This window comes from Kitasatospora sp. NPDC005751 (genome assembly GCF_040630835.1).
In the GTDB taxonomy this organism is placed as follows: Bacteria; Actinomycetota; Actinomycetes; order Streptomycetales; family Streptomycetaceae; genus Kitasatospora.
Genome location: NZ_JBEXYC010000013.1, coordinates 1 through 171,163 on the forward strand (window position 1 = coordinate 1; position 171,163 = coordinate 171,163).

Annotated in this window: 140 protein-coding genes, 1 tRNA gene and 1 pseudogene; 83 read left to right on the plus strand and 59 right to left on the minus strand. The window is 74.4% G+C overall.

The genetic code is table 11. The annotated features are described in order from the left end of the window. Positions 1–353: 353 nt before the first annotated feature. Entirely contained in the window at positions 354–1,064 is a 711-nt protein-coding gene (locus ABZ497_RS15105; RefSeq protein ID WP_329490293.1) for a response regulator transcription factor, read from the minus strand. Between the two features lie 183 nt (positions 1,065–1,247). Between ABZ497_RS15105 and ABZ497_RS15110 the strand changes: the two genes are divergently transcribed. After that, positions 1,248–1,832, plus strand: a complete 585-nt coding sequence (locus tag ABZ497_RS15110) for a TetR/AcrR family transcriptional regulator (RefSeq protein WP_359805282.1) — start codon at positions 1,248–1,250, stop codon at positions 1,830–1,832. Positions 1,833–1,886: 54 nt separating this feature from the next. Here ABZ497_RS15110 and ABZ497_RS15115 read toward each other — a convergent pair whose 3' ends face one another. Both ABZ497_RS15115 and ABZ497_RS15120 read right to left on the minus strand, forming a co-directional pair. Then, positions 1,887–2,660: a glucose 1-dehydrogenase gene (locus ABZ497_RS15115; RefSeq protein ID WP_329490295.1), complete on the minus strand. Its 774-nt coding sequence runs from the start codon at positions 2,658–2,660 to the stop codon at positions 1,887–1,889. A 165-nt stretch (positions 2,661–2,825) separates the two neighbouring features. Further along, on the minus strand, positions 2,826–3,455 hold the full coding sequence (locus ABZ497_RS15120) for a ScbR family autoregulator-binding transcription factor (RefSeq protein ID WP_329490296.1): 630 nt from the start codon (positions 3,453–3,455) through the stop codon (positions 2,826–2,828). 116 nt (positions 3,456–3,571) lie between these two features. Here ABZ497_RS15120 and ABZ497_RS15125 point away from each other — a divergent pair, with 116 nt between their 5' ends. The 4 genes from ABZ497_RS15125 to ABZ497_RS15140 all read left to right on the plus strand — a co-directional run bounded on the left by ABZ497_RS15125 (position 3,572) and on the right by ABZ497_RS15140 (position 9,898). Next, a complete protein-coding gene (locus ABZ497_RS15125; protein WP_359805284.1) occupies positions 3,572–4,516 on the plus strand; it encodes a ScbA/BarX family gamma-butyrolactone biosynthesis protein in 945 nt (314 codons plus the stop codon). A 173-nt stretch (positions 4,517–4,689) separates the two neighbouring features. Next, positions 4,690–7,323, plus strand: coding sequence for a tetratricopeptide repeat protein (locus tag ABZ497_RS15130; protein ID WP_359805286.1), 2,634 nt, complete (start codon positions 4,690–4,692; stop codon positions 7,321–7,323). Positions 7,324–7,374: 51 nt separating this feature from the next. Further along, entirely contained in the window at positions 7,375–8,328 is a 954-nt protein-coding gene (locus tag ABZ497_RS15135; RefSeq protein ID WP_359805287.1) for a Gfo/Idh/MocA family oxidoreductase, read from the plus strand. 124 nt (positions 8,329–8,452) lie between these two features. Beyond that, on the plus strand, positions 8,453–9,898 hold the full coding sequence (locus tag ABZ497_RS15140; protein ID WP_329490298.1) for a glyceraldehyde-3-phosphate dehydrogenase: 1,446 nt from the start codon (positions 8,453–8,455) through the stop codon (positions 9,896–9,898). A gap of 134 nt (positions 9,899–10,032) precedes the next feature. Here ABZ497_RS15140 and ABZ497_RS15145 read toward each other — a convergent pair whose 3' ends face one another. From ABZ497_RS15145 to ABZ497_RS15155, 3 genes are all read right to left on the minus strand, one after another. Next, positions 10,033–11,301, minus strand: a complete 1,269-nt coding sequence (locus ABZ497_RS15145; RefSeq protein WP_359805464.1) for a sugar ABC transporter permease — start codon at positions 11,299–11,301, stop codon at positions 10,033–10,035. A 56-nt stretch (positions 11,302–11,357) separates the two neighbouring features. After that, a complete protein-coding gene (locus tag ABZ497_RS15150) occupies positions 11,358–12,146 on the minus strand; it encodes an ATP-binding cassette domain-containing protein (RefSeq protein WP_359805289.1) in 789 nt (262 codons plus the stop codon). Positions 12,147–12,312: 166 nt separating this feature from the next. Continuing rightward, positions 12,313–13,371 (minus strand): substrate-binding domain-containing protein, encoded by a 1,059-nt coding sequence (locus ABZ497_RS15155; RefSeq protein ID WP_359805465.1) that lies wholly within the window; start codon positions 13,369–13,371, stop codon positions 12,313–12,315. A gap of 560 nt (positions 13,372–13,931) precedes the next feature. On the opposite strand from ABZ497_RS15155, the gene ABZ497_RS15160 reads away from it, so the two are divergent. The 3 genes from ABZ497_RS15160 to ABZ497_RS15170 all read left to right on the plus strand — a co-directional run bounded on the left by ABZ497_RS15160 (position 13,932) and on the right by ABZ497_RS15170 (position 19,778). Further along, complete coding sequence (locus tag ABZ497_RS15160) at positions 13,932–15,638, plus strand: cellulose synthase catalytic subunit (RefSeq protein WP_359805291.1); 1,707 nt, start codon at positions 13,932–13,934, stop codon at positions 15,636–15,638. 84 nt (positions 15,639–15,722) lie between these two features. Continuing rightward, on the plus strand, positions 15,723–18,776 hold the full coding sequence (locus ABZ497_RS15165; RefSeq protein WP_359805293.1) for an acyltransferase family protein: 3,054 nt from the start codon (positions 15,723–15,725) through the stop codon (positions 18,774–18,776). A 273-nt stretch (positions 18,777–19,049) separates the two neighbouring features. After that, entirely contained in the window at positions 19,050–19,778 is a 729-nt protein-coding gene (locus ABZ497_RS15170; protein ID WP_359805294.1) for a DUF5995 family protein, read from the plus strand. Positions 19,779–19,813: 35 nt separating this feature from the next. Here ABZ497_RS15170 and ABZ497_RS15175 read toward each other — a convergent pair whose 3' ends face one another. Continuing rightward, on the minus strand, positions 19,814–20,338 hold the full coding sequence (locus tag ABZ497_RS15175) for a hypothetical protein (protein ID WP_359805296.1): 525 nt from the start codon (positions 20,336–20,338) through the stop codon (positions 19,814–19,816). 281 nt (positions 20,339–20,619) lie between these two features. Between ABZ497_RS15175 and ABZ497_RS15180 the strand changes: the two genes are divergently transcribed. Further along, entirely contained in the window at positions 20,620–21,336 is a 717-nt protein-coding gene (locus ABZ497_RS15180) for a flavodoxin family protein (protein WP_359805298.1), read from the plus strand. A 14-nt stretch (positions 21,337–21,350) separates the two neighbouring features. Here ABZ497_RS15180 and ABZ497_RS15185 read toward each other — a convergent pair whose 3' ends face one another. Next, the gene (locus tag ABZ497_RS15185; RefSeq protein WP_359805300.1) at positions 21,351–21,905 is read right to left on the minus strand and encodes a hypothetical protein; all 555 of its coding nucleotides are present in this window, start codon (positions 21,903–21,905) and stop codon (positions 21,351–21,353) included. A 332-nt stretch (positions 21,906–22,237) separates the two neighbouring features. Here ABZ497_RS15185 and ABZ497_RS15190 point away from each other — a divergent pair, with 332 nt between their 5' ends. The 7 genes from ABZ497_RS15190 to ABZ497_RS15220 all read left to right on the plus strand — a co-directional run bounded on the left by ABZ497_RS15190 (position 22,238) and on the right by ABZ497_RS15220 (position 29,312). After that, positions 22,238–22,921 carry a Tat pathway signal sequence domain protein gene (locus ABZ497_RS15190; RefSeq protein WP_359805302.1) on the plus strand — a complete coding sequence of 228 codons (684 nt, stop codon included), beginning with the start codon at positions 22,238–22,240 and terminating at the stop codon, positions 22,919–22,921. A gap of 491 nt (positions 22,922–23,412) precedes the next feature. Further along, the gene (locus ABZ497_RS15195; RefSeq protein WP_359805303.1) at positions 23,413–24,855 is read left to right on the plus strand and encodes an MFS transporter; all 1,443 of its coding nucleotides are present in this window, start codon (positions 23,413–23,415) and stop codon (positions 24,853–24,855) included. A gap of 156 nt (positions 24,856–25,011) precedes the next feature. Beyond that, positions 25,012–25,311, plus strand: coding sequence for a hypothetical protein (locus tag ABZ497_RS15200; RefSeq protein WP_329490307.1), 300 nt, complete (start codon positions 25,012–25,014; stop codon positions 25,309–25,311). Continuing rightward, positions 25,308–26,246, plus strand: a complete 939-nt coding sequence (locus tag ABZ497_RS15205) for an acyl-ACP desaturase (protein WP_329490308.1) — start codon at positions 25,308–25,310, stop codon at positions 26,244–26,246. The genes ABZ497_RS15200 and ABZ497_RS15205 overlap by 4 nt, the downstream gene beginning before the upstream one ends. A gap of 210 nt (positions 26,247–26,456) precedes the next feature. Further along, on the plus strand, positions 26,457–26,852 hold the full coding sequence (locus ABZ497_RS15210) for an acyl-CoA thioesterase (protein WP_359805306.1): 396 nt from the start codon (positions 26,457–26,459) through the stop codon (positions 26,850–26,852). An 81-nt stretch (positions 26,853–26,933) separates the two neighbouring features. Then, entirely contained in the window at positions 26,934–28,532 is a 1,599-nt protein-coding gene (locus ABZ497_RS15215; RefSeq protein ID WP_352287629.1) for an AMP-binding protein, read from the plus strand. Positions 28,533–28,643: 111 nt separating this feature from the next. After that, positions 28,644–29,312 carry an enoyl-CoA hydratase/isomerase family protein gene (locus ABZ497_RS15220; RefSeq protein ID WP_359805307.1) on the plus strand — a complete coding sequence of 223 codons (669 nt, stop codon included), beginning with the start codon at positions 28,644–28,646 and terminating at the stop codon, positions 29,310–29,312. A gap of 126 nt (positions 29,313–29,438) precedes the next feature. Here the strand turns inward: ABZ497_RS15220 and ABZ497_RS15225 are convergent, their stop codons facing one another. Continuing rightward, a complete protein-coding gene (locus ABZ497_RS15225; protein WP_359805309.1) occupies positions 29,439–29,765 on the minus strand; it encodes a hypothetical protein in 327 nt (108 codons plus the stop codon). Positions 29,766–30,416: 651 nt separating this feature from the next. On the opposite strand from ABZ497_RS15225, the gene ABZ497_RS15230 reads away from it, so the two are divergent. The 3 genes from ABZ497_RS15230 to ABZ497_RS15240 all read left to right on the plus strand — a co-directional run bounded on the left by ABZ497_RS15230 (position 30,417) and on the right by ABZ497_RS15240 (position 36,458). Then, positions 30,417–31,442: a hypothetical protein gene (locus ABZ497_RS15230; RefSeq protein WP_359805311.1), complete on the plus strand. Its 1,026-nt coding sequence runs from the start codon at positions 30,417–30,419 to the stop codon at positions 31,440–31,442. Positions 31,443–31,584: 142 nt separating this feature from the next. Continuing rightward, entirely contained in the window at positions 31,585–33,504 is a 1,920-nt protein-coding gene (locus tag ABZ497_RS15235; protein ID WP_359805312.1) for an HSP90 family protein, read from the plus strand. A gap of 2 nt (positions 33,505–33,506) precedes the next feature. Further along, complete coding sequence (locus ABZ497_RS15240; protein WP_359805314.1) at positions 33,507–36,458, plus strand: hypothetical protein; 2,952 nt, start codon at positions 33,507–33,509, stop codon at positions 36,456–36,458. Between the two features lie 58 nt (positions 36,459–36,516). Here ABZ497_RS15240 and ABZ497_RS15245 read toward each other — a convergent pair whose 3' ends face one another. Continuing rightward, a complete protein-coding gene (locus ABZ497_RS15245) occupies positions 36,517–37,851 on the minus strand; it encodes a carbohydrate-binding protein (RefSeq protein WP_359805316.1) in 1,335 nt (444 codons plus the stop codon). Between the two features lie 503 nt (positions 37,852–38,354). Between ABZ497_RS15245 and ABZ497_RS15250 the strand changes: the two genes are divergently transcribed. From ABZ497_RS15250 to ABZ497_RS15280, 7 genes are all read left to right on the plus strand, one after another. After that, the gene (locus ABZ497_RS15250) at positions 38,355–38,555 is read left to right on the plus strand and encodes a hypothetical protein (protein ID WP_359805318.1); all 201 of its coding nucleotides are present in this window, start codon (positions 38,355–38,357) and stop codon (positions 38,553–38,555) included. Positions 38,556–38,660: 105 nt separating this feature from the next. Further along, a complete protein-coding gene (locus tag ABZ497_RS15255; protein WP_359805320.1) occupies positions 38,661–39,185 on the plus strand; it encodes a MauE/DoxX family redox-associated membrane protein in 525 nt (174 codons plus the stop codon). A gap of 97 nt (positions 39,186–39,282) precedes the next feature. Further along, positions 39,283–39,876: a TlpA disulfide reductase family protein gene (locus tag ABZ497_RS15260; RefSeq protein WP_359805322.1), complete on the plus strand. Its 594-nt coding sequence runs from the start codon at positions 39,283–39,285 to the stop codon at positions 39,874–39,876. Between the two features lie 44 nt (positions 39,877–39,920). Then, the gene (locus ABZ497_RS15265; protein WP_359805324.1) at positions 39,921–41,804 is read left to right on the plus strand and encodes an ABC transporter ATP-binding protein; all 1,884 of its coding nucleotides are present in this window, start codon (positions 39,921–39,923) and stop codon (positions 41,802–41,804) included. A 9-nt stretch (positions 41,805–41,813) separates the two neighbouring features. Then, positions 41,814–42,269 carry a S26 family signal peptidase gene (locus tag ABZ497_RS15270; RefSeq protein ID WP_359805326.1) on the plus strand — a complete coding sequence of 152 codons (456 nt, stop codon included), beginning with the start codon at positions 41,814–41,816 and terminating at the stop codon, positions 42,267–42,269. A 106-nt stretch (positions 42,270–42,375) separates the two neighbouring features. After that, on the plus strand, positions 42,376–43,695 hold the full coding sequence (locus tag ABZ497_RS15275; RefSeq protein ID WP_359805327.1) for a sensor domain-containing protein: 1,320 nt from the start codon (positions 42,376–42,378) through the stop codon (positions 43,693–43,695). Then, positions 43,680–44,336 carry a response regulator transcription factor gene (locus ABZ497_RS15280; RefSeq protein WP_329490319.1) on the plus strand — a complete coding sequence of 219 codons (657 nt, stop codon included), beginning with the start codon at positions 43,680–43,682 and terminating at the stop codon, positions 44,334–44,336. The genes ABZ497_RS15275 and ABZ497_RS15280 overlap by 16 nt, the downstream gene beginning before the upstream one ends. Positions 44,337–44,398: 62 nt before the next feature. Here the strand turns inward: ABZ497_RS15280 and ABZ497_RS15285 are convergent, their stop codons facing one another. Together ABZ497_RS15285 and ABZ497_RS15290 are read right to left on the minus strand one after the other, a co-directional pair. Then, positions 44,399–45,514 (minus strand): glycosyltransferase family 4 protein, encoded by a 1,116-nt coding sequence (locus ABZ497_RS15285; RefSeq protein ID WP_359805466.1) that lies wholly within the window; start codon positions 45,512–45,514, stop codon positions 44,399–44,401. Continuing rightward, a complete protein-coding gene (locus tag ABZ497_RS15290) occupies positions 45,400–46,863 on the minus strand; it encodes a hypothetical protein (RefSeq protein ID WP_359805329.1) in 1,464 nt (487 codons plus the stop codon). Before ABZ497_RS15290 ends, ABZ497_RS15285 begins: the two co-directional genes overlap by 115 nt. A 154-nt stretch (positions 46,864–47,017) precedes the next feature. Between ABZ497_RS15290 and ABZ497_RS15295 the strand changes: the two genes are divergently transcribed. The 7 genes from ABZ497_RS15295 (at position 47,018) to ABZ497_RS15325 (ending at position 56,517) form a co-directional block, all read left to right on the plus strand. Then, complete coding sequence (locus ABZ497_RS15295) at positions 47,018–48,025, plus strand: GNAT family N-acetyltransferase (RefSeq protein ID WP_359805331.1); 1,008 nt, start codon at positions 47,018–47,020, stop codon at positions 48,023–48,025. 67 nt (positions 48,026–48,092) lie between these two features. Then, on the plus strand, positions 48,093–48,881 hold the full coding sequence (locus tag ABZ497_RS15300; protein ID WP_359805333.1) for an aminotransferase class IV: 789 nt from the start codon (positions 48,093–48,095) through the stop codon (positions 48,879–48,881). A gap of 240 nt (positions 48,882–49,121) precedes the next feature. Continuing rightward, complete coding sequence (locus ABZ497_RS15305) at positions 49,122–49,916, plus strand: ABC transporter ATP-binding protein (protein ID WP_329490323.1); 795 nt, start codon at positions 49,122–49,124, stop codon at positions 49,914–49,916. Next, the gene (locus ABZ497_RS15310) at positions 49,913–52,471 is read left to right on the plus strand and encodes an FtsX-like permease family protein (RefSeq protein ID WP_359805335.1); all 2,559 of its coding nucleotides are present in this window, start codon (positions 49,913–49,915) and stop codon (positions 52,469–52,471) included. The genes ABZ497_RS15305 and ABZ497_RS15310 overlap by 4 nt, the downstream gene beginning before the upstream one ends. A 444-nt stretch (positions 52,472–52,915) precedes the next feature. Then, positions 52,916–53,398: a hypothetical protein gene (locus ABZ497_RS15315; protein ID WP_359805337.1), complete on the plus strand. Its 483-nt coding sequence runs from the start codon at positions 52,916–52,918 to the stop codon at positions 53,396–53,398. Beyond that, the gene (locus tag ABZ497_RS15320; protein WP_359805338.1) at positions 53,395–54,990 is read left to right on the plus strand and encodes a multicopper oxidase family protein; all 1,596 of its coding nucleotides are present in this window, start codon (positions 53,395–53,397) and stop codon (positions 54,988–54,990) included. Before ABZ497_RS15315 ends, ABZ497_RS15320 begins: the two co-directional genes overlap by 4 nt. Before the next feature lie 165 nt (positions 54,991–55,155). Then, positions 55,156–56,517 carry a DUF2252 domain-containing protein gene (locus ABZ497_RS15325; RefSeq protein ID WP_359805340.1) on the plus strand — a complete coding sequence of 454 codons (1,362 nt, stop codon included), beginning with the start codon at positions 55,156–55,158 and terminating at the stop codon, positions 56,515–56,517. Between the two features lie 31 nt (positions 56,518–56,548). On the opposite strand, the gene ABZ497_RS15330 is transcribed toward ABZ497_RS15325, so the two are convergent. Together ABZ497_RS15330 and ABZ497_RS15335 are read right to left on the minus strand one after the other, a co-directional pair. Next, positions 56,549–56,701 (minus strand): hypothetical protein, encoded by a 153-nt coding sequence (locus tag ABZ497_RS15330; RefSeq protein ID WP_359805342.1) that lies wholly within the window; start codon positions 56,699–56,701, stop codon positions 56,549–56,551. Between the two features lie 98 nt (positions 56,702–56,799). After that, the gene (locus tag ABZ497_RS15335; protein ID WP_359805344.1) at positions 56,800–56,994 is read right to left on the minus strand and encodes a hypothetical protein; all 195 of its coding nucleotides are present in this window, start codon (positions 56,992–56,994) and stop codon (positions 56,800–56,802) included. 269 nt (positions 56,995–57,263) lie between these two features. Here ABZ497_RS15335 and ABZ497_RS15340 point away from each other — a divergent pair, with 269 nt between their 5' ends. Beyond that, positions 57,264–58,841 carry a hypothetical protein gene (locus ABZ497_RS15340; RefSeq protein WP_359805345.1) on the plus strand — a complete coding sequence of 526 codons (1,578 nt, stop codon included), beginning with the start codon at positions 57,264–57,266 and terminating at the stop codon, positions 58,839–58,841. A 61-nt stretch (positions 58,842–58,902) separates the two neighbouring features. Here ABZ497_RS15340 and ABZ497_RS15345 read toward each other — a convergent pair whose 3' ends face one another. Then, the gene (locus tag ABZ497_RS15345) at positions 58,903–59,115 is read right to left on the minus strand and encodes a hypothetical protein (protein ID WP_359805347.1); all 213 of its coding nucleotides are present in this window, start codon (positions 59,113–59,115) and stop codon (positions 58,903–58,905) included. Positions 59,116–59,281: 166 nt separating this feature from the next. Here ABZ497_RS15345 and ABZ497_RS15350 point away from each other — a divergent pair, with 166 nt between their 5' ends. Further along, positions 59,282–60,205 (plus strand): hypothetical protein, encoded by a 924-nt coding sequence (locus ABZ497_RS15350; protein WP_359805348.1) that lies wholly within the window; start codon positions 59,282–59,284, stop codon positions 60,203–60,205. A 93-nt stretch (positions 60,206–60,298) separates the two neighbouring features. Beyond that, complete coding sequence (locus ABZ497_RS15355) at positions 60,299–60,625, plus strand: hypothetical protein (RefSeq protein ID WP_359805349.1); 327 nt, start codon at positions 60,299–60,301, stop codon at positions 60,623–60,625. A 226-nt stretch (positions 60,626–60,851) separates the two neighbouring features. Here ABZ497_RS15355 and ABZ497_RS15360 read toward each other — a convergent pair whose 3' ends face one another. Together ABZ497_RS15360 and ABZ497_RS15365 are read right to left on the minus strand one after the other, a co-directional pair. Beyond that, positions 60,852–61,766 carry a diacylglycerol kinase gene (locus tag ABZ497_RS15360; RefSeq protein ID WP_329490333.1) on the minus strand — a complete coding sequence of 305 codons (915 nt, stop codon included), beginning with the start codon at positions 61,764–61,766 and terminating at the stop codon, positions 60,852–60,854. Further along, complete coding sequence (locus ABZ497_RS15365) at positions 61,763–63,385, minus strand: FAD-binding oxidoreductase (protein ID WP_359805350.1); 1,623 nt, start codon at positions 63,383–63,385, stop codon at positions 61,763–61,765. Before ABZ497_RS15365 ends, ABZ497_RS15360 begins: the two co-directional genes overlap by 4 nt. 20 nt (positions 63,386–63,405) lie before the next feature. Here ABZ497_RS15365 and ABZ497_RS15370 point away from each other — a divergent pair, with 20 nt between their 5' ends. Both ABZ497_RS15370 and ABZ497_RS15375 read left to right on the plus strand, forming a co-directional pair. Further along, on the plus strand, positions 63,406–64,131 hold the full coding sequence (locus ABZ497_RS15370; protein ID WP_359805351.1) for a TetR/AcrR family transcriptional regulator: 726 nt from the start codon (positions 63,406–63,408) through the stop codon (positions 64,129–64,131). 180 nt (positions 64,132–64,311) lie between these two features. Next, positions 64,312–65,868, plus strand: coding sequence for a glycerol-3-phosphate dehydrogenase/oxidase (locus ABZ497_RS15375; RefSeq protein WP_359805353.1), 1,557 nt, complete (start codon positions 64,312–64,314; stop codon positions 65,866–65,868). 139 nt (positions 65,869–66,007) lie between these two features. Here the strand turns inward: ABZ497_RS15375 and ABZ497_RS15380 are convergent, their stop codons facing one another. After that, complete coding sequence (locus tag ABZ497_RS15380) at positions 66,008–66,301, minus strand: hypothetical protein (protein ID WP_352287575.1); 294 nt, start codon at positions 66,299–66,301, stop codon at positions 66,008–66,010. Positions 66,302–66,423: 122 nt separating this feature from the next. Continuing rightward, positions 66,424–67,191: an SDR family oxidoreductase gene (locus tag ABZ497_RS15385; RefSeq protein WP_359805355.1), complete on the minus strand. Its 768-nt coding sequence runs from the start codon at positions 67,189–67,191 to the stop codon at positions 66,424–66,426. Between the two features lie 102 nt (positions 67,192–67,293). Here ABZ497_RS15385 and ABZ497_RS15390 point away from each other — a divergent pair, with 102 nt between their 5' ends. Further along, positions 67,294–68,244 (plus strand): LysR family transcriptional regulator, encoded by a 951-nt coding sequence (locus tag ABZ497_RS15390; RefSeq protein ID WP_359805357.1) that lies wholly within the window; start codon positions 67,294–67,296, stop codon positions 68,242–68,244. A gap of 154 nt (positions 68,245–68,398) precedes the next feature. After that, entirely contained in the window at positions 68,399–68,974 is a 576-nt protein-coding gene (locus ABZ497_RS15395) for a TerD family protein (RefSeq protein WP_329490340.1), read from the plus strand. 60 nt (positions 68,975–69,034) lie between these two features. On the opposite strand, the gene ABZ497_RS15400 is transcribed toward ABZ497_RS15395, so the two are convergent. Continuing rightward, positions 69,035–70,315, minus strand: a complete 1,281-nt coding sequence (locus tag ABZ497_RS15400) for an FAD-dependent monooxygenase (RefSeq protein WP_359805358.1) — start codon at positions 70,313–70,315, stop codon at positions 69,035–69,037. Positions 70,316–70,562: 247 nt separating this feature from the next. Between ABZ497_RS15400 and ABZ497_RS15405 the strand changes: the two genes are divergently transcribed. From ABZ497_RS15405 to ABZ497_RS15415, 3 genes are all read left to right on the plus strand, one after another. Continuing rightward, on the plus strand, positions 70,563–72,611 hold the full coding sequence (locus ABZ497_RS15405; protein ID WP_359805359.1) for an NADPH-dependent 2,4-dienoyl-CoA reductase: 2,049 nt from the start codon (positions 70,563–70,565) through the stop codon (positions 72,609–72,611). 37 nt (positions 72,612–72,648) lie between these two features. Next, on the plus strand, positions 72,649–73,245 hold the full coding sequence (locus ABZ497_RS15410) for a PadR family transcriptional regulator (RefSeq protein WP_329490343.1): 597 nt from the start codon (positions 72,649–72,651) through the stop codon (positions 73,243–73,245). 89 nt (positions 73,246–73,334) lie between these two features. After that, entirely contained in the window at positions 73,335–74,081 is a 747-nt protein-coding gene (locus tag ABZ497_RS15415) for a hypothetical protein (protein ID WP_359805361.1), read from the plus strand. Between the two features lie 213 nt (positions 74,082–74,294). Here ABZ497_RS15415 and ABZ497_RS15420 read toward each other — a convergent pair whose 3' ends face one another. The 3 genes from ABZ497_RS15420 to ABZ497_RS15430 form a co-directional block, all read right to left on the minus strand. Beyond that, on the minus strand, positions 74,295–75,509 hold the full coding sequence (locus tag ABZ497_RS15420; protein WP_359805363.1) for a trypsin-like serine protease: 1,215 nt from the start codon (positions 75,507–75,509) through the stop codon (positions 74,295–74,297). A 47-nt stretch (positions 75,510–75,556) separates the two neighbouring features. Then, entirely contained in the window at positions 75,557–75,949 is a 393-nt protein-coding gene (locus ABZ497_RS15425; protein ID WP_359805365.1) for a hypothetical protein, read from the minus strand. Between the two features lie 68 nt (positions 75,950–76,017). After that, on the minus strand, positions 76,018–77,667 hold the full coding sequence (locus ABZ497_RS15430; protein WP_359805366.1) for a cell wall-binding repeat-containing protein: 1,650 nt from the start codon (positions 77,665–77,667) through the stop codon (positions 76,018–76,020). Positions 77,668–78,458: 791 nt separating this feature from the next. Here ABZ497_RS15430 and ABZ497_RS15435 point away from each other — a divergent pair. Next, on the plus strand, positions 78,459–78,656 hold the full coding sequence (locus tag ABZ497_RS15435; protein ID WP_359805368.1) for a hypothetical protein: 198 nt from the start codon (positions 78,459–78,461) through the stop codon (positions 78,654–78,656). On the opposite strand, the gene ABZ497_RS15440 is transcribed toward ABZ497_RS15435, so the two are convergent. Next, the gene (locus ABZ497_RS15440) at positions 78,637–79,374 is read right to left on the minus strand and encodes a TetR/AcrR family transcriptional regulator (RefSeq protein ID WP_359805370.1); all 738 of its coding nucleotides are present in this window, start codon (positions 79,372–79,374) and stop codon (positions 78,637–78,639) included. The genes ABZ497_RS15435 and ABZ497_RS15440 overlap by 20 nt on opposite strands. A 140-nt stretch (positions 79,375–79,514) precedes the next feature. Here ABZ497_RS15440 and ABZ497_RS15445 point away from each other — a divergent pair, with 140 nt between their 5' ends. Together ABZ497_RS15445 and ABZ497_RS15450 are read left to right on the plus strand one after the other, a co-directional pair. Beyond that, positions 79,515–81,041: an APC family permease gene (locus tag ABZ497_RS15445; RefSeq protein ID WP_359805371.1), complete on the plus strand. Its 1,527-nt coding sequence runs from the start codon at positions 79,515–79,517 to the stop codon at positions 81,039–81,041. A gap of 61 nt (positions 81,042–81,102) precedes the next feature. Beyond that, a complete protein-coding gene (locus ABZ497_RS15450) occupies positions 81,103–82,740 on the plus strand; it encodes an amidohydrolase (protein ID WP_359805373.1) in 1,638 nt (545 codons plus the stop codon). 64 nt (positions 82,741–82,804) lie between these two features. On the opposite strand, the gene ABZ497_RS15455 is transcribed toward ABZ497_RS15450, so the two are convergent. Together ABZ497_RS15455 and ABZ497_RS15460 are read right to left on the minus strand one after the other, a co-directional pair. After that, positions 82,805–82,978 (minus strand): hypothetical protein, encoded by a 174-nt coding sequence (locus ABZ497_RS15455; protein ID WP_359805374.1) that lies wholly within the window; start codon positions 82,976–82,978, stop codon positions 82,805–82,807. Then, complete coding sequence (locus ABZ497_RS15460; protein WP_359805376.1) at positions 82,968–83,426, minus strand: ATP-binding protein; 459 nt, start codon at positions 83,424–83,426, stop codon at positions 82,968–82,970. The genes ABZ497_RS15455 and ABZ497_RS15460 overlap by 11 nt, the downstream gene beginning before the upstream one ends. Positions 83,427–83,558: 132 nt before the next feature. Here ABZ497_RS15460 and ABZ497_RS15465 point away from each other — a divergent pair, with 132 nt between their 5' ends. The 5 genes from ABZ497_RS15465 (at position 83,559) to ABZ497_RS15485 (ending at position 87,490) form a co-directional block, all read left to right on the plus strand. Beyond that, positions 83,559–84,431: a helix-turn-helix transcriptional regulator gene (locus ABZ497_RS15465; RefSeq protein ID WP_359805377.1), complete on the plus strand. Its 873-nt coding sequence runs from the start codon at positions 83,559–83,561 to the stop codon at positions 84,429–84,431. Next, positions 84,428–84,727 (plus strand): DUF397 domain-containing protein, encoded by a 300-nt coding sequence (locus ABZ497_RS15470; RefSeq protein WP_359805379.1) that lies wholly within the window; start codon positions 84,428–84,430, stop codon positions 84,725–84,727. Before ABZ497_RS15465 ends, ABZ497_RS15470 begins: the two co-directional genes overlap by 4 nt. Before the next feature lie 169 nt (positions 84,728–84,896). Beyond that, the gene (locus ABZ497_RS15475) at positions 84,897–85,862 is read left to right on the plus strand and encodes a DUF4331 family protein (RefSeq protein WP_359805380.1); all 966 of its coding nucleotides are present in this window, start codon (positions 84,897–84,899) and stop codon (positions 85,860–85,862) included. Between the two features lie 128 nt (positions 85,863–85,990). Further along, a complete protein-coding gene (locus tag ABZ497_RS15480) occupies positions 85,991–86,824 on the plus strand; it encodes a DUF1206 domain-containing protein (protein WP_359805382.1) in 834 nt (277 codons plus the stop codon). Between the two features lie 309 nt (positions 86,825–87,133). Continuing rightward, positions 87,134–87,490, plus strand: coding sequence for a cupin domain-containing protein (locus tag ABZ497_RS15485; protein WP_359805468.1), 357 nt, complete (start codon positions 87,134–87,136; stop codon positions 87,488–87,490). A gap of 107 nt (positions 87,491–87,597) precedes the next feature. Here ABZ497_RS15485 and ABZ497_RS15490 read toward each other — a convergent pair whose 3' ends face one another. The 3 genes from ABZ497_RS15490 to ABZ497_RS15500 form a co-directional block, all read right to left on the minus strand. Continuing rightward, the gene (locus ABZ497_RS15490) at positions 87,598–87,822 is read right to left on the minus strand and encodes a DUF6458 family protein (protein WP_329490362.1); all 225 of its coding nucleotides are present in this window, start codon (positions 87,820–87,822) and stop codon (positions 87,598–87,600) included. A 58-nt stretch (positions 87,823–87,880) separates the two neighbouring features. Then, complete coding sequence (locus tag ABZ497_RS15495) at positions 87,881–88,543, minus strand: hypothetical protein (RefSeq protein ID WP_359805383.1); 663 nt, start codon at positions 88,541–88,543, stop codon at positions 87,881–87,883. Between the two features lie 172 nt (positions 88,544–88,715). Continuing rightward, positions 88,716–89,249 (minus strand): hypothetical protein, encoded by a 534-nt coding sequence (locus ABZ497_RS15500; RefSeq protein WP_329490364.1) that lies wholly within the window; start codon positions 89,247–89,249, stop codon positions 88,716–88,718. 207 nt (positions 89,250–89,456) lie between these two features. Here ABZ497_RS15500 and ABZ497_RS15505 point away from each other — a divergent pair, with 207 nt between their 5' ends. Continuing rightward, the gene (locus ABZ497_RS15505; RefSeq protein ID WP_359805385.1) at positions 89,457–90,230 is read left to right on the plus strand and encodes an alpha/beta hydrolase; all 774 of its coding nucleotides are present in this window, start codon (positions 89,457–89,459) and stop codon (positions 90,228–90,230) included. A gap of 41 nt (positions 90,231–90,271) precedes the next feature. Then, complete coding sequence (locus tag ABZ497_RS15510) at positions 90,272–90,739, plus strand: OsmC family protein (RefSeq protein WP_352287520.1); 468 nt, start codon at positions 90,272–90,274, stop codon at positions 90,737–90,739. Between the two features lie 6 nt (positions 90,740–90,745). On the opposite strand, the gene ABZ497_RS15515 is transcribed toward ABZ497_RS15510, so the two are convergent. Further along, the gene (locus ABZ497_RS15515; protein WP_359805387.1) at positions 90,746–93,919 is read right to left on the minus strand and encodes an EAL domain-containing protein; all 3,174 of its coding nucleotides are present in this window, start codon (positions 93,917–93,919) and stop codon (positions 90,746–90,748) included. Positions 93,920–94,276: 357 nt separating this feature from the next. Between ABZ497_RS15515 and ABZ497_RS15520 the strand changes: the two genes are divergently transcribed. Together ABZ497_RS15520 and ABZ497_RS15525 are read left to right on the plus strand one after the other, a co-directional pair. After that, positions 94,277–97,690, plus strand: a complete 3,414-nt coding sequence (locus ABZ497_RS15520; protein WP_359805469.1) for an amino acid adenylation domain-containing protein — start codon at positions 94,277–94,279, stop codon at positions 97,688–97,690. Further along, positions 97,687–98,496, plus strand: coding sequence for a leucyl/phenylalanyl-tRNA--protein transferase (locus tag ABZ497_RS15525; RefSeq protein ID WP_359805389.1), 810 nt, complete (start codon positions 97,687–97,689; stop codon positions 98,494–98,496). Before ABZ497_RS15520 ends, ABZ497_RS15525 begins: the two co-directional genes overlap by 4 nt. Positions 98,497–98,617: 121 nt before the next feature. Here the strand turns inward: ABZ497_RS15525 and ABZ497_RS15530 are convergent, their stop codons facing one another. The 6 genes from ABZ497_RS15530 to ABZ497_RS15555 all read right to left on the minus strand — a co-directional run bounded on the left by ABZ497_RS15530 (position 98,618) and on the right by ABZ497_RS15555 (position 105,539). Then, entirely contained in the window at positions 98,618–99,763 is a 1,146-nt protein-coding gene (locus ABZ497_RS15530; protein WP_359805391.1) for an FAD-dependent monooxygenase, read from the minus strand. Positions 99,764–99,843: 80 nt separating this feature from the next. Continuing rightward, the gene (locus ABZ497_RS15535) at positions 99,844–100,455 is read right to left on the minus strand and encodes an ATP/GTP-binding protein (RefSeq protein WP_329490370.1); all 612 of its coding nucleotides are present in this window, start codon (positions 100,453–100,455) and stop codon (positions 99,844–99,846) included. A 3-nt stretch (positions 100,456–100,458) separates the two neighbouring features. Next, positions 100,459–100,827: a DUF742 domain-containing protein gene (locus tag ABZ497_RS15540; protein ID WP_329492319.1), complete on the minus strand. Its 369-nt coding sequence runs from the start codon at positions 100,825–100,827 to the stop codon at positions 100,459–100,461. Between the two features lie 64 nt (positions 100,828–100,891). Continuing rightward, positions 100,892–101,323, minus strand: a complete 432-nt coding sequence (locus tag ABZ497_RS15545) for a roadblock/LC7 domain-containing protein (RefSeq protein WP_329490371.1) — start codon at positions 101,321–101,323, stop codon at positions 100,892–100,894. Next, positions 101,320–104,460 carry a nitrate- and nitrite sensing domain-containing protein gene (locus ABZ497_RS15550; protein WP_359805393.1) on the minus strand — a complete coding sequence of 1,047 codons (3,141 nt, stop codon included), beginning with the start codon at positions 104,458–104,460 and terminating at the stop codon, positions 101,320–101,322. Before ABZ497_RS15550 ends, ABZ497_RS15545 begins: the two co-directional genes overlap by 4 nt. Before the next feature lie 386 nt (positions 104,461–104,846). Next, on the minus strand, positions 104,847–105,539 hold the full coding sequence (locus ABZ497_RS15555) for an FCD domain-containing protein (RefSeq protein WP_329490374.1): 693 nt from the start codon (positions 105,537–105,539) through the stop codon (positions 104,847–104,849). A 202-nt stretch (positions 105,540–105,741) separates the two neighbouring features. On the opposite strand from ABZ497_RS15555, the gene ABZ497_RS15560 reads away from it, so the two are divergent. The 3 genes from ABZ497_RS15560 to ABZ497_RS15570 all read left to right on the plus strand — a co-directional run bounded on the left by ABZ497_RS15560 (position 105,742) and on the right by ABZ497_RS15570 (position 108,178). Then, positions 105,742–107,490, plus strand: coding sequence for a 2-isopropylmalate synthase (locus tag ABZ497_RS15560; RefSeq protein ID WP_359805395.1), 1,749 nt, complete (start codon positions 105,742–105,744; stop codon positions 107,488–107,490). Continuing rightward, positions 107,487–107,969, plus strand: a complete 483-nt coding sequence (locus ABZ497_RS15565; protein ID WP_329490376.1) for a YbaK/EbsC family protein — start codon at positions 107,487–107,489, stop codon at positions 107,967–107,969. The genes ABZ497_RS15560 and ABZ497_RS15565 overlap by 4 nt, the downstream gene beginning before the upstream one ends. A gap of 140 nt (positions 107,970–108,109) precedes the next feature. Beyond that, positions 108,110–108,178 (plus strand) — tRNA-Glu (locus ABZ497_RS15570). A 77-nt stretch (positions 108,179–108,255) separates the two neighbouring features. On the opposite strand, the gene ABZ497_RS15575 is transcribed toward ABZ497_RS15570, so the two are convergent. After that, positions 108,256–109,710, minus strand: a complete 1,455-nt coding sequence (locus tag ABZ497_RS15575; protein ID WP_359805397.1) for an MFS transporter — start codon at positions 109,708–109,710, stop codon at positions 108,256–108,258. 134 nt (positions 109,711–109,844) lie between these two features. Here ABZ497_RS15575 and ABZ497_RS15580 point away from each other — a divergent pair, with 134 nt between their 5' ends. Continuing rightward, positions 109,845–110,510 (plus strand): helix-turn-helix transcriptional regulator, encoded by a 666-nt coding sequence (locus ABZ497_RS15580; RefSeq protein WP_359805399.1) that lies wholly within the window; start codon positions 109,845–109,847, stop codon positions 110,508–110,510. A 103-nt stretch (positions 110,511–110,613) separates the two neighbouring features. Here ABZ497_RS15580 and ABZ497_RS15585 read toward each other — a convergent pair whose 3' ends face one another. Further along, positions 110,614–111,141 (minus strand): N-acetyltransferase, encoded by a 528-nt coding sequence (locus ABZ497_RS15585; RefSeq protein WP_359805401.1) that lies wholly within the window; start codon positions 111,139–111,141, stop codon positions 110,614–110,616. 646 nt (positions 111,142–111,787) lie between these two features. Between ABZ497_RS15585 and ABZ497_RS15590 the strand changes: the two genes are divergently transcribed. The 6 genes from ABZ497_RS15590 (at position 111,788) to ABZ497_RS15615 (ending at position 120,529) form a co-directional block, all read left to right on the plus strand. Beyond that, the gene (locus ABZ497_RS15590) at positions 111,788–113,035 is read left to right on the plus strand and encodes an aminotransferase class I/II-fold pyridoxal phosphate-dependent enzyme (RefSeq protein WP_329490380.1); all 1,248 of its coding nucleotides are present in this window, start codon (positions 111,788–111,790) and stop codon (positions 113,033–113,035) included. Beyond that, on the plus strand, positions 113,032–114,636 hold the full coding sequence (locus ABZ497_RS15595) for a carboxyl transferase domain-containing protein (RefSeq protein WP_329490381.1): 1,605 nt from the start codon (positions 113,032–113,034) through the stop codon (positions 114,634–114,636). The genes ABZ497_RS15590 and ABZ497_RS15595 overlap by 4 nt, the downstream gene beginning before the upstream one ends. 8 nt (positions 114,637–114,644) lie before the next feature. Beyond that, the gene (locus ABZ497_RS15600) at positions 114,645–116,759 is read left to right on the plus strand and encodes a biotin carboxylase N-terminal domain-containing protein (RefSeq protein WP_359805403.1); all 2,115 of its coding nucleotides are present in this window, start codon (positions 114,645–114,647) and stop codon (positions 116,757–116,759) included. A 93-nt stretch (positions 116,760–116,852) separates the two neighbouring features. Further along, positions 116,853–118,115, plus strand: a complete 1,263-nt coding sequence (locus ABZ497_RS15605) for an ATP-grasp domain-containing protein (RefSeq protein WP_329490383.1) — start codon at positions 116,853–116,855, stop codon at positions 118,113–118,115. After that, entirely contained in the window at positions 118,112–119,413 is a 1,302-nt protein-coding gene (locus tag ABZ497_RS15610; RefSeq protein WP_352287480.1) for an MFS transporter, read from the plus strand. The genes ABZ497_RS15605 and ABZ497_RS15610 overlap by 4 nt, the downstream gene beginning before the upstream one ends. 300 nt (positions 119,414–119,713) lie before the next feature. Further along, positions 119,714–120,529, plus strand: coding sequence for a helix-turn-helix transcriptional regulator (locus tag ABZ497_RS15615; protein WP_352287477.1), 816 nt, complete (start codon positions 119,714–119,716; stop codon positions 120,527–120,529). A gap of 65 nt (positions 120,530–120,594) precedes the next feature. Here the strand turns inward: ABZ497_RS15615 and ABZ497_RS15620 are convergent, their stop codons facing one another. After that, positions 120,595–121,029: a protein-tyrosine phosphatase family protein gene (locus ABZ497_RS15620; RefSeq protein ID WP_359805406.1), complete on the minus strand. Its 435-nt coding sequence runs from the start codon at positions 121,027–121,029 to the stop codon at positions 120,595–120,597. Between the two features lie 100 nt (positions 121,030–121,129). Continuing rightward, the gene (locus ABZ497_RS15625) at positions 121,130–122,539 is read right to left on the minus strand and encodes a LuxR C-terminal-related transcriptional regulator (protein ID WP_359805408.1); all 1,410 of its coding nucleotides are present in this window, start codon (positions 122,537–122,539) and stop codon (positions 121,130–121,132) included. 155 nt (positions 122,540–122,694) lie between these two features. Here ABZ497_RS15625 and ABZ497_RS15630 point away from each other — a divergent pair, with 155 nt between their 5' ends. Together ABZ497_RS15630 and ABZ497_RS15635 are read left to right on the plus strand one after the other, a co-directional pair. After that, the gene (locus tag ABZ497_RS15630; RefSeq protein WP_359805409.1) at positions 122,695–123,624 is read left to right on the plus strand and encodes an NADP-dependent oxidoreductase; all 930 of its coding nucleotides are present in this window, start codon (positions 122,695–122,697) and stop codon (positions 123,622–123,624) included. A gap of 126 nt (positions 123,625–123,750) precedes the next feature. Next, positions 123,751–124,536: an SDR family NAD(P)-dependent oxidoreductase gene (locus ABZ497_RS15635; RefSeq protein WP_359805411.1), complete on the plus strand. Its 786-nt coding sequence runs from the start codon at positions 123,751–123,753 to the stop codon at positions 124,534–124,536. A gap of 46 nt (positions 124,537–124,582) precedes the next feature. Here ABZ497_RS15635 and ABZ497_RS15640 read toward each other — a convergent pair whose 3' ends face one another. From ABZ497_RS15640 to ABZ497_RS15655, 4 genes are all read right to left on the minus strand, one after another. Continuing rightward, positions 124,583–125,254 carry an ATP-binding cassette domain-containing protein gene (locus tag ABZ497_RS15640; protein WP_359805413.1) on the minus strand — a complete coding sequence of 224 codons (672 nt, stop codon included), beginning with the start codon at positions 125,252–125,254 and terminating at the stop codon, positions 124,583–124,585. A 106-nt stretch (positions 125,255–125,360) separates the two neighbouring features. Further along, the gene (locus ABZ497_RS15645; RefSeq protein ID WP_359805415.1) at positions 125,361–126,128 is read right to left on the minus strand and encodes an ATP-binding cassette domain-containing protein; all 768 of its coding nucleotides are present in this window, start codon (positions 126,126–126,128) and stop codon (positions 125,361–125,363) included. Continuing rightward, positions 126,125–128,101 carry an ABC transporter permease gene (locus tag ABZ497_RS15650; protein ID WP_359805417.1) on the minus strand — a complete coding sequence of 659 codons (1,977 nt, stop codon included), beginning with the start codon at positions 128,099–128,101 and terminating at the stop codon, positions 126,125–126,127. Before ABZ497_RS15650 ends, ABZ497_RS15645 begins: the two co-directional genes overlap by 4 nt. Before the next feature lie 13 nt (positions 128,102–128,114). Next, positions 128,115–128,735, minus strand: a complete 621-nt coding sequence (locus ABZ497_RS15655; protein ID WP_359805419.1) for a hypothetical protein — start codon at positions 128,733–128,735, stop codon at positions 128,115–128,117. A 144-nt stretch (positions 128,736–128,879) separates the two neighbouring features. Here ABZ497_RS15655 and ABZ497_RS15660 point away from each other — a divergent pair, with 144 nt between their 5' ends. Then, entirely contained in the window at positions 128,880–129,482 is a 603-nt protein-coding gene (locus ABZ497_RS15660; RefSeq protein WP_359805420.1) for a hypothetical protein, read from the plus strand. Beyond that, entirely contained in the window at positions 129,473–130,909 is a 1,437-nt protein-coding gene (locus ABZ497_RS15665; RefSeq protein ID WP_359805422.1) for an ABC transporter substrate-binding protein, read from the plus strand. The genes ABZ497_RS15660 and ABZ497_RS15665 overlap by 10 nt, the downstream gene beginning before the upstream one ends. An 81-nt stretch (positions 130,910–130,990) precedes the next feature. On the opposite strand, the gene ABZ497_RS15670 is transcribed toward ABZ497_RS15665, so the two are convergent. The 4 genes from ABZ497_RS15670 to ABZ497_RS15685 form a co-directional block, all read right to left on the minus strand. Then, positions 130,991–132,178 carry a PP2C family protein-serine/threonine phosphatase gene (locus tag ABZ497_RS15670; RefSeq protein ID WP_359805424.1) on the minus strand — a complete coding sequence of 396 codons (1,188 nt, stop codon included), beginning with the start codon at positions 132,176–132,178 and terminating at the stop codon, positions 130,991–130,993. Positions 132,179–132,301: 123 nt separating this feature from the next. Then, positions 132,302–132,724, minus strand: a complete 423-nt coding sequence (locus tag ABZ497_RS15675) for a MarR family transcriptional regulator (RefSeq protein ID WP_329490397.1) — start codon at positions 132,722–132,724, stop codon at positions 132,302–132,304. 142 nt (positions 132,725–132,866) lie between these two features. After that, the gene (locus tag ABZ497_RS15680; RefSeq protein ID WP_359805426.1) at positions 132,867–134,093 is read right to left on the minus strand and encodes a M48 family metalloprotease; all 1,227 of its coding nucleotides are present in this window, start codon (positions 134,091–134,093) and stop codon (positions 132,867–132,869) included. Positions 134,094–134,230: 137 nt separating this feature from the next. Next, positions 134,231–134,998 carry a universal stress protein gene (locus tag ABZ497_RS15685; RefSeq protein ID WP_359805428.1) on the minus strand — a complete coding sequence of 256 codons (768 nt, stop codon included), beginning with the start codon at positions 134,996–134,998 and terminating at the stop codon, positions 134,231–134,233. Between the two features lie 392 nt (positions 134,999–135,390). Here ABZ497_RS15685 and ABZ497_RS15690 point away from each other — a divergent pair, with 392 nt between their 5' ends. Further along, positions 135,391–136,098 carry a M24 family metallopeptidase gene (locus ABZ497_RS15690; protein ID WP_359805430.1) on the plus strand — a complete coding sequence of 236 codons (708 nt, stop codon included), beginning with the start codon at positions 135,391–135,393 and terminating at the stop codon, positions 136,096–136,098. A gap of 155 nt (positions 136,099–136,253) precedes the next feature. Further along, the gene (locus ABZ497_RS15695) at positions 136,254–137,381 is read left to right on the plus strand and encodes a CapA family protein (protein ID WP_359805432.1); all 1,128 of its coding nucleotides are present in this window, start codon (positions 136,254–136,256) and stop codon (positions 137,379–137,381) included. 20 nt (positions 137,382–137,401) lie between these two features. Here the strand turns inward: ABZ497_RS15695 and ABZ497_RS15700 are convergent, their stop codons facing one another. Further along, positions 137,402–137,770, minus strand: coding sequence for a hypothetical protein (locus ABZ497_RS15700; RefSeq protein ID WP_359805434.1), 369 nt, complete (start codon positions 137,768–137,770; stop codon positions 137,402–137,404). Positions 137,771–137,915: 145 nt separating this feature from the next. Here ABZ497_RS15700 and ABZ497_RS15705 point away from each other — a divergent pair, with 145 nt between their 5' ends. Then, complete coding sequence (locus ABZ497_RS15705) at positions 137,916–138,473, plus strand: NUDIX domain-containing protein (protein WP_359805436.1); 558 nt, start codon at positions 137,916–137,918, stop codon at positions 138,471–138,473. Positions 138,474–138,501: 28 nt separating this feature from the next. Here ABZ497_RS15705 and ABZ497_RS15710 read toward each other — a convergent pair whose 3' ends face one another. The 3 genes from ABZ497_RS15710 to ABZ497_RS15720 all read right to left on the minus strand — a co-directional run bounded on the left by ABZ497_RS15710 (position 138,502) and on the right by ABZ497_RS15720 (position 141,433). Continuing rightward, positions 138,502–139,233, minus strand: coding sequence for a siderophore-interacting protein (locus tag ABZ497_RS15710; protein ID WP_359805438.1), 732 nt, complete (start codon positions 139,231–139,233; stop codon positions 138,502–138,504). A gap of 162 nt (positions 139,234–139,395) precedes the next feature. Beyond that, entirely contained in the window at positions 139,396–140,058 is a 663-nt protein-coding gene (locus tag ABZ497_RS15715) for a TetR/AcrR family transcriptional regulator (RefSeq protein WP_329490405.1), read from the minus strand. Between the two features lie 4 nt (positions 140,059–140,062). Beyond that, entirely contained in the window at positions 140,063–141,433 is a 1,371-nt protein-coding gene (locus ABZ497_RS15720; protein ID WP_359805440.1) for an MFS transporter, read from the minus strand. Positions 141,434–142,085: 652 nt separating this feature from the next. Between ABZ497_RS15720 and dhbC the strand changes: the two genes are divergently transcribed. Next, complete coding sequence (gene dhbC / locus ABZ497_RS15725) at positions 142,086–143,288, plus strand: isochorismate synthase DhbC (RefSeq protein WP_359805471.1); 1,203 nt, start codon at positions 142,086–142,088, stop codon at positions 143,286–143,288. An 86-nt stretch (positions 143,289–143,374) separates the two neighbouring features. Here the strand turns inward: dhbC and ABZ497_RS15730 are convergent, their stop codons facing one another. The 3 genes and pseudogenes from ABZ497_RS15730 to ABZ497_RS15740 form a co-directional block, all read right to left on the minus strand. Next, positions 143,375–143,707, minus strand: coding sequence for a hypothetical protein (locus ABZ497_RS15730; protein WP_359805442.1), 333 nt, complete (start codon positions 143,705–143,707; stop codon positions 143,375–143,377). Between the two features lie 161 nt (positions 143,708–143,868). Then, a pseudogene (locus ABZ497_RS15735) lies at positions 143,869–144,042 on the minus strand (DUF397 domain-containing protein); the annotation flags it as partial. Beyond that, positions 144,039–144,851, minus strand: a complete 813-nt coding sequence (locus ABZ497_RS15740) for a helix-turn-helix transcriptional regulator (protein ID WP_359805444.1) — start codon at positions 144,849–144,851, stop codon at positions 144,039–144,041. The gene ABZ497_RS15740 and the pseudogene ABZ497_RS15735, both read right to left, overlap by 4 nt. A gap of 238 nt (positions 144,852–145,089) precedes the next feature. Between ABZ497_RS15740 and ABZ497_RS15745 the strand changes: the two genes are divergently transcribed. The 7 genes from ABZ497_RS15745 to ABZ497_RS15775 all read left to right on the plus strand — a co-directional run bounded on the left by ABZ497_RS15745 (position 145,090) and on the right by ABZ497_RS15775 (position 160,512). Continuing rightward, entirely contained in the window at positions 145,090–146,274 is a 1,185-nt protein-coding gene (locus ABZ497_RS15745; protein WP_359805446.1) for a PQQ-dependent sugar dehydrogenase, read from the plus strand. Positions 146,275–146,566: 292 nt separating this feature from the next. Next, complete coding sequence (locus ABZ497_RS15750) at positions 146,567–147,424, plus strand: DUF4132 domain-containing protein (RefSeq protein ID WP_329490410.1); 858 nt, start codon at positions 146,567–146,569, stop codon at positions 147,422–147,424. Further along, positions 147,421–152,535 (plus strand): hypothetical protein, encoded by a 5,115-nt coding sequence (locus ABZ497_RS15755; protein WP_359805448.1) that lies wholly within the window; start codon positions 147,421–147,423, stop codon positions 152,533–152,535. Before ABZ497_RS15750 ends, ABZ497_RS15755 begins: the two co-directional genes overlap by 4 nt. After that, complete coding sequence (locus tag ABZ497_RS15760) at positions 152,532–153,686, plus strand: AAA family ATPase (RefSeq protein ID WP_359805450.1); 1,155 nt, start codon at positions 152,532–152,534, stop codon at positions 153,684–153,686. The genes ABZ497_RS15755 and ABZ497_RS15760 overlap by 4 nt, the downstream gene beginning before the upstream one ends. A gap of 4 nt (positions 153,687–153,690) precedes the next feature. After that, a complete protein-coding gene (locus ABZ497_RS15765) occupies positions 153,691–157,740 on the plus strand; it encodes a DUF5682 family protein (RefSeq protein WP_359805452.1) in 4,050 nt (1,349 codons plus the stop codon). Next, positions 157,737–159,824, plus strand: a complete 2,088-nt coding sequence (locus ABZ497_RS15770; RefSeq protein ID WP_359805454.1) for a hypothetical protein — start codon at positions 157,737–157,739, stop codon at positions 159,822–159,824. The genes ABZ497_RS15765 and ABZ497_RS15770 overlap by 4 nt, the downstream gene beginning before the upstream one ends. Positions 159,825–160,035: 211 nt before the next feature. Beyond that, on the plus strand, positions 160,036–160,512 hold the full coding sequence (locus ABZ497_RS15775) for a MarR family transcriptional regulator (protein WP_359805455.1): 477 nt from the start codon (positions 160,036–160,038) through the stop codon (positions 160,510–160,512). A 107-nt stretch (positions 160,513–160,619) separates the two neighbouring features. On the opposite strand, the gene ABZ497_RS15780 is transcribed toward ABZ497_RS15775, so the two are convergent. Together ABZ497_RS15780 and ABZ497_RS15785 are read right to left on the minus strand one after the other, a co-directional pair. After that, entirely contained in the window at positions 160,620–162,455 is a 1,836-nt protein-coding gene (locus ABZ497_RS15780; protein WP_359805457.1) for an ATP-binding protein, read from the minus strand. 428 nt (positions 162,456–162,883) lie between these two features. Beyond that, the gene (locus ABZ497_RS15785; RefSeq protein ID WP_329492320.1) at positions 162,884–164,158 is read right to left on the minus strand and encodes an acyl-CoA dehydrogenase family protein; all 1,275 of its coding nucleotides are present in this window, start codon (positions 164,156–164,158) and stop codon (positions 162,884–162,886) included. 408 nt (positions 164,159–164,566) lie between these two features. Between ABZ497_RS15785 and ABZ497_RS15790 the strand changes: the two genes are divergently transcribed. Further along, positions 164,567–165,640, plus strand: coding sequence for a GAF domain-containing protein (locus ABZ497_RS15790; protein WP_329490418.1), 1,074 nt, complete (start codon positions 164,567–164,569; stop codon positions 165,638–165,640). Positions 165,641–165,726: 86 nt separating this feature from the next. Here the strand turns inward: ABZ497_RS15790 and ABZ497_RS15795 are convergent, their stop codons facing one another. After that, positions 165,727–165,906: a hypothetical protein gene (locus ABZ497_RS15795; protein WP_359805459.1), complete on the minus strand. Its 180-nt coding sequence runs from the start codon at positions 165,904–165,906 to the stop codon at positions 165,727–165,729. 220 nt (positions 165,907–166,126) lie between these two features. Here ABZ497_RS15795 and ABZ497_RS15800 point away from each other — a divergent pair, with 220 nt between their 5' ends. Together ABZ497_RS15800 and ABZ497_RS15805 are read left to right on the plus strand one after the other, a co-directional pair. Next, positions 166,127–167,692 (plus strand): lipase maturation factor family protein, encoded by a 1,566-nt coding sequence (locus tag ABZ497_RS15800; protein WP_359805460.1) that lies wholly within the window; start codon positions 166,127–166,129, stop codon positions 167,690–167,692. Between the two features lie 206 nt (positions 167,693–167,898). Further along, positions 167,899–170,028 carry a hypothetical protein gene (locus ABZ497_RS15805; RefSeq protein WP_359805462.1) on the plus strand — a complete coding sequence of 710 codons (2,130 nt, stop codon included), beginning with the start codon at positions 167,899–167,901 and terminating at the stop codon, positions 170,026–170,028. A gap of 77 nt (positions 170,029–170,105) precedes the next feature. Here the strand turns inward: ABZ497_RS15805 and ABZ497_RS15810 are convergent, their stop codons facing one another. Further along, positions 170,106–171,125, minus strand: coding sequence for an IS30 family transposase (locus ABZ497_RS15810; RefSeq protein WP_359805473.1), 1,020 nt, complete (start codon positions 171,123–171,125; stop codon positions 170,106–170,108). Positions 171,126–171,163: the final 38 nt, after the last annotated feature.

A 171,163-nucleotide genomic window follows, 5' to 3' on the forward strand; every position in this document is an offset into this window, starting at 1 on the left:
TCCGGAGCAGCGCCGCAGCGTGCTGGCCGTGCTGCGCACCGGGGAGCGCCGTGGCCGCGCTGCCGAACCGCTCGGTCGGTGCGCCCGGGTTCGCTCTTCGCCGGGGCTCCGCGTGCCGGTCGTCGGCCTGTCAACCGCCGGGGAAACGGTAGATGACGATCAGTCGGCCGGCCGGCCGCGCGCCTCGGGGGTGGGCCCGTGGGCTGCTGTCCGTGCGAGGTCGGTTCGTTCCCGCGCTGCGCGGGTCGTTCGATGAGGGTGTCGTGCGCGCCGGGACGCCGTCCGCGCGGGGCGCTCCGGGCGGGTGCCGTCCTGTCCGTGCGGTCCTTCCGGGGCGGGCCCGTGGCCGGCCGTCAGCCGTGGCCGATGCGGTAGCCGATCCCGCGGACGGTGATGACCCAGGTGCTGGCGCCGAGCTTCGCGCGAAGGTTGCGCACATGCGTGTCGATGGTCCGGCTGGAGTCCACCCAGTCGGTGTCCCAGACCCGGGCCATCAGATCCTTGCGTGACATGACGTGGCCCTGGTTCGAGGCCAGGATGTGCAGCAGCTCGAACTCCTTGGCGGTGAGGCTCACCCGCTCGCCGTGCAGGCGGACTTCACGGGTCCTTTCGTCGACGTGGAGCGGGCCGATGGATAATATCCGGACCGGGGCCGGTCTGGGGCGGGCCCGGCGGAGCACGGCTTCGATACGGGCCGTCATTTCCCTGGGGCCGCACGAGCGGACGACGCAGTCGTCCGCGCCGGCCTGCAGGGCGAGCACCCGGTCCAGTTCGGTGTCGCGGCCGGTGAGAGTGATAATGGGCTTGTCTCCACTCGCTCGTATCGAACGGCAGACTTCCAGGCCGTCGATGTCGGGAAGATCGAGGTCGAGCAGGATCATGTCCGAGTGCTCATGTGTTCTCAGCACTTCCGCGCCGGTTCCGGCAAGTCTCGTGCAGTACCCCTGTCGTCGGAGGTCATGAGCCCTTCCTTCGGCGGCGTCGTGGTCGCCGGCGACCACGAGCACCCGGATCGCCTGCGGCTCGGAGGCCTTCTCGGTCCGTCGGTACGGGATCGACACCACGGCCCGGGGCTGACCTGGTAGTTCGGTTCGAGAGGTTGTCGCCAGAGTCATAAAGTCCCCCCTGTACACCAGTTCTACACAGGATGCACCACGGGGAGGCGGCCCCGCTACAAAAATAGTGGCATTCTTTTTTTACGCCTATGGTGCGGGTGTATGAACGCCACATCTGACAGGAGCATGATGATGCAAGAGAGGGCGGCCCGGACGCGACAGAACCTGGTCAGCGCGGCCGCTGGCGAGTTCGACCGCGACGGATACGCGGGGGCGTCCCTGGCGCGGATCGCCAGGTCGGCCGGAATCACCACCGGAGCCCTGACGTTCCACTTCCAGAGCAAGGAGGAGATGGCCGCGGTGGTCAGGACGCAGGGCCACGCCGTGACCCAGGCCGTCGTGGGCCAGGTGACGGCGCGGAGCGAACCCCCGGTCCAGTCGGTCATCTCGCTGACCCTGGCGCTGGCCGATCTGCTGGAGCGGGAGGCCGTGGTGCGCGCCGCGGCCCGGCTCGCCCGGGAGCAACCCGGGGAGCCGGACTGGTCGACGACCTGGGCGCCGGTGATCCACGAGCGCCTGCAGGCGACGCACGAAGCCGAGTTGGGCCCGTACGGGGACCGGAGCACCCTCGCCACCCTGGCCGGGTACCTGGTCACCGGCGCGGAGTCCTGCATCCGGCAGCGGGCCTGCCGGAAGGAACCCCTGGACGGGCAGTCCGTGGAGCACATCAGCCGCATCTGGGACCTCCTCAGCTGCGGCGAGCGGTGCCTGACTTGAGCCCACCGGCGAGAGTCACCCCGCCGGGCCCGACCCCCGGCTCCGCCGGCCCCGTCAGACGGCGCTGCAGCCGCCGTCGACGGGGACGGCACCACCGGTGACGAACGAGGCCTGGTCGCTCAGCAGCCAGGCCGCCGCGCGCGCCACCTCCACGGGTTCGGCGAGCCGGGGCTGGATGGATCTGCCCACCGCGACCTGCTCCAACTGCGGGACCTGGCGCATGGCGTCCTCGATCAGCTCGGTGCGGGTGGTCCCGACGACCAGCGCGTTGACCCGGATCCCGCGCGCCCCGTACTCGGCCGCCGCGGCCCGGCTCAGGCCGAGCACGGCGTGCTTGGCCGCGACGTAGGGGGAGACCGCTCCGGTGGCGAACAGGCTCGCGATGCTGGCGGTGTTGACGATCGAGCCGCCCGACTCCTGGCCGAGCATCACCGGCACCTGGTGCTTGAGGCAGTTCCACACGCCGCGTACGTTGACGTCCATGATCCGGTCGTAGACCGCGTCGTCCGTCTCGTGCAACTGTGAGCCGATCGCCCCCCAGCCGGCGTTGTTGAAGGCGCCGTCCAGGCCGCCGAAGGCCGCCACGGCGGTGGCGACGACCCGTTCGACGTCGGCCGTCGCCGTGACGTCCCCCGGGGCCACCTCGGCCCGGCCGCCCGCGGAGCGGATCTCCTCGGCGAGCCGGTCGAGCAGTTCCTTGCGCCGGGCCGTCAGTACCACGGCCGCGCCTTCGGCGGCGAACAGCCGGGCGGCGGCCGCGCCTATCCCGCTGGACGCCCCGGTGATCATGACGGTCCTGCCCTGCAACAGCCCCTGACGGTGCTCCATGTGCTTCGCCCCCCTGCCCGCGGCGCCGACCGGCCCGCGAGCCGGTCTCGGTGTCGTCGAACTCGGATGTCGATCATTGTCCCGGGCCCGCGCGGGGCGGCACCAGTCGGGACGGTCGACCGTCCGGGGAGCGGGCCGGCACGGGGCGGCCCCCGGCCGTCGGCGCTACTCGGGCCGACCGCGGCACTCCGAGAGCTCGATTCGCTTCGCGGTGGCGGGAGTTGCGACGGCCGGCAGCAGCAGCTGCCAGAACTCCACGACGCGCTCCGGGAGATCGGCGCGCCGGGTCTCTATGAACGAGTGCATCTGGGCCCCCGTACACGCGTAGACCACCAGGCGGGAGAGCGCCTGGACGTCGGTGCCGGCCCGCAGTTCCCGCCGGCGCTGGGCGACCAGGAGGTCGTCCATGATGATCTCGGCCCACTGGCGGTGGGAGTTCTCGTCCGGGGAGTTGAACTGCTCCTGCTCCCAGACCAGTCGGGCCCCGGCCTGGAGGATGGGGTTGTCGAGCAGCTGGCAGGCCCAGGTGAGGGACACGTCGACGACGCGCTGCAGCCCCTCCGAGGGGCGGGGGGTCACCACCCACTCGGGCTGGCGGAAGACGATCTCCCGGGCCAGCTCGCTCTTGTTGCGGAAGTGGAAGTACACCGCGCCCAGGGTCAGGCCGGCCTCGTCGGCGATCTTCACGACGCTGGTTCCGGAGAAGCCCTGCTCCCCGAAGAGCTTCGCGGCGGCCTGGATCAGGGCGGCCCGCGTCCGCTCGGCCCGCTCCTGTTTCACTGGGCGTCCCACCATACGACTGCACCTCATGTTGCTTGATAAAGAAGAGTATTCTTCATTTTATAGGCTGGGGGGACGATTGCACCGCTCCCGTCCCCCGCCACACTGACTCCGGGGGGAGACGGCTCATCATGGAGTCGCGTCCAACGATCGTTCAGCACACGGCGGCCACACGCACCCGGCCGTCGGTCCCGCCGGAGATGCCGGCCCTGGTCGGCAAGTCCGTGGCGGGCGAAGCGCTCGTCACCGACTGGGGCGACGTCTCCGGCGCCACCCAGTGGGTCACCGTCCACTGGCCGCACGACCACCCCTTCTACACCGAGGGCGGCCGCTACAGCCCCCTGCTGTTCACCGAGAGTGCCCGCCAGGCGCTCACCGTGCTGAGCCACGCCGTCCACGGCGTCCCGCTCGGACACCGCTTCGGCATGGAGCGTATCCGAACGTCCGTCAACTCGGGTGAGCTGCTCACCACTTCCGGCCCGCCCGAGGTCGACCTGCTGATCACCCACACCTCGGTGACCAGGCGGCGGCTCGGCTCCGCCCACCTGGTCTCCCAGGTCGAGGCCCGGCGCGGGGGGCGCCACCTCGGCACCGCCGAACTCCACTACACCAGCCACCCGCCCGCCCTCTACGACCGCCTGCGCGGCCGCTACGCCGACGCGGCCCAGGCGTTCGCGCGGGCGCTCCCGCTCCTCCCGCCGGCCCCCACCGCCGTGGTCGGCCGCCTGCACGAGCGGGACGTCGTCATCTCACCGGCGGGCGCGCCGGACCACTGGCAGCTCCGTACGGACACCGGCCACCGCGTCCTCTTCGACCACCCGCACGACCACGTCCCCGGCATGGTCCTCCTGGAGGCCGCCGTCCAGGCGACCCGGGCCACGCTTCCCCACCCCGCCGTCCCGGTCGCCTTTGACAGCACCTTCCTGCGCTACGTCGAGTTCGACCAGCCCTGCCTCCTGACCACCACCCCCGCACCCCCCACCCCCGACGGCCACCCCCGCACCCACATCCGAGCGACCCAGTCCGGCACCCCCGTCTTCACCACCACCCTCACCACCGAGCCCCACCCGGCCTGACCCACCGGGCCGGGGGCCGGCCGCCCGGTGGTGATGACCCTTTGGGCCGGATGCCTGAAGGGGCTCAGAACCCCCTTGTGACGGTCCGTCGAGTCCTGCCAGGATCTCAGTCCGGTGTTTCCTCCGGTGTACGGCGGGCGAGATACTTCCGGGACGAAGGAAAAGGAGGCCGGATGGCACGAGTGAACCTGCGGGCCGCGTTCATGAACGGCCTGGAGTCGACCGTCACAGCACAACAGGTCTTCATCAACCGGGTCGACGAGGTGGCCGCGTTCGGGCGGTCCGTGGGCGGGCTTTACCGGATGCTGGACGAGTCCGAGGTCTCGCCGGTCGTCGACCGTGCCCAGGGGCGACGCAATGTCCTGACGTTCTACGGGGTGGGCGGGATAGGGAAGTCCACGCTCTCGCACGAGTTGGAGCGTCGTTTCCTCGCCGACGCGGCCGCCGAAGGCCGCGACGACGTCGTGACCCTGCGCCTCGACGTGTCCGAGGACGGCGCCTGCGACATCGAGAACCTGCTGCTGCGCCTGCGGGCCGGCCTGGGACGGTTGGGAGACCGCTGGCCGGCCTTCGACCTGGCGCTGGCCTCCTACTGGGCCCGTGCCCACCCCGGGGAGGCCTTGCAGGAGTTCCTGGACACCTCGCCCACGCTTCGACGGGCCGCGCGGAGCGTCGGTCTGGGCGACCAGATCGCGGAGAGCGTGCGCCAGGTGGACCCGGCGGGCCTGGGCGGTCTGGCCGGGCTCGCCCACCGGGCGGCGCTGGCCACGTACCGTACGATCCGGGACCGGGTGCGTGAAGGCCGCCTGCTGTCGGACTGCGAGCTCTTCGCCGAACTCGTCGAAGCGGACGCCGACTACGAGACCCTGTCCTACTTCCCCTACCTGCTGGCCTGGGACCTGGAGCAGCGGCCCCGACGCGGCCGGTCGGTCGGCCGGCCGAGGGTGTGCGTGTTCCTCGACACCTTCGAGGTGGTCAACGGCCGGACCGACCGCGCCCTGGAACGCTTCGTGCAGCGCTGTGTCTACCTGATGCCGAACGTGCTGTTCGTGATCACCGGTCGCAATCGCGTCGACTGGGCCGACGCCGGCGTAGGTAGTGAGCTGGACTTCACCGGACCACAGTGCTGGCCCAATCTGCACTTCAGCAACGACACGATCGAGCCGCGGCAGCACCTCGTCGGCTACCTCTCGGACTCCGACGCGGACAGCTACCTCAGCGAGGCGCTCACCCGGGACGGCCGCCCCGCCATGTCGGCGGCGATCCGGGAGCGGATCATCGCGGGGGGCCAGGGACTCCCGCTGTACCTGGACCTCTCGGTGTCGCACTTCGCCGCGTTGCTGGCGCGCGGAGGGCAGCCGGAGGTCGCGGACTTCGGCGGATCGTTCACGGCCGTCGCCACCCGGTCGATCCGGGACCTCCCCCGTGACGAGCGCGACCTGGTCCGTACGGCGGCACTCATCGACCGGGTCGGCGCCGAGCTGCTTCGGGCGGGTCGGCCCGGGGTCCCCGACGGATGCGTGGCACGCTTCCTGCGGCGCCCGTTCCTGACCCACGACGACGCCTACGAGCGGCCGTACGCCTTGCACACGGCGCTGCGCCAGGCCATCGGCGAGGCGGACCGGACGCTGCCGGACGGTTGGTCGGATCGGGACCGCCGCGAGACCGCCATCCGACTGCTGGCCTGGCTGGGCGAGCGCGCGGGAGCCTCCGGCGGGCGCGTCGCGACTGCGCAGGCTCTCGAATCCGGGCTCAAGCTCGCGGCCGAGCACGGGGTCTTCGACGACTGGATGGTCCGTGCCACGCAACGGCTCGTCGAGGCCGGCCAGTGGACGGAACTCGGAGCCGGGCTCGCCGGGGTTCCGGCGGAACAGCCTGAATACCGGGCGATCCGTGCCGCGATCCAGGGCGTCCGGCTGCGACGCACCGGCAAGGTGGAGGAGGCGATCGCGGTGTTGAGCGACGCCGACGCGTCGGTACGGCCCGGCAGCCTGACGGCGCACCTGGTGCGGGTCCACCTCGCACACGCTCTGCGCAACCACGGCCAGTACACGGAGGCCTCGGCGATCTACCAGGACCTCCTGGGTGGCGAGTTCGACGCAACGGCCCGGTACTGGCTCTGCGACTACGACTACCTCAACGGGCGGTTCGCGACCGCGCTCGCCTCTCTGCACGGGCAGCAGGGCCGCGGGCCGGAGGGCGAGGGCGAACGGCTGCGGTTGCTGGGACATGTCTGGCGGGTCAACGCCCGCTTCGACGAGGCGGCCGCCGCCTATCGGGATGCCATCGTCCTGGCACGGTCCGAGGGGTTGGCCGCCGCCGAGGCGAAGGCGCTGGCCAACCTCGCTCAGACGGCGTGCTGGTCCGCGGACACGGTCACCGTCTCCGAAGCGGCAACGCGGGCCCGGGAGCTCCTGGACCTGGTGCCCAACCCCGTGGAACTGGTCAAGATCAGGTCTGCCGAGGCGGTCGCCCAGGCGATGGCCGGTGCCACCGGCGAGGCAAGGACCGCGGTCGGAGACACCCGGCAGCTCGCGGACAGGATCGCGTATCGGGGCGGACACACCCTGGCGGACGTGGCCGAGATCCTTCTCGGAACGCTCGTCGGCGACCATGCCGGCGCCCGCCGTACTCGGGCCGCTCTCGACGAGCGCACCCGTACGTCGGGGGGCAACATCTACTGGGTGCCCATCGTGAGCAGTTGGATCGACGGTCCCGCGAGCGCGGCGGAGAGCGGTCCTGCGGTCGACTGGGTGGACGGGCCGGTGGCCGCGCTCGGTCGCTGGGCCGAGGTGGTGGCCGGATGACGGCCGTGGACGCCGGCCGCCATCCGCACCGGACAAGGGGAGCGCTGCCTCATGACTGACGCCGTACGGGTGGGGCTGGTCGGATTGGGGACGATCGCCGGCACCCATCTCGCTGTCCTGGCCGAACGAGCCGAGGTCTCAATCGAGTTCACCGTCGATCCCGGCCCGGCGGAGCGGCCCGTCTTCAAGGGCGGCAGGCCGCCGCACTACGCTGGCCTCGCGGAGGCGCTCGAAGCGCACCAGCCCGACCTCGTCGTGCTGGCCACGCCGACGGAGACACACGCGGAGCTGGCCCGTCAGGCGCTGGTCCGGTCCACCGCCCGGGTGCTCGTCGAGAAGCCCCTCGTCCACGACCTCGCCTCGCTGGCCCGGCTGAGAACGCTGGAGGAGTCGGTCGATCTGCGGAGCCGACTGTTCACGGCGCACCACTTCGCGTTCTCGCCGGAGGTGGACTGGGCGGCCGAGCTGGTCCACGGGCGTCCCGATTGGGGGCCGGTGACGGAAATCACCTCGGCGTTCTACGACCCGTACGTGCTGAAAGGGGCCGAGGCATTCGCCTCGTACACCTCCAGCTGGACGGACTCCGGGGTGAACCAGCTGAGCATGCTCACCCGGTTCGTCGACCTCATCGTGCTCAGCTCCGGGCAGCAGACGGACGACGGCGCGAGTGCCTGGTGCACGGCCGAGTACCGGTCGCGGGACGTGCCGGGCACGGCCAGGTTGCGCAGCAGTTGGCTCACGGGATCCAGCAGCAAGGAGAGCAGTCTCACATTCGGGCATTCGGGCGTGGAGATCTGGATCGATCACACGGCCATGACGGGCTTCGCGGCGCGTGGCGGCGAGCTGATCGCCACCCACGGCCATGACGGGCGGACTCCTCGGAAGGTCGCGCACTACCGACCGCTGTACGAGAGTCTGCTTTCCGGGCGACCCGATCCGGTGCTGGGGTTCGACGCGGCCGTGACGATCACCGGGATCCACCAGGCGGTGCCCGGCGTCGGATAGCGGAGCGGTGCTTGTCCCGACGCGCCTCCGGGCGGGGGAAGTGCTGTTCGGGTGGGTCCGGCTGAGAGGCCAAAATGGCTCAAAGCTAGCATGTGGGCATTCGCCTAGCTCGAAAGATGGACCTGTGACTGTCAACGAAGACGTGTTCACTAACTGGATGAACCGCGAGGAGATCGCGGAGTCGATGATCCCGATCATCGGGAGGCTGCAGCGTGAGCGGGACGTCACCGTTCTGCTGCACAGCCGTTCCCTGGTGAACAAGTCGGTGGTCAGCATTCTGAAGACTCACCGGTTCGCCCGCCAGATAGCCGGGGCGGAGCTCTCGGTCACCGAGACGCTGCCGTTCCTGCACGCGCTCACCGCGCTGGATCTCGGCCCCTCCCAGATCGACATCGGCATGCTCGCCGCGACGTACAAGGCCGATGACCGCGGTCTGTCGGTGGCGGAGTTCACCGCGGAGGCGGTGGCCGGCGCCACGGGTGCCAACAAGCTGGAGCGCCGCGGGTCGCGCGATGTCGTGCTGTACGGGTTCGGCCGGATCGGCCGGCTGCTGGCCCGCCTGCTGATCGAGAAGGCCGGGTCGGGCAACGGCCTGCGGCTGCGTGCCATCGTCGTCCGCAAGGGTGCGGGCGACGACCTGGTGAAGCGCGCCTCGCTGCTGCGGCGCGACTCGATCCACGGCCAGTTCAACGGCACGATCACCGTCGACGAGGCGAACAACAAGATCATCGCCAATGGTCACGAGATCACGGTGATCTACTCCGACGACCCGACCACGGTGGACTACACCGCGTACGGGATCAAGGACGCGATCCTGATCGACAACACCGGCCGGTGGCGGGACCGCGAGGGGCTCTCGAAGCACCTGCGCCCCGGGATCGAGAAGGTCGTCCTGACCGCGCCGGGCAAGGGCGACGTCCCGAACATCGTGCACGGCGTGAACCACGACATGATCAAGCCGGACGAGCAGATCCTTTCCTGCGCCTCCTGCACCACCAACGCGATCGTCCCGCCGCTGAAGGCGATGGCGGACGAGTACGGCGTGCTGCGCGGCCACGTGGAGACCGTCCACTCGTTCACCAACGACCAGAACCTGCTGGACAACTACCACAGCTCGGACCGCCGCGGCCGTTCGGCACCGCTGAACATGGTGATCACCGAGACCGGCGCCGCCTCCGCCGTCGCGAAGGCGCTGCCGGACCTCGACGCGAAGATCACCGGCAGCTCGATCCGGGTGCCGGTGCCGGACGTCTCGATCGCGATCCTCAGCCTGCGGCTCGGTCGCGAGACCACCCGCGAGGAGGTCCTCGACTACCTCCGGGAGGTGTCGCTGACCTCGCCGCTGAAGCGCCAGATCGACTTCGTCACCGCTCCCGACGCGGTGTCCAGCGACTTCATCGGCTCGCGCCACGCCTCGATCGTGGACGCCGGCCCGACCATGGTGGACGGGGACAACGCGATCCTCTACCTGTGGTACGACAACGAGTTCGGCTACTCGTGCCAGGTGATCCGGGTCGTCCAGTACGTCTCCGGTGTGGAGTACCCGACCTTCCCGGCCCCGGCGCTCTGAGTCGGATGCTCTGAGCCGGGTGCGCTGACCCCGGCCCGAAGGCCTGACGGCCGGGCGCCCGCCCATGCGGCACGGAGGCCCGCTCCACCTCGGTGGAGCGGGCCTCCGTCGCCGTACCGGGACCCGGGCGAGGGTCAGGCGCGGCCGGCCGCCTTCTGGGTGCGGCGGGCCAGGGAGTCGACGACCACGGCGGCCAGCAGCACCGCACCGGTGATCATGAACTGGATGGCGTTGCTCAGGCCCTCGATGTTCATGCCGGACTGGATCGAGCCGATCACCAGGGCGCCGAGCAGGGCCGACCAGGTCTTGCCGCGGCCGCCGAAGAGGCTGGTGCCGCCGATGACGGCCGCCGCGATGGCGTTCATCAGCAGGTTGCCGCCGCCGGAGGTCTGGCTGGCGGACTGGATCTGGGCGGCCAGGAAGAGACCGCCGATGCCCGCCATGGTGGAGCAGATGATGAAGACGCTGATCCGGATCCACGAGATGTTGATACCGGCGCGGCGCGCGCCCTCGATGTTGCCGCCGAGCGCGAAGATCTGCCGTCCGTAGGTGGTGCGGCGCAGGACGAAGTCCAGCACCACGATGAAGATCAGGAAGATCAGCAGGGCCAGCGGCAGCCCCTTGTACTGGTTCAGGGTGTACGCGGCGAGGAACGAGACGACGGCCAGGGCCACCGTGCGCAGTACCAGGTCGGCCATCGGCCGGTAGGGCACGCCGGCCGCCCGGCGCCGTCTCGCGTCGGCCAGCGAGGCGCCGACGAACAGCAGGACGCCGATCGCGGCGGCGCCGTAGGCGGCGAGCTGCTGGCTGTAGATGGTGCTGTAGAGGCGGGAGACGATGTCCTTGCCGGAGAGGTTGACGGTGCCGCTGGCGCCGAGGATCTGCAGCATCGCGCCGTTCCAGCCGAGGTTGCCCGCGAGGGTGACGACGAAGGCCGGCACGCCGACCTTGGCGAAGAACACGCCCTGGATCAGGCCGACGACCGCGCCGCCGAGGACGGCGGAGAGCAGTGCCACCCACTGGTTGACGCCGTGGGTGACGTTCAGGACGGCGAAGATCGCCGCGCACAGGCCGCTGACCGAGCCCACCGACAGGTCGATCTCGCCGAGCAGCAGCACGAAGACCACACCGATGGCGATCATGCCGGTGCCGACGATCTGCTGCGACAGGTTGGAGAGGTTCTGGGCGGAGAGGAAGGTGCTGTCCAGGCTGCCGAAGACGGCCCAGATCACGATCAGTGCCAGGACGACCGGCAGCGAGCCGAGTTCGCCGCTGCTCACCCGCCGGCGGAACTCGCCGAGGTAGCCCTTGATGCCCTCCTGGCGCACGATGAGCCGCGGGTCCACGACCGGGGTCGCCGAGGGTGCCACGGGGACCGGCGCGTTGACGCCGCCCTTGGGCATGCTGTCCTCGGGCAGGTGGTGGCGGCGGCCGTCGTCGCCGCCCGGGATGTGGTCGCTCATGGGGTGCCCTCCGTGCCGCGGGCCTGTCGGCGGGTCACCGCGTTGTCCGTGGCCCCGGTGATGGCCGAGATGATCTGTTCCTGGTTGGTGGAGCGCCGGTCGAAGACGCCGTTGTTGCGGCCGAGCCGCAGGACCGCCACGGTGTCCGCGACCGCCATCACGTCCGCCATGTTGTGGCTGATCAGGATCACGCCGAGGCCCCGCTCGCGGAGGCGTTCGACGAGGTCGAGGACCTGGGCGGTCTGCTCGACGCCGAGGGCGGCGGTCGGCTCGTCCAGCATCACGACCTTGGGCGAGCCGATCAGCGCGCGGGCGATCGCGACCACCTGGCGCTGGCCGCCGGAGAGCGAGGCGATCGGGATCCGCACGCTGGGGATGCGGATGGACAGCGTGTCCAGCAGCTCGCGCGAGCGCTTCTCCATCTCGACCTCGTCGAGGACGGCGAAGCGCTTGATCTCGCGGCCCAGGAAGAGGTTCCCGACGACGTCGAGGTTGTCGCAGAGCGCGAGGTCCTGGTAGACGGTGGCCACGCCGAGGTGCTGGGCGTCCTGGGGGCGGTGGATGGAGACCGGGCGGCCCTGCCACTCGATGACGCCCTCGTCCGGCTGGTGCACCCCGGCGATCGCCTTGACCAGGGTGGACTTGCCGGCGCCGTTGTCCCCGACCAGCGCCAGTACCTCGCCGGTGTGCACCTCCAGCTCGATGTCGGTGAGCGCCTGTACGGCGCCGAACCGTTTGGAGACCCCGCGCAGGGCCAGTACGGTCTCACCTGCCACAGTGACCAACTCCCTTGCCCCGCCTCCGGGGGGAGGCGGGGCGTCTTCGGCTTCGGGTGCTTCTTCGGGGTGCTGCCGGTCCGGTGTCGCCGATGCGGTGCTGCCGGTCCGGTGCCGCACGCGACCGGGGCCGGGCCGGGGCCGCTCCGGGGGCGGAGCCCGGGGCCCGGCGCCGCTACGAGAGGCCGGCCTCGGCGCAGGCGGCGGCGTAGTCGGGCGTGCAGATCTGCGCGACGGTGTAGAGGCCGTCGGCGACCACGGTGGTCTTGATGTTGTCCTTGGTCAGCACCACCGGGGTGATCAGGTCGGCCGGGACCTTGTTGCCGCTGCCGTTGGTCACCGTGGTCGGCACCAGGTCGGGGGCCGGGCTCGAACCCTGGGCGTAGGCCACCGCCATCCGCGCGGCCGCGTCGGTCTCCGGCTTGAACGGCTTGTAGATCGACATGGTCTGGGTGTTGACCAGGATCCGCTGCACCGCGTCCAGCTGGGCGTCCTGGCCGGTCAGCGGCACGCTGAGGTTCGCCGCCTTCAGTGCGGTCGCGATACCGGCGGCCATGCCGTCGTTGGCCGAGTAGACGCCGACGACGTTGGGCGCGCCGATCGCGGTGATCGCGGCGGCGGCCTCCTGGTTGGCGTTGTTCGGGTCCCAGTTCGGCGTGTCGTACTCCTTGCCGATCTTGAGCTTCCCGTCGATCGCGCTGTGCGCGCCGGCCTTGAAGTCGGCCGCGTTGGGGTCGGTCGGCGAGCCGTTGATCATGATGATCGACCCGGCGTTCGCCTTGTCGCCGACGGCCGCCACCAGGGCCTGGCCCTGCAGCTCGCCGACCTTCTTGTTGTCGAAGGACACGTACGCGTCGACCGGACCCTGCGCCAGGCGGTCGTACGCGACGACCTTCACGCCCGCGTCGTGCGCCTTCTGGACGGAGGACTGGATCGACTTGGAGTCCACCGCGTCCAGGATCAGCACCTGGTCGCCCTTGGTCAGCGCGGTGTCCACCTGGGTCTGCTGGGTGGTCGCGTTCTCGTTGGCGTTGTAGTAGTCGATCTGCGCGTTCGGCGCGAGTTCCTTGATCTTCTGCTCGATCAGCGGGCGGTCGAACTGCTCGTACCGGGTCGTCTTGGTCTCCGGCAGCAGCAGCCCGATCTTGATCGCTCCTCCTGCGGTGCCGCTCGCGCTGCCCGAGGACGTGGTGCCGGTCGACTGCTTGGCGCTGCCGCACGACGCCAGGCCCATGCCGACGGTTACCACTGCGGTCACCGCGACGATGCGGCGAAGCCCGATGTACATGAGGATGCCTCTCCGGTTGAGTCCACCCCCGCCTCCGAGTCTGGGAACACCGGGGCGCCGGCACGATCCGGACTGCGCCGAACGAGTGCGACGCACCGCCAATCGGGGGAGGGGGCGGCCGTCCGACCCGGGGGAGCCAGGGGGTCGGGAGGGGGAGGAGTGGCGCCCGAGGTGACGGGTGGGTGGCCGGCGGGAGGCGATCAGGGGTCGCGACGGGGGCGGCGCGCAGTCACGCAGGCGTCGGGGCGGGGGATCGGCGAGGGCCCGGAGGCGTCCTGGCGGGGAGCGGACGGCTGGGCCCGACGGGCCCCCGGGGTGGGCGGGGCGCCGCCGTCACCGCCGTGACCTGCCGCTTTCCTCCGCATCCGGCCGCGGTGGCCGGGTGATCGCGGCCCGGGGCGGGTGCCGCCGGCGGGCGTCCCAGCTCTCGGACGGCCGCCCGAATGGTCTATACCAATGAGGTACTGTGGCCGCGGAGCTGTCAGAAACGCGGCTGTGGGGGCCTCATGACTGTCCAACACCTTCCTCAACCTCCTTCCGATCAGGAGCTGTACTGGTATTTCGGACCACAACGCCGCTGGGTGCTGGTGCTGACCTCGCTGGCCTTCGTCTTCACCGCGGCGACCATGTTCACCTTCTCGCTGCGGACCCCGGCCCTCTGGGGCTTCCTCGCCGTCCTCGCGCTCAACGTCGTCGCGCTCGGGCTCTCCTCGGTCAACAGCCTCCGCCAGCGGCGGCTGACCAGGCAGTCGCACGAAGTCCTGGTGCACGCCTGGAGCCCCGGTGAGCTGCCGACCGTCGACCTCTACCTGCCGACCTGCGGCGAACCGCTCGACGTCCTGGAGAACGCCTACCGCGCGGTGCGGCGGCTCGACTGGCCGGGTGCGCTGACCGTCTGGGTGCTCGACGACGCCGACCGCGCCGAGGTCGCCGACCTGGCGGCCGCGCACGGCTACGAGTACGTCGTGCGGCCCGACCGCGGGCACCTCAAGAAGGCGGGCAACCTCAACCACGTGCTCACCCTGAGCCGCGCCGAGTACATCGCCATCCTGGACGCCGACTTCGCGCCCAGGCCGGACTTCCTGCGCCACCTCGTGCCGTACTTCGCGGACGCCCGGATCGGCATCGTGCAGAGCCCGCAGTGCTTCGACACCGACGAGACGATGGACTGGATCCAGCGTGCCGCCGGCTCGGCGCAGGAGTGGTTCTTCCGCTGGATCCAGCCCTCCCGGGACGCCAGCGACGCGGCGATCTGCTGCGGCAGCAACGCGGTCTACCGGCGCACGGCGATCGACGCGGCTGGCGGCTTCGCCCGGCTCGACCACAGCGAGGACCTCTTCACCGGCCTCGGCCTGTACGAGCAGGGGTACCGGACGCTGTACGTCCCGGTGCTGGTCGCCAAGGGCACCTCGCCCGACAACCTCGCCTCCTACGTCAACCAGCAGTACCGCTGGGCGATGGGCAACCTGCACCTGCTCGGCTCGCCCGTGCTCAAGCGGATCCGGGCACCCTGGCGGATGCGGCTCTGCTTCTACGAGGGCGTCGTCGGCTACCTGGCCGCCGCCGTGAACCTCTTCGTGGCACCGCTGCCGCCGCTGGTGATGATGTTCTGGTACCCGGACCAGATCCGGCCCTGGCACGTCCTGCCGCTGCTCGCGCCGCTCTGGCTCTGGCACGTCCTGCTGCCCCGGATCAGCCGGACCCGCTGGCGGATCGAGGTGATCCGCTCCAACGTGCTGATGAGCGTGGCCGCCGGCGCCGCCTTCTGGCACACCCTGCGCGGCCGCAGCGCGGCCTGGGTGCCCACCGGTGCCGGCCGGGCGAAGCCGGGCGGCCTGGCCCGCCAGGTGGTCCTGGTCTCGCTCGGGTGGCTCTGCGCCTCCGTCGGCGCGGCCGCCGCGGGCCTCTCGCTCGCGGTCGCCCGCAACGGCTGGGAGCCCAACTGGGGCCTCGGCCTCTACCTGGCCGTGCAGTGCCAGATCGGCCTCCCGCTGATCCGCGACCTGGTCGGCGAGCTGCGCCCGGCCGGCGGGCAGCGCGCGGCCGACCCGGACCGCCCCGGCGCCCCGCGTCGGCTGCTGTCCCGGCGCGCGGCCCGGACGGGCATGCTGCCGCGGCGCTGGCCCGAAGCGCTGGCCGCCACCGCCACCCTCGTGCTCACCGCCCTGCTCGCCTCCGGCTGGGTCCGCCCGATGCTGCCCTGGCTGGGTTGAAAGGTCGTCACACCGATGTCCCCGACCACACCGATGTCTCCGACCCCGATCACACCGACCACCTCGATGTCACCGGACACACCTGTGCCACCGACCGCGGATCCGGAGCTCCTGCCGGGTACTTACACCATCCCCGGGCCGCCGCGCGGCGGCTCCGGCTCCCGGGGCTCCGGCGCGCGGGCGGCCGGCAGCCCGGGGCCTGCGCCCCGCCCGGCCGGCTTCCGCCCCGACATCGAGGGCCTGCGCGCGGTGGCGGTCCTCGCGGTGCTCGCCTTCCACGCCTCCGTACCCGGCCTGGCCGGCGGGTTCGTCGGCGTCGACGTCTTCCTCGTCGTCTCCGGCTACCTGATCACCGGACTGCTGGTGCGCGAGGCCGTCACCACCGGCCGGGTCCGGCTGGGGGAGTTCTTCTCCCGCCGGGCGCGCCGGCTGCTGCCCTCGGCCGCCGTGGTGCTCGGCGCGGTCGCGCTGGCGGGCGCCTGGCTGACCGTCCCGCTGCGCCGTGCCGACCTGGAGCACGACGTGCTGGCCGCGGCGCTCTCCGTCGCCAACTGGCGCTTCGTCTCCCAGCAGACCGACTACCTCGCGGCCGGGCGCGACCAGAGCCCGCTGCTGCACTTCTGGTCGCTCGCGGTGGAGGAGCAGTTCTACCTGTTCTGGGCGCCACTGGTCGCGCTGATCGTGTTCCTGGCGGCCCGGGCGGTCCGCCGCGGCCGGGCCGTCCGCACGGTGGCGGCCGCGGTCGCGGGGGCGCTGACGCTGGGCTCCTTCACGCTCTCGCTGCACTGGACGCAGAGCTCGGTCTCGCTCGCCTACCTCGGCACGCCCTCGCGGGTCTGGCAGTTCGGGGTCGGGGCGCTGCTCGCCCTGCTGCCCTGGCACCGGCTGCGCGGACCGCGCCCGCTGCGGCTGCTCACCGGCTGGGCCGGCCTGCTGGCCATCGGCTGGTGCGTCCTCGCATACGACGCCGGCACCCCCTACCCGGGGTACGCCGCACTGGTCCCGACCCTCGCCACCGCCGCGATCATCCTGGCCGGGACGCCGGACCGGCGGGACGGCGGCGCCGTCGTCGCCACCCGGTACGGCGCGGACCGGCTGCTCGGCCTGCGGGCCCCGCGCGCGATCGGCCGGCTCTCCTACAACCTGTACCTGTGGCACTGGCCGGTCCTGGTGCTCACCGAGGCCCGGTTCGGGACGCTCGGCTGGCCGGTCAAGGTGGCGCTGAGCGCGGCGGCCGCGCTGCCCGCCGTGGCGGTGCTGCGCTGGATCGAACAGCCGCTGCGCCGCAACCGGACCGTGGCCGAACTCCCCAGGCGCGGGCTCTCCTTGGGGCTCACCGCAGTGATCGTCCCGGTGGTGCTGGCGCTGGTCGTCGGCACCGGGACGCTGCGGCTGCTCGGGCCGGCCGGGCCGGTGGACCTGCTCGGCCTGCCGCCCGGCTCGCCCGACGGCACCTCCCTGCTGGTGCGCACCGCCACCCCGCCGAAGACCGCGGCGGTCGTCCCGGCCGCCGCGCAGGCGCGCAAGGACTTCCCGCCGGACGGCGAGTGCGAGGTGGCGCCGAGCGCCGTCACCAGCCCCGCCTGCCTGTTCGGCGACACCACCGCTGCGGACCGGATCGTCCTGCTCGGCGACTCGCACGCCGGCCAGTGGTTCTCCTCGCTGCTCGCCATCGCGGCGGGGCGCCACTGGGCCCTGGAGGAACTGGTCAAGCAGGGCTGCCCACTGCCCGAACTCGACGTCGTCAACCCGCAGTTGGGGCGGGCTTACTGGGAGTGCGACAGCTGGCGGACGGCCAGCCTGGAGCGGTTGCGCAGCGGGCCGAAGCCCAAGCTGATCGTGGTCTCCGCGCTCAACCGCTACACCGACGACCGGCGGCTGCTGCTGGACGGCTGGGAGCGGACACTGGCGCCGCTGCGCGCGCTCGGAGTGCCGATCGTCTACATCCAGGACACCCCGATCCCCGGGACGGACGTTCCGGCCTGCGTCTCCGGGCACACCGAGGACCCGGCCGCCTGCGAGTTCCCGCGCGCCCGTGCGCAGTGGCCCGACCCGCTCGCCGAGGAGATCGCGGCCGGCCGGGTGCCGGGCGTCCGGTCGGTCGAGCTGAACTCCGTCCTCTGCCCGGGTGCGGGGCGCAGCTGCCCCGCCGTCCTGGAGCGCATCCTGCTCTACCGGGACGACGCGCACCTGACCAACGTCGCGGCCGTCGTCCTGACGCCCCGGCTCGAACGGCTGCTGACCGAGGCCGGGCTGGTGCCCGCCGCCGGCGCTGCCGGGGGTGTCGCCACCGGACCGGGGAAGCCCGGCGCCGACGGCTGGACATCGGTGCTGCGGGACGACTTCGAGGGCCCGGCCGGCAGCCGCCCCTCCGCCGAGCACTGGCAGTACGACCTGGGGACCTGCTACCCGGGCTGCCCGGCTCCGCAGTGGGGCACCGGGGAGATCGAGACGATGACCGACTCGACCGCCAACGTCCGTCTCGACGGCCGGGGCGCGCTGGAGATCGTCCCCACCCTGGAGAACGGCCGGTGGAGCTCGGGCCGGATCGAGTCCCGCCGCTCCGACCTCGCCCCGCCGCCCGGCGGAGTGCTGCGGATCGAGGCCTCGATCGCGCTGCCCGACGTCACCGGACCGGCCGCCGCCGGGTACTGGCCGGCCTTCTGGACGCTCGGCGGTGAGCTGCGCAACGGCTTCACCGGCTGGCCCGCGATCGGTGAGCTCGATGTGATGGAGCAGGTCAACGGCCGCGGCTCGATCTTCGGCACGATGCACTGCGGCACCCTGGAGGGTGGCCCCTGCCAGGAGCCGAAGGGCCTCGGCTCGGGCGACCAGCCGTGCCCGGACTGCCGCACGGGCTTTCACAGCTACGCGGTGGAGGTCGACCTCACGCCCGGGGCCGAGCAGGTCCGCTGGTACCTCGACGGGCGCGAGCACCACCGGGTCACGGCCGCGCAGATGGACCGCGCGACCTGGGACCGGGCCGTCGGCCACGGGCTCTTCCTGATCCTGAACGTCGCGGTCGGCGGCAACCTGCCCGCCGCGCTCGGCGGCGTGCCCGGCCCGGCCACCGAGCCGGGGCACCCGATGCGGGTGGACTACGTCGCCGTCTCGACCCGGGGAGGCGCCCGCCCCTGATCCGGACCGGCCGAGGGCCGCCCCCGCCCCGTCGGCGAGGACGGCCCTCGGCGCGTTCCGGGCGCCGGCACGGTCGGCCGGCCGGTGGCGTGGTCGGCCGGTGCTGCGGTCGGCCGGTGGGGCGGTTCGGGCGACCGGCGAGGGTGCGAGCGCGGGGTCCGAGCGCGGGGTGCGCGGGCCCGGCGGCGGTGGCCGCCGCGCGGAGGTGGCAGTCTGGGTACAGGTGGCAGCCGGGTCCGACCCCGCACCGACCGCTTCTCCGGGAGGACGGCCATGACATACGCGCACGCCAGGCCCGCGCGGAGCCTCGACGAGGTCGTCGGGCGGATGCGGGCGGTGGAGGCCCGGCTGGACCCGCGGGACGGTGTGGCCTGCTTCAACCGGATGTACCTGAGGGTCGCCGAACTGATCGGCGGCCACCTGGCCGCGGGCTCCTTCCAGGACGGGGCGTTCACCGAGGGCCTGGAGGTGGTCCTCGCCGGTGCCTACCTCGACGCGGTCGAGGACGCCGAGGCGGGTCGCCCGGTCAACGAGGCCTGGCAGCCGCTGTTCGAGGCCCGGGGAGACCGGTCGGTCCGGCCGATCCAGTTCGCCTTCGCGGGGATGAGCGCGCACCTCAGCCACGACCTCCCGCTGGGCCTGGTGGAGACCTGCATCGAGCGCCGCACCACGCCGGACACGCCGCCCGTGCACGCCGACCACCTCCGGGCCGCCGCACTGCTGGGGCAGGCCGAGGCCGAGGCCCGGGCCTCCTTCGAGGCGCGGCTCGGCACGCCGGACGCCCAGGCCGCCGAGTCCCTGCAGCACCTCGTCGCCAGCTTCTCCGTCGCCCGCGCGCTGGACGCCGCCTGGGCCACCACCCAGACGCTCTGGCACGAGCGCAACCTGCGCCCCTTCCACGACGCCACGCTGGCCGCCGTCACCGGTGGCGCGATACTGGCCGCCCGGCTGCTGGTCACCCCGGTCCTGCCGCCGGCCGGCCCGCCCACCGACGAGGCCTGACACCGCCGCCGCTCCCGCGCCGGGACGAGCCGCGCTCAGTGCCCGAGGGCGGCTTTGGCGGCCACGATGACCAGGCCCAGGACGAGGTTGACGAACCCCTCCAGCGCCGCCTGCCGCCGGCTCGCACCGGCCCGGACGGCTCCCACGAACGCCCACCCGACCTGCTGGGCGACGGCGACGCCCAGCGCCAGCCAGGCCGTCCCGGCGAGGCCCAGCCCGAGCAGCGGGCTGATCAGCACCGCCACCGCGGGGGCCACCGCCGCCTCCACGATGGGCCGCTCGTGGCGGGCGATCCGGCGGGCCTGCCGCCAGGTGAGCCGCTGTCCGACCTGGCGCTCACCGGCGAGCCGGGCGTACACGTGGGCGCCCCAGAACACCAGGCCGGTGACGATCAGCAGGACGCCGAGCTGGAAGCGCGGGTAGTCGCCGACGGCACTCGCGGTCGCCACCACCGAGGCGGCGAGCATGGAGCCGTAGACCGCTCCCGCGTAGTCCGTGCGCTCGGCGGCCGGACGGTCGCTGCGGTGCCCGCCTTCGGGCCGGCTGACTGGGCTGCTCATCCTTCGCACCCTACGAGGGGGCGGGCGGACCGGCCCGGCGGCTACGCCGTACGGCGGCGGCCGCACGGGCGCCGGGACGACCACGCCGCCTTCACCCGGGCGATCGCCGACGGCCGGCTGCCCGCGGCGCCCCGCTGAGCGGCCCCGGCCCGTTCCCGGACCGGACCGTTCCCGGCCCGGCGTCCGTCCGGCGTCCGCGCGGTCGGCCCAGTCCGACGGGCGGCGGCCCGGCCGTGCGGCTGGACTGGTGGGCGAACGCCTCCTCCGGAAAGGGCCCGCCGATGTCCACCTCGCCCCGCGGCTACGACGACCTGAGCGCGCTGGTCCTCAACTGCACCCTCAAGCGCTCACCCGAGCGCAGCCACACCCAGGGCCTGATCGACCTCAGCACCGGCATCATGCAGCGCCAGGGCGTCCAGGTCGACGTGATCCGGGCGGTCGACCACGACATCGCCACCGGCGTCTGGCCCGACATGACCGAGCACGGCTGGGAGACCGACGACTGGCCGGTGCTCTACAGCCAGGTGATGGCCGCCGACATCCTCGTCCTGGCCGGCCCGGTCTGGCTGGGTGACAACTCCTCGGTGACGAAGCAGGTGATCGAGCGGCTCTACGCCTGCTCGTCGATCCTCAACTCCGAGGGCCAGTACGCCTACTACGGCCGGGTGGGCGGCTGTCTGATCACCGGGAACGAGGACGGCGCGAAGCACTGCGCGATGAACGTCCTCTACAGCCTGCAGCACCTGGGGTACGTGATCCCGCCGCAGGCCGACGCCGGCTGGGTGGGGGAGGCGGGGCCTGGGCCGTCCTACCTCGACCCGGGGTCGGGCGGTCCGGAGAACGACTTCACCAACCGCAACGCCACCTTCATGACCTGGAACCTGCTCCACCTCGCCCGGATGCTCAAGGACGCCGGCGGCGTCCCCGCCCACGGCAACCAGCGCTCCGAGTGGGACGCCGGCTGCCGCTTCGACTTCGAGAACCCCGAGCACCGCTGAGGACGGGGCGCGACCTAGAGGAGTTCCTGGGCCGCGAGCGACGCGCCCAGCGCGCCCGCGGCGCCGCCCAGGACCCCGCAGGGCACCCCGCAGAGCTCGTCGCCGACGAAGACGCCGACCACCCCGCCGACGACGTCCGAGGCGACCACCGCGAGGGTCGAGGCCTTGAAGGCGACCGCGTCCGGGCCGGCCGCCTCGGCGCGTCGGAGGAACTCGCGGCTGCTGGCGGAGGCGATCGAGGCGATCACCACCGCGTAGGGGTGCCCGTTCGAGGTCCTGATGCGGTCGAGCGCGGCGTCGACCCCGTCGGACTTGTCCTTCGGCGAGGCCTCCGAGCGGACCAGGCGCAGCAGGTCGATCAGCTGCTCCAGCTCCGCGGCGGACAGCCGCCCCTTGCCGTGCAGCGCCGCGAGGTCCCGTTCCCCCCGCTCGACGAGCTGGTCCAGGGAGAGCCTGAGGAGTTCGGGGACCACCCGCAGGACCTCGTTGTGCACCTCTCCGGAGCGAAGTGCCAGCTCCCGGATCGAGGTGTCGGCATCGGGGTCGCTCGGCCAGGAGGTGTCGGTCATGGCGGTCCGCCTCTTCTTCGGGTAGCTGTGCGTCCGGCGGCGGAATCCGGCTCACCGCCGTGCTGTGCTGGGATTATGGCGTCGCCGGTGCGGGATCCCCGGCCGCCTCCCGCGTCCGGTCACCCGCGTGGAGGGTAAGTCACACCGCCGCGGGTCCGGCTGCCGATCGGCGCCCCGGCTCTTGCTGACGAAAAGTCAGCAAGTTCGGTGCAGTGCCTTGACGGTGCACGGACACCGCTCTACAACGTAGTCAGCTCCCCGAATCCCCCACCGGCGGGGAGCCACGAAAGTTCACCTTCTCGATTCCCCCTCACCGAGGAAGAGGCTTTCCCATGCGCCTTCACCGTCCTGTCCCGCTCCTCGCCGCCGCCCTCGCCGCCACCGCGGCGTTCGCGCTGGGCGCTGTCCCCGCGTCGGCGGCGCCCGGCTCCGTCACCGCCACCGCGGTGCTGACCGCCGGCGGCGGCGCCGTCGCGGCGGGCGACACGCTCGCCGCGCCGCTCGCCGCGAACACCCGCGCCACCTTCTACTCGACCGCGACCAGCACGACCGGGGTCACCTGCGCCACCTCCCAGCTCGCCGCCAGGGTGCTGAGCAACCCGGCGGCCCCCGGTACGGCCACGGAGTCCCTCACCGGGCTGACCTTCGGCTCCTGCACCAGCAACGTCACCGGTGTCACCTCGGTCCGGAGCCTGACCGTCGGCAACTTCCCGCACGTCATCGCCGTCGACGACGGCCCGGGGCTGCCGATCACCCTCACCTCGGGGACGGCCGGGCCGATCCAGGCCACCGCCGTGCTCAACAGCTGGTTCGGCACCCTCACCTGCAGCTACCAGCTCAGCGGTGCGTTCACCGGCGCCGCGGACAACGCCGGCCACAGCATGGCGTTCCGCACCGAGCACTTCGCCAAGAGCGGCGGCTCCTCGCTCTGCCCGGCCGACGGCTACTTCTCGGCCACCTACGGCCCGGTCACCGACACCAGCCAGGCCGGCAGCCCGGCGGTCGTCGTCAACTGATCCGGCGCGAAGCGAGCGGCCCCGCGGGCGTGCCCGCGGGGCCGTTGCCCTGCCGGTCGGCGTCGTGGCCGGTGGGCGGGGGTGAAGCCGCCCTGACGGGAGGTCAGGGGCGTTCCCCCGACCGCTGTCCGCCGGTCGGGAGGGGATTGACACTGGCGGGTAACAACGAGCAATCTGATCAGGCCCACCGGCGTGTGCGGGGGGGTCGAGTGCGGTCTGTGCCGTTGCCGGATGCGGCGTGCGCGACGGATCGTGGCGTCGCGCGCTCGGCTCACATGCGGGGGGAACGCCAGTTCCGCGTGCCCGTACACGCTCCTGGGGTGTGCGGTGGGGGCGTGCCGGTGAGGCGTGCCCCCGTGGGGGAGAGACGCGGGCGGGGGCCGGCGGCTCGACGGCGGTGTGCGGACCGGTCCGGGAGGACGGGCCGCTGCGGCGCGGTGCCCCGACGGCGCACCGACCGCCCGATCCCGTCGCCCAGGAAGGACGCCCGCATGGCCGAATCGCCCGTCGCACCCGTCAAGGGCCCCGCCGTCGTGGCCGGCCCGGCCGCCGGGCCGCCGCTCGGGCCGGTGCTGCTCTGCTGCCTGGGAGCCTTCGTGGCCTTCCTGGACAGCACCATCGTGAACGTGGCGTTCCCCAACATCGCCAAGACCTTCTCCGGCTCCGACCTGCCGACCCTCTCCTGGGTGCTCAACGGCTACAACGTGGTGATCGCGGCCTTCCTGATGCCGGCCGGCCGGGCCGCCGACCGGCTCGGCTGCCGGCGGTCGTTCGCGGTCGGCCTCTCGCTCTTCACCCTGGCCTCGGTGGTCTGCGGGCTCGCCGGGTCGGCGACGGTGCTGATCGCGGCGCGGCTGGTGCAGGCGGTGGGCGCGGCGATCCTGGTGCCGACCTCGCTCGCGCTGCTGATGCCGATGTTCCCGATGGCCCGGCGGCTGATCGCGATCACCATCTGGGGCGCGGCGGCAGCGCTGGCCGCCGGCATCGGCCCCGGTCTCGGCGGGCTGCTGGCCGAGCACTGGTCGTGGCGGGCGGTCTTCCTGGTGAACATCCCGATCGGGGTGGCGGCCGTCTGGGCCTCACGCTCGCTCACCGAGCAGCGCGAGCGCGGCGGTCCGACCCCGGACGTGCTGGGCGCGGCGCTGCTCGGCGGCGCGCTCGGCCTGCTCGCCCTGGGCCTGGTCAAGGGCCCGGACTGGGAGTGGACGAGCCCCGGCACCCTCGGAGCGCTGGCCGGTGGCGCGCTGCTGGCGGTGGCGGCGGTGCTGCGCAGCGCCCGCCACCCCGCGCCGGTCATCGCGCTGGACCTGCTCCGCTCGCGCAGCGCCATCGGCGGCAACCTCGGTTCGATGCTGTTCTCGGTGACCTTCTACATGGTCATCCTCAACAACATCCTGTTCCTGACCGGACACTGGCACTGGTCGCTGATCACGGCCGGACTCGCCACCACGCCGCCGCCGATCGCCACCGCGCTGGTCGCCCGCCCGGCGAGCCGGTTCGCGGAGCGGTTCGGGGACCGCCCGGTGGTGATCGCCGGCTGCCTGATCTACGCCTGCGGCACGCTGCTGCTGCTCTGGGGCGGCGGCCGGGGGCCCGACTTCCTCACCCACTGGCTGCCCGGGGCGGTGGTGATGGGCACCGGGGCCGGACTGGTCTGGCCGGTGCTGGGCGCGGTCGCGCTGGCCGGGGTCGAACCGGCCCGGCTGGCCACCGCGAGTGCGGCCAACGCGGCCTTCCGTCAGCTCGGCGCCGTCCTCGGGACGGCCCTCGCGGTCTCCGTGGTGACCGCCTCGGCGGCCGACGCGCTCGGCGCCGCGCGTGACACCTGGTACCTGGCGATCGGTTTCGCGCTCGCCGTCGCCCTGCTCGCCGCGGTGACGATCCGCCGGATCCCGGCGGTCGACGCGCCTGCCGATCCACCGGGCCTCCGGTGATTTCGGCCGAATTCCCCGACCAATACCGCGACTCGGCCCCCGGTTCCGACCGGGGGTCCAGCGGTGTTTGTGCGAAGCACATCTGATGATGCATCAACTTTCGTGTAACACGCATCACTTGGCCTGCACAATCGCCAACTTGTATGATTCTGAGCCATGGTGACGCCCGAAGTTGAGTCCTACATCCGGCAGAAATTCGGCGAGCACGCCGGCCTCGCCGACGAGGAAGTTTTCGCCGACGACGTGACGCTGGCCGATGTGATCGGCCGGAGTCCCAAAATGACCAACAGCATTGACCTGATGGAGGCCTTCGCCCGGACCGCCAACGGTCTCCGCAAGGACTACGGCGTGCGGGTGCGGCTGCCCGCGCTGCCCCTCGACACCGCGACCCCGGTGGTGCTGAAGGTGTTCCTGGAGGAGTTCGAGAAGCAGAAGGCGAAGGAGGCGGCCGCATGAGCGTCATCGAGACGGAGCCGGTGATCCGGAAGGCGGTCGTCCCCGCCGAGCCGCCGGCCATCATCACCGACCTCTGGGACGCGGTGACGGTGCGCGGGATGTCCCTCGTCGACGTGACCTGGGAGCAGCAGCGGCTGCACGAGTCGCGCCGGTGGAGCGTCGTCGAGATGCTGTCCGCCGTCGACCTGGACAGCCTCACCCCGCTCGACCGCAACCTGGTGTGGAACGCCGGCCGGGCCGAGCTGACCACCAAGCCGGGCGCCGACCGCCTGGAGCGGCAGGCCGAGGCCGAGGTGCGCCGCTGGGAGAAGACCAACCCGGCGCTCGCGGCGGTCATGGAGGCGTGCGGCACCTGGAGCCGCTACTGGAACGAGGAGGAGGCCCACCACGAGACGGTCTTCAACCGGCTGGCGGACGTCAGCGGGATGGAGCCGATCGACGACGAGACCTTCCTCGCGTTCCGCAAGGTCTTCCCGGACGACGACATGCTGCGCACCCTGGTGCTGCTCGCGATCTCCGAGATCACCGCCGCCGTCAACTACGGCCAGTGCCAGCACGTGATCCAGGACGAGGGCCTGCGCCGGATCTTCAAGCAGGTCGCGGCCGACGAGATCCAGCACCGCAACTACTTCGTGTCGTTCGCCAAGGCTCTGGTGGACAGCGGCGAGTACCACGCCAAGGACGCCTTCGCGGTGGCCCACCTCTTCCTCCGCGAGGACGGCGAACTCCTGGGCAGCGCCCGGGACCAGAAGGAGGACCGGGGGACCCACGTCAACTGGTGGGACCACCTGGACACCGCCGAGACCGGCTACCGGCCCGAGGCGATGGAGAAGAAGGAGCAGCTGGTCTGCGGCGCTCTGAAGAAGATCACCGGGATCGAGGTGCACTCCCGGGAGGAGGTCGAGGACACCTGGATGGACCTCCTCGACAGCTGACGCCGCCCCGCGGCCCCGGCCGGCGCCCCGCGGTGAACGCGCGGGGCGCCGGCCCGGCGGCCGGGCACCCGGGCGCCCGGGCAGGACGCTCCGCCCGGGCGGCTCCCGGTACAGCGGCTCCCGGTACACCGGCTCCCGGCTCCTCGGCCGGGGCCCTTCGGCACGATCGAAAACGGACGGTCCGACGTGTTCTTCGGCGAATCACGCCTCATGCTCCCGGTGCGCCCCAACGACCTCGACGCGCTGGGGCACGTCAACAACGCGGTCGCGCTGGAGTACCTGGAGGCCGGGCGGTGGGACTGGCTCGGCCGGCAGGGGCTCGTGCACGGCGACCGGCTGATCGCGGTGGTCGCCCGCACCGAGATCGACTACCTGGCGGAGATCCCGCGCGGCCGGGTCGAGGTGCGGACCGAGCTCGTCTCCCCCTCGGAGGAGGAGTGGGACGAGGAGGGCCTGACCTTCCGGGCCCGGTTCCGGCAGCGGATCGACCTTCCGGAGGCCGACCGGCCGGCGGTGGACGCGCTGGTGACGGTGGCCTTCCTGGACGCGGAGCAGCGCTGCCTGGTCTCCCTCCAGGACTTCCTGGCCGCCTCCACCCCGGCCTGACGACCCGTCGGGACACCGCCGCTCCGGAACGCGGCGACCGAACCATGAACGAGCGGCAACTGAACGAGTAGGAGGGGTCCGGTGCTCGAACACATCCAGCGCAACCAGGAGTGCCCGCCCGAGCGGGGGCTCCACCTGTACGAGAAGTACGGCGATCCGGCGGAGTTCACGCCGTACCGGGACTTCCCCGAGCGGATCGCCGCCAGTGCGGACTTCTTCCGGGAGCAGGGGATCGGACCGGGAACCAGGGTGGTCTTCCCGTTCGAGACCTCCGTTCCGGTGATCTTCGCGTTCCTGGCGCTGATGGAGATCGGCGCGGTGCCGCTCTCCGTCAAGCCCTTCGTGCTGAACACGCCGAGGGAGGGCTACCAGGAGTTCCTGGCCCGGGTCGCGGCGGACTTCGGCGCCGCCCGGATCCTCGGCGTCCCCACGCTGGCCGCCGTCGACCTGCCGGTCGAGGCGCTGCCGCTGCCGCCGGCGGGCCTGCGCCGGGCCGGTGCCCGGCTGCGGACGCCCGGGGACGACGAACTGGCGTTCGTGCAGTTCTCCTCCGGGTCGACCTCCTTCCCCAAGGGCGTCCCGGTGACCCACGGCCGGCTCCGGGCCAACCTGGCCATGATCACCCGGACCGACGGCCGCGAGCCCGGGGAGCGGGTCAGCAGCTGGCTGCCGCTCTACCACGACATGGGACTGGTCGGCGGCATGCTGTCCTGCTTCACCGTCGGCTGCGACCTGCTGCTCGCCGAGCCGGTGACCTTCCTGTTCGACGCGCGCGGCTGGTGGGAGCACATGGGCCGGGAGCGGGCCATCGGCACCGTCATCCCGAACTTCGCCGTCGACTACTCGCTCAAGCTGATGCAGGACCTCGACCCGGAGGAGATCGCCGAACTCGACCTCTCCGGGATGCGGTCGATCTACCTCGGCAGCGAGCCGATCAACCTGCCGAACCTGGAGGCGTTCCTCGACCTGATGGCGCCCGCCGGTCTGCGGCGCGACGTCTTCATGCCCTGCTACGGCATGGCTGAGGCCGTCCTGCTGGTGGCCAGCCGACCGGTGGGCGGCGAGATCCGGGTGGTGACCTCACCGTCCGGCGTCCCGGCGATCTCGGTCGGCCGGCCGATGGCGGAGTTCGCCGTCCGGCTGCGCGGCGAGGACGGGCGGGTCTGCGGCGAGCACGAGCTGGGCGAGATCGAGCTGGCCGGCGGCAGCCTCGCCGAGGCCTACTTCGACCGCCCCGGGTCGATCGAGGGGCCGGACGGCTACTACGCCACCGGGGACATCGGCTTCCTGGACGCCGGGGAGCTGTTCATCACCGGCCGGATCAGCGACCGGATCAAGGTGGGCGGGCGCAGCCTGTTCGCCGCCGACTTCGAGCAGGCGGTCGAGCAGCTCCCGTTCGTTCGTGAGGGCCGCACCGCGGTGGCGCAGATCGGCACCGACATCGTGGTCCTGACCGAGGTGGACCGCGAGGCCCGGGACGACGTGCCGGGCAGCCGGGCGCGGATCGTCGAGCACCTGGTGCGGGCGATCGGCGTCACCGTGCGGGCGGAGGACGTGCACTACCTGAAGCCCGGACAGCTGCCGCGCACCAGCAGCGGCAAGCTCCAGCGGCGCGCGATCGTGGCCGCGTACGAGCAGGGGCAGCTCGAAGGGCTGACGCTGGCCGGGCCCGGGAGCTGACCGGGCGGCCGGACCGGTTCGCCGCCGGCGGGCGGCCACCCGGTCCGGCGCGGCCGTCGGAGCCCCGCCCGCACCCGCGGGCGGGGACGCCACTACGCGAAGGAGCGACGCATGCCGAAGCTGGAACAGGACGGCGAGGTCTTCGTCCTGCGGCTCGACCCCGACGACGAGAACCTCTTCCACCCCGACCGACTCGCCGCCCTGGAGGCGGCGTTCGACGAGGTGGAGGGCGCGCAGGGGCCGCGCGCGCTGGTCACGGTGGGCAGCGGCAAGTACTGGTCGAACGGTCTGGACCTGGCCTGGCTGCTCGACCACGGCGACCAGTACGCCGGCTACCTGGACCGGGTGCACGCGCTGCTCGCCCGGACGCTGGCCTCGCCGGTGGTCACCGTCGCGGCGCTCAACGGGCACACCTTCGCGGCCGGGGCGATGTGGGCGCTGGCCCACGACGTCCGGGTGATGCGGGCCGACCGGGGGTACTTCTGCCTGCCGGAGGTGGATCTCGACCTGCCCTTCCAGCGCGGCATGTCGGATCTGATCCGGGCCCGGCTGGCGCCGGGGACGGCCCACGAGGCGATGACCACCGGACGCCGCTACGGCGGCGGCGAGGCGCTCGCGGCCGGGATCGTCGACGAGGTCGCGGACCTCGACGCGCTGCTCGGGACCGCGGTCGAGCGGGCCCGCGCGCTGGCCGGCAAGACCCGGCCGGTCCGGGGGCAGATCAAGGAGATGCTGTACTCCGAGACGCTCGCCTCGCTCCGCACGCCGACGGTGGCCTGAGCGCGTGAGCGCGTGACAGGTGGCCGGGCGGCCGGCCCCCGTGTGCGCGGGGTGCCGGTGCCCCGAGCGCAAGCCCGAGCCCGAGCCCGGGCCCGGGGCCGGTCGGCCCAGGGCCCGGGCCCGGGCTCAGCGGTACGTCGGCTGCTCGTGCAGGCCGAGCGCCAGCCAGGAGTCGGCCTCGCAGTGCCGTAGCAGCCAGCCTGCCAACGGGCCCTGTGGGTGGGACAGTTCCACGCAGGCGGCGCGCAGCCCGGCCTCGGCGGCCAGCAGGCCGGGGGCCGAGACGAACGCCACGGCGTCCAGGGCTCCCGGCGTCGTCCGGATCCGGGCGTGGTCGAGCCGGGCCGGCTCCCGGAGCACGCGCTCCAGTGCGTCCCGCACGGTCGCCGCCGCCACCGGTCGGACGGGCGGGGGGCCACCCGCCGTCTCCAGCCGGACGCGAATCACGTACATCTACGACAGCGTGACTGATCGACAGTTCCCGTGGTCCGAAGCGCCGGTGGCACACTTCTGACTGGCAGCAACATGTCACCGTCGTACGGCGACGACTCCGGTGCGCCCGCGTTCCGTTGCCGTGGTCGCGCGGCCGGTCGGACCGGCTCCCTTCACCGTTCACGCACCGGACCGCCATGCTCGTCCGCAGGAGCGGGTCCAACTCGCCTCGGACCCGCCATTGCCGAGGCGCGGGCCTCCGTACCCGGCGGCCCGCCGCCCCCGCGGGTCATGGAGGCCGGCCGGGCCCTGGCGCAGCAGCCCCTGGAGCGCGGGACGCGGATGCGCACCGTCGAGCAGGAGCGCGTCCGCACCGACCCGGCGACCGTACAGGACGCGCGCCGGCTGCGCGCACCGTGCCACCGCGCCGGATCGCCGGTCCTCGAACGGTCCCGTCGGCCGGTGCCCGGGCGCCGGGCACCGGCCGGCCCGCCGCGCCCCGCGCGATGCTGCGTCCACATACCAGGCAGGGGTATCCCACCACGGTCGTGACCTGGGCTTCGAGGCCGGCCCGGCGGACGGGATGTCGTCCGCCCGTGATATGTACTGCGTCTGGGGCGGCCAGTGCGCAGCCGTACGAAAGAAGCCGATGCTGTTCGAGGGGGCCACACCATGTCGTTCTTCCGACGCCGTTCCGGCGAGGGCGCTGCCGGAGGCGGGGCCGACGGCCGTCGGGGGTTCGGTTTCGCCCGGCGCCCCGCCGCGCGCGTGGCGGCGGTGCCGGCGCTCGACCCGGCCCACGGTGACGAGGAGCTGCGGCTGATGCTGGCCCAGGCGGCCGCGGGGGACTGGGCGTCGCTGCGCCCGGCGCTGGCCGCCGTCGCGGACGGCGCCGAACTCACCTGGCTGCTGGTCGCGCTCTCCGACGTCGCCGGGGTGGAGGAGTGGACGGCCCGGGCCGTCGCCGACCGGCCCGAGGACACGCCGGCGCTGCTGCTCTCCGGCGCCCGGCACGTCTCCTGGGCCTGGGAGGCGCGCACCGGTGCGCGAGCCCAGTACGTCACCGAGGAGCAGTGGCGGCTGTTCCACGAGCGGCTGGACACCGCCGAGGAGCAGCTGTTCGAGGTGGCCGAGCGGGAGCCCCGGTGGCTCGCCCCCTGGTACTTCCTGCAGATCAGCGGCCGCGGCGCCTCGCTCGGCCCGGACGTCACCCGGTACCGGTTCGAGGCCGCGCTGCGCCGCGACCCCGGCCACCTCGGCTCGCACAAGCAGCGCCTCCAGCAGCTCTGCGCCAAGTGGGGCGGCTCGCACGAGGAGATGCACGCCTTCGCCCGCGCCGCGATGCTGGCCGCTCCCGAGGGCAGTCCGCTGGGTGAACTGGTCGCGCTCGCGCACCTGGAGCACTGGCTGGACCTCCCGGACGGCGAGGACCACGCCTACCTCACCGGGCCCGCCGTCCTGGCCTCGCTCCAGGAGGCGCTGCGGCGGTCCGTGCTGCACGCCGACTACCCGCGCCCGCGCGGCTGGAAGGCCGCCTTCAACACCTTCGCGATGGCCTTCTCGCTGGCCGACCAGCCGAGGACGGCGCACCTCCTGTTCGAGGCGCTCGACGGCGCCGTCACCGAGTCCCCGTGGAACTACCTGTCCGGCGACCCCGTCGAGATCTTCCGGGCCCACCGGGACCGCTGCGCCCGCTAACCCACCGGTCCGGTTCACCGGCCCGGCCCACCGGCCCGGCCCGACAGCCCGACCCGCCGGTCCGGTCCAGCCGCCCGGCCGGGCCGCGCCCCGGCGCCCCGCCCCTCCCGCCCCACACCCGATGCGATCGAAAGAGCCTGCGGTGTCCCCTTCCGAGAACCCGACGAGCGCGCACACCTTCCAGGTGGACCTGCGCGGCCTGGTGGACCTGCTCTCCCACCACCTCTACTCCAGCCCCCGGGTCTACCTGCGCGAGCTGCTGCAGAACGCGGTCGACGCGATCTCCGCCCGCCAGGCGCTCGACCCGGCCTCGCCGGCCCGGATCACCGTCCACGCCGACCAGGACCTCACCGTCACCGACACGGGGATCGGGCTCACCGAGGCCGACGTCCACACCTTCCTCGCCACCATCGGCCGCAGCTCCAAGCGCGACGCCGACGGCCGCCTCGACGGCGCCGGCCTGGCCCGCGCCCGCGGGGACTTCATCGGCCAGTTCGGCATCGGGCTGCTGGCCTGCTTCGTGGTCGCCGACGAGATCACCGTCGTCACCCGCTCCGCCGCCACCCCGGACGCGCCGGTCATCGAGTGGCGCGGCGGCTCCGACGGCCGTTACACCATCCGCACCCTGCCGCCGGAGGCCAAGCCCGAGCCCGGCACCACCGTCCGGCTGGCGCCGCGCGCCGACGCCGCCGAGTGGACCCGCTCCGACCGCGTCCTGGCGCTCGCCCGGGACTTCGGCGGCCTGCTGCGCCACGAGGTGACGGTGGTCGACGGCCGCGGCACCGCCACCCGGGTCAACCGCACCCCGCCGTGGGCCGAGCGGCACGGCTCCCCGCTGGCCCGCCGCGAGGCGCTGGCCACCTACTGCCGCACCACCTTCGACTTCACCCCGCTGGACACCATCGAGCTGGACCTGCCGCTGGTCGGCCTGCGCGGCGTCGCCTACGTCCTGCCGGACGCGGTGCCGCCGTCCCGCCGCTCCGGCCACCGGGTCCACCTCAAGGGCATGCTGCTGTCCGAGCAGGCCGACGAACTCCTGCCCGACTGGGCGTTCTTCGTCCGCTGCGTGGTCGACACCGACAGCCTGCGCCCCACCGCCTCGCGCGAGGGCCTGTACGCGGACGAGACGCTCGCCGCCGTCCGGGACGCCCTCGGCGCGCGCATCCGGGACTGGCTCACCGGGCTCTCCGCCAGCGATCCGGCCCTGCTGCACCGCTTCATCTCGGTGCACCACCTCGCCGTCAAGGAACTCGCTCGCTACGACGACGAGTTGCTGCGGATGCTGCTGCCCTGGCTGCCGTTCGAGACGACCGACGGCAATGTCACCCTGGACGAGTTCGCCCGCGCCCACCCGGTCGTCCTGGTGACGCGCACGGTCGAGGAGTTCCGCCAGGTCGCCCCGATCGCGGCCGCGGCCGGCCTCGGCGTGGTCAACGGCGGCTACACCTACGACCGGGACCTCGTCCACCGGCTGCCCGAGATCCGCCCCGGCACGTCGGTGGCCGACCTCGACCCGGGCACCGTCACCGCCCACCTGGACACCGTCGACCCGGCGGCCGAGCTGGCCGCGGCGGCGTTCCTCACCGTCGCCCGCGAGGTGGTCGGCCGGTTCGACTGCGACGTCGCGCTGCGCAGCTTCCACCCGACCAGCGCGCCCGCGCTGCTGCTGGACAACCGGGAGGCGCGGCACGAGCGCACCCGCGCCCAGCTCGCGGACGAGGCCGACGGCCTGTGGGCCGACATCCTCGGCTCGCTGCGCGCCGAGGCGCCGCGCGCCCAACTGGTGCTCAACCACCTCAACCCGCTGGTGCGCCGGGCCGCCTCGATCGGCGACCGCGAACTGACCGTCACCGCCGTCGAGGCGCTGTACGGGCAGGCCGTGCTGCTCACCCGCCGCCCGCTGAAGTCCAGCGAGAGCGCCCTGCTCAACCGGTCGTTCATCAGCTTGCTCGACCACGCGATGCTCGGCCACGAGTCGGCCGGTCGCGCCGCCGCCGGTCGCGCCGCCGCCGGCCGTGACGCCGCCGACCGTGACGCCGCCGACCCGCAGAAGGAGTCCTGACCGTGGACGTACTGGACAGCGTCGACGCGGTGATGGCCGCGCTGCGCGAGAACGACGCCCGCCCGTACGGCCGGCTGCGGACCGTGACGGCGGAGGAACTGGTCGACGCCGCCGAGCAGTTCGACGACACCGCGGTCCGGGCGATGGCGCTGCTCGAACTGATGGAGGCCTACGAGTACGACGGCGAGCGGAGCAAGACCCCGGTGGTCTTCGCCCGGGTGCTGAAGCTCTGGGACACCGACCGCGACGGCTTCGGCGAGTGGGCCGGCCAGCAGGTGTTCTGGCGGTTCAAGTGGGTGGCCACCGCGCTGCTCGGCACCCCCGACGTCCCGCTGGACGCGGTGCACCGCTGGCAGACCGAGATGCGCGACCGCTACCGCGCCGCTGGCCACGGCCTCCAGCCGTACTACGCGCAGCGGTACCACCTGGCCGCGCACACCGGGATCGACACCGAGCAGGCCTTCGAGCTGTGGGCGGCCCGGCCGCGCAGCGAACTGAGCGACTGCCGGGCCTGCGAGATCCGCGCCCAGGCGGGCCACCACGTACGGTCCGGGGACGACCGGCGGGCGCTGGACGCCTGGCGGCCGGTCTTCGAGGGCGAGAGCACCTGCGCCGAGGAGCCCTACCTCAGCCATGCCTACGCGCTGCTGCCGCTGCTGCGCGAGGGCCGGCTGGACGACGCGCGCTCCAGCCACCTGGTCGGCTACCGGTTCGCCCGCGGCAAGTCCGGGATGGCCCGGGCGGTCGGCCTGCACGTGGAGTTCTGCGCGCTGTCCGGGAACGAGCCGCGCGGCCTGGAGATCCTGGCCGAGAACCGCGACCTGTTCGGCGTCACCGGGGACCAGGCCGGCCGGCTCGACTTCCTGACCGGCGTCGAGGTGCTGATCGCCGGGCTGGCCCGGGGCGGCCACGGCGGGCTCGCCGTCAGCGGACCGCCCGGCGCCGCCTGGACGGTGGACTCGCTCCTCGCCCACCTGCGCACCGAGGCGGACGCGCTGGCGGCCCGCTTCGACGCCCGCAACGGCACCGACGCGGTCGGCGCGCGCCGGCGGGCCCGGCTGGAGCGGCGCCCGCTGCTCGCCGAGCCGCTCGCGCTCGGGGTGCGGGCCGCGAGCACCCCGGAGCTGTCGGCCGCGCCGGCCACCCCGGCGGCGCCGCCGCGGGCCGCCGAGCCGGAGCCGGCGGACTTCGCCGACCTGGTCGTCCGGGCCCGCGAGCTGCACCTGCTGGGCCACCCGGACGGGGACCGCCTCTGGGAGCGGGTCGCCGAGCGCTTCGGCGCCGCGGACTACCGGCACACCGAGGGCACGGCGGCCGGCAGCGCCGCCCGGCTGCGGGCCGAACTCGCCGAGCAGCGGGCCCATACCGCGATCGAGCGGGACGACTGGACGGGCGGCCGGGCGGCGCTGCTGGAGGCGGCCGACCTCTTCGAGCGGGCGGGGCTGGCCGGGCGTGCCCTGGCGGTCCGCACCCGGGCCCTGGTGGTCGAACTCGGCGACGTCGAGGGCGCGACCTCCGACTGGCCCGCCCTGGACGCGGCGCTGGCCGAGGCCGAGGCGCTGCTCGCCGCGCCGCCGGCTGCGGACGCGGCAGCCGCCGGGCCGGCCATCACGACCGACGACTACCTGATCGTGCTGCAGTGCCGGGCCTTCGCGGCCCACCACGACCTCGTCCGGGCGCTGCCCGAGCCCCCGGCCGGGACGCTGGAGCGCTTCGAGGACACCGTCGCCGCGTACCGGCGGGAGAGCACCGAGCGGGGCTCGCTCCGGCGCACGGCCACCGCCCGCCAGTACGGCGCCGATGTGGCCGCCCGGCAGGGCCGGATGGCCGAGGCGGTGGCCGAACTGCGCGGCGCCCTGGAGCAGTTGGACGAAGCCGAACTGCCCTGGCACACGCCGCGGGTGCTCGGCCTGCTCGGCCAGGTGCTGCTGCAGAACGGCGACCGGGCCGAGGCCGTCGAGGTCTTCCACCGGGCGCTGGCCGAGGCCACCCGCTGGGCGGACGACTCGTACCCGTTCGGGGCGACGTACATGATGCTCGGCCACGCCTGCGCCCACCTCGGGGACGACGGCGCGGCCGTCCGGGCGCTCTCGCAGGCCGCCGCGCGCTTCGACCGCAAGGGTCCGGCGGGCGCCGAGGAGGCCGCCCAGGTGCGGCTCCAGCTCGCCGACCTGCTGCGGGACGCGGGCCGGGCGGCCGACGCGGTCGCCGTCCTGGAGTCGGTGCTGCTCGACCCGGCCGCGCCCGACCTGGACGAGCGGATGCTCGCGCAGGCCCGGCTGGATCTCGCGCGCGGACTGTTCGCGCTGGAGGAGTTCCGCGACTCGGCGGAGGAGTACCTGCGGCTCGCCGACGAGGTGGCCGGCTGGGAGGAGCAGCACACCCACACCGTGGTCGCCGGCGAGGCCGTCCTCGCGCTGGCCGAGGCGGGCCGCTGGGAGGCCGCCCGGACGGCCCGCGAGCGGGCCCTCGCCTCGCACGCGAAGGCGCCGAGGCCGGACCAGATCGCCGGTATGCTCCGGGATCTCGCCCGGATCACCATGCAGCGGCAGGGCCCCGGGGGGCTGGCCGAGGCGCTGGAGCGGCTGGCCGAGGCGGACGCCGTCCGGGAGGCCGCCGAGCGCGACGGCGAGCCGCACACCCCCTGGTACCTGCGCGGCGCCGTCCACTACGAGCGGGCCCGGGTGTACGCGGTGGCCGGGCGGCACGAGGAGGCACTGGCCGAGGCCGAGTCGGCGGTCACCGCCTACGAGGCGGGCGGGGAGCCGGCCGAGACGCCGCGCGCCGAGGCCGTCCGGCTGGCCGGGCTGATCGAGGGCACCGACCTCGGCCGGAGGGAGCAGGCCCGGGCCCGTCTCGCCGCCGCCGCCGAGCGCTGCCGGGGCTTCGGACTGCACGAGGCGGCCGGCATCCTGACCGGCCTGCGCGAGCGGATCGGCGCGCAGGAGCGGTGAGGTGACGGTGGGCCCGCCACCGCCGGGAGCGGCGGCGGGCCCACCGGGCGGCCCCGCGTCAGCAGGGGCCGTCGTCGGACCAGACGCCCCACTGTCCACTGGCCGACGGGTTCTCGTTGAGCGTCCACCACTTGGCGTGGTACTTGTGGCCGCTGTAGGACACCTTGCTGCCGTTGGTGTACGTCGTGGTGGCGCTCCAGGCCGGGTCGGCGCAGGCCCCCGGCGGGTTGCTGGTCGGGGGCGTGGTCGGGGGCGTGGTCGGCGGGGTGGTCGGCGGCGTCGAGGTCGGCGGGGTTGTGGGCGGCGTGGCGCCGGCGAACCGCACGGTGAACTTGGTGAAGTCCCAGTCGCTCTGCGCCACGCTGGAGCACGACCCGGACAGCCCAGGGTCGACCGTGCCCGGGCACTGGCGGTCGCGGTTGACGGACCAGTAGGTGTACCGGGCCAGCTTGTGGGCGAGGGCGAAGTCCAGCACGGTCTGGAAGTCCGCCTGCCGGAAGTACTCGGCGGCGTCCGTGCGCCCGTTCATCAGCGAGACGCCCTCGTGCGCGTAGGCCTGGGCCTCGGTCCAGCCGAAGGTGGTCCGGAGGATCCCGTTGAAGGCGACCAGGGCGGCGGTCTGGGCGGCCGCGCCGTTGAAGCCGCCGTCGAACGGCATGATCGAGTAGTTGTCGGGGGTGAAGCCCTGCGCCTTCGCCTCGTTGAGCATCTGCTGCCCGAACCACCCGGTGCCCGCCCCGGTCCCGGCGGTGGTGATCGAGATGTAGAGCCCGGGGTTGTTCTGCTGGAGGATCCGGGCCGCGCCGATCTCGTTGTGGATGGCCGCCGTGTTCTCGTACTCCGGCTCCTCCAGGTCGAAGTCGATCGCCTTCAGCTGGTACTTGGTGATCACCTTCTGGTAGCCGGCGGCGGTGGCCTCCGGGGTTCCGCAACCCTGGCCGAGCTTGTTGCCGCCGTAGCCGCCGACCGAGACCGAGACGTCCCCGCCCTTGGCCCGGATGGTCTGGATCACCGCCGGCATGGTGGTGTCGGTGTCGATCGAGGAGGTGCCGCCCCAGGCCGGGGAACAGCCGCCCTTGTCCAGGATGAACGCCAGCTGGAACGCCTTCTGGCCGGTCGCGTCCATCACCGCCGCGGCGTCCGGCGGGCTGTTGTCCTCGGGCATCAGGTAGGGCGCCGAGGCGTACCAGTTGCTGCCGATCCCGGCGGCCGGGGCGGTGACGTCGGCCGCGGCGGCGCCGCCGCCGGCCAGCGCGGCCGCGGCGCCGGCCACCAGGCCGAGCACCCCGGCCACCGCCACCGCGGCCCGGCGGGCCCGGGGCGTGCGGTGCGAGGGCCGGGCCCGCGGTCCGGTCGGTGGGGTGAACTGCTGTGGGGGAAGAGCGCGTTCCATCGGGAACCTCTCCAGGAAACGGCGGGGGAAGGCCCGCCCGCGTCGAGGTGGGGGAGACGCGGTCGGGCGCGACAGCCGTGCCACGGGGGGAGCGTGCGGACGGCCTCCACTGGTATAGACCTGTCCGGAAACCGCCGTCAACCAATGGGACGGTCAAGCCTTCACCGGGCCCCGGCGGCGCTTCCCGGGGCCGGCCGACCGGACGTCCGGTGGTCGCTCCGGCCCGGCCCTGGATTCCGGGGCATTCCCGACCCCCCTCCCGGATCCGCCCTTGACCCCTTTTGTGCCCCCTTTCCGTCCCCTTTCCGTACGTCGTGATTGCCGCCCCGATTTCCTTCGATGGAACCGGATGCTCCGGTTCCGAGCGTGGTCCGCACCCGTTTCGAACGTGATCGAAGTTGGTCTAGACAAGCTGTTCATGTGTCGGTTACGTTTCCCGACACGAGATCTCGTCCGTAAGTGCAAAGCCGCTCCTGTCCAGCTATCGCAGCGTGGAGGAACAAATGGTTCAGGCGATTCTCAACCTGGTGGACCGCACCTTCTCCCGGGGCCTCAAGGAGGAGGCCGCGGACGCGTACTGCGCGTGCCCCGCGGGCACCAGCTCCTGGTGCTCCGGCGAGGTTCTGTACGTCCGCACGTGCTGCTCCTGGAACTGCGCCGTCGCGCCGTCCTGTGAGACCTACGGGATCATCGGCGGCTGCTGATCCCCGTCCCGGCGATCCATTCGCCGTGACGACGACGGCCGACTGACACACAAGTCCGCCGGCGCCCCCGCCCATCCGGGCGGGGGCGCCGGTGACGGGGGAGCCATGACTGCCTACCTGCTGCTCGGCGGCCGCTGCGTGCTCGCGGCCGTGTTCGCCGTCTCCGCGCTGGCCAAGTTCCGGGCGCCGCGCGAGTTCGCCTCCGCCCTGCGCGCGATGTCCGTCGTGCCCGGGCGCCTGACCGGTGCCGTCGCGGCCGCCGTCCCGGTGGTGGAGGTCGCCGCCGGCCTCCTGGTGTGGGCGTCGAAGCCCCTCGCGACCTGGGGGTTCGCGCTCGCCGGCGGGATGTTCGCGGCCTTCGCGGTGGTGCTGGTCTCCGTCCTGCGGCGCGGGCTGGACGTCTCCTGCTCGTGCTTCGGGGCCTCCGGGGTGCCCGTGAACCGGGCCCATGTGGTCCGCAACGCGGTCCTGCTCGCCATCGCCGGAGCCGGCCTGTCGGCGAGCACCGCGTCCGATCCCGGCGGCCTCGCCGCCGCCGGGGTGGCGGTCGCCCTGCTGGTCGCGGCCTTCGCCAGCATCCTGATCATCGCCACCGACACCCTGGTGGAACTCTTCTCGGCCGCCCGCTGACCGGCACCCGCCTTCCCCGGGCTCCCGCTTCCCCGGGGCTTTCCGGGCGCCCCCATCCCCGCGCGCACGACCGCGCCGGAACGAGGAACAGATAACCATGACCACGGTCTCCGTCATTCTGGTCGGCTGCCTTTCGGTATTCAATCTTCTACTGACCCTGGTATTGGCCAGGAAAATCACCCTGGTGTCCCACGGAAATGCCCACGGTCATTCCCACGGAGCCTCCCAAGGTGGTGCTGCGGGCAGCATTCTGAGCGGTGTGTCTATTCCGGAGAACAAGATCCCGGACGGCGCGCCGATGCCCGCTTTCCGGGCCGTCTCGCATTCCGGTGGTCCGTTTTCCGGTGACGACCTGACCGGTGACCGGGCAGTAGTGGGATTCTTCTCCACCACCTGCGGCTCGTGCCTCGAACAGGCCCCGGACTTCGTCAAGGCCGTGACGGCCTACCCCGGTGGGCGGGAGCGGGTGGTGGCCGTGGTCAAGGGCACCGGCCCGGTCGGCGACAACCTCGTCGCGATGCTCGAACCGGTGGCACGGGTGGTGGTCGAGCCCGCCGGGGTCGCCGAGGGCTCGGTGGCCGAGGCGTTCGGCGTGGTCCGCTGGCCGAGTTACGTGGACATCGACGCGGCGGGGCGGATCACCAACCGCCTCCTCCCGGCCGAACTCACCGTCGCCCCCGCCTCGCTGTGACCGGGACGCCTCCCGGAGCGCCCCCCGGGACGCCTGCCGGGCCGATGGCCGGCCCGTCGCCCGCCGGGGCTGCCGGGCACCGCCCCGCCGTTCCGGCGGAGGGCCGGCGGGCCCTGCGCTCGGGTGCCGCCGCCTGCGCCCTCGCCTGGCGCGCGAGCCCGGCCGCCCTGCTGCTCTCGCTGCTCACCAGCCTGGTGGCCGGGCTGTTGCCGGCCGGTACGGCGCTGCTGGTCAGCGACCTCTTCGACGACCTCACCGGGCCCGCCGGCACGGGCGCCGCCGCCGGGGTGCCCGTCCGCACCTGCGCGCTGCTGATCGCGGCCAGCCTCGGGCTGGCGCTCGCCCCCGCGTTCGGCGAGTTCACCCGGGCCCGCAGCAGCCGGGCCGTCCGGCTGCGGGTGCAGGAGGAACTCTTCGACGCCGTCAACCGGTTGCCCGGTCTGCGGCGCTTCGAGGACCCGCGCTTCCAGGACGAGTTGCGGCTCGCCCAGCAGGCCGGCGGCATCGCCCCCGACCTGCTCATCGGCTCGGCGTTCAGCAGCCTACAGGCGCTGCTGACGGTCGCCGGCTTCCTCGGCACCCTGTTCGTGGTGAACCCGCTCCTCGGCGCGCTCACCCTGCTGCTGACGCTCCCGCTGATCCGCGTCCAGCTCGCCGCCGGGCGCCGCCGGGCGGCCGTGCTGCGCGAGACCATGCCGCGCAACCGCCGGCAGATGTTCTACGGCAGCCTGATCGCCGACGTCGACGCGGTGAAGGAGATCCGGCTCTTCGGCCTCCAGGACTTCTTCAAGCAGCGGGCGCGGACCGAACTCGTCGCGGTCTCCGAGGCGGAGAACCGCACCGACCGGCAGAGCCTCGGGCACCGGCTGCCCGCCCTGCTGCTCGGCGTCGCGGTGTACGGGCTCGGCCTGGTCTGGGCCGTCCGGGCCGCCGCCGGGGGCGAGTTGTCGATCGGGCAGGTCTCGGTCTGCGTGGCGGCCGTGGCCGGCATCCAGTCCGGCGTCGGACAGCTCGCTAGCACCGGCGCGGCCGCCTACCAGGCTGCCATCACCTTCGCCCACTACCGCGCCCTGGGCACCGCCGAACCCGACCTCGCCCTGCCCGCCGTCCCGCTGGCACCCGGCCGGCTCGGCGGGACGATCGAGTTCCAGGGCGTCTGGTTCCGCTACCACGAGGACGCGCCGTGGACGCTGCGCGGCGTCGACCTGACCGTCCCGGCCGGCTCGGTGACCGCGCTGATCGGCCTCAACGGCGCGGGCAAGAGCACCCTGGTCAAGCTGCTCTGCCGGCTCTACGACCCGGGTCGCGGCCGGATCCTCTGGGACGGCGTCGACATCCGCGAGTTCACGCCGGAGGCCTACCGGGAGCGGATCGGCGCGGTCTTCCAGGACTACTGCCGCTACGACCTCACCGCGGGCGAGAACATCGGCCTCGGCCGCCTCGACCACCTCCAGGACCGCGCCCGGGTCGCCGGGGCCGCCCGCGCCGCCGGGGTGCACGCCCGGATCGACCGGCTGGAGGGCGGCTACGACGCGCTGCTCAGCCGGATCTTCCTGCCCGAGGGGGCGGGCACCGGCTGGGGCCATTCGCTCTCCGGCGGCGAGTGGCAACGACTCGCCGTGGCGCGGGCGTTCATGCGCCGGGACGCCGACCTGATGATCCTCGACGAGCCCAGCGCCGGGCTGGACGCGGCCGCCGAGAAGGAGGTCCACGACAGCCTGCGCGAACTGCGCCGGGGAGCGACCAGCGTCATCGTGTCGCACCGCCTCGCCGCAGTCCGCGACGCCGACCGGATCGTCGTCCTCGCCGAGGGGCGGGTCACCGAGGTGGGCACCCACGAGTCCCTGATGACGCTCGGCGGCCGCTACGCCGAACTGTTCACCCTCCAGGCCGAGGGCTACCAGCCCGCGGCCGGCCCGGTTCCGTAGGAGACCCCCATGACGCAACTGCTCCTCGCCGTCGGCGGCGCGATCGCCGCCGTGGTGGTGGTCGTCGCCGCGCTGGCCCGCACCGCGCTGTCGGTCGTCGTGGTCTCCGGGCCGAGCATGGCCCCCGCCCTGCGGCCGGGCCAGCGCGTCCTGGTCCTGCGCCGGAGCTGGGCGCGGCTTCGGCCGGGCCGGATCGTCGTGGTCTCCCCGGCCGACCTGGACCTCCCCGCCGACCCGGCCGGCCGCCGCCCGCGGCGGCTCCTGGTGAAGCGCCTCGCCGCCCTGCCGGGCGACCCGGTGCCCGACCCGGTCCGCGCCGCGGCCGGCACCACCGTCGTGCCCGGCGGCCAGGTGGTCCTGCTCGGCGACAACCCCGCCTTCAGCACCGACTCCCGCCTCTGGGGCGCCGTCCCGGCCACCAGCATCGTCGGCGTGGTCCTCGACGGCGTCCCCCTGCGCGGCTGACGGGCCCCGGGGTCGTGTCAGGTGGGCGGTTCGGGGGCCTGGGCGGGGGTGCGGGGGTGGAAGGGCAGGTCGGGGCGGGTGCGGGGTGGTCGGTTAGGGTGGCCGGATGGGGGCGGACCGGGGGGTGGCGGAGGGGCGGCAGGCCGTCGCGGTCCTGGCGGCCCTGCGGGCGCGCCCGCTGCGTTTCCCGTTCACCTCCACCCCGTGGCGTTGCTGGGGGCACGTGCTCGGGGGTGCGGTGTTCGGGCCGCTGCTGCTGGCCCTGCTCGCCGCCCTGCTGCTGATCGGCACCGGGCTGTCCGTCGTCGGGGTCGGCCTGGTGGTCCTGCTGGGCGTCGCGCTCGCCGGGATCCCGGTCGGCGCGCTGGAGCGCCGCCGGCTGCGGCTGGTGGAGCCGGTGCCCGTGCCCGACCCGCACCGCGCGCTGCCCGGGGTCGGCCGGCGGGCCCGGCTGCGGACCAGGCTGCGTGAGCGCGCCACCTGGCGCGAGCTCGGCTACACCGCCCTGTTCGCCCTGGTCCTGAGCGTCGTCGACCTGGCCTTCACGGCCCTGCTGGTGTTCTGCGGCGCGCTGGTCGTCAGCCCGCTGGTGGTCTGGGCGCTGGCCCCCGAGACCGTGATGCTGATCCCCGGCCGGGCCGTCCCCGGTCCCGCCGCCGCCCTCCCCGCGACCGCCGTCGGACTGGGCGGCCTGCTGCTCTGCGGGTACGCGGGCGCGCTGCTGACCGCCGGCCGGGTCCGGCTGGTCCGGTTCCTGCTCGGCCCCCGGCCGGAGGGCCTCGGTCGACAGGTCCTCGAACTCACCCGCTCGCGGGCCCGCCTGGTCGACGCCTTCGAGGCCGAACGCCGGCGGATCGAACGCGATCTGCACGACGGCGCCCAGCAACAGCTCGTCGCCCTCAGCATGACCCTCGGGCTGGCCGCGTACGAGCTTCGCGGGCGGGCGGACGACGACCCGGCGCTCGCACTGGTCGACCGGGCGCGCGGCGAGGCCCGGCAGGCGCTCGAACAGCTGCGGGACCTCGTCCGGGGCATCCACCCGCAGGTGCTCACCGACCACGGGCTGGCCGCCGCCGTCGCCGAGGTCGCGCTGCGCCACCCGGTCCCGGTCGCGGTGGACATCGACCTGCCGGACCGGCTGCCCGGACCGGTCGAGACGACGGCCTACTTCACCGTCACCGAGGCGCTCACCAACGCGGCCAAGCACAGCGGGGCCACCGCGGTCACCGTCCACGGCCGGGTCGACGACGGCCGGTTGGTGCTCCAGGTGACGGACGACGGCCGCGGCGGGGCAGACCCGGCCGCCGGGGCGGGGCTGCAGGGCCTGGCCGACCGGATCGCGATTCTGAGAGGGAGGCTGATGGTGACCAGTCCGATCGGCGGGCCGACGCGGCTCCGGGTGGAGGTGCCGTGCTCCGGATCGTGATCGCCGAGGACGCGGTGCTGCTCCGGGCCGGGCTGGTCGAGCTGCTGGCCCGTGGCGGCCACCAGGTGGTGGCCGCGGTCGGCGACGCGGCCGCGCTGGCCGCCGCCGTGGACGCGGACCGCCCCGACCTCGTGCTCACCGACGTCCGGATGCCGCCGGACTTCCACGACGAGGGCCTGCGGGCCGCCCTGGAGCTGCGCGAACGCCACCCGGGCCTGCCCGTGCTGGTGCTCTCCCAGTACGTGGCCACCCCGTACGCCACCCGGCTGCTCGGCGCCGCGGGCGCGCAGCCCGCCGGGCTCGGCTACCTGCTGAAGGACCGGGTCGGCGAGGTGGCGGACTTCCTGGACGCGCTGCGCCGGGTGGCGGCCGGTCAGACGGTGATCGATCCCGAGGTGGTCCGGGTCCTGCTCCGGCAGCAGGCGGCGGACCGGCCACTGGCCCGGCTGACCCCGCGTGAGCGGGAGGTGCTGGCGCTGATGGCGGAGGGGCTGAACAACCAGACCGTCGCCGGGCGGCTGGGCATCACCGAGGCCTCGGTGGTCAAGCACTGCGGGAACATCTTCATGAAGCTCGACCTCGACCCGGCGGAGGGCAACCGCCGGGTGCTGGCGGTGCTGGCGCACCTGCGGGGGGAGTAGGTCCGGGGCGGGCCCCTCCGGAAGCGGGTGCGGACCCGCCCGACCCAGCGGGCGGTGCCGCCTCACCCGCGGCGGACGGACCCCTCCGGGGCGGCGGCGTCCGCGCCCGCCGGGTCGAGCAGCTCCGCGAGGCGGCGGGCGGAGGCCTCCCAGGACCACTGCGCCCGGACCCAGCGCCGTCCCGCCGCCCCCATCCGGGCGCGGTCGGCCGCCGGGGCGCCGAGGATGCGGCCGACCGCGTCCGCGACGGCGGCCGGACTCCGGCCGTCGACGACGGCGCCGGTGACCCCGTCGAGGACGGCGTCGGGCGCGCCACCGGACCGGCCCGCGACCACCGGCAGCCCGGCGGCCGCCGCCTCCAGGAAGACGATGCCCAGGCCCTCCGCCTCCAGACCGGCCCGCCGGGTGCGGCACGGCATCGCGAAGACGTCCGCCGCCGCGTAGTAGGCGGGTGTCGCCGCGTGCTCCCGGCCGCCGGCGAAGACCACCGAGCCGGGCTCGGTGTGGTGCCGGGCGAGGGCGCGCAGCCGTCGTTCGTCCGGGCCCCGGCCGACCAGGACCAGGACGGCCCCCGGCACCGTCCGCCGGATCAGCGGGAGGGCCCGGATCAGGGCGTCCTGACCCTTGCGGGGGACCAGCCGGGCCACGCAGAGGATCATCGGCGCGCCGGTGTCCGGGGCGCCCGCCGCGCCCGCGCCCGCCGGCCGGAAGCGATCCGCGTCCACACCCGGCACGAGCCGTTCCAGCCGGGCCCGGGGCCCTAGCGCGGGGGCGATCCGCGCCCGGGTGTACTCGCCGAGGTAGGTGACCACGTCGACGTGGTCACCGATCCGCCGGAGCAGTCGGCGGGCGCCTGGGGTGCGGGCCCACCAGATCTCGTGGCCGTGCGTGGTGGCGACCGTGCGGGCGATCCCGGGGGCCTGCCGCCGGAGCCCGGGCGTCATCGCGGCGAGCGGGGCGGCGGCGCCGAACCAGACCCGGTCGCACCCGTGCGCGCGGGCGATCTCGGCGGCCCGCCGGGTGACCCTGGCGGTCGGCAGCAGCGTCCGGGACCGGTCGCGGATCACCGGGAAGGGGAGGGCCGCGTCGTGCGCGGCGGCGCCGGGCTCGTCCGAGGTGAGGACGACGACCTCGTCGGCGGGCAGACGGGTGGCCAGGGCGTGGACGAAGGTTTCGATGCCGCCCTGCCGGGGCGGGAAGTCATTGGTGACGATGAGTGTGCCGGCCATGGGGTCGGTGCAACCTCGGTTCGGGGATCGGTGAGCGGATCGGTTCGGGGATTGGTTCGGGGATCGGTGGGCGCGTCGACGAGGGCGCCGGTGCGGGGAGCGGGGCGGGCCTGCGAGCGGGCCCAGAGGGTGAGCAGGAGCGGTAGCGCCAGGTAGCCGAACCGCCCGGCGGGTGCGAGCAGGAAGGCCACGCAGAGCCCGAGGGCGAGCCGGTCGGCGGCGCCGACGGCGTCCCGGGGCGGGCGCAGCACCAGCGAGGCGGCGACGGCCAGTCCGCCGAGCAGCAGCAGCGTCACGGCGGCGTACCAGCCGGCCGGGCCGAGGTCCGCGAGCAGCCGGCCGGGCAGCGGGCTGCCCGCCGGGGTGGGCAGCGGGCCGCGTCCGGTGGGGAAGGCGAACACCTGGTGGAACATCGGGCCGGGCGAGCGCAGCGCCCCCGGCAGGACGAGGACGGCCGTGCCCGCCAGCGCGACCGCCGTGGCGCGCAGCGCCGCCCGCCGGCCGGCCGTGGCGGCGAGCAGGGCCGCGACGACCGCGACCGCGGGCCAGGCCGTCCACTTGAGCGCGCAGGCCGCGGCGAGCGCCAGCCCGGCGGCGCCGGGGCGGTCCCGGGCGGCCAGGGCGAGGGCCAGGCAGCAGAGGCCGGTCATCGGCAGGTCCACGCCGCTCACGCAGAGCGGCAGCGCGACCAGCGGCGAGGCGGTGAGCGCCGCGAGCCCGGCCCGGTGCCGGCGGCCGGCCGCGAACAGGCAGCCCAGGAACGCGGCGGCGCACCAGAGCCGGGCGTCCCCGAGCAGCCGGGCCGGCCACTCCTGTGCGCCCAGCACCGCGCGGGGCAGCCCGAACAGCGCCATGCCGGGCAGGTACGGCGTGTACTCCGAGACCGTGTGCGGATCGGCCAGGTAGGGGGTGCCGTGCCGGATCAGCAGCTCCGCGGACCGCTCGATGACGGCGACCTCGCTCTGCCCCTGACCGGTCAGCACCAGCCGCAGCAGCGGCAGGGCCAGGGCCCCGAGCAGGGCCACCGCCACGGACCAGGAGCGGGCCCGCCGCCACGGCAGCACGAGTACGGCAACGGCCGCTCCCAGATAGCCCGTTGCGGCGATGGCGCCCCAACTGCGGTGCGGCCCGAGCCCGGAGACGAGTGGGAAGGCCGCCGCCCAGCCGGCTGCGGTCAGCCAACCGGCGCACCACGGTGCCCGCCGGTCGAACCACCCCGCCCGGTAGGTGAGTTGGGATCCCCCGGGGCGATGGTGGTCCCGGTCGCGGTGGTCGCGTCTGCCTCGGTGATTCAGCACCCCTTCATTCCAGCGGCGCAGTACGGCCGGGTCATGACGGCCAGGTCGAGACCTGGGGTCGGGTTTCCCCTACCTTCGTCGCCCGCCCACCTTCGCCCTGACGTTCGGTGACGACGGAAACACGTTCGGTGGCGAAGCTCGCTATCGTGGTCCCGTGGTGAGGTCGTGGGATGCCGCGGTGGAGCGGGCGCAGGAGCGGTTGGCGGCGGTGCCCCGGCTGCGGACGGTGGACGGCGGGGACGGGCGGCGGTTCGAGCTCTGGGACGTGGCGTCCCGCGCCGAGGGCGAGCTGGGCGAGCGGGTGGACCCGGACGCCCTGACCCCGGAGGCCGAGCGCGGGCTGCGCGAACGGCTCGGCGAGAGCGGCCGGGAGTGGCCCGACGGCGGGCTCTACCGCCGCCGCTACTGGGTGCACGGCCCGGACGGCCGGGACGGTCCGCCGGTCGGCACGGTGGCGGTCGACAACTGGACCAGGGGACCGGGCCAACTGGCCGTCTCCTCGCTCTACCTGCGCCCCGGCGCGCGCGGCCGCGGCCACGCCGCCGCCGTGCTCGACGAGGTGTACCGGGCGGCCGCGGCCGAGGGGATGCCCGGCTACCGCCTGGACGCGCACTGGACCTGGCAGCACGCCGTCCGCTACTACCTGCGGCGCGGACTCTGGGTGGTGTCCTGGAAGCACGCCCTCGGCCTCGCCCGGATGCCGCAGCTGCCGTCCTACCGGGTGCGCGAGGAGGACGACCGGCTGCTCCTGCTGGTCTCCGACGCCCGCCACGGCTGGGTGCCGCTGCTCGCCGCCGGGCGGGAGGGCCGGTGGCTGCGCCTGGACGAGACGGCCGCCTACCGGCAGAGCGACGGGTGGGTGCACGACTTCGCCCGCTCGACGCTCGCCCTGCACCTCGCGCTGGCGGGCCGGCCGCTGGTGCGCGGTCCGCAGTGGTGGGCGGAGGCCTGGCGCTGGTCCGACACCGGCGAGCCGGAGGGCCTCGCGTACAAGATCGAGCACTTCGAGCGGCTCGCGCGCGACGCCGGCCGGCGCGTCGTCTCCCCCCACCGGCCGGAGGGCGCCGGGCCGGAGCGGCCGGTCCTGCGGGATTCGGACCGGGCCCCGCAGGTGCCCGGCCCGGCCGACCGGCTGCCGAGCACTGCCCCGCAGGGGCCGTGACGGCGCCGCCACCACCGTTCGCGACGGCCGCGCACACCCGCGGCCGGACGGCTGGGAGACTCGGGGGATGGCTGAGATCGAGATCGACGGCGCGCCTGCCGACCCCGGGCAGCTGGCCGCCCTGGGGCTGCTGAACTACGGGCACTTCACCACCCTGCGGGTGGAGTCCGGCCGGGTGCGCGGACTGGCCCTGCACCTGGACCGCCTGGTCCGGGACTGCCGGACGGTGTTCGGTGCCGAGCTGGACCGGGAGCTGGTCCGGCAGCGGATCCGCCGGGTGCTCCCGGCGGACGGCGCTCCGGTGATCGTCCGGGTCACCGTGTTCGATCCGGCCCTCGGGCTGGAGCGCCCGGCCGCGCCCGCCCTGCCCCGGCTGCTGGTGACCACCCGCCCGGCCCCGGCCGCGGCCCCCGGGCCGCTGCGGGTGCGCACCGCCGCGTACCGGCGCGAGCTGCCCGAGGTGAAGCACGTCGGCCTGTTCGGTCTGGTCGGGCTGCGCCGGCAGGCCCAACTCGACGGCTACGACGATGCCTTGCTGACCGGGGAGGACGGCCGGATCACCGAGGGGGCCACCTGGAACGTCGGCTTCCACGACGACCGGCAGGTGGTCTGGCCGGAGGGCCCCGCGCTGCCCGGCGTCACCGCCGCGCTGCTCGCCGCCGCGCACCCCGGTCCGCAGCGGCGCGAGCGCGTCGACCCGGCCGGCCTGGGCCGGTTCGTGGCGGCCTTCGCGGTCAACGCGGGTGTCGGCGTCCGGCCGATCGCCGCGATCGACGGGACGGCGTTCGACCCCGCCCACCCCGTCCTCGCGCCGCTGTGCGCGGCGTACCGGCGGATCGAGGGCGACCTGCTCTGAGCCGGGCCCCACCGGTCCGGTCCGCAGCGCTCCTCCGGTCCCGAGAGTTCCGTCGGTCCGTAGAACTCGGACGGACCCCGAAAGAACTCCGGTGCTGCGGGCCGGGGGCAAGGCGGGGGGAACGGGGTGGGGATAACCCCCCGGTCCGTCCGCCAGCGGCCTCCATGGTTCGGAGCACCCGCCCTTCCTAGGCTGGAACACGTCGACGACCAGCGACGATTCCCGAAGGAAGGCCCCTCCATGGCACGCCGCCAGCACCCCCAGACCGAGCCGTACGGCCGCCCCGGCGCCCACGCAGCGATCGAGCTGCGGGCGGTACGGCGCAGCTACGGCCGCGGCGGCGACGTCGTGCACGCCCTGCGCGGGATCGACCTGTCGCTGGACCGGGGCAGCTTCACCGCGGTGATGGGGCCGTCCGGCTCCGGCAAGAGCACCTTCCTGCAGTGCGCGGCCGGCCTGGACCGCCCGGACGGCGGCGAGGTCTACCTCGGCGGCGAGGAGATCACCCGGCTGAGCGAGAACCGGCTCACGAAGCTGCGCCGCAGCCGGATCGGCTTCATCTTCCAGTCCTTCAACCTGCTGCCCTCGCTGACGGTCCAGCAGAACGTGCTGCTCCCGCAGCGCCTCGCCGGTGAGCGCCAGGACCGCGCCCGGGCACGGGAGTTGCTCGCCCAGGTCGGTCTCGGTGAGCACGCCGGCCGGCGGCCCGGCCAGCTCTCCGGCGGCCAGCAGCAGCGGGTGGCGATCGCCCGCGCGCTGATCACCGACCCGGACGTGGTCTTCGCCGACGAGCCGACCGGCGCGCTGGACACCCGCACCGCGCACGAGGTGCTCGGCCTGCTGCGCCGCGCCGTGGACACCATGGGCGCGACCGTGGTCATGGTCACCCACGACCCGGTGGCGGCCTCCTTCGCGGACCGCGCCGTGTTCCTCGCCGACGGCGCGTTCGCCGGCGAGCTGTACCACCCGGACCCGAACGCCGTCGCCGACCGCATGGTCACGCTGGCGGCGCGCCCGGTCGGAGCGGCGGCATGAGCAACGGACTCGCGCGCGCCTCGGTGCGCTTCCGGCCGGCCTCCTTCGTCGGCACCTTCCTGGCCCTGCTGCTCGGCGCGGCCATCGTGACGGCCTGCGGCACGCTGCTGCAGACCGGCCTCACCGCGAGCGTGCCGCCGAGCCGCTACGCCGCCGCCCCGGTGCTGGTCGCGCCGGACGCGGCCGTCGAGATCACCGTCAAGACCGGCGGGGACGAGGACGTCGAGAGCCTGCCCGTCCCCGAGCGGGCCCGGGTCGACGCGGCGCTGGCCGGGCGGATCGCGGCCCAGCCCGGTGTCGCGGCCGCCCGGCCGGACACCGCCTTCCCGATCCCGGCCGGCTCCGCCCCCGGCGTGCCCGGTCTGACCGGCCGGGGCATCGCCGCCCTCGGCATCGCCGGAGCGGGCGAGAAGCTGGTCGAGGGCCGTGCGCCGGGCGCGGGCGAGGTCGTCCTGGACGTCGACACCGCGCACGCCGCCCACCTCGCGCCGGGCGCCACCCTCGCACTGACCGGGCCCGGTGGCACCGGCACCTACCGGATCTCCGGCCTCGCCGCCTCCCCGGGGGCGGGCCCGCAGCATCCGGCCGCCACCGCGTGGTTCGCCGACCAGGTCGCCGACCGGATCTCCGGCCACCCGGGCCGGGTCGACGCGATCGCCGTCGTCCCCCGCGACGGCGTCACCGCCAAGACCCTCGCCGCCCAGGTCCGCCAGGCCGTCGGCGGCGACGCCGAGGTGCTCACCGGCGACGCCCGCGGCGCCGTCGAGCAGCCGCTGCTCGCCGAGAGCCGGACCATGCTCACCGCCCTCGGCGGCTCCTTCGGCGGCATCGCCACCATGACCGCGGTGTTCGTCGTGATGAGCACCGTCGCCCTGGCGACCGGCCAGCGGGCCCGGGAGTTCGCCCTGCTGCGCGCCATCGGCGCCACCCCGCGCCAGATCCGCCGCACCATCGCCACCGAGGCGGTGCTGGTGGCACCGATCGCCGGCGCCCTCGGCATCCTCCCCGGCCTCGCGCTGGCCCGCTGGTGGTTCGGCGAGCTGGCCGACCGCGGCGCCGTCCCGGCGGCCGTGCCGCTGGACGTCGGCCCGATCCCGATGCTCGCCGCCGTGGCGACCTGCACGATCGCCGCGCTGACCGCCGGCTTCTTCGCCTCCCGCCGCCCGTCCCGGCTGCGGCCCAGCCAGGCCCTCGGCGCGGCGGCGGTCGAGGCCGGCCGCCCCGGCACGGTCCGGACCGTGGTCGGGCTGCTCTTCGCCGCCGGGGGTGTCTCGCTCGCCGCCGTCGCGGCCGGCCTGGACGGCTCGAAGGCCGCCAACACCGCCCTGGGCGTGGTGATGTGCTTCCTGATGGCCGTCGCCCTGCTCGGTCCCTGGGTGGCCGGGGTCGCCGCCGGGGTGTTCGGTCTCCCGCTGCGGGCCGGGGCCGGCGCGCCCGGTTCGCTCGCCGTCGACAACACCCGGGCCAACGCCCGCCGGCTGGCCTCCGCGATCACGCCGATCGTCATGGTCACCGCTTTCTGCGGCACCCTGCTCTTCATGCAGAGCACCATCACCCACGTCACCGGCGAGCAGGTGCGCACCGGCATCACCGCCGACCACGTGGTCGGCTCGACCGGCCCCGGCCTGCCCGCCGGCAGCGCCGACCGCGCCGCCAAGGTGCCCGGCGTGGACGCCGCCGTCGGCGTGCTGCGCACCAGCACGGTGTACCGCGACGGCAGCGTGCTCGGCACCGCCAACACGCTCGGCATCAGCGGCGACCCGGCGAAGCTCCCCGCGGTGCTCGACCTCGGGGTGAAGAGCGGCTCGCTGGCCGAGCTCGCCCGTTCGGCCGACACCGTCGCCCTGGACGCCGGTCTGGCCGACGCCCTCGGCGTCACGGTCGGCGACCGCGCCCCGCTCTGGCTCGGTGACGGCACCCCGGTCAAGCCCACCGTGGTCGCCACCTACGAGCGCGGCCTCGGCTTCGGTCAGGTGCTGCTGCCCCGGGCGGCCGTCGCGGAGCACGTCACCGCCGGCTACGACAGCCAGCTGCTGGTCGCGGACGCCCCCGGTGCCGACCGGGCCGCCGTGGCCGCCGCACTGGGCAACCTCTCCGGCGCCGGCGCGACCACCGTCGCCGACCGGGCCGGCTTCGTCGCCCAGGCCGACAAGGCGCAGGAGATCGGTGCCTGGGCGAACGCGGTGATGGCCGGTGTGCTGGGCGGCTTCGCCGCCGTCACCGCCGCCAACACCCTGGCGATGACGGTGCTGGACCGCCGCCGGGAGGTGGCGCTGCTCCGCCTGGCCGGGACGACCCGCCGTCAGGTGCGCGGCATGATGCGCTGGGAGGCCCTGCTGGTCGCCGCGACCGGGCTGGCGGTCGGTGCGGTGATCGCCTGGGTCACCCTGCTGCCGATCACCCGGGGCATCACCGGCTCGGCGCCGCACATCCCGGTCGGCCTCGCGCTGCCGCTGGCCGCCGGAGCGGTGCTGCTCTGCCTCGGCTCGACCGGCCTGCCGGCCCGCCTCCTGCTGCGCGCCCACCCGGTGGCGGCGGGCGGGGGCCGGCAGTAGCGCGGACCCCTGGGGGCTCCTGACGGCGGGACGGGCGGTGCGCGAGGGTGGCGCACCGCCCGTTCGAGTGGGCCGAGGGGTGGGGGTGTGGGCCTCGGGGTGGCGGGACGGGCGGTGCGCGCGGGTGGCGTACCGCCCGTTCGGGTGAGGGCTCCGGCCCAGGCGGGCGCAACGGGGTGGTGATCGACCTGCCCCCGGTTCGGCGCCACGGATCCGGGAGCCCGGTCGGTTACGGTGTCGGCCGCGCCGTCCGGGGCCGAGCCGCCTCCGGAGGCGTTTGCCGTTTCCCCTCCGCCAGGCCCGCCGGGCCGTTTCCCGCACCCGTTCCGCACCGGTTCCGCAGCTGTTCCTCCCGCCGCCGTTCCTCCCGTCGTCGTTCCGCAGCCCCTTCGCACCCTCCCGCACCGGTTCCCGCCTCACGGCCGAGCAGAGAGAAGCCCACCCATGAGCAGTCCTCCCGTGGCCCCCGCGCCCCGTCGGCCGCTGATCCTGCTGCGGGCGAGCGCCACCGCGCTGGCCGCGCTGGCCGTCCTGCAGACCGTGCTGGCCGGCAGCTACCTCAACGGCCACTACGAGTCGCTCGTGCTGCACGAGGCCGCCGCGCGGGCGGTGCTCGTCGCGGCGTGCTGCCAGCTCGTGGCGGGGGCGCTGGTCCGGCGGCCCGGCCGTGACCGGCGCGGCCCGCGCGGGCCGTTGTGGCTCTCGGTGCTCCTGGTGGCGACGGTGACCCTGCAGACCGCCGTCGGCTACAACCGCGCGATCGGGGTGCACGTGGTGCTCGGTGTGCTGCTGGTCGGCGGCATCCTGGCCGGCCTGGTCGGTGCCTGGCGGCTGCCGCTGCCGGCCCGCGCCGGCGCCGCCGCGGCCGACCCCGAGGGCGCCGGCCGGCTGCCCCGCCCGGGCGGACCGGTGGAGGTCGCCCAGTGAACCGCCGCCGCTTCCTGGGCATCGGCGCGGCCGTGGTCGGCACCGGCGGGATCGGGGCCTTCGCCCTCCCCTCGGCCACCCGGCTGCTGGCCGAGGCCCGGCCGGGCCGGCTGCTGCTCAGCGCGATGGAGCCGCCCGCCCCGTTCCAGGTGCCGCTCCCGGTGCCGCCCGTGCTGCAACCGGTCCGTACCGACGGCACCACCGACTACTACGAGATCACCCAGCGGAGCGCGCGGCTGGAGATCCTGCCCGGCCTGCGGACCGAGGCCTGGACGTACGGCGGCAGCTTCCCCGGTCCGACCTTCGCCGTGCGGGCCGGGCGGCAGAGCGTGGTCCGCCACCGCAACGAGCTGCCGGTGCCCTCGGTGGTCCACCTGCACGGCGGCCACACCCCGGCGGACAGCGACGGCTACCCGACCGACCTGCTGCTGCCGGTCGGGGGCGGCGGTGCCCGGGGCGCCCAGGACATGGCCGGGACGGCGGGCATGCCGGGGATGGAGCACCACCCGGCCGACCCGGCCGCCGCCCGGACCGCCGACGGCGAGCGCACCTACACCTATCCGAACCACCAGCGCGCGGCCACGCTCTGGTACCACGACCACCGGATGGGCTTCACCGGCCCCGCCGTCTGGCGGGGCCTGGCCGGCTTCCACCTCGTCCACGACGACGAGGAGGACGCGCTGCCGCTGCCGCGCGGCGAACGCGACGTCCCGCTGATGCTCGCCGACCGCTCCTTCGCCGAGGACGGCTCCTTCCAGTACCCGGCCACCGATGCCGCGCTGGCCGTCCCGGGCGTCACCGACGACTACATGAACGGCGTCCTCGGCGACGTCATCCTGGTCAACGGCGCCCCCTGGCCCCGGCTCGCGGTGGACCGCGCCCGCTACCGGCTGCGCGTGCTGAACGCCTCCAACGCTCGCCTCTACCGCCTCGAACTCGATCCGCAGCCCTCCGGCGGCGACGCGCTGGTGCAGATCGGCGGCGACGGTGGCCTGCTGGAGGCCCCGCTGGCGCACGACGCGCTGGAGATCGCCCCGGCCGAACGCTTCGACCTGGTGGTCGACTTCGCCCGCTACCCGCCGGGGACGTCGGTCCGCCTGATGAACCGGTTCGGCACCGACCGGGACGCCGAGGTGATGGTGTTCGACGTGTCCTCGCGGACCGTCACCGACGACTCGGCCGTGCCCGAGCGGCTCTGCACCCTCGAACGGCTCGATCCGGCCGCCGCCGTGACCACCCGGACCTTCGGCTTCCGCCGCAGCCGCAACGACGGCTGGACGATCAACAACCAGCCCTACCAGCCGGGCCGTTCGCTGGCCCGGCCCGCCCTCGGCACCGTCGAGAAGTGGCGCTTCTTCACCGACGTCCACCACCCCGTCCACCTGCACCTGGACCCCTTCCAGGTGCTCTCGCGCAACGGCGCCGAACCCGGCCGCTACGACGCCGGCTGGAAGGACACCGTGGACCTGCGGCCGGCCGAGTCGGTGGAGGTCCTGGTCCGCTTCACGGACTACCCGGGGACGTACATGCTGCACTGCCACAACCTGGAGCACGAGGACATGGCGATGATGGCGGACTTCGTCGTGGAGTAGTGCGCCGGCCGGGCCGGTGGCCACCGCTCCGTCCCCTCACCCGTTCGGCCGCGCGCCGGCGGGCGGCCGTCCCGCCCGCCGGCGCCTCGACGTGCCGGGCCCCCGCGGTTGACCTAGCGTCGCGGGAGGGGCACCGGCCCTGCCGTCCGACCGAGGAGCGCGCGCATGACCAGTCCCGCCGAACGCCGCCGGCGCGGCCGGGCCGCCCGCGAACGGGTCTCGCGCTCGGCCCACGGCCGCTGGATCCCCGCGGCCGACCGGCTCGACCCGATCGCCGTGCTGGAGCGGCAGGGGGCGGACCGGGTCGCCGAACTGCTGCCGATCCGCTACGGCCGGATGGCCGACTCCGCCTTCGCCTTCCTGCGCGGCGCGGCCGCCGTGCTGGCCGCCGACCTCGCGGCCGTCCCCGACACCGGCATCACCGTCCAGCTCTGCGGTGACGCCCACCTGGCGAACTTCGGCATGTACGCCTCGCCGGAGCGGGCGCTGCTCTTCGGCCTGAACGACTTCGACGAGACCTACCCCGGCCCGTTCGAGTGGGACGTCAAACGGCTCGCCGCGAGCGCCGCCGTCGCGGCCCGCGACAACGGCAACGACGAGGCGCACGTCCGCCGGGCCGCGCTGACCGCCGCGCTCGGCTACGCCACCGCGATGCGGCGGCTGGCGGCGATGGGCGAACTCGACGTCTGGTACGCCCGGATCGACACCGAGGACCTCCTCCCGCTGATCAGCAGGTCCAAGCGCCGCAAGCGGGTCGAGGCCGGTATGGCGCACGCCCGGCGCCGCACCAGCCTGCAGGCCTTCGGCAAGCTCACCGAGGAACGGGACGGCCAGCGCCACATCATCAGCGAGCCGCCGCTGATCCAGCCGCTGACGAAGAACGAGTTCGGTGCCGTCGGGCAGATCTTCAGCGACTACCGGGCCACCCTCAGCGAGGACCGCCGCGTCCTGCTCGACCGGTTCCAGTTCGTCGACGCGGCGCGCAAGGTGGTCGGCGTCGGCAGTGTCGGGACCCGCTGCTACATCATCCTGCTGGAGGGGCGCGACGCCCGGGATCCGCTCTTCCTCCAGGTCAAGGAGGCCACCCGGTCGGTCCTGGAGGACCACCTGCCCGCCGGCAGCCGGGTCGACGCCGAGGTGACCGGTACCCACGGCGGCCGCCGGGTGGTGGTCGGCCAGCACCTGATGCAGGCCGTCAGCGACATCTTCCTCGGCTGGACCACCGGCCCGGCCGGCCGCCACTACTACGGGCGCCAACTGCGGGACATGAAGGGTTCGGTGGAGGTCGCCGACATGACGAGGTCCGGTCTGCGGGACTACGCGGACCTCTGCGGCCGCGCGCTGGCCCGCGCCCACGCCCGCTCCGGCGACCGGCTCGCCATCGCCGGCTACCTGGGCTCGTCGGACACCTTCGCGGAGGCGATCGCCGACTTCGCCGTCAGTTACGCCGACCGGACCGAGGCCGACCACGCCGCCCTGCTGTCCGCGATCGACGACCGGGTGATCACGGCGAAGCGGGGGATCTGACCCTGGCCGCCCGGTCCTCCAGGCAGGACCGTCACGCCAGTTCGGGCAGCAGTGCGGCGAGCCGTCGCAGTTGGTCGCGCTGGTCGGCGAGGTCGAGCGCGCCCGGGCGGGCGACGACAGGGCGGGCCCCCGCGTCCCGGTACCGGGCGAGGCCGGCCACGACGTTCTCCGGCGTGCCGGTCACGAGCGCCTGGATCCGCTCCGACTCCTCCAGCGGCAGGCCGTGGTCGGCCCGTGCGTAGGCGTCGGGCGCCAGGCGGCCACGTCCTCGTCCACGCGGACCTAGACGAAGAGGGCGGGGGTGATCGCCTCCGGGTCACGGCCCGCCCCGGCCGCCGCCTTCCGCACGTCCAGCAGCCCGGACCGGTAGTCGGCGGGGTCCGGCGGGTACGGCAGCCGGCCGCCGTAGCACCGCCCGGTGCGGGCGAGGGCCGCCGCAGTGGGCGCCGGCGGCCGGGCGACGGGGTCGGGCGCCACCCGGTCGGCGGGGGTGCGGACCCCGCCGGTCGACGGGTTGGCGGGGGACCGAGGCCCGTCGAAGGTCGGGGTCGGCGCGTCTTCGTGGCTTCAACTCGCCTTTCCGGATGATGAGTTGAGGGTCCGCCCTGGTGCCGGTGGGGCATGTGCATGACTTCGACAAGATGATTCCTCGTCAGTAACATGGCGGCGCGGCCGTGCGAGCCGCCTCCCTGCCTCCACTGATCACGGGCGGTCGTGTCCTCGTCCGCCGCTCCGAAAGAGTCCTGTTGAAGAGTTCCCTCGGCATGGCGGTCCGCCCTGCCCTCGTCTCACTGGTGCTGCTCGGTGTCGCCGCGTGCGGGCCGACCTCGGGCGACCAGCCGGGCTCCCCGACGGCCGGCGCGACCGGCGGTGCCCCGGTCGCCGCCTCGGCCTCCGGTGCCGGCCACCCGGTCGCCGCCGTCACCCCGACCGGTTCGCCGCAGGCTCGGGCCGCCACCCCGGCCAGCGCGTCCACCGCCTCCGGGCGTCCCGCCGCCACCACCCTGCCGGTGGCGGCGGCGCAGCCGGGCGCGCAGCAGGCCGCCGTCGGCGTGCCCGGTGCGGACGGCACGGCCGTCTCCCCGGCGGCCCGGAACCTCCAGCTCACCGCGTACGACCCGGCCGCCGGTACGGCGGTCCTGGCTGCCGCGGGGCCGTCGGCACCCTCGGCGGGTCCGTCGGCGAGCCCGTCCGCCGGTCCGTCGGCGAGCCCGTCCGCGGGCCCGTCCGCGAGCCCGTTCGCGAGCCCCTCGCCGGGGTCGACGGCCGCGGTCGAGGCCGTCCGGCCCGGTCAGCTGATCGCCAGCCCGCCGACGGCCGCCGCGCCGCAGGGCGCCCTGGTCGCCGTCACGGCCGTCCGTTCGGCGAGCGGCGGGTCGGTCTCCCTGGCGACCCGGCCCGCGACGCTGACCGAACTGCTCGGCGGGGCCGAGGCGGACGGCAAGGTGGCCGTCGACCCCCAGGCGATCAAGGTGACGCCCCTGGTCAAGGACGTCAAGGCGACCGTCGGCCGGGAGGACGGCACCACCACGGCCGACGCGTCCGGCACGCTGGAGGTCGACGTCAAGGCGCCGATCCCGCTCCCCGAGGGGCTGAGCGCCGACGCCTCCGGCTCCCTCCAGCTCCACCCCGCCGTGCACTTCGCCTACCACGGTGCCGGCGCGGGCAGCCCGCGCACCGCGTCGATCGGCTTCGACCTGGGCGCCCACGCCCAGTGGAAGGTCACCGGTGACTTCGCCCGTGGCACCGGCGCCGCACCGATCCGGGTGTCCTTCGCCAAGCTCCAGGCCAGCCCGGTCATCACGGTGGCCGGCCTGCCGGTCGTGGTGAACCTCGGGCTCACCTGCTACCTGGAGGTCAGCGCCGACGGCCAGGTCCACCTGGAGGCCGAACAGGAGGTCACCGGTACCTGGGCGGTGCACGCCGACTACGCCGGCGGGCGCGGCTGGACCTCGTCCACCGACGCCGCCGACACCAAGGTCTCCCCGGTCCACGTGCGGCTGACCGGCAAGGCGGCCGCCCGGGCCGCGCTGGGCGCCGAGGTGAGCGTCGGCCTGTACGACACGGTCGGCGTCGAGGCCACCGTGGCCCCGTACCTGCGGGCCCGGGCCGACGGCTCGCTCACCGTGGACGTCCCGGGCGGCGCGCCCCAACTCCAGGGCAGCTGGGCCCTGCTGGGCGGGGTCGACCTGAACGGCGCGCTGCTCGCCCATCTGAAGGTCTTCGGCACCCCGATCATCGAGGGCAAGCTCCCGCTGCCGCCGTTCCACCGCGAGTGGCCGCTGGTGTCCGGTGCGCTCCCCTCGCCGGCCCCGAAGGGCTGAGCCGTCGTCCGTACCGCGGACCCCGGGCCGATTCGGCCCGGGGTCCGCGGCGTGCGAGGGGTCAGGCGCCGTCGTCGTCCTCCGTCGCGGCCTCCTTCCCGGCGCCCGCGGGCGCGACGCCGCTGAAGTTGTTGGCGGGCAGGAGGTAGTCGAAGCTGCCCGAGGAGGTGTGCGCACCGCCGGCGGGGCAGACGCCGTTGGTCGGGTTCCCGTTGAACCAGAGGCCGAAGCACTTGCCGCGGTACCGCCAGTTGGACTGTCCGAGGATGGCCACGGAGCTTCCTTTCCGGACGACTTCCCCGGGTCGGAGGAAGAGCGTCCCGTGGGGGGCATGCGTCCATGGTTCGGTGCCCGGAGTCCCGGACACATGAGGCAGGTGTCCCCTGTGCGGCAGGGACCTCCCCGATGACGTGTCAGTGGGCTGTGCGACAGTGGCCCGCATGCTGGCGATCGAGGTGCAGACGGAGAACGGGGAGCGGCACCTTCGGGTGACCGCCGAGGAGCTGGCCGCACTGGTGCGCCGGATCGGCGGGCCGGGCGACCGCTTCCTGGTGGTGGAGCGGATTTCCGGCCCCGCCGAGGTGTTCGTCCAGGTCTGGCACGAGGCCGGCGGTGACTACACCCTGGAGCACCGCGAGGGCTCGAACGACCGCCATTTCCGGGTGCTGCTCGACGACCCCGGCCCGGTGATCGCCGCGATGACGGGCTGGGCCCGCCGGGCGGACGGTTGGGACGCCGGCCTGGCCTGGCGGCGGCTCGACCTGACACCGGAGCCCGAGACGCCGGCGCCGCCGCTGGAGCTGCCCGACGACGACCGCAGGCAGCTGGAGGACCGCCTCCGCCAGAGCCTGGCCGGCGGTTACGCGACCCGGGCCGAACTCGCCGAACTGGCGGAGGACTACCTGGTCAAGGGTGACCGGCGACCGGTCTCGCCCGCGCAGGCCCGGGCCCTGGTCGACCGGATGTGGCGCGAGCGGGCCGAGGAGCAGGCCGGCTGGGAGGGCGAGACGGACGCCGACCGGATCACCCGTGCCTTCACGGCACTGGAGGCGGCCGGCATCACGGCCCGCGAGAACTTCACCTGCTGCCACTCCTGCGGACAGGCCGAGATCGCCGGCGTCGGCTCGCCGGACGCCCGGGGCTTCGTCTACTTCCACTCCCAGAGCACCGACGCGGCCGCCGCCGGCCACGGGCTGTCGCTGTACTACGGGGGCTTCGACGACTCTTCGGAGACCACCGCCGCCGTCGGCCGTGAGGTGGTGGCCGCCCTGGCGGTGGCCGGCCTGTCGGCGGACTGGGACGGCGACCCCGCCAGTGCCGTCGAGGTGCGACCGCTGGACTGGCGCCGGCGGCTCGTCGGCTGACCGCGCGCACCCGTTCCTCGGGACCGGCCGGATGACGCCCGTCCCCGGGCCCGGCACGTGGACATCCGGGCGGGGTGACGGGAGGATCGGCGCATGACAGCTGACGGACCGTTGACGGAGGAAGACCTCAGCGCAATGGAACGGCGAGCCGCCGCGGCGGCGCCGGGCCCGTGGACCGCCTGGCTGGAGGGTCGCCACGGCGTCGGCGGCGACAGCTTCATCCAGGTCCGCCCCGAGGCGGAGCCGGACGACGAGATCTACGTCAGCCGCTTCGTCGAGGGCGCCCAACTGCCCGGACAGGACCCGAGGCTCGACGCGGACATCGACTTCATCGCGGCTGCCCGCCAGGACGTCCCCCGCCTGATCGCCGAGGTGAGGCGGCTGCGGGCGGCCGCGGCGGACCGGTCCCGCGGCTGGTGACTGCCGGGAGGTGAGGCCCCGGCCCCCTCCGCCGGGCACCTCCGCACAGGAAGTCGGCCGGTCCGACTCCCTGCGCGGAGGCCGGGGACGCTCGGCTCATCGCCCCGGACGTCGCGGCGAGTCCCACCGAAGCAGGGCGTTCGTTGCCCGGAAGAGGGGTGGGACAGCCCGGGCCGGACCTCAGGCCGGTTTCAGGGCGGTCTCAGGCCGGGTTTCAGGCCGGGTTTCAGGCCGGGGTGAGCAGGTGCAGGGCGCCGGGGACGGCCTCGACGTCGACTGGCAGGGCGGCCATGAACTCGCCGTCGGCGTATGCGGTGATGCCGGGGGAGTCGATCCGCAGCGAGGGCGTGCGGTGGGTGGTGACCTCCGGGTGATCGACGTGGGTGCCCTTGAAGAGGGTGGGGAAGAAGCGGGCGATGCGGTGGCGGGGCATGGCGTCGACCAGGGTGATGTCGAGCAGGCCGTCGGTGGGGTCGGCGGTGGGGCAGATGAGCATGCCGCCGCCGTAGCTGCTGGTGTTGCCGACGGCCGCGAGGGTGAGGTCGCGCGCGATGACGGTGCCGTCGGCGAGGGTGAGGCGGAAGGGGAGCGGGCGGAGGTTGGCGAACTCGACCAGGATGGCGAGGTTGTAGCGCATCCTGCCGTGCGGCCAGCGCAGCCGGTTGGTGCGGTCGCTGACCAGCGAGTCGAAGCCGCTGGCGAGGACGGAGCCGAACCAGCGCCGCGTGCCGTCCGCCGAGGTGATCCGGCCGAGGTCCACCGTGCGGGTGCGGCCGGCGGCGATGACGTCGGCCGCCGCCTCCGGCTCGCCGCGCGGCAGCCCGTACGCGCGGGCGTGGTCGTTGCCGGTGCCCGCCGGGACGACGCCCAGGGGGACGTCCGTCCCCGCGGCGGCCTGGAGGCCGAGGTTGATCATGCCGTCGCCGCCGACGACCACCAGGGCGTCGCAGGAGCCGGCGGAGACGGCCGCGCGGGCCAGGTCGAGCGACTCCTGGGCCGACGAGCCCGCCCGGGCGTCGACCTCGACGCCCAGGGCGCGCAGCCGGTCGGTGGCGCGGCGGGCCGCCGGCTCGGCGTGGCCGGCGGCCGCGGCCGGGTTGGTGAGGAGAACGACCCGGGTGATGGTTCTCCGGTCGGTCATGGGATCAGCTTGCCGGGGTTGAGGATGCCCGCCGGGTCCAGCTCGGCCTTGACCGCGCGCAGGATGCGGACGCCCAGCTCGCCGATCTCCTCGGCCATCCAGGGCCGGTGGTCGGCGCCGACGGCGTGGTGGTGGGTGATGGTGCCGCCGTTGGCGAGGATGGCGTCCCCGGCGGCGCGCTTGGCGACGGCCCAGCGGGCGAGCGGCTCCTCGCCGAGCGCGGCGACGACGGTGAAGTAGAGCGAGGCGCCGGTCGGGTAGACGTGCGAGATGTGGCAGAGCACGAGGGCGCCGGGCAGGGCGCCGGTCAGCGCGGTGGTGACCGCCAGGCGGAGGTCGGCGAGCCGTCGCCAGTCGGTCGCGGTCTCCAGGGTCTCGCAGAGCGCCCCCGCGCTCAGCAGCGAGTCCCGCAGGTACGGCGCGTTGAACCGGCCGTGCTCCCAGGCCCGGGCCGGTGCCTCGCCGAGCGAGGTGGCGCCGGCGGCGAGCAGGACGTCCCGGGTGAGCCGGTGACGGGTCGCGACCTGGTCGGCGGAGCCCTCGAAGACGGTGACCGCCAGGCAGCCGGTGACGGCGGGCTCGCCGCCGATCTTCTCCGTCATCGCGAGGTTGACCATGGTCTCGGCCTCGTCGGAGAGCCGGATCACCGTCGGACCGGTGTCCTGCTGCTCGACCGCGCGCAGTGCGGCCGCGCCGGTGGCGAAGTCCGGGAAGGACCACGCCTCGTAGGCCTTCACGGCGGGCACCGGGTGGATCCGGACGCGGACGGCGGTGATCACGCCCAGCGTGCCCTCCGAGCCGAGGAAGAGTTCACGCAGGTCGGGGCCGGCGGCGGAGGCGGGGGCGCGGCCGAGGTCCAGCACGCCCGCCGGGGTGACGACCCGCAGGCCGCGCACCATCTCGTCGAAGCGCCCGTACCCGGCGGAGTCCTGGCCGGAGGAGCGGGTGGCCGCGAAGCCGCCGATGGTGGCGAAGCGGAAGCTCTGCGGGTAGTGGCCGAGTTCGAAGCCGTGCTCGGCGAGCAGCGCCTCGGCCGCCGGGCCGGTCAGGCCCGCGCCCAGGACGGCCTCGCCGGAGGTGGCGTCCAGGTCGAGCAGCCCGTCGAGGCGGCGCAGGTCGAGCGAGACGACGGCGCTGAGGCCGCCGCGCTCCGGGTCGAGCCCACCGACCACGCTGGTGCCGCCGCCGAACGGGACCGCGGCGATCCGGCGCTCGGCGCAGAGCGCGAGCAGGGCGGCGATCTCGTCCTCGCCGCCCGGCAGCACGACGGCGTCCGGCGCGTCCTGCGGCTCGCGGCCGCGGCGGCGCAGCAGGTCGGGGGTGGACTTGCCGCCCGCGCGGGGGAGGCGGTCCGCGGGGGCCGCACTGACGTGGGTCTCGCCGACCACGGCGGCCAGCGCCTTCAGGTCCGCCTCGGTCAGCCGCGAGGGCCGCAGGGTGACCTCCTCGGCGGCGGGCCCGGGGGCCGCGTCGCCGGTGACGCCGAGGGCGGCGGCCAGCAGGGCTTTGATGTCGGCCGACAGCTCCTTGGCGAGGGCCGGGTCGCCCCAGGCGTCCCACTTCATCGGGGGGAGCGGCAGCGCGGCGTGGGCCGGTCCCGCTTGCGTCTCAGGTGCCATGCGTTACAGTTTCACACATCATGTCAAGTAGTAACGATGATCACGACGGCCGCCCGGTCGGCCCCGGGGCGGGCACCGAGTCGCGCGGCGCAAAGGCCCATGGCGCGGAGGCGCGCGGCCCTGCGCAGCGTGGAGCCGAGCCGAGTGCGGCCGAGCCGCCGGGGGCCGAGCCGCGTGCGGCCGAGCCGCGCAGTACCGATGACGCCATTCTCGACGCCGCCGCCGAGCTGATCGTCCACCTCGGCGTGCGCCGCACGCAGTTGGCCGAGATCGCCCGGCGCGCCGGGGTCAGCCGGCCGACCGTCTACCGGCGCTGGCCGGACGTCCGGGCGGTGATCGGGGCCCTGCTCACCCGGGAGATCCTGGCGACCCAGGCCACCGTCCAGCTGGTGGGCGAGGACCGCGCCGCCTTCGTCGAGGGCGTCGTCGAGGTCGCCGTCCGGCTGCGCGACCACCCGGTGCTCGCCGCCCTGCTGCGCTCGGCCGACTCCGACGCGCTCTTCGAGTACGTCGTCGAGCGGCTCGGCACCAGCCAGCTCGGGCTGCTGGAGGCGTTGCGCAGGGGTATCGAGCAGGGGCAGGCGCACGGCTCGGTCCGCGCCGGCGAGCCCGTCGAGCTGGCCGCGATGGTGCTGCTGATCGCCCAGTCCACCGTCCAGTCGCACCGCATGGTGGCGCAGCTGCTGCCGGAGGCGGCCTGGCGGCGCGAGCTGGCCCGGGCGCTGAACGGATACCTCGCGCCGTGACCGCTCGGGGGGTTCGGGCCGGGGCGGCGGCCCGCCGCGCGGCCGCCTGCCCGGTGACCGCCCGCCGCGCGGCCGCCTGCCCGGTGACCGCCCGCCGCGCGGCCGCCCGCCCCGCAGTCGAACGCCCCCTGACCGCTCGCGTCATACCCTGCACGCCGTGACGAACGGATACCTCGCGCCATGACGATCAACGCCGGGCCTTTCGCCGGAACCACCCGACTCAGCTCCCGTCGGCGGGAGGTGGAGCTGGACGCGCTCGCCGCCACCCCGGCCGTCGACCTGCTGGTCGTCGGTGGTGGAGTGACCGGCGTCGGGGTCGCGCTGGACGCGGCCGCGCGCGGACTCCGCGTCGTCCTCGTCGAGGCCCGCGACCTGGCCTTCGGCACCAGTCGGTGGAGCTCCAAGCTGGTCCACGGCGGCCTGCGCTACCTCGCCTCCGGGCGGATCGGCGTGGCCCGGGAGAGCGCCGTCGAGCGCGGCGTGCTGATGACCCGCACCGCCCCGCACCTGGTCCGCCCGCTGCCGCAACTCGTCCCGCTGCTCCCGGGGTTGCTGCGTCCCGGGCATGCGTCGCTGGTCCGGGCCGGTTTCCTCGCGGGCGACGCGCTGCGGGTGAGCGCGCGCACGCCCGGGGCGGTGCTGCCCCGGATGCGCCGGGTGGACGCCGCCCGGGCCCGCCAACTGGTGCCCGGCGTACGGTCGGTGGGCCTGGCGGGTGCGCTGGTCGCGCACGACGGTCAACTGGTCGACGACGCACGGCTGGTGGTGGCGCTGGCTAGGACGGCCGCGCAGTACGGCGCCACCGTGCTGACCCGGGTCCGGGCGGAGGAGGTCACCGGTAGCTCGGTCCGGCTGGTCGACAGCCTGACCGGGCAGTCCCTGGTCGTCACCGCCGGCGCGGTCGTCAACGCCACCGGTGTCTGGGCGGGCGAGGTCGACCCGTCGATCCGGCTGCGGCCCAGCCGGGGCACCCATCTGCTGGTCGACGCGGCCGCGCTCGGCCACCCCGTCGCCGCGCTCACCGTGCCGGTGCCGGGCTCGACCAGCCGGTTCGTCTTCGCGCTGCCTCAGCAGCTCGGCCGGGTGGCGATCGGGCTGACCGACGAGGACGCGCCGGGACCGGTCCCGGACGAGCCGCAGCCGACCGAGGCCGAGCTCGACTTCCTCCTCGACACTGTCAACGCGGCCCTGGCCACCGAGTTGACCAGGGCGGACGTGCGCGGGGCCTACGCCGGGCTGCGGCCGCTGATCGACACCGGCGGCGGCAGCACGGCGGACATCTCCCGCCGGCACGCGGTGCTGGAGTCCCCGTCCGGGGTGATCACGGTGGTCGGCGGCAAGCTCACCACCTACCGGCGGATGGCTGAGGACGCGGTGGACACCGCCGTCCGCCTGCGCGGCCTGCCGGCCCGCGACTGCTGGACGGCCCGGCTGCCCCTGGTCGGCGCGCCCGGGCACCGGGACAGCCGGCCGGTGCCGGAGGGCGGCGTGCCCGCATCGCTGCTCGCCCGGCACGGCGGCGCGGCCCGTGAGGTCCTGGCGGCGGGCGGCGCCGAGCCGATCGCCGAGGGCATCGACGTGACCCGTGCCGAGATCGCCTACGCGGTGACGCACGAGGGCGCCCTGGACGCCGGGGACGTGCTCGACCGGCGGACCCGGATCGGGCTGGTCGCGGCGGACGCTGCCCGGGCCCGGGCGGCGGTGGAGGAGATCGTGGAGCGGTCCCTCGCGGGGTAGCGGCCGGCCACGGGTCCTCATCGCCGGGCGCCGGAACGCTGGCCCTCACACCCCGGCCCCCGCCGCCGGGCGCCGGAACGCCCGACCCTCACCGCCGGGCTCTCGCCGCCCAGCCTTCCACGCCCGGTGCCGGAGCGCCTCACTGCTCGACGCGTTCCGGCACCGGGTGGACGGTGCCGTCCAGGTCGACCGTGCAGGTGAGCGGGTGCTCCGCCGAGCCGGTCCGTTCCAGCCGGACCGAGACCGGCAGCGGGGGCTCCTCGGGCAGCCGGACGGCCAGGGTGAGCGGGTAGAGGCCGTGGCCGTGGACGCGGTGGAAGGCACACTCCCGGCCGTCCACCAGCAGTTCGGTCTCGGTGATCCAGCCCGAGCGGACGTTCACGGTGACGGACCGGCCCGCCCGGTCGAGGTGGAAGCTGTACCGGCGGCGCATGGCACCTCCCGCGCGGGGGTCCTGGCCCGCACGGCCAGTCTAGGCCGGACCTCGCGGCGTGGCCGGAGCGCGTGCTCCGCCACCTGGTGCGGGGCGCCGGGCCCCGCCCACGGCCTTCGCGGTCAGACCAGGCGGCCGCCGCCGTCGACGTGCAGGACCGTTCCGGTGACGAACGGGCTGGCCATCGAGAAGAGGACGGCGCGGACCAGGTCGTCCGGGCTGCCGACCCGGCGGGCGGGGTTGCGCTCGGCGACCGCGCGCAGGAACGGCTCCTTGTCGGTGCCCATCCGGTCCCAGGCGCCGCTGTCCACGATGCCGGGGGAGACGGCGTTGACCCGGACCGGGGCGATCTCCACCGCGAGGGCCTGCACCAGGAAGGCCAGCGCGCCGTTGGTGGCGGCCATCACCGTGCGGGCGGGCGCCGGGCGCCAGGCGGCGACGCCGGAGAAGAAGGTGAACGAGGCGCCGTCCGGCCCGTCGGTCGCGGCCTGGCCGGCCAGGTGCTTCGCGAGCAGCAGCGGGCCGACCACCTTGGCCGCGAACGCGCGCTGGACGTCGGCGAGTTCGAGTTCGGCGAGCGGGCCGTTGGCGGGCATCGCGGCGGTCGAGACCAGGTGGTCGAACCGGCCGGTCGCGGCGGCGAGGGCGGCGATCGACGCCTCGTCGGTGAGGTCCACGGGGACGACCCGGGACGGGCCGGACAGCTCGCCGGCGGTCCACTCCAGCTTGCGCGGGTCGGGGCCGGCCAGGACCAGTTCGGCGCCGGCCGCGGAGGCGGTGCGGGCGAGCGCGCGACCGGTGTTCGAGCCGGCGCCGACGACCACGACGCGGCGCCCTTCGAGGGCGGCGGGGGCGAGGGCGGGCGCGGTGGCAGGGGAGGTGGGGGTCATGATCGATACTCCGGGAGAAGGGGGCGGTTTCGTGTTCCACCCTGCGCGAGCTGCACCGATGCGTCCAAGGCTTGTCTTTTCGCCGAGCCATAAACTCTGCGCATGGCCACTCTCCGACAGCTCGAATACCTGGTGACCGTCGTCGACACCGGTTCGTTCACCCGGGCCGCCGAGCTGCTGCACGTCACCCAGCCCGCGCTCTCGCACCAGGTACGGGCACTGGAGCGCGCCGTCGGCGGGACGCTGCTGGAGCGCCTGCCGCGTGCCGTCCGGTTGACGCCGATGGGCCGGGCGGTGCTCCCGCACGCCCGCGCCGCGCTCGCCGACGCCGAGCGCCTGCGCGCCGCGGCCCGTCTCGCGGCCGGTCTGGACGGTGGCGAGCTCGAACTCGCCACCGTCTACTCGATCAGCCTCGGCATCCTGCCGCCGGTGCTGCGGGCCTGGCACCGGCTCCACCCGAAGGTGCGGATCCGGCTGCGCGAGTACGCCCACAACGACGAGCTGCGCGCGGCGATGGCGGCCGGTCAGGCCGACGTCGCGGTCGGTACGCCGCCGCCGGACTGGGAGGGGCCGATCCGGGAGCTGGGCGTCGAGGAGTTCGTGCTGGCGCTGCCGGCCGAACCGGACGCGGTGCCGGCGGGCCGGGTGGTCCGGCTGGCGGACCTGTCCGGGCGCGACTGGGTGCACTACGCGCCGGGAAACGGCCTCGCCGACCTGCTCGACGGAGCGTGCGCGGAGGCCGGGTTCCGGCCGAGGGCCGCGGTGCGGACCGAGCAGACGGCCGCCGCGCCGCTGCTGGCCGCGGCCGGGCTGGGGCCGGCCCTGGTGCCCGCCAACCTCGTCCCGCCGGGCTTCGACGGCCTGGTCCGCCTGCCCGAGCCGCCCGTGCGGCGCCCGCTCGCGGCGTACACCCGGACCCGGCCGGATCCGCTGACGGCGGCCTTCGTCGACCTGCTGGCGCGGCAGGCCTGTCTGCTGCCGCCGCACGTCGCCGAGCTGCTCGCGGGGGCGGGGGCGGTCGAGGCGGGGGCGGCGGCGGAGCCCGGTGAGTAGGCCGGCGACGTGCGGGGAGCGGGTCGGACGGCCGGCGCGCGCGGGTGGGTGCTGCCGGGGGGCGCACGACGGGGGCGCATCAGGTCGGATGGATTCTCGTGATCTCTACAGTGTTGTAGATTCTTTCGGAGGGAGAGCAACCGAGGAGGGCATCGTGGGAGTTTCGCTGGCCAAGGGTGGCAATGTCTCGCTGACCAAGGAGGCGCCGGGCCTGACCGCCGTCATCGTCGGTCTGGGCTGGGACGTGCGGACCACCACCGGGGCCGACTACGACCTGGACGCGAGCGCGCTGCTCTGCAACGCGCTCGGCAAGGTGGTCTCGGACCAGCACTTCGTCTTCTTCAACAACCTGCGCAGCCCCGAGGGTTCGGTCGAGCACAGCGGCGACAACCTGACCGGTGGCGGCGACGGCGACGACGAGCAGATCAGGGTCGACCTCGACGCGGTGCCGGCCGGGGTGGCCAAGGTGGTCTTCCCCGTGTCGATCTACGACGCCGACGCCCGCCTGCAGAGCTTCGGCCAGGTCCGCAACGCGTTCATCCGGATCGTCAACCAGGCCAACGGCCAGGAGATCGCCCGGTACGACCTCTCCGAGGACGCCTCGACCGAGACCGCGATGGTCTTCGGCGAGCTGTACCGCAACGGCGCCGAGTGGAAGTTCCGCGCCATCGGCCAGGGGTACGCCTCCGGCCTGCGCGGCATCGCCACCGATTACGGCGTCAACGTCTGAGACGCCAGCGCCACCCCCGGACCGTCGGCGCGCCGGTCCGGGGGTGAAACACGGTGACGTTCAGGGGTTCTGACGCCCAGTCGGTGGACGACCGAGCGCATGGCCGCCGAACCCGCCCGTACCGGCGACCTGTTGGCGCCACCACGCGGTCATCGCGCCCTCGTCCATGGCCGCCCAGTCGGGCGCCCCGGTCACCTGGGCCCGCCCGAGCCGTCGGCCGACCTCGACCATCTCCCGCCCCACTGTGCCGCGTTCGCGGTCGTACGCGGGCAGCAGCTCCGCCCAGGAGTCCGCCGCCCGCCAGGCGTCCTCGAAGGCGCAGGCGTCCTGCACGGCCTTGACCGCGCCGCTGGTGTTGTGCGGGCGGACGACGGTGGCCGCGTCCCCGGCGAGCAGCAGGCGCCCGGCGGTCCGGCGTGGCGCCGCGAGGTCGTAGATCGGCTGGATGAAGGTCCGCTCGCGGGGGGAGAGCGCGACGACCCCCGCCCAGTAGGAGGGCAGGTGGCGCTCGGCCAGCTCGGCCAGTTCCTCGAACTGCCCGCCGGTGAGCGCGCCGGCCGGGACGCTGGTCGGGTCACCCGGCCGCAGCCAGGCCGGGGTCGGCGCGTAGAAGACGAAGTTGACCTGGGTGGAGCCCGGGGTCAAGCCGGGTATGCGGTAGAGCACCACCTGGCCGCCGGGGTAGCAGACCGTGATCACCTCGTGCTCCGGCCAGAGTGCCGCGCCGCCGGGCAGCCCGTCCAGCAGCCGGGCGTCGAAGCTGCCGCGCCAGCAGACGTAGCCCGCGTACTCGGGCCGGGCCTCGGGGCAGACAGCCTCGCGGACCACCGAGCGGTACCCGTCGGCGCCGATCACCAGGTCGTACGGCTCGCGTCCGCCGGCCGCGCCGGTCACCCAGGCGTGGTCGGTGCCGGTGCCCGGGGCGCCGGCACCGGAGGCGCCGTTCCCGACGGCGGGGACGGCCTCGCCGAGCCGGAACTCCACGCTGTCCGGGGTGCGTTCGCGCAGCGACTGCCAGAGCACGCCCCAGTGGTAGGAGCGGAACGTCATTCCCTGCGCCCAGAGCAGCCGCCCGCGCGGCCCGCCCCCGCCGTCGGGATCGCGCGCCAGCCAGTGCCGTTCGGTCAGCCGGTGCCACCGCATGCCGTCGTCGAGGTGGCCGGCGCCGGCCAGTTCGGCGAAGCGGTCCTCCAGGACGCAGAGGCCGACGCCGCGGTCCTCCAGCCGGCCGGGGCTGCGCTCCAGCACGACCACCCGCTCCGCCCCGCCCCGGGCGGCCGCCCGCGCGAACGCGCACCCCGCGATGCTGCCGCCGACCACGGCTATCGATCCGCCTCGCACAGTCGTCCCCTCCCCGGGGTTCCTTCGAACCCCCACCGGTCCCGGGGTTCCTCCGAACCCCGCCGAGGAGGAACCCTACGCACATCCGGCCCCGAGCTGACGGGTGGTCAGGCAATTTCGGACGCGGCCGGGCGGGGCCGGCCGTCGTCCCCCGTAGGGCGCGTTTATGCAACTAGTTGCATACTCGACTCCACGTCCCCTACCGTGTGGTAACAACGAGCCGCCGCACGCCGCACAGGAGACGCCGATGAGCACCGACCCCCACCGGGCCCGGAAGCCGTACCCGCACCTGCTGAGCCCGCTCGACCTCGGCTTCACCACCCTCCCCAACCGCGTGATCATGGGATCGATGCACGTCGGCCTGGAAGAGGCGCCGAACGGCTTCGAACGGATGGCCGCGTTCTACGCCGAGCGCGCCCGCGGCGGCGTCGGCCTGATCGTCACCGGCGGCATCGCCCCCAACGAGGCCGGCCGGCCCTGGGGCGGCGGCGCCATGCTCACCACCGAGGCGGAGGCCGACCGGCACCGCGTCGTCACCGACGCCGTGCACGCCGCCGGCGGCCGCATCGCGATGCAGATCCTGCACTTCGGCCGCTACGCCTACCACCCCGACCTGGTCGCGCCCAGCGCCCTCCAGGCCCCGATCAGCCCGTACGTGCTGAACGCCCTCACCGCCGAGCAGGTCGAGCAGACGATCGAGGACTTCGTCCGCTGCGCCGCCCTCGCGCAGCGGGCCGGCTACGACGGCGTCGAGATCATGGGCTCCGAGGGCTACCTGATCAACGAGTTCACCGCCGCCGCCACCAACCACCGCGAGGACGAGTGGGGCGGCGCCTACGAGAACCGGATGCGCTTCCCGGTCGAGATCGTCCGCCGGGTCCGCGAGCGGGTCGGCCCCGACTTCATCCTGGTCTACCGCCTCTCCATGCTCGACCTCGTCCCCGGCGGCTCCACCCTCGCCGAGGTCGTCCGGCTCGCCCAGGCCGTCGAGGCGGCCGGCGCGACCATCATCAACTCCGGCATCGGCTGGCACGAGGCGCGGATCCCCACCATCGCCACCTCCGTCCCGCGCGGCGCCTACGCCTGGGTGACGAAGAAGGTGATGGGCTCGGTCGGCATCCCGCTCGTCACCAGCAACCGCATCAACACCCCCGAGATCGCGGAGCAGTTGCTCGCCGACGGCTGCGCCGACCTCGTCTCGCTGGCCCGCCCGCTGCTCGCCGACCCCGACTTCGTCGCCAAGGCGCAGGGCGACCGCTCCGCCGCCATCAACACCTGCATCGGCTGCAACCAGGCCTGCCTGGACCACACCTTCAGCGGGCAGATCACCTCCTGCCTGGTCAACCCGCGCGCCTGCCACGAGACCGAACTCGTCCTCGCACCGACCAAGCGGCGCAAGCGGATCGGCGTCGTCGGCGCCGGCCCGGCCGGGCTCGCCTTCGCCGTCTCCGCCGCCGAACGCGGCCACGCCGTCACCCTGTTCGACGCCGCCGACACCGTCGGCGGGCAGCTGAACGTGGCCCGGCGGATCCCCGGCAAGGAGGAGTTCGACGAGACGCTGCGCTACTACCGCACCCGGCTGGCCGAGTTGGCGGTCGAGCTGCGTCTCGGCGCACTGGTCGACGCGGAGCGGCTCGCCGCCGAGGGCTTCGACGAGATCGTCCTCGCCACCGGCGTCACCCCGCGCACCCCGGCCGACCTCCCGGGCATCGACCACCCCAGCGTCGTCGGCTACCTGGACGTGCTGCGCGACGGCGCGCCCGTCGGCGAGCGGGTCGCCGTCCTCGGCGCGGGTGGCATCGGCTTCGACGTCGCCGAGTACCTCACCGACCAGGGCGACGCCGCCAGCCTCAACCCGCCGGTGTTCCACCGCAAGTGGGGCATCGACCCGGAGTACCGCGAGCGCGGCGGCCTCACCCGCCCCGAGCCGCCCCGCCCCCCGCGCAGCGTCCACCTGATGCAGCGCAAGGCCACCAAGGTCGGCGCCGGCCTCGGCAAGACCACCGGCTGGATCCACCGCACCGAGCTCAAGCACCGCGGCGTCACCATGGTCGCCGGCGCGAGCTACGAACTGATCGACGACGCCGGCCTGCACTTCGTCGTGGACGGCGAACGGCAGCTCCTGCCCGTGGACACCGTCGTCCTCTGCACCGGCCAGGAACCCCGCCGCGACCTGGACGCCGCCCTGCGCGAGCTCGGCCTCACCCCCCACCTGATCGGCGGCGCCGACGTGGCCGCCGAACTCGACGCCAAGCGCGCCGTGAAGCAGGGCACCGAACTGGCCGCCACGATCTGACGGGGGCGGGTGCCCCGGTGGGATCTAGGATCGGGGCATGTCCCTGCCGCACGCCATCCTGACCGCCCTGCTGGAGAAGCCGTCCTCGGGGCTGGAGCTGACCCGGCGGTTCGACAGGTCGATCGGGTTCTTCTGGTCCGCCACCCATCAGCAGATCTACCGGGAGCTCGGCCGGCTGGAGACGGCCGGGCTGATCCGGGCGCTCCCGCAGGACGGTCCGGCGCGGGGGCAGAAGAAGGAGTACGACGTCCTGCCCGCAGGCCGCGCCGAGCTCGAACGGTGGACGGCCGGCGGGGACGACCCGAAGGCCGTCCGCGAGCCGCTGTTGCTGCGGCTGCGCGCGGCGGCGGTGGTCGGCACGGCCGGGCTCGACGCCGAGCTGGCCCGCCACCTCGCGCTGCACCGTGCGCAGTTGGCCGACTACCGGGAGATCGAACGGCGGGACTTCCCGTCGGGCCGGGCGGCGGAGGGTGGCCGGCCCGCTGAGGGCGACGAGCCGGCCGACGGGGACCGGCTGCGGCACGCCGTACTGCGGGCCGGAATCGGGCTGGAGTCCTTCTGGGTGGAGTGGCTCACCGAGACCCGGGCCGCCCTGCCCGCGGACCCGTCCCGTCCTGGCCTCCCTACGGCCTGACCTGCGACGATGCCGCGTGGGCGGGCGCGGCCGCAGGCCCGGTGGGACACTGAGTGCCTGTCCCTGCCCGACTCCCGATCGGGGGCCGTATGTCTCACCCGAGGCCTCTCCTCGCCCTCACCGCCGCAGCCGTGGTCACCGTGCTCACCTTCGGGGCGGCCGGTATCGCCACCGGCTCCGCGGCCCCGTCGGCCGTGACGATCCGGGCGGCCGCGCCGGCCGGCCAGCTCCCCACGACCGACCAGCTGAAGGCGGCCCTGCTGAGCAACACCGAACTCGGCCCGAACTTCTCCGAAGTCCCGGTCGCCGACAGCCCGACGGCGGCGGGCGGCGCCTCCCCGGTCGCCGGCTGCGACGCGCTCCGCGCCCTGCTGAACGGGAACGAATCCGGGCCGTCCTCTCAACTGCCGCACCAGGAGATCGAGTTCGACGGCCCCGACGGCAACCCGATGCTGACCGAGTCGCTCACCGCGGAGGACGCCACCCAACTCACCAGCGACCTCACCGTGGTGTCCGACGCGTTCACCGACTGCCACAGCCTCACCTTCAACGACGGGACCGACGCCTCCGTGACCTTCACCGTCACCCCCGTCACCCTGGGCGACCGCAAGGACGCCCCCGCCGTCCGTCTCGACGGCACCCTCGCCGGCGTCCCGCTCAGCGGCTACCTCGCGGTCGAACGCTTCGGCACCGTCGCCCTCTCCTACGGCTTTTACCAGCGCGACGACCCCTCCTCCCAACTCGCCTCCCTCTACTACCGCGCCGCCGTCGCCAAGGCCGAACGCACCCTCGGCACCACCGCCGGCACCGCCACCGCCCCACCCGCCTCCGTCTGACCCCTCGACAACGCCGAACGGCCCCCTCCCGAGCACCACTCGGGAGGGGGCCGTACGTGTGCGCCTCAGGGCTCAGCGCGTCTGAGCCTCGAAGTACCAGCGCTGGTTCGGAGCGCCGTTGCACTGCCAGACCCCGAGCGCGCTCCAGGAATGTTTGCGGAGCTCGCCGACCGGCCGTTGACCCTCAGCCGGAGAACAGCCGCCACGCGGCATTCACCAGGTCCACCTGTGGTCGGCGTTGTCGGCGCACGGCCATTGGACGGCCTTCTGGCCCTGGTCCGTGCTGGCCTGCCAGATGGCGAGGCATTGGCCTGATCCACGGTTGACGAGTGTGTAGACGGCCTCACCGTCCTGGTAACGATCCACCTGCTTGGTCCAGTGCTGGTCCGTGTTGCCGTTGCATTCCCACTGGATTGCCGACTCGCCAGCGACCTGGCTTCCGCCGTTGATGCTGAGGCAGAGATGGGAGTTGGCATTGACGATCTCTACATACGGAGTGTCCGGCACCGGGCGAGCGGACCACTGCTGGTCGGCCAGACCGAGGCAGCCCCACTGAACGGACGTCTCGCCGGGAACTGTGCTCCCGGCCGGAATGGCGAGACATTGCCGGGAATTTTGGTTGACGATCGGGATGGCGGGCTGGCGGACATCCGTGGACAAGGAGTAGGCATTGGCCTTCGTGAAGAGGGTGTATTGGCCGGGCTCGCCGCATCCAACGCCGTACGAGGTGATGCCGATCAGCATGTTCTTCGCAACGAGAGGGGCGCCCGTATCGCCGAAGCACGCGTCCACCCCACCCTTGGCGTCGCCGGCGCAGAAGTTCTTGCCGGCGACGTATCCGGCCTGGCCCTCGCACACCGTGCTTGAGACGACCGGCAGGATCGCGCTGTTGAGTTTGGAGGAGTACGTGGAGCCCTCACGGGTGGTGCTTCCCCATCCTGCGAGAGTCGCGGGGTTGCCTGCGGTGTAGGGCGAGCCTCCAATGAAGATGGACGGGGCGAGCTTGATCGGGGTTTGTGGCAGATCGCGGGCGAGCGTCAGCACGGCGATGTCGTTCTTCGGGATGACGTCGTCGTCGGAGTAGCCGGGGTGAACCCAAACTGTTCGGATTTTGGCCGCGGTACCCCCACCGGCGCCCCGGTCGCCCTGGCCGGCGACAACACGAATGGTGGCGAGGTCGAAGCCCGAGACGCACCGGGCGGCTGTCATGACCTGCGCCGGCGCGATGAGCGCACCGGCGCAGTTCCACTCGAAGCCGTCCTGGTCGATTCGAATGCTCACCACCCACGGGGTCTCACCGATATCGGCGACAGAACCACCCACAACGGAACTGGCCGGGGCGGCGGTGAAGAGAAGCGTCGCAGCGGCTGTGCTAACAATGAGAGCACGGTTTCGATATCTGCGCCACGAATTGAACAGACGCTTCACGCTGGATCCTCATTTGTCGGTTGAGTCAGACTGTATTCGCTGTGGTTCTAGGTGTTCATCGATCGCTGTGCGACGGTCCGGTCCTTGGACGGATAGGATCCGGCGACAAAGACTGCCCCGAGCAGCAGAAGGGCGGTGGCGGCCGGCCAGAATCCGCGAACGGCGGCCACTACCGTGCCCAAGGCATGAGCCGCCGCGATGGCTGCCAGGAGACGATCGGGCCTCTGGCTCGGGCTCTGCACGCCGGAACGGACCCGGCGTACGACCGAGGTGACGGCCCATCCGCAGAGCGCCGACCAGGCTAGGGCGAGAAGCACCCCGGCGTACCGCGCGAAGCTCGTTTCGGAGTCGTCAGCAGGGCCGACGCTTCCCAGAGTGGCGAGGGCGAAGGTGATCCAGAGGCCGGCCATGAACTCGGCAGCCAGAACGGCCAGGGACACGATCAGGATGCTACGGGCGGCGCGGTGCCGGGGGGGATTCATCTGGTGATTCTCCGTCTGCCTGACTGCTACTTCTCGATGGTGTGCAGGTCGCCCACGCCGGCGCTGACCGCACAGTCGTGGTTGGCGGCCTGGTACCGCTCTTCCTTGGGAAGGTGGCTGTAGCCGTTGTTGTAGTACGCGCCGAACCATCGGCCTTCGGCATTGTTGTAGAGATCCATCCGCTTCTCGTTCTCCGGTCCGTCGCCATCCTCATGGCGGTCCCCGAAGCCCTTTGCGGTGTTGACGCCCATGTCTATGGCCATTCGGGCATTCCAGTAGCAGTGGCGGAATGCATCGCCCTTGCCGTTGTGCAACGAGTCGGCGAAGTCGCGCTTTGCTGCGTTCTCCGCGACGGTCGCATGATCACTGGCTTTGTCGCAGATGTTGTAGTGCGACGGCTGAAGAACACAGAACGTGAACTCGCTTCCATTCATCCCGCCGTAGTAGCCCGAGGAACCCGAGGAAGAGCGTGCGGCTCGGCCTTCGCGGGCGAGAGGTGATGCCGCAGCCTTCGTTGTCGGCGGCGTCCAGTCGTCGAGGGCGGAGCTGAGCTGGAGTTGGGCGACGAGCTCGGCCGCATTGGCCGGATCCTGGTCGAGGGTCGGTGCCTTGTCCGTCTCGTTGCCGGTCGCCGCCTGTGCCATCTGCTGGGCGACCGTGTCGCTCACGGTGGTCGTTCCACCGACAACCTTGACCTCTGTCACCGACCGCTGGGTGTCGCTCGCATGCCACTGCGCGGGAACGGGCAACGAGGCCGCCTCGCTCACCACTAGCGAAGCGCCCCGAGAGGACGCGTCGGCGGCACCAAGCAGGCCCTCTGTCACGTTGGACTGGCTGGCCAGTGTGATCCGCGTCGGATTGCGGGTGAACTCGGCTGCCGCCAGGGCGCTGGTCTCGAAGTCATCGCGGCCCACGACCGGGCCGTAGGTGTTGGCATAGACGTTCTGGACCGAGATGCCCACGGTCGTCTTGACGACAGTGGGAGGGAGTCCGTCCAGGTACTCCTTGACTTCCGGGGACAGCGACTGGTCGCGGGTCAGCACAAGGGCGCCGTGAACGTTCCCGGCGCCGGCGGCGGCGCTGATCAGGTCCGTCGGGTTGAATCCGTTGGCGATTACCACTTCCCGGGTGTTCTGGATGCCGTCTCGAGCGACGGCCACGGACGTCTGCTCGAACGTCGCGCCGCGCAACACCTTGGGTGTGAAACCCGCCCGCGCAACCAGGTCCACTGCGAGGTTGTTGAACCCGCCGACCAGGTACACCGTGCCCCGCTTGGGCAGGATGCGCCGGATCTCGGCGATGGTGTCCGATGCGAGCACGCCAGATGGGGCGGCGTAGAGCAGGGGACCCTTGTTCGCGGCGGCCAGCGGAACCGCCAATGCGGCTTCCTGGTCCTGGCCCTGCCGTACCAGGACGACGCTCTGGGCAACCTGCGTCTCCGCCACCGAAGGTGACGCTGCTTTAGCTGCAGTGGTGAGGGCCGGCCAGCGCTCCTGAGACGCCCTGACCGCCGTCTCGGCTGGGCTGGCACCCGCGACTCGGCCGACCGTCACCGGTTGTTGAGTAGAGTCGGCGGCGTGGGCGACGCCGGCTGGGCCTAGGAGGCCGCCGAACAGCGTCGCGCCGACGGCCAGCGTCGCGCCGACCAAAAGCCCGTTTTGACGTGCAGAAATCATGAGATGTCGCCCCCCAATGCGGCATGAAATGCCGAACTGATCACTGTCGAAATTCCCCTTTAGCTTTCGACGCGTACGACCATATCCGATGTCCAAGCGCGGGTAAAGAGCCCACAAAATTCACTAGGCGCTATATTTCGTATAATATGCGGACCAAGTGGACAGGCGTTCTGCGGGAGCAAGGTCATCCGTGGGGGAATTCTCGATGGTGCCCTTGTCGGGCGATCTGCGTTTCGGAGCACGTCTAGTGTCTCATGGGGCGGCTTCGCCCACCCTGTGGGTGAACAGCTCCGAGAATGGCACTATGTTTGGCTCGAGGCTAATTTGGGCTAAAGCTCAGGAGGGGGTGTGTATTTCACTTGACAAGCATCGAAAGCTTGGAGAGATGGCAGTGCCGACGGCAGATATTCTTCGCTCGAAGAGCCCCGAAATGTCGAGGACCGACCGACTGAGGTGTCTCGGCCCCTTGATCGGTGACGAAGAAGGTGTGGGGCTTCAGGGCTGTTCGATGCCGAGGGGTGCTGCTCCGGAGAAGTCGCTTGAGCGGGTCGGACAGTGGTACCGGCAGTGCGGTCCCTCCCGGCCTTGCGTTGCTGGTCGATCCGGGTGCCGCCGGGCTGCACAGTGACGGATCGCGCGCGGCCAGTACTCCGGGAGCTTCTTCTTCGAGAGGGGCGGGGAGTCGGTGTACTTCTGTACCGTGAATCCGGCGGTCAGGGAGGCCTGATGCGCGGGTGATCTGAGTGTCGGTCACATGGGGCTGGCGCAGGGGTTGTTCGGTGGTCATCCTGATGTTTCTGGTTCCGCTGGCGCTGGGCATAGCCGTCGTCACGGACTTCCGGGGGATGAGCAGGTTCTTCATGCAGCCGACCAAGCGGGCCCCCACGGCGAAGGGGCCGGCCGGGCCGCATCTGTTGGCGGGGTGGTTCTTCATCGTGCTGTCGGCGTACGCGCTGGTGTTCTCGCTGGTCAAGGCTCTCGTGGGGTGACAGGTCGTCCACCGCCCCCGTGCTTCGCGAGGCGGGCGGATACGGCTTCCAGGAGGAGGTCGAGGGCGAAGGGGTAGCCGCTGCGGTCCATGTCGGTGATGAGGAGGGGGGCGGTGGCGGCGATGTTGGGGTGGGTGGCGGGGGTGAGGCGGCCGTAGCGGACGCGCCAGACGGCGAGGTCGGCGGCGCGGGCCGGGGGTGGGAGGGCGAGGGCGGCGGCGTCCTGGGCGGCGAAGGCGAGGGCCTGGTCGATGAAGGCGTGGTAGATCGGGACGGCCTCGTGGTCGGGGAACCCGGCTGAGCGGAGCACGCCGAGGATGGTCTCGACGGCCCGGGTCTCGTGGTCGCGCCCGGTGGTGCGGTGGGCGGCGAGCTGGGCGGCCTGGGGGTGGGCCAGGTAGGCGGCGTGGACGCGCATGCCGATCGCGTGGAGGTCGGTGCGCCAGTCGCCGGTGAGGGCGAGGCCGTGCTGGGCGCGGCCGATGAGTTCGTCGGCGACGGCCAGCAGCAGGTCGTCGGTGTTGTGGAAGTACCGGTAGACCGCGCTCGGGTCGGCGCCGAGTGCGGCGCCGAGGCGGCGGACGGTGAGGGCGGCCGCGCCGTGCTGGCCGATCAGCCGCAGGGCGGTGGCCACGATGACCTGCTCGGACAGCACCGTGCCCTGCTTGGTCGGTTTCCGGCGCCGCCGTTGCGGTTCGGGGACCACGCGTTCCGTCATGGCGGGGAGCCTAGGGCATCGCGCCTTATGACAACAGCATTGACGTGTGACCGGGGCGAGGCTTTCATGGCCGCCACGGCCAGGACAGCTACCGGCCGCCACCCCTTCCCCCCCCCCCCCACGATCAAGGCGGTGATCCGTTGGCAACGACGGTCAAGGACTCCGGCGACACCCCGAGAGCCGGCGCGCCCACCCCCGAGGGCCCGCTGCCCAAGTCCGTCGGCGTGGTCGGCGGCATCGTCCTCGCCGCCTCCAGCACCGCGGCGACCAGCAGCATCGGCATCGGGCTCGGCCTGATGGCGGGCGTCGTCGGCCTGCACCTGCCGGCGATCATGCTGCTGGCCTTCCTCCCGGTGCTCGGCATCGCCGGCGCTTACGGGCGGCTCAACCGCGTCGACCCGGACTCCGGCAGCAGCTACACCTGGGTCGGCCGGGTGCTTAACCCCTGGCTCGGTTTCCTCACGGGCTGGGTGAACACCGTCGGTACCGTGGTGTTCATGGCCTACACCACGACGGTGACCGGGTCGGCACTGATCCAGCTGCTCGGCCAGGCGCGGGTCCGCTCGGTGGCCGGCCTGCGGCTGGACGCGGACTCCACCCTCCAGGCCACCCTGCTGGGCATGGTCGTCCTGGTGGCCGCCGCGCTGGTCGCGGTGCGCGGCCTGGAGCTCGCCGCCCGGCTGCAGAAGTACCTGCTGGTCTTCGAGTACGTCGTGCTGCTGGCCTTCTGCGGCTACGGCCTGTTCGCCGGCGACCAGCCGTTCTCGCTCGACTGGTACAACCCCTTCGCGATCCCGTCGGTGGACGCCCTCGCACAGGGCATGGTGCTGGCGGTGTTCTGCTACTGGGGCTTCGAGTCGGTGTTCAGCATCGGCGAGGAGGTCCGCGAACCGGGCGACGCCTCGCGCGGCGGCTTCATCGCGCTGGCGGTGATGCTGCTGCTCTTCCTGCTCGCCGGGACGGCCTTCCAACGGGTGCTGCCGATGGAGGAGTTGGCGGACAACGGCGCGCACGGGCTGACGTACCTCGGCGAGAAGCTGGCCCGCCAGCCGCTGGCCGCGCTGCCGCTGATCGCGCTCACCTTCTCCGCCGTGGCCTCGTTGCAGGCCTCCGTCATCCCCACCGCCCGGGGCATGTACGCGATGGGCCGGGACGGCACGCTCGGCCCGGTCTGGACCCGGATCCACCCCCGCTACGGCACCCCCGCCGCCGGCACCCTGCTGATCTCGGGCGCCGCCATCCTGCTCGCGGTGCTCTCGCTGGTCATCCCGACCGTGAACGACCTGATCTCGGCGACGGTCAACGCGATCGGCATCGTGGTGGCGCTCTACTACGCGCTGACCGCGGTGGCGGCGGCGGTCCGGTTCCGGCACCTGCTGCGCACCTCACCGCTGGAGGGCCTGCGCGCGGTCGTCGCCCCACTGCTCGGCGCGGCGGTGCTGCTGGCGGTGGGCGGGTATCTCTGCTGGATGCTGTACGACTCCGCGGACCACTTCGAACTCTCGGCCGACAACGGCTGGTTCGGCCTGTCCGTGCCGGTGCTGATGATCGGCTCCGGGCTGGTGGCCGCCGCGTGGTCCCGTTTCCACCGCAAGTCCGCCTACTTCGACCGGCAGGCACCGGCCGACCCGGCCTCCGCCGATCCGACGGCCGCCCCCGCAGCCTGACCCCCACCGTCTCCCCGACCCCGGCCGCGCCCCGGCCGCCGAACTCCCAGGAGCACCACCGATGTCCAAGGCCGACCTGGTCTTCACCAACGGTCCCGTCCACACCGGCGACCCGGCCCGCACCCGCGCCACCTCGCTCGCCGTCACCGGCGAGCGGATCACCGCCGTCGGCCACGACGAGGTCCGCCGGCTGATCGGCCCCGGCACCGAAGTCGTCGACCTCGAAGGCCGGTTGCTGATCCCCGGCTTCCAGGACTCGCACATCCACGCCGTCTTCGGAGGCACCGAACTGGCCGAGTGCGACCTCACCGGGACGGTCGGCGCCGACGAGTACCTGCGCCGCGTCGCCGCGTTCGCCGCCGCCCACCCCGACCGGACGTGGATCACCGGCGGCGGCTGGTCGATGGAGAGCTTCGCGGGCGGACTTCCCACCCGGCAACTGCTCGACTCCGTCGTGCCCGACCGCCCGGTCTACCTGGTCAACCGCGACCACCACGGCGCCTGGGCCAACACCCGGGCGCTGGAACTCGCCGGGCTCACCCGGGACACCCCCGACCCGGCCGACGGCCGGATCGAGCGCGAGCCGGACGGCACCCCGAGCGGGATGCTCCAGGAGGGCGCCACCGGCCTGGTCGCCCGGCTCGTCCCGCCGACCGACGCGGCGGGACGGCTGGCCGGACTGCACCGGGCGCAGGAACTCCTGCACTCGCTCGGCATCACCGGCTGGCAGGACGCCCTGCTCGGCATCTTCAACGGCCAGCCGGACCCGTCCGACGCCTACGCCGCCGCCGCCAAGGCCGGCACGCTGACCGCGCGGGTCACCGGCGCGCTCTGGTGGGACCGCAACCGGGGCGCCGACCAGATCCCCGAACTGGTCGCCCGCCGTGCGCAGTTGACCGGCGGACGGTTCCGGGCCGGCTCGGTGAAGATCATGCAGGACGGCATCGCCGAGAACTTCACGGCCGCGCTCTCCACCCCCTACCTGGACGGCTGCGGCTGCGCCACCGCCAACTCCGGCCTCAGCTTCGTCGACCCCGCCGCCCTGTGCGGCTACGTCACCGCCCTGGACGCCCTCGACTTCCAGGTGCACTTCCACGCCCTCGGCGACCGCGCGGTCCGCGAGGCGCTCGACGCCATCGAGGTCGCCCGCGCCGCCAACGGCCGGCGCGGCACCCGGCACCACCTCGCCCACCTCCAGGTGGTCCACCCGAGCGACCTCCCGCGCTTCGCCGCACTCGGCGCGATCGCGAACATCCAGCCGCTCTGGGCCGCCCACGAGCCCCAGATGGACGAGCTCACCATCCCGTTCCTCGGCCCCGAACGGGCCGCCTGGCAGTACCCGTTCGGCGGACTGCTGAGGGCCGGTGCCACCCTCGCCGCCGGCAGCGACTGGCCGGTCAGCAGCCCGGACCCGATCGCCGGCATCCACGTCGCCGTCAACCGGATGGAACCCGACGCGACCGACGGCCGGGTCTTCCTCCCCGAGCAGCGGCTGGACCTCGCCACCGCCCTCGCCGCCTACACGGCCGGATCCGCCCATGTGAACGGCCACGACGACGCGGGCAGCCTGCGGACCGGCCACCTGGCGGACCTGGTGGTGCTCGACCGCGACTTCTTCGCCGCCCCGCCCGAGGAGATCGCCGCCACCCGGGTCGAGCGGACGTACGTGGGCGGCCAGTTGGTCTACGCGAAGGGCTGATGAGACGCGCGAATCGGTGCCGCACAGGAAGTCGGCCGGTCCGACTTCCTGTGCGGCACCGGTTTCAGGGGCGGGTGGGGGCGGCGGTCGGGGCGCTCGGGGCCGGGCGCGGCGGCTGGGCCGGTCGATGGTGCCGCGCGGTGAGGGGGAGCGCCCAGACGAGGAGGGCGAGCAGCAGGGCCAGGGGAAGCACGGTCAGGACCGTGGCCTGGGCGGTGCCGGGGCGTTCAGGCGACATGGGGGAGGTCGAGTTCGGCCCAGACGGTCTTGGCGTTGGGGTGGCGGGGGATGCTGCCCCAGCGGTCGGCGAGCGCGCCGACGAGGGTGAGCCCGCGCCCGGACTGCGCGTGGGCGGCGCAGGCGGCGGGGACGGTGGGGTGACGGTCCCCCCGGCAGTCGGACACCTCGATACGGAGGGTGGCGCCGCCCGGGGACCTGTCGACGAGGCGGAGCGCGAGCTCGAACCCGCGGCCCGGCACACGTCCATGGGTGCTGGCGTTGGCCGCCAGCTCGGCGATCACCAGCAGCGCGGAGTGGAAGGTCTCGGCGGCGATGGAGTTGAGCCCCCAGGCCGTGAGTTGTTGTCTCGCGATCCGGCGCCCGATCGAGGCCCCCTTGGGGGAGGCGGTGAGCTGCGCGGTGTGGGCGCGAGGGGTCGCTGTGTCGAGGGGAATTTCGGACTTCATGTGACAAAGCCTGGTCCCTCGGAAGTACCCTGACCATGGATCGGGCGAGTACGGAGAGTGCTTGTCCGGGCGCGGAGTGTCGGCTTGTCGGTGGGCTGAGGATTAACCGATCGAAACGACGGGGTGGTTGCTGTGGGCGGCGATGAGCGCGTGGTGTTCGAGGACGGCGAACTGCCGGAGGGTTCCGAGGGGGTCGCGGAGTTCTTCAGCGCGGTGGGGAAGTTGGTGAAGCTGTTCCGTGAGCGAGCCGGTCTTACCCAGAAGGAGTTCGCTCAGCGCGTCGGATACGGCGAGGACCTTGTCGGAGCGGTCGAGCGAGGGCGGAGGACGGCACGGGTCGAGTTCTTGAACGCCGCTGACGAGCTCCTCGGCGCGGGCGGAGCGCTCAAGGTTGTCGCGGGCGATGTGATGAAAGCGAAGATCCGCGTCAGCACGCGGCATCCGGCATGGTCGAAGGCCTTCACCAAGGAAGAGGCCCGGGCCATTGAGATCCACGAGTACAGCATGATCGCAGTCCCTGGCCTGTTGCAGACAGAAGCGCATGCGCGGGCCCTGTACAACATGCGCCGCCCGTGGTTGTCGACGGAGCAGGTGGATCAGTGGGTTTCTGCCCGGATGGCCCGACAGGAGATCCTGAGCCGATGGCCACTACCGGCGATGAGTTGGGTGGTTGACGAAAGCGTGCTGCGACGGCCGGTGGGTGGCTGGGATGTGCATGAGGAACAACTGAGACACCTGCTGACGATCGGGCAGATGCGGGGCCTGGAACTCCAGGTGTTGCCGTTGGATGGGACGGGGCATGCCGGTATGGGAGGCTCCTTCATCCTTCTGACTCCGAGCGGGCGGTCGCAGATCGCTTATGTAGAGGTGCAGCACGTTAATAGACTGATCACGGATCCGGAGGAAGTCCGTAGAATGGCCGTACGTTACGGCAGCATCAGGGCACAGGCGCTCAGTTCCGAAGCGTCGCTGGCCTTGATCGAGAAGAGGCTGGTAGAGCGATGAGCAAGGCCGAGCTGGCGTGGTTCAAGAGCAGCCACAGCACCAACGAGGGCGCTGCTTGCATCGAAGTTGCCTGGCAGAAGAGTAGCTACAGCAGCAACGAGGGTGGCCAGTGCGTTGAGGTCGCTTGGCAGAAGAGCAGCCACAGCGGTAACGAGGGTGCCAACTGCGTGGAGGTCGCCTCCATGCCCGGCACCGTCCACGTCCGCGACTCCAAGGACAGGAGCGGCCCGCAGCTGGCCTTCGAGCCCGCCGCCTGGCAGGCGTTCGTCGAGTTCGCCGCCGCCTCCTCCCTCTGACTCCGTAGCTCCGACGTCCCTCTCCGACTACCCGTCACAGACCCCCGGCCGTCCGCCAATCGGCGGACGGCCGTCTTCTGTACGGGTGGCCTCCCCCTCTTGTACGGGTGCCGCTGGTAGCAACGGAGCCGACAGCCAGGGGGGAACGCAGAGACGAGGTAGCGCAGCCATGTCCCACCACCTCAGCGGTCCCGACCTGCGGTCGCCCCGGGGCGATGCCCGGCTGGACCTCACCGACCTGTTCGCGTTCCCGGCGGCCGACGCCTCGGGGCGGACGGTGCTCATCATGAACGTGAACCCGTACGCGCCGACCCGGGCCAACGCCTTCCACCCGGACGCGGTCTACCGGATCAACATCGACAACGACGGGGACGACCAGGCGGACGTCGCCTACTCCTTCACCTTCTCCGACCCCGAGGCCGGCGCCCAGACCGTGACCGTCCACCGGGCCACCGGTGACGCCGCGCGCCAGCACGAGGCCAACGGCGACGTCCTCTTCGCCGGCGTCCCGGTCGCCTTCGGCGACGCCCCCGACGTGGTCGAGGCGAACGGCTACAAGCTCTCCGTCGGCCTGCGCAGCGACCCCTTCTTCGCCGACCTCGAAGGGATCGTCAACAACTTCACCTGGACCGGCAAGGACGCGATGGCCGAGGCGAACGTCTTCGGCATCGCCCTCGAAGCGCCGGACGCCGAGCTGGGGCCGGAGGCGACGATCGGCGTCTGGGCGCGGGTCAGCCTCCACGAGGACGGCCGGCTGGTCTCCGTCGACCGGGGCGCGCACCCCTCCCTGACCGCCTACTTCAACGCCGAGGACGTGAAGGACGCGTACAACGCGGGCGAACCGGCCGACGACTGGGCGAAGTACCGCGAGCCCTGGACGGCCGTCCTCCAGCACACCGGCGACTACACCACGGACGCGGCCACCGAGACGCTGAAGCTCGTCCTCCCCGACATCCTGCGCTACGACCGCTCGCGCCCGGCGATCTACCCCAACGGGCGGACCCTGGTCGACGACGTGACCTCGGCCCGGCTGTCCATGGTCTCCGGCGGCAAGATCACCGGCGACCACATCCCCCCGCACGTCGACCTGCTCCCCGTCTTCCCCCACCTGGGCCACCCGCACCCGGCCGTCTGACGCCCGCGCCGCCCGCGCCGCCCGCCCGCCCGTCCGACCGCTCGCCCGCACGCGTGTCCGACGGTCTGCCGGGCAGACGCCCCGGCAGACCGGGCGCGCACGGCGCCCGCTGCCGAGAGGGGGCCGTCGTGGCCGCAGGAGCGCACGGAAGACCGGCCGGCCGGGGAGCGGCCGCCGACGACACGGCGGACGGCGCGCTGCGCTGGGCCGGGCGCGCCGGGTTCACGGCCCGGGGCGTCGTCTACGTCCTGGTCGGCTACCTCGCCCTGCGGATCGCCTTCGGCAAGGGCTCGGACGAGGCCGACCGCCAGGGCGCGCTGCGCACGGTGGCCGACCAGCCACTGGGCCGGGCGGTGCTCTGGCTGCTGGTGGCCGGCTTCGCGGGCATGGCGCTGTGGCGGGCCGCCTCGGCCGCTTTCGGCCGCGGCAAGGACGGCAAGCCGGGCAAGCGCGCCCTCAACGCCGGCCGCGCGCTCTTCTACGCTGCGGTCTGCTGGGGAACGGCCGCCTTCGCGCTGGGCAGCGGCGGACAGTCGAGCAGCGACGACACCTCCAAGGACTGGACGGCCTCCGCCCTCGACCTGCCGGCCGGTCGGTACCTGGTCGGCGCGGCGGGCCTGGTGCTGGCCGGGGTCGGGGTCGGCACCGCCGTCCGGGCCCTTCGGCGCCGCTTCCTCGAACGGTTGGACACGGCGGCGATGGGGCCGCGCGTCCGGACGGCCGTCACCGCCTGCGGGGTCGCCGGCAACACCGCGCGGGGCCTCGTCTTCGCTGCGGCCGGTGCCTTCGCCGTCACCGCCGCGGTCCGCTTCGACCCGCAGCGGGCCAAGGGCCTCGACGACACCCTTCGCAGCCTCGCCACCACCCCGGTCGGCCCCTGGCTGCTGGTGCTCACCGCCGTCGGTCTGCTGCTCTTCGGCGCCTTCTCCTTCGCCTCCGCGCGCTGGCGCCGCCTCTCCTGACGGCGCCCGGCGGTGCCACCGGTCGGACCCTACGGTCGGACCGGTGGCTCTTCGAGCCGTGCGGGTCGAGTCCGGCGCCGGGCGTCGTGAGCCGGATCCTGCCCTCAGGCCGGGGGAGAAGCGGGCGGGCAGCCACCGCGAGCCCTGATCGTGTTGGTCAGGTGCCCGGCCCCGTCAGGGCCGGGCACCTCCGCACCCCGCGGTCGCGCGACGTCCCGACCGGTCACCCGGACCGTGCGGGCGCCCGCTGCCTGGCTACCTCGTACGATCGGGTGCTTTCCGATCGTACGAGGAGTCCTTGCGTTGGAGATGTTCCGCTTCGACCGCGCCGAGAAGGTCGTCGACCGCTACGACAGCCTCGGTGCCACCGCGACACCGGTCGCCGCAGGCGGGGAAACCGTCCACCTGACCTGCCTGGTCATCGAACCGGGCGGGACCATCGGCGCCCATCCGGCTCCGGTGGGTCAGCTCTTCCTGGTGATCGCGGGCGATGGCTGGGTGGCGGGCGCCGACGGGCAACGGGTGCCGGTGTCGGCCGGTGACGGCGTCCGCTGGGAGCCGGGCGAGGAGCACGCCTCCGGCACGGCCACCGGCCTCACGGCCCTTGCCGTGGAGGGCCCGTCGCTGCTCCTCCTCGCCACTCCCGGCCCGCGCGCGACCTCCTGAGGCGGCTCCGGCTCCCGCCTTCGCCGCGAACGCCCTTCCGCCGCCGGCCCGTAGCGGACGGGCCGGCGGCGGAAGGGCGTTCGTGAAGGTCTGCGGACGGTGCCGGTTCAGGCGCCGTCGTAGTAGCGGCGTTCCTCCACCACCGGGTCGACCCCGCCGACGACCGGTCGGCGGCGGCGCAGGGCGCGGGCGTAGACGACCAGGCCGAGCAGGCCGGCCACCATCAGGACGATGCCGACGACATCGACGTTGACGCCCGAGAGGTGCCAGTCGACGGCGAAGGTGAGGATGGCGCCCAAGGCGAAGACGATGATGCAACCGCCGATACCCATGGCGGTCTCCTTCCCGTTCTCGGAAGGGCCGGCCGGGGCCGGCGGGGCGGGTGTGGGGTCAGGCGAGAAGTCGGTCGAGGACGGCGCGGTAGTCGCGCATCGCCAGTCGTAGCTGCTCGGTGCGGGCGCCGGGCTCCTCGCCGGGGGTCCGGCAGCCTTCGCGCAGGTCCTCCAGGCGTCGGCGGGCGGCCTCGGCGACCAGGTCGGCGGTTCGGCTGACCAGGCTGTCGGCGGCGGCCGCCGAACCGGCGGGGTCGTCCACGAAGGCGATCTGGGCGCGTTCCCACTCGGCCCGTGCCTCCTGGACGGCGGTGGTGTCCAGCCAGGGGCCCAGGCCGGCGGCCGGTCGGTCGGGGGCGGCGGGAGCGGTCGGAGCGACGGTCTCGCCGGTGGGCGCGGTCGGGGCGGCCGCGCCCGGCGCCGGCGGTGCGGTCGGGGCGGCGGGGACGGCGTCCGGGGCGGGCGCCGCGTCCGGCTCGGCGGGTCGGACCGCCGGGAACTTCTGGAGCGAGGCGACGTCCGGCCGGTCCTCGGACCGCTCGGCCGTGCCGGCGGTGGCCGGTGCGGGGCCGTGCCCGGCGGCGTGCCGGGGGTGGCCGGACCGGCCACCGGCGTGGGTGCCGGCGTGGCGCGGGTCGGCGGCGTGGTGGACCCGGCCGTGACCGGGCCGGTCGTCGTTGCCCTGGCCGTTCTCGCTGCGGTGCTGCTCGATGCGGGTCATCGTCTCCTCCTCGGACTGACGTCGTACGGATGCGTCCGGACCGGCCCGGATACGTACGGCGGCCGTACGGGCCGGTGGCGTACGGGCCGGTGGCGTACAGGTCGGCGCTGTACAAGTGCTGTGCGGATACGGATGCGGGTGTGCTGTGCGGGTGGGGTACGGGCGGGGCGGGTCAGTGGCGGGCGAGCGCGCCGGTGCGCTCCTCGTGGAGCAGTTCCACGATCAGGTCGCGGACGGCGATCACGGAGCAGCGCAGTTCCTCGCTGTCCGCGCCCGGGTTGTCCAGGGCCCGGCGGGCGTCGCGGTAGGCGGGCAGCCGCGCCGCGTGGTCGACGGAGAGGACCTCCGGACGGCCCTCGCCCGGGTAGCCCATGTCGGTCAGCAGGGAGTCCAGCAGCCGCGCCGTACGGACGGCGGACTGGCGCGGGTCCTCGACGAACAGGGCTTGCAGGCCGCGCAGTTCGGCCAGGTACCGGTCGCGGTCGGCGGCCTCGACCGGGACGGTCTTCACCCGGCGGCGCAGCGCCAGCCGGTCGGTGAGGTCGTGCTCGGCCGCCCGGACGTCGCCCTCGTGGACCAGGACGGTGCGGTCGTACTCCGGCCCGAACCGTGCGCGCAGTCGGTGCGAGCGCAGCCGGGGGGCCAGGACGGCGAAGAGTGCGGCCGCCGCGATGACCGCGACAATGACGATCTGAAGAGGATCCATTTCCGCTCCTTTCGGCGGCGGGCCGCCGGTGCGGCCGCCGGGCCCTCGCTTTGCCCGTCCGGCGCCCGGCAAACCCCCCTGGGTGGTGCGCGGCTGTCCCGCCGTCGCCCGAGCGACCGTCAGATGCCGTCCAAGTGCGGTGCCGATACGGTTCCCGGGTACACGACCGACCGTGCTCCCGGCGGTAACCAGAAAGGCCACGAACGCATGCGCTTCCTCGTGGAGGAGACCTCTGACGGCGTCTCGGAACGCCGCTTCACCCACGGCGACGTCCCCGGTGTGCTGTGGACGCCCACCGGTACCGGCGGTGGCCGCCCGCTGGTGCTGCTGGGCCACGGCGGGGGCGGGCACAGCCGGACGCCGGTCCTGGCCGCCCGCGCCCGCCGCCTGGTGACGGAGTACGGCTTCGCGGTAGTGGCCGTGGACACGCCCGGCCACGGGGACCGGCCGCGCTCCGCGCGGGACGCCTGGTTCGAGGCGGAGATCGGCGCGCTGCTGGCGGCGGGCGAGCCGCTGAGCCGGGGGATCGCCGAGCACACGGCGGCGCTCGCGGAGCGGGCGGTGCCCGAGTGGCGGGCGGTGCTGGACGCGCTGGGCGGGCTCGACGAGGTCGGCGCGGAGCACCCGGTGGGCTACTGGGGCCTGTCGCTGGCCAGCGTGGTCGGCCTCCCGCTGGTGGCGGCGGAACCGCGGATCACCGCCGCCGTCCTGGGCCTGGCCGGCCACGAGTCGCTGACCGGGGCGGCGGCCCGGGTCACCGTCCCGGTCCGGTTCGTGCTGCAGTGGGACGACGAACTGGTCGCGCGCACGGCGGGGTTCGCGCTGTTCGAAGCCCTGGGCTCGGCGGAGAAGACCCTGCACGCCAACCCCGGCGGCCACGCGGGTGTGCCCGCGGCGGAGCTGGAGAGCGCGGCGCGGTTCCTCGAGCGGCACCTGCGCGCACCCGTGGCGCCGGGCCTCCCGGCCGGCTCCGTATTCTGAAGCGCCGCCGGGCAGGCCGGAGCCGTACGAGAGGGATGACGATGGAACAGCAGCAGTCCGAGCGCGGGCTCGTCGTGGTGAGCGAGAGCGGCGTCGGCCGCTACGGCCAGCAGGTCCGGGCCGGCCGCCACGAGCTGGCGGCCGACGAGCCGGGGCCGGTGGGCGCCGACAGCGGGCCGAACCCCTACGACCTGCTGCTGGCCGCGCTCGGCAGCTGCACCTCGATGACGGTGCGGATGTACGCGGAGCGCAAGGGCTGGCCGCTGGAGAAGGTCACCGTCGCGCTGCGGCACGAGCGGGTGCACGCCGAGGACTGCGCGGAGTGCGAGAGCGGGCACGGGCTGGTCGACCGGATCACCCGGGAGATCCGGCTGGACGGCGCCCTCGACGCCGAGCAGCGCCGGCGGCTGCTGGACATCGCGGAGAAGTGCCCGGTGCACCGGACGCTGACCGCCGGCGTCGTGGTCAGCACCACGGAGGTGCCGCCGGAGGCCGCCGCCCGGGGCTGAGGGCCGTCACGACTGCCGCTGGCCGGCCAGGTCGACCTCGCCCCGGACCAGGGCGCCGGCCTGGTCCGGCGTCAGCGGGCGGGCGAAGAGGTAGCCCTGGCCGAGCGGGCAGCCCATGGCGGCGAGCAGGTCGCGTTGCTCGGTGTTCTCGATGCCCTCGGCGATGACCTGGACGCCCAGCGTGTCGGCGATCCGGGTGATGCCCTCGACCAGCGCGTACTGCTGCTGCGACATCCCGAGCCCGTCGATGAAGGACTTGTCGATCTTCAGGATCGAGATCGGGAACTCCCGCAGGTAGGAGAGCGAGGAGTAGCCGGTGCCGAAGTCGTCGATCGCGATGCCGACGCCCAGCTCCTCGCTCAGCGTGCGCATGTCGGTGTGCACCCGCTCGTCGCGCCGCATCAGCACCGACTCGGTCAGCTCCAGCACCAGCGCCTCGGGGGCGATCCCGGAGGCCCGTACCGCGGCGCGCACGACGTCGACGAAGCCGGCGTCCCGGAACTGCCGGGCGGACACGTTCACGTTGACCCGCAGGGGTGGCCGGCCGGTGGCGCGGCGGCGGTCGGCGGTCAGCCGCTGCCAGCCGGCGGCCTCGTGCGCGGCGCGCTCCAGGACCCAGGCGCCGAGCGGCACGATCTGGCCGCTCTCCTCGGCGAGCGCGATGAACTCGTCGGGCAGGACCATCCCGCGCCGGTCGTGCGGCCAGCGGACCAGTGCCTCGAAGGCGACCAGCTCGCCCGTCGCCAGGTCGACGATCGGCTGGTAGTAGAGCTTGAACGCGGACTCGGCGATCGCGACGTCCAGGTTCTCGTTCAGCTCGTGCCGCTCCACCAGCCCGGCCTGGAGGGCGGGCTGGTAGTGGCACCACTGGCGCTTGCCGGCCGACTTCGCCGAGTACAGCGCCAGGTCGGCGTGGGTGAGCAGCTCCGCCGAGTCCACGCTGTCCTCGGTGGTCGCCACCCCGATGCTCGCCGTCACCCGGACGGCGCCCGCGCTCAGCTTGAACGGTTCGACGAAGGCGGCCAGCACGCTGTCCGCGATCGCGCCGACGTCCGCGGGGCGCACCGCGTCCTCGACCAGCACCGCGAACTCGTCGCCGCCGAGCCGGGCCGCCGTGTCGGAGGTGCGCAGCGCGGTGGAGACCCGCAGCGAGACGGCGACCAGCAGCTCGTCGCCGACCGCGTGGCCCTGGGTGTCGTTGACCACCTTGAAGTCGTCCAGGTCGATGAAGAGCACGCCGGTGACCGCCCCGCTGCGCTCGCCCCGGGAGAGCGCGTGGCCGACCCGGTCCTGGAAGAGCACCCGGTTGGCCAGGCCGGTGAGGGAGTCGTGGAAGGCCCGGTGGGTGAGCTCGCGCTCCATCTGCCGCTGCTCGGTGACGTCGCGCAGGGTGAGCACCAGGCCGCCGACGGTCGGATCCCCGCGCAGGTCGTTGCAGCGCACCTCGGCCTCGATCGGGGTGCGGTCCTGGCGCAGCAGGCGCCAGTGCTCGCGCTGCTGCTCGCGGCTGTCGCCGGTGCGGACCCCGCCGTCCGGGCCGCGCATCCGGGCCAGCGCGCTGCCGACGGTGCGGCTGTCCTCGGGCGGGACGAGGTCAGTGATCAGGACGCCGTCCAGGTCGGCGTAGCCGAGGACGCGTTCGGCGGAGGACGAGGCGTAGCGGACGCCGTCGTCGGCGTTGAGGATCAGGATGACGTCGCTGGCGCTCTGCACCAGGGTGCGGAAGTAGGCCTCGCTGTTGCGGCGGTTGATCTCCTGGCTAAGCATGACGCGCTCGACGGCCAGCGCGGCCTGGGCGGCCAGGATCTCCAGCGAGCTCCAGAGGCTGGTCAGCTCCTGCTCGGTGCCGGTCACGATGAGGGCGCCGATCAGCGGGTCGCCGGAGGGGCGCTCGGCCAGGGTGAGCGGGCTGAGCAGTGCGCAGGGCATGCCGTCGAAGCGGACGGCGAGATCGGTGCCGATGTCCTCGACGGGGAGTAAACGGGTCTCCCGGACGGCCGCCAGGGCGAGCACCTCGTCCGAGTCGGAGCCGTCGTGCGGGTGGTGCTGGGCGGGGCCGCGCTCGGCGTGCCGGATGTGCAGGACACCGGCCTCGCTGACCGCGAGCAGGGCGACGTGCCCGCGCTCGGTGGGCATCAGGGTGGAGGCGGCCCCCTGGACGGCGTCGGCCACCTCCTCGACGGTGACGGCGGCCGTGAGCGAGGCGCCGGCCTCGCGCAGCACGCGCTCCCGGGCGATGGCCTCGCGCCGGGCGCTCACCACGAGCGCGAGGCGCGCCAGTACGAGCAGGAAGAGCAGCGCGGAGAAGGCGCCGATCACCCCGGCGTTGTTGGTGTCGCCGTTGATCGACTCGACGATCAGGATGGTCGGCGCGACCAGCGAGGCGGCGGCGAGCAGGGCGAGCCGGCCCCGCCCGAGATCGACCTGTTGGGTGGGGACCGGTTTGGTGAGCTCGACCATCGAGGGATGCAGGGCGGCCGCGCCCCAGGCGGTGTAGAAGGCCGCCCAGCCGAGGTCGACCGGCGTCCCGATGTGCCAGTTGCCGTGCAGCACGATGAGCCCGTACAGGATGTCGGAGATCAGCAGGCCGACCGTGCCGACGGTGAGCAGCTGGAGCGCGCGGCTGCCGCCGCCGCGTGGCACCAGCAGGCGCAGCAGCAGCGCGAGGACCACCACGTCGCCCAGCGGGTAGGCGATCGAGACGGCCTTCTGGAACCAGCTGAGGTCGGGGTTACGGGCGTACGGGAGGATCAGGTAGATCCAGGCGAGCAGGGCCAGGCCCATGGTCAGGATGAGGGCGTCCAGCAGGCTGGCGCGGTCCTGGTGGGCCGTGCGCCAGCGGATGAAGCCCAGCACGCCGGCCGCGTAGAGCAGGTACTCGGCGAGGTAGAAGCCGTCGGCGACGGAGGGGAAGGGGCTGCCCAGGTGCAGGAACTGCATCTGGATGACCTGGACGACCTCGCCGGCGGTGAAACTGAGGTTGGCGAGGGCGAGCAGGTACCAGAACAGCCGGTGCGCCGGGCGGTTGAGGTGGACACCCACCACGATGGCCGCTACGCCGCCGAGGCCGATGCCGGTCCACCAGATGATCCGCTGGGTCGGGTTGCTGTAGTAGATGCAGGTGAACAGCACCATCCACGACAGGTAACAGACCATCAGGCGTTGTCGCCGACGTGTCAAGGACGCTACCTCCTCCGCGATATCACGGGCGCCGGTCCGGCGGTGACTTCGGGCGAGGACGGGATCTGCCGGGGCAGGTCCGGGGGTTGTGCTCGGGGCTGTGCTCGGGGTTGTGCTCGACTTCCTCGAAAGGTGTACTCGGGTACGACCGTAGGCCCTGTCGGGGGAGTCCGCTCGGGGGTGCCCGCGGTTTCCGGGCAGCGGCCCCGTCCGTCCGGTGGCTTTCGGCCGGACGTTCGGAACGGTCCTTCGGTGCGTATAGTCGGAAATGTCGCACCTCCCAGCATTCTGCCGCCACACCACGAGGTCAAGCCGGTGGACGACGCAGTCGACAGCGCACAGGGCGCGCGCCCGGATGTGAATTCCGGGCGCCACGCCGTGCTGCGGAACGAAGACGGCCAGTATGCGATCTGGCCCGGTGACTTCACCGTGCCGGGTGGCTGGCACACGGTGTTCGGGCCGGCCGGCCTCGCGGACTGCCGGGCCCACGTCGAGCGCGTATGGCGCTGGGCCGGGCTCGGGCTCCCCGGGCCCGGCGGCGCCGGCCGGGGCCCGGCCCGGGCCGGGTTCTCGGACACCGTGCACGGACTGTTCCGGGCCCGGGCCGCCCACGACCCGGACGCGGTCGCCCTGCTCACCGAGGACGGTGAGCTGAGCTACCGCGAGCTCGACCTGCGCAGTGACCGGCTGGCCGCCGTCCTGCGGGCCCGGGGCGTCGGGCCGGAGCGGGTGGTGCCGGTCTGCCTGGAGCGCGGGGCGGCCCTGATCACGGCCTGGCTCGGCGTGCTCAAGGCCGGTGGGGCCTTCCTGCCGCTGGACCCGGCGCACCCGCAGCGGCGGCTCGCGCAGCTCGTGGTGGACTGCCGGGCGGTGGTGGTCGTCGGGGAGCACGGGCGGCACTTCGCCGGGGTCCCGGTGGTCGGCGCCGACGCGGCCGGACCGGACGGCGATCCCGGCCCGGGCACCGCGCAGACGCCCCCGGGCACCGCCGCGGATCCGGCGGAGGACCCGGTCGAGGACGGCGTCCCGGCGCCGGACCCGGCCGTGCCGGACGACCTGGCGTACCTGATCTACACCTCCGGCACCACCGGCACCCCCAAGGGCGTACCCGTCACCCACCGCTCGCTGGTCTTCACGCTCGACCGGGTGATCCGCGCCTACGAGCTCACCGCGCGTGACCGGGTGCTGCAACTCGCCGCGCTGGGCTTCGACACCTCGCTGGAGCAGGTCTTCGCCGCGCTGCTCAGCGGCGCGACCCTCATCCTCGGCGGCGCCCGCACCTGGGCGCCCACCGAGCTGGTGCACCGGATGCGCGAGCTCAGGCTGACCGTCGCCGACCTCACCCCCGCCTACTGGCACCACGTACTCGCGCTGCTCCCCGAGGGCGGCCCGGCCCCCGAGGGCCTGCGGCTCGTCGTGGTCGGCGGGGACACCGTGCACGCCGACGACAGCCGCGACTGCCTGGCCCGGCTGCCCGGCGTCCGGCTGGTCAACGCCTACGGGGTGACCGAGGCGGCCGTCACCTCCACGCTCTGCGAGGTCACCCCGGCGGTGCTGGGGCCGGCCGGCGGGGGCGGGCTCGGCGCGGCCCCCGTCCCGATCGGCAGGCCACTGCCCGGGGTGCGGCTGCACCTGCTGGACGCCCGGCTGAGCCCGGTGCGGCCCGGTGAGAAGGGCGAGATCTACCTGGGCGGCCCCGGCGTGGCCCGCGGCTACTGGCGGGCCCCCGGGCTCACGGCGGAGGCCTTCCTGCCCGACCCCTACGCGCCAGTCCCCGGCGAGCGGATGTACCGCACCGGCGACGCCGGCCGCTGGCGGCCCGACGGTCAGCTGGAGATCCTCGGCCGCTTCGACGACCAGGTGAAGGTCCGCGGCTACCGGGTGGACCCGGCCGAGGTGGAGTCGGTGCTCGCCGCCCACCCGGACGTGCGGCAGGCCCGGGTCGCCGCCGACGGCGCCGCGGACGGCACGCACGTGCTGACCGCCTACTACACGCTCGCCGACCGGGACGGCTCCGGCGCCCGGGCCCGGCGGTCCCAGATCCGCGACTACCTCGCCGAGCGGCTGCCGGACTTCATGGTCCCGGCCGACTTCGTCCTCCTCGACAGCATGCCGCTCACCGCCGCCGGCAAGATCGACCGGCGCCGGCTGCCGCGCACCGCGCCGCAGCTCCAGCGACGCGCGGGGCGCGACGGCGAGGGCACCGTGGAGGCCCGCGGCGCCGACACCCGGTCCGACCCGCCCGACGGTGCCCGCCGCGACGCGGGCCCGCTCGCCGACGGCTCCGGGAGCGCGATCGAACCCGCCGTCGCGCACCTCTGGTCCGAGCTGCTCGGCGTCGAGGAGGTCGGGCCCGCCGACGACTTCTTCGCCCTCGGCGGCAACTCGCTGCTCGCCATGGAGATGCTGGCCCGGGCCCGGATCATGTTCGGCATCGACGTCACCAGGATCCGCTTCCTCACCCGCTCGCTGCTGCGCGACGCCACCCTGCGGGCCTTCGCGACCGCCACCCAGTCCGCCCGCGCCGGCGGCAACGGCTTCGGCGAGGCGGCCGTCGACTGGACGGCCGAGGCCGTACTCGGCACCCCCGTACGGCAGTCCTGGCGCCCCGCGCCCTCGCGCGCCGAACCGGCCGAGATCCTGCTCACCGGCGCCACCGGCTTCTGCGGCGCCCACCTGCTCGCCGCCCTGCTGGACACCACCGGGGCACGTGTCCACTGCCTGGTCCGCGCCCCCTACGAGGAGCACGCGCTGGAGCGCATCCGGGCCGCCCAGCAGCGGTACCTGCGCAAGGACGTGCTGGACGGCCGGGTGGTCCCGCTGGTCGGGGACCTCGCCGAACCGCTGCTCGGGCTCTCCCAGCACCGCTTCGAGGCGCTCGCCGACAGCCTGGACGCGATCCACCACCTCGGCGGGCAGGTCAACTTCATCTACCCGTACCACCAGTTGCGCGGCCCCAACGTCGGCGGCACCCGGGAGGTCGTCCGGCTGGCCGGGCACTCGCGGGGCATCCCGGTGCACTACCTCTCCACGCTCGCCGTGCTCGCCGGCTTCGGCCCGGCGGGCGTCGGCGAGGTGACCGAACGGACGCCGCTGGCCCACCCGGACCGGCTCGCGGTCGGCTACGTGGAGAGCAAGTGGGTCGCCGAGCAGCTGCTGCACAACGCGGCGGCGGCCGGGCTGCCGGTCACCGTGCTGCGGACCAACGACGTCACCGGCGACCTCACCACCGGGGTGATGAACACCGGCACGGAGATCTGCGCGCTGATCAAGTACATGGCCGACAGCGGAAGTTGCCCGGACGTCCGGCTGCTGCTCGACTTCGTCCCGGCCGACCGGTTCAGCCGCGCCGTCGCGCACATCGCCCGGCACGCCCCCGCGATCGGCGAGGTCTACCACATCACCTCGCCGCGCCCCGCCGTGCTCGCCGACCTCGCCGAACGGCTGCGGGCGCGCGGCCACCCGGTGGAGCAAGTCCCGTACAAGGCCTGGGTCGAGGACCTCGTCCGGTTCGCCGCCGGGCACCCCACCCACCCGATGACCCCGTTCGTGTCGCTCTTCGTGGACCGCAGCCCGGGCACCGAGCTGTCCATCAGCGAGATGTACTTCCGGCCGACATTCCCGCTCTTCGACCGGGCCAACACGGACCAGGCGCTGGTGGGCAGCGGGATCGAGCTCCCGGCGGTGGACGACGCCTTACTCGACCGCTACCTGGAGCAGTTGACCGCGGAGGGCTTCCTGATGCCCCCGGCGGGGGTGGTCCGGCGGTGAGCGGGGGCGGCGGCGACGGGGAGTTCGGTGACGCGGCTTTCGGCGACGCCGTGTTCGGGGGCCTGGACGTGCGGGGCGCGCCGGGGGACGGGCCGGTGGCGTTCGGGGCGCGGCTAGGGCCGGACGTGCTGCTGGCGGCCTACCGGCACGGGCTCTTCCCGATGCCCGCCGCCGACGACTACGCGAGCGCCTTCAACGAAGTCCGGTTCGAGGAGGCGGTGGCGGCGGGGGAGGTGGCGCTGCTGCCCGGCGCCGAGGACGACCCCTACGCGCTCGCCTGGTGGTCGCCCGACCCCCGCCCGGTGCTCGCCCCGGACGCGGTGCACGTCGGGAGCCGGCTCGCCCGGCGGCTGCGGAACGGCCGGCGGTGGTGGACCAGCGCCGACCGGGCCTTCCCGCGCGTGCTCGAAGCCTGCGCGCAGGCACGCCAACCCTCCTGGCTCGTACCGGAGCTGCGTGTCGCGCTGGTCGAACTCCAGCGGCGCGGCGCCGCCCACAGCGCCGAGGTCTGGGAGGGCGAGGAGCTGATCGGCGGGGTCTTCGGGGTGGCCGTCGGGCCGGTGCTCAGCCTGGACTCGATGTTCCACCGCCGCTCCGACGCCGGCCGGGTCGCCGTGGCCGACCTCGCCGCGCGGTTCGCCGACGCGGGCGGGCGCCTGCTGGACGCCCAGTGGGACTCGCCCCACGTCCGCGCGCTCGGCGCCGCCGCCGTTCCGCGCGAGCGCTACCTGGCCGAACTGGCCGCACCGGCCGAGGTCGGTCCGCTGGCCACCGCGATGCTCCCGGCGGCCCGGCTGGGCCGGTGACCGCGGTCGCCGGTCCCGCGGTGGGGGCGGCGGAGGCGCCGGGGCGGCCGACGACGCGGCCCCGCCCGGGAGGTTCCCGGCGGGGCCGGTCGGTGACGTCGGCCGGGCGAACGCCCCGGCGTCAGTACGGCTGGACGAGGACGTGCGCGGCGCCCGGGATGCCGACCTTCAGCAGCTCGTCCTCCTCCGGGGTGGTCGGCGTGCCGGTCTCCTGCTTCAGGACCGCCCGCGAGAGCGCCTGCACCCACATCGCGCGCGGCCGGCGGCGCTCCTCCCAGGCGGCGAGCGCGGCCGCGACGTCCCTGGCCGGGTCCTCGACCGCGTCCAGGCTCTGGGCCAGCACCAGCGCGTCCTCGACCGCCATCGCCGCGCCCTGCGCCAGGTGCGGGGTGCTCGCGTGCGCGGCGTCGCCGGCCAGTACCACCCGGCCGACGTGCCACGGCTCCTCGACACTGACCTGGGAGATCCGCGAGTAGACCACCGCGGCCGGGTCGGTGACCAGCGCCAGCGCCTCGGCGACCGGGCCGCCGAAGCCGGTCAGCCGCTCGGCCAGCTGCTCGTGGGCGCGCTCCTCGTCCGGGCGGAAGTCCGCCGGCTCGGCGAACACCGATCCCAGGTACATCAGCTCGTCGGTGATCGGGGTCAGCAGCGCCTTCGCCCGCTGGTTCCCGGCGGACATCACCACGCCCTGCACCTCGGGCGAACGCGGCAGCGTCACCCGCCAGTTCGCGAATCCGGTGTACTCGGGCAGGTACTTCTCGCCGTACAGCCGGCGGCGCAGCGGCGAACCGATCCCGTCGAAGCCGACCACCAGGTCGTAGCGGCCGTGGTGGCCGTCGGTCAGGGTGACGTCGACGCCCGCGCCGTCGTCGGTCAGTTCGGCGATCGTGGTGCCGAAGCGGAGGGTGGCACCGGCGGCGGTGGCGGCGTCGCCCAGCACCCCGGCCAGGGCGGGGCGCGGTATGCCGTTGTTGGACGGGGCGTCACCCATCCGGGGCTGCGGGATCTTGGCGAGAGTGGCGCCGGACGGGTCGCAGACGGTCAGCACCTCCCACTCGAAGCCGGCCGCCAGGCAGGCCTCCAGTACGCCGATCTCGCGCATCACGTGCAGGGCGTTGGACGGCTGGATGATGCCGACGCCGAGCGCCTCCAGGCCGTCGCGCAGCTCGGCCACGTCGACCCGGTGGCCGCGCCGGGCGAGCGCGGTGGCCAGGGTCAGGCCGCCGATGCCGCCGCCGTGGATCAGTACGCGCAGGGGTGAGGTCATGACGGGGGTCTCCCAAGGGGGTCGGTGCGGGCGGTGCGGTGGGGTCGGGTGAGGGGTGGTCGGGTACGGGCGGGCCGGGGTCAGCCGACCGGCGCGGGCCGGGCGGCGGAGAGGTCCATCAGGTGGTCGACCAGGGCCAGCAGGAGGTCCCGGCCGAAGCCGCGGTCGCGCACGTCGCCGAGCAGCATCGGGACCTGCGGGTCCAGGTCCAGGGCGGCCCGGATCTCGTCCGGCGTCCGGGTGTTCTGCCCGTGGAAGCAGTTGATCGCCACCACGAAGGGGATGCCCCGGCTCTCGAAGAAGTCGATCGAGGCGAAGCTGGTCTCCAGCCGGCGGGTGTCGGCGATGACGACGCCGCCGAGCGCGCCGTTCACCAGGTCGTTCCACATGAACCAGAAGCGCTCCTGGCCGGGGGTGCCGAACAGGTAGACCACCAGGTCGGGGCTGACCGTGATCCGGCCGAAGTCCAGGGCGACGGTGGTGGTGTCCTTGCTGTCCACGCCGGACAGGTCGTCGACGCCCACGCTGGCACGGGTCAGGTACTCCTCGGTGCGCAGCGGGGCGACCTCGCTGACCGAGCCGACCAGGGTGGTCTTGCCGACGCCGAAGCCGCCCGCGATGAGGATCTTCACGGCGGACGGCGCGGTGGCGCCGGAGGCGGAGGAGGAGGGAAGGGGTGCGGTCGGTGCCATGGTTCAGAGTCTCCGGAGTCCTTCGCGAACGGCCGTCAGCAGGCCGAGGTCCAGGCCCCCGCCGGCCCGGGCCACCGAGAGCGGCGCCCGGGCCAGCAGCAGGCCCTGGGAGATCAGGTCGCCCAGGAGGATCTTGGTGACCGAGATCGGCAGGTCCAGCTCCGCCGCCACCTCGGCGACGGCGGCCGGACGCCGGCAGCGGTCCAGGATCATCCGGTGCTCGGGCTGGAGCCCGCGCGGCCCCGAGCGGGAGGAGCCCCGCGCCAGGACGGTGCGGGCCTCCTCCGACACGGTGGTCAGCACGGTGATCAGGGTGAGGTCGTCGCGCTCGGGCGCGGTGCGGCCGCGGGTGATGGTGTACGGGCGCACCATCGTGCCGGCACCGTCGTCCTCGTCCTCGTCGGGCACCTCGCTCCAGTGCGGGATCACCGGGGCATCAACCCCGGTTCCTGGCCGCGAAGGCGTCGAAGTCGCTGCGCACCGGCGTGCTCAGCTTCTGGCCGACCTGCTGGACCAGGGTGTGCATGGCCACCGACATCACCTCGGCGTCCACCTCCTGGGAGGCGACCACGGCCAGGTGGGTGCCCTGCGCCGCGGCGATGATGAACAGCCAGACCTCGGACAGCTCGACGATGACCTGGTGCACCGGCCCGCCGTCGAACAGCTGGCCGACGCCCCGGGCGAGGCTCTGCTGGCCGGTCGCGACGGCGGCCAGCCGCTCGGCGTCGGCCCGCTCGATGGTGCGGGAGTGGCTGACGACCAGGCCGTCGTCGGAGAGCAGCACGGCGTTTCTGGTCCCGGCCACCGAGTCGACGAGTCCGTCCAGCAGCCAGTCCAGGTCCTGGTGGGTGGCGATCGTGCGGTTCATGACTGGTCATCCGTCCTAGTGGTTCGGGGATCCGCGGCGGGCAGGGCCCAGGGGTCCGGGTCCGGTGCGGGCGCCGGGGAGCCGGCGGATCCGGTGGGGGGCGCCGGGCGGGAGCCGCGGGTGAAGACGTCGGGCCCGGGGAGGTGGACCTCGCCGGAGTCCTGGCCGCGGGCCACCCGGGACTGTCGCTGGAAGGCGCCGATGGCCGCGCCCGAGCGGCGCGGGGGGCGCTGGAGCGCGCCGGCCGAGCCGATCGGCGTGCCGAAGGAGCCCGGCATGCCCGGCGCTCCGGTGACGCGCTCGCCGGGCGCCGGGGCCGGCGGCGGGACGCGCAGCTCGGCCGCCAGGCTGGCCTGGCGAACCCGCTGCGGCAGCGGCGCCTGGCCGTCGGCCGGCTCGCTGAGCGGCACCGTCGAGGCGTACTCGCGCCGCTCGGCGAGGCGGTAGTGGTCGGCCGGGCGGTACTGCTCGTCGGCGTAGGGGGCCTCCGCGGGCGTCACCTTGGCGTAGGCGATGTCCGGGTAGGCGGGGGAGTCCTGGGCGGGGGTGTCCCGGGCGGAGGCGTCCTGGACGGGCATCTCCTGGGCGGGCGTCGGGGCGAGCGGCTCCTGAACCGGCGCGGCGTACTCCGGGGTGCCGTCGGCGGGCACGGCGTACTCCTGGCCCCCGTAGGCGTCCGTGCCGTACCCGTTCGTCCCGTAGCCGTCGGTGCGGTACCCGTCGGTGCCGTACTCGGCGCCGACGTGGCCGACCGTGCCGTACCCGCCGGCGCCGTACCCCGCGCTGCCGTAGCCGGCCGAGGCGTCGACCGGGGAGCTGTGCTCGACCGGCTGCTCGGGCGCGGGCGGCTGGATGTACTCGACGTGCGCGAACGCCTCGGCCGAGTTCTCCGCGGCCGCCGTCGCGACCAGGACGGTCTCCGGCGGCTCGATCGCCGGCGGGGCCGTCGCGACCGCCGTCGCCACGGTGGCCTCCGGGTCCGCCGGCCGGGCGTGGGCCGGGGTCCCGGCGAGGGCGGCCGGCGCGGTCCTGCGGGTGCGCCGGGCGAGCGGGATCGGCTCGACCGGGGTGGCGTCGGGCAGCCCGGCGTCACCGTCGATGACCAGCTCGTCGGGGACGAGCACGACCACCCGGGTGCCGCCGAAGGCCGACGGGCGGAACTCGATCCTCAGGTTGGAGTTGGCGGCCAGCCGGGCGACCACGTAGAAGCCGAGGCGGATGTCGTCCGCCCGGGCCAGCACGTCCATCCGGGGCGGACGGCTCATCAGCTCGTTGGCCGCGTCGTACTGCTCCGGGTCCATGCCGAGGCCGCGGTCCTCGATCTCCACCGCGAGTCCGCGGCCGACCATCGCGGCACGGACCTCGACCGGCGTCGGCGGCTTGGAGAAGCTCGCGGCGTTCTCCATCAGCTCGGCGATCACGTGCGCGACCGGGCCGACGGCGCGCTCGGAGAGCCACGGGTGGCCCTCGACGTCCAGCATGATCCGCCGGTAGTCCTGCACCTCGCTCTGGGCGGCCCGCAGCACGTCCAGCAGCGGGACCGGCTTGCGCCAGCGCCGCTGCGGTTGGCCGCCGGCCAGGATGACCAGGTTCTCCTCGTAGCGCCGCAGGCGGGCGGTGAGGTGGTCGAGGTCGAACAGGCCCTCCAGCACCTCCGGGTCCTCGTGCTTGCGCTCCAGCTCGTCCAGCTTGCGCAGCTGCTGACCGATCAGCAGCTGGGTGCGGCGGGCGATGCGCTGCAGCAGCCGCTCGAAGCCGCGGTGCTGGTCGGCCTGCCGGACGGAGGTCTCCAGCGCGGAGGTGCGGGCCAGGTTGAGCGCCTGGCCGAGCTGGGCCAGCTCGTCGGTGCCGTTGCCGTGCGGATCGGCGGTGATGGCGCGGCTCTCGGCCTCGACGTCGACCTGCTCGCCCCGCGAGAGGCGCTCCACGACCTCGGGCAGCGTCCGCTCCAGCTCCTCGGCCTGGGTGTGCAGCGCCTTGATCCGGCGGCGCAGCGAGCGGGTCAGCCGCCAGCTGGTGAGGATCACCGCGACGACCGCGATCAGGCCGATGACGGTGGTCAGCACGAAGGCGGTGAGCAGCGAGAGGAAGGAGCCCTTGCCGACCTCGACGATGCCGTCGGTGCGGGTCTCGATCGCCTTCACCAGCTCCGGATTGAGCTGGTCGAGCGCCTGGCGCCACTGGTCCTGGGCGGCCGGGAGCTTGACGGCGCCGCTCGGATCGGCCGGGGTGGCCCTGATCAGCGACTGCTCCACGGAGGCCTTGGCCTGCCAGGCGGGGCTGGTCATGACGTCCTGCCAGGCGGCGGCCTCGGCGGCCGGCACGTACGGCACGACCTGCACGGTGAACAGGTGGTCCTGCGCGCCGATCGCCTGCTGGACCTGCTGGTAGTCGGCGGCGGTGAGCTTGCCGGACGGCCAGCCGCGGGCCAGCAGGGCGTCCTCGCGGGCCAGCATCTCCTTGGCCCAGAAGGCGTTCACCAGGGTCTTGGAGATCCAGGTGACCTCGCCGTTGTCGACGTGGCTCAGCGCGGTGAACAGCCGCAGGTCGACGGCGATCAGGTCGGTGTAGTAGGTGAAGGCGGTCTGCTGGTCGACGGCGGCGCGGTCGATCGCCGCCCGCTGCTCGGCCAGCTTGCCCATCGCCTGCCGGGCCTCGGTGACCGCGGTGCGCACCTCGGTGGGCGCGCTGTCGGCGGTCTCGTCGGAGAGCGACTGGAACTGGCGCACCGCGTCGTCGGTGAGCTGGCGCTGGCGGCGCAGCGCGTCGGTGACGCTGCCGGGCCGGGCGAGCGCCTCGGCGCTGAGCCGGCGCTCCTCCTGGAGGTTGTAGTAGACGTGGTTGGACGGCTGCCCGGCCTTCTGGGCCAGCAGGCCCTGGGCCGCCTGGCGCTGGAAGTCGAGGAAGGTCTGGCCGCTGGTGACCGCCCAGAGGGCGGCGAGGGCGAGACTGGGGACGACGGCCAGGACGAGCAGCGCCGTCCGCAGGGACAGGCGCGGACGCCTGCGGGGGGACTTCGGCGTCGGGGGCCGCCGATTCGCACGCGCGCGCAGAGCTGACTCCTTGGGACTGGCGGCCGGCCTGGTGGGGCCGAACCGTCCGGGGGCACGAGCTTTTGACGAAGTGATACTAGTCATACGGTGTGATAGGAGTGAAAACTCGTTCGCTGCCTGGACGGTGTGCGCACACAGTCTTAACACACTGTCATCGGGCCGTTAATGATCGGTGAACGAAGGAGCCTTGCGGGGCGCGGCGCTCCGGGGCTCCCCCGGCCGGCCGCCGATGCGCCGTGATCGTGTGCGGAGCGTGCCTCCCGATTGCCCGCCCGGCCGGGGGGCGGCTGCCTTGCCGGTGCGGCCGCGACTGCCCGAACGGGCCGTCGTGGTGGCGGGCTGACGGGGGCTCGGGCCGGCGGCCGGCCCGGCCCGTCGGGCAGCCCCGGCGGCTCGGGGGGCTCGGGCGGTTCAGGGGGCTCGGGGGCTCAGGCGGTTCAGGGGGCGCGGGGCTCAGGGGCTCGGGTGGCTCAGGCGGCGAGCAGGCGGGTCAGGGTCGAGGTCAGTTCGTCCGCCAGGACCTGCCCGGCCGCCTCCGCGTCGCGCCGGCGGACGGCCTCCACCAGCTCCGCGTGGGTCGCGTAGCCGTGGTGCGGATCGCCCTCGCGCAGCCCCAGCAGTCCGACCAGCTCGACCAGGCGCTCCCGGAGTACCGGGACGAACTCGGCGAACAGATCGGAGAGCACCGGATTGTGGGCGGCCGCCACCACCGTCGCGTGCAGGGCGATGTCCGCGTCCACGAAGGCGGCGTCGTCCGCCGCGCCCGCCGCGTGGCGGGCGGTCAGCGCCCGGTCGAGCGCCGCCTCGTCGGCCTCGTCGTGCCGGACGGCGGCCAGCCGGGCCGCCTGGACCTCGATCATCGCCCGCACCTCGTACACGTGCGCCAGCTCGGCCCGGCGCAGCCGCGCCGACCAGTCCTCGCCCGGCCGGTCCGCCGTCACGAACACCCCCGAGCCCTGGCGGCTCTGCACCATGCCGGCGCCCGCCAGCGCGCGCAGCGCCTCCCGGACGGTGGACCGGCCGACGCCCAGCTCCTTGGCCAGGGCCACCTCGCCGGGGAGCTTGCCGCCGACCGGCCACTGCCCGGCCGCGATCTGCTCGGCGATCCGCCGGGTCGCCTGGTCGACCAGGGGGGAGGGGCGCAGTGGGTCGAGCGGAGACATCGCGTTCACCTGTCAGGTTGTCTGAGGACTTGGTTCACGGTTACGGTACCCCGCATGAAGTCGTGGAGTCTCCTTCCCGGCTGCCTTCGCGGTGGCCTTCTTGGTGGCCGCAGCGGGGTCTGACCGGACCGGCACCCCGCTGCGGGGTGCCGTGCTGCCGGTTCGTCCTCCGGTGCAGAACCCGAGACGAAGGACCTCCCCCATGCCGTTCCCCACGCTCCGCACCCCCGCCGGGCCCGTACCGGCCGCCGCCCCCGACTGGAACCCGCAGCGCGGCAGCGCGATGCCGTTCCAGCGCTACCGCCCCGCCCACGAGCGGGTCGAGCTGCCCGCCGGCGACCGGCGGCAGTGGCCCTCCCGGCGGATCGAGCGGGCCCCGCTCTGGGTGCCCGTCGACCTGCGCGACGGCAACCAGGCGCTGGCCGAGCCGATGGACCCGGCGCGCAAGCAGCGGATGTTCGACCTCTTCCTGGCCATGGGCTTCAAGGAGATCGAGGTCGGTTACCCCTCCGCCAGCCGGACCGACTTCGACTTCGTCCGCCGGCTGGCCGACACGCCCGGGGCCGTCCTCGAGGACGTCACCGTGGTGGTCTTCACCGCCGCCCGCGCCGACCTGGTCGAGCGGACCTTCCGCTCCGTCGAGGGGCTGCCCCGGGTGGTCGTGCACCTCTACACCGCCACCGCGCCGATCTGGCGCGACGTGGTGCTCGGCCGCGGCCGGGCGGAGGTGCGCGCCCTGGTCACCGAGGCCGCCGAACTGATGGCCCGGCTGGCCGAGGGCCGCCCCGGCGTCCGCTTCGAGTTCTCGCCGGAGGTGTTCAACCTGACCGAGCCGGACTACGTCCTGGAGGTCTGCAACGGCCTCACCGAGCTGTGGGACGCGAGCCCCGACCGGCCGGTGATCCACAACCTGCCCGCCACCGTCGAGATCGCCACCCCCAACGTCTACGCCGACCAGATCGAGTACGTGCACCGCCACCTGGCCCGGCGGGAGTCGGTGATCCTCTCCGTCCACCCGCACAACGACCGCGGCACCGGGGTCGCCTGCGCCGAACTCGCCCTGCTGGCGGGCGCGCAGCGGGTCGAGGGCTGCCTGTTCGGCAACGGCGAGCGGACCGGCAACGTCGACCTCGTCACGCTGGCGCTCAACCTGCACACCCAGGGCGTCGACCCGATGATCGACTTCTCGGACATCGACGAGATCCGGCGCACCGTCGAACACGTCAACCGGCTGCCCGTGCACGAACGCCACCCCTACGCCGGCGACCTCGTGCACACCGCCTTCTCCGGCACCCACCAGGACGCCATCCGGAAGGGCTTCGCGCACCACGCCAAGGCGGCGGCCGACCTCGGCCTGCCGCCGGGCCGGGCCCCGTGGGCCGTCCCCTACCTGCCGATCGACCCGGCCGACCTCGGGCGGGACTACGAGGCGGTGATCCGGGTCAACAGCCAGTCCGGCAAGGGCGGGATCGCCTACCTGCTGCAGACCGGGCACGGGCTGGAGCTGCCGCGGCGGCTCCAGATCGAGTTCGCCCGGGTGGTCCAGGAGTCGGCCGACGACAGCGGCCGCGAGGTCGGGGCCGACGAGCTGTACGCGCTGTTCCGCTCCCACTACCTGGACGCGGCCCCGGCCGTCGACTGGCGCACCGGGGAGGAGGACGGCCGCCACTGGGCCGAGGTCGGCGGGCACCGGGGCGAGGGCAACGGCCCGCTGGACGCCGTCACCGCCGCACTGCGCGCCGCCGGGACGGCCGTCGACATCCTCCGCTTCACCGAGCACGCCGTGCGCACCGGGCCCGACAGCGACGCCGTCGCCTACGTCGAGGCGCGGGTGGCGGGACAGGTGGTCTGGGGCGCCGGCCGGGACTCCTCCGTCCTCGCGGCCGGGGTCCGGGCCGTGCTGAGCGCCGTCGGCCGGGCGGCCGCGGGGCACGGGAGGATGCCGGTATGACACCCTCCCTCCCCACCCGGAGCCAGGCGGTCGCCGACGCCCTCGCGGCGGCCGGCCTGCCCGGCGAGATCCGCGTCCTGCCCGACTCCGCGCGCACCGCCGCCGAGGCGGCCGCCGCCCTCGGCTGCGAGGCCGGGGCCATCGCCAACAGCCTGGTGTTCAGCTGCGACGGCGCTCCGCTGCTGGTCATGACCAGCGGGGCGCACCGCGTCGACACGGCCTACCTGGCCGGGCGGCTGGGCACCGGCCCGATCGTCCGGGCGAGCGCCGCCGAGGTCCGCGAGGCCACCGGCCAGGCCATCGGCGGCGTCGCCCCGGTGGGCCACCCGGCGCCGCTGCGCACCGTGGTGGACGAGGCGCTGGCCGGGTACGAGCTGCTCTGGGCGGCCGCCGGACACCCGCACACCGTGGTGCCGATGACCTACGACGAACTGCTCCGGCTCACCGGCGGCACGCCGTCGGCGGTGGTCGCGCCCTAGCCTGCGGTCCCCTGGCGCCGCGCGCGCGTGGCGTCAGGGGGCGGGCGACGGGGTCGATTTCACCTTTGGATCATCCCTTGGTAGTTTCTTCCTCGTCGGCGGGACGAGATCGCGGAAGTGATCGGAAGCCCGGCGGTCAGGCGTCGGTGGTGCAGTGGTAGCACGCCCGCTTTCAGCGGGAAGGGTTCGTTCGATTCGGGCCCGGCGCTCGGACGTGCAGGGCGGGAGTCGTCATCGGCTCCCGCCCTCGCTGCTTTCCGGGGGCCTTCGCTCCGGGGCTCTTCCGTCATCGGCTCCCCGCGTCCGGGCTCTTCGCTCCCGGGCTCTTCGGTCCCGCGCTCTTCGGTCCCGCGCTCTTCGGTCCCGGGGCCGAGGTGCGGGCGACCAGGAGCAGGAACAGCCCGCACAGCCCCACGAGCAGCCAGCCGGGCCGCGAGGCGACGGCCAGGCCGTCCGGGCCGACCCCCACCACCAGGCCGCCCGCGACCGCGATGCCGATCGCCGCGCCGACCTGACGCGCGGTGGAGGTGATCGCCCCGGCCACCCCGGCCCGGGACGGCGGCAGACCACCGACCGCGGTGTTGGTGATCGGCGCGTTGGCGAAACCGAAGCCGACACCGATGAGCAGATAGGCCGCCAGGAGCAGCGGGACACCGGTGTCCGGGCCGAGATCCACCAGACAGAGACCGCCCGCGGCGACGAACCCGCCCGCCAGCAGGAGCGGCCGCCTCGGCCCGAACCGCGCCACCAGGGAGCCGGACCACGGCGCGCACACCGTCGCCCCGAGCGCCATCGGCAGGGTCGCCGCCCCGGTGGCCAGCGCCGTCCAGCCCCGGGCGTGCTGGAGGTACAGCGTGTTGAGCAGCAGGCTCACGTTCAGGGCGACGAACAGGGCCACGGCGCCCAGGGCCGCCATGGCGAACGGCATCCGGCGGAAGAGCGCGAGGTCCATCAGCGGCTCGGGCCGGCGCAGCTCGACCCGGGCGAACCCGGCGGTGGCGAGCGCCGCCACCGCGCAACCGGCCACCGCCGCAGGAGAGGTCCAGCCGATCCGGGGGGCCTCGATGAGCACGGCCACCGCACTGCCCAGGGCCAGCACCAGCAGCGACTGGCCGGGGAGGTCGAGCCGCCGGGCGCGCTGCCCGTGCGACTCCGGCACGAACACCGCCACCAGGACGACGGCGGCGAGGATGACCGGCGCGTTGATCCAGAACACCGAGCGCCAGCCGAAGGCCGCGATGAGTGCCCCGCCGGTGACCGGCCCGGCCGCCATGCTGAGCCCGAAGACGGACGCCCAGGCGCCGATCGCCCGGGCCCGCTCCCGGGGGTCGGGCATCGTGTTCACCACGATCGCCAGGGCGACCGGGCTGAGCATCGAGGCACCGACCCCCTGGGCGGCCCGGGCCGCGACGAGGAAGCCGAGCGAGGGCGCCGCCGCGCAGGCGAGCGAGGCGAGGCCGAAGACGACCAGCCCGGTCCGGAACACGCGCCGGCGGCCGAAGCGGTCCGCGAGGGCGCCGGCCGAGATCAACAGACCGGCCAGGACGACGGTGTAGGCGTCCACGACCCATTCCAGCCCGCTGGTGCCCACCGCCAGCCCGCGCCCGATCTGGGGCAGGCCGACGTTGACGATGGTGGTGTCCAGCCCGACCAGGAACATGCTCAGCGCGCAGACGGCGAGCACCGTCCACCGTCGGCGGGTGCTCAGTGCGGGTCGATCAGCCAGGATTGTCGTGGTCACGGGCCCACCTTCGGTTCGGTAACGTCTGCGGCCCCATGCTCGGACCGGGCGGCAGCGCCGGCCCAGCATCTTTGCGAAGACCGCAAAAACGCGCTCCGGCCCGCCCGAGGGGCCGGACGGACCGGAGGCACCCCATGAACGGCGACCGCACCGACCCCGTGAAGCCCGGGGAGCCCCTGACGCCCGTGGAGTCCGGGGAGCCCGTCGCGCCGGTGGCCGGTGGCGACGACGTCGACGAGATCCTCGCCGGCATCGGGCCGCGGCTGCGGGCCCTGCGCCGCGACCGCGGGCTCACCCTGGAGGCCCTCGCGGAGACCACCGGGATCTCGGTGAGCACGCTGTCGCGCCTGGAGTCGGGCAAGCGGCGCCCGACCCTCGAACTGCTCATCCCGCTCGCGCGCACGCACCGGGTCGCCCTGGACCAGCTGGTCGCGGCCCCGGCGACCGGGGATCCGCGCCTGCACCTGAAGCCGCAGCACCGGGAGCGCGGCAACGTCCTGGTGCCGCTGACGCAGTACCCGGGCCGGGTCCAGGTGTTCAAGCAGGTGCTCGCCCACCGCGAGCCGAAGCTGGTGACCCACGCCGGTTACGAATGGCTGTACGTGCTCGCCGGCGGCCTCCGGCTCATCCTCGGCGAGCGCGAATTCACCCTCCGCCCGGGCGAGGTGGCCGAGTTCGACACCGGTGAGCCGCACTGGTTCGGCCCCGTCGACGCGAACGCGGTGGAGGTCCTGCACCTGTTCGGCCCGCACGGCGACCAGGCCGTGGTGCGTACCGGGCCTGCCGAGCAGGCTCCTTGACGGTCCGTCCGCTGGGGCGCGGCCGTCGCGCGGGTGGCCGCGCCACCGCCGGGCGGCGCCATCTCGGCGGCGCCGCCCGGCGGTTCGGGGTGCGGGCCGGCGGCTAGATGCCGAAGGCGTCGGCCCAGCGGACCGTGCCGGACGGCAGCGGGTGCCGGTCGTCCAGGCTCAGCGCCATCCACGCCTCGTCGGGCGCGTCGACGGTGAGGACCAGTCCGTGCGCGGAGGCGCGGACGAAGCCGAACCGCGGGTAGTACGACGGGTGTCCGAGCAGTACGACGAAGCGCTCGCCGAGGCCCCGGGCGGCGTCGAGCGCCGCCCGGACCGCGGCCGAACCGGCGCCGGAGCGCTGGTGGTCCGGGTGTACGGAGACCGGGCCCAGCGCGAGCGCCGGGACGTCACCGATGAAAGCGCGGCTCAGCACCGCATGGCCGACGGGGGCGCCGGCCGGACCGGTGGCGACGACGGAGAGGCCGTCGATCCAGCCCTCGTCGGTGCGCAGCACGGCGAGCAGGTCGGCCTCCGCGGGCCGGCCGAACGCCGCGAGGGTGAGGGTCTGGACGGCCGGGACATCGGCGTCGGACTCGACGCGGGTCTGCCAGGAGGAAGCGGACGAAGACGGAGAGGACATGGTGGGAACCCTTGGCTGAAGGGCCCGTCGCGGCGGCGCCGCGCACCCGCGGTGCGGGGGCGGAAGCCGTCAGACCAGGGCCCGGGGAGTGTGAACCGTCGCCTGGGCGCTGCGCGGTACGGGCGCAGCCGTCGTCACCGTGGCCACTGGTCCACCTCCTTCGTCGAGCTCGTCGTCCTGTCGTCCGGTCCGGACCAGTCGAAGGTAACACGGACAGCGGAACGGACGCCCCCGGTTTTCCGGCCGGCCGCCGGGCGGCGCGGACGGAGTCCGTGATCGGGCGCGCGTCAATGGCGATCGACCGGCAAATAATTTCCGGTGCACCCGTCGGATGGTGGTCTGTCCAGTTTTGCGAGGCGGCAAAAATCTTCCGGTTGACAGTCGTCGCAGCGTATTGAATTCTTTCAATCGCCGGGGAGCCGCGCAGCTCTTCGGACCAAATAGCGATCGACTCCGGGGCCGGCAGAGCGAGCGGTGCAGGAATCACTGGATCATGCGAGCGGCCGGACGGTCGGCGCCGGCCAGTCCGGACGGATGTCCGGACGCGGTTTCCACGAGTACGCCTGATCACCCGGAATTTGTGATGCCGAAAAGGCCCCGGGGAGGGCCCGGCATTTCCGTACCGAAATTCAACAAGGAATCTGGCGTGCACTCATACATGAACATCAAGAAGTCCGCGCGAATCAGCCACGACTTCTGGGAGGTCACCGCCGCGGCCGGGATGTTCGACATCGTGGTGTCCGGCCTCGGCGACGGGCGGCACCGGACGCTGGCCGACGGCCACGAGTTCGTGAACATGTCGTCGTACTCCTACCTCGGCCTCGACACCCACCCGCGGATCGTGCGGGCGGCCGCCGACGCGGTGCTCGCCGAAGGGGCGCTCAACAGCTCGACCTCGCGGATGCGGATCCGGTTCGGATCGCTGCGGGACGCCGAGACGGCGCTCTCCGAGCTGTTCGACGTCGAGGCGCTGACCGTCGCCTCCTGCGCGGCCGCCGCCTGGGCGAGCCTGCCGCTGCTGGCCTCCGGGCTGCTGACGGACGGCGTCGCGCCGCTCATGGTCTTCGACAAGAACGCGCACTTCTGTCTCAACGCGATGAAGCCCGCGGTGGCCGACGAGGCGGAGATCGCCACCATCGCCCACAACGACGTGGACGCGCTGGAGGACCTCTGCCGCAAGCACCCGCAGGTCGCCTACGTCGCCGACGGCGTCTACAGCACCGGCGGCGCCGCGCCGATCCCCGAACTGCTGCGCCTGCAGGAGAAGTACGGGCTGTTCCTGTTCTTCGACGAGGCGCACGGCGTCTCCACCGTCGGCGAGCGCGGCCGGGGCGCCGTGCTGGAGGCGATGGCGGCGAACGGCGGGATGAACGACCGCACGCTGATCATCACCTCGCTCAACAAGGGCTTCGGTGCCTCCGGCGGCGCGATCTTCCTCGGCCGCAACGGCTCGCAGCAGCGCCGCGACACCGCGCTGCGCAACGGCGGCCCGCTGATGTGGTCGCAGCGCATCAACACCGCCGGACTGGGCGCCATCATGGCCTCCGCGGAGCTGCACGGCTCCCCGGAGCTCAAGGAGCTCCAGCTCAGGCTCCAGGACAACATCGCGCTCTTCGACTCGCTGGTGGAGACCTCCTTCAACGGCGACGGCCTGCCGATCCGCTTCGTGGACATCGGCTCCGAGGACGCCACCATCCGCCTCGCCGGATCGCTGCTGGAGCGCGGCTACTACACCTCGCCGATCTTCTTCCCGGTGATCGGCCGGGGCAAGGCCGGGCTGCGGCTGATGCTGCGCGCCAACATGGCCGAGGCCGAGATCCGCGACTTCTGCGGCGCGCTGAACGACGGCCTGCGGGCCGAGGCGGCCCGCGAGCCGGGGCAGGACCAGCGATGACGGCCCTGCGCTCGCACATCGACTCCTCCGCCGAGGTCTTCCGCCGCAACACCGCGGCCTTCGACGAGAAGCGCCAGGTCATCGCCCGGGCCCGGGCCGCCGCGATCGCCGGCGGGGACGAGCGCTCGCGCCGGCGCCACACCGAGCGCGGCAAGCTGACGGCCCGCCAGCGGGTCTACCAACTGCTGGACCCGGGCACGCCGTTCATGGAGCTGGGCCAGCTGGCCGGGCACGAGGTGTACGACGAGCACGTGCCCTCGGCCGCGCTGGTCACCGGCATCGGCATGGTGAGCGGCCGCCCGGTGGTGGTCTTCGCCAACGACGCCACGGTCAAGGGCGGCAGCTACTTCCCGCTCACCGTGGAGAAGCAGCTCCGGGCCCAGCTGGTGGCCCGGGAGAACGGCCTGCCCTGCATCTACCTGGTGGACTCCGGCGGGGTCTACCTGCCGCTCCAGGAGCAGCTGTTCCCCGGCGAGTACCACCTGGGCCGGATGTTCCGGAACATCGCCGAGATGTCGGCGCTCGGCCTGCCGCAGATCGCCGCGGTGATGGGCAACTGCACCGCCGGCGGCGCGTACATCCCGTCGATGTGCGACGAGACGGTGATCGTCCGCGGCACCGGCACGGTCTTCCTGGGCGGCCCGCAGCTGGTGCGCGCGGCCACCGGCGAGGTGGTGGACGCCGAGACGCTGGGCGGCGCCGACCTGCACACCCGGGTCAGCGGGGTGGCCGACCACCTCGCCGAGAGCGACGAGCACGCCCTGTCGATCGTCCGGGAGATCATGGCCCGGGACGGCCGGCCGGCCCTCAGCCCGCCGCCGCAGCCCCCGCGCGCGCCGCTGTACGACCCGGCGGAGCTGCCCGGCATCGTCAGCGCCAGCCTGCGCGAGCACATCCCGGCCCGGGAGATCCTGGCCCGGCTGCTGGACGGCAGCGAACTCGCCGAGTACCGGGCCCGGTACGGGCCGACCATCGTGTGCGGCACGGGCCACATCGGCGGCTACCCGGTGGGCGTGGTGATCAACGACGGGGTGCTGTTCCCGGAGAGCGCCCAGAAGGCCGCGAACTTCATCGAGCTCTGCACCCAGCGGGACATCCCGCTGCTGTTCCTGCACAACATCAACGGCTTCATGGTCGGCGCCGAGTACGAGGCCGACGGCATCGCCAAGCACGGCGCCAAGCTGGTCAACGCGGTCTCCACGGCCAAGGTCCCCAAGTTCAGCCTGGTGATCGGCGGCAGCTACGGCGCCGGCAACCTGGCGATGTGCGGGCGCTCGATGGGCCCCCGGCTGATGGCCATGTGGCCGAGCGCCAAGTCCACGGTCGTCGGCGCCGAGCAGACCGCGACGGTGATGGCGCTGATCCGCAGCGACCAGCTCGCCAAGGAGGGCAAGGTCCTCTCCCCCGAGGAGGAGGAGTCGATCCGGCGCCCCATCATCGAGACGTACGAGCGCCAGTCCCACCCGCTCTACTACGCCGCCCGGATGTGGGTGGACGCCGTGGTGGACCCGACCGAGACCCGTGAGTGGCTGGCGCTCTGCCTCGCCATGTCCGCCGACGCCCCCAAGCAGGAAACGCGCTTCGGCGTGTTCAGGATGTGATGACGGAAATGATCAAGCGTCTCCTGATCGCCAACCGCGGCGAGATCGCCCGGCGGATCGCCCGCACCTGCCGCCGGCTCGGCATCGAGTACGTGGCGGTCCACTCCGACGCCGACCGCTCCTCGGCCCACCTGGCGGGCGCCGTCGAGCGGGTCCGGATCGGCCCCGCCGCGGCCGCCGAGAGCTACCTGGACGTCGACGCGCTGGTCGACGCCGCCGTCCGGACCGGCTGCGACGCCGTCCACCCCGGCTACGGCTTCCTCTCCGAGCACCCCGGCTTCGCGGCGGCGGTCGCCGGGGCCGGGCTGGTCTGGGTCGGCCCGGACGCCGCCACGATCACCGCGATGGGCGACAAGTCGACCGCCCGCGCGCTGATGGCCGCCGCCGGGGTCCCGGTGCTGCCCGGCTCCGGGACGGCCACCGAGTCGGCCGAGGAGATCCTGGCCGACGCCGAGCGGATCGGCTACCCGGTGATCCTGAAGCCCGTCGCCGGCGGCGGCGGCAAGGGCATGCAGGTGGTCCGCGCGGCCGCCGAGCTGCCCGAGGCGGTGGCCGAGGCCGTCCGGCTGGGCCGCAGCAACTTCGGCGACGGCCGGCTGCTGGTCGAGCGGTACGTGGAGCGGCCCCGCCACATCGAGGTCCAGGTCTTCGGCGACGACCACGGGAACGTGGTGCACCTCTTCGAGCGCGAGTGCTCGCTGCAGCGCCGCCACCAGAAGATCGTCGAGGAGGCCCCGGCCGCCAACCTGGCGCCCGCCGTCCGGGCGGAGCTGCTGGAGGCGGCCGTCCGCGGCGCCCGGTCGCTCGGCTACGTCAACGCCGGCACCTTCGAGTTCATCCTGGACGCCACCGACCGCTGCTACTTCCTGGAGGTCAACACCCGGCTCCAGGTGGAGCACCCGGTCACCGAGGAGATCACCGGCGTCGACCTGGTGGAATGGCAGCTGAGAGTCGCCGACGGGCAGCGGCTGCCGCTCGACCAGCACGAGATCACCGCGACCGGCCACGCCGTCGAGGTCCGCGTCTACGCCGAGGACCCGGCCGACGGCTTCCGGCCCGCGCCGGGCCGCGCGGCGGCGGTCCGCTGGCCGGCCGGCATCCGGGTGGAGGCGGCGTTCGACGACACCGGATCGGGCACCGACGGGGCCGCGTCCGGCTCCGCCGCGCCGGAACCGGCCTTCGCGGGCGGTCCGGGCGGTGACGCGGCCTTCGGCGGCGCCGTCTTCGGTGGCGGCGCCGAGGTCCCGGCCTTCTACGACCCGATGTTCGCCAAGCTGATCGCGCACGGCCCGGACCGCCCGAGCGCCCTGCGCCGGTTGCTCCCGGCCGTCCGCGACACCGCCCTGCCCGGGCTGACCACCAACCTCGGCTTCCTCGCCGAACTCCTCCGGGCCCCCGCCGTGGTCGCCGGGCGGATGGACACCCACCTGGTGGACGCCCTGGTCTCGACCGGGACCGGGCAGTCGGGGCAGGGCGAGCCGGCCGGCCCCGCCGGCCGCACCGACCGGGTCCTGGCCGCCGCGGCCTGCGCGGCCGCGATGCAGCTGCCGCCCGTCGACGACGCCCCCGCCTCGCCGTGGCACGGCGCGGTCGGCCCGTTCGACCGCCACCGGCTGGACCCGGTCGCGCCGTTCGGCCGGGTCGTGCTGCGGCACGGCCGGCGGACGCTGCAGGCCGGACTCACCGGACGGCGCGGCGCCGCCGTCGACGTCCAGGTCGAGTCCACCCCGTTCACCGTCACGGTCGCCGCCGTACCGGGCCACCCCGGCCTGTACCGGGGCACCGTCGGCGACCGGCGCTGGACCGGTCTGCGCAGCCCTGCCGGCTGGGAGCTCTCCGTCGACGGGCACCGGGTGGCGCTGGCCGCCCAGAGCTTCGCCGAGGGCGGCTCCGGGGCCGCCGACAACGCCGTGAAGTCGCTGATGCCGGGCACGGTGGTCGGACTGCTGTGCGAGGTCGGCGACCGGGTCGAGGAGGGGGACGCCCTCGTCATCGTCGAGGCGATGAAGATGGAGAACCGCATCCTCGCCCCGTTCTCGGGCGTCGTCACCGCGATCCGCTGCGCCGTGCGCGACCTGGTGGCGACCGAACAGGTCCTGGTCGAGCTCGACGCCGAAGCCTGAGCGCCCGACCCGCCCGACCCGCCCGATCCGCCCCACCCCCCGGTCAGTTGAAGTAGTACCCCCCCCCGCACCACGCACGCAAGGAGCCCTCTCATGCCCGCTGAACCAACCCCCCGGAAGCTGCTGCTGGTCGGCGGGGTACGGGCGGTGCCGCTCGGCCTCGACATGGCGCGGCTCGCCCTGGACCAGGCCCACGCGCGCGGGCTGCGGACCCACCTGACGAACCAGGAGGCCGTCCTCGCCGCCACCCCCGGGGTGGCCGAACAGGCCGGCGCCGTCTCGGCGGTGGACTTCGCCAACCCCGGCGAGTCCGCCGCCTGGGCGCGCGACCGGGCCGCTGCGGGCGAGCGCTTCGACGCCGTCCTCGCCCTCCAGGAGATGGCCCAGGTGGCCGCGGCCGAGACCGCCGAGGCACTGGGCCTGCCGGGGAACCCGGCCGAGGCCGTCCGACGGGTCCGCACCAAGGACGCCTGCCGGACCGCCCTGGCCGCCGCCGGCTTCCGGCAGCCCGCCGTCCGGCTCTGCGCGGACGAGGCGGAGGCGGCGGAGTTCCTGCGCGGCTCCACCGGGCCGTGGATCGTCAAGCCCCGTGACGCGATGGGCAGTACGGGCGTCAGCCGGATCACCGGACCGGACGGACTGCCCGCCGCGATCGCGCTGCTGCCCGGCCGCAACCCCTTCCTGGTCGAGGAGTTCGTCCAGGGCGCCGAGTACAGCGTCGAGGGCCTCTTCCTCGGCGGCGAGCCGGTCGTCCTCGCGGTCACCGAGAAGGAGAAGGTGGAGCCGCCGTTCTTCGTCGAGGTCGGCCACATCCTCCCGGCCGAACTCCCGGACACGCAACGTGAGGAGATCGAGCGTCAGGTCAAGGCGGCGCTCGCCGTGCTGGGCCTGCGCGTCGGCGGCTTCCACGTCGAACTCTGGCTGAGCCCGGACGGCATCGTGCTCGGCGAGGTGCACGGGCGGTTCGGCGGCGACTGGATCCACCGGATGCTCGCCCACGTCGTCCCCGGCCTGGAGCTGTTCGGCCTCCTCTACGACGACCTGCTGGGCCTGCCGCGCGACGAGGCCGCGCCGACGCCGGTCCGGGCCGCCGCCGCCCGCTACCTCACCCCGCCGCCCGGCCTGGTGACCGCGGTCGAGGGGTGGACGGAGGCGGCGAACCACCCGGACGTGCTCTACGCCGACCTCGCGGTCGGACCCGGCGGCACCGTCCGCCCGCTGCGCACCTCCGGGGACCGGGCGGGCGTGATCGTGGTCGGGGCCGACACCCCGGACCAGGCCCGCAAGCTCGCCCGCGAGCTGGCCGACTCGGTCCGCTTCACGGTGGAGCCGGCCCGGACGGTGGAGCCGGCATGACGCACACGGACGCCCCGCCCCGGGCGGCCGGCCTGCTGAGCCGGCTGACCGCCACGCTGCTGCCCGCCTCCCGGCAGGGCCGGATCATGGCCGCCGGGACCACCGTGGACGCGGTCGCCAACGGCCTCTACCTGGCCACCGCCACGCTCTACTTCGTCCGCTACCTCGACATCACGGCGGTCGCGGTCGGCACCGCGATCGCCGCGGCCAACATCGCCGGCCTGCTCAGTCCGCTGGTCTTCGGCCCGCTCGCGGACCGGCTCGGTGCCCGGCCGGTCTACGTGGCGCTGACGCTGGTCCGGGCGCTCGGCTTCATCGGGTACGCCCTGGTCGGCAGTTACGCCGGCTACCTGGTCGTCACCTGTCTGACCATCGCCGCCGCGCGGGCCTGCTCACCGCTGCTCCAGGTGATCGTCGGCGAGTTCGAGGGGGCCGCCGAGCGGACGAAGACGATGGCCTCGCTGCGCGCCATCACCAACATCGGCCTCACCGCCGGCTTCCTGCTGGCCGCCCTGGTGCAGGCCGCGCACTCCCGGGCCGCCTTCGTCGCGCTCTTCCTGTTCAACGCGGCCGCCTTCGCCGCCGTCGCGCTCGCCGTGGTGCGGGCCGGCCGGGTGGCGGGATCGTCGGCCGCGCCGGCCGCCGCGCCCGCCGAGGCCGGGGCGGAGGGCGGCTCCGGCTCGCCGTACCGGGACCGGCGGTTCCTGCTGGTCACGGCTGCCAACGCGGTGCTGATGCTGCACGACTGCGTGCTGTTCATCCTGCTACCGCTCTGGGTGGTGGACCGGGCCGGGCTGCCGGCCAGTGCCAGCTCGGCCCTGCTGGCGATCAACACCGTGCTGACCGTGGTGCTCCAGCTCTCGGTGGCCCGGTTCGCCCAGGGGCTGGCCAAGGCGCTGCGGATGCTCCGGGTCGCCTGCCTCTTCCTGGTGCTGGCCTGCGCGTTCTTCGCCTTCGCCGACGGCCGGGGCAAGTACCTGGCGCTGGCCGCCGCGGTGGTCGCCGTCGCGCTGCTGACCGTGGGGGAGAACCTGCACGCCGTCTCGCGCTGGGAGATCTCCTACGAGCTGTCGCCGCCGGTGGGCCGCTCCCGCTACCTGTCGCTGTTCAGCACGGGCATGAGCGCGCAGCTGATCGTCGGCCCGTTCCTGGCCACCGGTCTGCTGCTGCCGGCCGGCGCGATCGGCTGGGTGCTGCTCGCCGCGCTGTTCGCGGGCGCGACCACCGTGACGGTGCTCGCCGGCCGCACCGGCATCCAGAAGTCACCGGCCGTTTCCCAGGAGGCGCTGACCGGCTGATGTCACTCTGCGTTGCTTGAACGATCACAACCGAGCAAGTACAGTCCCCCTAGAGCGTGTCAAGGGCCACGCGGGCACACCGGGGGGTGGACTTCATGCTGCGACGCTCGGTCGCGACGTTCCCCGGTCTGCCTTTCCGATGTCGGTCCAGCCACTGAACCAGCCGTTCAGCAAGGGGACTTGTCATCACCGACCGGGCTGACGAACCATCAGCCGCGCCGGTACTTCGGGCTGTCCGAATTCGACACGTCCCCCCTCGGGGCCGTCATCGTCGAATGCAGGAACAGACCGGAGTGAGCCATGGTGCTGCGCGAGGCACTGAGCATCCCCATCCCCCTCGACCACGAAGCGTCGACCACCGCCGAACTCCCCGGCCTCGCCAGTCTGCTACGCGACTGGCGAGGCCGGGCCGGCCTGCGAATGGGGCTGGCCAAGCCGCTGCCCCAGATGGTCGTCGCCACCAGACTCGGCATGAGCGAGCGCTGGTACCGCGACCTGGAGCGAGGCGGCACCGCCCGCTTCGACCCCAGACTGCTGGCGCTGCTCGCCGACGTGCTGCTGCTCGACGCCGACGAGCGCGCCACCCTCTACCTCTACGCGATGGGCGGCACCCCGGCCGCCGGCCCGGCCCGGCCGGAGGACCTCACAGCCCTCCAGGAGCTGGTCGACCGGCAGATGCCGAGACCGGCCTTCATCGCCGACCGCGCCTGGACCGTCGTCGGCCACAACCGGGCCGCCGCCGAGTGGTTCCCCTGGATGAGCAGGCCCGGGGCCAACTTCGCCCGCTGGGTGCTGACCGCCCCGGAGGCCCGCGAACAGGTCGCCGACTGGACGTGGCAGGCCCGGATGACCCTCGCCATGATCCGCTTCGCGCTGGCCCGCTACCCCGGGGACGAGTCGGTGGTCGCCCTGCTCACCGACGTGCTGCGCGACCCGCTCTGCCGCCGGCTCTGGGCCGGCCGGGCCTGCGTGGTCGCCAACCGGGACGGCGACCGCTTCGGCCTGCGGCTGCCGCACCTCTCGCCCGAACCGATCGAGACGGTCGCCCAGGTCCTCACCCCCGGTGGCCGACCGGACCTCAGCTTCGTCGTCCTGGGGCCGCCGCCCGGGGTCTGACCGCGGGGTGCCCCGGGGCCGCCGGCCCCGGGGTCCGAGCGGGGGCGGGGCGGCCGGGCGCGGCGTCAGTGGAACCGCGTCACGAACCGGCGCTGCCAGGGGGTCTCGACGGCGCGCCGGTCGTAGTGCTCCCGCACGAAGGCGACCGCCTCGCCGGCCGGGACGCCGTCCAGCACGGTCAGGCAGGCCAGCGCGGTCCCGGTCCGGCCGAGCCCGCCGGCGCAGGCCAGCTCGACCCGCTCGGACGCCGCCCGCTCCCAGGCCTCCCGGAGGGCGGCCGCCGCCTCGGCCCGGTCAGTGGGCAGCCGGAAGTCCGGCCAGCGGAGCCAGCGGCTCGCCCAGCGGACGGCCGGCGGCCGGTGCCCCAGCAGGTAGAGCCCGAAGGCGGGTTGCGGCCCGGGCGGCAGCGGCCGCCGCAGACCGCGGCCCCGGACGAGTCGGCCGGACGGCAGGCGCAGCACCCCGGCGGCGGCGGGGTCCCAGGTGGCGGAGACGGTCATCCGGCGAGCCTACGGCGCGTCCGGCCGGTCGCGGGCGGTCGCGGGCGGGGCCGGGCCGGGTGGCAGCACCCGGCCGTTCCGTGCCGCGGGTCCGCGCGGGTCAGGAGGCCGCGTACAGGCCGGTCGGGGCGGGCAGACCGGCGCGGTGTGCCAGAGCGGCGGCCTCCCCGCGCGAGGTCACGCCCAGCTTGCCCAGGATGTTGGCGACGTGGAACTTCACCGTGGACTCGCTGATCAGCAGGGCGCCGGCGATCTCCCGGTTGCGCCGGCCCCGGGCGAGCTGGTCGAGCACCTCCAGCTCCCGGGGCTGCAAGCCCTCCAGGGGGTCCGGCCCGCCGGTCGCCGCCGGGGCGCTCAGCGGCAGGTCGACGGTGACGGTGGTGCCCCAGCCGGGAACGGCGTCCACCGCGAGCCGGCCGCCCACGGCGGTGATCCGGTCCGCCGTCCGGTGCACGGCCAGGGTGTCGGCGCCGAGCAGGCCCGGGCCGTCGTCGCGCACCACGACCCGCAGGACGTCCGCGACGAACTGCCAACTCACGTGCAGGCGCGTCAGACCGTCCTGTTCCATCATGGTGAGCACGGCCGACCGGACGGCCGCCCGGGCGGTGTGCGCGATCTCGGCGGGGAGGGAGCGCCCGCCCGCCGCCGGGGCCGGCAGGTCGAGCCGGACGGGGCTGTGCCGCAGCAGCGGGCGGATCTCGTCCGCGAGCCGGGCGAAGGCGGTGGCGGCGGGCTCCTCGCTCAGCTCCCGGTCGAGGTCGGCGCCCGCACGCAGGTCCAGCAGCGCGCCGACGGCCAGCTCGGTGGCGCTGCGGCGGGCGGTGGCGTCGTCCAGGGCGGCGGAGCGCAGCGGCGCGAGGATCGCGGAGAGCGCCGAGGCGTGCGCGCCGCTCAGCTCGGCGATGGCCCGGGCCCGGGCACCGGCGGAGGCCCGTGACGTGGCGGCGTACGCGGGGGCGGCGTCGACGGCCCGGTGGTGGGAGTGGGTGACCAGCAGCTCCCAGAGCTGCTGCAGGACGGCGAGCGGCTGGTCGGGCAGCCGCTCGCCGCCCGTCCGGACCAGCACCAGCAGCGCGCCGTTGCTGCCGGGCGGGGCGGCGGAGACCGCGACGGCCGCCCGCGGCCGGCCCGCCAGGACCGCCTCGCCCTGCCAGGGCAGACCGGGTGCCACCGCCTCGGCCAGCCGGGCCAGTTCCCGGGTGGTGATCCGCCCGGTGAGCTCGGTCGGACCGTGGGCGAGGGCGGGGGAGTAGGTGCAGACGCCGCTCAGCTGGGCGAGGGCGGTGTGCGGGACGAGATCGGCGAGGACGCCGGAGAGGCGCGGGAGGAGCTGTGGCCTCGGCGCCCCCAGCACCGCCACCACCTGGGCGAGCACGTCCTCGGGGCGCTCCCAGCCGCGCTGCCGGTGCCCGGGGTGCCCGGCTCCGTCCGGGGCCTGCGCCGCGTTCCCGGCCCTCGCGTGCCCGGTCGCCGCGCTTCCCGCCCCGTCGCCTGCCCCGTGGTTCGCCATGGGTTCCAGCCTAGTCACCCGGTCCGCGCGGGTGCCTGGCCGTTCGGCCAGGCGGAACCGGCCGAACGGCGGGCCGGAGACCGCCCCTCCCGCGACCAGGCTGGAGACCGTCAGACCGACGAACTCTCCGACCAGTGAAGGACAGTGGGACTCCCATGACCAAGGCCATCGCCTTCTCCGCATTCGGCGGCGCGGACGTGCTGCACCCGATCGAGATCGACCTGCCCGCTCCCGGCCCCGGCCGGATCCGGATCGCCGTCCGGGCGGCGGGCGTGAACCCGGTGGACCACAAGCTGCGCAGCGGCGCGATGGAGGGCCTGTTCCCGGTGACCTTCCCGCACGTCGCCGGTTTCGAGGTGGCGGGCGTGGTGGAGGCCGTCGGCGAGGGGGTGGACGAGTGGGCGCCCGGGGACGAGGTGTTCGGCTCGGTCCGCGGCGGCGGCTACGCCGAACACGCCGTGGTGGGCGCCGGCGACGTGGCCCGCAAGCCGGCCGGGCTGAGCTGGGAGCAGGCCGCGGGGCTCCCGGTCGCGGCCGAGACGTCCTGGCGGGCGCTCCACCTGCTGGGCGTGGAGCGCGGCCAGACGCTGCTGGTGCACGGCGCGGCGGGCGGGGTGGGCACGATCCTGCTGCAGTTCGCCCGCTCGCGCGGGATCCGGGTGATCGGCACCGCGAGCGAGGCCAACCACCCGTACCTGCGCGAGCTGGGCGCGATCCCCGTGACGTACGGCGACGGTCTGGCCGAGCGGGTCCGGGCGGTGGCGCCGGAGGGGGTGGACCGGGTGCTGGACGCGGCCGGCCAGGGTGACGTCCTGCCGCTCTCGATCGAGCTGGCCGGCGGACCGGAGCAGGTGCTGACCATCGCCGACCACGAGGGCTCGGCCAAGTACGGCGTGCGGTTCAGCGCCGGCTCGGACACCGTCCACCACCACGGCCCCGCGCTGGCCGCCGTGCTCGCGCTGCACGAGGAGGGCACGCTGCACCTCCCGCTGCACCAGGTGTTCCCGCTGGCGGAGGTGGACCGGGCGCACCGGGTGAGCGAGCAGGGGCACGTCCGGGGCAAGCTCGTCCTCACCGTCGGCTGACGCCGGCGCCGGGGCGGTCCGCCGGGTGCCGCGGTCTGCGGCGGGGTGGAGCCGCCCCGATCGCGGCCTGACCCAACTGCGCGGTGTACCGGTTCATCTGACGGTCGGTCGGTAGAGTCCGGTGCCATGGCTGATGCGATCGAATCCCCGGGTGCGGGGCGGCTGGCGGGCAAGTCGTGCGTGGTGACGGGTGCGGCGAGCGGGATCGGCCGTGCGGTGGCCGAACGCTTCGCCCGGGAGGGCGCGCGGGTGGTCGCGACGGACCTCGACGCCGAGGGTCTGCTGCGGCTCGCGGACGAGCTGCCGCGGGCGGTCAGTACGGTGGTCGGCGACGTCTCCCGCGAGGACGACGCCCGCCGGATGATCACCGCCGCCGTCGAGCGGCACGGCCGGATCGACGTCCTGGTCGCCAACGCGGGGGTGCTCCCGCTGTCGGAGATCACCGAGGCCGACGCCGAGGAGTGGGACCGGGTGATGGCCGTCGACGGCCGGGGGATGTTCCTCACCTGCAAGTACGCGATCGAGGCGATGGCCGGGCCCGGCGGCGCCGGCGGTGCGATCGTCTGCCTCTCCTCGATCTCCGGCGAGGCCGGCCAGCGCGGCCAGGCCGTCTACGGGCCCGCCAAGTTCGTGGCGTCCGGCCTGACCAAGCACCTGGCCGTCGAGTGGGCCGACCGCGGCATCCGGGTCAACGCCGTCGCTCCCGGCACCATCACCACCGAGCGCGTCCGCCGCCTCCAGGACGAGCCGGGCGGCTCCGACTACCTGACGGCGATCGAGAAGCTGCACCCGATGGGCCGGCTCGGCACCCCCGCCGAGGTGGCGGCGGCGGTCCTCTTCCTGGCCTCCGACGACGCCTCCTTCATCACCGGCGCGGTCCTCCCGGTGGACGGCGGGTACCTGGCGCAGTAGGGCTCGCCGGCCCTGGGGCGTGTGCGCGGGTGGTTCCCCGGACCGGTCACCGTGCCCCGGCCGGTCGGCCGACGAGCTCGGCGGGCTCCCCGGAGAAGCCGACCTCGCCCCGGTGCAGCACATGGACGACGGCCGCGCCGGTGAGGCTGCGCGGGAGCGACCGCGCGGTCAGCACGACCGCCCGGCCCTCGGCGGCGGCCGTGTCGAGCAGGTGCGCGTGCAGCCGTGCGGCCACGGCCGGGGCCAGCCCCCGGTCCGGCTCGTCCAGCAGGAGCAGGCGCGGCCGGCCGGCCAACGCACTTGCTAGGGCGACCAGTTGCTGCTGCCCGCCGGAGAGCGTCCCGGTCGGCCGGGGCAGCAGGGCGGTCAGTTCGGGGAGGAGCGCGAGCACGGCCTCGGCGGGGGCGCCGGCGAGGCCGAGGTGCTCGGCCACCGTGAGCGAGGCGAACACCGCCCGCTCCGCCGGTACCAGCGTCAGCCCCAGCCGGACCCGCTGGTGGACACCGAGCGCCGTGACGTCCCGCCCCCGCCAGACCACCCGGCCGGCGGCGGGCCGGACCAGCCCGGCCAGGGCGTGCAGCACGCTGGTCCGCCCGGACCCGTTGCGGCCGAGCAGGACGGTGACCGCGCCGGCGGGGAAGGCGAGGTCCACCCCGTGCAGGGCCTCCAGCGGTCCGTAGCGGACGCGGGCGCCGTGGAGTGCGGCTTCGACGGTCATCGGGTGCTCGCCCGGGTCGCTCGGGCGGTGCGGGCGGTGGGGGAGGCGGGGGCCGGCTCGCGGAGGGCTTCCGGTGGTCCCTGGCGCACACGGGTGGCTTCGACGGTCACGGGGCGCCCACCCCGGCCCCCGGCGCGGCCCCGCCCCAGGCCCGGGCCACCCGGGCGTCGGCGAGCACGGCGGCCGCCGGTCCGCAGGCCACCACCCGGCCGCCGGCCATCGCGTACACGGTGTCGGCCAACTCGCCGACCAGGTCGGGGTCGTGCTCGACCAGCAGCAGCGCCATGCCCCGGTCGGCCAGGCCACGCAGGACGGCGGCCAGCCGGGCGGTCTGGGTGGTGTCCAGGCCGGCCGCCGGCTCGTCCAGCAGCAGCACCTGCGGGTCGCCCGCCAGTGCGCGGGCAAGCTCCAGCAGGCGCAGCACCCCGGTCGGCTGCGCACCGGCCGGCTCCGCCGCGAGGTCCTGGAGGCCGAACAGGGCGAGCGCCCGCGCCGTCGCCGTGTCGACGGCACGCGCGTCCGGACGGCGGCGGTGCCGCTGCTCGGCGCCGATCCGGACGTTGTCGGCCACCGAGAGGGTCGGGAAGACGGCGATCTGCTGGAAGGTCCGGGCCAGGCCGAGCCGCACCCGGGCGTACGCGGGCAGCCGGGTGACGTCCCGGCCGCCGAGCAGCACCCGGCCGGCGTCCGGGCGGACCGTCCCGGCCAGGCAGTCGAACAGGGTGCTCTTGCCGGCGCCGTTCGGCCCGATCAGTGCGGTGATCCGCCCCGGTGGCGCGGTGAGGTCGACCCCGGCGACGGCCTCGATGCCGCCGTACCGGCGGATCACACCCCGGGCCGTCAGCAGGGCCCGGCCACTGCCCGGCGGGCTCACGGTCGGGCCTCCTCGCCCCGGGCGGCGGCCTGCCGGGCCGTGATCAGGGTGCGGATCCGGCGGCCGGTCGGGGTCAGGCGGCCCGGCGGCAGCGTGGCGGCCGGGTGCGCCGGGTGGCGCGGGGAGAGGCGGGCGGCGGCGCCGGCGAGACCGCCCGGCAGGCGGCCGATCGCCGCCGCCAGCAGACCCACCGCGACGGCCGACACCCCGGCCACCGTGCCCGCGTCCAGGCCGATCAGCAGCGCGGCGGCCAGCACCGCGCCGAGCGCGCTGTCCGCACCGGCCACCACCACCGCGGCGAACCAGAGCAGCCCGCGCACCGGATCGAACGAGGCCGGGTCGAAGGCGCGCCCGGCCAGGCCCATCAGCCCGCCGCCGAGCGCGGCCAGCGCCGCCCCGGCCACGAAGGCGAACAGCTTCAGCCCGGGCACGTTGACGCCTGCCGCGACCGCGCCCTGTTCCTGGTCGCGCATCGCGGTCAGGGCCCGGCCCGGCCGGCCCCGGTGCAGACCCCGCACCACCAGCAGGCCCAGCCCGAGCAGCACCAGCTCGGCCAGGTAGAAGGCGCGGTCGCCGGCCAGGAAGGCGGGCCGGTCCAGGGTGAGCCCGGTGGTCGCGTACGGCTGCTGGAAGACGAAGCGGCTCATCGCCGTCCCGACCGCGAAGGTGACCAGGGCCAGCGCCGGACCGCGCCGCCGGATCGCCGGCCAGCCGGTGAGCAGTCCGAGCGGGGCGGTGGCCAGCACCGCGAACAGCAGCGCGGGGACGGCGGGCAGCGGCGGGACGGCCGGGATCCGCCCGGACATCAGCAGCGCGGTGCCCAGCGCGCCGAGCCCGGCGTACCCGGCCTGGCCGAGCGAGATCTGCCCGCCGTACCCGGTCACCACCACGATCGAGAGCAGGACCAGGGCGAGCGCGGGCACCAGCAGCGCGCTGCGCAGGTCATTGTCACGGAAGCCCAGCGGCAGCAGGAGCAGCACCAGGCAGACCGCCCGGGCCGCCCGGCCCCCGCCGGCCGGTCCCGGCACCGCGAGCGGGGCACGGTCGCCCGCGCCGCCGGTGATCCGCGGGCCGGCCAGCAGCGCGGCGGCCAGTAGCGCCACCACGAACAGGTTGGCCTGCACCGCCTGCACCAGCGGCAGCAGTTGGCCGGACGGCCGCAGCCTGGTCAGCTCGGCCTGCGCGATCCCGAGGCCGAGGCCGGTCACCACCGCCACCGGGATGCTGCGCAGCCGCGCCGCCACCGCGACCGCCATCGTCTCCATCACCAGCAGCGGCAGCCCGTACGGGTCGAGCAGCAGGTACGGCGCGAGGGCGACGCCGACCAGCCCGGCGGTGAAGGAGCCGAACGCCCAGCCCGCCGCCGAGACCCGGTCCGCGTCCACCCCGGCCAGCCGGGCCAGCCGGCGGTCGTCGACGACGGCCCGCACCTGGAGGCCGAACCGGGTGAAACGGGTGGTGGCGGCCACCGTCAGGGCGAGCACCAGGACGGCGGCGAGCTGCGCCACGGTGTCGGGGCGCAGGGTGTGCCCGCCGGGGAGGGCGATCGGCTCGGCGCCGAACGGGGACGGCGCGCCGCTCAGCGGGGCGGTGCCCCAGACCAGCACCGCCACCCCGATGAGCAGCACGAACACGCCGAGACCGGCCACCATCGTCTCGGCCGTCCCGGCGCCGCGCCGTTGCAGGGGCCGGTAGACCAGGACGTCCAGCAGGACGCCGAGCGCGGGGGCGACGAGCAGCAGGCAGAAGGCGAGGGCCGGCCAGACCGGCCAGTGCCGGACGACCACCAGGTCGCGCAGCAGATAGGCGATGAGCATCGCCTGGGCACCCTGGGCGAGGTTGAGCACCCCGGTCGCACGGTGGCAGACGACCAGGCCGATGCCGCTGAGCGCGGCCGCGCTGCCGACGGTGAGACCGGCCAGGGCGAGGTCGACGGTCAGGCCGAGGGAGTCGAGGGGAGGGGTGTCGGGCACCGGTGGCACCCCCTCAGCCGGCCGGGTCGGCGGGGTCGGCGGGCGCGTCCGGGGCGGCCGGTGCGCAGATCCGGCAGGGATGGAGCCCGCGTGCCCGTACGGCGGAGTCGTCGACCGGCCGCGCGCCGTGCTTGCCGGTCACCAGCGGACAGTCCGGCCGGTGGTAGAGCGTGCCCTCGGCGACGGCGAGCAGACCGGTGCCGGGGGCGGCGGGCTCCTCCGGCGCCGTGGCTTCCTCCGGCTGCTCCGGTTCGACCAGGAGGGTGTAGAGCCGTTCGACCCGTCGGTCGGTCAGGTCGTCCGCGGTGGGCGGGGTCGGCGGGGCCGGCGGCCGACCGGGTGAACGCAGGGCGACCACGATGATGCCCGCCACGATCAGCGCCGCACCCGGGACGGTGGAGGAGGCCAGATAGGGGATCTGCTGTTCGACGAAGGCCTCGCCGGAGACGCCGTACCAGCCCAGGACGCACAGGGCCGCCCCGGCGGCCGCGAGGATCCAGCCCGGCCACTCGCGGGCGCCCGGCGCCGTGCGGGCCGCGCGGACGGCCGAGCGCAGCAGCCCCCGGCCGGGCCGCCCGGCCGCCCCGTTCGGAGTGGTATGCGGCTTCTCGCGCTCGGATTGCGATTCGTCCATGGATCCGCCTTCATGGTGTCACGTGCGACATTTCCAGGATCGGCCTGGGACAGCATCCGGAGAGCGGCGGACCGGACCGCGCGGCGCCCCCGAACGGTCGGCGCCGACCCGGGCGGCGCAGCCGAGTTCGTCGAGAGGAACACCATGCGAGTAAGGCAGAGCGGCACCCGTCGGGGCGGCGGCCCGGTCCCGCGACCGGCGGTGGCGCTGTGCGCGCTGCTGCTGGTGGGCGCGGTGGCCGGGTGCAGCAGCAGCTCGTCCGGCTCCTCGCCCTCGGCCTCGGTGTCGATCTCCGCCCCGGCGTCGGGGTCCGTCACGGTGACCGCGACCACCAGCGCCAGTGCCAGTGCCACCGTGAGTGCGGGTGCCACCGCCCCCGCCGATCCGGCGACCGCGACGAACCAGGTCACCGCCAACTGGGAGAAGTTCTTCGACCCCACCACCCCCATCCCCGAAAAGGCGACGCTGCTCCAGAACGGTGACGCGCTGCTCCCGGCGCTCCAGGGCTTCTCGCAGGATCCGCGGGTCGGTCAGGTCAAGGCCAAGGTCACGAACGTGACGTTCACTTCGCCGACCGAGGCCACCGTCACCTACGAACTCTCGCTCCAGGGCACGGTGGTCGCGCCGGACGCCACCGGCCAGGCCGTCCTCGACAACGGCACCTGGAAGGTCTCCCGCTCGTCGCTCTGCGGCCTGCTCGCCCAGGCCGGCGGTGGGAGCGGCGCCGCCGTCCCCGGATGCGGCTGACGGCCCCGCCGTCCCGCCGGGCCGCCGACGCGCACTGCCGTCGGCGGCCCGGCCCTCGCGTCCCGCGGCGCCGCGTCCGCCGCCGCTGCGGGGGCGCCGCCCTCCTCGCGCTGCTGCTCACCGCCGTCACCGCCTGCGGCACCCGGCTGCCGGGGAGCGCCTTCACCCACCGCCCCACCCCGGCCGGCGCGAGCACCGCCGCCGGGGCCAACCCCGCCTCCGACACCGGCGTCACGGCGACCGAGATCCGGATCGGTGTGGTCACCTCGCTCACCAGTCCGGTCGGCAGTGAGGTGTTCAGCGGCCCGCGCTACGGCGCGCAGGCCTTCGTCCAGGCCCTCAACGACCGGGGCGGCCTGCACGGGCGCACCGTCAAGCTGGTGACCTGCGACGACGGCGGCAGCGGCATCGGCAACCAGGACTGCGTGCACCGCCTGATCGACCAGCAGCACGTCTTCGCCTTCGTCTCCGGCAGCGTGCTCGACTACGCGGGTGCGCCGTACGTGAGCGGGAAGGGCGTGCCGGACGTCGGCGGCCAGCCGATCGGCACGGCCTACGACCGCTGGCCGCACCTCTACGGCATCTACGGCAGCGGCGCGCCGCGCGACGGGCAGGCCGTCGGCTGGAACGGGACGCTCTACCAGACCCCCGAGGTGTTCCGTTTCTTCACCGAACGGCTGGGCACCACCAGCGCCGCCGTGGTCGCCTACAACCAGGCCGACTCGGCCCGCTACGCCGCCCAACTGAAGGCCGGACTGGAGGCGGAGGGTTACCGCGTCCTGATGCAGACGGTCGACTTCGCGCTGCCGAACTTCCAGGCGGTGGCCGCCGCCGTGCGCGCCGACGGCTCGCAGCTGCTCCTCGACGCCATGGACACCCGGGGCAACGCGGCGCTCTGCCGGGCGCTCGACGAGGCCGGGGTGCGGGTCGCGGCGAAGGCGACCAACGTGCAGAACTGGTCGCAGACCGTCGGCACCGACTACGGCGCCTCACCCGGCTGCCGCAACGCGCTCTGGGCGACCTCGGCCAGCCTCAACTACGAGGACGTGCAGGACCAGGCGGTGCGGGACTTCCGCGCCGCGATGTCCCGCTACTACCCCGACCGCGAACCGCTGCTCTCCGCCTGGGAGCTGGAGGGCTGGGCGGGCGCCCAGTGGCTCACCGACGCGATGGACTCCTGCGGCGCCGACCTCACCCGGGCCTGCGTCGAGCGGTTCATGAACCGTGCCGAGCCGTACGACGCGCACGGACTGATCCTGCCCGCCTCGTTCGTCCCGCAGCCCCCGCCGACCGGGCCGACCCGGGCCTGTCTGAACGCCGCCCGCTGGCAGGACACCGCCTACGGGGGCCGGGGCGGCTGGGTCACCCAGGTGGCCTCGATGACCACCACGTGCTTCGAGGTGCCGCAACTGCCCTACCGACCGTGACGGGAGCCGACGGCTCCGGGGCGGTACGGCGGGACCACCGCCGCCGGCGGCCCGCGCGCCGCTGCGCCCCCCGGAGCGCCCTCAGCCGAGGCGCTCCACCGCGACGATCGCCGCGTCGTCGTCCAGCCGTCCGCCCGCGTGGGCCAGCAGGTCGTGGCGCACCTGCTGCACCAGGGCCTCCGGGGGGTCGGCGGACCAGGCCGTGACGCGCTCGGTGAGGGGGTAGAACCGCCGCCGGGCGTCGCGGGCCTCGATCACGCCGTCGGTGTAGATCAGCAGACGGTCGCCGGGAAGGAAGGCGAACTCGTCCACCTCGTAGCCGCCCGGGGCCAGTTCGCCCAGCCCGAGCGGCGGCGCCGGCCGGCGGGCGTCCAGCGCGGTGACGCCGTCGGCCCGCAGCCGCAGCGGTGGCGGGTGGCCGCAGTCGATCAGCCGGACCACCGAGCCGTCGTCCGGGATGTCCAGGATGACGGCGGTGATGAACGACTCCTCGCAGTCGTCCGCCGCCGCCCCGGCGGAGGCACTGTCCGGGCCCGACCGGTGGCCGCGACCGGTCCCGTCACCCGGCCGCTCCTCGCAGGGCTGCTCGCCGAGCCGGGCGAGACCCCAGCGGACGCTGCCGTCCAGATAGCCGGCGAGGTCGGTGAGGTCGGCGTGCAGGTGGGCGGCCGCCCGGAAGGCGCCCAGCAGGAGGGCGGCGTCGCCGAGCGAGGAGAGGCCCTTGCCGCGGACGTCGCCGACCAGCAGCCGGGTGCCGCCGGGGGTGCGGGCCGCCGCGTAGAGGTCGCCGCCGACCTGCGCCTCGGCCTCGGCGGCGAGGTAGACGGAGGCGAGGCGCAGGTGCCCGATCCGGTCCGGCAGCGGGCGCAGCAGGACGCGCTGGGCGGCCTCGGAGACGGAGCGGACCTGGGCCAGCTCCCGTTCGTGCCGGTCGCGCAGCACCCGTAGCGCGACGATCAGCACCGAGACGGCGATCTGCGCGCCGAGCTGGGTCTCGTGGTTGGGAGTGGTAAGCCCGTCGCGCGTGATGCCGATGACGGTGAGGCCGGCGAGCGCGAGCAGGGCGACGGCCGCGGTGGTCCGCGCCCCCGCGAAGGACGCGGTGATCGCGGGGGCCACGATCAGCAGCGGTCCGAGGTGGATCGTCGGCGGTGACAGGACGTCGACCACGGTGATCACGACGATCAGCGCGAGCGGGAGCGCCGTCAGCGCGTGGCGGCCGAGCCGCCACGACCGGCGGCGGTCGCGAGGACCCTGCCGAAGGGGCACCCCTCCTCTGTACACCGTCGGAGCGGTACCCCGCACCCCGGCGTCGGCCCGTTGCCGCCAGCCGGTTGTCGGCAGGCCGTTGCCGGCGGGACGGGACCGGCGCCCCCCGGCCCGGTCCTCGGCTCAGTCCTCGGCGCCGTAGCGGGCCAGGTAGCCGGCGAAGCGGGCGACGTCCTCGTCGGACCACTCGGTGAAGCGGGCGGTGAAGGCGACCCGGCGCTGCTCGCTGGCCTCGCGCAGCAGGGTCAGGCCGGCCTCGGTGGCGCGCAGGATCTGGCCGCGCTGGTCGTCCGGATCGGTCTCGCGGCGCAGCAGGTCGAGCTTCTCCAGCGCGGTGACCTGGCGGCTCACGGTGGACTTGTCGAGCATGAAGTACGAGGCGACGTCGGCGGCCCGGCAGCCGCCGCGCTCGTTGATCAGGTCGAGGATGCTGTAGGTGACCAGGGAGAGGTCCGGGTGCAGCTGGGAGGCCTTGTGCCGGGCACGCCGGGCGAAGGCGGTCAGCTCGCGCTGGATGGTGTCGATCGATGTCTCGCGGCCGGGCACGGCGGTCCTACCTCCTCGGTAATTTGTTGCACTGTACAACGTTTTGGGCTCCGCTGTGCCCGCCGTGTGCTGTCGGGCCACGCCGTCCGCCGCCGTCCTCCGCCCCGTTCCGCGGCCGGCGGCACCCGGCCAGGGGCGCGGCTCAGCCGGTCGTGGCGCCGTCCGGGGTGCCGGTGCCTCCCGCGGCCTGCCAGGCGCGGGCGGCCGCGATCCGGCGGGTGGCACTCGGATGAGTGGCGAACAGTAGCTCAAGCACCCGGGGCGGGTCGACATCGGACACGTTGGCCACTGCCAGTCTGCGCTGCATGGCGATGAACTGCTCGGCGTCCGAGGTCAGTTCCAGGGCGTGCCGGTCCGCCCGGGCCTCGACCCGGCGGCTCACCGCGCACTGCACCGGCCCCGACAGGGCGCCCAGCAGGGCCGCGCAGGCCGCCATCAGCGGCAGGACGCGCGGATCCGCCGCGTCCGTCGCCCCCGCCGCCGACAGCAGCGGGCCCCAGCCGGTCAGCAGGCCGATCAGGCAGACCACCACGGCCGCCCCCACCGCGCCCAGTACCGTGCCGGTCAGCACGTCCCGGTGCTTCACGTGCCCGAGTTCGTGCGCCACCACCAGCTCCACCTCGCGCGGCTCGGCGGTGGACAGCAGCGTGTCGTAGGCGACGATCCGTCGGGTCGCGCCCAGGCCGGACACGTACGCGTTGAGGGCCGTCGTCCGCCGGGAGGCGTCCGCCACCAGGACGTCCCGCACCCGGACGTCGTCCTGGTCGGCGAGCGCGAGCAGGGCGGTCCGCAGCGGGCCGGGCGCCATCGGGGTGAAGCGGTTGAAGACCGGCTCCACCAGCAGCGGGTAGAGGAAGGAGAGCGCCGCCGTGAGCAGCGCCGCCGCGCCGGCGGCCGGGAGCCACCAGCGGTCCGGCCAGCGGTCGGTGAGCGCGAACAGTCCGAACGCCAGGGGCAGCACCAGGGCCAGGCCCAGCGCCAGTCCGCGCACGGCGTCCACCGCCCAGCCGCCCCAGCCCTGGGTGACCAGGCCGAACCGGGCCCGCACCGTCCGGGCGCCGGCGGCGAACGGCAGCTGGGCCGCCCGGCCGAGGAGGACCAGGGCGGCCGCCCCTGCCAGCACCTCGGCCGTCCGCGAGCCGCCGAACAGGTCGCCGGCGGCCGTCACCAGAGCGGCTCCGGCCGGGCTCAGCCCGAGCAGCAGCGTCAGGAGAAGGCCGGCCAGCCGCCCGCCCAGTGCCCACGGCAACTGGGCACGCCGCAGCGCGCGGCCCCGGGCGCGCTGGGCGGGGGTGAAGTCGGGCGCGCCGGTACCGGCGCCGGGGGCGGGGGTCGCTGAGCCCGGAGGCGGGCTGACCGGATCTGTCATCTGTCGGCTGTCATCCGTAGTCCGTGAGCTGTCGGCCACCCGCTGCCGGGCGCCGTCCGTCGGGCGCTGTCCGTCCGGCCGCGCCCACCGGTTGCCCGTCGGGCGCGGGCCGGCCGGCGGCCGCCGGGATCAGCATGTCACTCCCGCGCCGGCCCGGTGGCGGACTCGGTGCCGCTGCGGAGCAGCCGGTGCCCCAGCTCGACCAGGGCCCTCCCCACGGCGAACGCGTCGCCGACCGCCTCGGCGGGCTCGTCCTGCGGGCTGCGGCGGGCGCGGGTGTCGGCGTGCAGCACGCTGCCGTCGGCGTCGAGCACGGCGTGCACCCGGGTGGTGTCCCGGCCCTCGACGAGGTGCAGGCTCACCTGCCACTCCTTGGTGCGGACGGCCGATCCCGCGTCCTCGGTGAGGGGAGCCGCGGTCGCCGCAGGGGCGGCGTGCACCGGTGCGGCGGCGCCGTCCGCGCGGACGATCACCACCGGGCAGCTGCCGTGCACCGCGCAGTGGGAGCTCACCGAACCCAGCAGCGTGCGGGCGAAGGTGCCGCGCCCCCGGCTGCCGAGCACCAGGAAGTCGGCGTCCGCGGACAGTTCCAGCAGCACCTCGGCCGCGTGGCCGAGGACGAGGCTCTCCTCGATCTCCACCGGCCGGTCCCGGCCGACCACCTCGTCCACCTCGGCGGTCAGCGTGCGCCGGGCCGCCCGCTCGAAGCCGTCGTCCAGCAGCGGCGTGAGCCACCCGTAGAGCGACGGGTACTCCCAGGCCGCCACCGCGTGGACCGCGGCCCCGGTCAGGCCCGCCTGACCGACCGCCCAGCGCAGCGCCGCCTTCGAGGGCGCGGAGCCGTCGATCCCGACCACGATCCGTCGCCGGCCGCCGTTCGCCGCGCCGATTCCCACACCGTCCATGCGCCGTCCACCTCGCCACCTCGGCCCGGGAGCGTGCAGCCCCGGGAGCGTGCACCCCTCCACGCTGCGCGTCCGGACGGCCGGTGCGCCAGGGACACGACGGCCCGGTGCGGCGGTCGTGGGGGCCGGGGTGTCCTGGTGGGGGTGGTGCCGGCGGTGGCGGGTCGTGGTGGTGGAGCCGGGTGCGGGGGTGCTGTGGGGGCCGGGGCGTCCCGGTGCGGCGGTTGACCAGGCTGGTCCGTCCCCTGCGGTGGAGCCGGGGGGACACCGAGGCGGGCCCGCCGGGCCCGCCGATACGATCGGTCGGGGCTGTCCGGCCCGGTGGGCGCGGGCAGTGGCCGTGAGCTGTGGCGCCGGTCCCGCCGGCGCCACCTGGGGAGAGGGGATCCGGTATGGCAGTCGAACCGTCCGGCGCGCAGGAGGTCCGGCGCGTCGAGGGCCTGGTGTCGGCGCAGGAGAAGGCGATCGCCCTGTTCGCCGAGGCCGAGGCGCGCGAACTGGTAACGCCCGGGGTGGGCGAGCGCGAGGCGAGCGACCGGATCCGGGATCTCGCCAACGAGATGTTCGGCGCCACCCGGCACTGGCACAAGCGGATCATCCGCTCCGGCCCGAACACCCTGGCCCCGTACCGGGACAACCCGCCGGACCGGGTCATCGGGGCCGACGACGTGGCCTTCGCCGACTTCGGCCCCGTCTTCGAGGAGTACGAGGCGGACTTCGGCCGCACCTACGTCTTCGGCGGCGATCCGCACAAGCGGCGGCTGCTCGCCGACCTGCCGCGGATCTTCGACGCCGGCCGCGCGTTCTTCGCGGCCGACCCGGAGATCACCGGGCGGCAGCTGCACGCCGAGGTCGAGCGGCTGGCCGCCGAGGCGGGCTGGGAGGTCGGCATCTGGCACGCCGGCCACCTCGTGGGCGAGTTCCCGCACGAGGTGAACGACGGGGCCAAGGCCGACTCCTACATCAACCCCGAGAACGAGACCCCGCTGCGCCGCACCGACCGGTCGGGGCGGGTCTGCCACTGGATCCTGGAGCTGCACCTCGTCGACCGGGAGCGCGGCTTCGGCGGCTTCTACGAGCAGTTGCTCGACCTGGCCTGACCGCGGTCCCCGGCCCGCGCTCCGGCCGCCGGGCCCGTCCTGCGCCCTGGCGCAGGGCGGGCGCGGGGCGGGCGGGCCGTGGAGGCAGACCGAAGGCGATGTGGGGGAATGGCGTAGTCTGACCGCTCTCGAATCGACCCTCGGGGGGACTTCACATGCGCCGAGTCGCGGCCGCCGTCGCACTGCTGCTCGGGCTGATACCCGTGGCCGCCTGCGGGCCGGACGACCCGGCGCCGGCCAAGGCCGCGCCGGCGGGCGACGCGGCGAAGCCCTCAGCGGCCGGGACGGCGCCCGCCTCGCCGTCCGCGAGCGCCTCGGCGCCCCGCCCGGACGGTTCGATCACGGTGGCGTTCGCCGGGGACGTCCACTTCGAGGGCCGCACCGAGGCCCGGCTCGCGGTGAAGGCGCCCGAGCAGGCGCTCGGCCCGATCGCCACGACCCTCTCCGACGCGGACCTCGCCGTCCTCAACCTGGAGACCGCGATCACCGACCGGGGTGCCCCCGAGCCGAAGACGTACACCTTCCGCACCTCGCCCAAGGCGCTCACCGCCCTCAAGGACTCCGGCGTCGACGTCGTCTCGATGGCCAACAACCACGCCGTGGACTTCGGCGCGGACGGGCTCACCGACACGCTCGCCGCCAAGGACTCCGCGCCGATCCCGGTCGTCGGCGTCGGCCGCAACGCCAAGGAGGCGTACGCCCCGTACGTCACCACCGTGCGCGGGGTGAAGGTCGCGGTGCTCGCGGCCAGCCAGGTCGAGGACCTGACGAACCAGAAGTGGCGGGCCGGCGCCACCAAGCCGGGCATCGCCTCGGCGCTGGACGCCGCCGCGCTGGTCAAGGCGGTGGAGGAGGCGAAGAAGCAGGCGCCCGTCGTGCTCGTGTACCTGCACTGGGGCGACGAGGGCAAGGCCTGTCCGACCGGCGCCCAGAGCGCCATCGCCAAGAAGCTCGCCACCGCCGGGGCCACCGCTGTGGTCGGCACCCACGCCCACACCATGCTGGGCTCGGGCATGCTCGGCTCCACCTACATCGGCTACGGCTTCGGCAACTTCCTCTGGTACGGCACCTCCGACTACGCCAACTCCAACGAGACCGGCGTGACGACGCTGACCCTGACCGCGGCCGGCAAGGTCACCGGCGAGGTGTTCACGCCCGCCACCGTCGACGGCCAGGGCGTGCCCGTCCCGCAGACCGGCGCCGCCGCGACGGCCGCGCTCAAGCGCCGCGACGGCCTGCGGGGCTGCACCGGGCTGGCCCCGGTGGCGGGCGCGACGCGCTGAGGCCGTGGACGTGGCCGCGCTCAGACGCGGCGACGGTCCGCCGGGCCGAGGTCGTGCGGGTCGCGGGTGGTGAGCGCCTCGGCCACCGGCCGCCCACCGCCCGCCGACCGGGCGAGCCGCTCGCGGACCTCCCCCGGGGTGCGCGGCCGCCACCCCGGGCCGTAGCAGCAGCGCGAGTGGAAGGTCACCCCCGCGGCGAGCAGGGCCGTCAGGGCCCGCCACCCCGCGGTGTCCCGGCGTCGCGGGACCGCCAGGTCCTGGCCCGCGTCGACCAGTTCGCCGCCGCAGCGCGCGCAGACGTCCCGCCCCGGTGCGCCGTGCCGCTTCACGGACAGCCGGCACGGCGGGCAGACGAAGTGTCGTCGCGAGGTCCGGCTCCGGGTGCACATGCCGCTCACGGTAGGCGCGCGCCATGCCGTCGGCATCCGGATTTCCGGGCGGGCGGCCGCCGGGGGCGGCCCGGGGGCCCGGCGGCGGCGTGAGAGGGTCGAAGCGGAAGACGTGGTGGTCACGGGTGCGGAGGAGAGCCGGCCGATGACGGAGTGGAAGACGTACGGCCGGCGGCCGGTCTACGAGTCGCCCTGGGTGGAGCTGTGGCTGGACGACGTGGAGATCCCCGGGGTCGGGCGGGTCGACCACCATGTGGTGCGGATGCCGAAGGCCTGCACCACGGCGGTCGTGACCGATGACGCGGGCCGGTTCCTGCTGCTGTACCGGCACCGGTTCATCACCGGGCAGTGGGGGTGGGAGGTGCCGGCCGGGTGGGCGGAGCCGGGCGAGGAGCCGGCGGCGGCCGCCGCCCGGGAGGTGGAGGAGGAGACCGGGTGGCGACCGGGCCGGGTGGAGCCGCTGGTCGGGTTCAACGCGATGTCCGGCATCTCGACGATGCGCTTCCACGCGTTCCACATGACCGGCTGCACCCGGATCGGCGAGCCGACCGACCGGAGCGAGGCGACCCGGGTCGAGTGGGTGGCGGAGGAGGACGTGGTCGAGCTGCTGGCCGCCGGGGAGGTGCCCGAGGGGGCGTCGCTCGCGGCGCTCTCCTACTTCCTCGGGCCGTACCGCCTGGCGCGGCGGCGGTCGGCCGACTGACCGCCGCCGGTCGCGACGGCCGGTGCGCTCACTCCCGGTGGTTGGCCTCGCCGTGCTTCCAGTAGCCCTTCGCGTGGACCCGGTCGCGGGGGAGGCCCAGGTCGCCGAGGAGGTGGCGGCGGAGGGTTCCGACGGCGACGGCCTCACCGGCGATCCAGGCGGCGGAGCCGGTGGTTCCCGCGGGGCCGGCAGGGTCAGGGCCGGTCAGGACGTCGGCGGCGAGGACGGCGTCGGTGAGGAGCCGGCCCTTGGGGTGGGCGCCGTCGCGGGGGAGCCAGGTGGTGGTGAGCTCGGCGGCGGTGCCGAGCGGCAGCGCGTCGGCGCCGGTGGCGATCTCGAAGTAGGCGAAGGCCCTTACCGTGCTGGGCAGTTGATCGAGAATGGTGAGCGCGGCGGGCAGCGCGCTCTCGTCGGCGGCGAGGAGCAGCCGGGTGACGCCGTCCAGGTCGGGCCGGCGGCCGCGCGGGCCGGCGAGGACGGCCCGGTCGCCGGGTCGGGCGATGGACGCCCAGCGGGCCAGGGGTCCGTTGCCGTGCAGGACGATGTCGATGTCCACCTCGCGCTCGGCGGGTCGGTGCCGGCGGATGGTGTAGGCCCGGGACGGGCCCTCGGGGATGGCCAACTTGACCCACTGGGTGGGGTGTTCGATCCCGAGGTCGGGCAGCGTCGGGCCGCTGAAGGTGATCCGGGTGAGGGTGGAGGTCAGCGGGGTGGTGGCGATGACCTCGACGTCGTGGGCCGGGCGGGGGCGTCGGAACATGATGACTCCTGAGCGGGCCCGGAGGTGGACTCGGGCCGGGTGAAGGGGAGTTCGGTGACGGAGGGGCCGGGGCGCGCCACGGCGAACGGCCGCACGGCGGTGCGGTGCGGCAGCCGCGCGGTGGCGGGTGATGGCGGGTGGTGCCCGGAGTGGGCGCCCGGATCAGTGCGTGAAGCGGGCGAGCTGCCGGTCGAGCAGGGTGTCGACGAAGGCCCGGTCGAGCGGGCGGCGCAGCACCAGGGCGCGGTGGTAGAGCGGGGCGAGCAGGGCGTCCAGGAGTGCGGCGGCCTCGTCCTCGGAGGTGCCGAGGCAGGCCCGGGTGTGCGCGACGTCCCGCTCGCGGAGCGGGTCGAGGAAGCCGGTGTGCAGCAACTCTGCTGTCCGGGAGTCGAGTTGCGCGTGCCCGAGGAGGGCCTGCAGGACTCGGCCGGCCGGTTCCTCGCCGAGGAAGGCGGCGAAGCGGTGCAGGTAGACGCGCAGGTCGGCCGGGGTGGCCGGGGAGTCGGGCCAGACCAGGGCGGGACCGGAGTCCAGCGCCAGGTTGTCGAAGAGGATGTCGACCTTGGACTTCCACCAGCGGTAGATGGTCTGCTTGGCGACGCCCGCCGCCGCGGCGATGCCCTCGATGGTGAGGCCCTCGAAGCCGTGCTCGACCAGGAGGTCGTCGGCGGCGTTCAGCACGGCCAGGCGCGCGGCCTCGCTGCGGCGACCGCCGGTACTCGCGCTGCTGCTGCCGGTGGCGGGGCGGGGCTGGGCGGCGATGGCGCTGCGGTCCTCACGGGCGGGCCGCTGCGGGAGCCGGCCGGGGTGCTGGGTCGGGCCCATCCTCTCACGCCTCCTCCGCCGCGAGGGGCGTCGGCCGTGCGCGACGGCCGGTCAGGCCGGCCGCGACGCCGACGGCCAGTACCGCGACCAGCGCGCTGAAGACGACCCCTGCCGTGCGCAGGTCGGTGGCCCGGATCAGGAGCCCGACGCCCACCACCGGTACCGAGAGCATCGTGTACAGGACGGCGAAGTAGGCCGAGATCGCCTCGCCGCGCCGTCGCGGTTCGACGCCCCCGTTGATGGTGGCGAGCCCGGTGGCGACGGCGGTACCGGTGGCGAGGCCGTTGAGCACCGCGCCGAGGAGCAGCGGCGGCAGCGTCCCGGTGAGCAGCGCGGTGGCGACCAGGGCCGCCGCCACGACGAGCCCGGCGCAGGCGGCGGGCAGGGCGCGGGGGCCGGGCAGCACGCGGGCGAGTACCTGGCCGGCCCCGGTGGCGACGAAGGCGAGGCAGGCGACCAGGCCGGTGAGCGCGTGGTGGTGGATGCCGAGGACGGTGGCGAGGAAGAGCCCGCTGACGGAGGTGAGGACGCCGAGGGCGGCGAAGCCGGACCCGGCGGTCAGGGCGGCGCGCAGCAGGGCGGGCCGGATGGCGGTCGGGACGAGCGGCGGCTCGAAGGGCGGGGGGAGCGCGGCGCCGGTGCTCCCCGGGGCGTTCCCGGGGGTCTCGCGACGGGCCTTGCGGGAGGCCGTGCGAGGGGGCGTGTGAACGGCCGTGTGGTGGGCCTCGCGGAGGGCCTTGCGGGGTCCGCCGCCGGGCGCGCTCTCCGGGACGGCGAAGAGGCCGAGCAGGGCGACCGCGGTGAGGGCGAGCATCACCGTCCAGGGCAGCCGCAGCGGGGAGCCGGCCCATTCGGCGAGGATCCCGGAGAGCAGCGTGCCGCCGGCCAGTCCGCCCATGTTGGCGGCGAGCGCGAGGGTCTGCGCCCGCAGCCGGCGCTCCGGCGGAGCGAGGTCGAGCAGGGCCGCGGTGGCGGCGCCGGTGACCAGGGCTGCGGCGAGGCCGGACACCACCCGGGCGACGAGCAGCCAGGGCAGGGCGGAGGCGGCCTCGAAGAGTCCGGCGGCGGCCGCGGCGAGGAGCAGGGCGCCGGCCATGACGGGGCGGCGGCCGATCCGGTCGGAGAGGCGGCCGAGCGTGAGCAGGCCCACGACGACTCCGGCGGCGTAGACGGCGAAGGTCACCGTGACCATCAACGGCGAGAAGCCGAAGGCCTGTTGGTAGATCGGATAGAGCGGGGTCGGGACGGTGGTGCCCGCCATGGTGACCCAGAAGGCGAGAGCGATGGCGGCCCGGGCGAGCGGAGTCGCCGGGGCGGACAGGGCGGACGAGGCTGTGGCCGCCGCCGGGGGGCTGTCGGGGGGCGCGGAAGGCACGGATGTGCTCCTCGGGTGAGGTGAGGTGAGGTGAGGGAGGTGAGGGAGGTGAGGCCTGGCGGGGCGGGAGTTCCGCGCGGGGCGGAGTCGGCGCAGCGCGGGGCGGAGTCGGCGCAGCGCGGGGCGGGCCCCGGAGGCGAAAGTAGACGCAACGTTGCGTTGCGATTTGAACGTAGCACTGGACGCAACGTTGCGTCCAGGCTCGATGGTGCGCCCCGGTCGACCCCGGTGCGGAACGGCGGCTGCCGCCGCGAGTTGACGGACTCGCAGCTCCGCGGCGCACCCGAACGGGTGTGTTAGGTTAGCCTTGCCTAATGTTGCCGCTCAAGGGGAGTTCGGGGAGGGGGTGTCCAGGTGCGACTGCCCGAATCAGCGGGCCTGATCGCGAACCTGCGGCCGGGAACCCCGCCCGCCCCGGTGCTCCGCCCCTGACCGGACGGAACCGGTGTCCGGACGGCGGCGCCACCCGCGTCGCCCGACCGGCTCGCACGCGGCCGCCGAGGGTCGACTGCCCCGCGTCCACCGGGGGCCGAGGCTCCGGACCACCAGCGACCCTCGCGCCACCCGGGCGAACCGTTCACCCGGCCCCGAACCGCCCCACCCGCCGACCGCCCCGACCGGGGCACCCGGCGGCCACTCGCAGACTGGGAGAATCCAGGTGACCACCGTGCACCACGCCCCCGCCGGGACGGACCACACCGTCATCGGCGCGGCCAGCGGGCTGCTGGGCCAGTACCGGGCCGCGCCCGACGAGGCGTTCTTCGCCTCGCCGACCCGCACGCTGCTCGCCGAGGGCGTGCACGCCAGGGTGGTGCAGGACGAGCGCCCGCTGCCGGTGCGGGTCGCCGAGGCACTGGCCCGGGCGCGCCGTGACGGGGTCCGGCAGCCGCTGGTGATGGGCGCGGTGGCGTTCGACCACGACAGCAGGGCCGAACTGGCCGTGCCCGCCGGGCTGCGCGTCTGCGGCGCGCTGCGGGACGACCCGCTGATCGCCCTGCCCGCCCCGGCCGCCGAGCCGGTGGAGTGGCGGGTCCGTCCGGTGCCCGAGCCCGAGGTGTACGGGGCGGGCGTCGCCGAGGCCGTCCGGCGTTTGCGGGCGGGCGAGTTGAGCAAGGTCGTGCTCGCCCGGACACTCGAACTGAGTGCCGGTCGCCCGCTCGATCTGCCCGCGATCCTCCAGCGGCTGGCCCGCCGCGACCCGAGCGGCTACACCTTCGCGGTGCCCGCCGGGGCGGGTCGCACCCTGATCGGCGCCAGCCCCGAACTGCTGCTCTCGCGCCGCGGCACCACGGTGGTGGCGAACCCGCTGGCCGGTTCGGTGCCGCGCACCGCCGACCTGGGCGAGGACGTCCGCCGGGCCGCCGCGCTGCTGGAGTCCCCGAAGGACCTGCGCGAGCACGCCTTCGTGGTGGACGCCATCCGCGAGGCGCTGGCCCCGTACTGCCGGACGCTGCTGGTGCCGGCCGCCCCGACCCTGGTCCGGACCGCCGCCATGTGGCACCTGGCGACCACGATCACCGCCGAACTGGCCGACCCGGCGGTGTCGGCGCTGGAGCTGGCCACCGCCCTGCACCCGACCCCGGCGGTCTGCGGGTCGCCGACGCCGGCGGCGCGGCGGGCGATCGGCGAGATCGAGCCGTTCGACCGCGGACTGTACGCCGGGATGGTCGGCTGGGGCGACGCGGACGGTGACGGCGAGTGGGTGGTGACCCTGCGCTGCGCGGAGGCCGACGAGGGCACGCTGCGGGTGTTCGCCGGGGCGGGCGTCGTCGCCGAGTCCCGGCCGGAGGCCGAACTGGCCGAGACCAGCGCCAAGTTCCGCACCTTCCTGGACGCCGCGGGGGTGCCGCGGTGAGGGTCCGGGCGGCGGCCGAAGCTCGCTGTGCGGCACTCGGGTGCGGGGCCGGCCGTCGCGGTCGGCCCCGGCTGACGACCCGGGCCCTACGGCAGGTCGATCCGCTCGGTCCGGTAGGCCCCGATCACCTCGATCCCCTTGCTCCCCGTGATGCCGTCCAGCGGCAGCGACTCCGTGTACGGGGCGGTGGCGGGGAGCCCGATGCCGGACAGCGAGCCGACCACCTCGATGCCCCAGTACTCCGGCTGCGCGAGGTAGACCCGGGGCGACAGCCGGACGGTCATGTTCAGGTAGGGCTTGGTCCCGTTCACCACGAGGATGAACGTGCCCGGGACGATCCCCGGGACGGCCTTCGCCTCCTCGGAGTCGATCAGGCGCACGGACTCCGGCGCCGGCCGCTCTGCAAAGTTCTCCGCCATGGTGAACCCTTTCGTCACCGCGATGCCCTCAGGCCTTCCGACGACGCAGGCTAGCTGACGGTCGCTCACGAACGATGCCTGCCGCGCGCGTACGAGGGCGCCCGCATGCCCGACACCCGCCCGGCGGATCCGACCGCTCGGGAGAGCGGTGTCTCCGTGGCTGCCGCGAAGGCGACGAAGTCGGCCCAGGCGGCGGGGGAGAAGGCGAGCTGCGGCCCGCTCCGGTCTTTCGAGTCCCGGACGCGCACGGCGGTCGTCATGGCGGCGACCTCGACGCACTCGCCGCCCGCGGTGCCGCTGTAGCTGGACTTGAACCACGCGAGCTCAGTGCTCATTGCTCCTCCGCCAACTTGTCGATGAACCTCGCCGACGCCTCGGGGGCGAGGGCCTGTCGAAGGATCATTTCATGGCGCTGGCTGAGCACGCTCACCTTTGACGGGTCGGAATAGAGCAAGCCTGTGGTCTGGCCCTCCTCGTAGCCGAGGCGGATGTGATCGGCGGTCTCCAGAAGTACGAATGGACCGTCGAGGCCGGGGTGGGCGTCCCTGGCCGGGACGACCTGGATGGTTACGTGGCGAGGCGCCCCGGCGGCCAGCAGGTGGCGAAGCTGCCGCTGTTGGGCCTCCGTTGAACCTAGTGGGTGTCGCAGTGCGGCCTCGCCGATCAGGAAGCAGAAGGACTTGGTCGGGGTGCTGAGGAGGTTCTGGCGGTCAAGTCGTGCGGCTACACGCTCCTCGACCGTCTCGTCGTCCATCCGGGGCCAGTAGGAGTTCATGAGGGCCCTGGCGGTCTCTTCGGTCTGAAGCAAGCCAGGGATGAGCTGGTTCTGATAGTTCGACAGAATGACGGCTTCAGCCTCGTAGCGCATGTAGTCCTCGGCGAAGTCCGGGTACTTCTCGGGCCTCAGGAACTCCTCGCCCGCCGCCAGGATGCCCTTCGCCCCGCACAACTCGTCGGCGATGTCGAGCAGGTGCCTGGAGGGTCGGCGCCGACCGGCCTCCATGGAGCGGACGCTCTCCACGCTGTAGCCGGCGTCCCTGGCCAGGTCCTCGCGACTGACCCCGGCCCGGGTGCGCCAGAGCTTGATCTGGTTGCCGCAGTAGCGCCAGGCCATCGGCGGTGGCGTGTTGGAAGTAGCGCTCATGGCGGAGCCCCCTGCTCCTCGACCGGCTCGGGCTCCGAGAGTAGGGCGGGAGCGGGCCGGGGTGTGGGCGAACCATCCGAAACCGCGCGTCCGGGTGAACCCCGCTCGGGGCGGGTGCCGTGAGTGTCGGGCGGTGGAGCGCGGGGTCGCTGTGATGAGCTGAGGGCTGCCGTGCCCTCCGGTCCCGTGCGGCAGCCGTTCCGGTCCTGCTGGACCGTCCTCCTGAGGGGAGACGCTCGTGCGCAGTCGTGTCGGAGCCGGGGTGCTGGCTCTGGTCCTGGGGTCCGGTGCCGTCGCGGGCTGTTCGTCGGCGCCGGCGCCCCCGGCCACGTCGGCCGCCCCGAGCTCTGCCGCCGCCTCGGCAGTCGCCTCCCCCACCGCCTCCCCCACCGCCTCCGCCACCGCCTCCGCCCCGGCCACGCCCGGTGCCGCGCCGTCGGTGGCCGTCCGGGCGACGGTCACCGAGGAGTTGGCGGCGCCCTGGGGCCTGGTGGTGCTGCCCGACGGGGACCTGCTGGTGTCCGAGCGGGACGACGGACGGATCGGCCGGGTCGCGGCGAAGGACGGCGCCCGCACCGGGACCGGGACCGTCCCCGGGGTGGTCTCCGGCGGCGAGGGCGGCTTGCTGGGCCTCGCGCTGTCGCCCGGCTACGCCACCGACCACCTGGTGTACGCCTACTTCAGCACCGTCGCGGACAACCGCGTCGTCCGTCTGACGTACGACCCGACGCGGCCGCCGGAGCAGCAACTCGGCACGCCCGAGGCCCTCCTGACGGGCATCCCGCACGGGCCCCGGCACAACGGCGGGCGGATCGCCTTCGGCCCCGACGGCCTGCTCTACGTGGGCACCGGGGACAGCGGCGACACCGGGCTCGCCCAGGACAAGGGCTCGCTCGGCGGCAAGATCCTGCGGCTCGCCCCGGACGGCACCCCCGCTCCCGGCAACCCCTTCCCCGGCTCGCCCGTGTACTCCTACGGCCACCGCAATGTGCAGGGGCTCACCTGGGATCCCCAAGGGCGACTCTGGGCCTCGGAGTTCGGCCAGGACACCTGGGACGAGCTGAACCTGATCAAGGCCGGCGGCAACTACGGCTGGCCGGTGGTCGAGGGCGCCGGGAACCGCCCCGACTTCATCGACCCGGTGGCCCAGTGGCATACCGCTGACGCGTCCCCGAGCGGTATCGCCTACGCCGACGGCGCCGTCTGGATCGCCGCGCTGCGGGGTACCCGGCTCTGGCGCGTCCCGCTCGACGGTGACCGCGCGGCGGGGGCTCCGGAGGCGTTCCTCGACGACGCCTACGGGCGGCTGCGCACGGTGGTCGCGGACCGGGACGGCACGCTGTTGCTGGTCACCAACAACACCGACGGGCGCGGGGACTCGCGCTCCGGCGACGACCGGATCCTGCGCCTGACCGTCTCCTAGCGGCGCGGCCGGTCCCCGCGGTCCCGGCCGCTTCTGACATGCTCGGATCGAGTGCGCGGTCCGCCGACCGGTCGGCGTGGTTCGCCCGCAGATCGCTTGTGCTGGAGGGGAGTTGGGACCCCTCCGGGCCGTCGGCCGGGGTGGCGGCCGCGTCGTCGTCCCCGCTGATCGTTCACTCGTTCGATGGGTTTGAAGCGGCTGGTCCGCAGGAGCGGCCCCCCGGCGGCCGCGTTGTCAGTGTGTCCCGTTACGTTCCTCCCATCGCAGACCAGCAGCTGGGAGGAGAGCGGCCGTGACGTGGGTGGAAGCGGGGACGGGCGGCTATCAAGTCGCGCTCGACGCGGAGGGCAGGGTGGTGTGCCGCAACGCGGCCGGCCGCCCGTTGAAGTCCCTTCCGTCGAAGCTGAACGACGATCCGGTGGTCACCGGGCTCAAGCAGCTCACCGAGTGGCTCGCCGCGCACCGGCGCGGCTGCCTGGAGGACGTCGAGCGGTGGATGGTCCGCTCGCTGCCCGTCCCCGCCGCGGTCCTGGTCGCGGTCTGGCCGGACGAGGCCTGGCAGGAGGTCCTGCGCGACCTGGTGGTGACGGGCGCGGACGGCGAGGTCGCCGGGTTCCTGCGCGGCGCCGACGCCGAACGCGGCCTCGGGCTCGTCGACCTCGACGGGGACACCGTGCGCCTCACCGACGGCGAGATCCTGATACCCCACCCCGTCCTCCTGGAGGACTTGGACGAGCTGCGCGAGTTCGCCGTCGAGCTCGGAGTCTCCCAGCAAGTGCAGCAGCTGTACCGGGAGGTCTGGCACCGCCCGGCGGAGGCCGCGTCCGGTACCGAGGTCACCAGCTACGCCGGCGGCCGCTACAACGCCCTGCGCGACCTGCTCGGCCGCTGCGCCCGGCTCGGCTACCGGGTGCGCGGCGGCTACGCCGTGCTGCCCGTGGTCGAGGGCGGCCGCGCGCTGGAGGCCCGCGTCTGGGTCGGGGACTACTACGAGTACGACGAGTGCGAGACCGGCGCGCTCAGCTGGGCCGGCCCGGACGGCACGATCCTGCCGGCGGCCGAGGTCGGGCCGGTCGCCTGGTCCGAGGGCATGCGGATGGCCGCCGCGCTGTACGCCGGCCGCACGATCGAAGGGGAGGAGCCCGCATGAGCACCACCGAACTGCACGAGCGCCTGCTGGATGCCGGAGCGGTCCTCCCGGCGGGCACGCTGCCCGGCGCCGGGCAGCCCGACAGTGCCGCCGACGTCCTCACCGCCCGCAGCTACGCCCACCCGGCGCTCGACGGGCGCCGGATCGTCCGGCTCGTCCCGGGCGCGCTCGGGCCCGCCGAGGACTTGGCGGTCGACTTCCTCGGCCTGAAGCCGGCGGCGGAGCCGGCCGAGGTCGGCCAGGTCCGCCAGGAGGCGCTGGGCTTCCCCGCCTGGGCGCTGGTCCACGACCCGGCGAACGGCCACCACGCGCTCGCCCTGGTCAAGGAGATGGAGCGGCTCGCCCGGCAGGCGAAGTCCAAGCCCGGCCACGCCAAGGACGGCTTCGACGAGCTCGCCGTGCGCCTCGGCCGCGCGGTGCCGCACTTCCTGCCGACCTACTGCGAGGAGGTCGGCAGGATCTTCGTCGAACAGGGCAACCAGACCTACGCCGGCACCTTCTTCGGCAAGGCCCGCGAGGCCGAGCGCACCCACAGCCTCGCCGTGGACGAGGAGCGGCTGCGCGCCGTCTTCCTGGAGTTCGCGCTGGCCGGCGCGCTCACCGTCAAGGCGCTGCGCCAGTACGTGAAGGAGCTGAGCGGCCGGCTCGACCCGCTGACCGCCTGGCAGCGCTTCCGCCAGCTCTGCACCGAGCGCTCGGCCGCCGGCATGGCCCCCTACGCGGGGATCGCCGAGGACGCCCGCGCCCTGATCCGGGCCGCCGGGCTCGACCGCACCGAGCACGAGCAGGCCCTGCTCGCCGAGCTGCTCGCCTCCCCCGCCGTCAACCGCGCGCCCGGCGCCTTCTGGAAGTCCTGGCACGGCGCCGTCATCGAGCTGGCCCGGCGTGACGAGGGCGTCCGCGCCCGGCTGCTGGAGATCATGCCCGACCCGGCCGGGGTCTCCGACCAGAGCGCCCAGGACGCCTCCTGGCTCGCCGTGCTCGCCGAGAGCGGCGCCGAGCAGCTGCTGACCGGCCTGCCCGCCGGCGGCGCGGCGGGCCGGGCCGGGACCACCCCGGCCGCCGCCGTCTGGCTGCAGCGCTGGGTGGGCCACATCGGCCGGGGCTGGCGCACCAACGGGCTCAACGCCGAGACCGTCGCGCTGGCCGCCCGGATGACCGGGCGGCTGCGAGCCGACGGCATCCCGGTCGACCTCTTCACCGGGACGCGGCGCAGCCCCCACCAGATCGAGCTGCTCGACCTGCTGCTCGCCGAGGGCGTCCCGGTCGCCGACCCGGCCGACGGGCAGAGCCTCGGCCTCGGCGACTGGGTGCGCGAGTCCGGGCCCGGCGGCCGCACCCTCGCCGCGGTGGCCGCCGACCCGCGGTTCCGCGCCCTGCTGCGCTCCGGCGTGCCCAACAGCTGGACGGCCGCCGCGCACAAGCAGCTGGCCGCCCTCCCGGTGCTGCGCGAGCTGTTCGTCGAGTGGTCCGACGCCCGGGCCGACGAACTCCTGGCCGCGCGCGGCCTGGCGAGCGCCGCCGAACTGCTGAAGGACCTGCGGAGCAGCCGCGGCGCGATCCGCACCGAGAACCCGGCCGCCGCCGAGCGGATCGCCGGCCTCGACGTCACCGGACTGCTCGCCCGCACGCTGCGCACCGGCATCCTCGACGAGCTCGGCTGGCCCGCGCTGGAGGAGGCACTCGTCCGGCTCGGCATCGAGGCGGGCGAGGCACCGGGCGGCCCCGAGGGCAGGGAACTGCCCGACGGCCTCTGCGTCGAGGAGGCCTGGCCGCAGCTGGTCCTGGAGCTCGGGAACCGCGTCGTGGTGGTCGGTCCGCAGGGCATCCTGCTGGAGCACACCCTGCGCATCCCCGACAAACTGGAGCGCTGGCAGCGGCCCCGGCTGCGCTTCGTCGACGGCGAGCTGCTGGTCGCCTGGTACCGGGAGAACAAGCAGTACGCCTACTGGTCCGGCCGCCCCACCGAGACCTTCGAACTGGGCGGGGAGACCATCGTCCGCTACTACGGCGGCCAGGACGACCCGGAGATCCCGTCGATCCCGCTGTCCGGCGGGGGCCGGACCACCGGCGAGCGCCCGCTGCACGTCGGTGACACCCGGATGCCCGCCGAGGCGCGGGTGATCGGCGACGGCACCGGTCACTGGACGGTCCGCCCGAGCCGGTCCGGTGACGTCCTCACCGAACTGGACGCGGCCACCGGCGCGCTGGGCCGCGCCGCCGAACCGCCCAGGATCGCCGCCACCGCGGCGGCCGGCCGGCTCGACCTCGACCGCACGTCGCTGCTGCCGATGCAGCCCGGTCTGGAGGCCACCCCGCTCGGCACCGACGGCGTCGTGCTCGGCAGCTGGGTCCGGGTCGACGGGGCCAAGGTCACCACCGGCACCGCCGACGGCACCACCCTCGCCCTGGCCGGAAAGGGCCGGCGCGCCGATCGGTTCCCGCTCGGGCGGCTCGGCCTGCCCGGTGACGCCCACCCGCTGGTCGTCGAGGAGCGCGGCGGCGATCTCGGCCTCGCCCTGCCGGACGCCGACGGCAGCGGCGCCGACACCAGCACCGACCTGCAGACCTGCCGGCCCGGTGGTCTGGCGGCCGCCGGTACCGCGTTCGTCCCCCCGCTCGCCCACTGGCACGCCCTGCGGCCGCGCGACGAGGCGGGCTCGCTGGTCCTGCGCGGTCTGACCGACGAGCAGGCCGCCCGGCTGATCGACGCCGCCTGGCCGACGGACGCCGAACCGCCCGCGGAGGCCGAGCAGCGCTGGCTCACCGTCCAGGGCGTGCGGCGCCCGCTGGCGGTGGGCAAGGCCGCCCGGCAGTCCGTGCCGGTCGAGGCCGTCGGCGCCGTGCTGCCCGGCGTCGGCCACCCGCTGCTGCGGGCCGGCGTCGCCGGCCTCGCCCGGTCCGCCGCCGAACTGCTCGACCTCGCCGCCCGGTTCGTCCCGCAGTCCGAGGCCGAGGCCGAGGCCCGCCCCGAGCCCGGCACCGCCCGGGCGGGCGCCGCCTACCGGCCCGAGCATGGGCGTGACCAGGACCTGCGCGAGGCGGTGGAGATCCTGCTGCCCGACACCTCGGGCTTCGGCCGCTCCTGGGAGCACGGGGACCACTGGCGGGTGCTCGGCAACCTGCGCACCGTCCTCGGCGTCCTCACCGGGCCACCGGCCGTGGCGCCCGGTACCGAGGGCTGGTCCGCCCCGCTCCGGGTCGAGCTGGAGGGGGACGACAACCACCACGGCTGGCTGAGCCTCCTCGGTCACCTCGGCACCCTCGCCTATGCCGCGGCCGCCCCGCTCACCGGCGCGGCCGAGCGGTCGGCGCTCGCCCTGCTGCTGACCGAGCTCACCCGCGGCCTGCTCGCCGACCGCGGCGCCACCCTGCGCGAGGTGGTGCTGACCGAGCCGCTCGCCGACTTCGTCGACCCGGACGGCACCAGCCGCAAGCACCCGTCCCGGGCCGGCCAGGTGTTCCGGCACGGGGAGCGGACGGTCGTCGTCCTCGGCTGCCGCCACCACCGCGAGGACCGGGTGAACTGGCTCGCCGTCGACCACGACCCGAGCGGCGCCTTCGGGCCGGTCGCCCACTTCGGCACCGCCGGGGAGCGCAACACCGAGGAGGTCGTCACCGCCGACTGGACGGCGCGGTTCACCGCCCTGCTCGCCCTGCACGGCGGGTTCGTCCGGGAGGCCGGGCAGGCCGCCGCCTTCGGTGCGGCGACCGGCATCGGCGCCACCCGGGCCGCCCTGCTGCTCAGCCCCACCAACACCCTGTTCGGGTGGTACGGCAACGTGCTCCCCGCCGACCGGCTCAAGGAGTACGGTCTCAAGTCGGCCGAGGCCAAGGCCGCCCGGGACTGGCTGCGCGGTCGCGACCGGGCCGGCCTCCGCGCCGTCTGGACGGCGCTCCTGCCCGCCGACCCGAAGGCGCTCTGGACGGACGGCCCCGACACCGCGGCCGGAGCCGAGCGGTGGACGGAGCGGTTCGGACGGCTCGTCACCCTGCCCGAGGAGGCCCAGGCCACCGTCAACGGTGCCGGGATCAACCACATCGAAGAGGTCCTCAACCCGACCCGGACGCCCTGGCTCAACCGCACCACCGGCTACCGGGTGCGGGCCACCCAGGACGGCGGGCCGGTCCAGCTGGTCGCCGACGACCCGCACGCCCTGCCCGGCGACACCGGTCTGGGCGGGTCCGTCGACGCCCTGCGCTGGCTCGCCTACCACCTGCCCGCCGACAGCCCGCTGCGCCCGCTGCTGCCGCAGGCCGCCGCGGCGCTGCGGGCCCGGCTGGCCGACCCGGAGCTGCTGCTGAACTACGACCTGCACCGCACCGCCAAGGGCGAGAAGCTGTCGCCGGTGCTGCGCACCCGCTTCGGGCTGCCGGCCGAGGGCGGGGCCGACGCCGACGGTCTGGTCCGCTGTGGGGAGGCCCTCGTGCTCGCCCCCGGCCGCACCGAGGACGAGCAGGTCTGGCTGCGCCCGGCCGGGCTCACCGGCGGGGACGATCCGGTGCTGGAGCTGCTGGCCGGGCTCGTCGACGGCTACTGGTTCACCAGTCAGCGCCCCGCCCTGGCGGCCATCCTGGACGGCGAGCTGGAGCGTCTGGTGGCCCCGCCGGAGCTCACCCCCGACCCGGCGCCGACCGGTGCCGGGGAGGAGGCCCGCTGGGCGCAGAACCCGCAGCTCAGCGTCGGCCCGCTGGTCGCCGAGGTGGCCGCCGCCCACGGCCTCGGCGCGGACGCCGCCGCGCTCTACCTCCAACTGCTCGCGCTGCCCGACCCGACCGACCGCAACGTCGCGCGCTGGACGGGCTGGAAGCCCGCCCGGCTGAAGCGGGCCCGGGCCGAACTCGCCGCCACCGACCTGGTGCTGGAGGCCAAGCGGGCCCGGGCCGGCCGCGGCCTCTTCCTGCCCGGCGGCTGGCAGGAGGCCAAGGCCCCCGGCCTCCCGACGGAGACCTGGAAGGCCGGCCTGTACGAACTGCCCACCCACCACGCCGTCCTGCCGCGGCTGTCCGTCCCGGAGCTGTTCGCCCGGGCCTGGCAGCGGATCGGCGACGGGGACGTCCCCGGATACGAAGAGCTCCGTACCGGCAAGCGCAGGAAGGCCCGCCGATGACCACCGCCCCGAAGGACCAGTCCGCCGATCCGACGGCTCGGCAGATCGTCCCGCCCGAGGAGAGGTACGCCGCCGAACTGGAGTTCCTGGCGGCCCACGACACCGGCCCGCGCCCGCCCGGCTGGCGGCTCACCCCGCGCGCCGTGGTCACCTTCGTGATGGGCAGCGGCGGCGAGAAGCTCAAGGCCGGGCGGAAGAGTCTGGCCGTGGAGCAGAAGTTCGTCGGCGAGCGGGCGCTGGTCGAGCGCTGCGTGGTCACCCTCGCCGGGGAGCGCGGTCTGCTGCTCGTCGGCGAACCGGGTACCGCGAAGTCGATGCTCTCCGAACTGCTCGCCGCCGCGGTCTGCGGCACCAGCGCGCTCACCGTCCAGGGCACCGCCGGTACCACCGAGGACCAGCTGAAGTACGGGTGGAACTACGCCCTGCTGCTGGCCAAGGGCCCCAGCCGGGACGCCCTGGTGCCCTCGCCGGTGCTCACCGCGATGACCACCGGAGCCGTCGCCCGGGTCGAGGAGGTCACCCGCTGCCTGCCCGAGGTGCAGGACGCCCTGGTCTCGCTGCTCTCCGAACGGCGCATCGCGGTCCCCGAGTTGGCGGGCAGCCCGGACGGCCAGCTGCACGCCGCGGCCGGCTTCACCCTGATCGCCACCGCGAACCTGCGGGACAAGGGCGTCAGCGAGATGTCCGCCGCCCTCAAGCGGCGGTTCAACTTCGAGACGGTCGGCCCGATCGGCAGCCTCGCGGCGGAGGTCGAGCTGGTCCGCCGGCAGTCCACCGCCGCGGTCGCCCGGGCCGGTGCCGCGTACGCGGTGGACGACGCCGTGCTGGAGGCACTCGTCACCGCCTTCAGGGACTTGCGCACCGGCCGCTCCACCGAGGGCTGGGACGTCGAGCGCCCGTCCACCGTGATGAGCACCGCCGAGGCCGTCTCGGTGGCCACCGCGCTGGGCGTCTGCGCCGCCTATCTGCCCGACGGCGGAGACCTCCTCGGCCGGCTGCCGGGGCAGCTGATCGGCGTCGTCCGCAAGGACGACCCGGCCGACGCCGCCCGGCTGCTCGGCTACTGGGACGGCCCGGTCCGGCGCCGTGCCGAACAGGGCGCGGCCACCTGGCGGATGCTCTGGGACCTGCGTTCGGCCCTGGAGGCGTGAGGCGATGACGACGAGCAGCGCGGTGACCGGACTCTCCGGAGCCGGAGGAGCGGGCCCTCGCGGCCCCGGCACGCCCGGGGACCACGACGACCCGCGCGGGGTGGTCGAGGCGGAGGCGGCGCGATTGGCCGCCTCGGGGGCAGGCCGTCCGGGGCCGTTCCTGATCGGGGTGCGGCACCACGCCCCCTCGCTCAGCGCGGTGGTGCCCGCGCTGCTCGACGCGGCCCGGCCCGAGGTGGTCCTGGTCGAGCTGCCCACCGAGTTCCAGCCCTGGCTGGACTGGCTGGCCGACGAGTCCACCCGGGCGCCGGTCGCCCTCGCGGCCGCCCCGGACGGCTCCGGGGACGGTCCGGGCGAGGGGCCCGCCGGGCTCGCCTTCTACCCGTTCGCGGACTTCTCCCCGGAGCTGGCCGCGCTGCGGTGGGCCCGTCGCAACGGCGTCCCGGCCCTCACCTGCGACCTGCCGCTCGCCCGGCGGGCCGAGGCCCGCCGCGCGAGCGGGGGCACCGCACACGACGGCCGCCCCGGCGTCGCCGCCGCGCTGCGGCACCGGCTCACCGGGCGGGACGACGACGATGACCTCTGGGACCGCCTGGTCGAGACCGCCGCCCCCGGGTCCACCCCGGAGGCCGTCCGCCGCGCCGCGCTGCTGGTCGGCTGGGCGATGCGCCGCGACGCGGCGGACGGCGCCGGGGTCGATCCGTACGATTTGCGACGCGAGGCCTGGATGCGTGCGCGGATCCGGGCCGCCGGGGCCGACGGGCGCCGGGTCGCCGCCGTCATCGGGGCGTTCCACGCGCCCGCGCTGCTCGACGACGCGGCGGCCGCCGGGCCCGACCCCGACGGCGGCGGGGACGACGGCCACGCGGAGAACGGCGGCCACGCGGAGAACGGCGGCCACGCGGAGAACGGCGGCCACGCGGAGAACGGCGGCCACGTCGTCTCGCTGATCCCCTACACCTACCCCCTGCTCGACGCCCGGTCCGGGTATCCGGCAGGCATCCGAGACCCCGAGTGGCAGCACACGGTGCTCGACGCGGGCGGCGATCCGGAGCGGCTCGCCGACGCCCTGACCGGCACCGCGGTGCGGATCTGCCAGGCCCTGCGCACCCAGGACCACCCGTCGGGTCCAGCCGACGCCCGCGAGATCGTCCGGCTCGCCGGGGACCTCGCCCGGCTGCGCGGGCTGGCCGCCCCCGGCCGGGGCGAACTGGTCGAAGCCGTGCAGACCGTCCTCGCCCAGGGGGAGCCGCTCGGCCGCGGCCGGGCCGTCGCCCGCGCGCTGGAGCGCGTCCTGGTGGGCACCCGGACCGGCCGGGCCGCGCCCGGCGCCCCGCGCAGCGGCCTGGCACCCGCCGTCGAAGCGGCCTTCACCGAACTCGGCCTCCCCGGGCCGGGCGACTCCGCCGAGACCGCCCCGCGGGAACTCCGGCTGGACCCCCTGCGCTCGGCCCTCGACCGCCGCCGCGACCTGCTCCTGCACCGCCTCACCGCCTGCGGCGTCCCCTACGGCGAACCGGTGGCCGGGGTGGGCGCGGGCGGCACCGAGACCCTCGGCGCCCGCTGGCGCGTGCAGTGGAGCCCGACCGTCGCCGCGATGCTGACGGTCGCCGGCACCCGTGGCGTCACCCCGGCCCAGGCGGCCGAGGGGGCGCTGCGGGAGCGGCTGCGCCGCGAGCAGCAGGCCGACGGCCCGACCGCCCGCGAGGTGGTCCAGGGCCTCGCCGACGCCGCCGCCTGCGGACTGCCGGCGCTCGCCGACACCCGCCTCGCCCAGCTCACCGCCGTCCTCCCGCAGAGCGGGACGCTCCCCGAACTCCTGGACGCACTGGCCCTGCTGGACCGCCTCGCCGCCGGTCACGTCCCGGGCCTCGCCCCCGAGGCGCGGCGGGACTCCTCCGCACCGGGGACCGCGGACCGGACGGAGCCGGCCGCGCCGCCCGGGGAGCGGGCCGGGCCGATCGAGCCCGGCGGCCGGGCCGTCGCGCTCGCTTCGGCCGCGGAGCTGCTGACCGACGCGGCGGTGCGCCAACTGGAGGGGCTGGGCGGGTCCGACGACCCCGCCGATGCCCGGGCCCTGGTGGAGCTGGCCCGCCGGGCCGACCTGTCCGGCGGCGTGCGGCTCGCCCACACGCTGACCGAACTCGCCGACGGCGGGAGCCCGTTGGTCCGGGGAGCGGCCGGGGCCGTGCGGGTCCTGCTCGGGCAGGACGGCCCGAGCGCGTTCGGCGGCCGCGCGGCCTCCTGGGTCGACGGAGCCACCGACACCGGGACTCGTCATGCCCTCGGCCGATCGCTGGTCGGTCTGCTGACGGCGGCGGAGGGGCTCTTCTCCACCGCGCCCGAGGCGCTCGAACCGGTGCTGGAGCGGGTCACCGCCCTGTCCGACACGGCGTTCCTGGACCGGCTGCCCGCACTGCGCGGTGGCTTCGACACCCTCGCCCCGGCCGCCCGGGACCGGTTGCTGGCACTGGTCGAGGAGCGGCTGGGCAGCCGTCTGCAGACCCTGCCGGACGCTGTTCCGCCGGCGCTGCTCGCCGCCTGGGCCCGCGCGGACCTCGCCGCCCGGGCCGCCCTGGAACGACGCGGGCTGCTCCCGGAGCGATCCACCGCCCCGATGGCCGAGCCGACTACCGGACCGCTGGCCGCACCCGGGCGCTCCGACCGGCCGGCGGACGAGCTCGTCGGCGGGTCCGCCGGCGATGTTCCCGCGACGGCCGGTGGCCCGGCGGCCGAGCCGACACCCGGGCGGCTCGCGCCAGCCGACCATCCCGGCCGGACGGCTCACCTCGCCGTGGCCGCCGACGACGGACACCCCGCCCCCGGGCAGGCCGTCCAGCCCTTCCACGGCCCGGGAACGGATGCCGGGCCGGCTCCGGGGCCCGCTGCGCACATCCCCGCTCCCGCGTCCGCCGGGCAGGGGCTCGCGCCGGCCGAGCGGTGGCGGCTGTTGCTCGGGCGGCCGGGGGGCGGAGGCCTCGGGGGGCGTGCGGCCAGGCTCGCGACCGCGCTCGACGAGCTGTACGGCACCGGGCACGGGGAGGGGTCCGGGCCCGGGCTGGACGGTCGGGGCGGGGCGGGCGGCAACCGGGGCGGCCGTGAGGCCCCGTACCCGGGCGTGCGCGAGTGGTCCGAGGAGCTGACCGCGCTGTTCGGGCCGGGCATCCGCGAAGAGGTGCTCGCCGCCGCCGTGGGGCAGGGCCGGGCCGACGCGCTGGACGCGATCGACCCGGGTGCCGTCCGCCCCTCCGTCGACCTGCTCCGGACCGTGCTGGAGCACGCCGGTGGCCTGCCGGAGGCGCGGATCGCGGGGCTGCGTCCACTGGTGCGGCGCCTGGTGTCCGAGCTCACCCGGGAGCTGGCGACCAGGCTCCGACCGGCGCTCACCGGGATCAGCGTGCCGCGGCCGAGCCGCCGGCCCGGCGGCGGGCTCGACCTCCACCGGACGATCCGGGCGAACCTCGCCACCGCGCGCCCGGCCCGGCCGGGGGATCCGGAGGCGGGCACGGTGATCGTCCCGGAACGGCCGGTCTTCCGGACCAGGGCCCGACTGGCGGCCGACTGGCGGCTGATCCTGGTGGTGGACGTGTCCGGGTCGATGGAGGCGTCCACGGTCTGGGCGGCGCTGACCGCCTCGATCCTGGCCGGGGTGCCCTCGCTGAGCACCCACTTCGTCGCCTTCTCCACCGAGGTCGTCGACCTGACCGAGCGGGTGGAGGACCCGCTCGGCCTGCTCCTGGAGGTCCGGATCGGCGGCGGCACCCACATCGCCACCGGGCTGAAGTACGCACGCGAGCTGGTGACCGTGCCGTCCCGGACGCTGGTCGCGGTGATCAGCGACTTCGAGGAGGGCGGACCGATCGGCGGGCTGCTGACGCAGACCCGCGCGCTGGTCGACTCCGGCTGTCACGTGCTCGGCTGCGCCGCGCTCGACGACACCGGGACGGCGCGTTACTCGAAGGCGGTCGCGAGCCAGCTGGTCGCGGCCGGAATGCCGGTGGCGGCGCTGAGCCCGCTCGAACTGGCCCGCTGGGTGGGGGAGAAGGTCCGATGACAGAGCAGCAGAGCGTGCCGTCCGGCGGGGCCTGGCCGGCCGTCCGGCCGGAGGTGGTCGCCGAAGTGGTGGCGGGGCTGTCGGCCCGCCTGCAGAAGCGGCTGGACGGTGCGGCCGCCAAGCTGGCGGAGCGCCCGGTGCGCCGGGACGGCGACGAGTGGCGGATCGAGGTGGACGAGGAGACCTCCCTCGTCCTGCACGCGCCGGGCGGGGTGGTCCGGGGGCAGGCCGATGTGCGCTGCGGCTGCCTGCTGGCGCCGGCCTGCGTGCACCGGGCGGCGGCGGTCACGGTCTGCCGGATCGCCGACGCGGACAACGAACCGGGCCCGGACACCGAACCGGAACCGGCCTCGGAGTCGGGCCCGGAGCCGGGCTCGGGGTCGGGCTCGGAGCCGGGCTCGGGGTCGGGCACCGAACCGGACCCGGTCGGCGGCACGCCCGGCGGCCCCCGCACCGCTCCCGATGCCGCTCCCGACGACGCCTCCGGCGGTTCGCTCACGGCGGCCGAGCAGGCCGCCGTCCACCACCTGCACCGCGCCGCCGCGGCCGTGCTGGCGGCCGGGGTGGGCGGAGCCGGCGCCGTGCTCCAGGCGGAGCTGCTGCGGGCGGCCCACCGGGCGCGGCTGAACGGGTTCCACCGGCCGGCCGCGGCAGCGGTCGCGGTGGTGAGCCGGCTCCGGGCCGCCCGCTCGGGCGAGCCGGACCACCGGCTCGCGCTCCTGGTCGCCGGCCTGCGGGAGCTGCTCGACCTGACCACGGCCCTGACCACGACCTTGGCCCCGGCCCTGACCACGACCTTGTCCCCGACCCTGCCCCCGACCGTGGCCACGGCCCTGACCCGTGCGCGAACCGCGGCCCCGGGTACGGGGCACCGCGATCTCGCCGCCCTGCGCGGCACCGCCCGTCAGGTCTACGGGGAGGCGGGCGGGCTGCGGTTGTACGGGCTGTTCGCCGAACCGGTCCTGACCGCCACCCATGCGGGCGTGCTCACCTGGGCGGTGGATGCCACCGGCGTGCTGAGCACCGTCGCCGAGGTGATGCCGCACGCCGACCCGACGACGGCCGCCCCGCAGGCGGTCGGTGCGGGGAACCGGGCGGTCCGGTTGGGTGACGCCCTGCTCAGCCACCGCGAGTTCAGCCGGGCGGGGCTGGCCGTCCAGGGGGCGACGCGGTCCGCCAACGGTCGGCTCGGCGCGGGCAGTTCGGTTCGAGCGGTGCGGGCCGGGGGAGTGGCGTGGACGGCGGACCCGGTCGCCGGGCTCTGGACGGAGCCCCCGGCCGTCCAGGTGGAGCGGGCCCTGGCAGCGGCGGCGCTGCCGTACGAGGGCCGGCCGGCCGGGAGCGACCTGCTGTTCCTGGACGTCACGCTGCTCGGCGCCGCCCCGCACGGGTCGGGCGGCGTGCCCGAGCTGCTGGCCGACTGCGGCGGGCTGGTGGTCGCGCTGCGCGCGGCGCACGACCACCCCGGGCTGGCGTTCCGGGGCAACCTGGCATTGCTCGCCACCGCGCCGGGCCTGCGGCTGCGGGTGATCGGCCGGCTGGAGCGGGCCGAGCACCCGGAGCTGCGGCTGCTCGCGGTGGGTACGCCACCGGCCGGACCCGAGCCGGGGGAGCCGGCCCTCGCGCTGCCCGCCGATCGGGCGGCGCGGGTCAATCTGGGCCTGGAGCGGTTGCAGACCGCCGATCTCACCCTCGGCGCCGCGTCCAGCACCTCCGCCCCCGTCGAGGTCCAGAGCAGTGCGGCCGGACCGGTCGGGCCCGCGGCTCCGGTCCATCTGCTGGTGCGCCGGGTGGAGCAGGCGGTGACCGGCGGGCGGCAGGGGCTCGCGCTCGGCGCTGGGGCGGCGGACACCGGCCGGTCGGCGCTGCGCGCGGCCGGTCTGGCCACGGGGGCGGCCCTGCTCGACGCGCTCCGCGCGGCGGCGGCGGACCAGCCCCGCGACGTGTTCGGCAGGGTGGTGGCGGACGACCATGCCGCGTTCACCTCCGCCTGGCTGGCGGCGGCCTGCTACAGCGAGGAGTTGGCCTCGGCGCTCTGCGCGGGTGGCTGGCAAGGGCAGGATCCGGTCAAGGCCGGGTCATAAGAAAGTATTTGCACAGGCAGGTAAAGCGCGTCGAATGGCATACTGGGGGGCGGGAAGACGTTCGACCGGTCGTACTACCGTCGACCGGGGCCGGGCAAGTGACCGGCCGGTGGGCCGACCGGGCCACGGGTCCGGTCCGGGTTCGAGCCCGGGTTCGTGCACGAGCTCGGGCCGGGGGCCGGACCGGAACAGGGAAAGCGAAGGGCGAGCCATGGGTATCCACGACGATGCTGCCGAGATCCGCGCCTGCGGCTGGCGTACGCTCGCCGCTCTGCACGGCCTCATCGACGCCGCGCTGGAGAAGGCGCTCCAGAGCGAGCACCAGCTCTCGGTGGTCGAGTACACGGTGCTGGACGCGCTCTCGCGGCAGGACGGCTGGCACATGCGGATGCAGCAGCTGGCCCGGGCCGCGGCCCTGAGCAGCAGCGCGACCACGCGCCTGGTGACCCGACTGGAGGACCGCGGCCTGCTCAGCCGCTTCCTCTGCGTGGACGATCGGCGCGGCATCTACACCGAGCTGACCCCCCAGGGCCGCCAACTGCTCGAAGCCGCCCGGCCGGTGCACGACGCCACCCTGGAGGCGACGCTCGCCAAGGCCACCGACGCGCCGGAGCTGGCCCCGTTGGTGCGGGCCCTGGAGGAACTCAAGCTCACCCCGGCGGCGGCCACCGCCCCGGCTGCCGTCTGACCCCGACCGGTACGGCCGACGTCGGCGCCGAAGCCGGTACCGACACCGGCCCCGGCGCGCGGCCGAGAACCCGTCCCGGCCGCCGCTGGAGCGGTGGCCGGGACGGGTCACACCTCGTCCGGCCTCTGTTGCGCGGGGCCGGTCTTGCGGACCCGCCGGGGGAGGACGGGCGGGACGCGGGGGTGCCCTTCGAGTCCGTGGTCCGACGGGACCTCCTGGACGCCCTCGCGCGTACGCGTGGCGGGGTCGGCCGGGTGGCTCTCCACCACGCCGTCCCACAGGGCGTCCCGAGGGTTCGCGTACCGCGGTCCGGCGGCCGCCTCCCCGGCTACCGCGCCGCCGTCCGAAGGGGCGCGGTCGGAAGGGGCGCCGTCCGAAGGCGCGTCGTTCGGGCGGGCACCCTCCGGAGGAGCGCCCTCCGGAACACCGGCGTCCGCACCCCCGCCCGAGGCCGCGCCGAACGGGTCGTCGTCCTGCCAGGGCGACGAAGCCCGCGACGGTGAGGCCGGCGACGCCTGCGAAGGCGACGGGGCCTGCGGCGCCGACGGCTGCCACGACGAGGCCCGGGGGACGACCACCGCGTCGGGCAGCCCGGGGATCGGCGAGCCGGCCGCCGGGGGAGCGCCCGCGGTCAGCTCCGCCGGGGCCTCCGGCTCCTCGCCCGACCCGCCGTCCCCGTTCCCGCCGTCCGCGTTCCCGCCGTCCCCGTTCCCGCCGTCCGCGTTCCCGCCGTCCCCGCTCCGGTCGGCCGCCGCCACCACCGGCGGCCGGGTCACCCGGGCGCCGGGCGGCAGGCCGGCCACGGACGGGGTCTGTTCCATCCGCTCCAGCAGCGCCGACGGCAGCAGCACCACGGCCCGCGTCCCCCCGAAGGGGGAGGACCGCAGGGTGACCTGGATGTGGTGCCGGGAGGCCAGCCTGGCCACCACGAAGAGGCCGAGCCGCAGGTCGTCCCCGAGCGCGGAGACGTCCAGCTCGGGCGGGTCGGCCAGGTAGGCGTTGAGCTGCTCGTACTCGTCCCGGCACATCCCGAGACCGCGGTCCTCGACCTCGACGGCCAGCCCCCGGGGGACTTCCTGTGCGGAGACCTGCACCTTGGTGTAGGGCGGGGAGAAGGTGGTGCCGTTCTCGATCAGCTCGGCGATCAGATGGATGACGTCGGCGACGGCCTGGCCGCCGAGCGCGACGCGCGGGATGCCCTGCACGACCACCCGGGAGTAGTTCTCCGTCTCCGAGACGGCGCTGCGCAGCACGTTGACGACCGGGACGGCGTTGCGCCAGCGCCGGGCGGGCAGCGCGCCGCCGAGGATGACCAGGTTCTCGGCGTTGCGCCGCATCCGGGTGGCGAGGTGGTCGACCGCGAACAGCTCGCGCAGCAGCCCGGGGTCCTCGTGCTCGCGCTCCAGCGCGTCCAGCATGCTGATCTGGCGGTGGAGCAGGATCTGGGTGCGGCGGGCGATGTTGAGGAAGACTTTCTTGGTGCCCTCCCGCCCCTGGGCCTGGTGCACGATGGCGGTGAGCGCGGCGGTGCGGACGGCGGAGAGCCCCTCGGCGGTCTGGTGGAGTTCGTCACCGAGGCGCCGGGCGGGGATCCAGGCGGGCGGTGGCGGGACGGATTCGCCGGCCCGGAGCCGCCCGACCACCTGGGGGATCTCGTGCCGGGCGATCGAGAGGGTGTCGGCCCGCAGGTCGCGCACCCGGGCGGACACCGACCGGGCCAGCCGGATGCCGCGGGTCAGGCTCCAGAGCAGCACGACGGCGACGGCCGCGCTGACGACCGCCAGGGCGGTCCGGTGGCCGGTGCCGCGCAGCAGGGAGAGGGCGTAGCCCCAGGTGGCGGCGAGGCCGAGACAGGGGACCAGCACGAGGGCGAGGAGAGAGCGGCGGAGCGAGCCGGACCGGCCGGCGCGGTGGCCCGTGCGCGGGGCCGATATGCCTGGCATCTGATTCCTTGGTGCAGGGCCAACGGCGGGTCTGCCCGTGTGCGGTCCGGCCGGGGTCTCGGAGCCGCCACGGCCGGCGGGCCCGGAGGGGGCCGGACGAGGTGGCGTGGTACCACCGTCCGAGCGGGTGCAGCACGGCCGCCGACTTCGGGCACGCTATCAGCCCCGGGAGGCCCTGTCGCAACATCAACTGACGATATGTAAGCGGATGGTGACGCGTCTTTACATCGGTCGATCGGCCGCTTTTCGGTGGATCTCCGCAGGTCAGCGCGGTGGTCCTGGCCGTCGACGACTTCCCGGGAGCCTGAGGGGAGGTCTCCGGAAAGCCGTCAGGAACAGGTCAAGTACGGGAAGTCCGAAGGTGGGCCGGAAGCCGGGCGTGGGCCGGTTCCGGGTGGCGCGGATGCCTCCGTGTGGGGGTGAGGGCTTCAGCCGGCGAGCGGCATGTGCAGCAGGGCGGCGCCGGCCGGGCGGGCGGCCTCGGCTTCCAGTCGGGCCTCCCGCTGGGCCAGTTCGGTCCAGGCCCAGCTCGTGAGGTCGGACAGCTCCGCCGACCACTGCTTGCCGTACGTGCCCGAGGCCACCTGGCCGAGCCGCAGCCGCTGGACGTCGGAGGTGCCGGCGGGCGGGTAGATGTGGGTGGCGTCCCGCAGGTAGCGCTCGATGTGGAACTCGGCCTGCAGGCCCCGGGCGGCGTGGATCTCCATCGCGTTCCGCGCCGAGTCCAGCACGTACTCGGTGTTGATCAGCTTGGCGTTCATCAACTCGGCGTCGCAGGGCCGGCCGTGGTCCAACTGGTGCGAGGCGTGGTAGGCGGCCAGCTTGGCGGTCATCAGGCGGGACTGCATCTCGCCCAGCTTGAGCGCTATGTTCGGCAGCTGGGAGAGCGGCTTCCCGTAGAGCACCCGCCCCTCGGCGAACCGCACGGTGTCCTCCACGATCGCCCGGTGGATGCCGAGTGCGACGGCGGCCAGGTTCAGTCGTCCGTACAGGGTCGAGGAGGAGTAGGCGATGTCCAGGCCCTGGCTCTCCTCGCCCAGCCGGTTGGCGGCGGGGACGCGGCAGTCCTCGAAGACGATCTCGCCGAAGCTGAAGCCGTGCAGGCCGCTCTGCGAGCCGGGGCTGCCGGTGCGAAAGCCCGGGCGGTCGCTCTCCACCAGGAAGGCGGAGAGGCCCCGGCTGCCCTCGCCGGTGCGGAGCACCACGCCGTGCACGTCGCCGATGTGGGAGTTGCCGACGAACCACTTGCGGCCGTTGAGGACGTACTCGTCACCCTCGCGCCGCGCCGTGCCGGTCATGCCGAGCACGTGGCCGCCCGATTCGGGTTCGGTGACGGCGATCGTCGGCAGCACCTCGCCGGAGGCGAACCGCGGCAGCCAGTAGCGGCGCTGGGTGTCGGAGCCGAAGTGGATCACCTTGGCGACGCCGAGCTGCGAGGCCTGCGCCATCGCGCCCATCGCGCCGCTGACCCGGGCCAGCTCCTCGACGATGACCGTCTTGGCGAGGTGGCCGAGACCGAGCCCGCCGAAGGTCCGCGGAATGGTCGCGCCGATCCAGCCGCGCTGGGCGATCTCGCGGGAGAGTTCGACCTCGACCGTCCGGTCGGCCTCCATTCTGGCCACCTGCGGGCGCACCTCCTTCTCCGCGAACTCACGTACCTCCGCGCGGAGGCTCTCGTGCCGTTCGTCGGTGAAGTAGTCCATCGCCATGCTGGGTCCTCTCGATTCCGGGGTGGTGGTGCCTCCGTCCGTGCAGCCGAACCGCTCCGGCCGCCCAAGGGTGGGGGTGATGAGGTGGCGGCCGGTTGCCCTGGTGCAGCCGGTACGCGCGGATGTGCGGGGCGGGATCCTGGCGGAAACCCGTCCCTGTTTTCGGCAGGGCTCATTGTCGTATGGCGATCCGGCCCTCTCCATAGTCGATCTTGGAATGGCGCGAAACGGATCGCCCGAAGTCGGAGGAGGATTGAAAGCCGCCGCGGCGGGGGAATGATCATTCCCGCTTTTCGGCCCTGCTGGAGGGTCGTCCACGTGCGGGTTTGATCGCCCGTCAGTCGTGGCGGTCGGGTGGGCCGAGAGCGTCCATCGCGCCGATGGTCTGATTACATGTGCGCCATGACTGATGTGATGAGCACTCAAGGCCAGTTCCCGGGTGCCGCCGGCGAGTCCGAGCGGACCCGCCGGCTGCGCATCCTGGGTCTCAACGAACCCACCGTGGACGAGGCCTTCGACCGCTTCGCCCACCTGGCCGCCAGCCTCACCCGCGCCCCCATCGCCATGGTCAACTTCATCAACGACGAGCGGCAGATGTTCCGGGGGCTCTTCATTCCGCCAAACTCCGCCGCCCCGGGCGACACCGGCTGCTCCTGGGCCGACCGGGGGATCGTCTTCGACCTCCCGAGCCGGGAGATGCCGCTGAGCCACGGTTTCTGCCCGCACGTCGTCGCCCAGCGCTCCCCGCTGGCGCTCGACGACGTCCTCGCCTACCCCCGGTTCGCCGGGAACCCGGTCGTCGACGAGCTGGGGGTGCGCGCCTACCTCGGCGCCCCGCTGGTCGACGACACCGACACCGTCATCGGCACCGTCTGCGTCCTCGACCGTGAACCCCGCCAGTGGGGGCGCGAGCGGCTGCGCGACATCCAGCACCTCGCCGAGGCGCTGCTCTCCGAGATCCGGCTGCGCGACAACCTGATCGCCCAGCAGCAGGAGATGTTCGCCGCCTTCGACGGTTCGCCGTTCCCGATCATGCTGACCCGCGGGCCCGAGCAGGAGCTCCGCTACGTCAACCCCGGGCACGCCGAGGCCTTCGGTGCGCCGGTGGCCCACGGCTCGATCGGGCAGGCCTACCCGCAGCTGGCCGCCGCGGGGCTGGAGCAGACGGTGGCCGAGGCGTACCACACCGGTCGGACCGCCGTCCTGAACGACGTCCGTTTCCAGTCCACCCGGCCGGACGCCCAGCGGATCCACCAGATCTTCAGCTTCACCTGCACCCCGCAGCGGGCCGCGCGGACCGGCCAGGTGAACGGTGTGCTCGTGGTCGGCATGGACGTCACCGCGCAGTCCCGCACCGAGGAGGAGCTGGGCACGCTGGCCGCGCTGCTGGTCGACCGGCTCCAGCAGAGCGGTGGTGGCGCCACCGGTCGGCCGGGCATCGGCGGCGGGGAGACCGGGCTGGTGCTCCCGGGCTGACCCCGGACGCCACCGCACCCGTCCCCCACCACGATGAACACGGCCCCTGCCACGACCCCCGCCACGACCACGACCACCGCCACGACTTACGCCGCCGGCACCACCACCACCGGTGCCGCCGACACGACCGCCGCCGTCGCAGCCGCCGGACCGGCCACCGCCGCCGTCCCTACCACGACCGGCGCCACGTCCAGGACCGGCGCCACGTCCAGGACCGGCGCCACGTCCAGGACCGGCGCCACGTCCAGGACGGATCCCGTACCCACCGGCCCCGCCACCGTGCCGGGGCGCCTCTCACCCCCGAGGAGAGGCGCCCCACCACGGTGACCGCCGGGAGCCCGCCGCCGTAGTCGCGGCCTCCGCCGTCCGCCGCAGCACCGCCGCAGCGCTGCCGCCGCTCGTTGCGAGCCGCCCGGCCGCCGCGCGGGTGAACCGGACGCCCCGTCCCCCGGACGGGCGCCCGCGGCACGGCCACCGATGGTAGGCATGGGCCGCATGGAGTGGTTCGCCGACTGGTTCGCCGCACCCGAGTACGGGCCGAGCCGGGTCCTCGTGCAACGGCTGCTGGCCGCCGTCTACCTGACCGGATTCGTGGCCGCCGCCGCGCAGTTCCGAGCCCTGATCGGCGCCGAGGGCATGCTTCCGGTGCCCGCCTTCACCGCCCGGGTACCGTTCCGCCGCGCGCCGAGCCTCTTCCACCTCCACTACAGCGACCGCTTCTTCGCCGCCGTCGCCGGCACGGGCGCCGTGCTCTCGGCGGGCCTGGTCGCCGGACTGGGCGACGCCGTCCCGCTCTGGGCGTCGATGCTGCTGTGGGCGGTGCTCTGGCTGCTCTACCTGTCGATCGTCAACGTCGGCCAGACCTGGTACTCCTTCGGCTGGGAGTCCCTGCTGCTGGAGGCCGGCTTCCTCGCCGTCTTCCTGGGCAACCAGGACGTCGCCCCGCCGCTCCCGGTGCTCTGGCTGCTGCGCTGGCTGGCGTTCCGGGTCGAGTTCGGCGCCGGGCTGATCAAACTGCGCGGCGACAGCTGCTGGCGCGACCTGACCTGTCTGCGCTACCACCACGAGACCCAGCCGATGCCGGGACCGCTCAGCTGGTTCTTCCACCACCTGCCCGGGCCGCTGCACCGGGCCGAGGTCGCCGCCAACCACGTCACCCAGCTCCTGGTACCGGTCGGCCTGCTCCTCCCGCAGCCGGTCGCCGGCTACGCGGCCGTGATCGTCGTGGTGACCCAGCTCTGGCTGGTGGCCTCGGGCAACTTCGCCTGGCTGAACTGGCTCACCATCACCCTCGCCCTCGCCGCCGTGGACCCCGCCCGCTTCGGGCTGTCCTTCCGGACTCGCTCCTACGGCGGTACCCCCGGCTGGTTCGAGGGCCTGGTGATCGCGCTGACCGTCGCCGTCGCGGTGCTCAGCTACTGGCCGGTCCGGAACATGGTCTCCCGTGAACAGGTGATGAACCGATCCTTCAACCGGCTTCATCTGGTCAACACCTACGGCGCCTTCGGCAGCGTCAACCGGATCCGCCTGGAGGTGGTGGTCGAGGGCACCGACGAGGCCGCCGTCACCGGGCGGACGGTCTGGCGCGAGTACGGCTTCAAGGGCAAGCCCGGCGACGTGCGCCGCCTGCCGCGCCAGTACGCCCCCTACCATCTGCGGCTGGACTGGCTGATGTGGTTCGCCGCCATCTCGCCCGCGTACGCCCGGCCCTGGTTCCTGCCGTTCGTCGCCCGATTGCTGACGAACGACCCGGCCACGCTGCGGCTCCTGCGTCACAATCCGTTCCCGGACGCCCCGCCGACCCACGTCCGGGCGACGCTCCACCGCTACCGCTTCACCGACTGGCACGAACTGCGGTCCACCGGCGCGTGGTGGCACCGGACCGCGCTGCACGAGTACCTCGCGCCGGTCAGCCTTGACACCCTCACTCGTTCCGGTCACCGGCCGCCGCTCGGCCGCCGGAGCCGTTCGGTACCCCTGGACGGTCTGCGACGGCGGTCCGGTCACCCGCCCGGCCCCGCACCGCACCACCCGCCCGGCCCTCCCGAGTAGCGGCCGGGCGGGCGGTGTGGCACGCCACACCGGCCCGTCGGACGGTGGGTGCGTGCAAGGCTCGAACGGGCACCCGTATTCTTGGCCTCCACAACCGGCGGCCCGAACGCGCGCCCCCAGCCCCTCCCGCCGGGGCCTCCGTGCGCACCCGGTCCGCCGCCCCCTCGCCGCCCGCCCCGCCGCAGTCGCCCAGAACCGGACCTCACATGACAGTGCTTCACTCGCGCAACGCCGACGCCACAGACGCCAAGGCCGCCGCAGACGCCAAGGACGCCACGGACCCGGATCAGAACCGCGGCCAGGCGGCCACGGTGGAGACCGGCCTCCGGGACGAGCTCGGCCGCTACGCCGAGCTCGGTGCCTTCACCCTCACCGCCGGGACCCACGCGTGGTACGCCGCCGTCGATACCGTCGCCACCCCCGAGGACGCCCGCGCCGCCTCCACCGCACTCGCCGAACTCCGTGGCAGCGACCTCCAGCAGACCTGGGAGGCCGTCACCGCCCTGGCCGCCGACGCCAGGATCGAGGTGCCCGGCAGCGTCGCCGTCGCGGCGCTGTTCGCCGAGACGCTCCAGCGTGTCCACCAGACCTCCGCGACCCTGATCGGCGCCGCGTACGACGCCGACCTGGACGCGCTCGTCGCCGCCACGGCCGACCGCGCCTGGCGTCGCGAGAACGGCGTCAAGCTGTCGTTCCTGCGCGTGCGCGGGCTGCGCAAGCAGGCCGCCGCGCTGGTCGCCGGCGGCCGCAAGGTCCGCCCCGAGGAGCTGCACGAGGCGCTCGCCTCGGCCAAGATCGAACGTCGGGCCTGGGCCGTCCTCGCCCCCTCGGGCGCGCTGCCCGTCCCGCCGGCCGACGGCCCGCTGGCGGAGCGGACCGCGGCGGCCTTCGAAGCGATCGGTACCGCGCTGCGCGACCTGGGCCGGCTGCTGCCCGAGCACGACCTGGAAGCACAGCCGTTCCCCGAGCTCATCGACCTGGTGGAGCGTCTGGCGGCGGACGAGGGCACGCTCTACCGCCTCCCCACCATCCGCTCCCTGCGGACCTCGCTCGAAGAGGCCGGTCTGGCCGACCTGCTCGCCGAGCTCGCCGCCGCCGGCGCCGACCGCCGCGCTGCCGAGGCCGCCTACGGCGCCCGCCAGGCCCTGGCCGGTGGTCAGCGCGACGGCCTGACGGTGACGGAGGCGACGCCCGTCGAGGAGCTCGCCGCCGAGGAGCCGGTCGCCGAGGAGGCGGGCGCCGCCGAGGCGCTCGTTGAGGAGACGGTCGTCGAAGAGGCGGTTGTCGAAGAGGCGGCCGTTGAAGAGGCGGCTGTCGAGACCGAGGCCGAGCCGGTGGCGGCCGACAGCTCGACCGAGGCGGAGGCCGAGCCGGTCGTGGCCGAGGCGGCGACCGGAGCGGACGAGCCCACGGCCGAGGAGCCCGTCGAGGCCCGGCCGCTCGTCGTCTCGCTCCCGGCGCCCTCGCCCGCGGCGGACGACCTGGTGGACGCGGCTCCGGCCGTCCCGGCGCAGGCCGAGGCCGAGCCGGAGGTCGAGGTTGCCGAGGTCGTTGAGCCCGAGACCGAGGTTGTGCCCGAGGCCGAGGCCGTTGCGCCGGAGGTTGTCGAGCCCGAGGCGGCTCCGGCCGAGTCCGTAGCCGAGGCTGCGCAGGTTGCCGAGGTCGTGGAGCCGACTGCCGAGGTCGAGCCGGAGGTCACCGAGTCGACTGCCGAGGTTACCGAGGTCGAGGTTGCCGAGCTGGTCGCCGAGGTCGTCGTGGTCGTGGAGACCGAGACCGAAGCCGTGTCGGTTGCCGAGGTTGTGCCCGCGGTTGAGGCCGAGGCCGTTGCGCCGGAGGTCGTCGAGCCCGAGGCGGCTCCGGCCGAGTCCGTAGCCGAGGCTGCCGAGGTCGTCGTGGAGACCGAGCCCGAGACCGAAGCCGTGCCGGCTGCCCAGGGTGTGCCCGCCGTCGAGGCCGAGGCCGAGGCCGTCGAGCCGGAGGCTGCGGAGGTCGAAGCGGTTGTGGAGCCGGTTGCCGAGGTCACCGAGGTCGGGTTCGCCGAGGCGGAGCCGGCCGTCAAGCCCGAGCCCGCCCCCAGGACCCCCAAGGCTGCCAAGGCCCCCAAGGCCGCCCCCGCCGCCGGGCCCGGGAAGCCGGACTTCACGCCGGGGCGTCCGGTGACCGCCTACTCGGCCGACGAGCTGCTCGCCGTCGTGCGCTGGGTGGACGGTGACGGTGTCGACCGCAGCGACGAGGAGCTGCTGCGGGCGGCGATGAAGGAGCTGGGCTTCGGCCGCCTCGGCCCGCGCATCAAGGAGGCGCTGGGCGCCGCCGTGACGGCCGCGCGCGGCTGACCCGAAGCGACGCCGAAGGGCCCGGTGCGGGAGGTACGGGCGGTTTCTAGCGGTCGTTGCAACACGTGGTCGGTTGTCTAGGCCGCGAGGAGTTTAGCCAGACGCTCGGCTGGGGTTTCCCAGCCGAGCGTCTTGCGTGGGCGGCGGTTGAGCTGGTCGGCGACGGCGGCCAGGTGCTCGGGGGTGTGGACCGAGAGGTCGGTGCCCTTGGGAAAGTACTGCCGCAGCAGGCCGTTCGTGTTCTCGTTCGAGCCGCGTTGCCAGGGACTGGCCGGGTCGCAGAAGTAGACCGGCACGTCGGTGGCGAGAGTGAAGTCGGCGTGCCGGGCCATCTCGCTGCCCTGGTCCCAGGTCAGGGAACGCTTCAGCTCGACCGGGAGTCTGCGCGCGGTGGCCACCAGGGCGTCACGGACGGTCTCGGCCGTGTGGTCGCCGGGCAGGTGCAGCAGCATCACGAAGCGGGTGGAGCGCTCGACCAGGGTGCCGATCGCGGACTTGTGGTCCTTGCCGATGATGAGATCGCCTTCCCAGTGACCGGGGACGGCTCGGTCCTCGGCCTCGGCAGGACGCTCGCTGATCATGACCATCGGGTCGGTGAACCGGGAGCGCCGGCAGTTGGCCTGCCGCTGGGGCTTGCGGCGGGTCCGGCCGGAGCGCAGGGCGTCGGCGAGCTCGCGCCTGAGCTGGCCGCGGCCCTGGACGTAGATCGCCTGGTAGACGGTTTCGTGGACCACGTGCGTCTCCGGCCGGTCGGGGAACTGTCGTCGAAGAGCGTGGCAGATCTGTTCCGGGCTCCAGCGCTCGTCCAGCATCGCCTGGACGGCGGCCCTCAGCTCGGGGTTCTCGGTGATCTTGCGGGGTTTGGGGCGGGGCCGCCGGGCGTCCGCCCGGGCCTGGGCGGCGTGCGGCCGGTAGTGCCACTGGCCCCGGGCGCTCTCGGTGTGGTTGCGGCGGATCTCCCGGCTGATGGTGGACGGGCTGCGGCCCAGCTCGGCGGAGACGGCCCGCACGGTGGCCTTCTCTCGCAGCCGGTCGGCGATGTAGATCCGCTCGTCCTCACGCAGATACCGCGATGCACCAGAAGGCGGCACCACCATGCGAATCGGTGGTGCCGCCTTCTGCCGCTGCTCGGCCC

Coding starts and splice junctions, on each gene's coding strand:
- ABZ497_RS15110 (WP_359805282.1), top strand. CDS start 1,248: ATGCAAGAGAGGGCGGCCCGGACGCGACAGAACCTGGTCAGCGCGGCC.
- ABZ497_RS15115 (WP_329490295.1), bottom strand. CDS start 2,660: ATGGAGCACCGTCAGGGGCTGTTGCAGGGCAGGACCGTCATGATCACC.
- ABZ497_RS15120 (WP_329490296.1), bottom strand. CDS start 3,455: ATGGTGGGACGCCCAGTGAAACAGGAGCGGGCCGAGCGGACGCGGGCC.
- ABZ497_RS15125 (WP_359805284.1), top strand. CDS start 3,572: ATGGAGTCGCGTCCAACGATCGTTCAGCACACGGCGGCCACACGCACC.
- ABZ497_RS15130 (WP_359805286.1), top strand. CDS start 4,690: ATGGCACGAGTGAACCTGCGGGCCGCGTTCATGAACGGCCTGGAGTCG.
- ABZ497_RS15135 (WP_359805287.1), top strand. CDS start 7,375: ATGACTGACGCCGTACGGGTGGGGCTGGTCGGATTGGGGACGATCGCC.
- ABZ497_RS15145 (WP_359805464.1), bottom strand. CDS start 11,301: ATGCCCAAGGGCGGCGTCAACGCGCCGGTCCCCGTGGCACCCTCGGCG.
- ABZ497_RS15155 (WP_359805465.1), bottom strand. CDS start 13,371: ATGGGCCTGGCGTCGTGCGGCAGCGCCAAGCAGTCGACCGGCACCACG.
- ABZ497_RS15160 (WP_359805291.1), top strand. CDS start 13,932: ATGACTGTCCAACACCTTCCTCAACCTCCTTCCGATCAGGAGCTGTAC.
- ABZ497_RS15170 (WP_359805294.1), top strand. CDS start 19,050: ATGACATACGCGCACGCCAGGCCCGCGCGGAGCCTCGACGAGGTCGTC.
- ABZ497_RS15175 (WP_359805296.1), bottom strand. CDS start 20,338: ATGAGCAGCCCAGTCAGCCGGCCCGAAGGCGGGCACCGCAGCGACCGT.
- ABZ497_RS15180 (WP_359805298.1), top strand. CDS start 20,620: ATGTCCACCTCGCCCCGCGGCTACGACGACCTGAGCGCGCTGGTCCTC.
- ABZ497_RS15185 (WP_359805300.1), bottom strand. CDS start 21,905: ATGACCGACACCTCCTGGCCGAGCGACCCCGATGCCGACACCTCGATC.
- ABZ497_RS15190 (WP_359805302.1), top strand. CDS start 22,238: ATGCGCCTTCACCGTCCTGTCCCGCTCCTCGCCGCCGCCCTCGCCGCC.
- ABZ497_RS15195 (WP_359805303.1), top strand. CDS start 23,413: ATGGCCGAATCGCCCGTCGCACCCGTCAAGGGCCCCGCCGTCGTGGCC.
- ABZ497_RS15200 (WP_329490307.1), top strand. CDS start 25,012: ATGGTGACGCCCGAAGTTGAGTCCTACATCCGGCAGAAATTCGGCGAG.
- ABZ497_RS15205 (WP_329490308.1), top strand. CDS start 25,308: ATGAGCGTCATCGAGACGGAGCCGGTGATCCGGAAGGCGGTCGTCCCC.
- ABZ497_RS15210 (WP_359805306.1), top strand. CDS start 26,457: ATGCTCCCGGTGCGCCCCAACGACCTCGACGCGCTGGGGCACGTCAAC.
- ABZ497_RS15220 (WP_359805307.1), top strand. CDS start 28,644: ATGCCGAAGCTGGAACAGGACGGCGAGGTCTTCGTCCTGCGGCTCGAC.
- ABZ497_RS15225 (WP_359805309.1), bottom strand. CDS start 29,765: ATGTACGTGATTCGCGTCCGGCTGGAGACGGCGGGTGGCCCCCCGCCC.
- ABZ497_RS15230 (WP_359805311.1), top strand. CDS start 30,417: ATGTCGTTCTTCCGACGCCGTTCCGGCGAGGGCGCTGCCGGAGGCGGG.
- ABZ497_RS15245 (WP_359805316.1), bottom strand. CDS start 37,851: ATGGAACGCGCTCTTCCCCCACAGCAGTTCACCCCACCGACCGGACCG.
- ABZ497_RS15250 (WP_359805318.1), top strand. CDS start 38,355: ATGGTTCAGGCGATTCTCAACCTGGTGGACCGCACCTTCTCCCGGGGC.
- ABZ497_RS15255 (WP_359805320.1), top strand. CDS start 38,661: ATGACTGCCTACCTGCTGCTCGGCGGCCGCTGCGTGCTCGCGGCCGTG.
- ABZ497_RS15260 (WP_359805322.1), top strand. CDS start 39,283: ATGACCACGGTCTCCGTCATTCTGGTCGGCTGCCTTTCGGTATTCAAT.
- ABZ497_RS15265 (WP_359805324.1), top strand. CDS start 39,921: ATGGCCGGCCCGTCGCCCGCCGGGGCTGCCGGGCACCGCCCCGCCGTT.
- ABZ497_RS15270 (WP_359805326.1), top strand. CDS start 41,814: ATGACGCAACTGCTCCTCGCCGTCGGCGGCGCGATCGCCGCCGTGGTG.
- ABZ497_RS15275 (WP_359805327.1), top strand. CDS start 42,376: ATGGGGGCGGACCGGGGGGTGGCGGAGGGGCGGCAGGCCGTCGCGGTC.
- ABZ497_RS15300 (WP_359805333.1), top strand. CDS start 48,093: ATGGCTGAGATCGAGATCGACGGCGCGCCTGCCGACCCCGGGCAGCTG.
- ABZ497_RS15305 (WP_329490323.1), top strand. CDS start 49,122: ATGGCACGCCGCCAGCACCCCCAGACCGAGCCGTACGGCCGCCCCGGC.
- ABZ497_RS15310 (WP_359805335.1), top strand. CDS start 49,913: ATGAGCAACGGACTCGCGCGCGCCTCGGTGCGCTTCCGGCCGGCCTCC.
- ABZ497_RS15315 (WP_359805337.1), top strand. CDS start 52,916: ATGAGCAGTCCTCCCGTGGCCCCCGCGCCCCGTCGGCCGCTGATCCTG.
- ABZ497_RS15325 (WP_359805340.1), top strand. CDS start 55,156: ATGACCAGTCCCGCCGAACGCCGCCGGCGCGGCCGGGCCGCCCGCGAA.
- ABZ497_RS15350 (WP_359805348.1), top strand. CDS start 59,282: ATGCTGGCGATCGAGGTGCAGACGGAGAACGGGGAGCGGCACCTTCGG.
- ABZ497_RS15355 (WP_359805349.1), top strand. CDS start 60,299: ATGACAGCTGACGGACCGTTGACGGAGGAAGACCTCAGCGCAATGGAA.
- ABZ497_RS15360 (WP_329490333.1), bottom strand. CDS start 61,766: ATGACCGACCGGAGAACCATCACCCGGGTCGTTCTCCTCACCAACCCG.
- ABZ497_RS15365 (WP_359805350.1), bottom strand. CDS start 63,385: ATGGCACCTGAGACGCAAGCGGGACCGGCCCACGCCGCGCTGCCGCTC.
- ABZ497_RS15370 (WP_359805351.1), top strand. CDS start 63,406: ATGTCAAGTAGTAACGATGATCACGACGGCCGCCCGGTCGGCCCCGGG.
- ABZ497_RS15375 (WP_359805353.1), top strand. CDS start 64,312: ATGACGATCAACGCCGGGCCTTTCGCCGGAACCACCCGACTCAGCTCC.
- ABZ497_RS15380 (WP_352287575.1), bottom strand. CDS start 66,301: ATGCGCCGCCGGTACAGCTTCCACCTCGACCGGGCGGGCCGGTCCGTC.
- ABZ497_RS15385 (WP_359805355.1), bottom strand. CDS start 67,191: ATGACCCCCACCTCCCCTGCCACCGCGCCCGCCCTCGCCCCCGCCGCC.
- ABZ497_RS15390 (WP_359805357.1), top strand. CDS start 67,294: ATGGCCACTCTCCGACAGCTCGAATACCTGGTGACCGTCGTCGACACC.
- ABZ497_RS15405 (WP_359805359.1), top strand. CDS start 70,563: ATGAGCACCGACCCCCACCGGGCCCGGAAGCCGTACCCGCACCTGCTG.
- ABZ497_RS15410 (WP_329490343.1), top strand. CDS start 72,649: ATGTCCCTGCCGCACGCCATCCTGACCGCCCTGCTGGAGAAGCCGTCC.
- ABZ497_RS15415 (WP_359805361.1), top strand. CDS start 73,335: ATGTCTCACCCGAGGCCTCTCCTCGCCCTCACCGCCGCAGCCGTGGTC.
- ABZ497_RS15430 (WP_359805366.1), bottom strand. CDS start 77,667: ATGATTTCTGCACGTCAAAACGGGCTTTTGGTCGGCGCGACGCTGGCC.
- ABZ497_RS15435 (WP_359805368.1), top strand. CDS start 78,459: ATGTTTCTGGTTCCGCTGGCGCTGGGCATAGCCGTCGTCACGGACTTC.
- ABZ497_RS15440 (WP_359805370.1), bottom strand. CDS start 79,374: ATGACGGAACGCGTGGTCCCCGAACCGCAACGGCGGCGCCGGAAACCG.
- ABZ497_RS15450 (WP_359805373.1), top strand. CDS start 81,103: ATGTCCAAGGCCGACCTGGTCTTCACCAACGGTCCCGTCCACACCGGC.
- ABZ497_RS15455 (WP_359805374.1), bottom strand. CDS start 82,978: ATGTCGCCTGAACGCCCCGGCACCGCCCAGGCCACGGTCCTGACCGTG.
- ABZ497_RS15460 (WP_359805376.1), bottom strand. CDS start 83,426: ATGAAGTCCGAAATTCCCCTCGACACAGCGACCCCTCGCGCCCACACC.
- ABZ497_RS15470 (WP_359805379.1), top strand. CDS start 84,428: ATGAGCAAGGCCGAGCTGGCGTGGTTCAAGAGCAGCCACAGCACCAAC.
- ABZ497_RS15475 (WP_359805380.1), top strand. CDS start 84,897: ATGTCCCACCACCTCAGCGGTCCCGACCTGCGGTCGCCCCGGGGCGAT.
- ABZ497_RS15485 (WP_359805468.1), top strand. CDS start 87,134: ATGTTCCGCTTCGACCGCGCCGAGAAGGTCGTCGACCGCTACGACAGC.
- ABZ497_RS15490 (WP_329490362.1), bottom strand. CDS start 87,822: ATGGGTATCGGCGGTTGCATCATCGTCTTCGCCTTGGGCGCCATCCTC.
- ABZ497_RS15495 (WP_359805383.1), bottom strand. CDS start 88,543: ATGACCCGCATCGAGCAGCACCGCAGCGAGAACGGCCAGGGCAACGAC.
- ABZ497_RS15500 (WP_329490364.1), bottom strand. CDS start 89,249: ATGGATCCTCTTCAGATCGTCATTGTCGCGGTCATCGCGGCGGCCGCA.
- ABZ497_RS15505 (WP_359805385.1), top strand. CDS start 89,457: ATGCGCTTCCTCGTGGAGGAGACCTCTGACGGCGTCTCGGAACGCCGC.
- ABZ497_RS15510 (WP_352287520.1), top strand. CDS start 90,272: ATGGAACAGCAGCAGTCCGAGCGCGGGCTCGTCGTGGTGAGCGAGAGC.
- ABZ497_RS15530 (WP_359805391.1), bottom strand. CDS start 99,763: ATGACCTCACCCCTGCGCGTACTGATCCACGGCGGCGGCATCGGCGGC.
- ABZ497_RS15535 (WP_329490370.1), bottom strand. CDS start 100,455: ATGGCACCGACCGCACCCCTTCCCTCCTCCTCCGCCTCCGGCGCCACC.
- ABZ497_RS15540 (WP_329492319.1), bottom strand. CDS start 100,827: ATGGTGCGCCCGTACACCATCACCCGCGGCCGCACCGCGCCCGAGCGC.
- ABZ497_RS15545 (WP_329490371.1), bottom strand. CDS start 101,323: ATGAACCGCACGATCGCCACCCACCAGGACCTGGACTGGCTGCTGGAC.
- ABZ497_RS15550 (WP_359805393.1), bottom strand. CDS start 104,460: ATGACTAGTATCACTTCGTCAAAAGCTCGTGCCCCCGGACGGTTCGGC.
- ABZ497_RS15555 (WP_329490374.1), bottom strand. CDS start 105,539: ATGTCTCCGCTCGACCCACTGCGCCCCTCCCCCCTGGTCGACCAGGCG.
- ABZ497_RS15560 (WP_359805395.1), top strand. CDS start 105,742: ATGCCGTTCCCCACGCTCCGCACCCCCGCCGGGCCCGTACCGGCCGCC.
- ABZ497_RS15565 (WP_329490376.1), top strand. CDS start 107,487: ATGACACCCTCCCTCCCCACCCGGAGCCAGGCGGTCGCCGACGCCCTC.
- ABZ497_RS15580 (WP_359805399.1), top strand. CDS start 109,845: ATGAACGGCGACCGCACCGACCCCGTGAAGCCCGGGGAGCCCCTGACG.
- ABZ497_RS15585 (WP_359805401.1), bottom strand. CDS start 111,141: ATGTCCTCTCCGTCTTCGTCCGCTTCCTCCTGGCAGACCCGCGTCGAG.
- ABZ497_RS15595 (WP_329490381.1), top strand. CDS start 113,032: ATGACGGCCCTGCGCTCGCACATCGACTCCTCCGCCGAGGTCTTCCGC.
- ABZ497_RS15600 (WP_359805403.1), top strand. CDS start 114,645: ATGATCAAGCGTCTCCTGATCGCCAACCGCGGCGAGATCGCCCGGCGG.
- ABZ497_RS15605 (WP_329490383.1), top strand. CDS start 116,853: ATGCCCGCTGAACCAACCCCCCGGAAGCTGCTGCTGGTCGGCGGGGTA.
- ABZ497_RS15610 (WP_352287480.1), top strand. CDS start 118,112: ATGACGCACACGGACGCCCCGCCCCGGGCGGCCGGCCTGCTGAGCCGG.
- ABZ497_RS15615 (WP_352287477.1), top strand. CDS start 119,714: ATGGTGCTGCGCGAGGCACTGAGCATCCCCATCCCCCTCGACCACGAA.
- ABZ497_RS15620 (WP_359805406.1), bottom strand. CDS start 121,029: ATGACCGTCTCCGCCACCTGGGACCCCGCCGCCGCCGGGGTGCTGCGC.
- ABZ497_RS15625 (WP_359805408.1), bottom strand. CDS start 122,539: ATGGCGAACCACGGGGCAGGCGACGGGGCGGGAAGCGCGGCGACCGGG.
- ABZ497_RS15630 (WP_359805409.1), top strand. CDS start 122,695: ATGACCAAGGCCATCGCCTTCTCCGCATTCGGCGGCGCGGACGTGCTG.
- ABZ497_RS15635 (WP_359805411.1), top strand. CDS start 123,751: ATGGCTGATGCGATCGAATCCCCGGGTGCGGGGCGGCTGGCGGGCAAG.
- ABZ497_RS15640 (WP_359805413.1), bottom strand. CDS start 125,254: ATGACCGTCGAAGCCGCACTCCACGGCGCCCGCGTCCGCTACGGACCG.
- ABZ497_RS15655 (WP_359805419.1), bottom strand. CDS start 128,735: ATGGACGAATCGCAATCCGAGCGCGAGAAGCCGCATACCACTCCGAAC.
- ABZ497_RS15660 (WP_359805420.1), top strand. CDS start 128,880: ATGCGAGTAAGGCAGAGCGGCACCCGTCGGGGCGGCGGCCCGGTCCCG.
- ABZ497_RS15665 (WP_359805422.1), top strand. CDS start 129,473: ATGCGGCTGACGGCCCCGCCGTCCCGCCGGGCCGCCGACGCGCACTGC.
- ABZ497_RS15680 (WP_359805426.1), bottom strand. CDS start 134,093: ATGACAGATCCGGTCAGCCCGCCTCCGGGCTCAGCGACCCCCGCCCCC.
- ABZ497_RS15685 (WP_359805428.1), bottom strand. CDS start 134,998: ATGGACGGTGTGGGAATCGGCGCGGCGAACGGCGGCCGGCGACGGATC.
- ABZ497_RS15690 (WP_359805430.1), top strand. CDS start 135,391: ATGGCAGTCGAACCGTCCGGCGCGCAGGAGGTCCGGCGCGTCGAGGGC.
- ABZ497_RS15695 (WP_359805432.1), top strand. CDS start 136,254: ATGCGCCGAGTCGCGGCCGCCGTCGCACTGCTGCTCGGGCTGATACCC.
- ABZ497_RS15700 (WP_359805434.1), bottom strand. CDS start 137,770: ATGTGCACCCGGAGCCGGACCTCGCGACGACACTTCGTCTGCCCGCCG.
- ABZ497_RS15705 (WP_359805436.1), top strand. CDS start 137,916: ATGACGGAGTGGAAGACGTACGGCCGGCGGCCGGTCTACGAGTCGCCC.
- ABZ497_RS15710 (WP_359805438.1), bottom strand. CDS start 139,233: ATGTTCCGACGCCCCCGCCCGGCCCACGACGTCGAGGTCATCGCCACC.
- ABZ497_RS15715 (WP_329490405.1), bottom strand. CDS start 140,058: ATGGGCCCGACCCAGCACCCCGGCCGGCTCCCGCAGCGGCCCGCCCGT.
- ABZ497_RS15730 (WP_359805442.1), bottom strand. CDS start 143,707: ATGGCGGAGAACTTTGCAGAGCGGCCGGCGCCGGAGTCCGTGCGCCTG.
- ABZ497_RS15740 (WP_359805444.1), bottom strand. CDS start 144,851: ATGAGCGCTACTTCCAACACGCCACCGCCGATGGCCTGGCGCTACTGC.
- ABZ497_RS15755 (WP_359805448.1), top strand. CDS start 147,421: ATGAGCACCACCGAACTGCACGAGCGCCTGCTGGATGCCGGAGCGGTC.
- ABZ497_RS15760 (WP_359805450.1), top strand. CDS start 152,532: ATGACCACCGCCCCGAAGGACCAGTCCGCCGATCCGACGGCTCGGCAG.
- ABZ497_RS15765 (WP_359805452.1), top strand. CDS start 153,691: ATGACGACGAGCAGCGCGGTGACCGGACTCTCCGGAGCCGGAGGAGCG.
- ABZ497_RS15770 (WP_359805454.1), top strand. CDS start 157,737: ATGACAGAGCAGCAGAGCGTGCCGTCCGGCGGGGCCTGGCCGGCCGTC.
- ABZ497_RS15775 (WP_359805455.1), top strand. CDS start 160,036: ATGGGTATCCACGACGATGCTGCCGAGATCCGCGCCTGCGGCTGGCGT.
- ABZ497_RS15780 (WP_359805457.1), bottom strand. CDS start 162,455: ATGCCAGGCATATCGGCCCCGCGCACGGGCCACCGCGCCGGCCGGTCC.
- ABZ497_RS15785 (WP_329492320.1), bottom strand. CDS start 164,158: ATGGACTACTTCACCGACGAACGGCACGAGAGCCTCCGCGCGGAGGTA.
- ABZ497_RS15790 (WP_329490418.1), top strand. CDS start 164,567: ATGACTGATGTGATGAGCACTCAAGGCCAGTTCCCGGGTGCCGCCGGC.
- ABZ497_RS15800 (WP_359805460.1), top strand. CDS start 166,127: ATGGGCCGCATGGAGTGGTTCGCCGACTGGTTCGCCGCACCCGAGTAC.
- ABZ497_RS15805 (WP_359805462.1), top strand. CDS start 167,899: ATGACAGTGCTTCACTCGCGCAACGCCGACGCCACAGACGCCAAGGCC.
- ABZ497_RS15810 (WP_359805473.1), bottom strand. CDS start 171,125: ATGGTGGTGCCGCCTTCTGGTGCATCGCGGTATCTGCGTGAGGACGAG.